This is a genomic window from Ruminococcus sp. (assembly GCF_016283395.1).
On record NZ_JAEEMU010000034.1, the window covers coordinates 1 to 211,407 of the forward strand.

At 41.5% G+C, this 211,407-nt stretch carries 196 protein-coding genes, 1 pseudogene, 1 riboswitch and 1 other annotated feature; of the genes and pseudogenes, 119 read left to right on the forward strand and 78 right to left on the reverse strand.

All coding sequences use genetic code 11. The annotated features are described in order from the left end of the window. The 17 genes from QZZ41_RS03225 to QZZ41_RS03305 all read left to right on the forward strand — a co-directional run. The coding region (locus QZZ41_RS03225) for an ImmA/IrrE family metallo-endopeptidase (protein WP_295068093.1) at window positions 1–435 on the forward strand (435 nt) is incomplete at its 5' end. A gap of 12 nt (window positions 436–447) precedes the next feature. Next, on the forward strand, window positions 448–1,461 hold the full coding sequence (locus tag QZZ41_RS03230) for a DUF6329 domain-containing protein (RefSeq protein ID WP_295068096.1): 1,014 nt from the start codon (window positions 448–450) through the stop codon (window positions 1,459–1,461). A 465-nt stretch (window positions 1,462–1,926) separates the two neighbouring features. Beyond that, window positions 1,927–3,255 carry a hypothetical protein gene (locus QZZ41_RS03235; protein ID WP_295068098.1) on the forward strand — a complete coding sequence of 443 codons (1,329 nt, stop codon included), beginning with the start codon at window positions 1,927–1,929 and terminating at the stop codon, window positions 3,253–3,255. Window positions 3,256–3,584: 329 nt separating this feature from the next. Then, entirely contained in the window at window positions 3,585–4,040 is a 456-nt protein-coding gene (locus QZZ41_RS03240; RefSeq protein WP_295068101.1) for a hypothetical protein, read from the forward strand. 1 nt (window position 4,041) lies between these two features. Beyond that, window positions 4,042–4,311 (forward strand): DUF4314 domain-containing protein, encoded by a 270-nt coding sequence (locus tag QZZ41_RS03245; protein ID WP_295068104.1) that lies wholly within the window; start codon window positions 4,042–4,044, stop codon window positions 4,309–4,311. Next, window positions 4,308–4,658 (forward strand): LPD28 domain-containing protein, encoded by a 351-nt coding sequence (locus QZZ41_RS03250; protein WP_295068107.1) that lies wholly within the window; start codon window positions 4,308–4,310, stop codon window positions 4,656–4,658. The genes QZZ41_RS03245 and QZZ41_RS03250 overlap by 4 nt, the downstream gene beginning before the upstream one ends. After that, the gene (locus QZZ41_RS03255) at window positions 4,658–4,903 is read left to right on the forward strand and encodes a hypothetical protein (protein ID WP_295068110.1); all 246 of its coding nucleotides are present in this window, start codon (window positions 4,658–4,660) and stop codon (window positions 4,901–4,903) included. Before QZZ41_RS03250 ends, QZZ41_RS03255 begins: the two co-directional genes overlap by 1 nt. A 119-nt stretch (window positions 4,904–5,022) precedes the next feature. After that, window positions 5,023–5,220, forward strand: coding sequence for a hypothetical protein (locus QZZ41_RS03260; RefSeq protein ID WP_295068112.1), 198 nt, complete (start codon window positions 5,023–5,025; stop codon window positions 5,218–5,220). A gap of 92 nt (window positions 5,221–5,312) precedes the next feature. Next, window positions 5,313–6,134, forward strand: coding sequence for a DNA adenine methylase (locus tag QZZ41_RS03265; protein WP_295068556.1), 822 nt, complete (start codon window positions 5,313–5,315; stop codon window positions 6,132–6,134). 1 nt (window position 6,135) lies between these two features. Next, window positions 6,136–6,342, forward strand: a complete 207-nt coding sequence (locus QZZ41_RS03270; protein ID WP_295068115.1) for a hypothetical protein — start codon at window positions 6,136–6,138, stop codon at window positions 6,340–6,342. Then, complete coding sequence (locus QZZ41_RS03275; RefSeq protein ID WP_295068117.1) at window positions 6,342–7,361, forward strand: YodL domain-containing protein; 1,020 nt, start codon at window positions 6,342–6,344, stop codon at window positions 7,359–7,361. Before QZZ41_RS03270 ends, QZZ41_RS03275 begins: the two co-directional genes overlap by 1 nt. Before the next feature lie 9 nt (window positions 7,362–7,370). After that, the gene (locus QZZ41_RS03280) at window positions 7,371–7,508 is read left to right on the forward strand and encodes a hypothetical protein (RefSeq protein ID WP_295068120.1); all 138 of its coding nucleotides are present in this window, start codon (window positions 7,371–7,373) and stop codon (window positions 7,506–7,508) included. Then, window positions 7,498–8,076 carry a hypothetical protein gene (locus QZZ41_RS03285; RefSeq protein ID WP_295068123.1) on the forward strand — a complete coding sequence of 193 codons (579 nt, stop codon included), beginning with the start codon at window positions 7,498–7,500 and terminating at the stop codon, window positions 8,074–8,076. Before QZZ41_RS03280 ends, QZZ41_RS03285 begins: the two co-directional genes overlap by 11 nt. Window positions 8,077–8,213: 137 nt before the next feature. Beyond that, window positions 8,214–8,966: a transglutaminase-like domain-containing protein gene (locus QZZ41_RS03290; RefSeq protein ID WP_295068126.1), complete on the forward strand. Its 753-nt coding sequence runs from the start codon at window positions 8,214–8,216 to the stop codon at window positions 8,964–8,966. A 19-nt stretch (window positions 8,967–8,985) separates the two neighbouring features. Continuing rightward, on the forward strand, window positions 8,986–12,786 hold the full coding sequence (locus QZZ41_RS03295; RefSeq protein ID WP_295068129.1) for a SpaA isopeptide-forming pilin-related protein: 3,801 nt from the start codon (window positions 8,986–8,988) through the stop codon (window positions 12,784–12,786). Window positions 12,787–12,812: 26 nt separating this feature from the next. Next, window positions 12,813–13,625, forward strand: coding sequence for a class B sortase (gene srtB / locus QZZ41_RS03300; RefSeq protein ID WP_295068132.1), 813 nt, complete (start codon window positions 12,813–12,815; stop codon window positions 13,623–13,625). A 4-nt stretch (window positions 13,626–13,629) separates the two neighbouring features. Beyond that, the gene (locus QZZ41_RS03305; protein ID WP_295068135.1) at window positions 13,630–13,971 is read left to right on the forward strand and encodes a DUF3852 domain-containing protein; all 342 of its coding nucleotides are present in this window, start codon (window positions 13,630–13,632) and stop codon (window positions 13,969–13,971) included. Between the two features lie 81 nt (window positions 13,972–14,052). Here the strand turns inward: QZZ41_RS03305 and QZZ41_RS03310 are convergent, their stop codons facing one another. Continuing rightward, window positions 14,053–14,565 carry a hypothetical protein gene (locus QZZ41_RS03310; RefSeq protein WP_295068138.1) on the reverse strand — a complete coding sequence of 171 codons (513 nt, stop codon included), beginning with the start codon at window positions 14,563–14,565 and terminating at the stop codon, window positions 14,053–14,055. A 286-nt stretch (window positions 14,566–14,851) separates the two neighbouring features. Here QZZ41_RS03310 and QZZ41_RS03315 point away from each other — a divergent pair, with 286 nt between their 5' ends. The 19 genes from QZZ41_RS03315 (at window position 14,852) to QZZ41_RS15400 (ending at window position 31,701) form a co-directional block, all read left to right on the forward strand. Next, window positions 14,852–16,243 (forward strand): DUF3991 and toprim domain-containing protein, encoded by a 1,392-nt coding sequence (locus QZZ41_RS03315; RefSeq protein ID WP_295068140.1) that lies wholly within the window; start codon window positions 14,852–14,854, stop codon window positions 16,241–16,243. A gap of 149 nt (window positions 16,244–16,392) precedes the next feature. Then, entirely contained in the window at window positions 16,393–18,120 is a 1,728-nt protein-coding gene (locus QZZ41_RS03320; RefSeq protein WP_295068559.1) for a VirD4-like conjugal transfer protein, CD1115 family, read from the forward strand. Beyond that, window positions 18,117–18,377: a helix-turn-helix domain-containing protein gene (locus tag QZZ41_RS03325; RefSeq protein ID WP_295068143.1), complete on the forward strand. Its 261-nt coding sequence runs from the start codon at window positions 18,117–18,119 to the stop codon at window positions 18,375–18,377. Before QZZ41_RS03320 ends, QZZ41_RS03325 begins: the two co-directional genes overlap by 4 nt. Window position 18,378: 1 nt before the next feature. After that, window positions 18,379–19,302 carry a conjugal transfer protein TrbL family protein gene (locus QZZ41_RS03330; RefSeq protein ID WP_295068146.1) on the forward strand — a complete coding sequence of 308 codons (924 nt, stop codon included), beginning with the start codon at window positions 18,379–18,381 and terminating at the stop codon, window positions 19,300–19,302. A gap of 13 nt (window positions 19,303–19,315) precedes the next feature. Next, entirely contained in the window at window positions 19,316–19,606 is a 291-nt protein-coding gene (locus QZZ41_RS03335) for a hypothetical protein (RefSeq protein WP_295068149.1), read from the forward strand. After that, entirely contained in the window at window positions 19,587–20,171 is a 585-nt protein-coding gene (locus QZZ41_RS03340; protein ID WP_295068153.1) for a hypothetical protein, read from the forward strand. Before QZZ41_RS03335 ends, QZZ41_RS03340 begins: the two co-directional genes overlap by 20 nt. Continuing rightward, a complete protein-coding gene (locus tag QZZ41_RS03345; RefSeq protein ID WP_295068160.1) occupies window positions 20,158–21,984 on the forward strand; it encodes a DUF87 domain-containing protein in 1,827 nt (608 codons plus the stop codon). The genes QZZ41_RS03340 and QZZ41_RS03345 overlap by 14 nt, the downstream gene beginning before the upstream one ends. 71 nt (window positions 21,985–22,055) lie before the next feature. After that, window positions 22,056–23,279, forward strand: a complete 1,224-nt coding sequence (locus QZZ41_RS03350) for a HipA domain-containing protein (protein ID WP_295068164.1) — start codon at window positions 22,056–22,058, stop codon at window positions 23,277–23,279. Window positions 23,280–23,337: 58 nt separating this feature from the next. Continuing rightward, entirely contained in the window at window positions 23,338–23,568 is a 231-nt protein-coding gene (locus QZZ41_RS03355; protein ID WP_295068168.1) for a hypothetical protein, read from the forward strand. Window positions 23,569–23,773: 205 nt separating this feature from the next. Beyond that, a complete protein-coding gene (locus QZZ41_RS03360; RefSeq protein ID WP_295068174.1) occupies window positions 23,774–24,595 on the forward strand; it encodes a hypothetical protein in 822 nt (273 codons plus the stop codon). 4 nt (window positions 24,596–24,599) lie between these two features. Beyond that, a complete protein-coding gene (locus QZZ41_RS03365; protein WP_295068178.1) occupies window positions 24,600–25,703 on the forward strand; it encodes a hypothetical protein in 1,104 nt (367 codons plus the stop codon). After that, the gene (locus tag QZZ41_RS03370) at window positions 25,700–25,936 is read left to right on the forward strand and encodes a DUF6103 family protein (RefSeq protein WP_295068182.1); all 237 of its coding nucleotides are present in this window, start codon (window positions 25,700–25,702) and stop codon (window positions 25,934–25,936) included. Before QZZ41_RS03365 ends, QZZ41_RS03370 begins: the two co-directional genes overlap by 4 nt. A gap of 183 nt (window positions 25,937–26,119) precedes the next feature. Then, on the forward strand, window positions 26,120–26,524 hold the full coding sequence (locus tag QZZ41_RS03375) for a hypothetical protein (RefSeq protein ID WP_295068184.1): 405 nt from the start codon (window positions 26,120–26,122) through the stop codon (window positions 26,522–26,524). A 3-nt stretch (window positions 26,525–26,527) separates the two neighbouring features. After that, on the forward strand, window positions 26,528–27,925 hold the full coding sequence (gene mobP3 / locus QZZ41_RS03380) for a MobP3 family relaxase (protein ID WP_295068187.1): 1,398 nt from the start codon (window positions 26,528–26,530) through the stop codon (window positions 27,923–27,925). A 132-nt stretch (window positions 27,926–28,057) separates the two neighbouring features. Continuing rightward, window positions 28,058–28,771: a LytTR family DNA-binding domain-containing protein gene (locus QZZ41_RS03385; RefSeq protein WP_295068188.1), complete on the forward strand. Its 714-nt coding sequence runs from the start codon at window positions 28,058–28,060 to the stop codon at window positions 28,769–28,771. Window positions 28,772–28,773: 2 nt separating this feature from the next. Then, on the forward strand, window positions 28,774–30,081 hold the full coding sequence (locus QZZ41_RS03390) for a GHKL domain-containing protein (RefSeq protein ID WP_295068190.1): 1,308 nt from the start codon (window positions 28,774–28,776) through the stop codon (window positions 30,079–30,081). A gap of 238 nt (window positions 30,082–30,319) precedes the next feature. Further along, complete coding sequence (locus QZZ41_RS03395; protein WP_295068193.1) at window positions 30,320–30,727, forward strand: hypothetical protein; 408 nt, start codon at window positions 30,320–30,322, stop codon at window positions 30,725–30,727. A 115-nt stretch (window positions 30,728–30,842) separates the two neighbouring features. Next, window positions 30,843–31,472, forward strand: a complete 630-nt coding sequence (locus tag QZZ41_RS03400; RefSeq protein WP_295068196.1) for a hypothetical protein — start codon at window positions 30,843–30,845, stop codon at window positions 31,470–31,472. A gap of 37 nt (window positions 31,473–31,509) precedes the next feature. Continuing rightward, on the forward strand, window positions 31,510–31,701 hold the full coding sequence (locus QZZ41_RS15400) for a hypothetical protein (protein ID WP_367267438.1): 192 nt from the start codon (window positions 31,510–31,512) through the stop codon (window positions 31,699–31,701). A 92-nt stretch (window positions 31,702–31,793) separates the two neighbouring features. On the opposite strand, the gene QZZ41_RS03405 is transcribed toward QZZ41_RS15400, so the two are convergent. Next, entirely contained in the window at window positions 31,794–32,120 is a 327-nt protein-coding gene (locus tag QZZ41_RS03405; RefSeq protein WP_295068199.1) for a helix-turn-helix transcriptional regulator, read from the reverse strand. A 691-nt stretch (window positions 32,121–32,811) separates the two neighbouring features. Here QZZ41_RS03405 and QZZ41_RS03410 point away from each other — a divergent pair. From QZZ41_RS03410 to QZZ41_RS03510, 21 genes are all read left to right on the forward strand, one after another. After that, window positions 32,812–33,234 carry a sigma factor-like helix-turn-helix DNA-binding protein gene (locus QZZ41_RS03410; protein WP_295068202.1) on the forward strand — a complete coding sequence of 141 codons (423 nt, stop codon included), beginning with the start codon at window positions 32,812–32,814 and terminating at the stop codon, window positions 33,232–33,234. A 650-nt stretch (window positions 33,235–33,884) separates the two neighbouring features. After that, window positions 33,885–34,049: a hypothetical protein gene (locus QZZ41_RS03415; protein ID WP_295068205.1), complete on the forward strand. Its 165-nt coding sequence runs from the start codon at window positions 33,885–33,887 to the stop codon at window positions 34,047–34,049. A 17-nt stretch (window positions 34,050–34,066) separates the two neighbouring features. Beyond that, window positions 34,067–34,147 carry a DUF3789 domain-containing protein gene (locus QZZ41_RS03420; protein WP_295068562.1) on the forward strand — a complete coding sequence of 27 codons (81 nt, stop codon included), beginning with the start codon at window positions 34,067–34,069 and terminating at the stop codon, window positions 34,145–34,147. 100 nt (window positions 34,148–34,247) lie between these two features. Then, complete coding sequence (locus QZZ41_RS03425) at window positions 34,248–35,765, forward strand: recombinase family protein (protein ID WP_295068206.1); 1,518 nt, start codon at window positions 34,248–34,250, stop codon at window positions 35,763–35,765. A 145-nt stretch (window positions 35,766–35,910) separates the two neighbouring features. After that, window positions 35,911–36,966, forward strand: coding sequence for an ATP-binding protein (locus QZZ41_RS03430; RefSeq protein WP_295068208.1), 1,056 nt, complete (start codon window positions 35,911–35,913; stop codon window positions 36,964–36,966). Window positions 36,967–36,969: 3 nt separating this feature from the next. Then, window positions 36,970–39,204: a S8 family peptidase gene (locus QZZ41_RS03435; protein WP_295068211.1), complete on the forward strand. Its 2,235-nt coding sequence runs from the start codon at window positions 36,970–36,972 to the stop codon at window positions 39,202–39,204. Between the two features lie 177 nt (window positions 39,205–39,381). Then, on the forward strand, window positions 39,382–40,251 hold the full coding sequence (locus tag QZZ41_RS03440) for a recombinase family protein (RefSeq protein WP_295068214.1): 870 nt from the start codon (window positions 39,382–39,384) through the stop codon (window positions 40,249–40,251). Then, window positions 40,235–41,848 (forward strand): recombinase family protein, encoded by a 1,614-nt coding sequence (locus QZZ41_RS03445; RefSeq protein ID WP_295068217.1) that lies wholly within the window; start codon window positions 40,235–40,237, stop codon window positions 41,846–41,848. The genes QZZ41_RS03440 and QZZ41_RS03445 overlap by 17 nt, the downstream gene beginning before the upstream one ends. A gap of 341 nt (window positions 41,849–42,189) precedes the next feature. Then, a complete protein-coding gene (locus QZZ41_RS03450) occupies window positions 42,190–43,638 on the forward strand; it encodes a HEPN domain-containing protein (protein WP_295068221.1) in 1,449 nt (482 codons plus the stop codon). A 611-nt stretch (window positions 43,639–44,249) separates the two neighbouring features. Continuing rightward, window positions 44,250–44,894: an L-2-amino-thiazoline-4-carboxylic acid hydrolase gene (locus tag QZZ41_RS03455; RefSeq protein ID WP_295068224.1), complete on the forward strand. Its 645-nt coding sequence runs from the start codon at window positions 44,250–44,252 to the stop codon at window positions 44,892–44,894. 354 nt (window positions 44,895–45,248) lie between these two features. Then, the gene (locus QZZ41_RS03460) at window positions 45,249–46,238 is read left to right on the forward strand and encodes an alpha/beta hydrolase (RefSeq protein ID WP_295068227.1); all 990 of its coding nucleotides are present in this window, start codon (window positions 45,249–45,251) and stop codon (window positions 46,236–46,238) included. Continuing rightward, window positions 46,235–46,831, forward strand: a complete 597-nt coding sequence (locus QZZ41_RS03465) for a class I SAM-dependent methyltransferase (RefSeq protein ID WP_295068230.1) — start codon at window positions 46,235–46,237, stop codon at window positions 46,829–46,831. The genes QZZ41_RS03460 and QZZ41_RS03465 overlap by 4 nt, the downstream gene beginning before the upstream one ends. Before the next feature lie 13 nt (window positions 46,832–46,844). Continuing rightward, the gene (locus QZZ41_RS03470) at window positions 46,845–47,630 is read left to right on the forward strand and encodes a class I SAM-dependent methyltransferase (protein WP_295068234.1); all 786 of its coding nucleotides are present in this window, start codon (window positions 46,845–46,847) and stop codon (window positions 47,628–47,630) included. A 53-nt stretch (window positions 47,631–47,683) separates the two neighbouring features. Next, entirely contained in the window at window positions 47,684–48,169 is a 486-nt protein-coding gene (locus QZZ41_RS03475; protein WP_295068237.1) for an isoprenylcysteine carboxylmethyltransferase family protein, read from the forward strand. Then, complete coding sequence (locus tag QZZ41_RS03480; RefSeq protein ID WP_367267432.1) at window positions 48,154–48,831, forward strand: class I SAM-dependent methyltransferase; 678 nt, start codon at window positions 48,154–48,156, stop codon at window positions 48,829–48,831. Before QZZ41_RS03475 ends, QZZ41_RS03480 begins: the two co-directional genes overlap by 16 nt. Window positions 48,832–49,071: 240 nt before the next feature. Further along, the gene (locus tag QZZ41_RS03485) at window positions 49,072–49,893 is read left to right on the forward strand and encodes an AraC family transcriptional regulator (protein ID WP_295068239.1); all 822 of its coding nucleotides are present in this window, start codon (window positions 49,072–49,074) and stop codon (window positions 49,891–49,893) included. Window positions 49,894–49,997: 104 nt separating this feature from the next. Beyond that, on the forward strand, window positions 49,998–50,294 hold the full coding sequence (locus QZZ41_RS03490) for a DUF6110 family protein (protein WP_295068242.1): 297 nt from the start codon (window positions 49,998–50,000) through the stop codon (window positions 50,292–50,294). 137 nt (window positions 50,295–50,431) lie between these two features. Continuing rightward, entirely contained in the window at window positions 50,432–52,501 is a 2,070-nt protein-coding gene (locus QZZ41_RS03495; RefSeq protein ID WP_295068245.1) for a heavy metal translocating P-type ATPase, read from the forward strand. Window positions 52,502–52,783: 282 nt separating this feature from the next. Beyond that, window positions 52,784–53,206, forward strand: coding sequence for a metal-dependent transcriptional regulator (locus QZZ41_RS03500; protein ID WP_295066567.1), 423 nt, complete (start codon window positions 52,784–52,786; stop codon window positions 53,204–53,206). A gap of 126 nt (window positions 53,207–53,332) precedes the next feature. Continuing rightward, on the forward strand, window positions 53,333–54,130 hold the full coding sequence (locus tag QZZ41_RS03505) for a class I SAM-dependent methyltransferase (protein WP_295066564.1): 798 nt from the start codon (window positions 53,333–53,335) through the stop codon (window positions 54,128–54,130). A 108-nt stretch (window positions 54,131–54,238) separates the two neighbouring features. Next, entirely contained in the window at window positions 54,239–55,021 is a 783-nt protein-coding gene (locus QZZ41_RS03510) for a ZIP family metal transporter (RefSeq protein ID WP_295066562.1), read from the forward strand. A 96-nt stretch (window positions 55,022–55,117) separates the two neighbouring features. On the opposite strand, the gene eno is transcribed toward QZZ41_RS03510, so the two are convergent. Then, on the reverse strand, window positions 55,118–56,416 hold the full coding sequence (gene eno / locus QZZ41_RS03515; protein ID WP_295068248.1) for a phosphopyruvate hydratase: 1,299 nt from the start codon (window positions 56,414–56,416) through the stop codon (window positions 55,118–55,120). A gap of 545 nt (window positions 56,417–56,961) precedes the next feature. Here eno and QZZ41_RS03520 point away from each other — a divergent pair. The 23 genes from QZZ41_RS03520 to QZZ41_RS03630 all read left to right on the forward strand — a co-directional run bounded on the left by QZZ41_RS03520 (window position 56,962) and on the right by QZZ41_RS03630 (window position 83,501). Further along, window positions 56,962–57,174 (forward strand): FeoA family protein, encoded by a 213-nt coding sequence (locus tag QZZ41_RS03520; protein ID WP_295068251.1) that lies wholly within the window; start codon window positions 56,962–56,964, stop codon window positions 57,172–57,174. A 13-nt stretch (window positions 57,175–57,187) separates the two neighbouring features. Then, the gene (locus tag QZZ41_RS03525; protein WP_295068254.1) at window positions 57,188–57,409 is read left to right on the forward strand and encodes a FeoA family protein; all 222 of its coding nucleotides are present in this window, start codon (window positions 57,188–57,190) and stop codon (window positions 57,407–57,409) included. Window positions 57,410–57,484: 75 nt separating this feature from the next. Continuing rightward, window positions 57,485–59,896: a ferrous iron transport protein B gene (gene feoB, locus QZZ41_RS03530; RefSeq protein WP_295068257.1), complete on the forward strand. Its 2,412-nt coding sequence runs from the start codon at window positions 57,485–57,487 to the stop codon at window positions 59,894–59,896. Window positions 59,897–59,915: 19 nt separating this feature from the next. Next, the gene (locus QZZ41_RS03535; protein ID WP_295068260.1) at window positions 59,916–60,086 is read left to right on the forward strand and encodes a FeoB-associated Cys-rich membrane protein; all 171 of its coding nucleotides are present in this window, start codon (window positions 59,916–59,918) and stop codon (window positions 60,084–60,086) included. Between the two features lie 88 nt (window positions 60,087–60,174). Continuing rightward, complete coding sequence (locus tag QZZ41_RS03540) at window positions 60,175–60,474, forward strand: DUF2325 domain-containing protein (RefSeq protein ID WP_024860593.1); 300 nt, start codon at window positions 60,175–60,177, stop codon at window positions 60,472–60,474. Further along, entirely contained in the window at window positions 60,461–61,039 is a 579-nt protein-coding gene (locus QZZ41_RS03545; protein ID WP_295068265.1) for a DUF3793 family protein, read from the forward strand. The genes QZZ41_RS03540 and QZZ41_RS03545 overlap by 14 nt, the downstream gene beginning before the upstream one ends. After that, window positions 61,036–61,440, forward strand: a complete 405-nt coding sequence (locus QZZ41_RS03550) for a flavodoxin (RefSeq protein WP_295068268.1) — start codon at window positions 61,036–61,038, stop codon at window positions 61,438–61,440. Before QZZ41_RS03545 ends, QZZ41_RS03550 begins: the two co-directional genes overlap by 4 nt. Window positions 61,441–61,452: 12 nt before the next feature. Further along, window positions 61,453–62,979: a hemoblobin-interacting domain-containing protein gene (locus QZZ41_RS03555; RefSeq protein WP_295068271.1), complete on the forward strand. Its 1,527-nt coding sequence runs from the start codon at window positions 61,453–61,455 to the stop codon at window positions 62,977–62,979. 72 nt (window positions 62,980–63,051) lie between these two features. After that, window positions 63,052–64,392: an FMN-binding protein gene (locus QZZ41_RS03560; RefSeq protein WP_295068274.1), complete on the forward strand. Its 1,341-nt coding sequence runs from the start codon at window positions 63,052–63,054 to the stop codon at window positions 64,390–64,392. A 533-nt stretch (window positions 64,393–64,925) separates the two neighbouring features. Further along, window positions 64,926–65,645 (forward strand): PIG-L family deacetylase, encoded by a 720-nt coding sequence (locus QZZ41_RS03565; RefSeq protein WP_295068277.1) that lies wholly within the window; start codon window positions 64,926–64,928, stop codon window positions 65,643–65,645. Beyond that, on the forward strand, window positions 65,642–68,185 hold the full coding sequence (locus QZZ41_RS03570; protein ID WP_295068280.1) for a YfhO family protein: 2,544 nt from the start codon (window positions 65,642–65,644) through the stop codon (window positions 68,183–68,185). The genes QZZ41_RS03565 and QZZ41_RS03570 overlap by 4 nt, the downstream gene beginning before the upstream one ends. A gap of 265 nt (window positions 68,186–68,450) precedes the next feature. Beyond that, window positions 68,451–69,167 (forward strand): ABC transporter ATP-binding protein, encoded by a 717-nt coding sequence (locus QZZ41_RS03575; protein WP_295068283.1) that lies wholly within the window; start codon window positions 68,451–68,453, stop codon window positions 69,165–69,167. 12 nt (window positions 69,168–69,179) lie between these two features. Continuing rightward, a complete protein-coding gene (locus QZZ41_RS03580) occupies window positions 69,180–71,939 on the forward strand; it encodes an FtsX-like permease family protein (protein ID WP_295068286.1) in 2,760 nt (919 codons plus the stop codon). 302 nt (window positions 71,940–72,241) lie between these two features. After that, the gene (locus QZZ41_RS03585; protein WP_295068289.1) at window positions 72,242–73,327 is read left to right on the forward strand and encodes a GntR family transcriptional regulator; all 1,086 of its coding nucleotides are present in this window, start codon (window positions 72,242–72,244) and stop codon (window positions 73,325–73,327) included. Window positions 73,328–73,377: 50 nt separating this feature from the next. Further along, complete coding sequence (locus QZZ41_RS03590) at window positions 73,378–74,070, forward strand: AraC family transcriptional regulator (protein WP_295068291.1); 693 nt, start codon at window positions 73,378–73,380, stop codon at window positions 74,068–74,070. 147 nt (window positions 74,071–74,217) lie between these two features. After that, entirely contained in the window at window positions 74,218–75,315 is a 1,098-nt protein-coding gene (locus QZZ41_RS03595) for an ABC transporter substrate-binding protein (protein WP_367267433.1), read from the forward strand. Window positions 75,316–75,453: 138 nt separating this feature from the next. Beyond that, the gene (locus tag QZZ41_RS03600; protein ID WP_295068294.1) at window positions 75,454–76,968 is read left to right on the forward strand and encodes a sugar ABC transporter ATP-binding protein; all 1,515 of its coding nucleotides are present in this window, start codon (window positions 75,454–75,456) and stop codon (window positions 76,966–76,968) included. Beyond that, complete coding sequence (locus QZZ41_RS03605; RefSeq protein ID WP_295068297.1) at window positions 76,965–78,062, forward strand: ABC transporter permease; 1,098 nt, start codon at window positions 76,965–76,967, stop codon at window positions 78,060–78,062. Before QZZ41_RS03600 ends, QZZ41_RS03605 begins: the two co-directional genes overlap by 4 nt. Before the next feature lie 45 nt (window positions 78,063–78,107). After that, window positions 78,108–79,184, forward strand: coding sequence for an ABC transporter permease (locus QZZ41_RS03610; RefSeq protein ID WP_367267439.1), 1,077 nt, complete (start codon window positions 78,108–78,110; stop codon window positions 79,182–79,184). Further along, window positions 79,181–80,770, forward strand: a complete 1,590-nt coding sequence (locus QZZ41_RS03615) for a xylulokinase (protein WP_295068302.1) — start codon at window positions 79,181–79,183, stop codon at window positions 80,768–80,770. Before QZZ41_RS03610 ends, QZZ41_RS03615 begins: the two co-directional genes overlap by 4 nt. 16 nt (window positions 80,771–80,786) lie before the next feature. Beyond that, a complete protein-coding gene (gene araA, locus QZZ41_RS03620; RefSeq protein WP_295068305.1) occupies window positions 80,787–82,220 on the forward strand; it encodes an L-arabinose isomerase in 1,434 nt (477 codons plus the stop codon). Continuing rightward, complete coding sequence (locus QZZ41_RS03625) at window positions 82,210–82,899, forward strand: L-ribulose-5-phosphate 4-epimerase (protein ID WP_295068308.1); 690 nt, start codon at window positions 82,210–82,212, stop codon at window positions 82,897–82,899. The genes araA and QZZ41_RS03625 overlap by 11 nt, the downstream gene beginning before the upstream one ends. Window positions 82,900–83,048: 149 nt before the next feature. After that, window positions 83,049–83,501 (forward strand): DUF3592 domain-containing protein, encoded by a 453-nt coding sequence (locus QZZ41_RS03630; protein ID WP_295068311.1) that lies wholly within the window; start codon window positions 83,049–83,051, stop codon window positions 83,499–83,501. A 5-nt stretch (window positions 83,502–83,506) separates the two neighbouring features. On the opposite strand, the gene QZZ41_RS03635 is transcribed toward QZZ41_RS03630, so the two are convergent. Then, window positions 83,507–84,106, reverse strand: a complete 600-nt coding sequence (locus tag QZZ41_RS03635) for a helix-turn-helix domain-containing protein (RefSeq protein ID WP_295068314.1) — start codon at window positions 84,104–84,106, stop codon at window positions 83,507–83,509. Between the two features lie 122 nt (window positions 84,107–84,228). Here QZZ41_RS03635 and QZZ41_RS03640 point away from each other — a divergent pair, with 122 nt between their 5' ends. Then, entirely contained in the window at window positions 84,229–84,561 is a 333-nt protein-coding gene (locus QZZ41_RS03640) for an antibiotic biosynthesis monooxygenase (protein WP_295068317.1), read from the forward strand. Between the two features lie 54 nt (window positions 84,562–84,615). On the opposite strand, the gene QZZ41_RS03645 is transcribed toward QZZ41_RS03640, so the two are convergent. The 3 genes from QZZ41_RS03645 to QZZ41_RS03655 form a co-directional block, all read right to left on the reverse strand. Further along, a complete protein-coding gene (locus tag QZZ41_RS03645; RefSeq protein ID WP_295068319.1) occupies window positions 84,616–86,235 on the reverse strand; it encodes a carbohydrate binding domain-containing protein in 1,620 nt (539 codons plus the stop codon). A gap of 361 nt (window positions 86,236–86,596) precedes the next feature. Beyond that, window positions 86,597–88,510 carry a GGDEF domain-containing protein gene (locus QZZ41_RS03650; protein WP_295068321.1) on the reverse strand — a complete coding sequence of 638 codons (1,914 nt, stop codon included), beginning with the start codon at window positions 88,508–88,510 and terminating at the stop codon, window positions 86,597–86,599. Between the two features lie 92 nt (window positions 88,511–88,602). Continuing rightward, window positions 88,603–91,941 (reverse strand): EAL domain-containing protein, encoded by a 3,339-nt coding sequence (locus QZZ41_RS03655; protein ID WP_295068324.1) that lies wholly within the window; start codon window positions 91,939–91,941, stop codon window positions 88,603–88,605. Between the two features lie 237 nt (window positions 91,942–92,178). Between QZZ41_RS03655 and QZZ41_RS03660 the strand changes: the two genes are divergently transcribed. The 7 genes from QZZ41_RS03660 to QZZ41_RS03690 all read left to right on the forward strand — a co-directional run bounded on the left by QZZ41_RS03660 (window position 92,179) and on the right by QZZ41_RS03690 (window position 100,678). Beyond that, window positions 92,179–92,664, forward strand: a complete 486-nt coding sequence (locus QZZ41_RS03660) for an HD domain-containing protein (RefSeq protein WP_295068327.1) — start codon at window positions 92,179–92,181, stop codon at window positions 92,662–92,664. A gap of 2 nt (window positions 92,665–92,666) precedes the next feature. After that, window positions 92,667–93,503: a dihydropteroate synthase gene (gene folP, locus QZZ41_RS03665; protein ID WP_295068330.1), complete on the forward strand. Its 837-nt coding sequence runs from the start codon at window positions 92,667–92,669 to the stop codon at window positions 93,501–93,503. Next, window positions 93,484–94,302, forward strand: a complete 819-nt coding sequence (folK, locus tag QZZ41_RS03670; protein WP_295068333.1) for a 2-amino-4-hydroxy-6-hydroxymethyldihydropteridine diphosphokinase — start codon at window positions 93,484–93,486, stop codon at window positions 94,300–94,302. The genes folP and folK overlap by 20 nt, the downstream gene beginning before the upstream one ends. Beyond that, window positions 94,299–94,793 carry a dihydrofolate reductase gene (locus tag QZZ41_RS03675; protein WP_295068336.1) on the forward strand — a complete coding sequence of 165 codons (495 nt, stop codon included), beginning with the start codon at window positions 94,299–94,301 and terminating at the stop codon, window positions 94,791–94,793. The genes folK and QZZ41_RS03675 overlap by 4 nt, the downstream gene beginning before the upstream one ends. A gap of 492 nt (window positions 94,794–95,285) precedes the next feature. Further along, window positions 95,286–97,772 (forward strand): glycoside hydrolase family 11 protein, encoded by a 2,487-nt coding sequence (locus tag QZZ41_RS03680; RefSeq protein ID WP_295068339.1) that lies wholly within the window; start codon window positions 95,286–95,288, stop codon window positions 97,770–97,772. A 129-nt stretch (window positions 97,773–97,901) separates the two neighbouring features. Further along, on the forward strand, window positions 97,902–99,566 hold the full coding sequence (locus tag QZZ41_RS03685; protein WP_295068341.1) for an FAD-binding protein: 1,665 nt from the start codon (window positions 97,902–97,904) through the stop codon (window positions 99,564–99,566). A 107-nt stretch (window positions 99,567–99,673) separates the two neighbouring features. Next, on the forward strand, window positions 99,674–100,678 hold the full coding sequence (locus tag QZZ41_RS03690) for an SGNH/GDSL hydrolase family protein (RefSeq protein WP_295068343.1): 1,005 nt from the start codon (window positions 99,674–99,676) through the stop codon (window positions 100,676–100,678). A gap of 39 nt (window positions 100,679–100,717) precedes the next feature. On the opposite strand, the gene QZZ41_RS03695 is transcribed toward QZZ41_RS03690, so the two are convergent. The 20 genes and pseudogenes from QZZ41_RS03695 to QZZ41_RS03785 all read right to left on the reverse strand — a co-directional run bounded on the left by QZZ41_RS03695 (window position 100,718) and on the right by QZZ41_RS03785 (window position 114,549). Beyond that, window positions 100,718–101,317 (reverse strand): pseudouridine synthase, encoded by a 600-nt coding sequence (locus QZZ41_RS03695; RefSeq protein ID WP_295068345.1) that lies wholly within the window; start codon window positions 101,315–101,317, stop codon window positions 100,718–100,720. Beyond that, window positions 101,317–101,499, reverse strand: coding sequence for a hypothetical protein (locus QZZ41_RS03700; RefSeq protein WP_295068347.1), 183 nt, complete (start codon window positions 101,497–101,499; stop codon window positions 101,317–101,319). The genes QZZ41_RS03695 and QZZ41_RS03700 overlap by 1 nt, the downstream gene beginning before the upstream one ends. Next, window positions 101,496–101,957, reverse strand: a complete 462-nt coding sequence (locus tag QZZ41_RS03705; protein WP_295068349.1) for a low molecular weight protein-tyrosine-phosphatase — start codon at window positions 101,955–101,957, stop codon at window positions 101,496–101,498. The genes QZZ41_RS03700 and QZZ41_RS03705 overlap by 4 nt, the downstream gene beginning before the upstream one ends. 240 nt (window positions 101,958–102,197) lie before the next feature. Continuing rightward, the gene (locus tag QZZ41_RS15405; protein ID WP_367267434.1) at window positions 102,198–102,920 is read right to left on the reverse strand and encodes a site-specific integrase; all 723 of its coding nucleotides are present in this window, start codon (window positions 102,918–102,920) and stop codon (window positions 102,198–102,200) included. An 81-nt stretch (window positions 102,921–103,001) separates the two neighbouring features. Continuing rightward, complete coding sequence (locus tag QZZ41_RS15410) at window positions 103,002–103,403, reverse strand: integrase DNA-binding domain-containing protein (protein WP_367267435.1); 402 nt, start codon at window positions 103,401–103,403, stop codon at window positions 103,002–103,004. Window positions 103,404–103,486: 83 nt separating this feature from the next. After that, complete coding sequence (locus tag QZZ41_RS03715; RefSeq protein WP_295068351.1) at window positions 103,487–103,690, reverse strand: excisionase; 204 nt, start codon at window positions 103,688–103,690, stop codon at window positions 103,487–103,489. A 163-nt stretch (window positions 103,691–103,853) separates the two neighbouring features. Further along, window positions 103,854–104,249 carry a hypothetical protein gene (locus tag QZZ41_RS03720; RefSeq protein ID WP_295068353.1) on the reverse strand — a complete coding sequence of 132 codons (396 nt, stop codon included), beginning with the start codon at window positions 104,247–104,249 and terminating at the stop codon, window positions 103,854–103,856. 75 nt (window positions 104,250–104,324) lie between these two features. Continuing rightward, window positions 104,325–106,682: a hypothetical protein gene (locus QZZ41_RS03725; protein WP_295068355.1), complete on the reverse strand. Its 2,358-nt coding sequence runs from the start codon at window positions 106,680–106,682 to the stop codon at window positions 104,325–104,327. Between the two features lie 567 nt (window positions 106,683–107,249). Further along, window positions 107,250–107,423, reverse strand: coding sequence for a hypothetical protein (locus tag QZZ41_RS03730; RefSeq protein WP_295068357.1), 174 nt, complete (start codon window positions 107,421–107,423; stop codon window positions 107,250–107,252). A 65-nt stretch (window positions 107,424–107,488) separates the two neighbouring features. Next, window positions 107,489–107,911: a hypothetical protein gene (locus QZZ41_RS03735; RefSeq protein WP_295068359.1), complete on the reverse strand. Its 423-nt coding sequence runs from the start codon at window positions 107,909–107,911 to the stop codon at window positions 107,489–107,491. A 208-nt stretch (window positions 107,912–108,119) separates the two neighbouring features. Further along, window positions 108,120–109,529, reverse strand: a complete 1,410-nt coding sequence (locus QZZ41_RS03740; RefSeq protein WP_295068361.1) for a hypothetical protein — start codon at window positions 109,527–109,529, stop codon at window positions 108,120–108,122. A gap of 44 nt (window positions 109,530–109,573) precedes the next feature. Continuing rightward, on the reverse strand, window positions 109,574–110,026 hold the full coding sequence (locus QZZ41_RS03745; protein ID WP_295068363.1) for a hypothetical protein: 453 nt from the start codon (window positions 110,024–110,026) through the stop codon (window positions 109,574–109,576). A 259-nt stretch (window positions 110,027–110,285) separates the two neighbouring features. After that, a pseudogene (locus QZZ41_RS03750) lies at window positions 110,286–110,986 on the reverse strand (SDR family oxidoreductase). 1 nt (window position 110,987) lies between these two features. Next, a complete protein-coding gene (locus tag QZZ41_RS03755; protein ID WP_295068365.1) occupies window positions 110,988–111,467 on the reverse strand; it encodes a hypothetical protein in 480 nt (159 codons plus the stop codon). 27 nt (window positions 111,468–111,494) lie between these two features. Continuing rightward, window positions 111,495–111,938 carry a rhodanese-like domain-containing protein gene (locus QZZ41_RS03760; RefSeq protein ID WP_295068367.1) on the reverse strand — a complete coding sequence of 148 codons (444 nt, stop codon included), beginning with the start codon at window positions 111,936–111,938 and terminating at the stop codon, window positions 111,495–111,497. Then, window positions 111,935–112,597, reverse strand: coding sequence for an alpha/beta hydrolase-fold protein (locus QZZ41_RS03765; RefSeq protein WP_295068369.1), 663 nt, complete (start codon window positions 112,595–112,597; stop codon window positions 111,935–111,937). Before QZZ41_RS03765 ends, QZZ41_RS03760 begins: the two co-directional genes overlap by 4 nt. Beyond that, a complete protein-coding gene (locus QZZ41_RS03770; RefSeq protein WP_367267440.1) occupies window positions 112,594–113,004 on the reverse strand; it encodes a GNAT family N-acetyltransferase in 411 nt (136 codons plus the stop codon). The genes QZZ41_RS03765 and QZZ41_RS03770 overlap by 4 nt, the downstream gene beginning before the upstream one ends. Window positions 113,005–113,048: 44 nt before the next feature. Then, complete coding sequence (locus tag QZZ41_RS03775; RefSeq protein WP_295068371.1) at window positions 113,049–113,738, reverse strand: M24 family metallopeptidase; 690 nt, start codon at window positions 113,736–113,738, stop codon at window positions 113,049–113,051. A gap of 15 nt (window positions 113,739–113,753) precedes the next feature. After that, the gene (locus tag QZZ41_RS03780; RefSeq protein WP_295068373.1) at window positions 113,754–114,293 is read right to left on the reverse strand and encodes a flavodoxin family protein; all 540 of its coding nucleotides are present in this window, start codon (window positions 114,291–114,293) and stop codon (window positions 113,754–113,756) included. A 16-nt stretch (window positions 114,294–114,309) separates the two neighbouring features. Next, the gene (locus QZZ41_RS03785; RefSeq protein WP_295068376.1) at window positions 114,310–114,549 is read right to left on the reverse strand and encodes a hypothetical protein; all 240 of its coding nucleotides are present in this window, start codon (window positions 114,547–114,549) and stop codon (window positions 114,310–114,312) included. A gap of 412 nt (window positions 114,550–114,961) precedes the next feature. Between QZZ41_RS03785 and QZZ41_RS03790 the strand changes: the two genes are divergently transcribed. Continuing rightward, window positions 114,962–115,516: a helix-turn-helix domain-containing protein gene (locus tag QZZ41_RS03790; protein WP_295068377.1), complete on the forward strand. Its 555-nt coding sequence runs from the start codon at window positions 114,962–114,964 to the stop codon at window positions 115,514–115,516. Beyond that, a complete protein-coding gene (locus tag QZZ41_RS03795) occupies window positions 115,479–116,465 on the forward strand; it encodes an alpha/beta hydrolase (protein WP_295068379.1) in 987 nt (328 codons plus the stop codon). The genes QZZ41_RS03790 and QZZ41_RS03795 overlap by 38 nt, the downstream gene beginning before the upstream one ends. A 327-nt stretch (window positions 116,466–116,792) precedes the next feature. Here QZZ41_RS03795 and QZZ41_RS03800 read toward each other — a convergent pair whose 3' ends face one another. Both QZZ41_RS03800 and QZZ41_RS03805 read right to left on the reverse strand, forming a co-directional pair. Next, window positions 116,793–118,109: a Zn-dependent hydrolase gene (locus QZZ41_RS03800; protein WP_295068382.1), complete on the reverse strand. Its 1,317-nt coding sequence runs from the start codon at window positions 118,107–118,109 to the stop codon at window positions 116,793–116,795. Window positions 118,110–118,234: 125 nt separating this feature from the next. Beyond that, window positions 118,235–120,577, reverse strand: coding sequence for an AMP-binding protein (locus QZZ41_RS03805; RefSeq protein WP_367267441.1), 2,343 nt, complete (start codon window positions 120,575–120,577; stop codon window positions 118,235–118,237). Between the two features lie 116 nt (window positions 120,578–120,693). Then, window positions 120,694–120,939: a binding site (T-box leader), on the reverse strand. A gap of 277 nt (window positions 120,940–121,216) precedes the next feature. Here QZZ41_RS03805 and QZZ41_RS03815 point away from each other — a divergent pair. Next, window positions 121,217–121,648 (forward strand): MaoC family dehydratase N-terminal domain-containing protein, encoded by a 432-nt coding sequence (locus QZZ41_RS03815; RefSeq protein ID WP_295068384.1) that lies wholly within the window; start codon window positions 121,217–121,219, stop codon window positions 121,646–121,648. A 432-nt stretch (window positions 121,649–122,080) separates the two neighbouring features. On the opposite strand, the gene QZZ41_RS03820 is transcribed toward QZZ41_RS03815, so the two are convergent. The 7 genes from QZZ41_RS03820 to QZZ41_RS03850 form a co-directional block, all read right to left on the reverse strand. Beyond that, the gene (locus tag QZZ41_RS03820) at window positions 122,081–123,706 is read right to left on the reverse strand and encodes an FAD-dependent oxidoreductase (RefSeq protein WP_295068387.1); all 1,626 of its coding nucleotides are present in this window, start codon (window positions 123,704–123,706) and stop codon (window positions 122,081–122,083) included. Further along, the gene (gene ahpC, locus QZZ41_RS03825; RefSeq protein WP_295068389.1) at window positions 123,706–124,269 is read right to left on the reverse strand and encodes an alkyl hydroperoxide reductase subunit C; all 564 of its coding nucleotides are present in this window, start codon (window positions 124,267–124,269) and stop codon (window positions 123,706–123,708) included. The genes QZZ41_RS03820 and ahpC overlap by 1 nt, the downstream gene beginning before the upstream one ends. Window positions 124,270–124,518: 249 nt before the next feature. Beyond that, on the reverse strand, window positions 124,519–125,844 hold the full coding sequence (locus QZZ41_RS03830) for a dockerin type I domain-containing protein (RefSeq protein ID WP_295068392.1): 1,326 nt from the start codon (window positions 125,842–125,844) through the stop codon (window positions 124,519–124,521). An 84-nt stretch (window positions 125,845–125,928) separates the two neighbouring features. Further along, complete coding sequence (locus tag QZZ41_RS03835) at window positions 125,929–126,747, reverse strand: leucine-rich repeat domain-containing protein (protein ID WP_295068395.1); 819 nt, start codon at window positions 126,745–126,747, stop codon at window positions 125,929–125,931. 180 nt (window positions 126,748–126,927) lie between these two features. Continuing rightward, window positions 126,928–128,145: a leucine-rich repeat protein gene (locus QZZ41_RS03840; protein ID WP_295068398.1), complete on the reverse strand. Its 1,218-nt coding sequence runs from the start codon at window positions 128,143–128,145 to the stop codon at window positions 126,928–126,930. Between the two features lie 14 nt (window positions 128,146–128,159). Then, window positions 128,160–128,390, reverse strand: a complete 231-nt coding sequence (locus QZZ41_RS03845; RefSeq protein WP_295068400.1) for a hypothetical protein — start codon at window positions 128,388–128,390, stop codon at window positions 128,160–128,162. Window positions 128,391–128,597: 207 nt separating this feature from the next. Continuing rightward, on the reverse strand, window positions 128,598–128,942 hold the full coding sequence (locus QZZ41_RS03850) for a hypothetical protein (RefSeq protein ID WP_295068403.1): 345 nt from the start codon (window positions 128,940–128,942) through the stop codon (window positions 128,598–128,600). A gap of 497 nt (window positions 128,943–129,439) precedes the next feature. Between QZZ41_RS03850 and QZZ41_RS03855 the strand changes: the two genes are divergently transcribed. Further along, window positions 129,440–137,356, forward strand: coding sequence for a leucine-rich repeat protein (locus tag QZZ41_RS03855; RefSeq protein WP_295068406.1), 7,917 nt, complete (start codon window positions 129,440–129,442; stop codon window positions 137,354–137,356). Between the two features lie 311 nt (window positions 137,357–137,667). Here QZZ41_RS03855 and QZZ41_RS03860 read toward each other — a convergent pair whose 3' ends face one another. From QZZ41_RS03860 to QZZ41_RS03870, 3 genes are all read right to left on the reverse strand, one after another. Further along, on the reverse strand, window positions 137,668–138,186 hold the full coding sequence (locus QZZ41_RS03860) for a transposase (RefSeq protein WP_295068409.1): 519 nt from the start codon (window positions 138,184–138,186) through the stop codon (window positions 137,668–137,670). 540 nt (window positions 138,187–138,726) lie between these two features. After that, window positions 138,727–139,182 carry a GNAT family N-acetyltransferase gene (locus QZZ41_RS03865; protein ID WP_295068412.1) on the reverse strand — a complete coding sequence of 152 codons (456 nt, stop codon included), beginning with the start codon at window positions 139,180–139,182 and terminating at the stop codon, window positions 138,727–138,729. 127 nt (window positions 139,183–139,309) lie between these two features. Further along, window positions 139,310–139,732, reverse strand: a complete 423-nt coding sequence (locus tag QZZ41_RS03870) for a DJ-1/PfpI family protein (protein ID WP_367267442.1) — start codon at window positions 139,730–139,732, stop codon at window positions 139,310–139,312. Window positions 139,733–140,218: 486 nt separating this feature from the next. On the opposite strand from QZZ41_RS03870, the gene QZZ41_RS03875 reads away from it, so the two are divergent. The 3 genes from QZZ41_RS03875 (at window position 140,219) to QZZ41_RS03885 (ending at window position 143,782) form a co-directional block, all read left to right on the forward strand. After that, window positions 140,219–142,135, forward strand: a complete 1,917-nt coding sequence (locus QZZ41_RS03875) for a hypothetical protein (protein ID WP_295068415.1) — start codon at window positions 140,219–140,221, stop codon at window positions 142,133–142,135. A gap of 19 nt (window positions 142,136–142,154) precedes the next feature. After that, window positions 142,155–142,547: a hypothetical protein gene (locus QZZ41_RS03880; protein WP_295068418.1), complete on the forward strand. Its 393-nt coding sequence runs from the start codon at window positions 142,155–142,157 to the stop codon at window positions 142,545–142,547. A gap of 716 nt (window positions 142,548–143,263) precedes the next feature. After that, window positions 143,264–143,782, forward strand: coding sequence for a hypothetical protein (locus QZZ41_RS03885; protein ID WP_295068421.1), 519 nt, complete (start codon window positions 143,264–143,266; stop codon window positions 143,780–143,782). Window positions 143,783–143,945: 163 nt separating this feature from the next. Here QZZ41_RS03885 and QZZ41_RS03890 read toward each other — a convergent pair whose 3' ends face one another. Beyond that, window positions 143,946–144,314, reverse strand: a complete 369-nt coding sequence (locus tag QZZ41_RS03890) for a hypothetical protein (protein WP_295068424.1) — start codon at window positions 144,312–144,314, stop codon at window positions 143,946–143,948. Window positions 144,315–144,759: 445 nt separating this feature from the next. Then, complete coding sequence (locus QZZ41_RS03895; RefSeq protein WP_295068427.1) at window positions 144,760–146,103, reverse strand: hypothetical protein; 1,344 nt, start codon at window positions 146,101–146,103, stop codon at window positions 144,760–144,762. 999 nt (window positions 146,104–147,102) lie between these two features. On the opposite strand from QZZ41_RS03895, the gene QZZ41_RS03900 reads away from it, so the two are divergent. The 12 genes from QZZ41_RS03900 to QZZ41_RS03955 all read left to right on the forward strand — a co-directional run bounded on the left by QZZ41_RS03900 (window position 147,103) and on the right by QZZ41_RS03955 (window position 160,006). Continuing rightward, window positions 147,103–147,495, forward strand: a complete 393-nt coding sequence (locus QZZ41_RS03900; protein ID WP_295068429.1) for a transcriptional repressor — start codon at window positions 147,103–147,105, stop codon at window positions 147,493–147,495. Window positions 147,496–147,539: 44 nt separating this feature from the next. Next, the gene (locus QZZ41_RS03905; protein ID WP_295068431.1) at window positions 147,540–147,842 is read left to right on the forward strand and encodes a hypothetical protein; all 303 of its coding nucleotides are present in this window, start codon (window positions 147,540–147,542) and stop codon (window positions 147,840–147,842) included. Between the two features lie 63 nt (window positions 147,843–147,905). Then, window positions 147,906–149,483 (forward strand): ZinT/AdcA family metal-binding protein, encoded by a 1,578-nt coding sequence (locus QZZ41_RS03910; protein WP_295068433.1) that lies wholly within the window; start codon window positions 147,906–147,908, stop codon window positions 149,481–149,483. Window positions 149,484–149,491: 8 nt separating this feature from the next. Continuing rightward, window positions 149,492–150,598, forward strand: coding sequence for a GTP-binding protein (locus QZZ41_RS03915; protein ID WP_367267436.1), 1,107 nt, complete (start codon window positions 149,492–149,494; stop codon window positions 150,596–150,598). Next, a complete protein-coding gene (locus QZZ41_RS03920) occupies window positions 150,595–151,545 on the forward strand; it encodes a GTPase (protein ID WP_295068438.1) in 951 nt (316 codons plus the stop codon). Before QZZ41_RS03915 ends, QZZ41_RS03920 begins: the two co-directional genes overlap by 4 nt. A gap of 16 nt (window positions 151,546–151,561) precedes the next feature. After that, on the forward strand, window positions 151,562–152,146 hold the full coding sequence (locus QZZ41_RS03925) for a hypothetical protein (RefSeq protein WP_295068441.1): 585 nt from the start codon (window positions 151,562–151,564) through the stop codon (window positions 152,144–152,146). A gap of 337 nt (window positions 152,147–152,483) precedes the next feature. Continuing rightward, complete coding sequence (gene iorA, locus QZZ41_RS03930; RefSeq protein ID WP_295068444.1) at window positions 152,484–154,298, forward strand: indolepyruvate ferredoxin oxidoreductase subunit alpha; 1,815 nt, start codon at window positions 152,484–152,486, stop codon at window positions 154,296–154,298. Beyond that, entirely contained in the window at window positions 154,291–154,863 is a 573-nt protein-coding gene (locus tag QZZ41_RS03935; RefSeq protein ID WP_295068447.1) for an indolepyruvate oxidoreductase subunit beta, read from the forward strand. The genes iorA and QZZ41_RS03935 overlap by 8 nt, the downstream gene beginning before the upstream one ends. A 21-nt stretch (window positions 154,864–154,884) precedes the next feature. Beyond that, window positions 154,885–156,120 (forward strand): phenylacetate--CoA ligase family protein, encoded by a 1,236-nt coding sequence (locus tag QZZ41_RS03940; RefSeq protein ID WP_295068449.1) that lies wholly within the window; start codon window positions 154,885–154,887, stop codon window positions 156,118–156,120. A gap of 250 nt (window positions 156,121–156,370) precedes the next feature. Then, a complete protein-coding gene (locus QZZ41_RS03945; RefSeq protein ID WP_295068452.1) occupies window positions 156,371–156,952 on the forward strand; it encodes a GTP-binding protein in 582 nt (193 codons plus the stop codon). Window positions 156,953–157,332: 380 nt separating this feature from the next. After that, window positions 157,333–157,887 (forward strand): sigma-70 family RNA polymerase sigma factor, encoded by a 555-nt coding sequence (locus QZZ41_RS03950; protein ID WP_295068455.1) that lies wholly within the window; start codon window positions 157,333–157,335, stop codon window positions 157,885–157,887. After that, window positions 157,880–160,006 carry a hypothetical protein gene (locus QZZ41_RS03955; RefSeq protein WP_295068457.1) on the forward strand — a complete coding sequence of 709 codons (2,127 nt, stop codon included), beginning with the start codon at window positions 157,880–157,882 and terminating at the stop codon, window positions 160,004–160,006. Before QZZ41_RS03950 ends, QZZ41_RS03955 begins: the two co-directional genes overlap by 8 nt. A 133-nt stretch (window positions 160,007–160,139) precedes the next feature. On the opposite strand, the gene QZZ41_RS03960 is transcribed toward QZZ41_RS03955, so the two are convergent. Beyond that, the gene (locus QZZ41_RS03960) at window positions 160,140–161,501 is read right to left on the reverse strand and encodes a hypothetical protein (RefSeq protein WP_295068460.1); all 1,362 of its coding nucleotides are present in this window, start codon (window positions 161,499–161,501) and stop codon (window positions 160,140–160,142) included. A 248-nt stretch (window positions 161,502–161,749) separates the two neighbouring features. After that, a riboswitch (SAM riboswitch) is annotated at window positions 161,750–161,834 on the forward strand. Between the two features lie 82 nt (window positions 161,835–161,916). On the opposite strand from QZZ41_RS03960, the gene QZZ41_RS03965 reads away from it, so the two are divergent. Beyond that, window positions 161,917–162,234, forward strand: coding sequence for a hypothetical protein (locus QZZ41_RS03965; RefSeq protein WP_295068462.1), 318 nt, complete (start codon window positions 161,917–161,919; stop codon window positions 162,232–162,234). A gap of 329 nt (window positions 162,235–162,563) precedes the next feature. Then, window positions 162,564–163,508, forward strand: coding sequence for a flavodoxin family protein (locus QZZ41_RS03970; protein ID WP_295068465.1), 945 nt, complete (start codon window positions 162,564–162,566; stop codon window positions 163,506–163,508). A 78-nt stretch (window positions 163,509–163,586) separates the two neighbouring features. Here the strand turns inward: QZZ41_RS03970 and QZZ41_RS03975 are convergent, their stop codons facing one another. Beyond that, the gene (locus tag QZZ41_RS03975; protein ID WP_295068468.1) at window positions 163,587–164,246 is read right to left on the reverse strand and encodes a hypothetical protein; all 660 of its coding nucleotides are present in this window, start codon (window positions 164,244–164,246) and stop codon (window positions 163,587–163,589) included. A gap of 350 nt (window positions 164,247–164,596) precedes the next feature. On the opposite strand from QZZ41_RS03975, the gene QZZ41_RS03980 reads away from it, so the two are divergent. The 5 genes from QZZ41_RS03980 to QZZ41_RS04000 all read left to right on the forward strand — a co-directional run bounded on the left by QZZ41_RS03980 (window position 164,597) and on the right by QZZ41_RS04000 (window position 169,514). Then, window positions 164,597–165,865 carry a glycoside hydrolase family 11 protein gene (locus QZZ41_RS03980; protein ID WP_295068471.1) on the forward strand — a complete coding sequence of 423 codons (1,269 nt, stop codon included), beginning with the start codon at window positions 164,597–164,599 and terminating at the stop codon, window positions 165,863–165,865. A gap of 199 nt (window positions 165,866–166,064) precedes the next feature. Beyond that, window positions 166,065–166,637 (forward strand): sigma-70 family RNA polymerase sigma factor, encoded by a 573-nt coding sequence (locus tag QZZ41_RS03985; protein ID WP_295068474.1) that lies wholly within the window; start codon window positions 166,065–166,067, stop codon window positions 166,635–166,637. After that, window positions 166,634–167,674, forward strand: a complete 1,041-nt coding sequence (locus QZZ41_RS03990) for a hypothetical protein (protein WP_295068476.1) — start codon at window positions 166,634–166,636, stop codon at window positions 167,672–167,674. The genes QZZ41_RS03985 and QZZ41_RS03990 overlap by 4 nt, the downstream gene beginning before the upstream one ends. Before the next feature lie 57 nt (window positions 167,675–167,731). Next, window positions 167,732–167,938 (forward strand): hypothetical protein, encoded by a 207-nt coding sequence (locus tag QZZ41_RS03995; RefSeq protein ID WP_295068478.1) that lies wholly within the window; start codon window positions 167,732–167,734, stop codon window positions 167,936–167,938. Window positions 167,939–168,143: 205 nt separating this feature from the next. Continuing rightward, window positions 168,144–169,514: a hypothetical protein gene (locus tag QZZ41_RS04000; RefSeq protein WP_295068481.1), complete on the forward strand. Its 1,371-nt coding sequence runs from the start codon at window positions 168,144–168,146 to the stop codon at window positions 169,512–169,514. Window positions 169,515–169,720: 206 nt separating this feature from the next. On the opposite strand, the gene QZZ41_RS04005 is transcribed toward QZZ41_RS04000, so the two are convergent. Beyond that, window positions 169,721–171,442, reverse strand: a complete 1,722-nt coding sequence (locus QZZ41_RS04005) for a hypothetical protein (RefSeq protein WP_295068484.1) — start codon at window positions 171,440–171,442, stop codon at window positions 169,721–169,723. A gap of 490 nt (window positions 171,443–171,932) precedes the next feature. Between QZZ41_RS04005 and QZZ41_RS04010 the strand changes: the two genes are divergently transcribed. Both QZZ41_RS04010 and QZZ41_RS04015 read left to right on the forward strand, forming a co-directional pair. Next, on the forward strand, window positions 171,933–172,676 hold the full coding sequence (locus QZZ41_RS04010; RefSeq protein ID WP_295068487.1) for an RNA polymerase sigma factor: 744 nt from the start codon (window positions 171,933–171,935) through the stop codon (window positions 172,674–172,676). Beyond that, window positions 172,651–173,703: a hypothetical protein gene (locus QZZ41_RS04015; RefSeq protein ID WP_295068489.1), complete on the forward strand. Its 1,053-nt coding sequence runs from the start codon at window positions 172,651–172,653 to the stop codon at window positions 173,701–173,703. The genes QZZ41_RS04010 and QZZ41_RS04015 overlap by 26 nt, the downstream gene beginning before the upstream one ends. 81 nt (window positions 173,704–173,784) lie before the next feature. On the opposite strand, the gene nifU is transcribed toward QZZ41_RS04015, so the two are convergent. The 21 genes from nifU to QZZ41_RS04120 form a co-directional block, all read right to left on the reverse strand. Further along, window positions 173,785–174,201: a Fe-S cluster assembly scaffold protein NifU gene (gene nifU / locus QZZ41_RS04020; protein ID WP_074717589.1), complete on the reverse strand. Its 417-nt coding sequence runs from the start codon at window positions 174,199–174,201 to the stop codon at window positions 173,785–173,787. A 12-nt stretch (window positions 174,202–174,213) separates the two neighbouring features. After that, the gene (nifS, locus tag QZZ41_RS04025; protein ID WP_295068495.1) at window positions 174,214–175,404 is read right to left on the reverse strand and encodes a cysteine desulfurase NifS; all 1,191 of its coding nucleotides are present in this window, start codon (window positions 175,402–175,404) and stop codon (window positions 174,214–174,216) included. Window positions 175,405–175,800: 396 nt separating this feature from the next. Next, window positions 175,801–176,256, reverse strand: a complete 456-nt coding sequence (locus QZZ41_RS04030) for an S-ribosylhomocysteine lyase (protein WP_295068498.1) — start codon at window positions 176,254–176,256, stop codon at window positions 175,801–175,803. A 4-nt stretch (window positions 176,257–176,260) separates the two neighbouring features. After that, entirely contained in the window at window positions 176,261–177,427 is a 1,167-nt protein-coding gene (locus tag QZZ41_RS04035) for a pyridoxal phosphate-dependent aminotransferase (protein ID WP_295068501.1), read from the reverse strand. Between the two features lie 143 nt (window positions 177,428–177,570). Beyond that, the gene (locus QZZ41_RS04040; RefSeq protein WP_295068504.1) at window positions 177,571–178,911 is read right to left on the reverse strand and encodes a phenylacetate--CoA ligase family protein; all 1,341 of its coding nucleotides are present in this window, start codon (window positions 178,909–178,911) and stop codon (window positions 177,571–177,573) included. A gap of 113 nt (window positions 178,912–179,024) precedes the next feature. Then, on the reverse strand, window positions 179,025–179,918 hold the full coding sequence (locus tag QZZ41_RS04045; protein ID WP_295068506.1) for a thiamine pyrophosphate-dependent enzyme: 894 nt from the start codon (window positions 179,916–179,918) through the stop codon (window positions 179,025–179,027). Then, on the reverse strand, window positions 179,908–181,080 hold the full coding sequence (locus tag QZZ41_RS04050; protein WP_295068508.1) for a transketolase C-terminal domain-containing protein: 1,173 nt from the start codon (window positions 181,078–181,080) through the stop codon (window positions 179,908–179,910). Before QZZ41_RS04050 ends, QZZ41_RS04045 begins: the two co-directional genes overlap by 11 nt. Beyond that, a complete protein-coding gene (locus QZZ41_RS04055) occupies window positions 181,077–181,370 on the reverse strand; it encodes a 4Fe-4S binding protein (protein ID WP_295068510.1) in 294 nt (97 codons plus the stop codon). Before QZZ41_RS04055 ends, QZZ41_RS04050 begins: the two co-directional genes overlap by 4 nt. Next, on the reverse strand, window positions 181,367–181,882 hold the full coding sequence (locus QZZ41_RS04060) for a 2-oxoacid:acceptor oxidoreductase family protein (RefSeq protein ID WP_295068512.1): 516 nt from the start codon (window positions 181,880–181,882) through the stop codon (window positions 181,367–181,369). Before QZZ41_RS04060 ends, QZZ41_RS04055 begins: the two co-directional genes overlap by 4 nt. A gap of 89 nt (window positions 181,883–181,971) precedes the next feature. Beyond that, window positions 181,972–182,883: a LysR family transcriptional regulator gene (locus QZZ41_RS04065; protein WP_295068514.1), complete on the reverse strand. Its 912-nt coding sequence runs from the start codon at window positions 182,881–182,883 to the stop codon at window positions 181,972–181,974. A gap of 186 nt (window positions 182,884–183,069) precedes the next feature. Continuing rightward, the gene (locus QZZ41_RS04070; RefSeq protein ID WP_295068516.1) at window positions 183,070–183,981 is read right to left on the reverse strand and encodes a PLP-dependent cysteine synthase family protein; all 912 of its coding nucleotides are present in this window, start codon (window positions 183,979–183,981) and stop codon (window positions 183,070–183,072) included. A gap of 10 nt (window positions 183,982–183,991) precedes the next feature. Beyond that, window positions 183,992–185,152, reverse strand: coding sequence for an aminotransferase class V-fold PLP-dependent enzyme (locus QZZ41_RS04075; RefSeq protein ID WP_295068517.1), 1,161 nt, complete (start codon window positions 185,150–185,152; stop codon window positions 183,992–183,994). 146 nt (window positions 185,153–185,298) lie between these two features. Continuing rightward, window positions 185,299–186,195, reverse strand: a complete 897-nt coding sequence (locus QZZ41_RS04080) for a class I SAM-dependent methyltransferase (RefSeq protein ID WP_295068519.1) — start codon at window positions 186,193–186,195, stop codon at window positions 185,299–185,301. A gap of 708 nt (window positions 186,196–186,903) precedes the next feature. Beyond that, window positions 186,904–187,824, reverse strand: coding sequence for an ABC transporter permease (locus QZZ41_RS04085; RefSeq protein WP_295068521.1), 921 nt, complete (start codon window positions 187,822–187,824; stop codon window positions 186,904–186,906). Further along, window positions 187,821–188,639: an ABC transporter ATP-binding protein gene (locus QZZ41_RS04090; protein ID WP_074717616.1), complete on the reverse strand. Its 819-nt coding sequence runs from the start codon at window positions 188,637–188,639 to the stop codon at window positions 187,821–187,823. Before QZZ41_RS04090 ends, QZZ41_RS04085 begins: the two co-directional genes overlap by 4 nt. Next, window positions 188,626–189,783: an ABC transporter substrate-binding protein gene (locus QZZ41_RS04095; protein WP_295068523.1), complete on the reverse strand. Its 1,158-nt coding sequence runs from the start codon at window positions 189,781–189,783 to the stop codon at window positions 188,626–188,628. Before QZZ41_RS04095 ends, QZZ41_RS04090 begins: the two co-directional genes overlap by 14 nt. A 274-nt stretch (window positions 189,784–190,057) precedes the next feature. Next, complete coding sequence (locus tag QZZ41_RS04100; RefSeq protein ID WP_295066605.1) at window positions 190,058–191,311, reverse strand: hypothetical protein; 1,254 nt, start codon at window positions 191,309–191,311, stop codon at window positions 190,058–190,060. Next, a complete protein-coding gene (locus tag QZZ41_RS04105; protein WP_295066607.1) occupies window positions 191,308–191,889 on the reverse strand; it encodes a sigma-70 family RNA polymerase sigma factor in 582 nt (193 codons plus the stop codon). The genes QZZ41_RS04100 and QZZ41_RS04105 overlap by 4 nt, the downstream gene beginning before the upstream one ends. A gap of 217 nt (window positions 191,890–192,106) precedes the next feature. Beyond that, complete coding sequence (locus tag QZZ41_RS04110; protein ID WP_295068524.1) at window positions 192,107–193,345, reverse strand: hypothetical protein; 1,239 nt, start codon at window positions 193,343–193,345, stop codon at window positions 192,107–192,109. Then, window positions 193,342–193,920, reverse strand: coding sequence for a sigma-70 family RNA polymerase sigma factor (locus QZZ41_RS04115; RefSeq protein WP_295068525.1), 579 nt, complete (start codon window positions 193,918–193,920; stop codon window positions 193,342–193,344). Before QZZ41_RS04115 ends, QZZ41_RS04110 begins: the two co-directional genes overlap by 4 nt. Before the next feature lie 319 nt (window positions 193,921–194,239). Then, complete coding sequence (locus QZZ41_RS04120; protein WP_295068527.1) at window positions 194,240–194,830, reverse strand: HD domain-containing protein; 591 nt, start codon at window positions 194,828–194,830, stop codon at window positions 194,240–194,242. Window positions 194,831–194,976: 146 nt separating this feature from the next. On the opposite strand from QZZ41_RS04120, the gene QZZ41_RS04125 reads away from it, so the two are divergent. Both QZZ41_RS04125 and QZZ41_RS04130 read left to right on the forward strand, forming a co-directional pair. Further along, a complete protein-coding gene (locus QZZ41_RS04125) occupies window positions 194,977–195,246 on the forward strand; it encodes an acylphosphatase (RefSeq protein ID WP_295068529.1) in 270 nt (89 codons plus the stop codon). Between the two features lie 11 nt (window positions 195,247–195,257). After that, window positions 195,258–196,361 carry a flavodoxin gene (locus QZZ41_RS04130; protein ID WP_295068530.1) on the forward strand — a complete coding sequence of 368 codons (1,104 nt, stop codon included), beginning with the start codon at window positions 195,258–195,260 and terminating at the stop codon, window positions 196,359–196,361. Between the two features lie 138 nt (window positions 196,362–196,499). Here QZZ41_RS04130 and panD read toward each other — a convergent pair whose 3' ends face one another. From panD to QZZ41_RS04190, 12 genes are all read right to left on the reverse strand, one after another. Further along, window positions 196,500–196,883, reverse strand: coding sequence for an aspartate 1-decarboxylase (panD, locus tag QZZ41_RS04135; protein ID WP_295066632.1), 384 nt, complete (start codon window positions 196,881–196,883; stop codon window positions 196,500–196,502). Window positions 196,884–196,893: 10 nt separating this feature from the next. Beyond that, window positions 196,894–197,742 carry a pantoate--beta-alanine ligase gene (gene panC / locus QZZ41_RS04140; RefSeq protein ID WP_295068532.1) on the reverse strand — a complete coding sequence of 283 codons (849 nt, stop codon included), beginning with the start codon at window positions 197,740–197,742 and terminating at the stop codon, window positions 196,894–196,896. A gap of 4 nt (window positions 197,743–197,746) precedes the next feature. Further along, window positions 197,747–198,583, reverse strand: coding sequence for a 3-methyl-2-oxobutanoate hydroxymethyltransferase (gene panB, locus QZZ41_RS04145; protein ID WP_295068534.1), 837 nt, complete (start codon window positions 198,581–198,583; stop codon window positions 197,747–197,749). A 174-nt stretch (window positions 198,584–198,757) separates the two neighbouring features. Continuing rightward, window positions 198,758–199,720: a hypothetical protein gene (locus QZZ41_RS04150; protein WP_295068536.1), complete on the reverse strand. Its 963-nt coding sequence runs from the start codon at window positions 199,718–199,720 to the stop codon at window positions 198,758–198,760. Window positions 199,721–200,089: 369 nt separating this feature from the next. After that, window positions 200,090–200,818 carry a hypothetical protein gene (locus QZZ41_RS04155; RefSeq protein ID WP_295068538.1) on the reverse strand — a complete coding sequence of 243 codons (729 nt, stop codon included), beginning with the start codon at window positions 200,816–200,818 and terminating at the stop codon, window positions 200,090–200,092. Window positions 200,819–201,169: 351 nt separating this feature from the next. Next, a complete protein-coding gene (locus QZZ41_RS04160) occupies window positions 201,170–202,288 on the reverse strand; it encodes a hypothetical protein (RefSeq protein ID WP_295068539.1) in 1,119 nt (372 codons plus the stop codon). After that, the gene (locus tag QZZ41_RS04165; RefSeq protein ID WP_028518996.1) at window positions 202,285–203,007 is read right to left on the reverse strand and encodes a sigma-70 family RNA polymerase sigma factor; all 723 of its coding nucleotides are present in this window, start codon (window positions 203,005–203,007) and stop codon (window positions 202,285–202,287) included. The genes QZZ41_RS04160 and QZZ41_RS04165 overlap by 4 nt, the downstream gene beginning before the upstream one ends. A gap of 205 nt (window positions 203,008–203,212) precedes the next feature. Continuing rightward, on the reverse strand, window positions 203,213–204,889 hold the full coding sequence (locus tag QZZ41_RS04170; RefSeq protein ID WP_295068542.1) for an AMP-binding protein: 1,677 nt from the start codon (window positions 204,887–204,889) through the stop codon (window positions 203,213–203,215). A 41-nt stretch (window positions 204,890–204,930) separates the two neighbouring features. Beyond that, entirely contained in the window at window positions 204,931–205,476 is a 546-nt protein-coding gene (locus tag QZZ41_RS04175; RefSeq protein ID WP_074717656.1) for a cupin domain-containing protein, read from the reverse strand. Window positions 205,477–205,732: 256 nt separating this feature from the next. Next, window positions 205,733–206,602 carry a metal ABC transporter permease gene (locus tag QZZ41_RS04180; RefSeq protein WP_295068544.1) on the reverse strand — a complete coding sequence of 290 codons (870 nt, stop codon included), beginning with the start codon at window positions 206,600–206,602 and terminating at the stop codon, window positions 205,733–205,735. Further along, window positions 206,595–207,317: a metal ABC transporter ATP-binding protein gene (locus tag QZZ41_RS04185; protein ID WP_074717659.1), complete on the reverse strand. Its 723-nt coding sequence runs from the start codon at window positions 207,315–207,317 to the stop codon at window positions 206,595–206,597. The genes QZZ41_RS04180 and QZZ41_RS04185 overlap by 8 nt, the downstream gene beginning before the upstream one ends. Window position 207,318: 1 nt before the next feature. Next, a complete protein-coding gene (locus QZZ41_RS04190; protein ID WP_295068548.1) occupies window positions 207,319–208,299 on the reverse strand; it encodes a metal ABC transporter substrate-binding protein in 981 nt (326 codons plus the stop codon). Between the two features lie 251 nt (window positions 208,300–208,550). Here QZZ41_RS04190 and QZZ41_RS04195 point away from each other — a divergent pair, with 251 nt between their 5' ends. After that, window positions 208,551–209,012 carry a hypothetical protein gene (locus QZZ41_RS04195; RefSeq protein ID WP_295068551.1) on the forward strand — a complete coding sequence of 154 codons (462 nt, stop codon included), beginning with the start codon at window positions 208,551–208,553 and terminating at the stop codon, window positions 209,010–209,012. A 36-nt stretch (window positions 209,013–209,048) separates the two neighbouring features. Here the strand turns inward: QZZ41_RS04195 and QZZ41_RS04200 are convergent, their stop codons facing one another. Then, window positions 209,049–210,626, reverse strand: a complete 1,578-nt coding sequence (locus QZZ41_RS04200) for a CotH kinase family protein (protein ID WP_295068554.1) — start codon at window positions 210,624–210,626, stop codon at window positions 209,049–209,051. Between the last annotated feature and the right edge of the window lie 781 nt (window positions 210,627–211,407).

The window sequence follows — 211,407 nt, forward strand, 5'->3', positions numbered from 1 at the left end:
GTTGATTTCGAGCACAACAGCAGCGGAGCAAAGGGATATTACAGCTACGGCGAACAGCGTATAGTGATACAGGAGAATCTTAGCGGCGCACAAGCCGTTAAGACTGCTATACATGAATGCGCTCACGCCCTGCTGCACGATCCCGATAAAAAGCTTCCAACGGCAAATACTTCCCGAAGCGATAAGGAAGTACAGGCTGAATCGGTGGCATATATCGTGGCTTCAAGGTATGGTATCGATACAAGTGATTACAGTTTCCCATATATAGCCTCTTGGAGTCAGGGAAAGCAGCTTGAACAGCTCAACCGCTTCCTTAATGAGATACAGGAGACTGCAAGGACAATATGTGATGCCATTGACGCAGAGCTTCAGACTTTATCCGAAAATCAAACAGAGGAACTGACCGAGGACGAGAGCCTCGGTCTTGCTATGTAAGGAGGAATATTTATGATAGGCATTCTGATAAAAAACAATGAAAAAACACTATTCACAGGACTGCCAAAGGAAACCGAAAAACTTGAAAAACAGCTTGCAGGTATCGGACTGAATGTACCTCTGCAAGAAGTAAACCTTTCAAATCATAATGATATCGGGTATGAGCTTGAGATATATGCCCAGAGTCAGATCGACATGGAGGTAGCTTCAAGAATAATCCTGCATGATAATATCGGACAGCTTAATGACCTTATGCTGTACATTTCACAGGGGGATTCTGATAAAATGAATGACAGGATATGTGAAAGCCATGCTGAAACGATCTCAGACCTATACAGCGAATTAACGACTCCGCCTGAGATCGAGACTACAGATAAGCTCGTTATAAGAACTACGATGAACTATAAGGCAAATTTTTATGAGCCTGCCGACTGTATCGTTGAGAAAGCTATAGCTATTCCGCATGAGGAATACAGCGCACTTATCAATATTACTGATAACTGCTATGATTTTATCGCTGATAATCAGGAGTGTATGTATTACGATAAGGATAATAACAGTCATTGCCTCCTCATATATGACGAGGCAAGCGGAGACGGGCTACTGATAAATGCAGACGGCTGCAATTTTGCTAAGTATTCGGCATTTGTTCCTCATGCAAAGGAAATGATAGAACAGCACGACTTGGAGCTGAGTGGACTTAAAAATGTGAAAGCTCCCATTACTGAGAGCGAGAAAAGGCTCCTTGACATCATATCGAGTGCCGCAGACAGGATAGCGACCTTCGCTCACATCGGACAAAGGGAGTTTACCATAGAAGATGTTCTCAATGAACTGGATTGCGACTACCACGATATAAAGAGAATGATACGTGATTCAGCCGCTGAAATATTGAAAGAAAAGACGAATATATCAGCTGTTGAGGTAAGTGATCTTGATCTCCCATTTCAACCCGATATCACAGTAACAATTACAGAGAATCAGGATATGACCGCTGATGAAGGACTTGGCGGCATTTCTTTTTAGGAGGTCAACCGTAAAATTTATAAAACTCAAACTATTTTCCCCTATAATGGTAAAGGGAGAAGCACCATACGAAAATCCATGGGACGGCAGCGATAACTTGTGATTGTGTTTTTATTTTAATAAATAGGTATTTATTTTAAAATTAGGTGCAGATTAGGAAAAAAATATGTAAGTTAGGAAATTCTATTGAAAATAAAATATAAAACTGTTATTATACATATGAGATCATATAGTAATATATAAAATGATAAAAAGATAACTTTGAAAGAAGGTGAAAAAGAAATGTTAAATTGATCAAAATGTGGGTAATAGTTCATTAATAAGAATTAAAATCTATCTGTATGAGATAATCGAGCAAGTTTTTTTTAAACAATAATTTTAACCGATTTGAAAGGAGTTTTTTGTGAAAAAAGTGTTATTTAATGCTGTTTCTTCTGTTTTAGCTATTTCGCCAAGGGGAATGATATGGTGATTCGAAATTATTGGATAGTAAAAGCTTTTATACTTTTTTTTATATGTATTGTTCCTTTATCAAGTTGCTATGATAAAAAAAACGAGCATTTACTGCCAAATTGTATAAATGGAAATTCTTTAAAGGTTGAATCAAACAATGGAAAGAAACCTTTTATATATGATGAATCACAAGCAATTGTTCTTGATGAAAATGACTATGCCAACGCTCAAATAGTATCACAAACCGATTTTATAACGTTTTATAAACAAGTGATAGATATTAAAGAAGCGTATCCGAATTTTAACTTTATGGATATTGAACTGCCTAAAGGTTTTACTCCTGTTCATTTTGATGAGAACGGCATGTTATATGGTAATTATGTTATTGATGATAATCAAAAGATTGCATCGTATAATTATGGAAATAACATTCTTAGTATACTTGTTGAAAATGAAGATGAAAGTGCTATTTCTATGGTGTATATAAAGGATAATTATATGATATATATAAAAGATGATAATATTAAATGGCAAGCACCAGAGTATCATTTATATGATTTGAATACAAATGAAGATTTGATATTCTATGAATCAGCAATTAATCCTATGACCCAAAGTGCATATTGTATGATTCACTTTAATACTCCAGTTATTATTGATAATAAAATATATTATGATGATATAATAAATATCGATGAAAAGAATAAAAAGCATAGGATTATTTATTGTTATGACATTAAAAAAAGAAAACTTGAATTAATGTATGACGATGCTGCTTTACCAAATGAATATATGAATAAAATTGCATGGTTTAGTTTGTCAAATGATGAAACCACAGGTGTTTTCTGTAATGAAAATGGAGCTATGTTTAAGCCCAAAACATTATTAGGTTCATATTTTTATTCTTATGATAATATTATATCTATTCATGATAATATTTCAGAAAACTCTTTTATACAATTGATAAAAGGGAAAAAAATTGATACGGATTTTGATCCTTTAACAGGAGATCCTAAAGATGAAGCTACTACATCTCATGGTTTAAAAATCGTTCGAAATTGTGAAATTGAGCCTATATTACTTACGGGAAATAATGTTGTAGCGTATGCAACTAATATTTATACCAATGGAAGATATGTAACATGGTATGGATCTTATATCGGATCTCCTATGTTTTATGATGTTCAAAAAGATATAGTTGTCAAAATAGATTTTTTGGATGATATTAAAGATAAAAACGATATCTTTTATTGGTTTAAAGTATCTAATAACAAGCTATTTCTTAGTTATGGTACTTATTCGGATGATTCGTTAAGATATATGATTATATCTTTAAAATAAGCATGGTTAATATATTTCTATAATTAAAAATATCAAACAAAGAATTTATAAAAAGATTTTTTGCTTATTGGTAATATTAGTGAGTATCATAATCATTAGGAATAGTCAGAATAATAATATCTAAGTTGTTAAAGATATATATCATTTTTATATTGAAAAATTTAAGAGAAGAATTATTAAATAAGTAGTGAAAAGCGGCATGTAGAAGTGTAATACATGCTGCTTTTTCATGATATTATTAAGTAATGTAATTCGATTATATTTAATATAACTGAAGAAAGCCGCTGAGGAAGAAGAACTCGGCGGCATTTCTTTTTAGGAGGGTAACTGTGAAATTTATAAAACTCAAACTATTTTCCCCTATAATGGTAAAGGGAGAAGCACCATACGAAAATCCGTGGGACAGCGGAGATGATTACCGTTTCCTTATAGAGCGAGAAAAGAAGAAATGCAGGAAAGAGATATATGTAAGTTCCTGTAATGCGCTTACTCCTGTTTTTCTTCCACTATGCTTTGAAAGCCGCATTTATTCCGCAGTTCCTGATATTGAAGAAAATGACGGCAAACTTATGCTCTGCCTTAATTGTGAATGTTATCGTAAACTTTCGGAAGGGGAGATCGATGAACTCTGCGGATGGTGGGAGAATGTAGTTGTCGAAGCAAACGAGAGACTGCATAAAAAGCAGGTAAAAACCAAGGAACTCGGCAGGATAATCATTTATTTGTGGTTTATGAAAGGCTGGACAATCGATCCCGTGTTTCCTGTAAATAAAGGAGGAAGATAATATGAATATTCCAAGCAAAAATGAAGTCGAAAGAATACGCAGGCAGTATCCTGCAGGTACAAGAATATGCTGCGATCATATGCCAGATGATCCTCGACCTGTTCCTTCTGGAACTATGGGAACTGTTATTGGAGTTGATGATATATGCAGCATTATGATGAAATGGGATAACGGGCAAGGGCTTTCCCTCGTTCCCGGCGTTGACAGCTTTCATACTGTTTCACAGGAAGAAAACATATCCGAAGTACCTGACATGGGGATGCAGCTATGAAAGTAAACGCCGCAGAAGAAAGCTTCGAGCTTATGGATATGCTTGGACAACGTGTGCTGTTCACAAATATGAGAGTTGACCGTGATACGATTCCTCAAGACTTGTATGTATATGATGTCAGGCACGATGATGACTGTAAAGGAGAGATATGCGAAATTAAGCCGTCTGTAATGGTCAACCACTGGGGTACGATAATCTGTAAAGAGCCTATAGAAATGGACGAGGTCTGGCACAGCAAGTTTGTTGATAAAGATGATTATAGTTATCTCGGTGATAGCGTAAAGCTTGATGAATATATAAATACGGACTGTTATGAAGAAGAGTCCGAGGAAATGGAGATGAGATAATGGCAGAAAGAAAAAGACCAATGTGTCCCATAATAGGAGCTGACGGCAATATATTCAATTTGCTCGGAATAGCCTCAAGGACACTGAAAAACAACGGAATGGCAGAGGAAGCTGCGGAGATGTATGATCGCGTAACTTCTTCGGGAAGCTATAACGAAGCCCTCTGTATCATCACAGAGTACATTGAACCCTGCAGAGAAGAAGATATGCAGGAAGAAAGCGATTGCTTATCCCAGCAGTTTTGACTGTTGTTAATATATATGTTTCAAAAACAGCGACGGCTCGGCGCATAGCCAATCTCGGAGCGATAAAGGAGGAATGAAATATGAATACGTCCTGATACTCTTTGAGGGAAGGAGGTCGTATGCAGACACGCAAAAGATACGAAAAAGCAAGCGTTGTGCTTTGCGGCGATATACCGTCAATGCTGAAAAGAGCAAAGACAGTCTTATCATGTAAGCAGTACCGTGAGCTTTGTATCGCCGTCAATGAGGCGGCAGACTATACTACTAAGAAAGGAATGATAATCGCCTGTTTAAAGGCAAAGAAAAATAATTTGTAAGCCGCTTGTCGGGAGCAGAAATATTCCGTACAGGCGGCTTTTTCTGTTTCCAACGTATTAAAGCGGCGGAAAGGAGTTGTATGAATAGTTTTATGTCATGGGTGGGAGGCAAAAAGTCTCTCCGCGACAAGATATTGATACGATTTCCGCTTGATTATGGGAGGTATATAGAAGTTTTCGGCGGTGCAGGCTGGGTACTGTTCCATAAAACGCCCGAAACCTTTGAGGTATTCAATGACGCCAACAGCAACCTTGTGAACCTTTACCGTTGTGTCAGACAGAATGCCAGAAAACTAATATACAAGCTCAGATACATGATAAATGCCCGTGATGAATTTCGTTGTATAGTTCATCAGCGCAGGAGAGGCCTTTTTACACGATTCCATGACTATGACAGAGCAGCCAGGTTCTACTACCTTATACAGTATAGCTACGGCCATAAAACTGACCAATACTGCTGCAAACCTGTTTCCATGTGGAAGAAGTTTCCAATTATCGAAAGAGCCGCAGAAAGGCTTCAGACAGTCGCAATTGAGAACAGGGACTTTGAGGAACTCATAAAGCTCTATGACAGACCTGACAGTTTCTTCTACTGCGATCCGCCGTACTATGATACGGAGAGCTTCTATAAAGATGTTGACTTCACAAGAGAAGATCATATAAGGCTTAGGAATACCCTGCTCGAATGTGAGGGAAAGTTCCTTGTATCGTATAACGACTGCCCTGAGATAAGAGAACTGTGGGATATCCAAGGCATATATATCGAGGAAGTGGTAAGACCTAATAATCTTGCTTTGCGGTATGAAAACGGCGCTGAATATCGCGAAGTATTTATCAGCAATTACGATACGTCCGAAAGACGTAATTTAAACCGTCAGCTGTCATTTCTTGACGATGACGAGGAAGGATTTTAATATGAAAAAGATAATTCACACCATAGGCTTTGTTGATGACAACGATGATATTGTTATCATGGGAATCATACACGAAGCCAATACAGCGAATGTCATACGTCTTGTTCTAAATGAGGAAGATGTGACGGTACAGCAGCTTGAGGGAAGAACTGGTATACCAGAAATACCGCCCGACCTCATAATCAGTATCTTAAAGGGCGGTTCATGATGAATGATAAACTGAAAATGCTTGACAGAAGCAAATGTGTCGCAGACGATAACGAATATGCAGGAAAGCTGCTGATAATAAAGACGTCGTCGCTGAAAGAGGAATTCCGACAGCCGTATTTTCAGTATTTCTATGCAACAAGTGGCTTCGGCTGTTATCCTGATAAGCTCGGCGGAAAGGTCTTCGGAAAGTTTCTTGCTGACGGTGAGGAATGCTGTTTCCGCAGAAGCGATTTCATGGGAGTGGCTGATAAAGAGAAGCTGCCGCAGTGGGCGAAAACAAGGATTGAACAGTTTACCTCACCTAAAATGCGTATAAGGGTATTTCAGATTGACGACTGCAAGGATAAAAACAAGCGTATGTTTATGAGCTATGAAAATGTCATGAAAAGCGCAAACGTTGATCCTGAAATATACCATCAGGTATACGGCGGCGTAGTAAACTGCTCGGATATCGAAAGCGTTTTTTCACTCTGCAATACTGAATGTCCTCCTGGATATTATGGGCATTCAATGTCGGTAAGCGATGTCGTAGAGATATGTGATGGCAACGATAAGGGCTTCTATTACTGCGACCATATCGGCTTTCAGAAGATAGACTTTGATATATCAAAGGTTGAACGCAGTGATATGCTGAGAGTTCTTATCTGCGAGACAGGCAAAGAGCCTTATGAAGCCGAGATACGCGATGAGCTGAAAGCCAAGCAGAATGTAGTCGGAGGTCTTATCGAGCCTGTATATTTTGCAGAAGATAATAATGCCCTGATATATTGCGATGAGGAGTTTTTGCTGAAAGGCTGTGAGCCTAATCGAAATGCAGGCGTTGTTACTATTCACGGTACATTTATGGTGGTTGGCAATGGCGAAAATGAGTACGGCGAGGGTATTGAAGTCTCGCTTACAGATGAGCAGATAAAAAAATACTCTGAAATGTTCAGATATCCGCTGATATACATGACAAATGAAGAACTTGCCGATAATCAGGTAGAAGAACAGGACGATGGCATTTCTCAGGTATAGGAGGTGTCAATGAAAGAAGAAGTATTTATACCGTCTCCTCTTGCAGAACAGCTTGAGGAAGCTGCCGCTGAACAGAAAGTGACAGTAGACGAGTTCGCTGAAAATGCGATAAGGAAATTTTTAAGGAGTGAAAATAATGGCAGATGAGAAAAAGGGCATAACCGTAAAGATAGATGCCGACTTACACGCAGAGATCAGAGAATATATAGAGTCAAAGGGAATGACAATGGCTGAATTCGTATCGCAGGCACTCTACAATGAACTGCACCCGAAGATACAGCCGCAGGAGGTGAAAAATATGGGTCCCATGAGAACAATGGCATTCCAGATGCCTGAAGAAATGTTTCAGAGGCTGAAGGACTATCTGCATGAGCATAACATGACACAGAAGGAGTTTGTCCTTGGACTTGTGGAGGCGGAGCTTAACAGGGATCAGGAGCTGAAAAATGCTCAGACAGTTGCCGTTGATGAAACTGTAAGCGAAGATAAAGCTGAGATCATCGGCGAGGAACTTGAAGATATCAAAGAACCAGATGAGGATGAAGAACTCGACAATGACGAATCCGAGGATGAGGACTTCGACGAGAATATGGACGATATCGAGGAGCCTGACGAAGATGAAGAACTCGACGATGTAGAATCAGAGGACGAGAACGAAGAACTCAGCGATGATGAAACAGAAGTCGAAGATGAGGATTTTTCAATGGCTATGTAAGCAGTAATTATCCGTCTTTGTCCCACAGGTCAAAAACAAACGGTGCAATTTGGTGGTTAGGTCGATTTTTCGGCAGAATTATAGACATCCCCGAATATTTGTGGTATGGTGATAAAAAACACAAAGGGGGTATGGTTATGAAAGAAATAACCGCCATTTTAGCGTTCCTAATGCTGCTTACAGGCTGTGGACAAAGCAAGGATAAGAGAGAAAGACCGCCTGAGGAAACAGAACCTACAACAGTATCAGCAGAAGAAAAAATGATAAGCACAACTGCTGGTACAACAACTGTTATTATAACAGTAACTTCTTTCGTACAGACAACAACTGCGATGACACAGGAAACCACGATACAAACGACAGTGCTTGTCAGCATCGCAGAAGCGGCTGTGTGGGACGAAGAGGTAACGAGTCACGATAATACCACCCAAGCCACAGAACCGCCGCATACGACAACGTCAGATGCGATAGCGGCAGTAACGATACCAGTCACGACCGCACAGAAGACCATGCCTTTGATAGACGTAGCAGAGCCAGTTTCTGAACCAAAGATTATTCTTTCAAATGACGGAACTGACTACGGCAAGGCTAAAGCTGTATACGAATATATGCGGCAGAACGGAAGCGGCACCTGTGTTAATCACGCTTGTATGACCTATGAGCTGTGCTGTGATAACGGACTGCAATGCCGTCTTGTATGGACGGACGTAGGTGTGTACGGTCACGTTGCAAATATCGTGAATGTGGACGGTATATGGTATGTTCTCGATACCGAGGGTGGTTATTTTCTCGACTACAATTCTTGCTTTACCGAGGTCGTCGATTTTGACGGCACTCACATTTCAGACAGCAGTATCATCAGCGATTTGAGCTACGATGAACTGCATTAATATACATAAGGAGTAAAATATGATCAAATTCAAAAATAGAATAAAGAAGATCGGCGCAGGGATAATAGCAAGTCTCTGCGCTGTTTCATTGTTCAGCACTTCTGTCGGCGGAACGCTTTCCGTTAGTGCTGCAATGACAACTGAAAATATAGCCTTTCCCACAGCTGATGAAGTCATAGCAGAAGCTGCCACTCTGCTCGGAGCTCCCTACGGCTGGGGATACAAAGGATATACAGGAGTTTACTATCAGGGCAGTTATACTCCTCTTGATCTCGACTATGTACGAAATCAGGGCGTTGACTGTTCGGGACTTCTATACTATACGCTCACGCACCTCGGATATTCCACAAGCGGATTTTCGTGGAATAACCCTGTTCCCGTTGATACTCCCCATTGGCTGAGTGTGAATGATAACTGCACTATCACATACAAAGGTGTTACATCAAAGATAGACGTAGAGAAGTCGAATATTCCATGTACTAAGCATCCGTATTGGGAATGTTCAGACGGCTCGACTATTTCCGCAGGCTCTATGGTAATAGCTCAGAATCCCAAAGGCGAGGATCATTCTTGGATATATATGGGGGAATTCGACAGCAGGAATGATGTCATATCCTACCTTAAAAGTATCGGCGTAAATGAAAGTTACATAAGCAGCAGAACAGTCGGTGACGGAAATGGTGACGGCGGCACTCACTGGCGTATCGAGTCGAACGGCTCAGAGGGCTGTGTTATCAATAACAGGACTGACGGTAAAAGCTCAACTGCGCTGAATATGTCGGCATTTCGCGTTACTCAGAATGACGTGAAGTTCAACATTACAAAGGTTCTCAGCACTGATAACAGCGTTAAGATAAGCGGCATAAGCAGCATTGACGGCTCTAAGGCGATATACGGCGTATATACCGATAAGAACTGCTCTCAGAAAGTCGGAGAGATAACCATAGGAGCTGACGGAACAGGTTCGATAAAGCTGCCCAACAAGCATTATTATGTCAAGGAAATTTCCGCGCCGAAAGGTTATGACCTCTCTCCCGATGTTGTACCGCTGAAAGCTAACGGCAACGTAAATGTTGAGGAAGATATCACAAGCGGAAAGATAACTGTCAATAAGACTGCCGAGGACGGAGTTGTTGCAGACCGCGAGTTTCAGCTCACATGGACTGACGGCGGAAAGAAACATTCAAAAACTGCTGTTACCGATGAAAAAGGTATTGCAGAATTTGACGGACTTCACGTTTATGATTTCAGTACCAAAGGTGTGATAAACTACACAGTTTCCGAGGTCAATACCGACTCGAAATATGTAGCCCAAAAGCCGCAAGACGTAACCCTTACAAGAGGAAACGCTGACCTTACTGTCGGTGTGAAGTTTGAGAACCGTCTCAAAAAGTTCAAGGCAGAGGTAAAAAAGAACGACAGTGAGAACATCACTGCACAGGGCGATGCAACGCTGTCTGGAGCTGTATATGGGCTTTACCGTGACGGCGAAAGAATTGCCACATATACAACAGACGAAAACGGTCACTTCATTACTGACGAATTTATCTGCGGCAACTATACACTTCAGGAGCTTAAACCGTCTCAGGGCTATCAGCTCAATGATACCATTTACAAGGTTGGCGCAGAGCCTGAGATGTATGTTATCGAGACAAATACAATAGCTCTTGATGTTACTGAGGATATTATCAAAGGTAGAGTATCTATTCTAAAGCATAGTGATGATGAAGATGATACAATTAATAATCTTGAGAGCAATGCTGAGTTTCAGGTCTATCTCAAGTCAGCTGGCAGTTATGAAAGTGCAAGTGAAACAGAGCGTGATTATCTGATAACTGATAAGAACGGCATCGCTAAGACTAAGGATTTACCCTATGGCACATATACTGTACATCAGACAAAAACAGTTAATGATGCTGAATTTTTTGCTGATTTTGATGTGAATATTTTTGAAAGCGAAAAAACTTATGAGTATATCCTAAATAACAAGCCATTTAAGTCGTATATACACATAACCAAAGTCGATGCTGAAACAGGGAATGTTATTCCTTATGAAGGGGCAGGTTTCCGCATATATGACGACAACGGTAATCCTGTAAATCTCGGTGTTGAAGTTTTCTACACCAATAACGATGGGTATCTAATAACTCCTGAAGCCATTAATTACGGCAAATATACGCTTGTTGAGGTACAGGCACCTTACGGATATGTTCTTGACAGTACACCTGTTCCTTTTATGGTTTCAGAGTCAAATGTAAATGAAGAAAACGCTGTAAGGATTATCAAAGTAACAAAAGCTGATAAAGCTCAGAAAGGAAAAATATCGGTTTCCAAGCGCGGAGATGTTTTCAAGAGTGTAATTGCAGTTGGCGATAAGTATACTCCCGTTTTTGAGGAAAGAGGTCTTAGCGGAGCTGAATTTGAGGTGAAAGCCGCAGAGGACATCTATACCCCAGACGGAACACTCAGAGCAAGCAACGGTGACGTAGTTGCCGACCTTATCACTAACGAAAATGGTTATACCGTTACAGGAGATTTGTATCTCGGCAAATATATTGTAAGCGAGAAAAAAGCTCCTGTGGGTTATGTGCTTAACAGTGAAGAAAAGCTCATTGAACTTACATATGCAGGACAGGAAGTCGCAGTCGCTGATGCGGTAAATACCATTTTCATTAATGATTATCAAAGCGTTGACATACATCTCAAAAAAATCATGGAACATGATGAGAAGTTCGGTATCAGCGATAAGAACGAGTACAAGAACGTCACATTCGGACTGTTCGCTGCTGAAGATATTACTGCCGCAGACGGTACCGTTATCCCTGAAAATGGCTTGATTTCAATCGTAACTCTCGGTGAAGACATGAATGCACATTTTGAGGAAAAGTTACCTTTTGCTAAGTATTACGTTGAAGAAATCTCAACCGATGAAAGCTATATGCTCAACGGCGAGAAATACCTTGTAAACTTCAAGTATATGGGACAGGCGCAGACTACAGTTGACATTGATTGCGGCACTTTTGTGAATGACCTCAAGCGCGGCAGTGTATCAGGCATAAAAGTCAATGAAAAGAACGAGCCTCTCGAAAAGGCTGTATTCGGACTTTTCTCAACCGATACTAATGAGTTTATTGCTGAGAATGCATTAATTATAACGGAATCTGATAAGGATGGAAAGTTCAGTTTCACTGATATTCCTTACGGAAAATATATCGTGAGTGAAATAGCTGCTCCAAAAGGATATTATCTTTCTGATAAGCTGTATCCTGTGGATATCAGCGAGGATGGTGATGTTGTGGAGATAACCGCTGAAAACCGTCCTGTTTCCGTTTCGATAAGAAAAACGGATATTTACGGTAAGGAACTCACAGGAGCAAAAATGCGGCTAATTAATAAAAATGGTGATATCATAGATGAATGGACCTCAGGCAATGATAGCCATATAATCAATAATATCACTGCAGACGAATATACACTTAAAGAAATTGCTGCTCCTGACGGATATGTTATCGCTACAGATATAAGATTTACTATTGATGAAAATGGCATTGTTACTGTTAACGGAGTTAAGACGAATGCTTACAACGCAGATGGAGTACCTTGTATAACTATGGTCGATAATGCTATTGACAAGCCTGTCACACCTCCATCTACAGGTGATACAGGAAGAAGTCCGCTTGGACTTGCGATGATAATTGCAGGTCTTTGCGGAGTTTTCTACGTGTCCCATAAGTACAGAAAAAAAGAAAAGGAAACGGATTCCCTCGGTAACGAATATGCTGACCTTTGTCCTTATTACATTGAAAGCACGAAAAAATGAATAGGAAGAACATATTTCGGATAATTATGGTCGTTTCAATCGCCATTATCATAGGAGGTTTCTATTTATATTTCAAGGATGATATTTCACAAAAAAATATTGAAAAAGATCTTCTCAAGTTCAGACCGATTATAGTTTCAAATGGAATTCTTGATGATATAACAGATGACTTTATGGAAGCAACTGTAGCAGAAACAGCAGTGGTAAATGAGGGTAATACAGTTAATGCTGAAACAACGAATGTTTCGGTTATAAATACTATTCCTGATGAAGTGCGAAAGAGCCTTGTAGAATCGGCACAGTCATTAAACGAAGCCTATCCCGATGCTATCGGTTGGCTGTACATACCGAATACAAACATATCCTATCCTGTTACTCAGGGCAGGGATAACGAATACTATCTTTCTCATGCATTTGACTGCAGAAGTCTTAAATCGGGAGCGATATTTCTCGACTGCCGCTGTGAAAACAGGTTCATGAATCCTGTGAATCTCCTTTACGGACACAGCATGAAAAACGGTACAATGTTTGCAGGAGTGCTGAACTTCGCTGACAGTAGTTACTTTGATAGTCACAGATATGGTTGGCTTGCTACACCCGAAGCCGTATACCGTATAGACTTTTTCTCTTGCGCCAAGACCGACTGTAACGATGAGCTGTATGACGGCAATACTCCGATATCAGAGTGGATACCGCATATATGCGAAAAATCGGCAGTTCTGAGGGGGATAGAGTACACTGACAATGACAGGTTCATATCACTATCTACGTGCAGTTACGAATATGAAAATGCAAGGACTATCCTTACGGGAAAGCTTGTAGAAACGAATGGAGGCTGATATATTGAAGAAAAATTTAAAGAGAGCACTCGCTTGTGAGCTTGCGGCTGTAATGACATTTATGAATTTTGCAGTTATGAACGCTCACGCTGAGGGCGACGTTGCAGGTGCGGTAGAAAGCACTTGGAATCAGGCAAGAGGACAGATAAAAACAATAACCAACAATGTCATTTTTCCTGTTATAGACGTTGTGCTCGCGATCCTACTGTTTGTTAAAATTGGACTGCTTTATATGGATTACCGTAAGCACGGTCAGATCGAATGGACTCCGGCGGCTATAATTTTCGGCTGTTTAATATTTACGCTTACAGCTCCGCTGTACATTTGGAGCATAGTTAATATTTAAAATGTTTGTTATAAATAAAAAGCCGCTTATAGATGAAGCGGCTTTATCTTATAATAATTAGATTTAGAGAATATAATTATATTATGATAGCGGTTTATCAACATTGTAATATCCAATTGCATAATTGAACTTGTCTTTTCTCAATAATGGCATCATATCGACCTGCTCATTAAAACTGTAAGACTTTAATTGTGAATAGTTGAGAGGTACATTACAAGTCCAGATCTCAGATACTTTATTATTATCTATTTTTATAATCCAGTAAAAACTTGTTTTCCTTTCAATGGTAGGATTGACCGTTATGTTTTTTCGTTCATTGCAGTATTTATTAGCATCGATTATCATGTCATGATAGCTTGTTATTGTACCGGATATATATGCTGTTTCGTTTTGAGGAATATTATAATTTTTACAGTAATTATCAAAATTATAATTATTTGATTCAATACACTTAAGAACACTCTTAGCATTGGAATTCATTATACTTATATAATTCTTGGAAATATCGTGCAATCTCAAATATATTATATTTATTATCACTACTATTAATAAAATTGAAAATATTAATAGTCCGATACGCTTTAATTTTTTCATCTTACCACTCCATTGAAAGAATTTCTTTAAATCGTTGTTTTAGGAAATGAAGAATAATTGTTTAGCGATAATGATGCGAAAATTGTTAAGGCAGTTATTAATGAAAATGTTTTTCTCATATGTAATCTTCTATATTAGTTGTAAAAGTATTATATCATGAAATAAACCAATAATCAAGAAATATAATTATGTGTGCGGCAAGCGATAAAATGATGTAGACCAGAGGATAACAGTTATAAATGCATAATTCCTAAGTTTGAAAGATTTATTAATTTGGAGGTGACCTATGCCATACATACCATTTACAGAGGAACAGAAACAGCAGGCAAATAATACCGAATTAGAAGATTTTCTGCGTATGCGCGGCGAAAAGCTTGAACGCGCAGGACGCGAGTACAAGCTCATATATACCGATGGCGGTGGTAAGCATGACAGCATAACCATGTCTGGCAACCGTTGGTTTGATCATAAGAATCAGACAGGCGGCGGAGCTATAAAGTTTATGCAGTATTTTTATGGTATGAACTTTGTCGATGCTGTACAGAGCCTGCTCGGATATTCAGTAGAACCGCAGCAGCACAGCCCTCCGCATAAAGTTGAGACAGCTACAAAGAAAAAAGAATTTGAGCTCCCCGAAGCGAATGAGGATATGCACAGGGTGTACGCCTACCTCATAAAACAGCGATATATCTCTCCTGAGATAATCACTCACTTCGCAAGGAATCATACACTGTATGAGGACAAGGCATATCATAACGCTGTATTCGTAGGACTTGACGAGGATGGGAAACCGAAACAGGCAAGCAAACGCTCCACTATCACTTACGGAAATTCGTTTCGTATCACTGTGGAGGGCTCTGATACAAGATACAGCTTTTCACACTTCGGTACATCGGACAAGCTGTACGTCTTTGAAGCACCTATCGATATGCTCAGTTTCATAACGCTGTATCCTGATAACTGGCAGGAGCACAGCTATATAGCACTGAATGGCATATATGAGAATCCGCTTATGCAGGCACTGGAGACACATGATAGTCTGCATAAGATATGTATCTGTACCGATAACGACGAGGGCGGTATCGATGGATATGAAAGGCTCATGGATATACTCACAGATAAAGGATATACCGATATACAGCGGTGCGCTCCCGAATACAAGGACTTCAATGAAACGCTTAAGTCTGTGAACGGAGCAGAGGCTCTCACTGCCGTACCTCATTTCCGAAAGAATAAATACCTTGAAATAACAGAAGATCTCCACGAACTGAGCTTTAACCCTTACGGCTTTGTGAATGAGCTGAAAAAGGCGTACAGAAACGGAGATACAGTTTTTATGACCGAGCTTGCAATAACAGGCTCGGTTTTCTATTTGCAGCAGGCAGGGTATAACAGCGATTTTAAGAGGCTCTGCGCCAAGCTGAGGAAAGAATACAGGTCGTATGCCGACAAGGGCGGAATAGGGCGAAAGTGGCGTGATATGAGCAATATTTTCAAGGTTGTGGAGAGCGATTTTAGACAAACGGCACGAACAAGGGAGCAGTCTGTCCAGACGGCGAAACTGCTTTATCAGCTTGCGGACTCGGCTATAAGGTTGACAGTGGAGGAATGCTGTCAGAAACAGGAGCAGAGCGAAGAACAAGCAGAGGAAGCTGAAGCGGTCATGGCTTTCGGGTAAGACAACACCCCCTGTTGTCGTGGGCAACAGGCTTTGAATATACCAGTTTATTTTATTATTAATAGCAAAAGAAAGAATATGGAGGAATGTAATTGAATGAAAAACAGATAGTTATTTTAGTTCTGCTGTCTGCTGCTTTTATCGGCTGTATGATACTTGCCACAGTTCTTGATAACAAGAGCATAAACGGCATTAAATCAAAGACAGTCGGCGACGGACAGTACGGAACAGCGCGTTGGGCTACAAAGCCTGAGGTACGGCAGACTTTTTCCTTTCTGCCATTCGAGCCGAAGAAATGGCGCAAGGGGGAAGATCTTCCGAAGATACAGGGAACGATAATCGGCTGTCGTGGAAACAGTAATACAACTGCAATTGTCGATACAGGCGATGTACATACGCTGATGATAGGCGCAGCAGGTGTGGGCAAAACAGCTTATTTTCTGTATCCAAATATCGAGTTCTGCTGTGCAAGCGGAATGTCGTTCATATCCTCAGACACTAAGGGTGATGTTGCCAGGAATTACGGAGAGATAGCCCATAAATATTACGGCTACAATGTGTCTGTGCTTGACCTCAGAAAGCCTACAAGGAGTGACGAGAACAATATACTGCACCTTGTGAACAAGTACATGGATATATATTTATCCGACAGGACTCAGCTTTCGGCAAAGGCTAAGGCTGAGAAATATGCAAAGATAACCGCAAAAACCATAATTAACATTGGCGGTGGTGACAGTGCAAATTATGGACAAAACGCATACTTTTACGATGCGGCTGAGGGCTTGCTGAGTTCGATAATTCTGCTTCTTGCGGAATTCGGAGAAAAGAACGAAAGGCATATCGTATCGGTATTCAAGCTGATACAAGACCTCATAGCAAAGCAGCCTTCCAAAAGTGCAAAGGACAAACAGCCTATGTACTTCACAAAGCTTATGGAAAAACTGCCAAGTGATCATAAAGCCAAATGGCTTGCAGGAGCTGCCCTTAATACAGCAGATCAGGCGATGTTGTCAGTAATGAGTACAGCATTGTCACGACTTAATAACTTCCTTGACAGCGAAATGGAACAACTTCTCTGTTTTGGAACTGCTATAGACGCAGAGAAGTTCTGCTCGGAAAAATCAGCCATATTTATTATCCTTCCCGAAGAAGATCAGAACAAATACTTCATGGTATCACTGCTTGTTCAGCAGCTATACCGTGAGATACTCGTCATAGCCGATGAAAATGGCGGAACTCTTGACAATCGTGTTATGTTCATGCTTGACGAGATGGGAACATTCCCGAAAATAGAGGGCATTGAAGCAATGTTCTCCGCAGGACGAAGTCGAAAGATATCTATAGTTGCTATAATACAGTCATTTGCACAGCTCGAGCAGAAATACGGGAAAGAGGGCATGGAGATAATCACGGATAATACTCAGCTTACGATATTCGGCGGCTTTGCTCCTAATTCACAGTCGGCGGAAGTTCTTTCAAAGGCACTGGGAGAACAGACAGTACAGAGCGGTTCGGTATCGACAGGAAAAGAAAAATCACAGTCCCTGCAGATGATGGGCAGACCGCTTATGACAGTAGATGAGCTAAAATCCATGCCCAAAGGTCAGTTCATTGTTATGAAAACAGGCGCACATCCTATGATATCGCCGTTGAAGTTGTATTTCAAGTGGGGCATAGAATTTGAAGAACCATACATTCTTCCCGACAAGGGAGCAAGAACGGTGGCGTATATGGAGCGTGAAGAGTTGTTCAAAGCTATTGAACGCAAATATCCGCAGACACATAAAGCTCCTTATTCCGAGGAATATGATTTTCAAGAAATATCGGAAACAAAGCCGAAAATAAACATAAAAACCAACGGAGGTGGTACACAATGATAGTACCAGAAAAGATATATAAGTTGAAGCTTTCTTCGACGGAGATAAATATCTACCAGTATCTGTGCAGCAGGGCAAACAAGCAGGGAGAATGCTTTCCGTCTCAGACTACTATTGCAAAAGCTGTGAATATGCACAGGTCAACTGTAAATCAGGCAATAAAGCGATTAGAAGGCAAGAAGCTGCTGATCATAGAGCAGCGCAAGCGTGATAACGGTGGTACATCTTCAAATCTATACAGGATCGAGGTGATATAGGTTGTTTGAATGGATAGGAGATGCAATAGATTGGATAGGCGATGGTATTTCAAGTTTATGGGATAATACAGTTGGAGCATTATCAAGTGAAGTATCAGAAATGATATTTGATGCAATGTTCAACTGGATCTTTATAACTATATATGATGGTATAGCAGACATATTTACATGGATAAATGAAAGTTCAGCTGATATATTCAGTCTTGCATGGATAAATGCCTTTATCTCACTTTTTCATAATATAGGGTGGATATTATTTGCCTGCGGTATGGTTGTTGCAGTATTTGATACTGCCATAGGCTGTGAAAATGGGCGTGCAGATATAAAGGGAACGTGCCTTAATGTACTTAAAGGCTTTTTTGCGGCAAGCCTTATAACTGTTGTACCACAGCGGCTTTATTCATTTTGTGTGTCTCTGCAAAACATATTTGCTAAAGACCTTATAGGCGCACTTGTACAAAACAGAAGTGATACGCTTACTGATTCAGGACTTGAAGTTATAAAATCTCTTGCAAAAGATGTTACATTATCAAGTCTTTTCTTTATAATTCTTTTCGGATACTGTGTTATAAAGGTCGTATTTGCAAACATTAAAAGGGGAGGCATATTACTTTGTCAGATAGCTGTAGGAAGTCTATATATGTTCTCAGTACCGAGAGGATATATGGACGGTTTCACTGGATGGTGCAAACAGATAATAGCAACCTGTCTGACTGCATTTTTACAGACTACGATTCTTTATTTAGGACTGCTGACATATACTGAGCATCCAATAATAGCTGCAGGTATATGCTTATCGGCAAATGAAGTACCGCGTATAGCTCAGATGTTCGGACTTGATACAAGTGTCAGAGTCAATATGATGAGCATCAGCAGTACTGTTTCTATGGGTTCAAGAATGATAAGAGCTGTTGGCAGAAAATAAGGAGGTAAATTAAGTGAAAACATATATTTATCCTGAAAATCTTAGGGCTACGGTAAAGCTGTGGTTCTGGAATGTTCGGGATTTTATTATTATCTGCGGAGGTATCATACTATCCGTTGTGATATTTGCAAAGCTGTGGACTCCTGTGCCGCTTGCACTGACAGCCTGCTATGCGTTCCTAACGCTTCGGGCTGAGGACACAGCTATTCTTGACTACATGATAAACGCGGTAAGGTTCTTTTGTACTACACAGCAGGAGTTCCACTGGCAGATAGGAGAAGAAAATGGCAAAAAAGAAAAGTAAGAATAGTCTGCAAAGGCTGATTGGATTCAAAACATTTACAAATTACGGTGTTAAGACAAATAAGAGTGAATTCATCATTTATCATGTTGAACCGACAAATATATCAGTTCTGCCACCAGAAGTGATAGCTAATAAGATATATGATCTTGCAATGGTATTAAGTGTTGTACCTGAGCTTGAGATAATGGCTCTTGACAGCTGTGAGTGCTTTGATGATAATAAAGTATATGTAAGGAAAAGGCTTGCAAAGGAGAAAAATCAAGCTGTACGAAAGCTGTTGGCGGCAGATCTGGAATTTCTCGATGATGTACAGATAGGAATGTCATCAGCAAGAGAGTTCCTTTTCATATATCGTTTCCGTAAAGAGAAGGAAGAACAGGTATTCAGTCTTATAAATCGTATAAGCAAGGCTATCTCAGATCATGGGTTTATGGCTAAAAAACTTGAAAAAACTGAAATAAAGCGAGTTCTCGGACTGTATTTTGGAACAAGTATAACAGCAGACTATATTCCTGATATTGAGGGTGAAGAATATATAAAGGAGAATGCTGATGAAACTATTTAAGAAAAAAGAACTTACCTCAGAGCAGCATGAAATCATATCTACTAAAGATTTCTTCGACAGAACGCTCCCAAGCACAGTCAAGTTCTATACAGACCACTACATCTGCGGCAATTATTACAAAAGCGTATGGGCTATAACCGAGTATCCGCCCAACACTGAGGAAACGGCTCTGCTTTCTCACCTTGCAGACAGAAGTGGAGTTACGCTCCGCATATATAACAGGATCGTTACTTCTATGGAGCAGAAGAAGATAATGCAGCAGGCAATGCGGAAGAACAAGATGATGTCTACAACCAACGATATCAGTGAAACTGTCAAGGCAGAGGAAAACATGACAGATATCGTAAATCTGCTTGCGGAACTTAAACGTGACAGGGAAACACTTCTGCATACGGCTGTATTTATTGAACTGAAAGCCGATACTGAGGAAAAGCTGAGAGAGCTTCAGGCTGATATCCAAATGGAACTAACACGTTCAAAGATATCGGTAGATAAACTTCTTCTCAGGCAGAAAGAAGGATTTCTTTCTGTATTGCCAACGGGAACGAATGTATTTGTTACACAGTATGAGCGTGTATTGCCGTCAAGTTCGGCAGGGAATTTGTATCCGCTGAATTACAGTGGTAAGACCGACTCCAACGGCTTCTACATCGGACGTGATAAGTTCGGTGCGAATATTCTTGTTGACTTTGACAAGCGTACCGATGACAAGACCAACAGTAATATCTTGATACTCGGCAACAGCGGACAGGGAAAGAGCTATCTTATGAAGCTGCTCCTCTGTAATATGCGTGAATCGAGCAAGAGTGTTATCTGCCTTGATCCCGAAAGCGAATATGAGGACTTATGCAATAATCTCGGCGGCACATATATAGACATGATGTCTGGAGAATATATGATAAATCCCTTGGAACCCAAGTCCTTCGGAGAAGCCGACAGGAGCGAGGATTCTCCCGACACCTTCCGAAGAGTAACGAGACTTAGTCAGCATATATCATACCTCAAGGACTTTTTCAGAGCTTACAAGGATTTCACAGACAGCGATATAGATACTTTGGAGATAATGCTGATAAAACTGTATAATCGTTTCGGTATTGACGATAATACAGATTATTCTAAGCTGAAAGTCACTGATTATCCAACCATGTCAGACCTGTACGAGCTTACCGATAAAGAATACAAGGCTTATGACAGAGAGAAAAGGAACCTCTATACCGAGGAAACGCTTCAGAATATCTGCCTTGGTATTTACAGTATGTGCAAGGGAGCTGAAGCGCAGTATTTCTGCGGTCATACAAATATCAAGGACGGAGACTTACTTTGCTTTGGTGTTAAAGGACTTATGGACACTAACAAGCGTCTCAAAGATACACTTCTTTTCAATATCCTTTCATATATGAGCAGCCAGCTTCTTGGCAAAGGGAACACTGTTGCCGCTATAGATGAACTTTATTTGTTCCTGACAAATATGACCGCTATTGAATATATCCGAAATGGAATGAAGCGCGTTCGCAAAAAGGAGTCCTCATTCATACTTGCTTCTCAGAATATCGAGGATTTCCTCATACCTGAGATAAGGGAGTTCACTAAGCCGCTGTTCAGTATACCTACGCATACTTTTTTCTTTAATGTGGGTAACTGCTCTCCAACTGAATTTATGGATACGGTACAGCTCCTCAAGCCTGAATATGACCTTATAGCTCATCCTGAACGAGGAACTTGTTTGTATCGCTGCGGCAATGAGCGTTATCTGCTGCAAGTCCATGCTCCTGCGTATAAGGAGGCTCTCTTCGGAAAGGCAGGAGGAAGATGACAAAGGACTTGATTTATAATGAAAATAATGATATAATAACTAATATCGGTAAAAGAAAGCGAGGTGTACCCATGAAATATATACTAATGCATAAAAATACAGAGGTTGCTGATATTGATATCGACGATGTTCTCGGAAGAATAACCGCTGTCAATAATGTTATACACAGGGAACACCTTCCTGTAGGTATAGTCCATCCTTTGCACCATAATGAAGTTGTTGATCGAGGAGCACTGAACAAATGGTGGTGTGGTCGGTCTATACCCGCAAGCAGAATGGGGATTGCCGATGCATTTGAAACACTTGGCATATATGATCCGAGTGAATTGCTGACCAAATGCTTTGGCCTCAGTCTTTCTGATCACTACTGGATAAAGCCGTCAGGCAGCAGTATGAAGTGGGAGGACGTTAATTTCTTCGATAATGAATTCTCTGATGATATCGGAGATGTTTTGTTCGGCACAAGTACCAAATCATCAGGTTTTGACTTTTATTCTCCCGATAATACCTCCGACGGTAATCTGAAGAAGCGCTGGAAGATAATAGACGGAAAGCGTTGCTTGTTGAAAGCAGGCTCAATGCCTTACAGACAGCAGCCGTATAACGAGGTCATTGCTTCAATGGTAATGGACAGACTTGGTATAGATCATGTTCCGTACAGCGTTGTCAATATCGGTAATGAGCCGTTCAGTTTATGTGAGGACTTTATCACAAAGGATACCGAACTTGTAAGTGCATACAGGATATTACAGATACGTGGGAAAGAAAACCATGAAAATGATTATCTGCACTATATTAATACCTGTAAGGAGATTGGTGTTGATATATCCGTTGCTGTCGATGATATGATAGTTGTGGACTATATTATCGCCAATGAGGACAGACATTTCAATAATTTCGGACTTCTTAGGAACGCGGAAACTCTTGAATGGATTGGTGCTGCTCCGATATTTGACAGCGGAACCTCACTTTGGTTTAATCGTTCTGAAGATCAGATAAAGAATACAGAGATTAAATGCAAGCCTTTCAAAAAGCATCACAGCGAGCAGATAAAGCTTGTTTCCGATTTCAGCAGATATGATTTTTCAAAGCTTGACGGCATAGAAAATGACATCAGAGAGGTCCTCAAAGGTCAGAAGCCAGAAAGAGTTGAGCTGATATCCGAAGCAGTAAGGAACAGGATAGAAACCTTACAGTCGTTGGCTGTTGAGCAGAATGTTAAGGAAGAAAACAGCTTTAATGACGAATACACCGAGAAAATTACTGCTGAAGAATACAACATTAATATGGATTGAGAAATATCTGCTATAGACAGTCATATTGAAACGAATATATATTAGCGGAGGGACAGATATGAGTGATAATCCTGTACTCGACAGAGAAACTTACCGAAAGATCAAAAAGATGAGCAGAGAGGAAATGCATAACTTCCTTATGCGCTATGCTGACGGTTTGCTGGCAGATGAGGATAACAAAACTATCGATCTTCCTGCTCTGGAGAATGAACTTCGACAGATAAAAGGAATAGGAGAAAAACGTCTTGAAGAAATAATGACGGTTGTAGAGAAATATCTTAATATATAGAATCAAGAGTCGCTTTTGCGACTCTTTTTTATTGGAGGTGTTACAATAAGAAATGATGGCTACAGTTGCAAAGATGCTGCTAAAAAAGATAGCGGTTACTATTTCATTTGATAAAAATAAACGAAATAGATTACTTTTAGTCTTAGGCAGTATAGTTGCCGGGTTATTTTTACTTTTCCTTATGCCAATAATGGTATTAGCATCAATGGGAGATATTGAGTTACCTGAAGTTGACGTTGATTATGATGAAGCAACTTTTATGTCTCAGCTCTCTATTGAACAACAGGAAAACATTGCGGCAGTTGAAGCAGACGGTCAGGCAATAGCAGATGCGATGGCGGCAAGAGGCTTACAGGAGCAGACTATAAAGGCACAGCTCATATATATGTCATATTTTGACGGAAACAGGCTAAATGACTTTACACCCTATGTCGAGCATTTCGCACAGGACGATGAACAGCTTATATCAAGTATCAACGCTGATTACAGCCTTGACATCGACTATGATGAGTTCATGCGGACGTATATACTGGTAATGAATTCTACTATCAACGAGTATATGTTCACAGAAAGCGGCAGTAAAAACTCTGCCGACCTTGCCGCATGGTGCAGGAACGCTTATGTATCGGGCTGGGGATATGCTGACAACAGTTTTGGAGAGCGGACAGGTGATGAGCGTATCCGCTGTGCCGATAATGTCGGACTAATAATGGGTTACGTTCGTTACGATATAGAGAATAAGACCTTCACTGATGATATTGTCGATATGTACTATACAGAACAAGGCGGTATTGATACCATGCCTGATATACAAGGCATGGGAGTATTCAATGGTACAGGCTTTGGAGTCTATGTTGGTGGAGGACAGGTTGTTTTCTCCTCTGCTATTGGCGGCTGCGTTCAGCAGCAGGCTCTCGAATACGGTAACTGGACATCGTGGTGTACCTTTGATGCGGTAAGCTATCCACAGGAGGTATGGGATAGGGTAAACGAGCTTCGTAGCGAAGAAGAAAATGAGGGAGAGTGATATTTTGAGAGTTAAGCTACGGAACAGATATGATGATAAGCACAGCATAAACGTGAATCTGCCTGCAGAGCCTATGGAGCTTTACGATATGCTCGACAGGATCGGCTCGGATAATAAATATTGTAATGTATATATGAACATCGATGATGAGCGTATTCCGAAAGCAATGTGCGACGGAGGCTTCTATGATGATATATTCAAGCTGAACTTGCTTGCACAGCGGCTTGAACAAATGTCCCCTGCCTATACCGCAGGCTTCAAAGCCGTGCTTATGGCGCATGAGGACTACAACCTTGATGACCTGATACTTGTGACATACGGATTGGAAGCATATCCGATATACCCATGCAAGGATTTTGAAGAGCTTGGCGACGTTGTTATCGACAATGATATGATACCTGAAGTTGAAAATTGTCCCGATGACCTTATACCTTATCTCGATAAAAGCTCTGTGGGCAGGCTTGCTGCGGAGAAGTTCAAAGGTACATTTGTTGGCGATTACTACTGTGAAGTTGCCGACTATGAGCCGTCTGATATGAAGATAACTATCAGTAAACCCAAGAGAAATGAGTTTCAGATACTTGTAGGAAACGATGAACATTCGGCACAGTGGATAACACTTCCATATGATAAGAAATTATCTGATAATGATATTTATGGACTCAGGACTCCGCTGCCATACATAGAGGATATCGATAATGCTTCAAGGCTGAACGAGCTTGCTGAAAAGGTCGCGGCACTTGATAAGGCTGACCTGGTAAAGCTGAAAGCTCTCATGGAGTTCGCGGAGATAGACGATATATCAAGAACGATAGAAGCCGTAGACGACCTGTCTGAATTTGATTTTGATCCGAACCCGCGTAATGAAAGTGAGTTTGGCAGAGAGTATCTGCTGAAAATATTGCCGCAGGATTTTAAGGCGGAGATATTTGACTCGTTAAATATGAGAGACTTCGGCAAGCGTATTCTTGATGCAAAGGAAGGTCTTGCGACTTCGTATGGAATAATATCTGGCTACGGACAAGAGCTCTATACTCCCATATGTACCGAACAGGAGCAGAACGAAAACAAAACTGAAACAGAAGAATTAGGAGTGAGTTTAACATGAAAGACAAGATAATTTTATCCATGAGTGAAGAAAAGCTGTCGGCACTGGAGATGTATCTGGCACAGCGCAGCACAACACTGACGGCTGAGATCGACAAATATGCAGAGCAGCTGTATACCAAAAATGTGCCGCAGAATGTTCGTGAATACATTGAGCTTACGTCGGACAGCAAGCCTGTACGTAAATCCAAACCTGTCAGGAACTCCGAGGGCAGACCGTCTTCGGAGCAGTGAGGAAAGTGTTGCAAGATAAAGCCGCGTGGTCGCGACGGTCACAGCGGACGGCGAAGCCGACCGCATATTGAGCAAAACAGCATTTGCATTTAGGGGTTGCAATTACGGCAAAATGAAAATTTCGGGGTTGCAGCTCCGAAAAAGGCTGTTTATTGGCAAAAACTTAGGAGTCGGAGGCATAAAATGGCATTTGACAACAAAATAAAATTTCCGCTGTGGGTGTATCCGCAGACGATAGAAAATGTGAGAACTCATTACAGACATGACAACTGCAAGTCGCAGAGTGAGTTCATAGAGAAAGCAATCTCGTTCTATATCGGTTACCTTGATGAAGAAAGATCTGTCAACTACATATCGCCGCTTATAACGGAAACAGTGAAAGCAACTATCGCAGGAACGGAACAAAGATTGTCTCGACTTCTGTTCAAGGTCGCGGTTGAGCTCGGAAAAGTATCAAATATGCTTGCGGCAGTAAATGATATTGACGATGAAACCTTGAGACAACTTCAGTCTATGTGCGTGAACGAAGTACGAAAAATAAATGGTATCATCAGTTACGAAGATGCAGTTGATTTTCAAAAGGAGTAAGCGTTGCCGAGGTTAGTTGTGGTGAGCCGTTATCTCAAAAGCGGCAGCAGTAAAAATCTTTCTAACTACGTTAAGTACATCGCTACCCGTGAGGGAGCAGCAACAGTAAAAGAGAATAACGGAACAACTCCTGCTACAAAAAAACAGCAGGAGCTTATTTCTTCTTTACTGAAAGATTTTTCTTACAGCAAAAACAGTTTCTTTTATGAGGAATTCAAAAACAGTCCTACGCAGAAGAATGCGTCAAAATTTATTGAAGAAACTATCGAACATAATGCTGACATAGTTGCGAACAAGAAAAACTATATGGGGTATCTTGCAAATCGTCCTGGAGCAGTAAAATTTGGATCGCACGGATTATTCTCACAGACCGACGAACCGATATCGCTTCAGAATGTCGCAAAGGAAGTTTCGGAACACAAAGGAAATGTGTGGACACACGTTGTATCTCTCCGCAGGGACGATGCACAGAAAATGGGTTACGATAATCTTAATGCGTGGAGAGAACTCATAAAGCGGCAGATACCGAATATAGCGAAATATTCCAAAATAGATATGAAAAATCTGAAATGGTATGCTGCATTTCACGATAAAGAAACAAATCCCCACGTTCATATAGTCGTGTACTCGACAAATGAGCGTGAGGGATTTCTTACGAAGCAGGGCTGCGATAAGATACGTAGCGGTTTTATGAATGATATTTATGCCGATGAGCTGAAACATCTCTATCAGCAGCAGACAGATACACGTGATCTTCTGAAAGCTGAGAGCGCAAAGCTTATGAAACAGCTTTCAAGTGATATTGCTTATAATAGTTGTATTGATACAGTGATAGTTAAACTAATGCGGAAGCTCCACGGACAGCTTAAGAACGCGAAAGGAAAAAAGGTCTATGGCTACTTACCCAAAGATACAAAGCGAACAGTTGACGAGATATTTTTCAGGCTTTCGCAGAATGAGTCCATACAGAAAATGTACAGGCTGTTGTGTGATATGGAGCAGAGCAAGCATGATTTTTACTCGTCTGCAAAGGTGAATTTCCCAGCGATGGTAGATAACGAGCACTTCAAGTCAGTGAAAAATATGATAATACGTTCTGCGGCAGAGATAGTTCCAATTGAAACTGTTGCTGAGGGAAAAGTCTTTGCAGAAGATAAGCACGATGATATAGCTGTAGTAAGTGATAACAGCGAAGTCGTTATCCAGACAGCCGCTTCGCCTGTTGCCAGTAGTGATAACAATGTATTTGCCTGTGTAGCGTTCGGACTTATGGTTAATATCAGTCGCATTATATATGATGATTATGACCGAGAGCAGCGAAAGCTCCGTTCAAAGGTCGATAAGAAGCTTAGAAAAGCTATTGATAGAAAGAAGCAGGAAATGGGAATAAAGATGGAGTGAAAAGTAGGAAGACATTTCTTATTTAATTCAAGGTGCAAATCAGGAAAAAAAGTTGCAATATAGGAAAAGGTATTGAATAAATTTTTATAATATGTTATCATAATTCTGAATAATGAAAAAGGTGGTGAAGATTTGCTAAATATTGCAATAGTTGATGATAATCTTGAATATTTAAAGATAATACATGAACATATAGACAATATAATGAATGAGCTTAAATGTGATCAATATATTTTAAAGACATTTACAGATGGAATACAGCTTATTGAAAGTGGCATAAAATATGATTTACTTCTTCTTGACATTGATATGCCAACGATTAATGGTTTTGAGCTTGCTGAAAAAATCAACAATAATACTTCAATACAGGATGCAACAACTATAATTTATATTTCAACATATGATAATCTTGTATATGAATCATTCAAATATTCTCCTTTAAGATTTATAAGAAAAAATAGAATTGATGAGGAATTGGAAGAAGCAATACAGGCATTTTTGTGTAAAAGGGAACATAATGGATATCCTCTAATGTTTTCTACTGATTTAGGAAAAAGAAGCATACATGTCAATGACATTATATATATTGAAGTTCAGAGTCATAAATTATACGTTCACGAAAAGACAAAGTTGACGATTGCAAATGGAAATCTTAAAGATGTTGAGGAGCAATTACGCACTTATGGTTTTATCAAGACTCATCAAAGTTTCCTTGTTAACTTCAGATATATCAATTTTATAAAACATAGCGAGATAATTCTTGATAATGGAATATCAATTCCGTTGTCAAGAGGCAGATATGAGCAAGTAAAAAAGGAATATATGGTATTAACGAGGGAGCTTTAATTATGATATGGCAAATATGTGAATATACAGCGACTATTATAGAATATGTTATTTATGCGGATTTTATGGTTCGCTTTTTAGATGTAAAAAAGGATAAAAATAAAATCATAAGTTTTTTCCTAATATTTTTATCAGATACGTTGCTAACATCTGTATTTAACTACTTTATGAATTTTGAAGGTATACTGTGTGTTATAAGAATAGCTTTGAATATCAGTATAGCTTTTTTTCTACTAAAGGGGACATTGTTTGAAAAAGCTTTTTCTGCTATAATTCTTGATATTACGGCACTATTTGTAAGTTTTATTTCACTTACACTTCTTGGAATGTTGTCAGGAAATTCACTTGAAGAAATGATTGAAAGCAGAGGAATGATTCGTCTGCTCAACTTGTTTATTACTAAAGTGTTTTTGTTTGCGGTAACAAGAGCTATTTTGCGTATCAGAGGAAAAAATAACCTCTCATTTGAATTTACAGAAGTATTGGGCGTATCATTTATTTTTGCTATTACGTTAGTTATTGGTATTGGCATATTCAGAGCTAACCTTAGCGCAGGTGTTGATACAGATTCACCAATATCATTGCTTATCGGCTTTGGACTTATTGCGATAAATATATTTACATATATTCTTATGAAGCGTATCAGTGACAAGAATCGCGAAAGAGAAAACCTATTGCTTGATAAAGCACAGAATGAGGCTTATTTTTCTCAGGTTACAGAGTATGAGAAGCAGTTAGATGATATGCGAAAGATACGCCATGATATAAAAAATCATCTTCAATGTTTAGCAGCGTTAATATCTCAGAATAACAATGAGCAAGCAGAAGATTATATTAATGATATAATTGAGAATAAGCTTGATTTCGGGCATTATTATATAGACACAGGAAATAAAGTTATTGATTCTGTTATAAATATGAAATTATTGCAATGCAAAAATGATAACATAACAACTGTTGTACACATTAATAAGGTCGATACTAATATTGAAGATGCAGATATGTGCGCATTATTGAGTAATATCCTTGATAACGCAATTGAAGCCTGTTCAAAAGAGACTAAAACCAAAGAGATCCATATTGATATTATGCCAAGAAAGGGATATGCAAATTTGGTTGTTAAGAATGCAATTTCAGATTCTGTTCTTGAAAGGAATCCAGAATTAAAAACTACAAAAGAAAATGTATTTATTCATGGTATAGGTATGAGGTCAGTTTCTGATATTGTTAAGAGATATGATGGTATGCTTGATTTTTATGAAAACAACAATTTCTTTATTGCTGATATTTGGCTTCCACTAAAAGGATAAAAAATGCAAATTAGGAAAAATAGTTGCAAGTTAGGAAAAGCTATTGAATTTAAATTTTTAAATGGCTATTATTTACTTAGAGTTGATCATCATGATCAATCGAATAAGTAAATTTTTAGCCATTTTTTATCAAAAAAATGAGATTGATGTATATGTTTATGGATGCGAATTTCTTATTTCAAGTATTGTTGACTTTGGAATAGCGTAAAAGGTTTGGTAATTTTTAGGAGGAAGTAATATGAAAAAAATAATTTCTATTATATCTGCACTGACATTTTTTACAACAATTCCGATTTTGACATACGCTGCTGAAAAAGATGATCCCGAACTTTATCAAAAAGCATATTCCCCTGGAGCTGACAAGGATTATCTTAGCATTATAAATTATTCGCATAACGAAGAAAGGCCACTGAACGAAGAATGCTATAAGGGCTTTTTAGAAAAATGTTCTATTCTCGAAGCAGCATATGGAGCTAAAACTAAATTTAAAGAGCTTTCATCTGACGGTTTATGTATGGGAATTGCAATGATTGAAGTTCTTTCACATAATGGAGTTATCAGTCCTTCTGATATTAAAGAAGGGGCATCTTCTCTTAAAGATATTACATATGATGAAAACGCTGATAATGTATACAGGTTATTCTGAAGGTTCAGGAAATACTTTTTATACTAATTCTTACCAAGTATATGATTGGGACAATTCCATTATAATTAATAATTAGAATCATAAACAAGTCAAATTATACATAGGAGGGAGATTTATGAAGAAATACTTTTCTATAATTACAGCGTTATGTTATTTATTCTTATTATGTTCATGTGGTAGTCGAAATGACACTGGTACTCCGCCAGGCGATGATAGTATTTCTATTGCAGAACTTGTTGGTTCAACAGAAGAAGTATCATATGAATCACTTATAAACGAAGAAATGTTCAAAGAATGTTATGAAAGTTATCTTGATGATAATAATCCGTTACAATTAAAAGATGGACCTTTTACAGAAGCTGTAGTTGCAAAGCCGTTTAAATCTGTTATTGTAGATGATAATGATGTACTTGCACCGCTTAATATTTGGATGTATCCAGTAATTAATAATGGTATATATATTGGTTTTATAAATTGTGATATAAGATATCTAAATCATAATAATACTCCATCATTTTTCGGCGGAGAAATGTTTGCTCCTAAAATAAATGAGGCACTGAAAAAAGGAAAAATAGCGTTATTTACCACTATTAACGGAACATATGGAATGTTTGATGATAATACAACTATTATGTTAGATACAAATGTTGAGTATACAGGGAAAATAACTTTTGACAAAATAAATCAAGCTTATAATTTAATAACTTCTGAGTCAGTAAATGAAATAATAAAGACGCAACAGTAAAAATGATGTTTATGATATCAGAGTACAGAAAGGCGACATAAACTGTGATGGTAAAATAGATGCAGTATATGCTTCAAAAGTGTTGTCTTTATATGCTGAGCTTTCAACTATGGGAAATAATCAGATAAATTATTCAATTGGTGATGTTAATGGAGATGGTTTTATTGATTCTGTTGATGCATCGAAAATACTTGCAGAATATGCAAGCAATTCAGTTATTATGAAATAAATGGTTTAAATGTGAAATATGATAGATAAAAATGAAACATTAATTTTAGTATGAATAAAATGCTAAGATTATTAGTACAAATAGTAAGATAACTATTTTTCATATTCACTCATAGCTTTAACAGTTGCCTTAACGATCTCCAGATCGCGTTCATTGCAATTGTTGAGCATACGGACAAGATCTTCTATCTCAGATTCTTTAGACGGTTTTTCGGGGTAGAAGATTGAGTCCGAAGAAATGTTTAAATATCGGATCAGCTTATAAAGAACATCAAAGCTTGGTGTTTTTCCTTCATTTTCAATTCGATACAAATATCTTTCAGATACACCAACTTTATCAGCAAGGGCTTCAATTGTTAAGTTTGAACGCTTCCTTGCTTTTTTTATGAGCTGACCAACTGTTTCAGTATTTTTATGCACTTCTGGTTCACCTCCTATAAGAATAATTATACATACATATAATGGGAAATATAATGGCACAGAAGTACAAATTTACTGAACTGTTAGTTCATATGTATCGGCTGCCCGTCAAAAAAAAACGAATTTTTTGACGGGCTTTAGGTGTTTGTATTAATTCCTTCAGTCTGTTTATCGGTTAGACTGGAGGAATTTTTTTGCTTGTATTGGGCAGAATATTCAATGGTTATTATGACAGCGGTAATTTAAAAAAACGCTTTTCAACCATTGATAGATCTGCCACCTCTTATACTGAACTCACAGTACATGAAAAACATGACATAGCGCTTATCAAATGCAGTTTTGCAAATGATAAGCGCTATTTTTATATATTCATACTGTTTACAATACGTGCTCCTCCAAAGCTTATTCACTCGTTTCGATAAAAATGATGTGAATGGCAAGGAGGATAATATTGGAGATTTATTATCATAAAGCTCTATACAAAACAGCTCCCCAAAACATCGTTTCACATATTGAAATAATAAACCGCATTAATAACCGCAGTGATAAATATATTTTTCTCATTATCCTTTGTAAAAAGGATAATGTATGACAGCACGGTTATTGACATATAAATGGCTATGTTTAGTCGCTAAGTATCCTTGATCCTTCGTTTTGATTCGACTATAAGAATTCAAAACGGAGGATAAAAATGGCATATAATCATTCAGAAGAAGAAAAGAAATTCAAAGAGCAGCTAAAACAGAATGAGCAGTTATATCGTGAATTCGGTATGACTGATGAACAAATTGCTGCAATAAAAGAGTATGATGAGCGCGTCTATAAGCTCGACCGTGCATTTTACAGGAGAATCCTGCTTATTGAGCAGCCTGAAAATGTAACTGATACTATAATTGATGAACATTCTTATACATACCTTGAGAAATACTGGACTGACTTTATTGATTGTGAAGAAAAATATTTCAGGATTATGAAAGTATCGGCTGTAATGAGAAAAGCGTTCTATATGTATAAAGTCCTGGGAATGACTCAGGATGAGATTTCGTCAAAATTATCAATTCCACAGAGGACTATATCGTATTGGATTGTAAAAATCTCTGAAATTCTTAAGTAAGTTGCTGAGAGCAACTGTTTTCGTGGGCTATATTATGTAGGGCAAATAACGTTCCTGCACTGTAGCTTGAAAAAAGAATAGCAGCAACAAGGATACGTTGATCCTGCGTCGGACTAAAATTCGGCAGCCAAAGAAACCATACGCTTGCGATAAATATGACGTTTCAGAATGCGGAGCAGCTCTCTGCAAGGCGATGAAAGCAGGAATATAATGATACTTCCGTCCAGTCACAGAATCACGCAATGAGGGCGGCTCTATGCGAACCGTAGAGGGATACGACTTCCATGAGGTCAGCAGCTACTGACCGTTCTTGTTGTTCCGACATGACGGGGCGAGTGCGAATATCATGAAAAACGTCTGCAAAAAGAATCAGACGAAGGCTTAAGAGTTATATAATTCTGCGCCTGCCAGTAACGACGGGCGCAGATATAACATAAGTGTATAAGCACAGTTATACATTTATGCTATATCTATCATAAGATATAGGAGTGTGATAAATTGCAGAAAGAACTTAGCTGGGACGAGCTGAGGAAACGGCTAAAAACAGCTAAACTAAGAAAAGAGTACAAGTGCAGAAAATGCATATGGTCTGACACAAAATCAGGCTATATTTTATGTACCAGACAAAAATGTGTAAAGGAGCGGGAAAAATGAAAAAATACGGACAAGCTGACGTTATGTGTGCTGTAATACATATGTTTCTTGCACAGCTGGATCTGCTCACAGAGGAGCAGAAAAAAGAAATTGAAAGCATGAGTATAGCTGAGATAACTGGACAGTATCCATCAGCGGCACAATGGGAGATAGAACGATGATACGTTTAATAATCGGAATGATAATCGGTGGCTGCATTGGTATTTTTGCAATGTGCCTATGTATTATCGCAGGTAAAGTAGACGAAAACAAATATTAGTCGGTTCTGCACAGTTTCAACTCCGAAAAATAGGTGGTTGTGGTGATTACATTCGTGAGGTAAAAACGGTATAATGTGGCTGAGAACGGAGGTGGCCGAAATGCCGACAGTAACAGTTATACAGCCGAAAGTTACAGATGATACACAAAGCTTGCTGCGAGTAGCGGCATATTGCAGAGTATCATCAAGTAGTGACGATCAGCTCAATTCATATAACTCTCAGCTTACATATTACAGTCATAAATTTGAGGAGTCAGAAACAGAGTGCCTTATTGATATATATGCCGATGAGGGAATAAGCGGAACATCCGAGGAAAAGAGAAATGAATTCCTTCGCCTTATAGATGATTGCAGGCATGGGAAGATAGACCGAGTATACACGAAGTCTATCAGCCGCTTTGCCCGTAATACAAGGGACTGCCTTAAGAATATCCGCGAGTTGAAATCGCTGGGTATTACGATAATGTTTGAAAAAGAGAACATTGATACCGCGAATATAAATGATGAACTTATGATTACAATTATGGGCGGACTGGCACAAGAGGAATCCATTTCTATTTCAGAAAATATGAAATGGAGTATACGCCGAAAGATGAAGAGTGGAACTTGTGCTCAGGTTCACGCCCCGTTTGGATATAGACTGGATAATAAAGGATTAGTAATTAACGAAAGAGAAGCTGCTATCGTTCAGGATATATTTAATAGTTATGTAAATGGGAACGGTATTCAAAGTACTGTTGATTTTATAAATAAGAAATATGCAGGCATAGTAAAGCTTTCATATTCTACAATTAGCTATATACTTAGAAATGAAAGGTATATCGGTGATTCGCTGTTTCAAAAAACATTTTGTCCTGATATTTTTGCACAGAAAAGGTGCTTGAATAAAGGCGAAAAGGATATGTACTATATAGAAAACACTCATGAACCGATAATTTCAAGAGAAACATTTGAAATTGCTCATAAGATATTGGAGAAGCGCTTTATAAATAACACAGAGCGAAAAGAGCATATTTTTTCCAAAAAGATCGTATGCGGTAAATGTAATAGTAATTTCCATCGGAAAAAGTGCAGGGATAAATATTATTGGGTATGTAATAAACATGATTACAGCGCAAGTCTGTGTGAAGCAAGGAAAATAACGGAAGACAGCGTGAAAGAAGCATTTATAAGGCTATTTAATATACTGTACTCAAATTATTCAGAATTGATCATTTCTATGCATAGATCACTGCAAGAATTAATGACTAAAAATACAAAAGACAGTGCGAATATTATCGAGATACGCCGAAGCATATTGAAGTTAAAGGAACAGTTGAAAGTTATAGCAACGCTTCGGACGAAAGGATTTCTTAATGAAGCTAAATATATGGAGCAAAGTACCGAAGTAAATGTAAAGATAAAAAAGCTGTATAAGGATATCCGTTTGTTATCGCAGTCAGATGATATTATGCTGAACGATATAGAAATGCTCATAGGGTATTTTGAAAAGCGTGAGTATATAATGTTTGAATTCGAGCCACAGGCTTTTGAATTTTTAATAGATAAGATCATTGTTAATAATAATACACTTGGGTTTCATATAATAGGAAGTCTGATATTTATAGAAGAAATATAGTCAACACCTTTTATATGTTGATGGGACGCATGGAATAATAGTTAACTGTATAAAATCAAGACTCTGAAATGCATTAATTTGTCCCTAAACTATTGACATTTGTCCCAATATATGATATACTGCTATAAGTAGGAGGTGTTGCTTTATGAAAAAACAAAATGTTTTGAATCTTATTCGATACCATGTTGAGAGAAATGAAAGCGCATTTCGTAACGAAGCAATAAGCATAGCACGTGATTTTGATAGCGTTGGTGATAACCAGTTAGCTGAATATATCATGAGTCTTGTGGCTCAAGCTAATCAATATATTCCGCAGGCGAGTGATTTTGAAAGTGAATATTTAAAACAGATAGATATAAAGAATTTAGAACCACTAAATTTGCCTATAGCTGTTACAGAGGATATTAAAGGCGTAATTAATGCAATAAATCATAATGTTGGAATTAACAAGTTTTTATTTGAAGGGAAGCCTGGCACTGGCAAAACGGAAGCAGTTAAACAAATTGCAAGACTTTCAAGCAGGACATTGTTTTGTGTGAATTTTGATAATCTTATTGACAGTAAATTAGGTCAGACGAATAAAAATATTTCAACAGTATTTCAAGAAATAAATTCGCTTCCATATCCTGGAAAAATTATAATTCTTTTTGATGAAATTGATGTAATTGCGTTGGATCGAATCAATTCAAATGATGTTCGCGAAATGGGGCGCGTTACTTCGACGATATTAAGAGAGTTAGACAGGTTATCTGATTTAAACAATGAAATTGTTCTTATTGCTACAACAAATTTATACGACAACTTTGACAAGGCACTAATAAGAAGATTTGATGCAACTATTAATTTTAATAGGTATAGTAAAGAAGATCTTATCGAGATTGCAGAATCTTATTTGAATTCTTTTATAAAGGTTTTTAAAGGAATATCAAAAGACATTAGACTATTTAAGAAAATACTTAATATACCTAACAAACTTCCATATCCGGGAGAATTAAAGAACCTTATTAAGACTTCATTAGCTTTTAGTGATGTTGATTACGAATTTGACTATTTAAGAAGACTTTACAGTAGATTGATAAAAAACCTTGATGATGTAGATGTTAATCAATTATCAACTCAAGGATTTACTGTAAGAGAAATAGAAAAGCTTAAAGGCGAATCCAAAAGTTCAGTTGCAAGAAAAATAAGTAAGGAGGATTAATAGATGAATGATGTATTGGAATTAAAAGGAAAACGTTTCGTTCAAGCAGCCAAGGCAGCTGGTAGTGGCGGAGTTTCAATGAATGGAAAAATAATTGTAACAAGTGAACATATCTGCAATTTGATAGCGCGCTTACAAGTAATTCGCAGCTTTTGGCTTAATGAAAACAGACCTTTTAGTGGCATTCTTATTAGTGTGTACTATAATAAGATTGTTGCCAAAAGCAATCGTGTATCCGGGCTTCTAAAAGGGGCTGATTCCAATCATTCGATAGTAGGTGCTAAATTCAACGCTGAAAAGACTAAGCATATCATAACTTACTATATAAATTTTAATGATTTAGATAATACAATCTCTTTGCTGAATAGTTGTAACCACGTGTTAATTGATTGTTTGAATAAGAAAATTGATCAAAACGCATTTAAAAGTGATATTATTGATAGGATCAATTTTAAAAAATATGGTATTAGCAAATCATGTTTTAAACAAGTAATTGCTGATATATCATATATTGATACCTTTGAAATTGAGACAATGAACTCTCAAATAAAACAGAGTATTATTACATTATATGACACAGGTCTTGATACTAAAACTCTTTTAAAAGAATTTGGAATAGAGGTCATTAACAGCCATATTCTTGACAATTTAACTGTTTTTCTTGACGAAAATCAGTTTAAAGCATTAGTTGAAAGAGCACCTTATCTTATTGCAATGGCTACTGAAGATTTATCTGCATTATCACCATTTGATTTTAATAATATAGATAATAATGGGTTAATGTATATTCCCGAGCCAGGAATAGAACCAACAATAGGCGTTATTGATACTTTGTTTTGTGAAGATGTTTATTTCAGCAAATGGGTTGAATATCATGATATGACTGATGATAATATCCCCAAAACAACAGAAGATCAACGTCACGGAACAGCTGTTTCCTCAATAATAGTTGACGGTCCTACTCTAAACCCTTGGTTAGATGATGGGTGCGGAAGATTTAAGGTAAGACATTTTGGAGTAGCTAAGAAATCAGGCTTCTCTTCTTTTACAATTATTAAACTTATCAGGCAGATTGTTGCAGACAATAGAGATATTAAAGTATGGAATATATCACTTGGAAGTGATTCAGAGATAAGTGATAACTTTATTTCAGCTGAGGCAGCTGTACTTGATCAAATACAATACGAAAATGATGTTATTTTTGTAATTGCTGGTACAAATAAATCAAGTGATATTATTCAAAAAATAGGTTCTCCAGCTGATTCTATAAACAGTATGGTGGTAAATTCTGTAACCAAATCTGGAGTGTCAACAACTTATTCACGGCGTGGACTCGCTTTAAGTTTTTTTGCTAAGCCGGATGTCAGCTATTATGGCGGAAGCAAAGAACAGTATATACATGTCTGTGAACCGCTTGGCGATGCTAATGTTTCTGGAACGTCTTTTGCTGCTCCTTGGATTGCAAGAAAACTTTCGTATTTAATTGATGTTCTTGGAATGAATAGAGAGGTTGCTAAAGCGATGATTATTGATGCTGCACGAGGATGGAATACTCAGGTAACGCCAGAAGTCATTTCTTTATATGGTCATGGTATTGTTCCCATTAGAATTGAACAGATAATACAATCGCAAGATGATGAAATAAAGTTCTTAGTTACTGATATTAGTGAAAAATGGAACACATATAATTATCATTTTCCTATTCCTATGAAAGGTGATCATTATCCTTATATCGCCAAAGCTACAATGTGTTATTTTCCTATTTGTAACAGATCTCAAGGTGTAGACTATACAAATACTGAATTAAATTTGCATTTTGGTCGAATTGGAGATGATGGAAGAATAAAAGAAATAAATGATGATAAACAAAATCTTTCAACAGGTGCAATTACATCGGCAGGATATATACTTGAGGGCGATGCAAGAGCTCTTTTCAGAAAATGGGATAATGTTAAGTACATCTCCGAAGATCCACAAAAGTCTAAACGAACTAAGCCATCATATAAAAATAAAAACTGGGGAATGGAAGTAAAAACCAATAATCGCTTAGATCCAAAAGATGGTGTAGGACTCAGGTTCGGTGTCGTTGTAACAGTTAAGGCTATTGATGGTGTAAATAGAATTGATGAATTTATCAGAAATTGTCACCTTAATGGTTGGATAGTCAATGTTGTTGAAATTCAGAACAGAATTGATCTTCATGAAAAAATCAATGAAGAAATTGAATTTGAACAATAGTTTTCCATTTGTTATTAATTCTGTGAGAAAAATAGAATTATTTCTACGATATCTGTAAGATGTAAACACGGCATTTATGCTCCCTGTCTAAAATGCAGGGAGTATTTTTGTCGGTTGTGGTGAATAGAAAAAACAACTCCTTTGTGGTATAGTGGTGTCAGAGAGGAGGTGCAGAAAATGGGCAAAAATAGAACTATACCATTTGGATATATGATGAAAAACGGAGCTATAACCACTGATCCTGCGGAAGTGCTTGCAGTTCTTACTGTTTTCAGTGAGTATATGGCAGGCAAGAGCCTTAATGAGATCGCCAGAAATATGGGAGTCCCATACAGTGAAAATGTCGGCTGGAATAAGAATATGGTCAAGCGTGTACTTGAGAATGATAAGTATCTCGGTACAGATATTTATCCGCAGCTTATAAGTGAGGAAGTGTTCAGGGCGGTAAATGAGCGTAAAAGTGCCAAGGCAACGTCGCTTTGCATAGTTCCTGATGAGTTACAGGCAGTTCGCAGTATTACTGTATGTAAGAAATGCGGAAAAAGACTATTCAGGACTAAAGCTGAGTTATGGGATTGCCGAAATAGCAAGTGTCACTCATACTTGTTCAAACTGACCGATGAAATGCTTACAGGTGCGATACTGAATATTTTGAATACTGTTATTGCAAATCCTGTACTCATTGATGTTAAAGCTACAATAAGCAAATATGTAAAATCTTCAGAAATACTCTGCAAGCAGTCTGATATAGACCGTGCCATTGATAATGGCACTAAAACTGCTGAAGAAATAAGGAACGATATTATCTTACTTGCAGAGCTTAAATATAAACGATGTGAATACAGTGATGTCCCACAGAAAACAGCTCTGTTGAGATCACTGTTAAATGATAGAACTCAACTGAATACTATTGATATTGGCTTGCTTTTATCCTGTGTAAAACGGATAACGGTGAGCCATTCGTGCATTATAGAGGCTGAATTCATCAATGGTGTTATAATCACAAATGAGACTGAAAGGAGCGATGACAGTGGAAGCAGCACCTAATGTAAGGATAATCCCTGCAAGCAAACAGACTTTTGGCAGTACGAACATTGCTAAAAAGCTCAATGTTGCTGCATACTGCCGAGTAAGTACGGATCAGGAGGAACAGCAGAACAGCTATCAGGTTCAGATAGAGTATTATACCAGTTATATAAACGCTAATCCTGAATGGAATTTTGCAGGTATATTTGCAGACGAGGGCATAAGCGGTACTCAGACCAAGAACAGAACTGAATTCAACCGTATGATAAGAATGTGCAAAAAGAAAAAGATAGATCTTGTGCTTTGTAAATCTACAAGCCGTTTTGCGCGTAATACTGTAGATTGCCTTGATCATATAAGAATGCTGAAAAGCCTTGGTATCGGTGTTATATTCGAGAAAGAGAATATAAATACGCTTACAGCACAGAGCGAGTTTATACTCGCTTTATATAGCAGCTTCGCACAGGCAGAAAGTGAGTCAATAAGCAAAAATGTCACACTTGGTAATCAAATGGCCTTCAAAGAAGGAAAGGTGCGATATCAGTATAGGGGGCTGCTTGGATATAAGAAAGGCGAAGACGGTAAGCCTGAGATAGTACCAGAGGAAGCTGAATCTGTAAAAATGGTTTATAAGCTGTTCCTTGACGGAATGTCGCATAAGGGAATTGCCAAATATATGAATGAGCATAATTATCCGAACCGCAGTTCTACCGGTTTATGGATCAATACAATGGTTAAACGTATTCTTGAAAATGAAAAATATATAGGCGACTGCTTGATGCAAAAAACATTTACTGTTGATTGTATATCGCATAAGGCTGTTAAGAATAAAGGGGAGCGTCCTATGTATTATGTCAGCGGCTGTCACCCTGCTATTATCGATAAAAATACTTTTAATCGGGTACAACAGGAAATAGCACGTCGTAATTCCAAACGTTCAGGAAGTACAAAGAATCTTACCGAGCAGAGCAAATACAGCAGCAAATATGCTTTGACAGACCTATTATTCTGCGGAGAATGCGGTACGCCATGTCGGCGTTGCAGATGGACTTCACATAACAGAAACAGGACGGTATGGCGGTGTCTGAATCGCTTTGAACACGGTCCGAAATACTGTAAATCTCCTACAATAGATGAACAACCGCTTCATAATGCCATTGTACGAGCTATAAATGAATTTTACCAATGCAGCGATGATGTTGCAAATATACTGAAGAATGCCACAGATACTGTTCTATCAGCATCAGACGACTGTGAAATAAAGCAAATCGAGCAGCGGCTTAAAGATATTGATAATGCCAGAAATGATTTTATTGATCTTATTGCCACAGGAGCTTCTTCTGCCGATTCTTTCGACGAAGAGTTTGCAAGGCTATATGACGAAGAAGAACAGTTAAGTCAGAAACTGGCTTTACTAAAATCACAGGAAAACGCTATCCAGAGCGAGCTGATGGAAGAAATAAAAACTGATATTGATAGCAGATCCTTTAAGTTAGAACAGTATGATGACGTATTGGTACGCGGGATAATTGAATGTGTGAAAATACTCAGCAAAGACGAAATATCTGTAACTTTCAAAGGCGGATATGAGGTGAAAGCAGGATTATCGCATTTTTGATGCATGAAAATAAAAGGCGAAGAAATGGAGAAGAAAAAGGAGAAGAAATGGCTGGAAGGGCGGAGTAAGTAATCCTGTTGATTTCTGATGAATCAGAGTATGCTTTATATGATGTATCTTCTTATTTGATTGTCAAAAAAACTGAATTACTATTAAAAAGCAAACATCAAATCGTTTTTAGTGTGACATGAAAAAAGGATTGAACAAATAGGTTCAATCCTTTTTTATAATCAAACATTTTTACGATTAAATCGAATATTAAACTATTTTTTATTATATAAAGTTGATTGGTAAAAACATATGTAGTATAATGTTAGTAAAAATTAATTAGGGGGATAAATATGGAAAGGTTTATTAATTTATGGAATATTGAAGGCAAAGACGTAAAAGAGATTTCAGAGCTAATAATTGATCATAACTATATTGAGTTTCATAGAAGGAACTGGTATTGGCCTTTACCAGTTGAATTTGTAGGAATAAATAATGGTCAAAGAATAAAAGTCTTTACTGATGGAATGAGTGATTTTCAAAAGTATAAATCCTTAGAAGATGCCTACACATTTAAAGTTAAATATATTTTGATACAGGACAATGATTTTGAAGTAGGTAGAGAAGTTAAAGGAATAAAATCGCTTTCATTCTTTATCCCTGAATTAGTTGAATGGCTGAATGTTTATACTGTATGTTTGCATAGAAATACTCAGGGAAAGCAATTGATCATAGAAAAAGATGTTGAGGAAATTATTCTAAATAAAAACATACCAGAAATAAAAATTGTTTTTAAAACTTGTAATTCTATCGCAGAATCAGCTTATAAGGATTATAATTCTATTACATTAAGTAAGTTACCGATGATAGAGATTAATTATAATGACGAAGTAGATATATTTACAGTTCGAAATGATATCAAAACTGTAATTAGATTTTTTTCTTTACTGATAGGATATTCTTCTTACATTGATAGTATTGTTTTGAAATATAGTAACAGTAAAACATCAAGATTATATATAAATGAAGACTTTTCTTATAATAAAACGCGTAGTTCGGCATTAGAATGTATGAGAACCAAATATGATAATCAGAATATTGATGTTAAAAAACTATTTGGAGGATGGTATAAATTTTGTAATGAGGAGAAGTATAAATTTATAATTAAGATGTTTTTCGATAACAATCAAAATAAGGAATATTTTGCTGAAGATATTATTGTTCAATATGTAAAAATACTTGAAGGATACTACTTAAGAGAAAATAATGAAGAAGAGAAATCCAGAAATATGAAAAAGGAGATTGAGAAAGTTGGAAAAGAGATAAAAAAATTAATATTTACAGATGAAGGAAAGCCAATATTTGAACAAGTTTTAGAAAAAGCAGATATTGATTGGAAGTATAATTCGGCACATGCTCAAGATATTGCCAATTGGATAGCAAATGGGTACTTGTCCAGGAAAGGATTAAGTAATAAGTTAAAAGAATTGGATGAACGTTTCTTTTCAGTTATTGCCAATAATTCGGATTATATTAGAGGCTTTGATAAAAAGAATATCGATAATTGGAATGTGTATAAGGCGATTGTAGATACAAGGAATTACTATTCTCATTATAAAGCAGATGACAAAGGTTTAATGAATTTTAATCAAATATGCGAAGCAATCAAGTGTATGAAGGCTCTAATAGTTATGATTTTTTATTCCAAAATGGAAATGCCAATAGATAATATTAAAAAAGTAATTTCTATTGATCCCGAGTTTCGTATGAATACTATGTTTTTAAAAGAGAAAAGAGAATAGAACGCCATTAATGAACTATAATTGGGTGATAATATAGGGGAAAGGAAAAGATAGGGATTCGAATCGCTTCAACTCTCCAAAATGGTGAATCAATTTAGATCCCAAGCTAAAAACTCCCGATTTTACGGGAGTTTTTTTGTTTTAAGAGAGAAAATTTTTCAAGGTGAAGCCGTAGATCCCGAGCCATAAAAATTGGATTCGAACCCTTTTAAGGAACCTTTTCAGAGCAGCTTTCGAGGTCGTCAGGAGTCCAAAACGGATTATCCGTCCCAAATGTATATGCCGACCACAGAACTGTATCTGCACGGGGGGTGAACCGCGCCTTAACGGACATTGATCCGCATCAAAACCGCGTCTGAAGCAAGAGCCTGCCAGAATACACTGACAGACTCCTTTCAGGTATAATGGAATGAATATGTCATTTGATATATTTTGTGTTTGGTGTAAAAACAATGAAAGATGAAAAACAGTACAGAAATAATTAGAGAAAGCCGTTCATTATTGGACGGCTTTTCTTATGGAAATATCTTGAAATTAATGTTAGTATATGCTATAATATAATCATATGTTTGTATCGGCTAACAAATATAAAGTTCATGAGGTGATGATATATGCTGAAGTATACTTGCAAATACTGGAATATTCTTGCACCACTCGTCAGAAAATCGCTGAAGAAGCATTACGGAAAGGCTTTTGCAGATAAGACGATGACAAAAGCGAAAGCGGAATATCGAGCAATGCTTGAACGTGTGGACGATATCGGCGCAGATAATCCCATGGCTTCAAATATCTACATGAACTTTGTGTTTTTTGCAGTGTATAAAGCTGCAAACGGAAAAATTACGATCAAGGCTCTGAGAACGATCGCTCATGAAGCAATGGAATGGAAACCACTGAGATTAATAGGAATATTTGTAAATGCCAATAAACCGAGCGGTATCCGTTCAATTCGGAAAATGATGCTGAAAAACGCTGAATGGCTCGAAAAGCACCAGAAGTATAAGAATGTGTCTTGGGACTTCAATTTTGACGAAAATAAGCATCGTGACGGATATTACTATCATTTTACGCAGTGTCCGCTGAACAACTTTGCAAGGCGTGAGGGACTTCTTGATGTACTTCCCGTGATGTGTGATATGGACTTTCTGACCGCCGATCTGATGCACGCAAAGCTGCACCGTGAGAATACGCTTGCAGGCGGCGGAAAGATATGCGATTACTGGTATGTGGGAGATAAAGTGAATAATCCGAAATAACAGAGTTGTAACGGTGGAAATGGGGAGAGAAATGACTTTGACATCCTTGCTGACATTATGCAATATTGTTTTGCTGTGCCTGAATACGGTATTGCGTGGCCGTTGCTGTTTTGTCCGTTTGCAGGTTTGATCGTTGCTGCAATCGGTGTTTTATTTAGTTAGTTGGAAGCTTGTATTATGATATTGTCGCAGGAATTGTGGTTATGCTTGCAAAAGTAATATGACGGAAGTGATAGAATGAATTATAATGACATTGGCAGCAGTCTCTATTGGAAGTGGATACGCAAGCTATTTATTATCAATTGTTCGGCGGATTGCTACTGATAATGAAAAAAGCAAAAGGAGGTCAAAAGTATGAGATTTGATAAACGAGATAAAGTTGTAAAAGCACCGAATGGGCTGAATAACCCGTTTTACAAGCTGACAAAAACTGTCGTAAAAGCAGCAAAAATAAAAAACAGTCTCATCGGTACAAAAGAAGAAGTCCTTGCGAAAGCGGCGAAAATGAATGCTAAAAATCGCCATTTCATCATGCCGACAGATAATAAGGCACACTATACCGATCATCTGATACAGGGACAGTATCACTGCGTTGAAATTGACATTGAAAAGACACGGTGTAAAAATGCGATACTCTTTGTGTTCGGAGGCGGAATGATACTCGGCTCTGATAAAGGCGATATCGGGCTTTCGAGAAAGATCGCAGAGAAAACAGGCTCAGATGTGTGGTTCCCGTATTATCCCCTTTGTCACGAACACGATATGCTTGAAAATGTGCAGATGATATTTGAATGCTATGAGAAAATGCTGACATTTTACAAGTCTGAAAACATAGTATTTCTCGGCTTTTCATCGGGCGGTGCGCTGATACTCGACCTTATAACCTACATCAACGAGCTGAATGACAGCGGCAAAGATATCCCCATGCCCGGACTGCTGATTCCAATATCCCCGGGAAGTGTTCCCGTTACCGAAGCTGAAAAATCAGCGATAAAAGCACTTGATGAAAGAGATATCATGATACCTGCGGAGTATATGTATACTGCCCATGATATCATGTGTCACGGCAAGGATATTCCCGAAATATACCTTGCGACCGCACACGGCGACTTTCGCAATGCTCCCATGACGCATTTCTATTACGGCAGTGCTGAAACGCTGTATGCCTTCGCTCCAAGCTATGCGGAGAGTTTCAGAGATGCAGGTGCAAAGTGCATTATTCATGTGGGGCAAGGAATGCATCACTGCTATGCGCTGCAATACTTTATTCCCGGCTGTAAGCCTGCATTTGATGAGATAATGGAGCTGATATGCAGATACTTCAAGAAAGGAACACGATCATGAGTTTTACAGATAATTTTGGAAATCCCAAAGGACTTCTCGGACGTATGATGCTTACAACAATGGAAAAAGAACATTTGCCAATGGCACAATGGGCGTTGAAGCAGATAAAGATACCAGATAATGGCAAAGTTGCGGATATAGGCTGCGGCGGAGACTATAACATCAGGCGTATGCTTGAAATGAGTTCAAGAGCAAAATTCATCGGACTTGATATATCAGATGAGAGTGTTAAAAAGGCTGAAAAGGTCAATAAAGCTGAGATCGGCAAGCGTGTTAAGATCACCAAAGGCAGCGCAGAAAAACTGCCGTTCAAAGAAAACAGCATCGACCTGATAACAGCATTCGAGACAGTGTTTTTCTGGAAAAAGCCGGAAAAAGGGTTCAAGGAAGTACACCGTACTCTTGTAAAGGACGGCTGCTTTGCGGTTATCAACAATTACGGCGATCCCAATGTGGATTGGGAAAAGAAAGTGCCGTGTATGACGAGATACACGGCAGAGCGGATAGCCGATTTGCTTAAAAAAGTAGGATTTTCAGATATATCGGTGAATAAAAAGGATAATCTGTTTTTAGTCATGGGATACAAAGAATAAAGGAGTGTTATCAATGAGTGCAAATTATAAAAACTGGGTGCCAAATGGAATGATAACTGCACTTACTGCTGGAACGGCGGTTCTCGGTGCAGGAACGGCAGCACTGATGTGTGCAAAGATTGATCCGAAAATGAAAAAGGCACTTGTTGCAACAGCAGGTGCAGGTACAATTGTATGCGGTGCAATGACGGCTTGGAGCATCTATGCCCACAGTAAATTTTCTTATGACGGCAAACGTCAGCTTTCAAAAGAGATAGTTGAGGGAACTGCGGAATACATCACACTACCCGAAGGCGGGATAGGTCTTGATGTCGGCTGCGGAAGCGGTGCGCTGACTATTGCTTGTGCAAAGCGTAATCCGCAGGGGCGAATGATCGGTATTGAACGCTGGGGCATGGAGTATGCTTCATTCAGTCAGCAGCTCTGCGAGGACAACTCCGATGCAGAGGGCGTTAATAATACCGAGTTTCATCAGGGCGATGCCTGCAAGCTGGAATATCCTGATGAGTATTTCGACGCAGTTACAAGCAACTATGTTTATCATAACATCACAGATGTGGACAAACAGGAGCTTCTTCGTGAGACTCTGCGAGTGCTGAAAAAAGGCGGTACATTTGCTATCCATGATATTATGTCAAAGGCTCGGTACGGCGATATGCAGCAGTTTATCAGCGAGCTGTATGCTGAAGGCTATGAGGTCGCAGAGCTTATCGACACAACAGACGGTATGTTTATGACAAAGGGTGAAGCGAAAATTCTTGGTCTGAGTGGTTCGTCGCTTCTGGTTGGGAAGAAATAAATTATGATAATAAATGTGTTGATATGCGGTCTGATATGAAAAAAGGTGATATTATGAATAAAAAAGAACATTTGCCGATTTTCGGAATAGGACCGTTTCTTGTAATTGGAATGGCAATTATTACTGCGGTCGCTGTTGTATTATTCTGTTATGTGTTCAATATCGGCACATTAAGCGGTTTTCCTGCTACATTGCTGCGTGCTGTCGGAGTTATTCTGACGATAGCAGGTATTATTATCTGGTTCATTGGTGCAGTGCGTTCGGACATGGACGAGAATATCAAGGGAAATAGGCTTAAAACAAATGGTATTTACGCTTGGGTAAGAAATCCCATGTACAGCGGCTGGTGGATACTTATCTCAGGGAGCAGTCTTTTATGGCATAATGTCTGGCTTATTCCTGTAATTTTCATCAACTGGTGCATTATGACTGTAGTGCTGAAAAACACAGAGGAAAAATGGCTGCGTGACCTTTATGGACAGGATTATGAGGATTACTGCAAGCGTGTCAATAGGTGTATACCATGGAAACGAAACTGAAAGGAATTATTAACATGACAAGTACAGAATACAAAAATTTATCCGTAAAGGAGTTTACAAAAGCTGCCGAGATATACGAATCGGATCAGGCAGGTATATATAATATGTGCAAGAAGGATTATCCCGACATACTGGCAGAGCTTGAAAAAGAGCCGTTTAACGATCTGTTGGACTGCGGATGCGGTACTGCTCCGATGCTGACGCTTTTACATGAAAAATATCCCGATAAGCATTATACAGGCATTGACCTGACTCCCAAAATGATCGAGGTCGCAAAAGCTAAGAAAATGGAAAATGTGGAGCTTGTAGTCGGTGACTGTGAAAAACTGCCATTTGCAGAGAATTCATTCGACGCAGTGATATGCTCTGAGAGCTTTCATCATTACCCTAATCCGCAGGATTTCTTCAATAGCGTTTACCGTGTACTCCGTCAAAATGGAAGATTTATTCTGCGTGATGTAACAGTTGAGCCTTCAGTTAAACGCTGGCTTTTTAATCATATCGGCGTGAAGCTTGTAAACCTGACAGGCAAGGGCGACGTTCGTATTTATGGCAGAGATGACATCAAGAAATTATGTGATAATGCAGGACTTCATCTGGAGTTATTTGAAAAGAGAGCGTCTTATCGGCTGCACGCCGTTATCAGAAAAAACAAAGCTTGATTCAGGGCACAAGCAGTTCGGTCAAATACACGCTGCTCAATTGCAAGAGCACATTTTAATAATTATTCGGAGCAAATGTGAATTTATAAAATTATATTTGTACATACTAACAAAAATATCTGCCTTCTTTATGTTTGTTATAGATAACAATACAAAAATAAGTCTTTATCATTGACAGTTAAGTCTCTAAGTGATAATATTTATAATGTTATAAAGAACTAACTTAAAGGTGGTGAGAAAGTGGCGGAATACCAATTGTTCCCCGATATAAAATTTATGATCGGCAGACATGATACTGATTTTGTATCGAATGGGACGGAAATAAGCTTCTGTATCAGCGGCATATGCGAATATTCTGTAGGGCAAAAATACTATTACCTGAAAGCAAAGAACTGTATCGTTCTGCGAAGCAGTTCTGATACGGCAATCTCATATTCATCTGATTACTGCGGTATCACGCTGCTGATAGACTCACAGTTCAAAAGCACTGCTTTTTCGGAGATCCTTGATATGCAGGATATAATGAGAAAAATGTCTCACTGTGAGAGCTGCATATTCAGTGCAGATGAAAAAATTGAGAAGCTTTTTTCGGATATATATAAAGAACAGGGAACTTCAAAAGTGGAAATAATGAGAATTAAGGTGCTGGAGCTGCTTATGCTGCTAAGTGAACAGAAAAACGCCCACTGTGAGCAGCAGGAGATTATAGAACTGGTGGGAGCTTTTATAAGCCGTAATGTATCGGATCACTATACTATTTCCGAGCTTTCAGAAATGTTCGGTATCAATCCGACTACGCTGAAAAGTGCGTTCAAGCAGTATCACGGCTGTCCTGTGTATGCCTATGCCAAAAACAGGAAGATGTTCCGTGCAGCGGAGCTTATGAGCACTTCTGATATGCGCATAATAGATATTGCAGAGGAAGTGGGATACTGCAATGCAAGCAAGTTTTCATGCGCATTCCGTGAAGTGATAGGAGTTAATCCAAAGTATTTCCAAACGGAGTACAAAAAGCTGCATACTCGTCAGAACTGCTTTATATCGGAGAATTTTGCTTATTAGTATCATATACCAACTTTTTCTTTTCGGAGCGGAAAAGAGGCTTACTATATGGTATCATAATATCAACGAAACCAATTCTTTCGACAATTTATTGAGGTGATATTATGAAATTCAATGATATTCCATGGGAAAAAATAGGTCTTTTTGCAGGCGGAGTTCTTTTCGGTACAGCAGGTATCAGAGTACTTTCGAGCAAGGACGCAAAGAAGTGCTATACACAGGCGACTGCGGCTGTACTCCGTGCTAAGACAGACGTAATGGCAACTGCTTCAAAGGTGCGTGAGAACTGCGACGATATCCTCGCTGACGCAAAGGAGATAAACGAGCAGAGAGCCATTGAGGAAGAAGCCGCCGTTATTGCAGATGAGTGCGAAGAAATAGCAGATACAAGCGAAGAATAAAACGAAACAGACCGATAAGTTGGCTTCTGTTGGCAAAAAAGCGGGTTACCGAGTCTAAAACTATGGGCTCGGTAATTTTATGCCACGAGCCGCCTGAGGGGGCTCCCCTCCGACCTGTTTTTATAGGAGGATATAATATGAAATGCAAGATACTTCATGAAACAAGAGGGCGTATGCGAGTCCGCTTCTGCATAAAGCGAATGACTGTAAAGCAGGCGGATATTGCGGAATATGCACTTTCTGCTGTGGTAGGAGTAACGAGAGTTCAGGTGTTCGACCGCACCTGCGATGTGGTCATTGCCTACAACTGTGACAGGGACAAGATCGTGCAGAAGCTCTCATGTTTCTCTTTCGATGATGAGAAAAACTTATCTCTTGTACCCGAGCAGACAGGCAGAAAACTGAATAAGCATTATGAGGAAAAGCTGGCGGCTGTCGTTATAAGAAGAGGTATCAACAAGCTGATACTGCCGCAGCCCATTCGCAGGATAATTGCTGTCATAAAAGCTGCAAGGTACATATTTCGTGGAATGAAATGCTTGCTTAAAGGCAAGCTTGAAGTGTCAGTACTTGACGCTACTGCTATCGGGGTTTCGCTTCTCCGCGGTGATTTCAAGACCGCAGGCTCGGTGATGTTCCTGCTGAATGTTGGCGATATACTTGACGAGTGGACACACAGAAAGTCCATTGACGACCTTGCGCGCACCATGTCTCTCGGAGTAGAACAGGTGTGGACAAAAACTGCTGACGGTCAGGAAGTTCTCGTGTCTGTCAACGAAGTACGCAAGGGCGATATGATAGTAGTCAGAACAGGCTCTATGATACCTCTTGACGGCAAGGTCATTTCGGGTGACGCTATGGTAAATCAGTCCTCCATGACGGGCGAATCTGTGCCTGTTCACAAGAGCGAAGGTGCTTACGTCTACGCAGGAACAGTTGTTGAGGACGGCGAGTGTACTGTATGTGTGGAGAATACCGCTGGCGGCGGACGATATGATCGTATCGTCAAGATGATAGAGGAGTCCGAGAAGCTTAAATCCTCCGCCGAGGACAAGGCTTCGCATCTTGCGGATAAGCTTGTACCGTGGAGCCTTGGCGGTACACTGCTCACATGGCTGCTGACACGAAACGCTGCAAAGGCGTTGTCCATACTTATGGTGGACTTCTCCTGCGCTCTTAAGCTTGCAATGCCTATATCAGTACTTTCCGCTATGCGTGATTGCAGCCGAGAGGGGATAACCGTCAAGGGCGGACGTTTCCTTGAAGCTGTTGCGGAGGCTGATACAATAGTTTTTGACAAGACGGGAACGCTTACTCATTCAAGTCCGAGAGTTGCTCAGGTAATAACCTTCGGCGGACGCGATGAGGACGAAATGCTGCGTCTGGCAGCCTGTCTTGAGGAACATTATCCTCATTCTATCGCAAATGCTGTTGTAGCTGAGGCAGCCGAGAAAGGGCTTGAGCATGAGGAGTTCCACTCGAAGGTCGAGTATGTGGTGGCACATGGTATTTCAAGCATGGTGGAGAATGAGCGTGTACTCATCGGAAGTCACCATTTCATTATCGAGGACGAGGGCTGCACTCCGCCCGATGAGCGTATTTTCAGACATCTACCAAAGGAGTATTCACACCTGTATCTCGCCATAGGCGGAGAAGTTGCAGCTGTAATATGTATTGAAGATCCGCTCCGTGAGGAAGCTGCCGATGTGGTGAAGAAGCTCCACGAATACGGCATATCCCGTGTAGTTATGATGACGGGAGACAACGAACGTACAGCAAAGGCGGTCGCTGAAAAAGTTGGAGTTGACGAGTATCATGCAGAAGTACTTCCCGAGGACAAGGCTGCGTTTATAAGAGCCGAGCATGAGGCAGGGCGCAAGGTCGTAATGATAGGCGACGGCGTGAACGATTCTCCTGCACTGAGCGAGGCTGATGCAGGTATAGCCATAAGCACGGGAGCTGCCATTGCTCGTGAAATAGCGGACATAACCATATCTGCCGACGATCTTTACGCACTTGTGGAGCTGAAACGCATGAGCAATGCTCTGATGAAGCGCATTGGCTGGAATTATCGCACGATAATAGGCTTCAACGGTGGACTTATCGGACTTGGTGTTCTGGGAGTACTGCCGCCAGCAACATCTGCGCTGCTGCATAATGCTTCAACTCTTGCCATAGGCTTGAAAAGTATGACAGAGCTGAAATAGATCGGATATAATGAAACGCTCAGGATATTTATTCCTGAACGTTTAAATTTTTACAGCGAAAGCTATCAGCATAGTATCCTACCAACGGCTAATGGATAATGGCTGGATTACGTATTGGTTCGCTTTTCGGGATTTTTTAACGGCTTCTTGCGATACATATTGACAAGACGATAGATATGTGATATAATTTGTTTTGGGAAGTTATTATATACTAACAAGTATATTTTCAATATCAGCTGTCTTGTGTATGATGATCTTTAAATAAAAAAAGGATGTGCTTTAATGCTTGGAAAAGAAAAAACGGAAAATTATCTCAGAACAATATTAAAAATCCAGGAAACGTGCGGCAGTGCAAGAGGCATTGATATTGTCGGGGAGCTCGGTGTTTCAAAACCAACAGTAAGTATTGCTGTGCATGAGCTTGAAAAAGAGGGATATATCGAGTGTACCAACAGCTACAATATAATTCTTACAAGGAAAGGCATAGAGCTGGCTAAAAAAATAAAAGGAAGATATTGTTTTTTCCTTTTGATGCTCCGATATATGGGAGTTGGAGAAGAAAACGCGAAAATCGATGCGTGTAAAATGGAACACAGTATGGGCGATGAGTCATATAAAGCACTTTTGGACTTCTTTCTTCATAATCACCCCGAGATCGTATCACAAGAGAATAGCGGGTTTAAGGAATTATTTTTTGATATGTAGTTTGTATTTACTAACTTAAAATCATCAGAATACATAAGTTGTACCCGAATGATCGGGTGTATGGAATAAAAGACATGGTCGAAGTGCTTAAAGGCATGGAATAAAATTAAAAAAGGAGTATTTATTATGGAACTTAAATTAGGTGATGTGCAAACTACTGCACTTATCCCGCTTGCAGTCAAGGCAAGTGAGACGCTGCGGAAAAATGCACGTATCAGGGACAATATGGCTGTCGATATCATCAGAACGCTGAACATAGATACAGCGAAGTATGATAAATTCATGTCCCACGAAGGTATTGTTGCAAGAACGATCATGCTCGACCGTCAGCTAAAAGGTATCATTAAAAGAGATCCTGATACCGTTATCGTAAATGTGGGAGCAGGCTTTGATGATCGTTTTTCCAGAGTCGATAACGGAAAAATACTGTGGTTCGATCTTGATCTTCCCGATGCGATAGCTGCAAGAAGAAAGGCTTTTCCTGAGCGTGAACGTGTTACCATGATCGCAGGAAGTGCATTGGAGGACAGCTGGTGCGGACAGGTAAGGGAGTCACTTGCAGGCAGAAAGTCAAAGCCTGTTATCATCGCTGAGGGATTATTTATGTACCTGACGCTTGAACAGATACGTACATTTCTCGAAGTGCTGAAAAATAATTTCCCTGACGGCGGTACTCTTATCGCAGAGCAGAACTGCAAGATGATGCAGAAAAACGAAAAGCACCATGATACCGTAAAAAACACAAATGCCCACTTCGTGTCTGGTACGGATTCGGGGCAGGAGATAGCTGATCTGACTGACGGTATACAGTTCGTGGAAGAACACAGCTTCAATGAAGAAATGAAAAAATACAGTATTCGTGCGAAGCTTTTTGCGCTTTTGCTGCCAAAGTTAAATGACCGCTGGGCGACTTTCACATGGTAACTTTATTCTGAAACCGTTATTGCACAGTTTTGCTTGATCCGTTTATAAAGCTCTGCGGCAGGCTATTTACATTATGACAGCTGATAAGATAAAGAAAGGTAGTTTATTATGCAAAGAGAAGTTACAACAGGATTGCTGCTGCCGTTTCTTGGTACAGCGGTCGGTTCAGCCTGTGTCTTCTTCATGAAGCACAGCCTGAGCAAACAAATACAGCGAGCGTTGACAGGCTTTGCAGCAGGTATTATGACAGCTGCTTCGATATGGAGCCTTATCATTCCTGCAATGGATATGTCGGACGGTATGGGCAAACTTGCTTTTCTGCCTGCTGTTATCGGCTTCTGGTGCGGTATACTTTTTCTTCTGCTTCTTGACAGTGTTATACCTCATCTGCATATGAATGCTGAAAAAGCGGAGGGAGTACCATCACGACTTGCGAGAACGACTATGATGGTGCTTGCTGTAACTCTCCATAATATCCCTGAGGGAATGGCTGTAGGTATAGTTTATGCAGGCTTTCTGGCGGGCTCATCTGATATGACATCGGGTGGAGCGTTTGCATTGGCTCTTGGAATTGCAATACAGAATTTCCCCGAAGGTGCGATCATTTCCATGCCGCTTCATGCTGAGGGGAAAAGCAAAGGCAGAGCATTTGCGGACGGTGTACTTTCAGGAATAGTTGAACCGATAGGTGCAGCACTCACGATTATGTTTGCAGGACTGTTCCTGCCTGCAATGCCATATTTATTGAGCTTTGCCGCAGGTGCTATGATATATGTTGTCGTTGAGGAGCTCATACCGGAAATGTCAGAGGGTGAACATTCAAATATCGGCGTTATCATGTTTTCTGTAGGATTTACACTCATGATGATACTTGATGTTGCACTCGGATAAAAGCGTATATAATGCAAACTCGCCTGTACCGAAAAGTACAGGCGAGTTTTGTTATAAAAAAATAGGAAGGTCCATGAAGATATCAGTATCGTATGCTCACTTCTTAACGTTGAAAGCTCCCATACCGGGGTAGCAGGCAGCAGCACCAAGCTGTTCCTCAATGCGGAGAAGCTGGTTGTATTTTGCAACACGCTCCGAACGTGAGGGCGCACCTGTCTTTATCTGGCAGGTGTTAAGTGCGACTGCGAGATCGGCGATAGTTGTATCTGCCGTTTCACCCGAACGATGAGAAGAAATAGCTGTATATCCTGCCTTGTGAGCCATTTTTATAGCTTCGAGAGTCTCGGAGACCGAGCCTATCTGATTGAGCTTGATGAGTATGGAGTTGCCTGCGCCGAGAGATATACCCTTTGCAAGACGCTCTGTATTTGTAACGAAAAGATCATCACCGACAAGCTGTACCTTGTGACCGATCTTAGCGGTCATTCGTTGCCAGCCTTCCCAGTCCTCCTCGTCGAGACCGTCCTCGATAGATATGATCGGGTACTTGTCAACAAGTGCTTCCCAGTGAGCGATAAGCTCATCGGAAGTGAATTCCTTGCCTGACTTTGGCTGCTTGTAGAAGCCCTTGCCTTTTTCGCTCTTCCACTCTGAGGATGCAGCGTCCATAGCGATCATAAAGTCCTTACCGGGCTCAAAGCCTGCCGCTTTCACAGCCTCAAGTATCTTTTCGATAGCCTCTTCATCGCTTGTGAGTTTGTTTGGAGCAAAGCCGCCCTCATCACCGACTGCTGTAACGTCGCCCATATCTTTAAGCAGCTTTTTCAGTGCATGGAACACCTCAGCACACCAGCGCAAAGCTTCCTTGAATGTGGGAGCTCCAACAGGCATTATCATGAATTCCTGAGTGTCAACAGCACTGTCAGCGTGAGCACCGCCGTTGAGAATGTTCATCATAGGTACAGGGAGTTTAGTGCCCTGAATACCGCCGAGGAAACGGTAAAGCGGAATATCGAGCGAAGCGGCAGCTGCTCTTGCACAGGCGATAGATACGGCAAGTATAGCATTTGCGCCAAGCTTTGACTTGTCCTTTGTGCCGTCAGCCTTTATCATAGCTGCGTCAATTGCGTAAATGTCGGAAGCGTCCATACCTGTGATAGTTTCGGCAATAACAGTGTTGATGTTCTCAACTGCCTTTGTTACACCTTTTCCGAGGTAACGTTCACCGCCGTCACGGAGCTCAAGTGCTTCAAATTCGCCTGTTGACGCACCGCTTGGAGCAGTTCCTCTTGCGACTGTTCCGTCAGCGAGAGTTATCTCAGCTTCTACAGTAGGATTTCCGCGTGAGTCCAGTATCTCGCGTCCAACGACCTTTTCAATTTCTAAATAGTCCATAGTTTTCTCCTGTTTTGATATATTTAATGTGGTAAACACATTATTGACGTTGCAGGCTCTTGTATGCAGGATGTTCGTACCTTATCATTTTTAAACCTGAAAGGAGCCTGCTATAATGATTTATTCTGTTAGAATTAACTAACATAATTATTATATCATTGCACAACATTTTTGTCAATGGATATTTATTAGTTTGTGAATACTAATATAATGGAATGGACATTTGGCGATTATAGTGTCGGAATTGACTGAATGTGTATAAAAATTATAGACCAAAATATCAGACAAATCGGCTTCATAGCTTGAAAACTTCAGATCATGCCGATAATTAATGAAATGCTGAATTATATACTTAGTAACCAAAAAAATGTTAGTCAACGCTCACAATATGTTACTGTATACAAACATTATGTAAAACAACTTTTAAATGGTTGACAAATAGCAGTAGTGGTGATAATATAAATATGTTATATAGCGCTAACCCATAATTAAATATTCTCTACATAACTGAATACAAAATAATAAATGAAACGGAAGGATGAAAAATGATGCCGTTAAGTTCAGCAGAGCCCGAAAAGGAACTGACTATCAAGAAGCTGGGAGGTACTCCCGAGATACGTCAGCATCTTGAAAATCTGGGATTTACAGTGGGAGGAACAGTCAAGCTAATAAACGTGCTTGGGGAAAATGTCATCGTTAAGGTGAAGGAGTCACGCATCGCTATCGGTGCGGATATGGCACGGAGAATAATGGTCTGATAGGAGTGAGAATATGAAAACACTTAGAGAAACTGCTGTGGGTGCGACTGCAAAGGTCAAGAAGCTTCACGGCGAGGGGGCAATAAAACGCCGTATCATGGATATGGGACTTACAAAGGGTACAGAGGTATTCGTCCGCAAGGTCGCTCCGCTTGGCAATCCGATTGAGATAAAGGTGCGCGGCTATGAGCTTTCGCTCAGAAAGGCAGACGCTGAGCTTATCGAGGTCGAATAACTATAACAAGGACTGTGCAAAGTCCTTGAATTTTAACAATATGTTAGTTTCAAATAACACGAAAGGAAGATATAAATGGAACTGCGAATAGCACTTGCAGGCAACCCTAATGCAGGCAAGACCACTCTGTTCAATGCATTTACGGGTTCAAATCAGTTCGTTGGAAACTGGCCCGGAGTTACTGTTGAGAAGAAGGAGGGAAAGCTGAAAAAGCACAGTGATGTTATCATCACCGATCTGCCGGGTATCTATTCTTTATCACCCTATACTCTCGAAGAAGTCGTTGCAAGAAACTACCTTATAGAAACCAGACCAGACGCTATACTCAATATCATAGACGGCACAAACCTTGAACGTAACCTCTACCTGACAACTCAGCTCGTTGAACTTGGAATACCTGTAGTTATTGCTATCAATATGATAGATGTGGTAAACAAAAACGGGGACAAAATAAAGATAGACGAGCTTTCAAAGCAGCTGGGCTGCAAGATAGTTGAGATATCCGCACTGAAAGGTACGGGAGTTGATGAAGCTGCCGAGGCTGCAATAGCTGCTGCCAGAAACAGCAAGACTATTCCACAGCACACATTCAGCGGTCCTGTTGAACACGCTATCGCTCATATCGAAGAAGCTGTACTCCACGATATGCCCGAAGAGCAGCAGCGTTGGTACGCTATCAAGGTATTCGAGCGCGATGAAAAGGTGCTGGAGAAGCTGAATATCTCGGAAAACATACATAAGCATATAGAAGATGATATCGTTGCTGCTGAAAAGGAACTTGACGATGACGCTGAGAGCATCATCACCAATGAGCGTTACATCTATATAGCTGAAGTTATAAAGGCCTGCTACAGGAAGAAAAACGCAGGCAGCCTTACAGCTTCTGATAAGATAGACAAGATCGTTACAAACCGCTGGCTTGGACTTCCTATATTTGCAGTGATAATGACACTTGTATATCTCATTGCAATGAAAGGTCCGGGAGCTTGGGCTACGGACTGGACTAATGATAATCTCTTTGACGAAGGCTTCCACCTTTTCGGTATCGGTTCATCAAAGTATTCTGAAATTGCAGATGAATATGCAGGCGCACAGCAGATAATCGATGGCTATGACGCATACATCGAGGAAAACGGTGCACCTCCCGAAGGCGAGTTCACTTACTCTGTCGAGGACGAGGAAACTCTCGAAACAACAGATGAAACTGCAACTATCGAGGACTACAACGATGCGCTTGCAACTATTGAGCGTATCGGTGAAGAGCCCGATCCTGCGGACTACGGCGTATTCGTACCAAGTATCCCTGATCTGGCAGAAAAAGGTCTTGGCAAGATAGGGGCTGCCGAATGGTTAAAGGGACTTATTATTAAAGGTATCATAGGAGGTGTGGGAGCAGTTCTCGGATTTGTACCACAGATGTTAGTGCTGTTCTTCCTGCTTGCTTTCCTTGAAGCCTGCGGATATATGGCTCGTATCGCATTCGTGCTCGACCGTGTGTTCAGAAAGTTCGGTCTCTCGGGTAAATCCTTCATTCCTATGCTCGTAGGCGTAGGCTGTGGAGTTCCCGGCATCATGGCTTCAAGAACTATCGAAAATGAGCGCGACAGACGTATGACTATCATCACTACCACATTCATTCCATGCGGTGCGAAAGTACCGTTCATCGCAATGATAGCAGGAGCTATTTTCGGCGGTTCACCGCTTATTTCGGTATCGGCTTACTTCATCGGTATGGCTGCTATAATTATATCGGGTATCATGCTGAAAAAGACGGCTATGTTCTCAGGCGAGCCTGCACCGTTCGTTATGGAGCTCCCTGCATACCATATGCCTACACTCAGCAATGTTCTCCGCTCAATGTGGGAGCGCGGCTGGTCCTTCATCAAAAAGGCTGGCTCTATCATACTTATTTCAACTATCATCATCTGGTTCCTGTCACGCTTCGGAACAGTTGACGGCAGCTTTAAAATGCTTGAAGAGGATCAGCTTGACAGCTCGCTCCTTGCAAGCTTCGGCTCGCTTATCGCGTGGATATTCTCACCTCTGGGCTGGGGCAACTGGCAGGCAGCCGTTGCATCTATCACAGGTCTCGTTGCAAAGGAAAATATCGTCGGAACTATGGGAGTTCTTTACGGCGGAGGCGATGGAACTGTATGGCAGACACTTGCATCAAAGTTCACAAGCATCACTGGATTCTCGTTCCTTGTGTTCAATCTTCTCTGCGCACCGTGCTTTGCAGCTATCGGAGCTATCAAGCGTGAGATGAACAACGCAAAATGGACGGCATTTGCTATCATTTATCAGTGTGGATTTGCTTATGCTGTTGCACTTATGATAACACAGTTCGGCGGACTTTTTACAGGCGAGTCAAACATTATCGGAGTTGTCGCAGCAGCTGCAATACTTGTATTCATGTGTTATATGCTCTTTGTGAAGAAGTATCACGAAGCTTCAAAGCTCAAGGGCAATGTAAAGGTAAAAGCGTAAAGCTTAAAGGAGTGGTAATATGCTGGCGTGGCTGACTGAAAATCTTGGTACTATCATCGTATCACTTATACTCATTGCTGTAGTCTTACTTATCATTGTAAAGATGATAAAGGACAGGAAAAGCGGCAAGGGTTCATGCGGCTGCGGTTGCGAACACTGCGCTATGCACGGTAAGTGCCATACAAAATAAACATCAATCATCATAACAACGGGGCGATGCGGACATCGCCCCATACAAAAGCACATATGTTAGTATAAGCTAATATAAGGAGATAAAAATGAGCATAGTAATCGTTGGCGGCAATGACCGCATGGCAACACGTTATCAGGATATCTGCAAATCATTCAACCACAAGTCTAAGGTCTTCACTCAAATGCCTGCGGACTTCGAGAACAAGCTTGGTACTCCTGATCTTATGGTAGTTTTCACGGGGACTTGTTCCCATAAAATGCTTGGAGCAGTAAAGAAAAGCTCCGAAAAAAACGGTGTGCCTGTTGAGCACGTTCACAGCTCCAGCGTAAGTGCGCTGAAGCAGCTTCTTACTGACATTAAGGGGAAAAAATATGTCCGAAGTTGAACGCAGAAGTATTGACAATACCATTGCATTTCACAGTGCTCCCACGCTTCTGGGAGTAAAGTGTGCCAACCTTATTTCATTTGACAGAAATGAGCGGATAATCGCAGAGTATCTTAACGGTTCAAAAGACGGATTGTCTGAAAAAGGATTGATCGCTGTACAGCTCTGCAAATGCCGTGAACGCACACTTGTATACATATACAACCCGAAAATGCTGACAGCGTGGCTCAGTATGCCGCAGGTTCAGCAATTCCTTTCAGAATACGGCTATACCTGCGATATGAGCATTGAACAAAAGCTCCGCAGGCTATCATGCCGTATAAGCTGCGGAAGTTTCCCGCATGAGATAGGAGCATTTCTCGGATATCCCGTTGAGGATATCCGAGGTTTTATCAGTAACAGCGGAAAGAACTGTCTGCTGTGCGGTTACTGGAAGGTCTATGATAACGCCGAAAAGGCACAGCAGACATTTAAAACTTACGATCGCTGCAGGGATATCCTGTTCGATAGATTAAATCAAGGGCTGAACTTGTTTCAGGCTATTTCCAAGGAGGAAAATATATGAAAACAGCAGTAATTTATTGGAGCGGTACAGGCAATACCGAGGCTATGGCCAAGGCAGCAGCCGAGGGTGCAAATGCAGAGCTTTTTGAGGTATCAGAGTTCAAGGGCAATGCAGCAGACTATGATGCTTTTGCATTTGGCTGTCCTGCAATGGGCGCAGAGGTACTTGAAGAAGATGTGTTCGAGCCGTTCTTCACATCAATAGAGACTTCACTCAGCGGCAAGAAGGTGCTTCTTTTCGGCTCATACGGCTGGGGTGATGGTGAGTGGATGCGTAACTGGTATGACCGTACAAAGGCTGTAGGCGCAGAGCTCATCGGCGATGAGGGATTTATTGTAAACGAAGCTGCTTCAGATGACGATCTTGCAAAGCTTAAAGAGCTTGCTGCACAGCTTGCATAAGGAGACAGGTGCATGAAGAAAATTACATCATTTATATGCGCCGCAGCCTGCTTTGCGGCTGCCGCAGTTCCTTTCACAGCTAATGCTGCCGACGGCGACAAGGTATACGGCACAATGAATATCCCTTATGCTGATTTCTATGCAGCAGAGCTTAATAACAGCGTTCCCGTTGACGCAGTTTCTTCCGCAACTACAAACAAGTGGAAGGGCAACGCTACAGGAAGCATGGGCGATGACGGAAAGTGGCAGAGCGGCGGACTTGCCGCAGGTACATTCAATGCCGAGACTGAAAACGGCGGCGGAAAGATACTGGGCGTTACCTATCCCGTTGAGATCGCAAAGGCAGATCTTGAAGCACTTACCGATAAATACGGCTTTACAGAGCTTTCCGAAAAGCCAAAGGCATACAAGCCTGTTACAGTTGAAAGCGGCAAGGCTTCTTTTGGCAAGCTTGTGGATACAGACGGAGCTGAAACTCTCAGCGGTGAGATGACCGTATCGAGCCTTACAAGCTGGGGCGACTATCAGATAAACGTTAAGGGCATACCTTCCAACTGTGATATTTACGGTGTCATCGTAAAGACAAAAGAGGGTACTGATTATGGTATGCGAGCTCTTGAAAATATCTGGCGAAACGGACAGATAGCATGGGGTACAGGCATAAAGGAGAAAGAGCCTCACGGCAATACTTTGTCATCGGAACACTACAAGACATCTCAGGGACAGACTGTCACTGATGTAACATTCATCACTCTTGACGGCTACAGCACTCTTTCGGGACAGAATGGATATCTTCCCATAAAGTTCGCCGACAGCCTTACAGTCGAGAGCGGCAAGTCGGGCAAAGGCTCTGTTACATTTGACAACTCTGCCTTTCCTGCTGATTACAAGATAAAGGGCGAGGTGGCTGACGGTTTTACAGTATCGGAAAATACAGTAAGCTACAATAACGCTCAGCCGGGTAAATATACGCTTACTGTTTCCGATGAAAACGGCAAATATTCCGACGTAAGAGGAAGCTTCACACTTACAACTGACGCTATCCCTGTTAAGTATTCCGACGGCAAGCTTGTGGCTGCAGACGGTGCTTCTCTGACAGACGCAGCAAACTACCTTAAAAATATCACATCTGTAACAGTTGGCGAAAAGAAGTATGCTACAGGCAGACGAGGTGTAACTGTCATTGACTCTCAGACAGGTGAGATCAAGCTTGACGCTAAGTCGGGCGAGGAAAATGTTTTCGACGGCTCAGGCAAGTACAAACTCACTGTTGAAGCAACAGGATATGAGAAGAATTATGAATTTGATATAAATGATCAGGCATCAGTAACAGCAACTACTACATCTACTACAACATCAACAAATACAGCTTCAACATCCAAGACAACAGCAAAGGCAACAACTACTACAGCTAAAAAGACAACAACTGCTTCAAAGACAGACAGCCCTAAAACAGGAGTAAGCGGCGCAGCACTGCCCGTTACATTCCTTGCGATTGCAGGAGCATCTGCATTCGTATTCAGAAAGAAGAAATCTTGATTAACTCTCCATGATACAATGACCTCTGCGGCTCATGCTGCGGAGGTCAAATACTGTAAAGAGGTAAATAATATGTTATTTTTGATCGCACTTTTCATAGCGGTTATTACCGCATTCTGTCTTGACAAGCCGCTGAAAAAATGTCCTGCGGCATTTTATGTGACAGCAGCTGTGCTGACCGTGACATCTGTAGTTATTACTCAGTCAGACATAAATATATCGAGCAGATTTGTCAGAGATTATGTTCTCGGGATATTCTCACGCGGAGCTATGGGCACTGCATTCTGGGCAGTCGTCATGTGGGCAGGAGCACTGCCAAACGGTTCAGCTCCCATAAAGAAGCTCATGCCCATACGCGGTGAGCTTTCCATAACAGCGGCTATACTTACTTTCTCGCACATCATCACCTATGGTCTGACATACATCTCAAACCTTATCAAGGGCAGAACAGGCTCGGATTTCGTTATTACAAGCATCGTATGTATCGTAATGGTATTGATTATGACACCGCTGACGGTAATGTCAGTGAAGAAGATACGCAAAAAGATGAATGCTAAAACGTGGAAGAAGATACAGCGTTTTGCGTATGTTTTCTACGGCCTTATCTATATCCATATCCTTGTACTGTTTATACCAAAGGCTCAGAAGGGAAGAGATGGCTATTTTCTCAGCGTACTTGTGTACAGCGCAGTTTTCATCGGCTATGCTGTAATGCGTATCAGGAAGTATTACATTGCAAATAAAAAGCCAGATAAAAAGCTTGTCCCAAACGCAGTATGTGCCTGCGCTTTTGCCCTGTCGTTTGCACTTGTGGGAGCTATTTCATACGGTATGGGAACTAAGTCTGCAAAGCCGTCGGCTGATGTAAGTGAAAATGCGGCGACCTTTACATTTGCCCCTGCCACAACAGTCGTTACGGAAGAAGCTGTGACTACTGCAAGCGACAGCAAAAAGACTTCCGAAACCACAGTGGGCACAACATCAAAAACTACAGTCACAGAGCCTGCAACCTCAAATAAAAAGGACGAAAAGACTCCCTCAGATGAGGAAGAAAAGCATGAGGAACAGGAGCATAATGACGAGCCCGAACAGGAGCAGCATGAGGAAGAAACTCCTGCAACAGAGCCGCAGGTCACATATAAATACAGGAACGGTGAATACGAGGGAGAAGCAGAAGGCTATGCAGGAAAGGTACACGTAAAGCTGAGCATTGAAAATGACGCGATTACAAGTATTTCCGCATGGGCTGACGATGACGATCCCGAGTATTTCGGTGACGCTATGAATAAGGTCATTCCGCAGATAGGAGCAAAGGTAAGCGCAGACGGAATTGATGCCTGCTCGGGAGCAACATACAGTTCAAACGGTATCATCGACGCGGCTCGAAAGGCATTGGAAAAGGCGATGAACTGACATAAAATGAGAAATACGGCTGTTTCATGATATAAGCTTATTTGCGTTAAAAAAAGAAAGTCTTATCCCCGTATCACAGGGATAAGGTTTTTTTATGAAATATACTCACAGCCATTCTTCAATCTCGCTTTTCAGAGCAGTTCGGCTCGTCACCACAAGAGGCAGTTCCTTAAGGTCAAATCGGCAGGGCGTGAAAAAGGGCATATATTTAAGCTATATAAAGGCATTTGACATAAAAAGTTGATTTTTTGTTTGTTATGGGTTATAATGGTAGTGATATAAATACATGGTATCTCACATGACGAGATATCATATCGCAGCATAACAGTACAGGTTTCAGCTTGATTTTAATTATCTCATCTGCGCATTTACGTTTGAGCAAGGTGAGGGATAAATAGTAAATTTAAGATAAAGTCTTTTGCTATAAAAATTATGATACAGCAGTATGAGCCCGAACATTCGGGCTATTTGACTGTTTTAGTGCCTTTGCTGTTATATGGAACAACAATAAAACGATCAATGGGAATAATAAAATGAAAGAAAAAAACAATTCAAAACTAAAATGCTGGATATTTCTGATAGTATGCTTCTGCATATTTTCAGGTATCAGCGGTGCAATAAGAATAAAAAGAGAAAGGAGTATCCCTGCACCATTAAGTCAGGAGCAGCTTGATGATATTGATATCAGCAATGCGTCAAAGCTTATGATAGTTGCTCATCCTGATGACGAAACTATATGGGGCGGAGCTCATTTGCTTGACGGCGGCTACCTTGTGGTATGTATCACTAATGGCTATAATACCGAACGTGCTGACGAGTTTCGCAGAGCTGTTGAGCAGTCTGGAAATACTCCTCTGATACTCAGCTATCCCGACAAGGTCTTTTTCATGCGTGATGACTGGTCTGACGCTAAAAAAGGCATAGAGTCCGATATAAGCCGTATTATGTCAGCAAAGCACTGGGATATTGCTGTTACGCATAACCCCAAGGGGGAGTATGGTCATATCCACCATAAGATGACTAATGAACTTACAGTTCAGGCGTTCAATGAGACTTGCGGTGCAGATAAGCTGTATTTCTTCGGAGATTACTACAAAGCTTCCGATATCGAAAAGGCAGGCGTTTCTGTTATACCTGATGAGGTTATGCAGAAAAAGCTGAAGCTCTGCGACATCTATTCCTCTCAGGAGCGCACAATGGAAAAGCTTTCTCATATGTTTCCTTTTGAGAACTGGAAGGAGTACAGCAAATGAAAAATACTACAGACAAGCTGAATTTTCGCAGCGATATTATAGCTGTTGTATCCTTCATGCTTATGACTATGCTGATAATCCCTGCATTCCTGTCGCCTGACATGGTCTATGGTTCGCAGACCGACTGGGCATCGCAGCATTATGCTATCCCCGAATATTTCCGTACACTTTTTTACGATACGGGGCAGCTCATACCTTCGTATGCACCTAATATCGGCGGAGGAGAGAGTATATTCTCGCTTTCGTATTACGGCTTTCTTTCGCCTATAATACTTCCTTCGTATCTGCTTCCCTTTGTACCTATGGGAATATATATAATGCTGGCTTCGCTTATAGCTGCACTTGTTTCCGAGTGTGAACTGTATCTGCTTCTGCGCAGACGCTATACACCGTCAATAAGCCTGCTCACGACTACATTTTTCGTATTGTCAGTGCCGCTCATACTCAATACTCACAGACAGATAGTGTTCACGTCATATATGCCGTTCATGCTTATGACGCTGCATGGAGCTGAAAGGTTCTTCCACAGCGGCAAAAAGTCGATGCTGGCAGCAGGAATGTTCCTGACGGCAATGTGCAATTACTATTTTATCCCTGCGGAGGCAGCAGCTGTTATTGCGTACGGTGTATGGCTCATACTTGAGAAAAACGGTAGTATCAGCTTCAAAAAGCTCATACCCTATTCGCTTTGTATAGCAGCAGGACTGCTCGCATCAGCAGTGTTGACTCTCCCCACTGCATATCTTCTTGCTCAGAACAGAGATGCTTCGGCAAATGCAGTATCACTAAAGGAACTCCTGCCAACATTAAGATTTGACAAGCTTACGTATTACAATTCGGCAATGGGACTGTCAGGCTTCGGTGTGCTTGCAGGATTATACTATCTTTTCAAGGGGAAAAAGCACCAGCGTTTTGCTGCGATACTGATACTTTCGTTCCCTATATTCCCTGTAACACTGTATCTGCTCAATGGTACGCTCTATACCGATCCGAAGGTGCTGTTTCCGTTCCTGCCTATGGCTCTTACGCTGACAGCTGATATGCTGAATGGGCTTTCAGAGTTCAAAAGCAAAAAGTTTCTGGTATTTTTCGTACTGTTTTCGGTACTATCCTTTTTCATAAGCGGAATGAGCCCTATGCTGGGGGCATATCTGGCAGACGCAGTTGTGGTTGCAGTTGCTTTGTATATCTATATCCGAACTCATAAAAGCATATTTGTTGTACTGACCTTTGCTGTACCTATGGTAGTATGTCTGTTCGCAAACAACTACGACCAGCTTGCTTCAAGAGAAGGCTATGATACAGCAAATTCAAAGGAAGTATACAAAATGTTATCTGAAATGCCCGACGATGATATCTACCGCACGGCAGTAGATACAAGAAGACTTTACACAGTGAATAAAGTATATTCTCCGCGGCATTACAGCGATACCATTTATTCCTCGCTCCATTCGCACTATTACAACAGTTTCTACTTCAACGAGATGTATAACGAGAATGAATACCGTAATTCCGCACTGACTGTACGTTCAAAGAACATATTCTTCAATTCATTTATGGGCGACCGTTATTACATAACAAATCAGCCTGTTTCAAATTACGGCTTGGAGCTTATAAAGAATGACGGAGAATATTACCTTTACGAGAATAAGAATGCTTTCCCTATGGCATACATCCGCAGAGATGTAATGAGCGAAAGACAGTATGATACACTGAAATATCCCGATAAAATTATTGCGCTTATGAATTATACTATAGTGCCGCAGGATATGCCTGATGTGAAGCTTGACACTGAGCTTGAAGCTGTTGATATGAGCGACATTTTCAACAGTGCAGTTTCGGAAGAGCGGAACGGCGAAAAGGTCATAAGCACTGATGACGGTATAGCTGAATTCAGCTATAAGCTGCCCGAGAAAGCTTGCGGAAAGATACTTATGCTGCGCTTTCATGTTGCCGATCCCATAGAAAAGGGCAAGATGAGCTGGGAGAACAAGGGCGATGTAAGAATAAATATAAACGGCATTAAAAATACCCTTTGCAATCCTGAATGGAAATACAAAAACGGCAATAACTTTTTTGAGTATGTCATATCGGATATGAGCGACAAGCTCGATATCATTATCACAGGAGGAGATGTGCGCATTTCTGATATCGAAGCTTATGCTCTCGATGCGGATAAGCTGACGGCAGCTTCTTCGGAGCTTATACCTTTCAAGGCAGATATGTCCGCAACTCACGGCGATGTTATAGCTGGAAATATTTCCGCCGACTATGACGGCATCGCTGCAACAAGTCTGGTCATGAACGAAGGCTTCAGCGTTACTGTAGACGGGAAAGAGGTAAAGCCTGTCAGGGTAAATACTGCGTTTCTCGGATTCCCTGTAAAAAGCTCCTCACATAAGGTAGAGATACGTTTTAAAGCACCTCTCCTTGCAATCGGAAAAGCAGTTTCTGTATTTGGCATTATCATGCTTTTAATGTGTTTAGGTCTGGACATTGCAGGCGGCAGGAAAAAAGCTGATATCAGCCATAAAACATGATAAAAGCAATGAACTTAAAAGCTTAAAATTCCCCGCAGCTGCGGGGAATTTTCATATGTTATCAATTGTTAAAAAATAAATATTTGTATATACTAACTTATTGCTGCAAACTATAATACTTGTTAATATCCAAACTGACGAAATACTAAAAAAGCACTTGACATATCAGTAAATATGTGCTAACATATGAATAGACATTCATATGTTCATCTGAACCGATTGCTGAAATGAATGGCTGACATCAATGATACAGGGGGAAAACACTATGAGTGAAAAGGACAAAAAATTTCTTTCGGTCAGCGGACTGAAAAAGAGCTTCGGCAGCGGCGAAACCAAACAGGAAGTCCTAAAGGGACTTGACTTTACGGTAGGTAAAGGTGAGTTTTGCGTACTCCTCGGACCTTCGGGCTCAGGCAAGTCAACTCTGCTCAATATACTGGGCGGCATAGACAGTGCAGACGATGGAGAGATATCAATAAACGGTGATAAGCTGGAGGAAATGGACGAGAAAAGTCTTACACGCTACAGACGCAAGCACCTTGGCTATGTGTTCCAGATGTACAATCTTATCCCTAACCTTAATGTAAAGGAAAATATTGAAACAGGCGCTTACTTGTCGGATAAGCCGCTGGATATTGACGAATTGCTTAAAATACTCGGACTTTACGAGCATCGCCACAAGCTGCCGAACCAGCTTTCGGGCGGTCAGCAGCAGAGAGTGTCCATAGGTCGTGCTATCGTGAAAAATCCTGATATACTTCTCTGCGATGAGCCTACGGGAGCTCTTGACTACAAGACCTCAAAGGAGATATTGCAGCTAATCGAGGAAGTTAATCAGAAGTACGGAAATACCATTATCATGGTCACTCACAACGAAGCTATAAAACAAATGGCAGACCATGTTATAAAGCTCCGCGACGGAAAGATAAGACACGATAATATCAACAGTGAAAAGCTCACCGCTGCTGAGATAGATTGGTAAGGGGGCGCGGACATGGAGAAGAAAAAGATCTCTTTCGGTAAGCGTCCGAAAGATCCTCTTCGCAAGCGTGTCTGGAAGGATATGCTCCGCGACTGGAAACGCTATCTGATGATATGTCTTATGCTTATCGTGACTATCGGCTTTGTGTCGGGAATGTACGTTGCAAACAACAGTATGCTCAATAAACTCGATAACAGCATTGAGGATATGAAGCGTGAGGACGGTCATTTCACTCTTTCAAAAAAAGCAGATGAAGCCACGGTAAAAGCTATCGAAACAGGTGAGCGCGCTGATGTTGCTGCTGTATATCGTGAACGTGCTTACGATGAAGCGGCTGATGAAGTTGAAAAAGCCGTTAATAAAGCAATGGAAGAAACGGCGGCTGAACAGGTCAGAGAAGCTATAAAAGCACAGGTAACTGCCGCAGTTGATGAGAAGATAGAAGCTGCAAAAGCTATGGGGGCAGAGGTTCCCGAGGCAAAGCGTGAAAGCATGATAAGCTCTGCTTATGAGACTGCCATAGCCGAGAACTATGACAAGGCTTACGATGAGGCAATAAAGACTGCCAAGGACTCCGAGTACTACTCAAAAGCTTTGTCCGATGCAATGGACGAAACCAAAAAGGAGATAGACAAGGAAATCGACGAAAAGTACAGTGAGCTTGCCGAACGCTACGGACTTAACGAGGAAACAACTCCCGTACCTGTTACGGTCTATGAGCTTTTCTACAAGGACACTGAAGAGACTATCCCTTCAGACAGCGATTATTCAGGAACTATCCGCATTTACGGTGAGCGCGGTGACATTGATCTTTACGATATCCTCAAGGGACGTGCTCCTAAGAATGAGAATGAGATCCTTATTGACCGTATGCACGCCGACAATGTAAAAATAAAAGTCGGAGATACTCTTTCGGTAGGAGATACAGATTTTGAAGTAGTCGGACTTGCTGCCTTTGTGGATTACAGCGCGTTATACGAAAACAACACCGATACAATGTTCGATGCACTTACATTCGACATCGGTATGACCACGAAGGAAGGCTTTGAGCGTATACACGCAAATACAACTGCAAACTATGGGTTCACCTATAACAAAAAGCCTGCTGACGAGTATGAGGAAAAAGAAATGTCTGAGAATTTCCTGAAAGCTCTCATTACGCAAACAGCTGTATCCGATACCGAGGATATGGAGATAAAGGACTATGTTCCTGCATACGCAAATCAGGCTATGAGCTTTGCAAGAAACGATATCGGCAAGGACAAAGCTATGGGAGAGATACTTCTATATATCCTTACAGCAGTTCTGGCGTTTATTTTTGCGGTAAATATCAGCACTACTCTTGAACAGGAGTCGTCCGTAATAGGTACTCTCAGAGCATCGGGCTATACTCGCGGAGAGCTTCTGCGTTATTATATGAGTGCTCCGCTGATAATAGTTATCATAGCCGCCGTTGTAGGAAATGTTCTCGGTTATACCTTGTTCAAGAATATCGTTGCAGATATGTACTACAGCAGCTACAGTCTGCCAAGCTTTGAAACACTGTGGACTCCCGAAGCGTTTATACGTACAACTATTGTACCTACAGTGCTCATGCTTGTGATAAACGTCATTGTAATAACAAAGATGCTGAAGCTTTCACCGCTGAGATTTTTACGTCATGATCTGAAGCGCAAAAAGAGAAAAAAGGCGATAAGACTGCCGAAATGGAAGTTCTTCCAGCGTTTCAGGATACGTGTGTTCTTACAGAACATCCCGAACTACATAATGCTTTTTGTAGGTATCACATTTGTTATGCTGCTTATCTCAATGGCAGTGGGAATGCCTGAGACTCTGTCATATTATCAGGACTCCATGGGTGATATGATGTTTGCCGAGGATCAGCTGATACTCAGCAGTACTGAGGACGAGGACGGAAATATAATAACAACTGCCAACAGCGGAGCTGAACGTTTTTCGATAGCTTCACTGGAGAGAAAATCTGATGATTATAATGAGGAAGTATCAGTTTTGGGTATCGTAAACGGCAGCAGATACGTAAAGCTGAACAAGTGCGATGATAATGAGGTGTATATATCAAAGGCTTATGCCGAGAAATACGGTGTAAGTGCAGGTGATACCATAACACTTTCCGAGAAATATGAGCATAAAGACTACAGATGGAAGGTCCATGACATATACGACTATTCCGCAGGTGTTGCCGTATTCATGGAGCAAGGACAGTTCAACAGAGTATTCGATAAGGAAGCAGACGATTTCAGCGGATACATTTCCGACAGCATGATAACCGATATCAGCAAGGAATATATCGCAAAGGAAATAACTTCTCAGGATATGATAAAAGTTGCTGACCAGCTGGATCAATCAATGGGCGCATATATGAAGTATTTCCAGTATGTATGCTTTATAGTGGCAGCCATTATACTCTATCTGCTCACGAAGGTCATAATCGAGAAAAACGAACGCTCTATCTCAATGACTAAGGTACTTGGCTACGAGAACGGTGAGATAGCCTCGCTGTACCTGATCCCCACGGCGTTAGTTGTATTCTTCTCGGAATTTCTTGCAATATACATAGGATATAAGCTTATGGATTTCTTCTGGAAGCTTATCATGATGCAGATGAGCGGCTGGTTTGCATTTATACTTCCTGTTTCGGGATTTGTAAAGGAGTTTCTCCTTGTATTTGCGGCATATCTCATCATTACAGTGCTTGACTTTGTTCGCATACACAAGATACCGAAGGTACTTGCACTGAAAAATGCAGAATAAGACAAAAACTATTTACAGGCTCATGTACAATTGTTACATGAGCCTTTTTATGTGCCTTTATATGCTATGGATAATGTTTGATATGTATAGCTGTATGTTCCAAAAGCAATACAACTTTAGCAAATGCAGAGAAATTGTATTGTTGAAACATGAAATAATATTGGCGTGTTGCACAAAGAGCGGAAGCATCTTTTGTGTGTGCATACAAATTTTAGGAAGTTGTTACAAGTTGTATTTACAAAATATGAATAATGTGTTATTATGAAGAAAAATCCGGTGTGATGTGGGTTTGGGAGGTAACTATGGAAGATTATAAATATTTGGCGATAGTCGAATGGACTAAAAAATATATAAGTACAAGAGAACTAAAGCCGAAAGACCGATTTCTGACAGAAAAGGAACTGTGTGAGATACACGGTGTCAGCCGTCAGACAGTAAGACAGGCACTGAGCTGCCTTGAAAAAGAAAACATTATCTGCCGCGTAAGAGGCAGCGGAGCTTTTGTTTCATCAGGCTATACAAAGAGTGAGCCGGCTGCGGGACAGATAAGAAATATCGGTGTTATATCCACGTATTTCAATGATTATATTTTCCCGAATATCGTTACGGGCATCGAAAGTGTACTCAACGATTCCGGCTATTCTATGCAGCTTGCCATAACACATAACAGGGGAGCTGAGGAACGACAGGCTTTGCAGAGCATGATATCGGGCGGAGTTCAGGGACTTATTGTAGAGCCGTCAAAGAGTGCTCTTCCAAATCCTAATATGGATCTTTACGAAGAGCTGAAAATAAAGAATATCCCCGTTGTGTTCTTCAATGCAAAATATCCGTGGTCTGATTGTCCGTGCGTATCCCTTGATGATGAAGCGGCAGGCAGGATAGCTACAGACAGGGTGTTCGACTGCGGACACAAAAAGATCGCAGGAATATTCGCACTTGACGATATACAGGGACACAAACGATACAGCGGCTTTACAAAAAGTTGTATTGCCCACGGTATAAGAAACGCTGAGGACAACGTAATGTGGTTCGCAACATCGGATAAGAATTCGGTATTTACTTCGGGCTGCACCAGACTTCTTGAGCTTATCAGCGAATCTACGGCTTTTGTCTGCTACAATGACAACATAGCCATAAAGCTTTTGAAATTCTGCAAGGAGCATAACATAAGTGTTCCTGACGATTTGTCTGTAATAGGTATAGACGACTCGAAGTTCGCTTCTATATGCGATGTTCCGCTTACAACTGTTGTTCATCCGCAGCGCAAGCTTGGAGAGGCAGCAGCCGAGAAGCTCATAGACCTGATAAATACCTATCCTTCGGATAGCGGAGACATTATTTTTCCCCCTGAGTTAAGGGTGCGTGAATCGGTAAAGAGTATCTGAGTGTAAAGTGTTTGAGTTTGGAAGTATAAAAGAATTTGTGGGGTATTATTATGAAAAAAAATATGGAGAAGGTCAATGATGTCAAACGTATAGACATCAAAAAGGCAGAGGAACTGCTGCAAAGCGGAAGTCTCGAAAACTGCGATGATATGCTGGATACGCTGCTTGAAGATGTGGGATTTGCATATATAGAGTCGCTTATGCTCAGATTGTACGTATGTATGGAGATATACGTTACAGCTTATTCGTTTTCTCAGAAAATAGGCGTGAGCAGTGAAAAATTCTACAATACCTTCGGTACTGCCGATGAGATAGGCAATGAGCTTATGACGGTTGAGGATACTGTGAAATTCCTGCATACACTTATACGTGAGTGTATAAAATGGCGCATAGAATCGGCAAAAGGAAGCAGCAGCAGTATCGTTGCGAAGGCTAAGGATTACATCGACAAAAACTACATGAACGATGAGCTTTCGCTTATAGTTGTTGCAGACGCTGTGGGGCTCAGTCCGTCCTATCTCAGTACACAGTTCAAAAAGGTGTACGGTCAGAATTTGTTTGAATATCTTGCACTGTCAAGAATAGCTCATGCACGGGAGTTGTTATGCTGTACTTCCAAGATGGTGTATGAGGTAGCCTATGACGTCGGATTCAAGGATTATCGGTATTTCAGCCAGATTTTCAAGAAATACACGGGACAGACTCCAAGACAATTTCAGAACAGTGCCAATATTTGTCCGTAAATATACTGGTAATGATATTCCAAAAATAATAAACATTTTGTGTAACATTTTCGGTTGCGATGTATGTACAAATTGGCTATAATGTAAATACAAGTTAACGGCGAGGACGTTAATGACATAATAAATTCGGATGGAGGAATTTTAATTATGAAAATGAAAAAAGTCTTGGCAATGGCAGTAAGCACGCTCCTCTGCGGTACAATGCTGGCAGGCTGCGGAAGCACAAACGAATCATCAAACTCAGGCAGTTCATCTAATTCTGACAGTACAACAGAGGCTGAAAAGAAAACAGATGCAGCAACAGATGCGGAAACAACTATTGCTGATAAAGAGTCTGACGACAACGGCGGCGGAAGTTCATCGGGTGATCTTATCAAGATAGGCATTATCAATAACGATCCTAATGAGTCGGGCTACCGTACAGCTAACGTTAATGATCTGAAAGCAACTTTCACAAAGGAAAACGGCTTTGACGCATCATTTGCTTACAGTCTGAAAAACGAAGAGCAGATCAACTATGCACAGAAGTTCATACAGGACGAAGTTGATTACCTGCTTCTCTCGGCTGCTGATACCGCAGGTTGGGATTCAGTCCTCAAGGACGCAAAAGATGCAGGCACAAGAGTTATCCTGTTTGACCGTACAATTGACGCAGATGAAAGCCTTTACGAAGCTTCTATCGTTTCCGATATGGCAAAGGAAGGTCAGCAGGCAGTTGAATGGCTTGAATCACAGGATCTGGCATCATATGACATCATTCACCTCCAGGGTGTGATCGGTTCGGCAGCTCAGAAGGGACGTTCGGGAGCTCTCACTGAAACTGCTGAAGCAAAGGGCTGGAACATACTTACACAGCAGACAGCTGAATGGAATGCTGAAAAGGCGCAGCAGATAGTTCAGTCTGTTATCGACTCAGGCAAGAAGTTCAACGTTATTTACGCTGAGAATGATGATATGGCTAAGGGCGCAGTTGCAGCTCTTGACAGAGCAAATATCTCACACGGTGTTGACAAGGACGTAGTCATTATAGGCTTTGACTGCAACAAGTGGGCACTTGAAGAGCTCCAGAAAGGCAACTGGAACTATGACGGACAGTGCAATCCTTTCCAGTCAACATATATCAAGGAAGTTATCGACAAGCTTGAAAACGGTGAGACCCTCTCTCAGAAGACCATTATCATGGACGAAAAGGGCTTTGATGCAAAGACTATCACAGCCGAAGATGTAGATAACTACGGTATCTGATAATATTTTTACAGGACATTAATAATAATAAAATAAGTGCGGTGGCGCGTTCGGGTATTTAGTCACCGCACTAATTTTACAGATTTTTTCCGTATAATAGGTGCGGAAAAGGCTGAAACTCACTTAGGAGGAAAAGCAATGCAGGAAAGATCATTGCTGGAAATGCGCGGTATATATAAATCCTTTCCGGGAGTCAAGGCACTCAGAAACGTAGATTTTACGCTTCGTGAGGGCGAGATCCATGCACTTATGGGCGAGAACGGCGCAGGCAAATCAACTCTTATAAAGGTGCTCACAGGTGTACATATAAAGGACAGCGGAGATATTTATATAAAAGGACAGAACGGAGCTGTCCAGATACATTCTCCGCAGGATGCTCAGAATATGGGCATAAGTACGGTATATCAGGAGATATCTCTTTGCCCCAACCTCTCAGTGGCAGAGAATATCTTTCTTGGCAGAGGAAAGCGCGGACTTGTTAACTGGAGAAATATGAACCGTCATGCAGGAAAGCTTCTTGACTCGCTTGGTATAGCAGTCAAGCCCACACAGCAGCTGGCAAGCTGTTCCATAGCTGTACAGCAGATGGTCGCAATAGCAAGAGCAGTTGATATGGAATGCAGTGTGCTTATCCTCGACGAACCAACTTCATCTCTTGATGAATCGGAAGTTGCAAAGCTGTTTGTGCTTATGAGACAGCTTAAAGAGCGCGGAGTAGGTATAATATTCGTAACACACTTCCTCGATCAGGTATACGAAGTGTGCGACAGGATAACTGTTCTTCGTGACGGACAGCTTGTAGGTGAATATGAGATAGAAAATCTTCCCCGTGTACAGCTCGTATCAAAGATGCTCGGCAAAGAGCTCGATGATATGGCAGACATCAAAAACGATATACCTGTTTTTGAAGAGAAGGGCAAAGGTTACGTTTATGAAGCTGAGGGCTTATGCAGTTCGGAAGGCATAAAACCATTCAATTTCAATATCCGCAAGGGCGAAGTCAACGGCTTTACGGGACTTCTCGGCTCGGGACGAAGCGAGTGTGTAAGAGCTATCTTCGGAGCGGATAAGGTAACAGGGGGAAAAGTAAAGGTAAACGGCAAGGAAGTAAAGATAAACAAGCCTATTGACGCTATGAAGAACGGCATTGCTTATCTTCCCGAGGACCGTAAGCGTGACGGAATAGTAGGCGACCTTTCCGTCCGTGACAATATCATACTTGCATTGCAGGTGAAGAAAGGCTTCTTCAAGCCATTTACAAAAGCTGAGGCAACTAAATTTGCCGATGAGTATATCAAGCTCCTCGATATAAAAACAGCATCGGTGAATACTCCTATAAAGTCGCTTTCAGGCGGAAATCAGCAGAAGGTAATACTTGGACGCTGGCTGCTGACACACCCCGAATATCTTATCCTTGATGAACCGACCCGCGGCATCGATGTCGGCACAAAGATAGATATACAGAAGCTTGTACTTAAACTTGCTTCTGAAGGTATGAGCATAACCTTCATCTCATCTGAGACTGATGAAATGCTCCGTACCTGTTCAAGACTGCTTGTAATGCGCGACCGTAAGCTTGTAGGCGAGCTTACAGGCGATGAGCTTACACAGACAACAATAATGAATACTATCGCAGGAGGTGAGCAGGAATGACAGCAAGACCGAAAAGTGCTGAAAAAAGCTCTTTCTTGGCAAGTATCGTAAAAAAGCAGATATTTATACCTATAGCTGCCCTGCTCTTACTTGCAATATTCAATCTTATAATGGATCCTTCATTCTTCAAGATAACTCTTGGACATAACAGTGCAGGAGATCCTGTACTTTCAGGAAATATCATTTCCATAATCGACTACGGCTCGGAGCTTGCCATACTTGCAATAGGTATGACACTTGTAACAGCTGCCTCACGCGGACAGGATATCAGTGTGGGAGCTGCTATGGCAATAAGCGGAAGCGTTGTGCTCAGAATTCTCTGCGGACCAGATGCACAGGCTGCTACGCTTCAAGCTCCTATAATAGTTGCATTTCTTATAAGCTGCCTTGTTGCAATGGCTTTTGGTGCATTCAACGGAGCACTTGTATCCATATTCAAGATACAGCCAATGGTCGCAACACTTATTCTCTTCACAGCAGGACGTTCCATAGCAGCATGGATAAACCATAACAAGCTTCCGGTAGTTAATGATAAGACATTTGCCTATTTCGGGGGATATATTCCAGGAATACCGATACCCACACCGGTATTTATTGCAATAGCCTGCTTTATTGTTATATGGCTTGTCCTGAAATTCACTACTCTGGGACTGTACGCACAGGCTGTAGGTATCAATGAAAAGACATCTCGTCTGAACGGTCTCAATCCTGCATTCATCAAGTTCATAACCTACGTTATACTTGGATTATGCGTGGCAGTTGCAGCATTTATCAAGGTAAGCCGTGTTTCGACTATCAACTATTCAGTAGTTGCAAAAGATATTGAAATGGACGCTATTTTGGCAGTCGCACTGGGCGGCAACTCGCTCAGCGGCGGAAAATTCAGCATATCATCTTCAATACTCGGAGCATATGTTATACAGTTCCTCACAACAACGCTTTATAAGTTCAATGTACAGTCAGACGCTCTTCCTGCATACAAGGCAGTAGTAGTAATACTTCTTGTTATACTGAGCGCACCGATAGTACGTGAAAAGATAGCAGCTTTCTGCAAGAGCCTGCGTTCACCTGTGAATGCAGAGAGCAAGAGCTGAAAAACACAGGGCAGAACGGAGGAATAATATATGCCGCAAAAAGACATGACTGTCGGCAAACCACGCCGACATCTGCTCAGAGGAATAACAGACACTAATCTGCTCATGTCCATAACGATAATCGTTTTCATACTTATGTATCTTTATGCGATATTCGGACTTGGTGAGGGCTTCCTCAAAGCACAGACATTTTTCAATATGCTAAATGCAAACGCTGCACTTATCATACTTGCCTGCGGTATGACGCTGGTAATGATAACAGGCGGTATCGACATATCGGTAGGTGGTATGACCGCACTTGTGAGCATGAGCTCAGCCGTATTTCTTGACAAACACAGCGGAAGCGTATTCGGGGCAATGATGATATCACTTGGTATCGGACTTGCATTCGGACTTATACAGGGATTCCTTGTAGCTTATCTTGATATCCAGCCGTTTATAGTAACTCTGGCGGGTATGTTCTTTGCAAGAGGTATGACTACCATTGTAAACGCAGATCAGTTCAATGTTCAGAACGAGGCGTTTGTAAAGCTTAAAGAAACAAGAATAATAATCCCCAAAATGGGTTGGGTAAATAAACGTGGTGTCTACATAGATGCATATATAGAGATCGGTGTCATAGTAGCACTCGTTATCGTCGCTGCACTTTTCCTCTTCCTTAAATGGACAAAGACAGGAAGAAACTTCTATGCAGTAGGCGGAAATAAACAAAGCGCACTTATGCTTGGAATAAATGTAAAGAGAACCACATTCCTTGCATACCTTATGTGCGGAATTTTAGGTGGAATTGGCGGTTTTGTATATTTTATGCACGTAGGTTCGGGATCTCCGTCTCATGCAACGGGAGCTGAGATGAATGCTATAGCTTCTTCTATCATCGGCGGAACTATGCTTACGGGCGGCGTCGGAAATATTATAGGAACACTTTTCGGCGTACTTTCACTTGCTCTTATCCAGAATATAGTATCATCTGTAGGACTTGATGATGCTTGGTGGACAGGAATAACAAATGCATCTATGCTTTGTATATTCCTTGTAGTCCAGAGTATCATTATAGCAAAGCGCAAAAAGACTAATCTCTCAGCAGCAAAGTCCATGGAAACAAAAGGAGTAAAGAAATGAGCAGTGCAGAGATAATAAAAGACGGTAAAGCTGTAATAGGAATCGAATTCGGTTCGACACGTATCAAGGCAGTACTTATAGATGATGAACGTGCTCCTCTGGCAGTTGGTGTTTATGACTGGCAGAACGAACTGCTTGACGGAGTATGGACATACTCTCTTGATAATGTCAGAAAAGGACTTCGTGAATGCTTTGCCGACCTGATGAAAAACGTTGAAGAAAAATACGGAACAAAGCTGGAGAAAGCTGCTGCAATCGGCATATCGGCAATGATGCACGGCTATCTCGTATTCGATGAAAAAGATGAACAGCTTGTACCGTTCAGAACATGGCGCAACACAATGACAGAGGAAGCGGCAGACAAGCTGACGGAAGCATTCAGCTTCAATATCCCGCAGCGTTGGAGCATAGCACATCTTTATCAGGCTATGCTCAACAAAGAGCCTCATGTGGGAAAGATATCATTTATGACCACACTTGCAGGCTATGTCCACTATCTCCTTACAGGTGAAAAGGTGATAGGAACGGGCGATGCTTCGGGAATATTCCCCATAGCTCAGGACACCTGCGATTATGATGCTGAAATGGCGGCAAAGTTCAACGACCTTGCAAAGGGTACAGAGCTTACCGCAAAGCTTGAAGATATCCTGCCTCGTATAGTCCGCGTAGGCGAATGTGCAGGAAAACTTACAGAAGCAGGAGCAAAGCTCCTTGATCCCACAGGAACTTTCAAAGCAGGAGCTCCGTTCTGTCCGCCTGAGGGCGATGCACAGACAGGAATGGCTGCCACTAACAGCATAACACCGAAAACTGGCAATGTTTCGGCAGGAACGTCAATATTCTCCATGATAGTTCTTGAAGAGAACCTCGCTTCTGTTCATCGTGAGATAGACATCGTTACTACCCCCTGCGGTGCTCCTGTAGCAATGGTACACTGCAACAGCTGTACATCTGACCTTGATGCATGGTTCGGCATTTTCGGCGAGCTTCTTAAAGAAACAGGCTGTGATATGCCCAAAGGCAAGCTTTACGACCTGCTTTACAGCCTTGCAGCCGAGGGCGAAACAGATTGCAGCGGCATAGTTTCATATAACTATTTTGCAGGCGAGCCCGTAACAGGAGTAAAGGACGGCAAGCTTCTTATGATGCGTGATCCCGAGTCAGCGTTTAACATAAGAAATCTTGTGCGCAGTCTTGTGTATTCATGCATTGCTTCACTCAAAGCTGGCATGGACATACTCACAGAGCAGGAGCACGTAAAGCTCGAAAAGATATATGCACATGGTGGTTTCTTCAAGACTCCCGTGCCAAGTCAGAATTTCCTTTCGGCTGCTCTCGGTGCAGACGTTACACTTATGCAGACCGCTGGTGAAGGCGGAGCATGGGGAATAGCACTTCTTGCGGATTATATGGTTTGCAGAGGAAGCGGCGAAACTCTCGAGGACTACCTTAATAACAGAGTATTTGCCGATATGAAAGGAAATACAGTTTCTCCACAGTCAGATGACATGGACGGGATCAATAAATATATGAGAAATTACCTTTCGGGACTTGCAGCAGTAAAAGCGGCTGTTCCCGAAAAATAGAAAGGATAGGTATAGAATGAAATTTTGGTTTGTAACCGGCTCACAGTTTTTGTATGGCGAAGAGACTCTCAGACAGGTTGAAGAGGACTCAAAGAAGATAGTTGACGGACTTGATCTTCCTTTTCCTGTTGAATACAAAATGACAGTTAAGAAAGAGTCGGAGATAGAGCGTATAATCAAGGAAGCAAATTATGACGATGAGTGTGCAGGAATAATCACATTCTGTCATACTTTTTCTCCCTCAAAGATGTGGATAAACGGACTTGCACTTTTACAGAAGCCGTGGCTGCATTTCCACACACAGTTCAATGAGACTATCCCAAATGAGGGTATAGATATGGACTATATGAATCTTCACCAGTCCGCACACGGCGACAGAGAGCATGGCTTTATCGGAGCTCGTCTGCGTATGCCGAGAGCAGTTGTTGCAGGACACTGGAAGGACAAGAAAGTTCAGGGAAAAATAGCAGAATGGCAGCGCGCAGCAGTGGGAGCACTGTTCAGCAAGAGCCTTAAAATAGTACGTTTCGGCGATAATATGCGCGAAGTTGCAGTTACTGAGGGCGACAAGATCGAAGCACAGCTCAAGCTTGGCTGGCAGGTAAATACCTTTGCTGTTGGCGATCTTGTTGAGATAATGAACGCTGTAACAGATGCAGAGATCGATGCACTTATGAAAGAATACGCAGAGCTTTACGACTATGATAAGGCTGATGAAGAAACTATCAGATATCAGGCTCGTGAGGAGATAGCTATCGAAAAGATACTTGTACGCGAGGGTGCAAAGGCATTCTCAAATACCTTTGAGGATCTTCACGGTATGCGTCAGCTTCCAGGACTTGCAACACAGCACCTTATGCACAAGGGCTACGGCTTCGGAGCAGAGGGTGACTGGAAAACAGCAGGTATGACAGCAATCGTAAAGGCAATGTATCCTGAGGGAAATACCTCTTTCATGGAAGACTATACATACGACTATAAGCATGAGCTCATACTGGGTTCGCATATGCTCGAGGTATGCCCGTCTATCGCAGCAGACAAGCCTCGCATCGAGGTACACAAGCTCGGTATCGGCGGCAAGGAAGCACCTGCAAGAATAGTATTCGAGGGCAGGGCAGGTTCTGCAAAGGCACTGTCACTTATCGACATTGGCGGCAGATTCAGACTTATCTCACAGGACGTTGAGTGCGAAAAGCCATTCCAGTCAATGCCTAATCTTCCTGTAGCAAGAACTATGTGGAAGCCTGCACCTTCATTCCTTGAAGGTCTTGAATGCTGGATAATCGCTGGAGGAGCACATCATACAGTTCTGTCATACGATATTACAGATGAAACTGTACGTGATTTTGCTCGTATCATGGGAATAGAGCTTGTGGTAATCAACAAGGATACCACAAAGGAAAAGCTTGAACGTGATATTATGATCGGAGATGTGATATATGGACGTTAAGGAGCTAAAAGAACGTGTCCTTAAAGCCAATCTGCTTCTTCCGAAGTACGGACTTGTTACATTCACATGGGGCAATGTCAGCGAGTATGACCGTGAGAGCGGACTTGTTGCCATAAAGCCCAGCGGTGTCGAATATGACGCGATGACAGCAGATGATATAGTTATACTTACACTTGACGGTGAGAAAGTCGAAGGGGAATTATCACCGTCAAGTGACACTCCTACACATCTGGAGATATACAGAAAATTTGACGGCGTATGCGGAGTAGTACATACCCACAGCCGATATGCAACTTCTTTTGCACAGGCTTGTCTGGGTATCCCTCCTCTCGGAACTACACACGGCGATTATTTCTACGGCGAGATACCTTGTACAAGGAAGATGACCGATGCAGAAGTAAACGGAGACTACGAGCTTGAAACAGGTAAGGTCATTGTTGAGTGCTGCAAGTCATACGACAAGATACCCGCTGTACTTGTGGCAAATCACGGACCATTCGCATGGGGCAAGGACTGCATGGAAGCTGTCCACAATGCAGTAGTTCTTGAAGAGCTTTCTGCAATGGCGTGGATAACAAAGACACTTCGTTCCGATACTCCGAATATGCCGCAGCGTCTGCTTGATAAGCATTTCTTCCGCAAGCACGGTGCGAATGCTTATTACGGGCAGAAAAAATAATAAATCAGCTTAGTCATTCTCAAAAATGAGATGAACCCCTCCAATAAAAAAGCAAAAAAGTCTCTGTTTTCAGAGACTTTTTTGTTTGCTTGAAATTCTTTGGTTAATGATGTATAATGTCTATAATAACTTTTACGGGGGAGTGAGCAATGAAAAAATTACCAAAGGAAATAAAAGATGATCTCTTTGGGAGTGTACTTTTTTTGCTAATAGGCGTAGTTTTTATGACTTTAGGTTTCTACCTGCTGATATCAAGGGTACAGACAAAGTCAAGGTGCGATACTGAGGTCAAAGCTGTAGTTGTGGATATGGTAACCTATAAAACAAAGGGACTTAAAAAGCACATCACATATGCTCCTGTTATTGAATATGAATACAAAGGAAAAACGTATAGATATACAAGCGATGTAGGTTCAAAGCCTGCAAAGTATAAACGCGGTGACCGCTTTTCCGTAATGATAGACTCTCATTCTCACGATGTAGTCTATATGCCCACAGATAATATCAACTACGTCTTGTTTGTTCTTGTTATTATTGGCGCAGCAGTTTTTGGCACTATAGGCATCTACGGTCTCGTTTATATATTCAGGAGACGGGAATAATGTTGTTATTTTCTTTTTGGTCTGATATCCTGATATAAAAGTCCGCACTTGGTACAGTACCACATGAGCCTGCCTGTTCTGTACATTGGCAGATTGAACTGCAAATTCCATTCGGGGTACTGCTTGAACATCATTATACTGCTGTCCGACACATAAGCCGCGAATGTTATATAGTGCTCCTTGGTCATCTCATGGTCGGAAGAAACATACCATTCACCGCCAATGTCCTCGACCTTGAGCATTTCGTTTTCCTCAGCTTTTCGCGGCTCGGCAGGAGTTAGTTTATTGCCGCAGCAGGTGACTGCCGCTTCAGATGTAGATGTAATGATATTGCCGCACTTGCTGCACACATAAAACTTTATCTTTTTCATATTACCTTTCTCACTTTCGTTTTTATCTATCTCACCTGACAGAAGCACCTGAACATCAGTCCCGAAAACTTCAGCCAGTGCAGATAGTAATGACACATCGGGACAGCCGTTGCCGCGCTCCCATTTTGATACAGCCTTATCGCTTACATTTATACGTTCTGCCAGCTGCTTCTGAGTGAGTCCCATTTCTGTTCTGAAACGTCTTATAAGCTCGCCTGTTTTAACCTGATCCATATTTATCACCTCTTGAAAATTTATTTTTGTTCATGCTTTAATTATACTCCATAGCTGATATTTCGTCAATCCACGCTCCGTAGAGTTTGCGGAGAATATATAATAAAAGGAGGCTCACTGATATGAGTATCACAGTAAACATCTACTACAGCGGCAAAAACGGCAGTGCGTGTAAATTCGCCGAAGAAATGCAATCAAGCGGAACAGCTGACCTTATCCGCGGAGAGCAGGGAAATCTTAGATACGAATACTTCTTCCCAATGAATGATGAGGAGACGGTGCTCCTTATCGACAGCTGGAAAGATCAGGAGTCAATAGACCTGCACCATGCATCGCCCATGATGAAAACGATAAGTTCGCTTCGTGAGAAATATGACCTGCACATGAAGGTAGAACGCTACATTTCCGATGAAAGCGGAGTCCCGAACACGGACAAGACGTTTATAAGAGAATAATATAAGAAAGATCTCCCTGCGAAACACAGGGAGATCTTTTTATTATTAGTTAGATCATGTAGTAGCCTGGAAAATACCTCTTACGAATGAATAGATGTGTGAGTGGATAGAGTCATCACCGTGGTGACCGTTCTGAACAACGTGCCATACGTGAGGAACATTGTTTCTTGTGAAGTTGTTGTGGTAGCCCTCAGGAGTATTAAGACCAACAACGTCGTCCTGTGTACCGCCTGTTATCATTACAAGGTAAGGAGTCTCTGACTCGCTGTTCCACTTCCATGAGCCTGATGCACCGGGAGCAGGACATATAGCACCAACGTAACCGAACTTGTCGCCGTGCTTCATACCGATCTGGAGTGACTCACGTCCGCCCATTGAGAAGCCTGTAACAGCAGTATTCTCTCTGCCTGTAGCAACGCTGTACTTGGACTCGATATGCGGCATGAGGCTGTCTACGATATCGTCAACGAAGTTGTCGTAGCCCTCATTTGAACCTGCATCAGCAAAGCCTGTAGCATCGTTCATAGTAGCACTTGTGAATACGAAAGGAACAACAACGATCATGTCCTTAGCTTCGCCTGATGCGATAGCGTTGCCGATGATCTGGCGTGTATACATCGTACCGTTTCCTGTTGTTATCATACGGTTCTCGTTCTCGAAGAAGCCGTGGAGGAGGTAGAGTACAGGGTACTGCTTGCTCTCATCGTAATTAGCAGGGAGCAGGATATTGTAAGGCTTGTTCTTGTTAGCCTTCTTGGAGAAGTAAGTTTCTCTCTTGATAGTTCCGTACTTAACGCCGCTCTTTTCCATATGAGAATCGTTAGGCTCGTTGTTTACAAGAGACTTCTGAACTATCTCTGTAAGCTCTTCCATAGTGTACTTGCGCTGTCCGGGAACCACAACAGGCTCAACAACAGGGAATTCCTTTATCTTGCCTGCAACGAACTGCATAATGAGCAGTGCATCGTTTATTTCAAAAACGCCGTTGCTGTCAGCATCGGCAGCTTTAAGAGTCTTCTTGTCCTTTGTCTCATTGATAAGGCACTTTCTTGCAGCGACTATATCAAGTGAGTCGATAGATCCGTCATAGTTGATATCGCCCTTGCTCATCTGTACGGCAGCAGGAGGTTCGCTGATCTCAGTGCCTACACTTGCGCCTACGACTTCATCAACGTAGAAGCTGCAAGTGCTTTCATCAGTTTCTACATAGAGCTGCATATCCTTAGCACCCGACGGGATAGTGAAGCTGCTTTTCTCAAGGTGTGCCCACTGACCTTTTTCAGCTGTTACTTCGGCTATTTTGGGATAGCTTGTAGTACTTCCGTCACTGTACTGCAATGTGAGATAGAACGTAACGGGAGATGAAGTATCTTCCGTCATTACATAAGCACTGAAAGCATAATCCTGTCCTGCTTTAAAGTTTGAACCAAGACTAACTGTAGCACCGTTCCATGAAGCGGTTCTGCCGCTTGCGTACAATGAAGCCTCACCCGAACGGGATTTATCTGTTACTGTTTTTACAGATGCAGCACCTCGTCCGCTCCACTGATCGCTTCCTTCCTCGAATGTGCTGTGCAGCAGGTAATCACTTTCCGCTGCCCAGACAGGTGCAACTGCGGTACAGGAGAGGGTTAGCACCGCGGCTGACACGATTGATAAGATTTTCTTTTTCATTTCCAATCCTCCTAAGAAAAAATTAATTAAGACATTACTGCATATATTTATCATGACGATATTTTTATCCGTAGAGGGAATTAACGGTAAGGGTATGCAGTTATGCCAAAAAAACAATATATATATTTATTATTATCATGTTTTTTGTCTACTGTCAACTCAAAAAATGATGATTTTTGTAGAAAAAGAACGGTTTTTTACATTTTGTTATATTATTGCAATTATTTGATATTATTAAATAACTGTTAAATCAGCAAAATATATAAACAAGGTGGCTTCTGTTTGTACAAAAGTAATGAAAATACAAAAAACACCCCCGAAGAGCCATTTTTATGGTGCTTCGGGGGTATGATTTTACTAATTATCTTTTTTGCCTTCCCGGCTTTGACATCTTATGCTTGTACATTCTTGCATCACTTATTTTGAGAAGGTCTTCAATGCGGGTATTTTTATCAGCCTCGATGAGGTATGCACCGTGACTGAGTTCGAGTTTGTAAGGTTTACCCTGACTCATATTATACTCATTGCACAGACGCGTCAGATCGAAATTGAACTTATCCAGCTTTTCCTGTGAATAATCAGAAGCGTAGATGTAGAATTCGTCGCCGCCTGCACGGCCTGCTATTTCATTTGAAGTACAGCACTGAGTAATTATATCTGCTGCTGCCTTGATAGCGGCATCTCCTTCGTTATGGCCATAAATATCGTTGATATGTTTAAGGCCGTCCATATCAAGTACCATTGTGCAGACGATGCTTTTCTTTTCGAGGTTATTAACAGCATACTCAGAAGCATCATTGAATCCACGGCGGTTGAACATTCCTGTGAGCGCATCATGTATACTGATCTGTTTCTGTTTTTCGTAGAGTCCCTTTTGCTTTTCGTAAAGCTTATTGATATTGTCATTTTTCCATAGACGTTCAATAGTGACCGAAAGGTTGAGCAGGAAGATATTATAGAAATCGGTGAAGATATCGTCATCTTCCATTTCGATAAGGGTATATCCGAACATTCTTTCAGAGCAGTAAATACACATTATATAATAGAAATGCGGTACATCAGAGTTTACCTGCGGTATCATATTGGCACTTCTCATAGGCTGATCTGTTTTTAAATACTCATTTTCCTTGTCTATCCATATCAGTGGTACGAATTTATCTGACGGAACGGAGTATTCGCTGGTACATGAAAGCCTGCCCTTTGTATCGGTCTGAGTGAACAGGAAGAAAGCGGTGTAATCACCGAAGTTTGTTGCACATTCTTTGAAAGAATGTTCGAGATCATTCAGCTTTTCCACCTTATTTAGCTTGAGTATGGCAGCCTGTGCGTCGTTTACGCAGTTATCGAAATAACGGATACTATTGTTGATCTCATCAATGGTATGAATCTCTTCCTTATATATTATTTTTTCACAGCCGCATGACTGAGAGGGGATTATTCTCGGGGAAACGATATTGTCGCCGCTGAACGTGCCGTTGTCCATAAGCTGCGCTAATATAGACATTGTTTTTTCAGCAATATCCTCTCTTTCGCGTGTTGCGGTAGTGATATGCGGAACGAACTGCTTACCCTCAATTGATCCATCATAGCCTGAGACAGAGATATCTTCGGGTATCCTTATTCCTCTGTGTTTAAGTGCAGTTGACAATGATATTGCCATATAGTCGTTTGAACATATTATAGACTGCGGACGCTCAGGGCGCGACAGGAAGAAATCTGCGGCTTCCTCGCCCTTGTGGAACCAGAAATCGCCCTCAAAGATACCTACACCGTTCTCGGGCAGCCCTCTTTCTTTCATTACCTCCCTGAACACTTTCAGTCTCAACTGTGCATCGGGGTGTGACAGATAGCCTGTCATGAAACCTATTTTTGTATGTTTGTGAACATCTATGAAATGTTCAACAAGTCTGCGCATACCTGATGCATCTTCAAATTCTATATTATAGAATCCGTCAACGTAAGTACTTATGGATATTACAGGGCATTTTGCGGTACGAAGCTTTTTGATGATCTTTTCCTCCGCACCTTCTACGTTATAGCCTTCGCCGTCGTAGATTATGCCGTCGAACTGTTCAAGGTCGATATAGTCTATGAGGTCATATTCTCCCTCAGAGAATTCAAGGGTTTTTTCTCCTATTTTTCCGAGAGAATTGAAATATACAATATTGGCATTGATCTTTTTTGCCGCATTATTGAAGCATTTGCAGAGACCGCTTCTGTATCTGCTTGTAAGAGCGCATCCGAAAAATGCTATTGTTTTCAGGGAATTGATCATTGGTTTTTTCACCTCCGATGAGAGATCTTGCATATGATAGTGACTTTGCCGAAAATTACGGTTTGGTCGGTGATTAATGATCATATGATTTATCATTTATAGTTGAAAACGATATTATGCTTTATCTCCTTATCGTTTACAAGTATTTTTATCCTTCCGTTAACGATATGTATGTTTTCTTCGGGAGCATAGGTATCTTTTTCAATGGCAGAGCGTACAACGGCATTGATATCTGAATTTGAGATATTCAGTGATGTATTGTTGTCATATCCGCCGAAAATAAGTGCTTTTTCGCCCGTATCCTCAAGCTTTAGCGAGGAACTGCTTAAATTGATATCAGATATGCCGTTCAAAGCGCCGAAAACCGTTGTATTGTCCGACATTATGTTGAATACAGCTCCGAAGTTGTCCGTGCTGACTTTTGCATTTGCTCCGTTTAATGAGCCAATGCAACACATATAATTGTTTTTGCTGTATAAATGGATAGTGCTTTTGTTTATAGAAACACAGGCATTGTTTTCGAGCGAACCGATGAGCAGACCTGTTTCGCCTGTGAAATCTGCTTCTATAAGGCACATATTTATCACAGGCTTGGTCTCGCCTGTTACAGCACCTATGCCTACACAAGTCTCGGTACAGGATTTGAAGTTGTATTCTCCGCGGTTTATTCTTATAGTACCGCCAAGACCCGAGCCTATGCAGACACCTTTTTGTCCGCGGCAGTTTATCCTTATTGCGCCGTCCTGCTCGAATACCAGTTCACCGTGACGAGCATCAAGAGCGTTTCCGATACCGTAGTATTCGGGTGCATTGAGATCGATATTGAGGGTACCGTCACCTTCCATGACAAGCTTTGAGGATTCATGTACCTGAATACCCGAGTCGAGCAGGTGATTTGTACCGCAAAGAACGATAGTAACGTTTGAATTTGCACCTATCTCGATACATGGACGCTTCTTGATATTTGTAAAGACTACGTCCTCAAGAGTTATGCTGCCGCTGTAGCCTGACTCGATGCGCAGGTGGACATTGGTTTTCATTTCGGGAGTTCCGATAATGGAAACATCTTTATATACCATTTCGTCTTTGCCCACAATTATATCGGTATAGCCGTTCTTGACAAGCTTTGTGAGGGAGATACGGTTGGTCTTTCCTGCTGAATAGACTTTCTTGTTGCTGCCGTCAATATGTTCCTGATGATACTGCTTTATCTCATTTCTGAGCTTTTCGTCTATCTGAGGAATGATATCTGCCGACGGTCTTGCGGTGTAGAAGCCCTGTATCAGGTCTGCACCAAGATGTATCACAGTGCGCAGTTCTTCCGATGTTTCAACACCCTCTGCAAGAGCCATGATATTGTTATCGTGACAGAAATCAATGATCTCGCTGACAAAGTGCTGTTTTTTAGGCTGATCCTGTATGCCGCTCAGGAGAGAACGGTCTATTTTAACGTAATCAGGCATATATCTCAGAAGATTGCTGACATTTGAATAACCTGTGCCGTAATCATCAACAGCAAAGCTGATATTGTATTGTCTGTAGAAATTCTGGAGCCTTGTAAGATCAGTATCGCTGAGTTCGGCTTCTTCTGTAAGCTCAACGACTATTTCTGTTGAATTATTATCCAGATAGTCTTTAAGTACAGGAAGATCATCATTGTTTATCCTTACACCCGGGATACTGTTGATGAATATCTTTACCTTGCCCAATGACTCGCTTTTTTCCTTTATTGTACGGAGTACGTTCAGGAATGTAGCGCGTTCCACATCACTGAGGCGTTCCTGCATAGTTGCGAACTTGATGATAGAAAGGGGACTTACGTATGGAACAGTCTTTGAGCGCATAAGAGCTTCATAGCCGTATATTCTTCCGTCTGTGGTATTGACGATAGGCTGGAAGTGATAATCCAGAAGATTTTCATCGAGTATTTTTGCAACAAGATCGTACTCTTTCTTTTCCTTTTCGTCAAGACTTCCGTAGGCGTAGGAATAAACAGCGAATTTATTATTTCGCAGACGGTCCAGCTGCTCCTGCATATGCTTGAGAGTGATATTGCGTTTGAGTATCTCGAAGCCTCTGCATACCGCACCTGCCCAGCGTCTGTAGATATCATCGTAGGAATTGCATGGATCTTCATATCTTACTGCCGCATAGCCGAAGCACTCGTTTTCAAAGTAAACGGGCGTAAAGAAGTAAGCGGCAGGTGATGAGCGTTCAAATTCAAGGTCGGGAAGCATTTCAGTTGCTGAAAAACTCTCCTCCAGACCTGCCATATTGTTTTTGTGATCGCTGTTATATCTTATAGCGTGGATCATATCTCTGTAGCCGTTATGAGGGACGCTTACCCCGAGACAGATCTTCTGCCATTTACTGTCTATGCAAAGATGAAATTCGCTTATACCTTTGAGCTGATAAGCGTATGAATAAACGGTGCTGAGATATTCAGGGAGAGATGACTGTGAGATAAGGCTCTCGTTCATATTATTGAAAACAGAGTCATAGCCCTCTTCGGAGATATCTGTGCCCCATTCGCTGCGCTTTATCTGATACTGCGGCATAGATTCATTGTGACAGCCGCAGCTCTCGCCTAAAAGAATCTGAGATTTCAGCTTGAAAGAGTCGGGAGTCTTATCATTCATTCTTTCCATAAGGAAGCTGAATGCGTATTCGCCGAACTCATAGGCAGGTATAAGAGAAGATGTAAGAGAGCAGGGACTTGTCCTGCCCTCGTATGTTGAATCATAACCGACAACCGCGATATCCTTGGGAACACATATGCCGTGCTCGGCGAATATCTTGCACAGACCTATAGCCATCTGGTCATTTGCACAGGCTACAGCATCGGGCAGGGGGGGATCGGCTAAAAGCTTTTCAGCAAATACTTCACCGCTTTTGTACCAGAAATCACCGTAAAAGATACGGTCCTCCGATACATTGAGACCTGCTTTTTGCATCGCATCGCGGTAAGCCTTTAAACGCTCCTTTGAGTGCTTATGCCATTTCTTACCCGAAACGAAAGCGATATCACGGCAGCCGTGTGCCTCGATAAGATGAGTGATGAGCTCAAATACGGCAGAATAGCCGTCTGTGCAGATACTCGGGAAGAGGTCGCTTTCCTTTTCTATAACAACGATAGGTCTGTCAAAAGACTCTTTTAATCTGTTTTCCAGCTTCTCGGCTGCGCCTTCTGTCTGTATGCTGTCTTTCAGGATAATAGCACCGTCAAACTTTTCGGGATTCATCAGTGAGAAGATATTTGACTCACCCTGTTCGCGCTCGGGCGTATCCTGATATTTGAGGTACATTGAGAAAATGCAGACATCATAATCCGCAGCGAGAGCTTTCGTGAGGAAGCCACTGATGAAACGGCTTTGATATTCTTCGTCAGCCTGTCCGACAAACAATGCGAGCTTTTTTCTTGTACTGTTCATAAGTGCATTCCTTTCCGATAAATAAGCATATAGAGTTGGATCAGATAATGAGGATACTTATAATATTATTTATCATTTTCTTTTGTAATTATTATATCATATATCATATGATAAGTCAATTATTATTGACTGTTTGTACAAGAAAATTCAATAAATAACTATAAATTAGACATTTATTGATTTATTTTATATTATGTGATATAATTAATTGAAACCACCTGTTCATAGGAGGTGCAGATGATGTTGGAAACTGCAAACAGAATACTGAAAAACAGCACTTTCCGCCTAAAGCTGGAGGAGCTTGAAGAGCTTGAAAAGGAGCGTATTTTCTGCGGACACGGGCTTGAACATCTCCTTGCTGTGGCGAGGATGACCATGCTCATATGCATAGAGAGAGGAATATCTGCCGAAGAGGATATCGTTTATTCCGCAGCACTTCTCCATGACATAGGCAGAGTTGAGGAATATACACAGGGGATTCCCCATGAGACAGTTGGAGCAGAAACGGCACAGCGGATATTGTCTGAGGTCGGCTGCGGCAGTAAAAAAGCAGAGAAAATAATCGGTATCATACGTTCTCACAGGAGTGAGGGCGACAAAGCCGATACACTGGAAGCTGTATTTTACGAAGCTGATAAAAAGTCAAGAATGTGCAGCTTCTGCAAGGCGCAGAACGAATGTAACTGGCCAAATGAAAAGCGAAATGATCATATAGAGGTATGAGTATGAAGATAGGCAATAAAGAATTTGACGTAAGCAGCAATTGCTACATTATGGGAATACTGAATGTTACTCCTGATTCTTTTTCAGACGGCGGACGGTTCAATAATATGGACTCTGCCCTGAGACAGACCGAAAAGATGATAGAAGAGGGAATGGACATACTTGATATCGGCGGCGAATCAACCCGTCCCGGATATACAAAGATATCCGATGATGAGGAGATACAGCGTACAGCACCTGTTATAGAGGCTGTAAAGAGCCGCTTTGATGTGCCCATATCCCTTGATACTTACAAATACAAAGTTGCAGAAGCAGGCATTAGTGCAGGTGCAGACCTTATCAACGATATATGGGGACTTAAATACGACAACGGCGAAATGGCATCACTGATAGCTAAAAATAACAAAGCCTGCTGTCTTATGCATAACAGGGAGAATATGGACTACACTTCCTACTTCGATGATGTTATATCGGATATGGAGGGAACTGTTAAAATAGCGGAAAAAGCAGGAATTGCCCGTGACAGGATAATCCTTGACCCAGGAGTAGGCTTTGCCAAGACATATGAGAACAACCTCGAAGTCATCGACCGCATGGACGAGTTTTGTAAAAGGCTGGGCTATCCCGTATTGCTGGGAGCTTCGAGAAAATCAGTCATAGGACTTACTCTTGACCTGCCCTCAGATGAGCGTCTTGAAGGAACTATAGCTCTTTCCGTTATCGGAGCAATGAAGGGGGCGGCTTTTCTCCGCGTTCACGATATAAAAGAAAACGTTCGCGCCGTAAAAATGACAATGGCAGTGATGAAAGGCTACAAAAATGGACAGGATATGCATTGATGAACTGAAAATATTTGCTCATCACGGTGTATTTGAGCATGAGAACATAAACGGACAGAATTTCTACGTTAATGCTGTGCTTTATGTTGATACCGAAAAGGCAGGTCTTACCGATGAACTGGAACATTCAGTGGATTATGGCATGGTCTGCGGAGTCATAAAAGAAGCCATGACGCAGAAAACTTATAAGCTTATAGAAGCAGCTGCGCAGGCTGTAGCAGTAGCCGTGCTTAAAAGCTCACCGCTAATAGTCCGCACGGATATCGAGATAAGGAAGCCTGAAGCACCTATAGATATGGAATTCGGCTCTGTATCTGTAAAAATAAGCCGCAGCTGGCATACTGCACTTATCGCACTTGGTTCAAATATAGGCGACAGCAAAAGCATTATTGCAGAAGCTGTGAAAAAGATAGAGCAAAACGAGTATATCCGCAATATAAAGCAGTCGTCACTTATAGTTACCAAGCCCTATGGCTATACGGAGCAGGGCGATTTCCTCAACGGAGCACTTATGTGCGAGACAGTGCTTTCGCCGCATGGACTCCTTGATCTTATGCATGGTATAGAAAATGAAGCAGGCAGAACCCGTGAGATACACTGGGGACCGAGGACGCTTGACCTTGACCTGATATTCTACGACAAAAATATCATATCCGAGCCCGATCTCACAGTTCCTCACCCCGATATGCAGAACAGAGACTTCGTACTCAGACCTGCGGCAGAGCTTATGCCTGATTATGTACACCCTGTGCTTGGCTGTAAAGTTTCGGAACTTCTTGAAAGGTTGAATGAAAAATGATCAATATAGTGGCAGCAGTAGCTGCAAATGGTGTTATAGGCTGCAACGGGAAGATACCGTGGGACATTCCCGAGGACAGAGCTTTTTTTCGCAAGCTTACAAAAGGAAATATATGTATAATGGGCACGAGGACCTATGAGAGCATAGGCAGACCGCTGCCCGACAGGATAAATATAGTCGTTTCTTCGTCGCAGAGCCTTTTTTCGCGCAATCTGCGAACTGTGAAAAGCCTTGACGAAGCTGTGAAGCTCGCTCAAAAATGTGCGGAGCAGTGCGGGGGAGATATGGAGATATACCTCTGCGGCGGAAAAAGGATATACGCCGAGGGACTTGAGATAGCCGACCGTATTTACCTTACCGAGCTTGACCGCCCATATGAGGGAAATGCTTTCTTCCCCGAGTTTGACAAAAGCAAATATGAGCTTGTACAGCATGAACGTCGAGACGATCTTGGACTGAGCTTTTCCGTATACGAAAAGAAGAACAAATGATGTACATAATAAAAAAACAACTCATTTTTGTGTTTTTATAAGTCGTGATTAAAAGTTAATTAAACGTTTATGCAGCCGTTTCCGAAAACATTTACAGGAAGCGGCTGCCTTTTTATTTTTGTGTGACTTGTATCTCATTTTGATAAAAAAGTATGGTTTTACTGCTGATTTGATATTGGAATTACCACTGTTAACAATATAACTAAAAGTTGTTTTTTTAAAGCAATTCAATCACGAATGGTATAAAATCCACTTAAACTGCATTTTTTACACCTTATTGTTAAAGCTTATTGGTAGTACCAATTTTTACATTTAATTAAAATAGCAAATTATGGCAACTTAAATTAATTACAGCAAGTATTGGCTTGTGTTTATTAGCCAAATAGTTTATCCTGTAAGGGAAATATATAGAGCATTTGCTCATCAGGGGTTTATTTAATCATTAATTTGTCGACACAAAAATAAAAATGTTTAAACAAAGGAGTGATTAGAGTGAGATCAAACACACTCAAAAAGGTCATCAGCGGAACCGTATCTGCACTGATGATCGCTGCAAGTATCCCATCAGTTGCATCAGCTGCTGACCAGCAGACACGCGGCAACATCGGCGGTTTTGATTACGAAATGTGGAATCAGAACGGTCAGGGACAGGCTTCAATGAATCCAAGTGCAGGATCCTTCACCTGCTCATGGAGCAACATTGAGAACTTCCTTGCTCGTATGGGCAAGAACTACGACAGCCAGAAGATCAACTACAAGAAGTTGAACGGCATCACACTTGAGTACGATGTAGAGTATACACCAAGAGGAAATTCCTATATGTGTGTATACGGATGGACGAGAAACCCTCTCATGGAATATTACATCGTAGAAGGCTGGGGTGACTGGAGACCACCCGGAAATGACGGAGAAAATAAGGGTACCGTAACTCTCAACGGAAACACTTATGATATCCGCAAGTCCATGCGTTACAACCAGCCGTCACTTGACGGAACAGCTACATTCCCTCAGTACTGGAGCGTTCGTAAGACAAGTGGTTCAGCTAACAATCAGACAAACTACATGAAGGGCACTATCGATGTAAGCGGTCACTTTGATGCTTGGGAAAAAGCAGGACTTGATATGTCAGGTACACTTTATGAAGTTTCACTCAATATTGAAGGCTACAGATCAAACGGATCAGCTAACGTTAAGAGCGTTTCAGTCAAGACAGGTTCAGGTCAGTCAGATGTAACTGTTGAAACAGGAAATACTACAGGTGGCGGCAATGTTGGCGGCGGCTTCGACATGGGCGGCTTTGATATGAGTCAGTTCGGCGGCGGAAACGGCGGCTTCGATATGAGCCAGTTCGGCGGCGGAAACGGCGGCTTCGATATGAGCCAGTTCGGCGGCGGAAACGGCGGCTTTGATATGAGCCAGTTCGGCGGCGGAAACGGCGGCTTTGATATGAGCCAGTTCGGCGGCGGAAACGGCGGCTTTGATATGAGTCAGTTCGGCGGCAATGGCGGCGGAATGAACTGGGGCGACTTCGGCGGCAATGGCGGCGGAATGAACTGGGGCGACTTCGGCGGCAATGGCGGCGGAATGAACTGGGGCGACTTCGGCGGCAATGGCGGCGGAATGAACTGGGGTGATTTCGGCGGCAATGGCGGCGGAATGAACTGGGGTGATTTCGGCGGCAACGGCGGCAACAACGGTGGCAACATCGACTGGGGCGGTATGGCTGGCGGCTTCAACAACGGCGGTGGAAACATCGGCGGCGATGCAGGCAACGGCGGTAACGCAAACAAGGGCCTTAACGCAAAGATCAAGAACGATATGCCTACAACAGTACCGAGCGGCAACGAGGCAAAGGGCTGCAAGGTTGAAAAGAAAACATATAACTGTAAATTCACAGGCGGACAGAAGAGCTGTAACGTTGTTCTTCCTCCTAACTATGATCCAAGCAAGAAATATCCTGTAATGTACGTTCTCCACGGCATCGGCGGTGACGAGGGCAGCATGGTAAGCGGTATGGGCGTACAGGAACTTATGGCTGGACTTATCGGTAACGGCAAGGCTGAGGAAATGATCATCGTACTCCCAAGCCAGTTCACAAGCAAGAACGGCAGTCAGGGCGGCGGCTTCGGTATCAATCAGGAGACTTGCGCTGCATATGACAATTTCCTCTATGACATCTCGGACAGCCTTATACCATACATTGAAGCTAATTATCCTGTAAAGACAGGCAGAGAGAACCGTGCTATCACAGGTTTTTCAATGGGCGGACGTGAAGCTATCTATATCGGACTTATGAGACCTGACCTCTTCGGTTATGTCGGCGGTGCTTGTCCTGCACCTGGTATCACACCGGGTAAGGATATGTTCATGGAGCATCCCGGCTGTATGACAGAGAGCGAAATGAAGTTCAGAGACGTAGGACCTGAGCCATATGTATTTATGATCACAGGCGGTACAAACGACTCAGTTGTTGGTACATTCCCTAAGTCTTACAGTGATATACTCACAAGAAACGGTGTTGACCATGTTTACCAGTCAATTCCTGGAGGCGGACACGGTGCAGACTCAGTAAAGCCACATCTCTACACATTTATGAGATACGCATTCAAGGGCACTGAGGCAGCTGTAGTAACAACAACTACTACAAAGGTTACTACAACAACTACTACCACAACGACTACAACTACAACAAAGCCTGTTACAACCACAACTATCGACATCAAGGCAGACCTCAACTCCAAGGTAACAAAGTGGGGCGATGCTAACTGTGATGGTACAGTTGATATGGGCGACGTAGTTGCTATCATGCAGGCACTTGCAAGTCCTGATAAGTATGGTCTTAAAGATCAGGGTAAGCTCAACGGAGACGTTGCAGCTGCAGGTTCAGGTATCACAAGCAATGATGCACTTGTTATCCAGAAGTTCCTTTTAGGAAATATCTCTTCTCTCCCCGAGAGCTATATGCAGTCAGTTTCGTAATAATTATTGATATCCCAACAGAAGCGTACCGCATTTGATGCGGTACGTTTCTTTTTATACGGTATTGAAATACAGAAAAGGAAGTGGTATAATATATTTATATTAATTAATTTGAAAGGACCAGAAAATATGAGTGACATTATTAATAAGATACCATGCGGGCTTACAGAGTCCGAGGTCAGCTGTTCATGCTGTGAGCTTGGCGATATCAAAGCAGATGCAGTAAAAGATTATGATATAGTAGTTGTTGGTGCAGGAGCTTCTGGCGTACCTGCGGCAGGCTGGGCAGCGGAGCTCGGTGCAAAAACAGCTATTCTTCAAAAAGAAGCGGGAGTAGTATCTCAGGGCAACTGCGGCTCTGCAATAATAAAGTCACGTTCCACAGAAGCAGGTATAGCAAAGTGGATACATCATACAAACAGCCTTTGCGACTGGAGAGCTGACACAAAGCAGCTCCGCGCATATGCCGAACACTCCGAGGAAGCGATGATGTGGTTCTTAAATCGCGCAGGACTTACCAAAGAGACTGAATACGGCGACGGAAGCAAGGTGGACAACAATGCCGAAAGCGCGAAACTCCTCAATGACGGTGACAAGCTCTGCGCATTCAGAAGCACCAGCGGCGACTTCACAGGCGTATGGAAAGACCGTATGAACAGCTATGACTACGGCGATGACCATTGTTACTTCTGGGCTCCGTGGATAGGTCCGAAGCCGCTTAATGTAGGCAATGCCCTGCATAATGCCCTCAATAACATAATGGTAAAGCATGACAACCTTGATGCATACTTCTCCACACCTGCCGTTAAACTTGTCATGGACGGAAAGAGAGTTGCAGGCGTCATCGCAAAGGACAAGGACGGCAAGTACATTCAGTTCAACGCTTCAAAGGCAGTAATACTTGCAACAGGCGACTATACCAACAATCCTGCAATGGTACAGCGTTGGTGTCCTGATATAGCCGAATTTGACAAGAAGCAATTCGGCAAGACAGGTGACGGGCATATACTTGCCATAAGTGCAGGAGCTGAAATGGAAAATCTCGGACATACAAAGATGATGCATGATTTTGACTCTGCGCTTATGTTTGAAGAGCCTTTCCTCTATTTAAATATGAACGGTGAACGTTTCACCAACGAGTATACAGGCTTTGTATATATGGGCAATCTTCTGAAATATCAGCCTAAATTCAAGGGAAGTATGCTCGATGCCGACCATAAGGACGGCTCAAAGGGCTGGTACTGCACTATTTACGACAGCGATTACGTTAATTGGGATAAGGACGAGTTCGTTGACGGCTGTGTACCGCCGTTCGTTATGGAGAAGTTCATTCCGGGAGCAGTTGAAGAGCCTCAGGGCGTATTCAAGAACCTTATCGACCTGCACAGATGTGATACTCTTGAGGAGCTTGCAGCCGAGCTTGGAATACCATACGATAAGATGAAGGCTTCAATAGACCGATATAACGAGCTCTGCGACAAGGGCTGCGATACTGATTTCGGCAAGCCTGCAAAGTATATGCACAAGATTGAAAAAGCACCTTTCTGGGGTGCAAGAAAGCATATCAGAGTGTCGGCAGAGGTATCTGGAGTCATCACAAATGAGAATGCACAGGCTCTTGATGCCGAGGGCAAGCCTATACAGGGACTTTACTGCGCAGGCAATCTTGGCGGACCATTCTACGGTGGAGCTGATTATCCATTCCACCAGACAGGACTATCTCTCGGTAGATGCTATACTTTCGGCATGATAGCCGCAAAACACGCACTCGACGTTACAAAATATATCATCTAAACTTTAAAGGACGCTTTTCAGCGTCCTTTTTGGTTATTATGTCGTTAAAAATTATATTGAAATACCTGTAAAGTTATGATATAATTAATAAAAAGGAGATGATACTTTTGAGGATAGCTGATATTATAAAAAAGGCTGCTGCAGGCATTGGGGCGGCAGTAATGATGATGAGCTTTTCTGCTTGTTCAAAGACAGAAATACACGAAGTTGAAGTTGTGCATGAAACAAAAGTACCGCCGAAGATGATGTTTCTCGGCGACTCCATAGCAGCAGGCTACGGACTTGACGGATATAAAAAGGGCGACAATTACAACTGCCCCTCGTATTCAAATATACTGAAAAACAAGTATACATCGGAGCTTGAAGGCGAGTGCGGACATACAATGGTAAACGAAGCTGTATCAGGCTATACCTCCTCAGACCTTATCACTCAGATACAGAGCGGAGAGCTTGACAGCGAACTTAAAGACGCAGATGCTGTTGTAGTTTCTATCGGCGGAAATGACCTTCTCGGAATACTGTTCAAGCTTATCGACAGTCTCGGTATAGAAGATATCAATAATTTTGATGTGAAGGATATCGACTTCGCAGGTGCAGCGGTTGCCTTACTTGGCATGGGAAGCGAAGCGGACAAGGCACTTGAGCAGTTCACGGTGAATATTGATATCATATCATCTGAGCTGAAAAGCAGAACTGACGGAACAGTATTTGTGCAGACTCTTTATGATCCTGTTGAATACTTCGACAGACTTTCCGTGATAACTGAATTTACGGCTCAGAATATAGAAAAGCTCAACAATATCATTTCCGAAAAGTCGGCAAACGGATATAAAGTCATAGATGTTGCGCCGCGTTTTAAGGGCAGAGCAGATGAGCTTACCAATATCAAGAAAATGGATATCCACCCAAATGCAGCAGGACATGAGATCATTGCCGAAGAAGTGGATAAAGCTTTCCGTGCAACGGGATTTTCCTATGTGACGACTGAAAAAGTGGAGCAGAAGTCCACCGATGTGGCAAAAACAGCTCTTTTATGGAGCAGTGTGGGAATTGCATTACTTGTAATAATATTTGGAGTTATTTTTGCTTTGCGAAAAAAGTCTAAAAAATAAAACGAAGCCTGAAAGGAGCTATATACTTCTTTCAGGCTTTTATTTGTTCTGTTTAAGTAAACTTACTTCATTTTCGGTCAGTCTGCGGTATTCTCCATGTTTCAGTGCAGTATCAAGCTCCAGAGAACCGATGCTGTCTCGGCGAAGGTAGAATATCTTGCAGCCAACAGCTTCCATTATCCTTTTTACCTCATGCTTTTTGCCTTCATGTATGGTAAGTGTTGCCGCAAAAGCAGCACCGTCGGGATTTTTCATGTATTTTTCGCGGCGTTCGAGAGGAATAAACTCTTCAAGCTCCCGTATTCTGTACTGCCTGCAAAGTCGGAATTCCGCTGGCTTTGAGGTGAAGCCATTCATAGCGATACCATTCTCGATGAGCTGTATTTTCTCAGCATTGACAGTTCCCACAGCATAGAAAAAATAGGTCTTGCTGATATGCCTGTCAGGCTGCATTATTTTGAAATCAAGGTCGCCGTCATCAGTTAGTATAAGGAGTCCGTAGGTGTCCTTGTCAAGCCTGCCTACGGGGTGTAGCTTCTTTGCTAGTTCGGCAGGGAAGTAGTCCATAACAGTTTTGTGGAACGCATCTGAACAAGCAGTAACGCAGCCATGTGGCTTGTTGAACATATAGTAAAGCATTATAATTCTATGGTATCGCCTATGTTAAGGTGATTTTCGCTGAGATAGCTGTCAGACAGCTTTATAGTCTTTTCGTTTCCGTTTTCGCCTTTGACAACTACGCTGCACATGGGCTCTTCTCCGTCGGGAACTCCCTCGCAGCCGTAATCCCATTCGATTATTTCAAGTATGGTATATTTCAAAGCATTTCCTCCCTGATATATTTTAGCAGACCGCGGCAGCCCTCGTCGATATCGCTGTAAGCCTTGCCGAAATCGCGGCTGTACCACGGATCGGAGACATCATCTCCGCGCCCTGCAAAGGTGAGTAGCTTATATACTTTCCCGCCACTGTCGCTGCCAAAAATGCGGTTCATATTGCGAATATTGGCAGTGTCCATGCCTATGAACAGGTCGTATTTATCATAGTCGGATCTCCTGAGCTGTACAGCAAACTTTCCGCCACAGCCGATACTGTGCTTTGCAAGCTCGGCTTTTGCAGGCGGATAGATCGAGTTGCCAAGCTCCTCGGTACTTGTCGCACTTGAAGCAACGAATATCTCATCTGAAAGACCGCAGTCGGCGATAAGCTTTTTCATTATAAATTCAGCCATAGGAGAGCGGCATATATTGCCATGGCAAACAAACATGATTTTATACATCTTCTCAAATCTCCTTAAATGTTTGATAATCTTCGTAAAATAGCCTCAAAGCTCGTTTTAACACAACATGAATAAAAAAAGAATATTTTCTTATAATTCTGCATATTTTTTCATATTTTCTCATGTTTTTCATTGCAAGCGTGGAAAAACTGTGGAAAAAAGTTCGACCATATATTGGGCTACACCAGTGTTTTTTTGTGAATTTTTACTACGATAAAATGGTAAAATGAATGTTTAATGCTAAACGATACCGTATAAGCGCTTCATCTCTTTCTCCGCATCTTTATACTGGACGTGAGTATACGTATTCAATGTAACGCTTATGTCTGTATGTCCCATTATGTACTGAAGCATCTTGGGGTTCATACCGTTCTTAGCCATGTTAGTGCAGAAGGTATGCCTGCAGATATGCGGAGTGATAGCAGGCAGCGGCAGACGGCCGATGTCGTTGTTATACTTCTCCCTAATGCGCTGCATATACTTTTCCCAGTGCTGTGCCACAGTCGGCTTTGAATTCTTGTCCAGAAACAGAAATCCTACGCGGCCTCCTATAACTGGCTCTGTTCTGACTCTTTTGCGCCTGTTGATTATTCTTATGAAGCAATCAGCGACTTCAACGGTCATAGGTATGTACCTGATGCCCTTCTCCGTTTTGGGAGCCTGAAGGATATACTTCATATTACTGGCTTGTATGAGCTGGTGGTCTACCTTGATACGATTCTTCTCAAAATCAATGTCGGATACAGTCAGCCCACAGAATTCGGAAATACGCAGTCCAGTGTTAAACAGGATGAAAATTGCTTCATAGTATTTGCTATAGGTCTTATCCTGCTTAATAAATTCAAGATAGTCGGCCTGCTGTTTTTCTGTTATAGACTCTCTAGTGACGCTGTCATTGATGATTACTGTTGACAGAGGAAACTGAAATGGATTCTTTCGTATCAGATCATCATTCTCAGCCATCTGAAACGCTGGCCTTAGAACGCCTCTGATGGTATGTATCGAGCTGTATCCTTTACCGTCCTCACGCTGTAACTTTATCAGTCATGCCTTGGCATCAGATATCCGGACAGTATCGATCCTCCTGCTTCCGAAGGGATCGTTCCTGATGATGTTGAGCACGGTCTTGTAACCTGTCTCAGTGTTGATTCTTACACCAGTCTTCAGAGAGACATATTTCTCAGCTAAGGAAAGAACGGTGTATTCGCCACCGTTTGAAAGAATGTGATTATATTTATCTTTTTCAATCTGCCTCTCCATTTCCCTTAACGACAGCCCTTTGCGTTTATTTGCCGGAGCAGGGTCAGCATCATCCAATCGCCAGCTGGTTACTTCTTTCCGCTTACCTGAAATATCAACGTAGTTGAAACGATATTTGCCGTCTGCACGTTGGCTTTCTCCGTCTCTTAGGATACGACCTTTTTGGTCTCTTCTCTTCTCGCTCATTAGAACACTCCTTTCTGAAAAGAGACCCGAACTTGCAGGTTAATTATAACACAAGTCCGGGTCTATTTCAATAGTTTTGAGAGCTATAATGCTGTTGCCTGATCTAAGAATCTTTCGAACTTGATTCTTTTGAACAGCACCCTGTTACCGTTCATTATTATAAAATCAGCGTCAGGATGTTCTTCTGCGATTCTTCTGAGCTTAGTTTCTCCGATGTGATAGTATTCAGCAGCTTCAGTTACTGTTAAAGCATATCTTTGCCAGATTGGAATTGTGATATTCTCCATTGTTTTCACCTCCTCCACTATAATCAGTAAGTAACTGCAATTTTAATATACGATCTTGAGAAATCCGCCTATGCTGTCAAGGAAATTAGTTAATTTTTCCATTGTTAACGGACGAGCAGATTTGTCGTATCTGCTTAAGGTACGCTTAGAAAGTCCAAACAGGTTAGCTAACTCTGAAGCCGTAATACCTTTTTTTTCTGTATTTTACGAATTTTATTCCATAAACGATCGTAAGTAGGAAGCCTTGAAGATTTACTAATATAAACTTTTTATGCGTAGACTCCGAATAACATGTTTTCCCCTCAAGTGAAATCAATGTCTGAAGATATGTACTAATTTTATTTATAAGCATGAGACATTCTTCCTGCTGTATATCGTGGCGCAGCTTCATTTTAAGCTTTATAATTGTCTGTGCCACTACATGATCCAACTGTTCGTTTACGCGTCTATCTACCTCTTCCGCAAAACACTCGCGATATTTCTGCAATACATCCATATATTCAATAGCCGTAAGACCAAGGTATCCTGTAATATAGTCTTCAAAACTTTCTTTCTTCATTATTATTTCCTCCTAAAATACTTTTTTTACTTATGGGACGGCCTTTACGGCCGTCCCAGTTATTCAATATTAATCTTATTTATCTAAATATGCCTCTTCTTCACTAGTATAGTTATCATCATGAGCAGGTTTAAACGCAACGGTCTTGCCCTTAAGTGTTGTTATACCATTCTCGCAGCGATAACGACTGTAGAAAGGACCGTTGTCAAAGCAGTTACCTTTCTGAAGAGAATCAGCCTCATACTTGTCGCAGCCAAAACGATTAGCGTAGCGAACAAGATCATCACCTTTTGAACGGTAACCACGGACTCTGCCACAGTTGCCGACTACCCTTCCAAACGGTGTAGTCGGATCAGGATAGGACTGAGAAGCGAGGAGCATTGTTATACCGTGTTTCCCCCCTTTGCGGAGCAGGGTATTGACAGCACCTTTTTCATGAAGATATAAATCCTGAGCTTCATCGATTACAACCGTGTACTTCTCATAAGGATGACACTGCTTATAGCCGTAAAGACTTTCGAGAAGTATATCAATTATTTCCGAACCTTTACCAACGCCGTCAGCTCCTGTTGAAATAACTATGATAGGTTTACCCTGAGCCTGTGCAAATTCGGCCCAGTTGTTCTTTGTCTGGGTAGTCTCTCTGAGGTCATCGAGGACAGCATCTATTTTATAAAGAAGCTTGCGATGTATCTCGTCCTTAGCAGGACTTTCATCCTCCTTAATGTCTTCACATATGTACTTAGAGATATCAAAGATAGTCATTTTGTAGTTACTCTTCATGTCTCTAAGCATGCGTTTTATAACATTTTTCAGTATCTGCTCTTCATAGCTTCCGAGCGTTCTTGACATCATTGTATATATTCTTAACAAGCGATCCTTCTTCTCCTTATATGTGTAGCAGCCACGCAGGTCGAATAAGTCTATCGGCAGGCCGTCTTCGTAGACGTTCCAAAACGAGAAGTATTTCACTCTAAGATTCTTGTCGATGTGCTTGTCGATTTCTGTCGGGGTAAAGCCACCTGTTTGGTCAAATATGTAGACAACGTCTGCGCCTTCTATTACAACCTTTTCAACAGCTCTGTTAACCAATGCGAATGACTTGCCTGAGCGTGAAGTACCAAAAAATACTTCATGGATATTATCGTCTGCTTCTGGGATAAACACATACCCTGCGGCTCTTGTGCCATCTGCGTTGTACAGTATCGGAACGAATTTCACAGGATATTCGCCGACGTTAAACCAGTACTCATTATAAATGATGTCATCGACATATTCCTTAGCTTCTGCGTTCAGTACCGATCTTGAATATGAGAACACCTCGATATCGTCAAGCACACCTGCATCAAATGCGACATTGAGCTTTCTCTTGTTCGTATGCTTGTCCTTCAACAAGCCTTTTTTGTTTAAATGTTTATTCATTTTCGTAACACTCCTTGTATGTAATTTCGGTATAATGATATTATTAATCGTATCTTCGTTCATGTTGATGGATTTGTCCTCTACTCTGATGAATGCTGTATGAACATCTTCTGCATAATAAGGTGGACCATACTGCTTTGTTATGGTCAGTTCTCCGCTTAGAATAGCACTGCTAACCGTTGACTTGAACTCACGACAGATAATGTCGCTCATAGATGTTTTCGATGTCGCCTTATTCTTGAACCATCTAAATATATCTTTATAATCAGAATCTGTAACAATGCCCAATCTCTTCAGGATATTAGCTGTCGCCAGTGTCATAATCATAGTATCTGTAATATCAACAATTCCAACGAGCCTAATTATATTAAGAGCTGCTTTTATTCCTTCACGTACAAGCTGTCTAGCCGTATCTGGATTATTGTATAGATATTCCTGTAAGGAAAAATCAAACATTCCTGATAAACGTTGTAAAACAGGTATATTATTGGGGACAATATTATCGCTGCAGTTAATGTAGTAGACAGGATACTCATCTGGAATACATTCAGGTATAGCTGTGATAAACGTTATGATTTTACGTGTTTTATCCTCGGTACCATTCTCTCCTGTAATATCCCACATGACCTCTTTGAACGCATTATCAAGGTTATGACCTTCATCGAAAATCCCCGAAAATGTAAGAAGTACAGTTATATCATTGGCAGTAGCGAGTTCTTTTCTCACCTTTGTGATACGATCTGAAAGTGCCTGAACAACTGTAGACGTATAGTTCTTCCTCTTCGTAAGAGTGATAACTGATTCTCTCTCAGCGTCATTATTGTACGTAAAGGTGAAACCGCGATCAGGATGAAGGCCCTCTGCTCCAAACAGGGGTAGAAGAATGGTCTCATCGCGTACTGTAGTAGCAAGTATAGCCCCTAAGCAGTTCGGCAGAGCCTTACGATAGATTGCTGCTATATCCTTGAAAGGAAGAGTGTGGGAAACCATTTTATGCTCTCTAAATTCCATAGGGAACAAATCTTCCAGACCAGAGATTACTGACTCAGCAGATATGTATGTCGTCACTCCATTTTGTAATGTAACACCACCTGCGTGCTTGGGAATCGTCAGATATTTTTTGTTTTGACATTCACGAAGAGAACGCAAGAAGCATTCATAATGCTTCTGTACACTGACATTAATTCCTTTTCTAGCAAAGGGCGTTTGCCTGCGAAATTCCTCTATGGTTATTAAGCCATCTCGAAAAACCAACGGCTTTGTCCTGTCTTTAAGGCATACTACTATATGCTCACATTTGCCTACTGCGTAAGGATTACAAATCAATACGAAGGTTGGAGTTCCTTTCCAGACAAAATTGCGCTTACCTGTTTTATTGTTGACCTCGTGATACTCAAGGCTGTACTGGTTTTTCACCAGGATATTATTCTCATAGGTAGAATCTGTAGCCATCGAATCAGGAATATATACAACTAGGCAGCTGCTCAACACCATCAACAGTATAAGTATCGCTGATAAGAGCAGATGCAGAGGATAATTTCATGCCCTCCTTCTTTATTCCTTCCTCTTGAAACTGCTTTAACACTTCAAGCTGAAATTCTTCCTTGTGAGCCAAAAAGAGTTGCTCTTCCTTTTTTTGGCAATCTCATCAGCTTTATTATCAATTAATTTATCAAGTTCTTCTGCTTTCTGAGTTACAAATTCTATATTACAACCACAGTCGAAAACAAAATCCCATGTGCTATCAGCCATTTTTACCACCTCTTATAATAGTATTGTAAGTATAGCAGACTCCCGAAGGAGTCTACTTACATAATTTAATCATTAAAAGAATCTTTTGTGACCCATTTCAAAGCTTCTCTTGCAGTTTCACCTATAAACTCACGAAGTGGGCGTCTAGGAAATGCCAAGTCCATCGCCTCTAAAACCTTCACGACATCATCCTTATTTTTTACACAAAGGCTAAACACACTCTTTCTAGCTGTTGCTATGATTTTATAGTAACCGTATTCATTGATGTCCATTGAAAGTCTATATGAAATACGCTTGGACTTACCTTTTAATTCAATCTCTCTATCTGAACAGTGTTCCGTAAGAGTTTTCTGAATAAATCCGAGACCTTCAATTATGTCTTGTGTGTTGGTTTCATAGTGCGTTTCGTCAATTTCGGCGTAGGCCAGATAATTCTTGTCTGACACCTCAACTAACTTTACATCGCCCAACTTAACTATTTTTTCCATAGTTACTCTCCTTTATAATATGATTTTGGGGTAAACGATCCGTAAGAACTGCTTACTGTAGATATATTATAATCCAGATTGCTTGTATTGTCAAAAATTTTAAGTTTTTACAAAATGCCTATAATACGAAAAAAGCACCCTGCATTATAATTACAGAGTGCTTTCTAGGCTAAAACCCGAAAACAAAAAGTTTTATATTCGAAGTAAATTATAACTTTGGGAGAGATGTGCTCTTAGATGTTAGCTCTTTAAAATATTTTACGCATGCTTCCCAATTATCAAAAATAGTATCCGCTTGTTTATATGATAATCTGAATATCAACCTGCAAACCATATTTTCTGGTGTAGGGGCATCAATGTAGTAACCTGCTCTTTTCAACATTTCACGGCTCTGAGTCTCGTTAAGGCCTAATTTATGGCAAATATACATAGCTGTTTTAAGTTTAGGCGGTGAACCGTTATTAAGATATCTCTTTATCATTGTGCCGCTTAAACCAAATTTTTCTTCATATTCTTTAATGATATTATTCGCTTCATGTGTGAAATCTCCACTTTCGTCTTTAACCTGAACAGGATCTCTGTTATCCTCAAACATATAATAACTTAGGACTTCGAAGTATGTTTGCATTGTATTTAGTCGGCTGTCTTCTTTTGCAAAATCATCAATATTCGTTTTAAGTTCATCAGGGATACAAGCTTCATATTGTTTCAGAGGTTCTTCGTCGATTTTATAGAGGTAAGTATGTCCGTAGTTTATGTATTTTTCGTCTTTATTATAACCGCTTTTTACAACAAACTTTATACAGCACTCATCAGCGTGCTCCCTAGCATAATTGGTAAGCTGAAAATGAAGACCTGTTTCGTTTATAAGAATATTTATATACTTTTGATCAACCAGACATACGATATATCCGAGATATATGTATCTGCCGCTGTATATTAGATCCGCAAACTCCTTATTCTCATACAGTAACCGTTCATAGTTACTACTTTTAATAACAAAGGTCTCGTTATCTTTGAGAGTATTTATCGGGAAAATGAACGGCGGCATAAGTTTTCCGTCACATTCATTAAATGTACCGTCAACAAAATCAAACCCTAATTGGCGCATACGTTCTTTTGCAACAATGCAAGATACACCATATATTTCTGCTAATTCTTTTACACATGCTTGATTTCGATCTCCACGATTCGTTATTTCGTATTTATTTTTAACTTTCAAAGTGGCTATGGTTAAATTGTCATTAATGGTACAACTAGGAATAGCAAGCCTCATAGCAAGAACATCGGCCTGCCACTCAGCTATGCAAAGCGCTTTCTGAGTATCGGTCATGTTTTCAGCAAGAGTAAACGGTCCCGTTGAAAAATTCAGTTCAATATTTTCTTCTCCTAACAATTGAAGCAGTTTTAAAAATCTTCCATGAAACATCAAGTGAACTAACTCGTGAGCAATAGTGACACGAACCCCTCCGTCATACTCCACTGCATACTTATTATAGTTAAGAAGAATGGTACTATATGAAGCGCGTATGTTCTCTATTTTGGGCATTAGACAATGTTCTGTCTGAACATTATGAATGATTTCACAAACAGACTCAGACAGTATAATTTGTCCCATTATGTTTTGATCCAGAGGAGCGAAATAAAGCATTCCTTCCGCTTTCAGACTCTGTATGCATAGTTTATCGTCTGTAAAAAAACGTTTTCGTCATAACAATAAAACAGCTCATTTCCGATACGTTCTAACTCACTATCAGGCAAGTCTGGAAGTATGAACTGCCATAAGAGATTATCCTTAGGGAATTCATCTTCATTAATGTTTCTAACTGCAATGACATTGATATCTTTGAACTTCTGTTCAAGGTTTCCTGTTAAGGTTATAATAAATGAACGGCTGCAATTCTTTTTTTCTACAACTATATTAGCCGATATACCAAGCTCAATTTCAACATTGAACTGAGCATCATCATTGATACATACTAGTGACCGTACTACAGGAGCCTTTATCTGACGGCAGCTTTTTACTTCATTCTTAAGATGCTCCTCGATTGCACTTGTAATAAGGTCAATATGTTCTTCTTGAAAGTAATCTTTTAAGTTGTCATATTGTGCCATAGTCAGACCTCCTCGATTGATACGCTGCCTATCATACAGATCTAAAAATAATATTTTTCTAAGCAATTACGTCTTTTCAGAAAAATCATTTTTCAATTTTCGCCCCAAAGGCCTCTTTTTGAGAAAAATGGGAGTTCATTTTTTCAAAAAAACGTAATCGTCTACAAATTTTATGTTTTTATCTCTACGCCCCCGCTTCTGCGGGGACGAGCTTAAATATTTTTTGTTACTTAATTTATTGCCTATATGATTCATCAGCTCACTCAAGTTTCCAGCCGTTGTCGCCGTGATATATCATCAGCCTGGTCATACCGCCGTCGATGCAGATGTTCTCGCCTGTAATGAAACCTGCTTTGCCGGAGCATAGAAAAAAACCATATTGGCAATGTCAAGGGGATTTCCCACACGTCCGCAGGGCTGCTGATAGGCGTCGGGACCTTCGTAAACCTTGTATGACGTATCAATCCACCCTGGGGATATTGAGTTCACACGCACCTTGCCTGCAAGGCTGACCGCAAGCGCGTGAGTGAGCGCAGCTATACCGCCCTTTGCCGCAGTGTAACTTTCGGTCTGAGGCTGACTCATACGATCACGAGAAGACGAGATATTTATGATACTTCCGCCTTTGTTGAAGTGGGGCGCGAACAGCTTCGACAGGTAAAACGGCGCAGTCACTCCGACCGCCAGCGCATACTGAAACTCCTCATAGCTACACGCGTCGATACCTTTCATCAGCGGTAGAGCATTGTTGATAAGGAAGTCGATGTGTCCATACTCTGCTATGACCTGCTCCGCGAACTTTTCAAGCACAGACTTGTCAGCGATGTCACCGACAAAGTGATCGCCGTCAGCCTTGTCTATAACACACACCATCGCACCATTCTTGCGTAACTCCTCGGCTATGCACTTTCCAATACCATTTGCGCCGCCTGTTACTACAGCTACTTTGTTTTTGAACATATCACTCACTCCCGAATTGTTTATCATAAATATCTCCCCAGTCATCACCAAGATATTCCTTAGCTAATGTTTCGATATACAGAGATTTTATTGTCAGGAAGTCATCAAAATCATTGTACTCTTTGATCTCGCCTTCAAATATAGAATACACTTTTCTGTCAGTACGCGAGATATAGACTGTTTCACCATCACCAATTATTGAAGCGATTATAATAATATCGTTTCTCTCGTCAAGTGTACCAATTTCAGGCCATGAAAGCTCTATAAAGCCATCAAGAATATTTGATCCCGCTGAAAGCAACAGCCAGCTTTTGTACTGATGAGGCAAATTGGTACCATTGTCTTTTTCCCATTGTTCGATCTTTTCTATATCACCAGGCGGATCAAAATGTGAATCTTTAAAGTCTGACAGTAGTGAACACATATTTTGATAGTATTCAAACTGTTGCTTTATGATATCATCTATTTCAATTTTTTTCATTTTCAACTCATGTTATTATAAGTAATCTCAAGGACTTGTAACAATTTCACCTGTCCAGTCGATTATTCCGCCGAATTCGTAAATGTGAGTATATCCCATGTCAGCCAGTTTCTGTGAAGCCTCTTTGCTGCGGCGACCGCTTCGGCAGTATATCAGAATGATCTGATCGAGGTCTGGCAGTTCTTTAGGCTGCTCTTTTTCAATAGACTCATTCGGTATCAGTATAGCGTCTGGAATATGACCGCTGTCGTATTCGTCTTGCCGACGAACATCTACGATAATATGCCCGTCATCTGCCTTCATCATTTCCTTGGCTTCTTCCTGCGTTATCTGCTGATAGGTCGCAGTTTCAGAAGCAGTAGTTATCTGAACTTCTGACTTACTGCTCTCTGATGAACTTGTTCCATTGCCGCAGGCTGACAGTAACGTACATAACGAAGTAAAAATGATAAGAGATGTCTTAATTCTCATTTTACGCACCACCTAATGCCTTTAGCAATACGCTTCTCAGGCTCGTTGAAGTGTCCGCCGTTGTTCAATTCAAGAATATGACGGGACACATTTTTATCGCTGCCCACAAGCTCAAACTGTCTACGAGTGCAGTCTCCCACAGTCGCCATAACACGATCGCGAGACTTTTCCTCACGGTCGCCGAGACTGAGATAAACGGAGCTGTTCTGCGGAGCGGTATGACTCTCAGCGTAACTTATCCAGTCCCCGAACCACAGAGAGCCCGAACAGCTGATAACTCCGCTGAATGCCTGACTTTCATAGAACGCCCACAGGCTGAAAAGTCCTGCAAGGGAGTATCCGCAAAGGATACGCTCTCCCAACAGACCGTACTCTTTCTCGCAGTAGTGAACGCACTCGTTCAGAAGCCAGTTCAGCATTTTGTGTCCGCCACCCGAGAAGGACATCTTCTTGTTGAGCGTGAACTCCCACGGCGAGAAGTCTGCGTTCCAGTCCTCGACCTCGTAAACGATATAGTTGCACATCACGTCCTCGCACAACGTAAGGACTTTTTCGATAGTCTCGGAGCTATTCTTCATCTCACCCCAATAAATCGTGGGAAGGTCGGCTCCGTTTATTATGATATGGCAGGTCCTGCCCCTGATCTCAATAGTTTTCATTTTTTCTCCATGTACACAAATTCCAGTTCATCGTTCACGGCTTTCCGAGCAAATATCATATAGCCCAGCTTCTGATACAGACGGATATTATCAATACTTCGTGTGCTTGTGAACAGCTCATACCGCTTATCAGGAAAGCATTTCTCTATCTCGGACAGGAGCTTTGTCCCACAACCTTTATGGCGGTGGTCGGGGTGTACCATGAGCTTACCGATATAGACTGTTCCGTCACGCTCTATTGCTCGTACTGAGCCGATAATAGTATTCTTGTCATCGATCATTTTCAGTATAACGCCGCTGTTCCACTCTTCAACGACTTCATCGAGAGTTTGTTTCAGCGGAGGAATGTCTCTGCTTCCGAACAGGTCAGCCTCGCTCTGATACGCAAGATATTGAAGCTGTAATATTCTTGCAAGTCGTTTCTGTTTGCTTTGAGTATCATATTAGTCTCCTATAGTTCTATCAGCTTACCCGAATTGAAGTAATAGATGTTCTCATTCTTGTATCCGTATTTCGAGTTTGGAACGCTTATATGCGGCTCAAATGTAAAATAGTCCACTGATGAAAGAAGGGCTTTGTTGCCTTTCTCAGTGTATATACGATCATTCTTATCCTTTACGATAGAATGTCCGAGGTTGCCGAGAAAATCAAAGTTTATAAAGCCGTGCGAGACTATGAGCCGATTGATATGGTAATAAAGCTCCTCAAATGTAGTCTGCGGAGTTGCAAATGCGACAAGCTCCTTGTGGAGTTCCTCTTCCATAAGCAGACCTCTGCGCCATTCATTGTTGCGAATACTGTTTATATCATCTGCTACGCTTCCGTTTTCAAGTATTAGCGTTCGGGCATAATCGCCCCAGATGTTATTGTTCTGAGGGCTGAGGTCTATTGTTATGATATCATCTGAAGCTATAATTTTGTCGGAAGTAACGTATTCTCTGCCCGAAACTGAAACCGTAGTTTCATCTCCTGCAAATACAAAAGCTCCTATGTCCCAATACCAGAACGAATCAGCTCCTAATTCGAGCATTTTATCTTCGCAAAGTTGTCTGATATCCGTGAGTTTCATTCCTGCGGTTATCTTAGTTTTTATGAATTCTATCGTATCTTTTGCTATTTTCTGTACTTCTGCGTATTTCATTTCTCTACTCCAATTTTAATATATCGAATCGCCCAATTCATACGCTTCTTTCAATGCTGGGCTGTTCTCGATGTCACTTATATCCTTGACTCCTCGTACAAGTACCGTACCAATACTTTCGAGTTTGAAGAAGTCCAGCACCATTTGGTACTGCATGATTATAGGATCAAACAGATTCGGGAGTTCTGCCGCTCCTACAAGAAGCAGTCCGAGTTTCTTGATGTGGAATGTGTTTCGCATGGGAGTGTGAAGCCTGTCCACGATAGCTTTCAGCTGTGCGCTGATACCATAGAAATACACAGGAGACGCGATGACAACAATGTCCGCATTTCTTAGTTTTTCGTAAATCTGCACCATATCGTCATTCTGGAAACATTTGTTACCTTCGCGTGTAAAACAGCTGTTACAACCTATGCACGGATTCACATTACAGTCCGCGACAGATACTATCTCCACATGGTTATTCCTCGCCGCACCCTCAGCAAAGCTTTGCGTCAAGCGTGCTGTATTGCCGTTTTTTCTCATGCTGCCGATAAATATTATGATGTTACTCATTTCAGCGACCTCTTATTCAAAAACATTTTATACATCTAGGAATCTTTTCGATAACAACCATTATCTCGTCAAGGCGCTTTTCGCCTATACCTTTGATCTTACTAAGCTCAGCCTCAAGAGCCGGAAGATCAATCGTTTTGCCCTGTTCTCCGAGCAGCTCATCTCCGTACTGAAGAATGAAGTTTGTAAGCTCCTCACGGTTCATTTTCTTGATTTTGCGGTAAGTGTCCCTGTCGATGATCTCTTTCTGTCCCATATATATCTCTTTATTCGTTTCTTGTAACATATTATACCATATCACCGATGCAATGTAAATAGAAAAGCCGAACTGCCTCGAAGGGCGGTTCTCATGGTTAAATCATTGATTTTGTACGTTACGAGGTCTTCGGGACCACAATCCGACACTGACGGATTTTCGGTAGTTTTTCATGTTTTAATAGAATCCTGTTTTGCACCTATTTTTCGAGGGCTAAAGTTGATTTGACGCTTATTGCCTTTGCAGAAAAAATCTTAAAACTGTAGGAAAAGTGTAGGAAAATTAACACCATAAATGATTCTGAAGATAGGCACTGTACTACTCTTGTATGATTGAAAAATATCATTTGTTCTTGACACCAAATTATTTTTATGCTATACTAATCTCAATAAATGATACTAGTGGAGGCGTTATGGAGAAGCTGATAAAAATACTTACAGATCCTATTTCAAACAGGATCATTCAACTTATTCGTATAAACAAGCGTATGACTGTCTCTGAAATACTGTCTCGTATGCAGGATATTCCGAGGGCAACTGTTTACCGTAAGACGGAGCGTATGCTAAAAGCCGATGTTATTGAAGTGGTCGATACGCATAGGATACGCGGTCAGATTGAAAACGTATACGCATTGAAGAATTATTTCATATCACCGCCTCAGAACGGAGCTGACGGCATGAAGATAATGACGTCCACTATTATACAGATATTTGAGCTTTGTAGCAGCTATTTCAAGCGTGATGATGCAGATGTAAACAGAGACAAGCTATTCGTACTGAACTATGCGCTTTCACTTTCTGACAGAGATTTCGCTTCAATGCTCAACGAAATATACGCTATAGTCGATAAATACCAGAGCAAACCAATTACGGAAAACTCTCATATCCGCAATCTATATCTTATGTCCATGCCTTCGGGAGGAGAACAAAATGAGCAGGAAAAATGTTATTCTGAATTGTTATCGTGAAAAGGGAGTATGCTTGTATGAGTATCCAATGATAAACGGCTTGAAACAGTATATACAGGTTCGAGGCGCTGATCGTACCGCACCGCTGATGTTATTTATACATGGCGGTCCCGGAGGTTCTATTGCAGGTCTCTGCCATGTGATGCAGACAGAATGGGAAAAGCATTTTACAGTAGTAAACTGGGATCAGCGAAATACTTGCAAAACACTTCTTGCAAACAAGGATAAAACCGATGAGATTGCTGAGACCGGAAGCATTTCAGACTATACTTCAGATATTGACGCTGTGATAAAGTATCTTCATACGGTATATGAATTTGAAAAGATCATAATCGTAGGTTTTTCATGGGGAAGTATTATAGGTACAGAATACGCTAAGCTTCATCCTGAGAATGTTTCATGCTATATTGGTATTGGTCAGCTGATAAACCATAGCGAAGGATTGAAGTATTCATGTAATTGGATAAAGGAGCTTGCAAAGGATGTGCCCTCTGATACTGCTAAAACAGATGAATTACTGAAACGTATTGAAAGCGGTTTGGTATTTAACAGTGATACTATGAAAGCTTTAAGATCATTTTCAATGTTGGGTTCAAAATACATATCCAAGGACAGCAGAACGTTTCCGTTAAAAGCACTGCTTTGTTCGCCTTTCCTGAGTTTCCGTGAGAAATTATCTATGCTTAATTCGGATTTCAGGAACTTCAAGGGAACATACAAAACACTTATGACATATGATTTCAGACATGATCTGCATTTTGATGTGCCTTTGCTTTTTGTAAGCGGTGATGAAGATTTCGTATGCCCGAATCAGCTGCTTATGCAATGCTTTGAGAATATTAAAGCCCCTGTCAAGAAAAGTGCAGTGATACCGAAAGCGTCACACACCTGCTTCTTTGATCAGCCTGAAGAATTTGTCAGGACGATTACAGATTATATCAGCAATTGAAACTATGATGGCGTTTTTTGTACAACTCACATACAAGCTTCATAATAGCGATATGCTACTTCATTTTTCACTGGCTGCTACACAGGCTGCAATAAGCGAAAAGAAGTAATTCGGAAATATACTCAGATTGGCTATTTTACGCTGAATCTGGACGATGCTAAAGAATACCTTTACGCAAAGTCTACTAAGCGTAGGATACTAAACTGGCACGATATTCACGTTAATGTGTTTATCTGAATAAAATAATAAGGCTCTCACAGTTTCGGCTGTGAGAGCTTTTTTGTTTCAGATTAATTAGTTCGTTCATCAAATCCTCGTCTCAGATAACTATATCTCAGTTGGAGCGATTATATATGATTTCACACCGCCATGTCCGCCGAATATCTGCCATTTCCCTATACCGAGACGTTGAAACAGTGCTGTTCTCTCGGCAGTGCAAAGCTCCTTGTCGGTATCTACTGACGTCATAAGTATTGGTGCATATCGGTTGTACTGTGCCTGCTGAGCGGTCGTTTCTTTCATATTTACGAAAATATCACCTGTAAAAGCGAGATGGTGATCGTAGTCAATAAGAACAGATTCTCCGGCAAGATGTCCGCCTTTACCCTCAAACAGCTCAAAATGCAGTTCTCCGAAATCAATGAAACCGGTCTGTTCTATAAGCTGACTTATTTCTTTTTCATCTCCTACAACGCTCAGTTTTTCAGCTGACACAGCAGTATATGAAGTAAGGACTTTGCAAATTCGTACATATGGCTTGTGCAGTGGATTCATCTCACGGAATCCGTCCTCGTTGTTACTTTCAAGCCGGAGACACTCCGCTGTTTTAGCGCTTGCATACACAGTATCGAAAATCGGCAGCAGTCCGCAGTGGTCAACGTCCGCATGAGTTATAAAACATTTCTTTTCAATTCTGTCAAGTTCAGGGATAATGTTTCTGAAAACCGACAGCATTTCCTCTTTATAACAAGCGTAGCCCGTGTCAATGAACAGGTATTCGTCACAGCTTTTTATAATTGCCGTATTGCTGCCGCACGGAGGCTCGATAAGGGTTATTACTGTATTATCAGTAATATTATGATGAGTTATCCTTGGTGAGAAATTCCTGCTCCTTGAAGTTGCAAGTAACTCTGCAAAATGGCTTATGCTGTCAAAAGTACGGTAAGGAGATACACCCGTATCGTCCAGTATCTGCATAGCCAGATTTGTATTGACTATGAGTTCGTTTTTTGCTTCGGAGGATATTTCCATCGCAGCCGAGAGTTCATTAACGAATGTACTGTAAAAGAAGCTGTTGTCAAATATCTTCTCAGCATGATTATATTCGATAACTCTGACACTGCAAAGCTTTTTCGCTTCTTCTATGAAATCATTAATTTTATCTGAATTATCAACTATAAGTCCCATTTTGAAAAGCTGATATTCTGTACCGTTTTCCTGTGAGCTTATGTATGAAATATTGAAACTATGTGCGCTTATAAGCTCAAGTATCGAAGTAACACTTCCGGGTTCATCCTTAAGCCGAAATTCAAGAAGCATAACACTGCGATTATCCTCGTCACACTGGAGATACCCAATATCTGTCAACTCTTTGGAAGCTTTTGCAAGCTGCTGAGGAGTTCCCTCTGCATCGATAAACAGCATATGGGAATCCACAGCTTTGTTATAGCTTACTCTCGTGATATTTATACCGAGTGAGGCAAAACATTTGCTTGCCTTTAGAAATGCCCCTATATGATTCGGCATTTTCGTTACGAAAGTCTTGTTCATTATTTCTTATACTTTGCGTTATCCATTTCACGGATAGCAGCACGGCGGATTTTTCCGCTTCCGACAGTCTTGGGCAGCTCCGGAACGAACTCAACAACTCTCGGATATTTGTAAGGCGCTGTACGCTCCTTGACGTAATCCTTGATCTCTCTAACCAACTCTTCTGATCCTGTCTTATCCTTTGTGAGAACAATGGTCGCTTTTACTACCTGACCTCTTATCTCGTCCGGAACACCAGTAACAGCACATTCAAGAACATATGGCAGCTCCATGAGCACACTCTCGATCTCGAACGGTCCGATACGGTAGCCTGATGACTTGATAACATCATCAACACGGCCCACATACCAGAAATAGCCGTCTTCGTCTACCCATGCGGTATCGCCTGTGTGGTAGTAACCGTCACGCCATGTCTCGGCTGTGTTTTCCTCATCGCCGTAGTAGCAGAGTGCAAGTCCGGGAACACCGTATCCTGTGGCATTTTCGTCCTTGAGTTTAACACAGATCTCACCTGTCTCACCTACGCCTGCGGATGTGCCGTCGGGAAGGAGTACCTGTACGTCATACTGCGGATTTGGCTTGCCCATACTGCCGGGCTTGGGCTCCATGCCGACAACATTTGCAATAGTAAGTGTTGTCTCGGTCTGACCGAAGCCCTCCATGAGCTTGATGCCTGTTGCCTTGTAGAACTGGTGGAATACCTCAGGGTTGAGTGCCTCACCGGCGATGCAGGCATATTTAAGTGAAGAGAGATCGTACTTGGAAAGGTCTTCCTTGATGAAGAAACGGTACATAGTCGGAGGTGCGCAAAATGATGTTACATTGTACTTCTTGAACATGGGAAGTATATCATCTGCGTGGAAACGCTCGAAGTCATATACGAATACAGCAGATTCGTTCATCCACTGACCGTAAAGCTTGCCCCAGAGAGCCTTGCCCCAGCCGGTATCAGAGATAGTGAAGTGGAGACCGTTCGGGTCAGCATTCTGCCAGTAGCGTGCAGTTACATAGTGACCGAGCGGATACTGGTAGCTGTGGAGAACGAGTTTCGGATTTCCTGATGTACCTGAGCTGAAGAAAATGAGCATCGGGTCAGTACCACAGGGAGTCTCGGCAGTGCGCTCAAAATGAGTGCTGTATGCTGAAAGCTCCTCATTGAAATCGTGCCATCCTTCTCGCTGTCCGTTTACGATGATCTTTGTCTTGAGTGAAGGAGAAACAGCACAAGCCTTATCAACTTCATCTGCAACCTCGCCATCAGAAGTACATACGATAGCAGATACTTCAGCCGAATTGAATCTGTATTCAAGGTCGTGTTCCTTGAGCATATTTGATGCAGGGATTACAAGCGCACCAATACGGTGGAGAGCGATGATCGAGAACCAGAACTGATAGTGGCGTTTAAGGATAAGCATAACTCTGTCACCTTTTTTTATGCCCAGTGACTTGAAGTAGTTGGCAGTCTGACAGGAATACTTCTTGATGTCTTTGAAAGTGAACTTTCTCTCATTATGATCAACGTCAACATAGATCATAGCAGTTTTGTCAGGACATTTTTCAGCCATTACATCAATGATATCATATGCAAAGTTGAACTTATCCTCATTTATGAATTGAACGCCGCTGAGAATTCCGTTCTCATCAGTCTCGCATTTGACAAACTTTTCTGAAACCGGATTAAGAAGACCTGCTTTATCGACATTTGTAAGATGATGTTCAGCAATATGCTCACGGAATTCAGTCATTCCTGTTGTACCGCGCGGAGCCATTACGAATGCGTATATCTCACAGTCTTCGCCGCCGAGAGCGACTTCATCATGCGGCATGGAACTGTCATAATAAATACAGTCTCCCTCATGGAGTATCTCTGTATGTGAACCAACTGTCATACGTACAGTACCCTTTAAAACGATATCCATTTCCTGTCCAGCGTGGCTTGCCATATGCAGAGGCTGTGAAAGAGCTTCTTCTGAATATGGGATAACAACATGAAATGGTTCAACGATCTTGTTTTTGAATTTTGATGCAAGGCGGTTGTAGGCAAAGCCCTTTCTGCGAACGATAGGCAAACCCTCGCCCTTACGGGTAACTGTATAGCCGCTGAGTTCAGGACTGCTTCCTTCCATGAGGTCGGTGATATCAACGTTAAAGGTATTAGCACATTTGTAGATGAACGTGAAACTAAAATCCTGTTCACCTGATTCGTATTTTTTGTAGTCTTCAACGGAGTATCCTGTATTTACAGCCATTTCTTCGACTGAAATACCAAGATCTTCACGCAGATTTGAAATACGCTCTGCGACCTCTCTGATTCTTACTTCTGCATTCTGCAATTCCGTCATTTTACTCATAATAATCTCTCCTTTTAAAAATTGATACTGGAAAATGAAACGGTCGCAGAAAAATACTGCCGCTGTCTTTACCGCGAAAAACAAAAAACTCGTCTCAAAGATAAATACTTTGAGACGAGTATCATAATCTGATTACCCGCGGTACCACTCAAATTGTGCCGCTATTGCGTAACACCACTTCAGACTCCAGCAAGTCCTATTCATTAACGCAGAATCACGGGAACGCTTACTGAAATCCTTTCAGCATTCCGGCTCAGAAGGGATACATAGCATTGCTTGACACCGACTCACACCGACCGTCGGCTCTCTGCAGACATTGGCAATCCTCTGCTTGTCTTCCTCATAGCTTATGTTCAGGATTATATCATACAAAAATCCATTTGTCAATACCTTTTTCGAAAAAATATTTTTTAATTATTGCGAGATTTTGTTTAATCAATGCACAAAAAGCTGCCGCTACGGAGTTGAATTTGTGCTCTGAACTATATTCTATGACTGAAATTTGATATTTTTGTAAGTTGTTTTAGGCTTTTTGATAAAGCTTGGTTATATTATTGAAAAATAATCCTGTTTATGGTATAATACACTTATTTCCAATAGCTATTTTCTTTTATATTCTGGAGGTATAATATGTATTTTGATGAAATGAAAATCGGAATGAGCGTTGACGTAGCCCCTGCTGTTATAGACAAAGGTAAAATGATTGCGTTTGCAAAAGAGTATGATAATTTACCGCTGCATACAGATGAGGAATATGCAAAGACAACTCACTTCGGTAAACTTATTGCTCCCGGGGTTATGTCATTCATGACAGTATGGGCAAAGTACCTTGAAGTGGATTTTTTCGGTAGCGAACTGCTTGCGGGTAAATCAACAAAAATTGAATGGCACAAGCCGGTTTTCGCAGAAGATGTGCTGACAGGAAAAGCAACTATAACAAACCTCGTTAAGCGTAATGATAAAAATGGAATCGTAGCCGTATCCTTTGACGTTTATAATCAAAATGGTGAGCTTGTATTGACTGATGTGACAGAAGCAATTGTAAAATGCAGATTACAGTAAATGAGATGAATTGATTTATCTCAAAAATGTATGAATATTATTCCAAGTTAAGGAGCAACTTTCCAGCTTTTGTTTTATTCTATTATAACTGCTGACAACGCAGGACTTTTGTCGTATCAAATCCTCAGCGTAATACAGCCTTTTATGAATCTCATTTTGATTGCCACACTATCCACAGTACAGGCTGTAATCAACGAAGGAAAGTAATTCCAAAATACACTCAGATTGGCTATTTTACGCTGAATATGGACGATGCTAAAGAATACCTTTACGCGAAGTCCACAAAGCGTAGGATACTAAGCTGGCGTGATATTCACGTTAATGTGTTTATCTGAATAAAACAACAGAGTCCTCACAGTTTTGGCTGTGAGGATTTTTTTGTGATGGTTAAGCATAAAAGTAAGCCCTGCCCCAAACGGGGCAAGGCTCTTATCATATTAACTCTAAAAGCTGATCGATATTCTTCTTTCCAAACATAGGTTTTCCGTCATTGATGATCATGCAAGGCACGCTCATAACATTATATGTTTCTCTCCACGCTGGAAAATGATTGAGATCATATACCTCTGTACTCACATTCGGGTTCAATGCAGCAATGCGCTGTGCGCTCATGACAAGCTCTGGGCACATCGTGCAGGACAGCGACACCAGAATGCGAATATCCGTTTGCTTGTTGATGCTCTGTGCCTTTGCTTTCAGCACATCATCAAGTGGCTGACCAGGACCTGCCGCATTGTATAATCCAAGCATAAAAGAAGTAAACTCATGACCGCCTGGGACTCCATGAAATGCCAAGCCCAAATAGTTTCCGTTTGAGTCACATATCTGAACCATTGGTCTGTCATCAACCGGTTCTTGATTCTCCTGTATAATGAGTTTGTCCGTCAGCTTTGCCATTTCGTACATATAAGTCTTCAATTCAACAGACAATGCCGAATCATCTAGATACAGCTTCAACAAGAGCTGTCTTTCCATTCTTGCAAAGACAGTCTGCATTTGCTGAATCATATCTGATGAAAACAACGTACTGTCTGTATTCGTATCTACTTTCGATTGTGAAGATACGCTTTTTGCCGCTTCAGGCTTTTGCGGAATGTGACCGGTTTTACGCTGCATGGATTGTGCGTACTTTTCAAGTTCCGTTGCAGCCAATGCCGCATCGCCAACAGCAGTAACGACCTGACGTAACGGCTTTACACATACATCACCGGCAGCATACAAACCGGGGATATTTGTTTTCTGTGACCTGTCGGTAATAATATACCCTTGTGAATCAAGCTCTGCAATGTCCTTGACAAGTGCCGTAGAGGGTTCGTATCCTGCAAAGACAAAGATACCGAAGGTATCATTCGTATCCGCCGTATAGGTCGTGATCTCGTCGGTTTTGTTGTTTCTATACGTGATAGTTTTTAATGAATCCTCTCCAGTCACTTCAAGCACTTCGGTATTGTAGAGGATGGTAATATCCTTGTGTTCCTTTGTCTCACGAGCAACTGCCTCGGCACAGGTAAAATCATCTCCACGGACAAGAACAGTCACATGACTTGCATATTTTGTGAGGAATACACTTTCTTCCGCAGCAGCATAGCCGCCACCAATTACGAATACCGGCTTCCCAGTGAAAAACTCACCATCGCAAGTCGCACAATACGCAAAACCGTGTCCTCTAAATTCTGCCTCACCCTTAAAGCCAATCATTCGTGGATGCGCTCCCGTTGCCAGCAGGATGCCAAAGCATTTCAGATTTCCCTTTGAGGTTTTTACCGTCTTAATATCGTCAGTCACATCCAGTGAACTTACCTCTGTAAGCAGGAATTCTGCTCCGAATCGTTCAGCCTGTTTGCGCATTGCGTTAGTAAGGGTATTGCCGTCGGTGTGCAAGATACCAGGATAGTTGACCACCTCGGACGTGATTGTAATCTGACCGCCGAATTTTTCTTTTTCAACGACCAAAACCCTGTACCTTGCTCGTGCAAGATATAAGGCTGCTGTCAGACCGGCAGGTCCGCCACCGATGATTACAACATCATAAAGCTTTTTTTCATCTATATCCAGCATTACAGCATCCCCACAAGGTCAAGGCTGGGCTTGAGCGTTTCCGCACCGGGCTGCCACTTGGCTGGGCAAACCTCATCGCCGTGTTCATGAACGAACTGTAAAGCCTGTACCTTTCTAAAAAGCTCCTCTGCATTTCTTCCGACATTTCCGGCATTGACCTCATATGCCACGATCTTGCCTTCTGGATTTACCACGAAGGTGCCGCGTTCAGCCATTCCGTCTGCTTCAATCAGAACGTCGAAATCTCTGCAAAGTGCATGAGTCGGGTCTGCAAGCATCGGGTATTCAAGCTTTTTAATGCGTTCGGAGGAATCGTGCCAAGCCTTGTGAACAAAATGAGTATCCGCAGATACGGAATAGATTTCACAACTGATTTTCGTGAATTCTGCATACTTGTTCTGCAAATCTTCTAACTCTGTCGGGCAAACGAAGGTGAAATCTGCTGGATAGAAGAAGAAAACACTCCACTTACCTATGATATCACCCTTGCTGACTTTCCTGAATTCTCCGTTCTGATATGCCTGAACAGAAAAATCGCTTACTTCCTTGTTGATCAATGACATTTAACATCACTCCTTGAAAAATAAAGTGCAGCATATACTTGATGTAACTAAAGCATCATGTGTTTGTATACACTAACATGAGTATAGCACATAACTGAAAATATTTCAAGAGGTTTTGGGTATTTTTAGTGGCTGCTTTTTAGTGAATTTTGTGAAACTTTCATTTTACGAATTAGGTCTGTACCGATATAATGTAAATACATAAAGCATAACCGCCCATGAAGGGCGGTAATCATATTAGAAAATTTCTTAATTCTTTTTCATATATTCTTCCATTGACATCGGAGTTTCTTTTGTAGTCGATACATATGCGTAGTACGAAAGAATATTGGAAGCATCTACTGCATTAATTAATCCATCATGATTTACATCTGCCGCAAGCTTCTGTTCCTCATCATATCCACCATCCTGATTTGTTGAGATCATAGCATAATATGCAAGAACTGATGAAGCGTCAACAGCATTGATCTGTTTATCATTATTCACATCTCCAAGTGTGTAGGTTATAGGTTTTACTGGAGTTGTTGTCGTTGTTGTGGACTGAGCTGTATTTGTCATTGTTGATGTCGCAGTTGTTGTAGAGCCAATTACAGTTGTCGTGAACGTGTTCGTAGTCGTTGAGTTTGTATTATTTGATGTTGAGGTAGTTGTTGTAGTCGTAGCAGTCGTTTCCTTGGTTGTTGTGGTAGTTGAGGCTGTAGTTGTAGTGCTTGTCGAAGTAAGTGATGTTGTAGTAGTTGTTGAAGTTGCAGAACCTGATACTGATGTTGTTGATACAGCAACGGGAATATCTATGCTCAGTTCTCCGTCATTATTTACTGAAATGGTACCATTTGCTTTTATATAAGGCAGATATCGTTTCAGCGTTGAAGCGCTTACGTACTTGCCGAGTCCGTTCGTAAGCAAACCTGATACTTCGGCATAAACACTTACATCAGCACTTGTTATGGCTCCGGTAATATTTACCGGATTTCCGTTTGGTACGTAAATACCGCCCTTTTCACCTTTAATACAGATATTGCCGCTCAGATTTACCGTACCTTTTGTCATGCACTTAAGACCATAATCTTTATCACTTAATATCTTTCCACCTGATATATTCACTATACAGTCTGAAGGAGAGCCACTGACTGCTGCTCCAATGTCTGAGTGCATCTCTCCGTCAGTTATGTTGAGAGTACCAGCAAATGTATCAGCAAGCCATACTGAATAAACGTTGGTTTTTCCGTTTTCAGCAGAGGAAGCTTTCAGTCTTCCACCCATAATGTTTATGATGCCATCTTTAGTTCTTAAAGAAAGAGCATGACTGTAGTATCCGATAATCTCTCCACCGTAATAATCAAAACTTCCGTCATTGATCCTTACTGTTGCACAGACTGTTTTCTTATCATATCCATAAAAGTTACCGCCATAAATGGTCAGTTTATTGTATGATGTTATAAGGTTGCTATCCGCTGTGCAAATGATCGTACCTTTTTTCTGCTGATCACTGTCCCTGATTATAACATTGCTTGTGCTGTTGCATATTATCTCAGGTATCTTTACTGTATGGCCGTTCAGGTCAAGATCAAGCATTCCGCTTATGGTTATATAGCTTTTAACGTCTACATCGCATTCAAGCTTATAAACACCTGCAACAGGCAGAATGTCAGTTCTTTTTCAAGCTCTTTCTTCACTTTCAATGAAATCCAGCCCGTTCTTCTTTGCGAAAGTCTCCGCAGCTGAATCCTTGAATCCGTAAATAGTGTCTATTTTGCTGCCTCTGAGAGCATTTCCGTTTATCATGGTAACTCCCGAAGGGATAAATAGCGAAGTAAACGTTGTACCCGAAAATGCATCATTCTGTATCGCAGTTACTGAATCAGGAATATCAACTTCCTTAAACATTACACACTCTTTGAAAGCATTGCTGTAAATTGATGTTACAGACTGAGGAAGAACAACAGATTCCAGTTTCTTACACACCATAAACAAACTGTTTGTATCCAGTGTTACTACTGATTCTGGAATGACTACTGACTTAACAGCTGTACCGCTGAAAGCATACTGACCGATACTTGTTACCGAATCAGGGATGATGATGCTTGTAAGTGAAGTACAATTTTCAAATACATATTCGCCTATACCGGTCAATGATTCTGGCAATTCTATTGACTGAATGTCATGGCACGATGAAAAAGCATAATTACCTATATGAGTTATTCCTTCCTCGATAATGACTTTTTTAATCGGAACACTATTGGCAAAAGGTGTCTTTCCATCCACATAATCGGATATAGCACCATTTCCGCTGATAGTCAGATTCCCTGCATCGTCAAAGGAATACGTTGCACTATCGCCACAAGTTCCTGTGTTCAATGATGTATCTTCTGCTTCAGCCGCTAAAGTTCCTGTTTTTTCATAAGTATTATAGTTAGAAATAGAGCAAGTAATAACAAGCGCACTAAGCATGGTTGAGAATATTCTTTTTGCAATCATAATAAGCCTCCTCCTGTAAGAAAAGCTTTGTTTGTCATTATTTGTGCCTATAGTCACTTCTGGTCGTTGCCTTCAATACAGCCGGTGTCGTGACTCCTTAATTGTATCATAATTAACTATATTAGTCAAGCTAGAAAGGAAACAGCCCGTGAAGGGCTGTCATCATATTAGGGGAATTTCTTAATTCTTTTTCATATATTCTTCCATTGACATAGGGGTTTCTTTTGTAGTCGATACATACGCATAGTACGCAAGAATACTCGATGCGTCAACGGCATTGATATCTCCGTCGTGGTTTACATCTGCTGCAAGAATTTGCTCTTCATTATATCCGCCTTCTTGATCGGTCGATACACGGGCATAATATGCCAGCACCATGGAAGCATCTACTGCGTTCACATTCCCGTCAAAGTTCACATCTCCCATGTCAGAATCAACGGGTACAAAGATGCGATCGTACTTATTGGCGTAAGCCTCGGCAGTAGAGTCTCTGTATCCCTTGATAATACCTGTATAGGCATAACCAGCACCGTTGGTAAAGGTAGAATTCATGTCGCTTATATCACATTCGGGATTAAGTATGCAGACCTTTTCAAGAGAATTGCAGCTCTGAAAAGCACTCGTTTCTATTTTCTCTACCGATTCGGGTATTGTCACTGATTTCAGTGATCTGAATCCCTCAAAAACACGGCTTTCTATTATCTTCACTGAATCAGGGATAACGACCTCTGTTACTGACCAATATCCCCAACCCTGAAAACATCTCCGACCTATACATTCAACTCCGTCAGGTATGACAATTTTTTCCGTATCGATTCTTGCAGCAAGAAGAACACCGTTTATTACCACAAAAGGCGACTTCTCAAGCTGCTCTTCCTCCCATTTGGTGCCTGAGAAAGCCCCGCCTTCTATCTTTGTGGCTGTTGAGGAGATCGTTATTTCCGCATTACTGCAGGACTTAAAAGCTTCATGTTCGACTACCGTCACAGAAGCGGGTATTACGATAGAAGTGAGAGCGCTGCATTCAGAAAACGCAACAAAGCCAATGGTTTTCAGAGTATCGGGAAGGGTAACGGAAACAAGGTTCTTACAAGTATTAAAATTCTGATCTCCGACTCTTGTTATCCCATTGCTTATAACTACCTTTTTTATAAGATCTCTTTCTTTTACCCACGGAGTATTTTTGACAGGACCTACATCGCCCATATCTCCCTTGCCTGTGACTACCAGGGTACCGTCACTGTCCAGTTCCCATCTGATATTCTCACCATAGTTGCCGCTGTCAACTATGGTTGCAGCTTCAGCCGAAAGAGTTAAAGGTACTCCCAGCGAAAGCGCTGTCGTTCCCAACGATATTACAGCACACATCAACGCTGCTATTATTCTTTTACAATTCATAGTATACCTCCTGTCTATTCAACATCCAAGAACTTTTCTATGACAGTCATTATCTCCTCAAGGCGCTTACCGCCGATACCTTTGATTTTACTGAGTTCTGCCTCAAGAGCCGGGAGATCAATGGTTTTGCCCTGTTCTCCGAGAAGCTCGTCTCCATACTGAAGAATGAACTTTGTAAGCTCCTCTCGGTTCATCTTCTTGATCTTTCGGTAAGTATCCCTGTCGATAATCTCTTGATTTGCCATATGTAACTCCTTTATCATTTCTCTTTTCATCAATTATAGCATATCATCGATACAATGTAAATATGTAAAACAGATCCGCCTCGAAGGGCGGTTCGCATAGCTATAACAACGATTTTGAATGCTCCACGGTCTTCGAGATCACAAACCTAATCTACCAACTGAGAAGACAGAAACAGGCGGCATAAAGCCGCCTATAATTTCCATGTACTAATTCATGTTGATTATCGGCAGATCTATAGAGCCGTCATCGTTTACCTTTGCACTGTTATTGCTTGTTGTTATGACGTCTTCCGTTGTAAATTCCACTATCTCCACTTCGGGAGTAGTATATGTTTCTTTCACTGTATTCGTTTCCTCTGTTTTAGTTTCGGTCGTCTGTGTGCTTGCAGTCATGGTTGTCAATACAGCTGTAGTCTCGGTCGCTGTCTCGGTGACTTCCGTGACCGCCGATGTGACCGCAGGGACTTCCGCAGGGGCTGACGATGTATCTTTACCGCTGTGACAGCCAGTAAGCATTAATGCTGCAAGGAAAAAGGGTATCAGTTTTTTCATAAATGCTCCTTGTATAGCAACAGGCAGCCGCTTGGACTGCCTGTTGTTTATTTTGTTACTTAGGCTCTATTTCATTAGGATCACTTGTAGTGATTACGTCCTCGTTATCGAATTTAACGATCTCCACCTCGGGGGTGATGTACTTTTCCATGTGTGGTTACTCCTTTCGTATATTGGGTTTGTCCTGCCGAACCGTAAAGCACTGGTCGGCAGGAACTAAAAATGCTTTTAATTGACTAATAAGGCAATTATTCATACCATATAGTTACACCGTGTATATCAAATCCAGCCGTTGAGGTGCTTCCAATGGTTAATATATACTTAGCAGTCCTTCGGGGTAATAGTATTAAAATTGGAAATATAGTAGAAATTGGTACGGATTTTATCGGCAATTTTGGAATAGATTTCATTGACAATTAATGCTATTATCTTTTATAATATAAATAAATTTAGTATATTGAACTAAATTTATTTATATTAAAGGAGGAATGTATTAAATGCTAAAACGAGTCATTGCAGGAGCACTGAGTGCCGTGATATGCACTTCAGCGATCCTGTCAAGCGGCAACAGTTGCGTTACAAGTATCGATCCGGACAGCAAAAATAATGAATCGATCGACCGTGTAAGTAATCTAGATTTTGAGTCGTCCAACTCATTGGGGAACTTTATCACCCATGCGGCGGAACAAGATCAGACTGTAAAACAGCTATCAAATTCAGGTGTCGGTGAAGGGGAGTACATGGTCACAGGTCTGGATTACGATCCGGCTACAGGAAAGATGGCTGTGACTTCCACGCAACCTTTCGACAGTAAGTTCATCATTTCCTTTGTTGATGAGGAAAGCGGTGAGCTGTTTATTTCAGTTGAAGGAATTGCTGAAGCAGGACGTTTAAAGCGTACAGAAGCTTCAGTTGACACTTCCAGGCTCGGAGAGTTCTTCTTGATCAAAGTTCAGCTCTTTGACGGACTTAATTATCCTGTAGGTTCTGCTTTTGTGATAAAGAAGTTCACAAAAGAAGTTGCAGATATCATTTCCAAAACTACTGATGATTTTGAACAGGACAGGATAGTAAATTTTGACGATGACGAGTCAAACAACTTTGTCGTTCTCAGTGATGATACTGTTATTGCTGAAAGCAGTGAAGGAAAGAACGAACTCGTTGCTTCCGACTTTGATAATAACGTTTTCGTTTTCGACAATGCAGACGATACTGTCAAAAATCTCAAAAAAGGCAAATTCTTCTATATTCAGCCAAGTCCTGAATCTATCATTTCTATCGCTGTTGAAGACGTAAAAGTTGATGGTGATAAAGTAACTGTATCAGGTAATGAAAATATAGATGATATGCTCGCATTCGTTAAGTTTGAATCACATTCCGACCCGAGAGACGCTGTTCTTGATATGGAAACAGCTGATGAGGGTATCGTTCGTACAGATACAGACTTTGAAGAGACTGGTGTCATGACGTTCGATATGGCACAATATCTTCTTTCATATTCCGGTTCAACCAGTGAATCGCTCTCTCTGAGCGGCAGTGTTCCACTTGGAACCTCCGGCATCAGTTTAGGTGCAGAGGTCGGCGTTTCGTTTACTCAGTCTTTTGAATTCTACAAAGACTGGGGGTATACATACGCTTATTACGAATTGAAAAATGAATACTCATTCTCCGTCACTCTTGGTGTAGATAATGGAGATAATAGTGTTCTTAAAAATCTGGGCTCAAAAGACTGTGAACCAAGGATAGGCAGTGTAGTTATCCCTACAGGCATCCCGGGTGCAACAGTAAAGATATCTCTTGATTTCGTACTTGAGCTCGAAGGAGCACTTAGTGTAACATTCTCAGGAACTTCAACATATGGATTCCAGTATGATACGGATGAAGGTATGGAAAGGATCGACAAGTCTGAGCAGAATTCAAAGGGTGTTACTGTAAAACTTGAAGGTGAAGCATTTGTCGGACTTAAGCTTTCGGCTTCACTTGATGCATTGGATCTTGGATTCATACAGCTTCTTGAATTCTCACTCTATGGCAAAATAGGTCTTGATATAAAAGGTTCACTTGAAGTTTCCTATGCAAATAATGGACAATCAAGATCATTCTCAAACACAGCCTTTGTGTGCTTTGATACGACGGGTGATACGAAACACGCCTGTGATACTTGTCTAAAGGGTGATGTAAGCTTTGTTGTATCGGTGGGCGTTGAGTTCAAGTGTTTAAAGATAGTAGATATAGATTTCGAAATCGCTTCATTCAGCATTAAGCTTTTTGACTGGTATCTTAGTCTTGATAACCTTGGACTTTTAGCAGGTGCAGCAGGTCTTCCAGCTTCATGGGTATTTGCAGCAGGTCTTGCAAGCTTCGGAATAGGCAGCTGCCCCAATGTTGCATATAAGACAACTTTCAATGTAACAGCTACAAATTCTGAGAGTAATACATTCACTCCGAATGTGGAAATAATCGTTGATGACGCGGTATCAACAGGTGTTGTTTCAGGTAGTAATGCTGTTGTATACTGTAAGAGCGGCAGCCACACAGCTGATATTTACATCAACGGTGAGAAAGTTAAACGTACTACATTCCATATCAACGGAAAGACAAAGACGCTGAATTACAGCTTTGACCTTTCCGAGGATAATAATTACTCTCCGAGCGGAGAAAACGGCTATGACGGTCCACCTATCGTAACTACGACTGCTACAACAAATAATGTAAAGCGTAATATTACAACTGCAAAAGCTCCTGATCCTAATCATTACTGTGTCGAGTCAGGTTCACTCGGAGAGCATATCATGTATATGCTCTATCCAACAGGATATCTGTATATTTATGGTCATGGAGAGATGTATGATTTCGATTATTCACCGTTCAAGAAGCCTTCTATGATCAAGAATGTTATAATCGAAAATACAGGAAACGAAAAAGACGGTAAGATAATCACAAGCATTGGAAATAATGTATTTGTGGACTGCAGTAATATGATATCTATCAATTTACCGCAGACTATCAAGCACATAGGTAAGAGCGCTTTCAGAAGCTGTTCTTCACTTTCAATAATAACATATGATGAATACGATTATGAGAATAAAAAAATCATAAAGGTTGAGATCCCTGAAGGAAAGCTCATAATGCCTAAAGCTATTACTGATGTTGAAGAAAGCGCTTTCAATGGCTGTGCTTCGTTCACTGACATCGTTATCCCTAAAACAATTACAGAGCTTGCTCCTTATGTGTTCTCAGGATGTGCAGGTATAGAGGCTATCAAAGTTCCTGATAATATTATCAAGATAAATGATTGTGTATTCAGTAACTGTACTTCGCTCAAAACAGCTGTTATCAATGACAGCGTTGAGAGTATAGGTCACCACATCTTTAGTGGATGCGCATCTATAGAGGATATCACTATGCCTTATGCAGGTAATTCATTGGAAGAAGTTAATGCAGAAGACAGTACAGATCAGTTTGCAGACTTTTTCAATGAAGGTAATGAGGATGATTTTATAAAGATCATCAATATATCAGGCTGGAGCAGATGGATCCCTAAATCGCTTAACACTATTACGATCACTGGCGGTGAAAGGATACCAAATTATGCTTTCTGTAATATAAGAAGCGTTAAGAAGATCAATGTTCCGAAGACTGTAAAAACATTCGGTAATTATTCATTTGCTGATTGCTATTCTCTTGAAGAAGCTTGTATTCCTGAGGGAGTTGTAAGCATAGGCAATTACGCATTCAACAATTGTAACAATAAAGCATTCAAGGCCATATATTTCCCGTCAACTCTTATTTCTGTCGGAAGTTATGCTTTTTCAGGATGTATTTATGTTACAGGCATTACAGTTCCGAAAACTGTTAAAACACTCGGTGATTATGTATTCAATAATTGTTCTTCGATCAAAACTGCTGTTGTAAACGGTGGTGCAGACGGTATTGGTGCACATATTTTCAGCGAATGCAGATCCCTTGCTGAACTTACACTTCCTTTTGCAGGCTTTAGTGCAGCTACAGCGGATGATTCTGCTAATACGAGCTATGTTGTAGATTACTTCAATAATGGTAATGATAGTGATTATTATAAGATAATAAATGCATCAGGCTGGAGTAGGTGGATTCCTAAGGCACTCAAGAAGATAACCATTACAAGCGGTAAAAGAATTTCAGATTATGCATTCTATCGCTTCAAAGGTGTTGAATCCATCATCATTCCTAAGGGAATAACAGAGATAGGCGTTTATGCATTTTCAGAATGTTCGTCTCTTAAAGACGCTTATATGCCCGAGGGCGTAAAGAGCATAGGAGATTATTCATTCAGCTACTGCAGCAGTACAGCATTCAAGAAGATAAATTTCCCGTCTACTATTACTACTATAGGAAGTCACGCTTTCGTGGGATGTAACGGACTTATAAGCATCGTTGTTCCCGAAACTGTAACTACTATCGGTGATTATGCTTTCAGTAACTGTAATTTGCTTGAAAAGGCTGAGATCAGGGGCGGTAAAGACAGTATAGGTGCATTCATGTTTAACGAATGCCGATCAATTAAAGATATCACACTTCCTTTTGCAGGTTTCTCACTTGCAGGTGTAAACGCAGAAAACAGTACCCAGTATGTTGTTGACTACTTTAACGGTGGTAACGAAGATGATTATTATAAGATAATAAACGCATCAGGCTGGAGCAGATGGATCCCTAAGTCTCTCAAGAAGATAACAATTCTCGGCGGTGACAGGATACCTCATTATGCATTCCACCTTTTCAGAGGTGTCGAGTCGATCGTTATTCCTGGAACAATTCCTGAAATAGGCAATCATGCATATGAGAATTGCAACTCACTGACTACTGCTTATATACCTGAAGGTGTAGTATCTATCGGTGAGTATGCGTTCAGTAATTGCAGCAGTGCGGATTTAAAGAAAATAGAGTTCCCATCTACACTGACAATTATCGGAAACTACAGTTTCTCTGGATGCAGCGGACTTACAGACCTTTATATCCCTGAAACACTTAAAACTATCGGAACAGGCAGTTTCTCAGGCTGTACAGGACTGACAAATGTATCAGTTCCGGAGACAGTGGTTTCTATGGGGGATTATGTATTCAGTAATTGTTCAAATCTGAAATCAGCTGAAATCCTTGGCGCAGATACTACAATAGGCGCATTTACGTTCAGTGAATGTAATTCACTTGTAGAAATGACACTTCCTTTTGCAGGTTTCTCACTTAAAGGTGTAAATGAAGAAAACAGCACTCAGTATGTTGTAGATTATTTCAATAATGGTAATGATTCTGATTATTATAAAATAATCAATCCGTCAGGCTGGAGCAGATGGATCCCTAAGTCTCTCAAGAAGATAACAATTCTCGGCGGTGACAGGATACCTAATTATGCATTTCAGCACTTAAGCAGTGTTGAGTCTGTAATTATTCCGGGAACTGTAAAGGAAATAGGCAATCATTCATATGAAAACTGTACATCAATGACCAGCATTTATATTCCTGAGGGAGTTCTATCTGTTGGTGAGTATGCTTTCAATAATTGCAGTAATGCGTCTATAACTGATATCAAATTCCCGAAAACTCTTGAAGTGCTCGGAAACTATGCTTTCACAGGCTGTACAAGTCTCAAAAAAGTATCAGTTCCAAAGACTGTTACAACGATCTGTGATTACGTATTCAACAACTGCTCAAAAATTGAGACAGCTGAGATACTCGGCGCAGATACAATCATAGGTTCACATATATTCAGTGAATGTAAGTCACTTAAAGAAATGACTATACCGTTTGCAGGCTTCTCCCTTGAGAAGGTAAATGCAGATGGCAGCATTCAGTATGTTGTAGATTACTTCAACAATGGTAACGATACTGATTATTATAAGATAATAAACGCATCAGGCTGGAGCAGATGGATACCTAAAGCTCTTAAGAAGATAACTGTACTTGGCGGAAATAAGATACCTGCTTATGCATTTTATCGTTTCAGAGACGTTACAGATATCGTAATTCCTGATGATATCACTTATATCGGAGATCATGCTTTTGCTGAATGTGCATCACTGAAGAGCGCACCGATGCCGGCTTCACTTAATACCATAGGCACATATGCATTTGAAAACTGCAGCAGTACAGCTTTCAAGGGCGTTGATTTCCCTGAATCACTGATATCCATAGGCGGCTATGCATTTTCAAATTGTAACGAACTGACCAGCATCAAGGTACCAAAAACTGTTCAGAATATCGGTGATTATGTATTCAACAGCTGTGATAAGCTTGCAAAGGCTGAGATATATGGCGGTGATAACGGTATCGGCAGTCACATTTTCAGTGAATGCTGTTCACTTGAAACACTTACACTTCCTTTTGCTGGATTCAGTCTCGATGCTGTCAACAAAGACGGCAGTACTCAGTATGTTGTAGATTACTTCAATAATGGTTACGATACTGATTATTATAAGATAATAAATGCATCAGGCTGGAGCAGATGGATTCCTAAATCATTAAAAACTATCAATATCGTAGGCGGAAAGCGCATCCCTAATTATGCATTCTATCGTTTCAGCGGTGTTGAGACTATAAATGTTCCTGATGAGATCGTTTCTTTCGGAGTTCATTCATTTGAAGAGTGTGCATCATTGAAAAGTGCACCTATGCCTGAATCACTTGTAAATATTTGCGATGCGGCATTCAGGAACTGCAGCTCTGCTGATTTTACAGAAATTGAATTCGCTGAAAATGTTGAATCGATAGGCGCTTATGCGTTTGCAAACTGCAATAGTCTTGTAAGCGTAACAATTCCCGAAACAGTAATAAATGTTGGCGAAAGAGCATTTGAGAGCTGCAGTTCACTAAAAACAGCTGAGCTTCGTGGAAGTACGAAAAATATAGGTTCATATGTATTCAATAACTGTAAGTCTATCGAAAGCCTTGTTCTTCCGTTCATAGGTTCGTCGCTTACTATAGCCAATACGGACGGAAGTGTTTATCAGTTATCAGACTTATTCCTTGACGGAAACGATGAAGATTTCTATAAGATAATCAATGCATCTGGCTGGAGCAGATGGATACCAAAATCACTTACAAATGTTACTGTAGACGGCGGTAAAAAGATACCTAAGTATGCATTCTACAGAATGGCCGGCATAGAAGATGTTTACCTTCCTAAGACAATTACAACAATTGCGGATGATTCATTTGACGGCTGCACAGGCATACAGAATGTATTCTATCCAAGCACAAGAGCAGACTGGGAGAAAAATGTTACTATCGGAGTAAATAATGAAGCAATCGACGGTAAGGTAAGATTCCTTGGTGAGGACTATTTTACAACCACTACAACTTCCGGTACGACCGTAACAACGACTACCACAACATCATCAACTTCAACAACTTCTAAGACAACTACAACAAGTAAGACTACAACAAGTAAGACTACAACATCATCTACATCAACAACATCAAAGGCTACTTCGACTACAAGTAAGACTACAACATCATCTACATCAACAACATCAAAGGCTACTTCGACTACAAGTAAGACTACAACATCATCTACATCAACAACATCAAAGGCTACTTCGACTACAAGTAAGACTACTACATCCACAACTCCAACAACATCAAAGGCTACTTCGACTACAAGTAAGACTACTACATCCACAACTCCAACAACATCAAAGACTACTTCGACTACAAGTAAGACTACTACATCCACAACTCCAACAACATCAAAGGCTACTTCGACTACAAGTAAGACTACTACATTCACAACTTTTACAACATCAAAGGCTACTTCGACTACAAGTAAGACTACTACATCCACAACTCCAACAACATCAAAGGCTACTTCGACTACAAGTAAGACTACTACATTCACAACTCCAACAACATCAAAGACTACATCTACAACCTCAACAATATCCACTACTACAAGCACCACAACTACTACATCAACTGCTACAACTTCTGAAACTTCAGAGATTACAACAAACTCTACATCAACAACATCTGAAACAACAGAAACTACCACAACAACTTCCACATCAACAACCGCTGAAAATTCAGAAACAACTACAACATCATCCACCACTTTATCTACAACAACATCTTCTGAAACAACAAGCACAACCATAACTACCACACCCGAAGATAAAGGACCTAAGGTCGAATTTGGTGACGCTTCAGGCGATGGAAAGGTCGATGCAGTAGATGCAAGCATAATTCTTATGATATACGCTAAGAATTCAACTTCTAATTCGATTACTTTAACGATCAATCAGAAAGAGGCATTTGACGTAAACGAAGACGGTAAGATAGACTCACTTGACGCTTCTTATATTCTTTGCTTCTATGCATTTATTTCTGTATCAAAGGATGAACCTATCACGTTGAAAATCTTCATGCTCGATAAGAAATAATGTCACCACGTTACAGTAAAAATGGCATTCCTTTATGAATAATGTCATTAAGCTAAAGAAAAGAAAAATAGTCACAGGAATCAATTGCCCCGCCCCCCTGTCAAGTAGACAGCGTAAAAAACAAAAATATTCTATTTTGTAACCAAAAGCAGTCTGTGCAATTTGTGCAGGCTGCTTTGTTGTTAGCGGTAATTGTCAAGCACCTTTTGGAGTGAGGAGCGGAGCGACGAATGGAGAAAGGTGCTTGCTGCGGCCCCCACCGACTGGTCATGCAGCATACGCTTCATGGTACTCTATCGGTGCCATACAGTTCAACTTGGTCTGGTATCGCTTTGTATCCAGGAATATATCTGCTGATAGGATACTCCATACTTCTCCATAGTAAGCCCGTAATTTTTGCCATTCTCAATACAGAATGATACTATTTCTATGCGTTCTTCCTTTGTGGTTTTTCTGCCTTTATTCATGGTAATTCTTCTTTCCGAGCGTGTGCGTTCCTTAAAGTCTTTACCACTATTATACCATGAAATCCATTGTTGTAATAGGCTCCTTGATCTGATTTTGTATTTAGCACAAATTTCGTTTAAACTTGATTTCAGTGAAAGGTATTCTTTCACTGCCTGAAGTTTGATTTCAACTGAATATCTTCTATTTGATTTTTGAACCTTAACTGCATCGATACCTTCTGTCTTTGCTATCCTTACATATTGTCTTAAAGTTTCATGGTTTATTCCGTATTTTGGAGCTATTTGCTTACAGCCTCCATTTCCATTTAAAACATCCTGTACAGCTGCAATTCGTTCTTCATCTGTTAAGTTCCCTTTTGACATAAATTAACCCCCATAGAGTTTTCACACTTTTTGTTTTTTCGTGTGTCTACTCTATGGGGATTATATCACTAAGACGGCTTACTGAAATTAATAATGTGGAACAACCTTTCAGTGGGATTCGTGATCGGTTGTATTCAATTAGAAAATGGATCGATAATAACATATGCTAAAATAATGACATTGCTCCCTTAAAAATGGGAAAAACTGTTGAAAAATATATGCAAGTTCGGGTCAATTCAATTGTGGAAAAACTGTGGAAAAATCATTTTATTCATCGCTTGAAATGACGATATATAGCCGAAAAGACTTTGTCACTAATTGGGCTGCCGTGGCAGACAAACATAACTTTTATCATACGTTTTTTCCTCTCTGATTTGCTCAGTATTGCCGTATCTTGTGCGGTATATCGAAGCTTTTCTTTCCTGCTACCAATTTGGCAGAACGGGGTGAAAACTACAAAACGCGGCAAGTTTTAGCAAATTGCGGACGTCGTTAGTAGTAAAATAGTAGTAGAAATTGGGGTGTTTTATTACTAAGGATTTAGTGCTTGGAGACCGACCAGCGAGCTCCTTCTTCGCCGATCACTCCATTAAGAGCAAATCCATATTTTTCAAGTACTCTTTTTGAAGCAGTATTGTCTGAATCGATCTCCGCTTCAATAGCCGTAACCTCCAGATGTGCAAACGCCCACTCTAATACTGCTTTAACCGCTTCGGTTGCATAACCGTTGTTCTGATATGCTTCGGAGATCCCGTATCCGATTTCTGCAATGCCATCCGCAGAAAGCCCCTTGAAGCAGAGTTCACCGATATGTGTGCCGTCTTTCAGTTCGATCATCCATATCGCATACCAATCCCATTGATATGGATGTTCCAGACAGCCGTTCAGCATTTCTGTATAAGCAGCTTTCAGGACATCCACAGTTTGCGCTTCAATGAAAGTTTTCATCATATCATGAGAAGCGGCATATATTTTCACTCTGTTTGTTTCAATCATTTTGCTTTACTTCTCTGATGCTGTTCTCCTACCATTCCATTATACCATAATACTTCCATTTCATCAAGTCAAAACAGGCAAAAATTAGCGGCTCACTCGAAGTGAGCCGAATAGGAAAACTAACTATTCAGAATCCCATAGCAGTCTTTGTTTTCTGCATTTGTTCTGCCTCCACCAGTTCTTCCAGCAGTAGAAATGCCACCGCCGGTCCGGTCTGCGGACAGTATGAGGTGATGATATTCCCAGTCCTTACTACCGGCTCATTCACAACGATCGCACCATATTCTGCGAGCTGTTTCTGTCTGTGATCGTTGTTCAGATGATAAGTAGTAGCCCTTTTGCTGTTCAATATGCCGCTGTTTCCAAGTGCAAGTGCTGCAACGCAGATTGTGGCAATCAGTTTGCCACGGTCGTTGAATTCGTTGATGAGCCTTACTGCCTGCTCTGAAAAAGCGTCTTCATAGAATCCATATTCTTCAAACCCGCCGGGAATCGCAAGAGCATCATAATCGTCAATGTAAACTTCATCAAGTATAATATATATCTGGATATCATTTACCGCGGGATATTTTACTGCACTTGTTTATCCTTTATAAGCTATTCCTGCGGTGTGAAAGCCTAACCGAATGAATTCGTGACAGGAGATATTTCAACGATTTTATACATCTATGATGAAATTTTAATACTTAACATTTTGTCTATTGACAGATATAATGATAGAAGATATAATAAATATATCAATATGCAACAGAAACAAATGTTTATACTGTATATATTATAGTAAAAACGACGTATCGTATAATTGGGTTGGATTATAAGGAGATGTAATGTTTTTAACAAATGAAATAATTAAATAATCATAAACAATATGCTCAGAGAATAAGTATGCCAATTTCTTATTTCAATAAACAGGAGGATAAAAATATAAATAAGAGAAATATCTATATCAATAAGTTAAGTTCGCAGATAGTAGAAATGGGTATTAACATCGATTGCAATATAAGGCGTTTGTGTTGAACTGAAAAGAGGTGTGTATATGGAATACAATACAACAAAGGTTCGTTCATTAAAAAGCTATCCCACATATCAGTTCTATGCGAAAGCCGACTCAAAAACTGTCGGTACAAATGACGTATTCAAGATATGTATTCTTGAAACACTGCGTTGGATACGCATACGACTTCAGAATTTTCCGGATATGCCTAATGAATTGAACGCGCCCGAACCAGAGCAGTATTGCAGCTTTTCGGAAGATGAACTATCTTCTTTCAGCTATAATAACGGCTTCCAGATAGATGTTATCTATATTGATGCTATAGGAGCATGGTCATTCCGTATTACTGAGCCTGATATGGGCGCCAATCTCGGTACGCCGCGTGAACGTCCTGCTGTCAACGGAAGGTCTTTTACAACCGAGATAGCATTTCTTAAACAGAGCGATTGCATTGAGATCGGTATGCGCACCATATGTTCCGAGCCTTCAGATACTTCTGCGGATTGCGAGGTGTTTCGCCCGAGAGTTGTAAAAGCTCTTGCCGAAAATGAACATCTGCGTCTGCTTCACAGCGGCTGGATAATTGACGGAAAGCCTCTGGAAATAAAGAGCAAGGCTGAGCTTGAACGCTTTCTCGATGTACTTGAAGATCAGGACAGAAGCCTGCCGGTTGTACTTATAGCTGACAGTAAAACTGAAATATCACAGCCGAAAACTGTTGCATTGCCGCCTGTAACTCCATCATTATCAGCTGATAAATTCAGCTTCTCGGGCTTCACAAAGCCCAAGCAGGAACTCAGTATATCAGGCATTGCAGACAGTTTGACTAAAAAGAATGCTTTTTCTATTCCTAGTAAGAAAGAAAAGAAAGCCAAAGAGTCTACGCCTTCTTCTGTTATAAAGAAAACTTATATTCAAACAAAGCTGCCTGTTTTTGATTATTCTAAACTCGCAAGGTCACTGATAGGTTTTGCAATTGTCGTATTCTCATACGAGAAATACTTCAAGTCAATTGAAAACAAGGCTCACCTCACTATTAATCATGGCGATATCCTGTTAATCACAAAGCAGGAATCTGTAGAAAAAATCGTTTATAAGCAGTATCAGAATGATATGCAAGGCTTTTTTAATACATTAAAAAAAGATGTCATTTCAATGCAGAAAAGAAGTGCCTACAGCTTCGGCAATGTTATGTTTTATTCTGACGCAAAGCTTAAGGAATATAAGACAAAGCGGCATCAGACAAGCTCTCTTGAAGAAAAATGCAGTATATACAAGCTTGAAAATACAGAATTAAAAGCCAAAATCAAAGAGCTTTCACAACAGCAGACAGATATGCAGCAAACTGCTGAGAACCTTCGTGTTGCACAGAAAAAGATAGATAGTCTAAGTGCAGAGCTCGATGCTGAAAGAACAGCTTATGATAATCTGTTTAAGGAAACTGCTGCCAAAGAAGATGCATATCGTAAAAGTACGGAATTAGTTCAGTTCTACCAGCATATGATCGACATTGCAGCACTGTTTCCTATAGATAAAAAAGATGTTTTCAGCTGGATAGAAGAGAATTATTCGGAGTTATTATTTGTTGCTCCACGCGCTCAATCTGAGCTTCGCAAATATAATGGTTTTCTTGACCTCGCCTGCTTATGTGATGGAATCGTTTTCCTTTCTGCATATGCTAAATACAGGCGTCAGGAGCTTTCCGAGGAAGCTCTGAACTTATACTCCGAGCACAGAAAATGGGAAATACAAGGCTGCGGAAAGGAAGCGCTGAAGGTTCACCGTGCCGATTACACAGTCACTATCGACGGCGAGCAGTACATCTTAGATCAGCATATAAAGCGCGGAGTCCGTACAGAGGAGCTTATCCGTATATACTTCTGCTGGGATGATAAGAGCAGAAAAATAATAATCGGCTCTATGCCAGAACATCTGGCTACCGTAAGGAAAAGTACATAAAAAGGGGGAGGAGATATAGATGAAAAGTATTTTTAATAAACCTTCTTTATTCAAGGAATGTAAAATGTGTCCTGTTAAAAACCAAAAGCAGAAAAGCAGTACAATAATAAGTCCATGTCAGAAGTGCATCGAACAAGGAAAAGCTGTGCCTCCACCTCAGGTACAAACTGAAATTAAGTATTATGCGGTGAATAACATGAGCAAAGCACAAATAGGAAGGAATGAACGGCGATGTGTATTATGCCGATACTGGAACGGAGCTATCGGCAGTACCACAATACAAATACTTGTTGGCGGAAACGTTTTCACATATGAAAATACCGAAAGGCATATTTGTTTCAAAAAAGGCAAAGGAATTGAAACCATTGCTATTCATGAGTGCCCATATTTCAGGCAAAGATATGAAGATTAAAAAGAGTTGGAATCTACACTCAGTTTAAGGCTCAATAATTTATTTTATACTAATCATAATATCTTTGTTCGAAAAAAAGGCATATATGCATTGAAGAGGTTTCAATTCCTTTAAAACAAGAAATAACTAAAAAGGTTTAACTGGAGTTGATTGGAATGAATGAGATAGCGAAAGTATCTTGTAAATAAATAGCATTGATGGTTTATTATTTTCTGTATGCATAAACTTTGGGTGGTGCTTCAGGTTATATTGTTCTTTTTTGAATTGTTTTTTATGATGTGGAGGAAAGCTGTTGGTTAATACATAATTATTTCTCCAACCTATTGACATTACCTGCTTAATGTGATATGATGTAAGCACAAGGAAAAATAAGGCATTGTATTTGAATTCATTATACCTACGGGTGTAGTGTATCCAAATGCAATGTCTTTTTTGTTATGTCAGCAGCTTGACAAAACGGCGTCGGGAGACGACTGAATAGAGCGCCGGGAGGCGCGCAGGACGGGGCGAGAGACTGTTCCGTTCAATCTCCGTCTGTAAATCGGTGCTTACAGAAAGTATGCATTGCGGTTCGGAATCTTCCCGGACTTGCGTACCTGTAAGCCAATGTCTGCACAGCAGACGCCGAGCGGAGTGAATCCAAAACAAAGTCTCAATTATTTCAGAATCAGTAAACCCAAGAAATGACAGTGTTTTCTGTCAGAAATGGAGAAAAAATGAAAAATTTTGTAAGCTATTTTGAAATCGGCGGAACATCAGGTATGATGGCATTCTCTGACAAAGGTGTGGAAATAAGATCTTTGGATCCCAATAAAGGAATAAGTAATATTGACGCATTTACTATTCTTTGCTGCTCAAAGAGAGTAAGACAGATTCTCAAGGATTACCAGCCTGACAAATCTGTTCAATATTCAATTGTTGAGCGTATTTCAGGTGATAAAAGCGTTACTTCTTTCGTAAAAAAACAGAAGGTCAATAAAAACATATGTGATTTTCACGTATATGATATTTCCGAATGTGATAAATATGAAATAGGCTGGTTTTATCATATTAGTCACGCAAGATATTTCTTTACAATTGACGCTTTATTCATAGCAAAAAAATGTGGGAATTCTTATTGGGCAGGACTTGCGGAATTCAACAGAAAAAGTCTTCTTAGATATATTCAGACATACGCGGGTTTCAGATATGTTCGTCATCGTGATATACTTGATTGCTGTATTGAGTTCATATAAAAGCATAACAAGCACATATGCCGAACACACTGACTGGATAAACTGCGAGTTCATCAACTGCACTTTCGTAAACAGTCAGATCTGTTGTGAGGGTTTTGAGTATCAGCACTGCAAGTTTGAAAATAATAAGACTATGAATATCAGAGTTTGAAAAACAGAGGGCTCAGTAACTCTGAGCCCTCCAAAGCGTATTCACATACCGCACCACACACACTGCTTCATAACATTCAGGCTTCCTTCGATATATGAATTTTCCAAGTTTTTCTGAAAAGAAAGATATCTCTTCTTTACCATCGTCATCGTCGCCGTACATTTGCTGATGAACATACGATAATATCTTTTCACATCTTGATATCACTTCATTTTCAGGTGAGCCCGATTTTTGTGCTGCATCTCCATCCGGCTTTTTCTGCTTTTTAAGAAATATCAGCAATCCTGAAATCATCAATGCACCCGACAACTCAGATAATGCATCTAAATGCAGCATTATATTATGCGTAAAGCAGATAACAAGACATATCGCCCCTGCCACAAAAAGCCCTGCTGACAGATATTTATATTTGTTTTCCATCTCCTGTACTATCTTTTCTTTTTATGTTGGGAATTTTTCTATAACTTTGTCATTATCTCTTCAAGGCTCATGCCATCGATACCTTTGATCTTACTAAGCTCTGTCTCGAGAGTTAGAAGATCAAATGTTTAGCCCTGTTCTTTGAGCAGTTCATCACCATACCGAAGAATGAACTTTGTAAGTTCCTCGCGGTTCATTTTCTTGATTTTTCGGTAAGTGTCTCTGTCGATGATTTCTTTCTGTCCCATATATAGCTCCTTTTCGTTTCTTGTAACCTATTATAGCATATCTGTGATATGTAGTAAATAGTAAAACCGGCAGCTTCTCCATAGCAAAAGAAATTCGATATTGTAATAAAAAGAGACTGCCTGTGCTGAACCGGACGAGCTTTTTGCTTAACCGTTAATTACTCAGGATCCAGCTCTAATGGCCATAAGTCAACCAGCTTTTTCTCTAAATCGACTATTTCGACAGAAGCGCGATCATACCAGTAGAACGCTTGTCGTATATCAAGCTCAACACCGTCACCATATTCGTACATATCGCCAAGATTAGCCATAGCTCTGAAATCGTAATTGTCAGCAGCTTTTTTATACCATTTGGCAGCTTCAGCGCGATCCTGCTCAACGCCGTCACCATAATAGTACATCTCTCCGAGATCATATTGCGCATCGACATTGCCTCTTGTAGCAGCTTTAAAGAACCATTTTCGCGCCATGTCAACATTCTTTTCTACAGCTATACCGCTGTGGTACATACAGCCCAAAAGAAGCTGGCATGAGTCATCATTATGCCCTGCTCCTTTTAGTGCCCATTTAAGCATTTCTTCACAGTCACATTGAGCATTATCGCCGTTGGTTATATCGAACCAGATTTGCCAGCAAAGTGTAGATATTGCAGCAACATCATCCTGCTCAGCTGCCTGGCTATAATAGTCATATGCTTTTTGTTTATCTTCTGTAAAACCGTATCCCGAGCCGTATTCATACATACAGCCTAATTTATATAACGCATGGACATATCCTTTATCGGCAGCATCTTTATATAGCTCATATGCTTTATACACGTCCTGTTCCAGACCGTTATCATAATCGGAATACATATACATATCCGCAAGCTCACATTGCTTTTTAAGATCACCTTTTTCTGCTTCTATTCGATAGTCTTCAGAAGCTGATATATACCACTTCTCCGATTTATTGAAGTCCTGATCAACGCCGTATCCGTATTTATACATTTCACCGAGCTTATATTTAGCATCAGCATAGCCTTTTTCAGCAGCTGAATAATACAAATCAAATGCCTTTTTATAATCTGACTTAACACCTGCTCCGACATAGTACATTCCTGCAAGCTCATATAGACTTTTTGCGTCGCCACTATCTGCCGCGTTGCTATATCCCTCAAATGCCTTCTTGAACCACTCATTGGCAACAGCGATATCTTCAGCTACTACGATACCGTTTTCATATAAGTAGCCAAGCTGATACTGAGCGTCGGGGCAGCCATTTTCGGCAGACTTATTATACCACTCCACAGCCTTAGCTTCATCAATAGGCGTTCCCTGCCCATAATAATACATTTCACCAAGCAAGTACTGCGCTTCGGGATTATCATTATCTGCTTCATTTTTTATCACAGGGAAAGCTTCATCATACTTATCCAAGTTATAAAAATCTTTTGCTTTCTGATATGATATCATATCAGCTGTGTTAAGGGAAGTTTTACTGTTTCTGATGTCATTTTTCATAAGAACTCCTTTTCCCCTTCACCGATGAAGGTGTCAACATTCGGGAAGTAATATCCCTTTTGTGTGTACAGCAGCACTTAGTTAAAGCTGATATTGAAGAAAAATGGTTCAGATATAAGAAAAAGCGGCTGACTGAGCCGAATGGACATAGTACGCCCCTAAAAAACGTACTATATTCATTCAAACTCAAACAGCCACTCCCTTCGATTTAAGTTAATATTATTCTATCATATTCCTGTGGAAAAGTCAAGATTATAGGTTAACATATCATATTTAACGCAAATTGTCAGTTGACCAGCAGCTGTCCTCCCTGAAGGAAGGATACAATCTTTTAAGATTTCAACTGTTGTTTTTTTCTATTAAATGCCTTGATTAGTTTTCAATATGGTTTAAAGTGTAATTATACGCCGCTGTATACGGCCTTATTGTTGAAGTAGAACCAACATCTTTGTCCGGTTACCTGTTCAACGTACTTACAGTAATCATACATTTCGTCATATGGTTTCAGAAGGAAATGTGACTTCGCGCCAATAATTTCTACCGTCGGCTCAGAGAATATGAGAACGGACTAAAATAACAATTTATGAGTAAGCCGATATAAATCAACTGTATCGGCTACATTATTATTTCAGATAAGTATCCGTTTTTTTGAGCAATAATTCAAAAGCGGAAATTCAATTTGTGTGAAACAGATTTTTGGTATTTCTCTGAACTAAGGGCTATTGACATATCTACTCCAGAAACTGTGTGCTGTCATAGTGGATAGTTATCAACTCTGCATCTCCATGTTTTGTTCCTTTGAAGATACCAGGATGTACGAGGCAGTCAATGCTCGTCTCTATCAAATCTTTTTTGGCTTTTGAATTTGATAATCATTCTCAATTGTGAAAAATGTGTGAAAAATCTTGTGAAAGTATTGACATTCAAATTAGTTATGATATAATAATCAATGTTAATATGAAAATGATAATCATATTCAAATTATGAAGAGGTGAAAATGTGGGTTTTTACAATACTCGCCAGAAAGAAAGAATATTATCATTTCTTGGCTTACACGTAAATGAGGAACTAACTGTACATGAGATCGTAGAAGGGATAAGCAAGGGCTCACCGAATGAGGAGCAGGTAGCTGAAAGTACAGTTTACCGTATAATGAATAATCTTACCAAACTCGGATTAACAAGTAAAAAAACCGACAGTAACCGTGAATTCCGATACAGATTATGCAATAGTGAAAATTCGATAATAAGTTTTCATTGTAAAGTATGCGGCAAGATATATAATATAGACGAGAAAGTATGCAACTCTATAATAAAGGAGCTTCATGAAAACTGTCCTGTTATGACAGATGAAGAACTCATGCTGACAGGAGTATGCGATAACTGCAAATAGTATGATAATTATGGATAATCAATATGTTTTTTGGAGAGATAGCTTTGAAAAAGGTCATAAACCGAATTATTTTATTTTTGATAATGGTGGCTGTTGTGCTGATGCTGATCATTTCTTCATTGCTGATAGCAAAGCATATACATCATCATTGTACAGGTAAGAACTGTCCTGTATGCAGTGTGCTGACGCAGTGTTTCAATAATGTGCGGCTCCTTGGAACTGCCTGTGATACACCTGTATTATCATTCGCATTTGTCATAGTCTTTGCGGTAGTTTTGGTATTTGCCGCAAATACTATGTCAAATATAACAACTCTAATTTCTCTGAAGGTTGAACTTCTGAATTGAATGATAATCTATCGTTACAGGACACAAATAACATATATCATTCAATTTGGAGGTTCATATCCCATGTTTAAGAAAAAAACTATAACAGCAATGCTCAGTATTGCTATGGCAGCTGCAAGCTTTACAGGATGCAGCTCTGATAATAACAAATCTTCGGATAATGCTGCCGTTAAGGCAACAGTTTCATCACCTGATGCTTCAAAGTCATATAACGTAGTTTGCACTATTTTCCCCGAGTATGACTGGGTAAAGGAAATAATCGGCGACCATGCTGACAATGTTGATCTTACATATCTTCTCGACAGCGGCATTGATCTTCACAACTATCAGCCAACAGCAGATGACATAATGAAGATAACAAGCTGCGACCTGTTTGTATATGTGGGCGGCGAGTCTGATGAATGGGTAGAAGATGCACTTGCTAACGCATCTAATCCTGATATGAAGGTAATAAATCTTATGGACGTTCTCGGTGATTCAGCTAAGGTCGAGGAACTCAAAGAGGGTATGCAGGAAGATGAACATGAGCATGAGCATGAACACAAGACGGATTTTGATGATTCGGAAGTAAAAGACAGGACTCTTGCAGAATGGGACGGAAGCTGGCAGTCAACATATCCGCTTTTACTTGACGGATCCCTCGATGAGGTATGGGAGCATAAAGCAGAAGACGACGATACAATGACAGCTGAGGAGTATAAAAAGAAGTACACAACTGCATATGAAACAGATGCTGTTACTATAAATATCAAAGCTCCCGAGGTCGAGTATGTTACAGCAGATAAAACTATAAAGGCTGATTATGAGTACAGCGGTTTCTATATCAGAACAAAAGACGATGGTTCAAAGCAGGCAAGATACAAGTTTGAGAAAAAGTCGGGAGACGATGATGCTGCAAAGTATATCGTATTCAGCGACCACAATATCGAGCCGTCAGAGCCCGAGCATTTCCACTTGTACAGCGGAAATGACGGATTTGATACCCTTGTTGAGGAAGGAACTCATTTTCCCACATACTATCCGGCTGAGTTAAGTGCAGAGGATATCGTTGAAGAGATGACAGGCGGACATGATCACAGTCATGACCATGAGGAAGGTGAAGAGGAATACGATGAGCACGTTTGGCTCTCTGTAAAAAATGCCAAGGTGCTTTGTGCAGAGATAGAAAAGAATCTTGAAGCCATCGATCCTGCAAATGTATCAGACTACAAGGCAAATCTTGACAGCTATATCTCCAAGCTCACAGACCTTGACAACAGCTTCCAGACACTGGTTGACGGTGCGGCTGTAAAGACACTTGTATTCGGCGACAGATTTCCGTTCCGCTACTTTGTAGATGATTACGGACTTGATTATTTTGCTGCTTTTATCGGCTGCTCAGCTGAATCGGAAGCAAGCTTTGAGACTATCAAATTCCTTTCTGATAAGGTAAAGGAGTTCAGCTGTGATACAGTTTTCACACTTGAAAACTCAAACAAGGATATCGCCAACGCTATTATCAGCAACTCTGGAAATAAAAATATAAAGATCGCAGAGCTCAACTCGCTCCAGTCAGTATCTAAGAGCGATATAAGCAGCGGTGCAAGCTATATATCCCTTATGCAGAAGAACTACGATGTTCTTGCAGGCGTTATGAAATGAGGTACAGAATGAATAATAAAAAAATACCAGTTATTCTCATCACAGGCTATCTTGGTTCTGGAAAGACTACTCTTATGCAGAACCTTCTGAAACAGGAACAGCGTAAAATAGCACTTATCGTAAACGATATGGGCAGCGTCAACATAGACGCTGCTCTCCTCAATAAAAATCGTGACAGAATATCTTCCGTTGAAATGGTAGAGCTCCAGAACGGCTGCATATGCTGCACTCTCAGAGACGAGTTCATTGCAGAGATCGAGAGGATATCTCAACTCCCTGATATAGAAGCTGTTTTCGTAGAGGCTTCGGGAATAAGCGAGCCCTCTAATATTGCGGCGTCATTCGTTGTCTATACAGAGGATAATCCTGACACCAATGTATATTTAAGCTCTGTAGTTTCCGTAGTCGATGCCGACCGTATATACAATGAATTCCTGCGTGAGATCTCAATGGAGAACGATACAGAGGAAGGAGATATCATCAATCTTATTATCGATCAGATAGAGTTCTGCAACCTAATTATCCTCAATAAGACGGACTTACTCAATACTGAACAGATAGAAGAAGTAACAAAGGCTATCCGCGATATACAGTCAGAAGCTGAGATAATCCCCTGCATAAACAGCGAAGTCGATACAGAAAAGATCATGCACGGAAAAGAATTCGACTATCACGCAGTACTTGCTTCATCATCGGTACAGCGCGCTCTTAATACCAATGAGCCTACAGATAAAGAAGCCTGCATGGACGAGTACGGTATAACTTCTTTTGTATTTGAAGAGGCTCGTCCGTTTGACCGTGACAAATTCATGGACTTAGTTGACGAATACCCCAAGGAGCTTATCCGCACAAAGGGCTATGTGTGGTTCGCAGATGATGACGTACATATACAGCTCTTTGAGCAGGCTGGAAGAAATGCAAGCGTTACTGAGCTGAACGAGTGGCTTGCAGCTTGTCCGCAGGAGGAGCTTGACGCCATGTTCGAGAATTATCCCGACCTTAAAGACGAATGGCATGAAGTTTACGGTGACCGTATCAATCAGTTGGTATTCATCGGTAAGGGATACAAAAAAGCGGATATCCTTGCAAAGCTTGAAAGATGCCTGACAATATGAGCAGCAAAGCAATACCTGTATATCTTTTTCTTGGTTTTTTTGAAGGGGGCAAAACGAAATTTATTCAGGAAACGATATCCAACAAACGCTTCGGACTTGACGAAAACATTCTTCTTTTGATTTGTGAAGAGGGGATAGAAGAGTACGATATATCGCAGTTCGGCGGTAAAAGTATCACAATTCATACAATAGAGGATAAGTCCGAGCTTGATGAACAGCTGCTTTTGAAGTTGTCGGACGAATGTGAAGCAGATAAAATAATGATCGAATATAACGGAATGTGGCATCTAACGGACTTGCTTCTTAACAAGCCGGAAAACTGGAAGATATTCCAGACCGTATTCATTGCCGATGCGTCCACATTTCAGATATACTTGCAAAACTTTGGAAGTCTTGTTATCGACAAGGTCAACGTCAGTGATGTTGTGATCTTCAATCGCTATGCCAAAAGAGCCGATGTCAATGAACTGCATAAGCTTATTCGTTCGATCAACAGAAGATCTGAGATATATTACGAAGCCGATAACGGAATGATGATAGTTGATGATATAGAAGATCCGCTGCCATTTGATATTGAAGCTCCGACCATAGTTATAAAGGATACTGATTATGCCATATGGTACAGCGACATTATGAACGATGCGAAGAAATATAACGGTAAAACCGTTAAGTTCAAAGCAATAATATCTTCACGTCCCGAGCTGCCAAATAATGTTTTTGCAATAGGAAGGTATATAATGACCTGTTGTGAAGCGGATATGAAATTTTGCTGGTTCGTTTCTTTATACAACCAATATTACAACGTTCAGGACGAGAAATGGGTAGCTGTAACTGCTGAAATAACCGTACAGCACCATGAAACCGAAAACATTGATATACCTCTTCTGAGAATAGTTGATCTTTATGAATGTGAACCGCCTGAAAGAGCAATTGCATCATTTATATAATTATTCGGAGAAAATTATGAAGTCAATACTCAAAACATTTGCATTATTAACCGTGATAATTAGTCTCGCTGGTTGCCAAAATGTTACAACCAATGTACCTTCTGCTGAAAGCGGGGTTACAGCAATTCCAAAAATAACGGAAATAAATACAACTGATATAGTTGCTAATGTACAGAATACAGAAAAAAACAAACCACCAACATCAATAGAAAATTCAGCAACAAACGAAAAAAGCGATACTACTGACTACGATTATGATATTGACCTTACACAGATGAGTCCTTCAATGGTTTATGCTCAGGTATATGATATGGTTTGTAACGGCGATAATTATCTTGGGCAAACAGTCAAAGTAAAAGGTCCGTTTTCCTATTTTCAAGAAACAGATGGCAGAGAGTTTTTTGCAGTTATTATCAGTGACGCAACAGCCTGCTGTTCTCAAGGCATAGAGTTTGTTTTAAACGGTGATTATTCATATCCTGATGATTATCCCGCTATCGGTACAGAGATAACTGTAATCGGAAAATTCAATTATTATACAGAAGAATTTGCAACATATTGTCAGCTTCTAAATGCCAGTATGGAAATTGATGCATCGTAATCACGATATAAAAATAATGCAGTCCATTAGGGTTGCATTATTTTTTTTAACTTTTTTCTATATCCAGGCAGTGGAGGATTCAACTTCGGTGACGGCAATTTCAGCGGATTTGGCAGATAATGCTTTAATAAACAGAAGAGCAGCCCGGAATACATATGGGAGCTGATTCTTGTATGTCAATAGACTACAGTCAAATGACATATTTATGATACTATCGGTTTACAAATCATGATCCTTCCATTTCATCAAGTCATTGACTTTTTATCGGTATAATGCTATAATTATCTTTAGATGTAAAGTCATATTTTATATGTTTTAATATATCAAGGAGGTTAAAATGCATAAGGAATTTCTTATGGGAAATGCCGCTATCGCCTGCGGAGCTGCTGCCGCAGGACTTAATGTTATAAGCGGCTATCCAGGTACACCTTCTACGGAAGTACTTGAAACAACAGCGAAAATAAACAACGGAAGTATCTACGTTGAATGGTCTGTCAACGAAAAAGCTGCTCTTGAGCTGGGAGCAGGCGCAGCCTACTGCGGTGCCCGTTCAATGGTAACTATGAAGCAAGTCGGACTTAATGTTGCGTCTGATCCGCTGATGAGCCTTGCATATATCGGTGTAAAAGGCGGAATGGTCATAATGGTAGCAGATGATCCGGGCCCTATCTCATCTCAGACAGAACAGGATACACGTCATTTTGCAGCATTCTCAAAGCTGCCGTGTTTTGATCCTTCATCTGTTCAGGAAGCGTATGATATGATACAGGAGGCGTTTGAGTATTCCGAAAAATACCATACTCCCGTACTGTTCAGGCCTACCACAAGAGTCTGTCATGGTTATGCTTCTATCGAAGTGAAGGACGAGAGCGAATGTATAAAGAACACTCCCGAAGGCTTTGTCAAGGATTCTTCAAAGTGGGTAATTTTCCCTCGACTTTCCTATAATGCTCATATGCACATAGAAAAGCGTAACGTTGAGCTCTCTCAGGTCTTTTCTGAGTACAGCCGCAACAGGATAATACCTGCTTCTGATACAAACTGCCGTAAGGGAATAGCTTCACATGGTATCAGCTTTACTTACGTACAGGAAGCTATTGCCGGTAAGAATTCGCCAAAAGTATTCAAGGTCTCAACGCCTTTCCCATTCCCCGAGCAGGCTGCTGTGAAGTTCTTAGAAGGACTTGACGAAGTGCTTTGTATCGAGGAGCTTGATCCTGTTATTGAGCGTGAGCTTACATACGTATGCGGCAAGTATCACCTCAGTACAAAAATACTCGGCAAGCTGACAGGAAATGTGAGAAATGCAGGAGAGAACACCTGCGACAGCGTTGCTGATGATATTGCAGAGTTTATGGGCTGGGAGAAAAAAGCTCCTGCTGAGCTTCCTGCTGCTCCTGAACTGCCTGTACGTCCTCCTGTACTTTGTGCAGGTTGTCCTCACAGAGCAAGCTTCTATGCCGTAAAACAGGCAATGAAAGGCAAAAAGTCTGTATTCTGCGGAGATATAGGCTGCTATACTCTCGGAAATGCAATGCCCCTCGATATGGTCGATACCTGTCTTTGCATGGGCGCAGGCGTGAATATAACTCAGGGTATCGGCAAGATAGAGCCCGATATGAGCTGTTTCGCATTTGTGGGCGATTCAACTTTCTTTGCCTCAGCTATAACAGGTGCTGTAAATGCAGTATATAATCAGGCGGATATGACTCTTGTCGTGTTAGATAACTCCACAACAGCAATGACAGGTCATCAGCCTCACCCGGGTACGGGAAGAACAATGATGGGACAGGTCGTTGATAAAGTCAATATCGAAGCCGTTCTGCGCGGAATAGGTCTTAAAACTGTAGAGACCGTGAACCCTCTCGAACTGGATAAGGCTATTGAAACAGTGCGTCGTGTTGCTGATGAAAAAGGCGTTAAGGCTATTATTTTCAAGTCGCCCTGCGCTGTACTTATCAAGCCCGAAAAGCCTTTTGTTATAGACAGCGATAAGTGTATCGGCTGCAAGAAATGTATAAACAGCCTCGGATGTCCCGGTATCGTCATATCCGACGGCAGTGTAAAGATAGACGGCTCGTTATGTACAGGCTGCGGACTTTGCAGTCAGGTATGCCCCGTAAATGCTATCGGAGGTGAGCGAAATGAATAAAAATATTCTTCTCTGCGGAGTGGGCGGACAGGGTATCGTCCTTACATCAAAGCTCACGGCTTCATGTGCTATGGAAAAAGGTATGCAGATAATGAGTGCCGAGACTATCGGTATGGCTCAGAAAGGAGGAAGCGTTTTCAGCTTCCTGCGTATCGGTGAAGGAATATACTGTCCTATGTTCGGTCAGAAGCAGGCTGATATTATGATCGCTTTTGAACCTGCGGAGGCTGTGCGTATGCTGCCTTATCTCAGGGACGGCGGAACAGTCATCGTGAATACGCACCCGATAATGCCTGTTACAGCTTCACTTAAAGCATCAGACTATAACGGAACAGAGATGCTCGACTACCTCAGGAAATACACTGACAATGTTATGGCAGTTGACGGTGACAAGGTATGCCGTGAATTGGGTTCTCCAAAGGTACTCAATATGGTAATGCTTGGTGAAGCCATAAGGAGCGGTATCTTACCGTTCACAATAGACGATGCTGTTGAAGCAATGAAGAGAAATGTGAAGCCTCAGTTCGTTGAACTCAACGAAAAGGCTCTCAGACATAATATATAATTACGAAAGGAATGATATACTGTGCAGATATCAGAAAAACAGATCGAACTTGTAAACGACCGTATACAAGCACTTGTAAAGGCTGGAAGTTTCTATGGAAAGAAGCTCAAGGAGGCAGGTATAACAGGGATACACTCGGCAGATGACTTTGAAAAGCTTCCTTTTTCTGAAAAAAGCGACCTTCGTGAGGCTTATCCGCTGGGACTTATGACAGCTCCCGAGGAGGAGATAGTCCGTATACATTCATCATCAGGCACAACAGGTACACCTGTTATTATCCCATATACAGCCAAAGACGTTGATGACTGGGCAATAATGTTCAAGCGTTGCTACGAAACAGCAGGCATAACAAATATGGATCGTATTCAGATTACTCCCGGATATGGACTCTGGACAGCAGGTATAGGCTTCCAGAACGGTGCAGAAAAGCTGGGAGCTATGGTAATACCTATGGGACCCGGAAATACCGACAAGCAGCTTCAGATGATGCAGGATATGAAAAGTACTGTACTCTGCTCGACGTCGTCCTATGCACTTCTTCTTGCAGAGGAGATAGAAAAACGTGGTATAAAGGATAAAATACACCTCAAGAAAGGTGTTATCGGCTCTGAGCGTTGGAGCGACAAGATGCGTGAGCGTATCCACAATGAACTTGGTATCGAGCTTTTCGATATCTATGGACTTACCGAGATCTACGGTCCCGGTATAGGCATAAACTGTCCAGGTGAGACAGCTATGCACTACTGGGACGATTTCCTCTATCTTGAAATAATTGATCCTGCAACAGGCAAGAATGTTCCTGACGGCGAAATAGGTGAAATAGTTATTACTACACTCGTTAAGGAGGGAGCTCCTCTCATTCGCTACCGTACCCATGACCTTTCAAGGATAGTTCCAGGAAAGTGCAAGTGCGGACGCTGCTATCCGAGAATTGATGTTATCATGGGACGTACTGACGATATGATGAAAATAAAGGGCGTAAATGTGTTCCCAAGTCAGATAGAAGAGGTCATCGGTTCATTCGAGGAGATCTCCAGCGAGTATCAGATACGTATCTCTCACCTTGACGGTAAGGATACTATGCGTATATACGTTGAAGCAAGCGGAGATCACGACTGGGCATCGCTCAGCAGTCGCATAGCTGAAAAAGTCAAGAGTCATATCGGCTTTACACCTATAGTAAAGATCGTTGAGATCGGTGTGCTTCCGAGAAGTATGAAAAAGACAGCCCGCGTTATCGACGAGCGTTATGACTGATATCAGTAAATAATACCTTAGCAGTTCTGAGTGAGCCTATTGCTTTCTCAGAGCTGCTTTTTTCATTTCAGCACTTGAATTTGATAATCATTTTTCAAATTAAAAGGTGAAGAGGCAGAACTTCTGAATTGAATGATAATTTATCGTTACAGGACACAAATAATATATTTCATTCAATTCAGAGGTTTATATCCCATGTTTAAGAAAAGAACTACGATGTTCTTGCAGGCGTTATGAAATGAGGTACAGAATGAATAATAAAAAAATACCAGTTATTCTCATCACAGGCTATCTTGGTTCTGGAAAGACTACTCTTATGCAGAATCTTCTGAAACAGGAACAGCGTAAAATAGCACTTATCGTAAACGATATGGGCAGCGTCAATATAGACGCTGCTCTCCTCAATAAAAATCGTGACAGAATATCTTCCGTTGAAATGGTAGAGCTCCAGAACGGCTGCATATGCTGCACTCTGCGTGATGAATTCCTGCGTGAGATATCAATGGAGAACGATACCGAGGAAGGCGACATCATCAATCTTATTATCGACCAGATAGAGTTCTGCAACCTTATTATCCTCAATAAAACAGACCTGCTTAATGCTCAGCAGATAGAAGAAGTAACAAAGGCTATCCGCGATATACAGTCAGAAGCTGAGATAATTCCGCGTATCAACAGCGAAGTCGATACAGAAAAGATCATGCACGGAAAAGAATTCGACTATCACGCGGTACTTGCTTCATCATCGGTACAGCGCGCTCTTAATACCAATGAGCCTACAGATAAAGAAGCCTGCATGGACGAGTACGGTATAACTTCTTTTGATTTGTGAAGAGGGGATAGAAGAGTACGATATATCGCAGTTCGGCGGTATTTCAAATCTTTTTGTTCAATTATGCAATCTCTCTGTGTGCAATACTACTCCATTCTTTATGAAAAGGCACTTATGAATTATCATAAGTGCCTTTTCGTGCTTTACTGATATTTTATTATGATAGCCAGTGTATTCCATTGATATGTCTGTCTATTGAAAAGGCAGAACAGTTTATGATATAATCAAAGTATTATGACCTATGACCTGCTGTAATTTGAGAGAAAGAACGAGTTTTAAAAAAATTCAAAAAAATTTTTGCAAATGTTGAGATATTCTCCTGTTAAATCCTGTCTATATAAGCAGAGGACGAAAGATCCTCATGAAAGGAGGCAAATTATATGGATGATGTATCAATAATTGAATTATTACAAAAACGAGATCAATCCGCAATCAATGAACTGCGTCAGAAGTACGAACGGCTTTGTACATATATCGCAGGCAATGTTCTTTCTCAGCACGAGGACGTTGAAGAATGTGTGAATTCCGCCTGTTATGAGATATGGGACAGTATCCCGCCTGCAAAGCCGAATGATCTGAAAAGCTATTTATGCAGTGTCGTAAGAAATATTGCGATAAATAGGCTTGAGTACAACTCTGCTGCAAAACGTGACAGCCGCTACACAGTATCTCTCGATGAAATATCCGAGTGTGTACCTGCTGATGCTGACGATAATATCACACTGTCCGAACTTGCAGATGCTATCAGCCGTTTTCTGCGCACACAGGACGAACTTCAGCGCAGAGTTTTTGTGCGCCGATATACTTATGGTGATTCGGTGGCAGAGATCGCAAAACGCTTTTCGCTGAACGAGAGTACAGTCAGCACCTATCTTTTCAGGACAAGGAAAAAACTGAAAGTATTTCTGAAGAAGGAGGGATATGACTATGAATAATAATAACTTTATGAAAGCTATGAGCATGATAGACGAAGATCTCATAAAGGAAGCTGATACTCCGTATACAGGCAAGACAGACTCTGAAAATACTAAAGTTTCCTTCAGCGAAGATGATAACTCAGCTGTCGTTTCGGGCGTTGATGTATATCACAGGAATATCTGGAAAAAGTGCCTTGGCATTGCAGCTTCACTGGTCATAGTTTTAGGAGCTGTAGGCGGTGGAATTTATCACTTCAGTAAGACGAAGGATAAGCCTGTTGTAAACGAAGAAATTGAGAACGATTATGCTTCGATATATGAAACGGTAAAGGCAAATAAAGATACATACGATATGAACGAGTATGTATGTAATTATTCAACAGTGGATATTAGCTTTGTAAGAGAAGCAAACGATTACAAGGACAAATTATTTGAATATTTAGACAGCATTGAGGGGGTAAAACAAGTTGAAAAATACCCGAATTCATTCAGAAGTGTCCTTTTTACATTCAGTGATGATAAGAGCGGAAAGAAGTTTGATTTTTCCATACGTGAGAACGGATACGGCATATGGCAGGAAATAGAGGGAGACGAAAATGCAGTATTGACACCTCCAAACGTAGAAACCTACTATTACGGTAAGGATGTATTTGAAAAGCTGTTTAAAGAGGCACTTAACGTTGCAGACAGTGATACTGTGGAAGCTATGAACAAGGTATCTCAAGAAGAAATAGAGAACTTTGTTACCAATCATCTGGAAAAATGCGATGGCAAGGTAGTGTATTATCCGTGGCTGAGTGCAGAGGAATGTGAGATAAAAAAATATAGTCTCACAGATAAAGAAGCTCTCACTAATGCTTTAATGAATTTTGAATGGGTAAAGATAAAAGAAAGTGAATTTGAATATTACGACTGGTATGATATGGGTATCAGAATATCAGAAAATGGATATCTTATGGCAGTAGGTAACGATCCTGATCCTTATGGCTGCTATAAGCTGAAGTACGAAGATGAATGTGAAAAGCTTGCAGCTGAGATCAAATCCGTGCTTGGATATGCTGTGGATAACAGTGATGTATCAAGCGAAGATATAAAAAATGCATTACAGGAATTAACCACCGGTACATTGGCGCAATGGCGCAGCGGACCTGACTATGTACCTCAGGGAAGAGAAAACTATGAGACTACAGCCCGTTATTATACTTTGAATGACGGAGAGAGCTTTATCAATGAGATAGCATCTTTTGAATGGGTGACCTGTGATAGTCTTGAGATAGATGAAAAAGCATATTTTTATGATCATGGCATGATGAACTTAAAAGGAGCTTATAATTTTGGAATTACAGAAAATAGTTTTGGTGGAACAGGCTCCTTTTATCCGTTAGGTTATATAATTAGTACAGCAGGTCGCTTTAAACTGAAAAATGAAAGCGATGCTGAAAAGTTTGCAGCGATATTTGACAAATATCTGATCATGGAGAAAGAATCAGAGATCGCCGAAAAGATATGCAGCGGCATGACAAATTACGATAACCTCAGAGGCCATTTTACGTTTGAAAAAACCTATGGAGATGAAGATCAAATAATTGACGGATATATGAGCTATGACGCTAAGAATGAAAAGCTGTACATGAAAGGTGACGGACATCTTCTCTATCAGGAAAAAGAAAACACAATAGAGCTCGTAATGAACGGTCATGATAACGCTGCTTACAGAACTGTAGAAAAAGATACAGGAAATACAGAACGCATCGGAATATACAGATACAGCAGCGGAAGTTCAACTCCTCCGCCCGATAATTATATTTATCTGTGTAAAAGTTTAGAGAAACTTCTTACACCGAGAGACTTTAATGAATATAATTCTGCTAAACAGAATAATTATCAGATAACAGAAAGTGACGGAAAAATCGAAGTATATTCACATGGAGCAACAGACGGCTTTTACACACGTATTATCCTGACTGAAAGAGGACAGCTTATATCTTATGAAAACATTGGTCCGAGCTATAAAACCATATTCAAGCTTGATGATTATGAGTTCGACTCGCCTGATTTCACTATGGAAGATGTTGGACAGCTATATGAAAGCATAAAAGCAGAAGAGGAAGAACAATATAAAAGACAGACGGAATGATCTGTTGTAATATGGCTTTTTCGCATATAACATGATATTTTCGTTTATCAGTTCAAAACGTAAAAAAACAGCGGCTCACTTTAAGTGAGCCGCTATATTTTGCGATAAACTTTTGCTGTAATAGTTCAGCTTATTAATGATTATATATCTCAGTGCCTCTTGCAGCAGCTCTCTGTCTTTCAATGACAGAAAGGCTTTTGAATTTTCTTCTTTCTGTGACAGCAGGAAGCTCCTCAAGGTGGGATAAAGTCATTTTAAACGGGATAAGTCTTGCTTCTCTGTCCTTTTTTGCATCTTCCGCATTATCCAGCCACTGGATATGAGGACTTGCCTGAATAGTATCATAACAACCTAAATTTTTAAAGTAACTGTAATCACCCGGACAGCGATTTTTTACACTTGCTGCAACTTTGGCAAAGCCTGTTCTGATACCGTTTTTCAAAAAGCCGTTCTGCGGCATGATATCGGAGTTATAAGCAATTGTCATTTTATCGTACAGCTCCTGCATTTTCTCGTTATTATCGATTTCGCAGACATCACTCAGGTAAGAGCAGTTCAAACCGTCGAAGGTCTCGCAGTTGATCTTGAAAGCGGAGATATCTTCTCTGTCAAATTTGTCGTCAAGTATAAAGAAATATGATTTTATTACTTCATCTTCAATTCCCGAACGACCTAAACAAGCGTGTCTTTCAAGGAATGTTTTGTAGCAGTTGCCGAGAGTTGCATAGTGCAGCTCTCCGAAGAATACTATCATATCTGTATTGAGATACAGCTTTTCAAATGTTTTTTCCCAATCATCGTTAAAGACACAGGTCCTGTTGCTGAAACAGCACTGGCAGCCGGTACAGTGACGGATATCCTTTTCTCTTAAAGTAATGACCTCAGTTTCAAAGCCGCTGGCTTCAAATCTCAGTTTTGCAGCTTTTATTGCAGATGCTATCTTAGGTATCTCTTTTTCGCAGGTATCCATTAGAACTACCCTGCCCTTTGTCTTGGCTTTGGGCATAGTTCTGCTTTTATAGTATTCTGCCATAGCCTTTGTATACTTGAACCAGCAAAACAGTTCTTCACGGCCTGTAGGTGAGAGTATCTCCATACTTTCCAGACTCAGACTGTTGATATATTTCAGGTCGTTTCTTTTCGCCCACAGTTCAAATCTGTTATGAGCCATAGTATCGCCCAGCATACCTGAAGTGGACAGAAAGGTAACAGGCTTGTCTTTTATCAGGTCATGGTAATTATCGGACAGCATATCAAGTAATTCTCCCATACTGCTATGTACATCGAAATGGAACACAGCACCTGACATGATGATGAGTTCAGCTTTTCTGACAGCTTCTTCGATATTTTCGGTCACTGTACCGCTGAATGCGGGAATGATCTCAAACTCATCTTCATTGAGCTTTTCCTGATACCATTTTTTTAGGTAAAGAATAGTTTGTAGTGTGATTGATAGATCGTCTTTTGGCGAACAGTTTAGAACACATATCTTCATAATTAATTCCTGCTTTCTTTGCTTAGTTGTAGTATTGTGATGATGCAATAAATATATATCTGTATTATTCATTATACCATAATAAATGGTATACAGCAATAATTGTGCCGAAAAAAGGCCATATAAATATTATTTCGGTAATTTGTTTTTAATATAATGTAAAACGCAGCTGTGTAGATCTGCCGCGAAAAAACAAAAACTTTTCATTGTACATCTTGATTTTTGCTGGACGATGTGATATAATGTAAATACCATAAAGAGTGCGTGAGGGACAAGCCCGTTGACCGCACAGCAACCTGCGATAGTAAGGTGCTAAAGCTTGAACGATGGGATAATACAGCTGATGAGCGATCCTGTCGTGACGATGGGGTCGCTTTTGTACTCTTGTGGAATATTTTTTAAGGAGAGTATGGATATGCGTACTATCAGAGAATTACTGGGAACTGAGGAGAAAGTTTGGTTTTACATCGACAGTGAGGAGATTTGGCAGGACTTCCTTGAACTTGCAAAAGACTTCCGCTTCGGGGACCTGCCTCGTGAAAAGTGGAAATCCGGTTATGTTATCGCTGTACATAGCAACGGGAAAATGGGACACGTACCTGTATTTATATGGTGTATGTCCTTCGGCGATAGGGAAGGAGTACCAGTAAAGTACGATCTGAGAAAGATAATAGACGGAGAAGAGAAGGTCATCTGCAATGCTCCCCATTTCAGAGGAAGAATGATATGCTGATATGAGAAAAGCTCTGCGGTGATACTGCCGCAGAGCTTAATAACTTTTAGTATAATTTTTGTGCTGTTTTGCAGAGCTGCTTTGCCCCTACATTCAATATTATAGCATAATCCACCGGATATTTCAAGTTTAAAGAATAACGAATTTTTTGGTGAAATATTGTGAGAATTAACAGCGTAAAACTATTGATTTTTTATAAAAAATAAAGTATAATAATTAAAAGAAAGAATATAAATAGGCAAATGTAGAACCGAAAAGGGAGATTACCGTGATCCACCCATTCATAGCAGAAATACGGTATTTATTTTATTTGTAAAGGAGTTTTTAATATGGGATTTACAGTAATGGGCGTAACTGCCGGTCGTAAAGACAGTAATTGCGAGATACTTCTTAAAGAAGCACTTATGGTCTGTCAGGAAATGGGTGCTGAGATCACAATGATAAATTTAAAGGATTATAATCTCCTTGACTGTACAGGCTGTACCTCATGTACTATGGGAATGTCTATGGGAAAGAATACAGGCTGTTCACTGAAAAATAAAGATGATAAGGACAAGATAATGCAGGTAATGCTCAATCAGGATGCAGTTATATTTGCTGCACCTACATATGCGCTTATGCCCTCATCATTGTTCCTTAAATTCATGCACAGAAATTTAGCATATGAGTCAGCATTCCTTACACAGATAGGTGCTATCGAGCCCCGTGACCGTGTAGGCGCACTTATAGCTGTAGGCGGTTCTTATCGTTCATGGCAGTCACTTGCACTTGAATGTATGCAGATAACCACAGTTACAAACAGCTTCAAGGTAGTTGATATGTATATGGCTACTGCTGTTCCTGCACCTGCACAGGTACTTCTTCACGAGGAGAAGCTTGCCCGTGCAAGAGAGATAGGACAGAATGTAATGAAGGCACTGAACACTCCTGCTGCTGAAAGAAAGTGGCTGGGCGATCCCAATGCAGGCTGGTGTCCAAACTGTCACAGCAACAGCCTGTGCTTAGGCGATGTTCAGTGGAAGGGATTAAAGTATCCTATCGAGTGTACAGTATGCGGAGCAGGCGGCGATCTTGAAAAGACTCCTGACGGAAAGTGGAAATTCGTTATCGCTCCAAACGGACTTGAGCGTGACAGAACTACCGAAGAGGGTCGTGGAGTACACTGCGACGAGATAGCCGAAGTACAGGGCGGATTTTTCATGGATCCCAATGCCCGTGCAGAGGTCGCTCAAAAGCTTGAAAAATACAAAAAGATAACCTTCAAAGGGATCTGATAAGTGTAAAACCAAGACAAACGGCAGAGCTGTTGCAACTCTGCCGTTTGTCCATTACTATATTATATTCAGAAAAGCTTACTTTTTAAAGAAAGCTCCACTGCCTGCATTATCAACATCGTCCGACCATACATAGCCTGTATCGTCTGCACCTCTTTCGGAGATAGCGATATAGCCTGTTCCGTTGGTATAGACAGTCTCGGTCGAGGAAGTCATTCCGTTCTCATCAAGAGTAACGATGTACTTTGAGCAATTGTTATAGTGAAGAACAGCTCTGCCGTCAAACTGACCTGTGATGTACCAGTTGTCGATCTCTGTGTCGGATACCTTGCGTGTGATGTTGACCTTGTAGCCGTTTCCTATATTGTCTAAGGCCATTGAGAAATTGCTGTTGTTCTCATCGTAGAACAGACCTGCGAAAAGGTCATTCGTGTCTAAATTAACGTGTGAACCTGCTGACTCATAAGCAGCATCAGCTGTTTCGTCAGATGTATCGGCTGATGTTGTAGTCTCTGTGTTTGTGTTTTCTGCGGCAGCAGTTGTGGTCTCGGCAGCTGTATCAGCGGCAGTTGTTGCAGCTTCAGCAGCCTCCTGTGCAGCTGTAGTTGTCTCCTCAGCGGAAGCTGCGGCAGTAGTTGCAGCTGTGGAAGAATGTTTCTGCTTCTGATGAGTTTCTTCCTCACCGCAGCCGCAAAGCAGCATTGTCATTATAAGTACACAGAATAATCTTTTTTTCATAATATTATCTCCTATTTATTGTATTTAGCTATAGGTACGCGAAAAATGTACCGCAGCTTTCATATCATACAATCGACATAAAAAAAGAAAATGTGTCATTATTTTTTTGATTTCAGCGTTTTGTACAACAAAAATCATCTTCTGTTATTTAAAACGAGTATAATTAATGTGATCCTTCATATGCGTTAAATTATTATAACAGTATGCTTTCAATGTATAGATTTATGTCGAAAAATATAAGTGTTACCGCAAATTTCGACTTGCCCACCGCAAAAAATGACTTGTAAAAATAATGCTATATGTTAAAATCAAATTAATGGGCAGAAATAGAAAGCGAGGTAATTTGCCGAATGATTAGAAATATTCTGAAAAAGATATCTTTAGTTGCAGCATTTGCTTGTATCATGAGTACATTCACAGGCTGCAGCCAGAATAATAACGAAGCCAGCGGAAAGACTCAGGTATTCCACGAGAATATTACAGGTACTGCTGACGGATACGATTACGAGCTCTGGAAGGACGAGGGAGATACTACCTTCAATGTAGAGTCGGGCGGCGGTAATTTCTCCTGCGAATGGGAGAATATAAACAATGCACTTTTCCGCCGTGGTAAGAAGTATGACTGCACCAAGACCTATCAGGAACTTGGAAATATGTCCATTGACTACGGCGTGGACTATCAGCCTGTGGGCAATTCTTATATGTGCGTATACGGCTGGACAAGAGAGCCTCTTGTAGAGTATTACATAGTAGAATCATGGGGAAGCTGGAGACCGCCGGGAGCACCTGCTGCACTTGGAACAGTCACAGTTGACGGTGGTACTTATGATATATACAAGACAACAAGATACGAACAGCCTTCCATTGACGGCACTCAGACCTTTGACCAGTACTGGAGCGTAAGACGAAAAAAGCCTGACAGCAGCGGCAATAAGATCGAAGGTACTATATCAATATCAAAGCATTTTGATGCATGGAAGAAGTGCGGACTTGAGCTTGGAAAAATGTATGAGGTCGCACTTACCATAGAGGGGTATCAGTCACAGGGCAAGGCTACTATATATAAGAATGACCTTAAAGTCGGCGGAACATATTCCGAGGCAAATGATATAGATGTAACAGTTGACTATGATGCTATCGCAAAGCTTGAAAGCTCAGTCTCAGAGGGGGATCCCACTGAATCAGGCTTCTTTGATATCAGCTTTGAAAAGGGAGCTGAGGGCTGGATACCACGCGGCGGCTCACTTGTAACTGTTGACAAGGAAAATGCATCTGACGGAAAACAGTCGCTGTTTGTCAGCGGCAGAACGGATAACTGGAACGGTGCAGCCATAATGCTCAGCAGTGACATCTACAAGCCGGGCAAAGCGTATAAATTCTCGGCAAAGGCAATGCAGAAAAGCGGCGAAGATGTAACGATGAAGCTGACCATGCAGTACAACGACGGTACAGAAAAGTACGATGAGGTGGCATTGGTCACAGCCAAGAGCGGAGAATGGGTAACGCTTTCCAATGATGCATATGTTATCCCCGAGGGAGCAGAGATGTTACAGCTCTATGTAGAGTCTCCCGACAGTCTTACTGATTTTTATGTTGACGAGGTATCTGGAGCTGAATAAGCTATAAATACCAATAAATCGCAGATTATGGAGCTGATCCCAGTGGTCGGCTCTTTCTGTTTTGATATCCTGAAAAATTTTTTGTGACGAAATGTTGCATCTTGACGTTTGTATAGAGTGAAAGCTACCATGGAAGCTTTAAGCGGCTGTGATCCGGTACACAGATCATGACTGCAAAACAAAAAAAGGAGGGTACCGCATGACAGGCGGCGAATATCTTGATCTTCTGGAAAAGTCTCAGAAGAAAGCGCATGAGAAACTGTTTGAGGAATATTACAGCTATGTCCGTGCAATAGCGTATAACAGGCTCAGAAGCGTTGGTACGAATGAGGATGTGGAGGAGTGTATCAGTGATATATTTGCACGTATATTCTTTACATTCGGTGAAAAGTATAACAACGGCGACATGAAGCCATTTATAGGAGTAGTGGCTAAGCGGATCAGCATTGACCATTACAGGAGCCTTATGCGTCATACTGATAAAACATTTTCAATAGACGAAGATACGAGCCGTGAACTGAGTTCGGACGAAGACCTTGTAAGCGAAAGCGAAAGGACTGAACTCAGGCGTATACTGATGGATAGTATCAATTCGTTGGGAGAACCAGATTCAACCATAATAATACAGAAGTACTATTATGCTAAACGGTCACAGCAGATCGGAGAATTACTTTCAATGAAACCGTCAACAGTGCGGATGCGATGCAAAAGAGCGGTTGAAAAACTTCGCAGTATACTTGTTAAGAGAGGTATAAAGGAGGAAATGATATGAGAGATCTAAAGCTTGGCATACTTGACAGAGCAGATGATGATATCATTGATAGACTTGTTCCTTTTTCGTCAGATGACAAAAAGACTAAAAAGCGAATACTTGCAATGAGCGAGAAAAAATTAGCAGAATTACAGAGCGGTTCCGAAACAGCATCAAATGAAATAAGCGTTCGCGGTGTTGAACAGTACCGCAGACCAATGTGGTACAAACCTTTGAGCATAGCAGCAGCTCTTGTATTCATGGTTGGCGGAGTAGGTATGTTCACATTTCTGAACAGGACAAAGGGAAATCAGTTTAATGATCCCGATCAAAACAATGCTGCAGTTACAACAGAGGCAGTGACATCTGAAACAACCGAAGCTGATACAACAGAAATGCAGACTACAGAAGCAGTGACAGAAGCAGTGACAGAGGTACAGTCTGCAATAAACAGTCATACATTTGAAGAAATGAAGAGCATTGCAGATGAGCTTTTGCCTTATTGGATCGAAGCGAGAAATCTATATTCTGAAGGATACTTTGAGAAGAACGGAGAACAGCTCAAGATCTGGTCATCGCATTTCAACAAGGAACTTATATACTACAAGTTAAAAGATACTCGTTTTACTTCATATGATGAACTTATCAATTATTATAGTACGTATTTTATTGATCCTGTAAGTAAGTTCTATTGCTATAAAATAGACGGTGATGATACTTCAGTACTTGAATATGACGAGAACATCCATGGTATGATCGAATACAAGGGAGAACTGTATGTACATGAATATCTAACCCCTACCGTACCTGATTATTCAGCCGTAACACCTATTTCAGAAAAGTCATCTCAAGTCAGAGAGGATTCATTCGGCTGGGAGAGAGATACGATTTGCCAGCCCGGCGATGAATATCTTGGCGGCTCAGGCGAAATGGTGGCTATTCTGAAAATGGAATTCATGAAAGACGATGACGGTATATGGAAAATAGCATCATGCCAAGCATCATCTACTGAAAAGGACACATTTTATGCTGAATCTGGCTCTTCGATAGAAGAATAGATATCAGCAAAAACAAATACCGATTATGATACCGTATATGATAAGGTTAAGGAGTATTTGAAAAACGAGTATGATTATTCAGGCATGGTATCATTCGATTTTACTGATCAGCTTTATGATGATACAGATATCGTTAATGATAACTATGTAAACAACAATAACTGGATATCTTGTACTTGCAGTGATCTTCTACATGACGGAGGTTGTCTGATACTTTTCCTTGATGAAAACGGAACAGTTTTCGCACAAAAAATAACACATTAACATCAGCTCTCCTTCGGCTAAGGTCGGGGGAGAGTTTTATTTTGTCATAAACGAATACATTTTTCACTAAAAAACACGTTTTGTGCTGCATAAAACAAGTCTTATATTGTCAGAAAATTGATACAAATTGTCAATTGACGTAAAAAATAATGTTTGTTATAATATATTATGATATTAAGGACATATGTCCGAAGGATATAGAGGTATGAGTTTTATGAAAAAGATGAATTTGAAAATGGCAGCTGTTTTACCGCTTGCGGTTGTACTTGTAGGCTGCGGAAGAGTGACTATCGACCCTAACGACTATCTTGAAGTAGAGTTTGAGGGAATGGATTCCATCGCAACGGCTGATTACAGCATCGACTATGAGAAAATGGTCACTGATAACCTGAAAGCATTCGACATTAAGAGCAAGAAAGACGAAAAGGCTATTGAAAAAGCAGCCAGAAAGCTTGAGAAGTATCTCGGCGGCGAGCTTGACAACACAAGAAAGCTTTCAAACGGCGATACTATAACATTTGAGTGGAACGATGACAAGGTTGAGAGACTTGAGAAGAAGTACAATATCAAGTTAAAGATCAGTGATAAGACTATCGAGGTCAAGGATCTTGAAGTTCCAAAGGAATTTGATCCTTTTGAGTATCTTGATATCGAGTATTCAGGCGTTGGTGATAACAGTGTCATGTCTCTCAAGGTAGACGGTGATCTCCCTGTAAACCTCGGTTTTGATGCTGATAAGAAATACGGCGTAAAGAACGGCGATAAGGTAACAGTTACTTTCGGACCTTCATATTACGATGAAGATGATATAATGGATGCCTGCTTTAAAAAGGGATACAAGCCGACTCAGATAAAGAAGGAGATCAAGGTCGAAGGCGTACCTTCATATGTTGAAAAGATAGATGATATCGAAAAGGCATCTTACGACAGAATGGAGAAGTATGCGCTTGACAGCTTCAATGAGCTTGCTGACAAGTGGACTGACAAGACACTTGTTGATGTAAGCTTTGAGGGCGTTGATATGTATATCCCGAAGGAGACAGGATACTTCACACCTCATAATATAGTATGCTACGTATACAAGGTAACAGCAAAGAATCCTGAGGCAGCTAAGGAAGAGGAAAAGAAGGAAGAAGCAACAGAGGCTGAAAAGACAACTGCTGCTGAGGAAGCTACCACAAGGGCTGAGGAGAAAAAGGAAGAGGCAACTACAACAGCTGCTGACGATAAGAAGAAGGAAGAAGCTGCAACAACTACCAAGTCCGAGGACAAGGAAAAGACTACCGAAGCCAAGAAAGACGACAAAAAGTCAGATAAGAAGGACGATAATACATTCACATATTATTACTACACTCTCTTCGAGAACGTTATAACACCTGATAACGGCAAGGGAAGCGATTTCAGCGGAATTACCATAGAAGTTCCCGACAGCAATGTATTCTTCGGCGATATATACGGCGAAGGCTTCAAGAAGGGGAATGTCATCTTTGACGGATTTGAGACACTTGATAAGCTCAGAGATTACTTCAAGGAAAACTACGAAGGCGCAAAGTTCGAGACAAATATCAAAAAGTGATATATCATGAAAATACCCGATAAATATATCGGGTGTTTTTTTGTCAGTATATTGAGGAAAAATGTCTCAATCTGTCTGTATTATACGATTATAGTATATAGGGGCATAATACTCTGAAAAAACAACAATCCCCTTCAGCACAGTCGGAGAAATTAAAACTGCGCCAAAGGGGAGTGTATCAAGGAATGTGGGATATGATGATAGCTTTATTCATTATACAGAAGTGATATCTGTATTGCGAGAGCGTCATTAAGCGTAACGCCGTCATTATTGCCAGTAACATCGGCATTTATCTTGCCCTGTTCAGTGAGCTCGTATTTGTTTGGATTTGCCAGAGACTGCATTATTATAACAGTATCCGAAAGATCCTTACCGCCGTCGATATTGGCATCGCCTTCAACTGTTGAAACAGGTTCTTCTTCGAGCTCTTCATCAAAATCATACAGCTTTACCTTTAAAGGCTTGAATTCTGAAGTATCAGTAACTTCGTCCTTTTCGGGCTGTCTTACGATAGTGAATTTTCCTGCTTCGTCCTCAGGAGTATGATAGTTTGTTGCGCTGTACCAGCCGAAGTAAGAATCATATTCAAACCAGCCTGATATGTTGATATGAGTGCCTATCTTGAGCTCATCAAGCCCGGGGTTATTTGTCATGAAAGCGAACTTGTATCCGCCCTCAACTGTGAATATATCATCGTATTCTATACCTATTATTTTAACGTCTTCTAACTCAGGGGCATACTGTATCATGTGATCAGCACAAAGTCTTTTATCTATGACCTTGCGCTTGCTAAAATCTTTCTGTATCTCCATTTTAGCATATTGCTCGTAATCTCCGCTTGCGGAAATGAGCTCATAATCACCTGTGAATGCATAGAATTCATCTGTATTTGCGAAGTAGTGGAAAAATCCCGAAACTCTTATAACATCGCCTCTGCCAAGCTCATACGGATCATGTTCGGCCGTGCTAAAGCCCCATCTTGTTCCGTCCTCGGCAACGATGATAAATGAATCTACTTCCTTTACGGTTATCTCCTTATTGAACTTATAGAGAGTATAATCGTAATAATGTACGGGATACTTGCCTTCCGGCTGTTTCTCCTCGAAAATGTATCTCATTTCGGCAGCTGTAGTTGTGGTAGTGGTAGGACAAGTAGTTATATCGTTGACGTTAGTGGTAGTAGTAACGATCTCTGTCTCTTCGACCCAGTTACCATCCTCGTCTTCATAACCGCCGTATCCGTTATAGCCAATCACGTAGTCGCAGAGACCCATATAGCTGTCAACGTTGTAGAACATATCGGTATCCTTATCGTAAGCATATTCCCCCTCAAGGCTTATGCAGTTGTTCTTTTTGAACATATCGGTGTAATTTTGCAGACCGCTGCTTACGTAAATTTTCATACCGTTATCGACAGTGATAGTATCCTTATCTGCCTCGATAACATAGGTTCCGTATGAGCCGAACTCGATATGCGGCATTTCAGCTATCTTTGCTTCGAGCTCCTTGTCCTGCTTTGTTTCACTCTGAACGAGCTTTATATTAGCTGTGCAGTTGAGGTAGAGATCCTGAGCCTCGCTGTATGCAAACTCGCCTGAGATGCTTATCTTGTTGCCCTTCTGGAACATACCTGTATAGAGCTTATTTTCGCCGCTGTTAATATAGAGCTTTTTGCCGTCATCAAGAGTGATGACTTCGTATGACGCGTCAACTACTTCAGCGCAATCGTAATCAAGCTCTACTCTCGGGAGCACGATACCGCTTGACGGTTGTGGTTCAGCGTTCGGATCCGGAGGATCAATACCTATCGCAACTATGATAGAAGGTCCATTCGGAGCGGCGTTTGCTGAAAGAGCAGAAGTATTGAGCTGTGGAGCGACTGCCATTGCGCACGAGAGCACAGCGGCTAAACTTCTTTTGATGTTCATTGTAAATACCTCCTTATGAACGTGGTAGTAATATGCTGACATGATCTGAAAATATCATGCCTGCACGGGGGGAGTGTTTTGAGAGCGTCCTCTCAAAAAATATCTATAGATAAGAAATGCGGTTTTAAAACCTTTACACTTATTAGTCTGAGAAAAATGAAAAAACACTCACCTTTTTTCAAAAAAATTTTTCGGATTTTTTAAAAAGTGTGTAAAACAAGGTATATAGGCATTTAAGGAAAGGTGCCGAACAAAATAAGCCGTTAGCCTTTAGGCATTAGCCGTTAGCCGAAGGTGTTCGCTTACGCTCACATTATTTAAATTATTCGCCGAAGGCGACACATTGGCTAAAAGCTAAGGGCTAACGGCTAAAGGCTAAATTACACAGTAACTTCAATAGTTTAAAATAAAAAATATATTTGAAAGGTGAGTGTATTTTAAAAAAAATGAGACTAATATATAAATGGTATAATGTATAGGAGGCAGTAGCGTGAGTTTATTTATAAAAAACGAGATCGCCTTTCACGGAAAAGATCTGAAAATATACAGCGTCGGTGCTGCCATGTATCGTGATGCTTTTGCTGCTGTACAGGATATATTATTGCAGTCAGGCTGTCTTACAGTCTTTGAACAGCTTTTTGAAGCCACAGCAGTAGACAGGATAAAGAGCGATAAAGGCGCGAACAATTACGACAGATTTATGAAAGGTGACAATGACGGAATGACTGAGCTTATCCGCGAGTACAAGGACGGTCTTTCATTATATATTAACAGCATGGTACGCAATATCTGTGAAGCAGAGGAGCTTATGGAGGAGACGTTTGTCGAGCTTATAATGAAAAAGCCTAAGTATTCGGGAAAAAGCTCCTTCAAGACATGGCTTTATGCTATCGGCAGAAATATTACATATGATTATCTGAAAAAACGTTCAAAGAATTATGATCTTCCCATAGATGAGCTGTATGAAGTTTCAGATGAGGAAAATCTTGAAAAGTCATACATACAGCGCGAGCAGAATATAGCTTTATACAGAGCACTCAGCAAAGTAAACACGGATTACGGACAGGCATTGCATCTTGTATATATCGAGGGGCTTAGCATAAAGGAAGCTGCTCAGGTAATGAAAAAGACCAAAAAACAGGTCGAAAATCTTGTCTGCCGCGGAAAAAAGGCTATGAAAGCGCAGCTTGAGAAGGAGGGCTTTGTCTATGAAGGATTATATTCAGGTAAGTGAAAGCGTCTTTCGCAAAGCTGAGGAGCGCATGGCTGAGAAGAAACGCCGCTCAATGAAAATAAAGCGCAATACATTAGCTGCAACAAGTGCGGCTGCTGTGCTTGTGGTTGTGTGTATGCAGAATGAGAGTATCAGCAATGCAATAAAGTCGATACCTAAGTTCGTAAGCAGTGTATGGACAGGTGAAGAGCCTACAACTACACAGATCACTACGCAGCCTGTTACAACAACTGCTGTACATACCACAACATCGGAAATAACCACCGAGACTACTACAGAAACAGAAACGACAACTACTACCGAGACTGTTACTGCCGAACCTGTTACCGAACCAGCGACAACTACAGTTACAGAGCCTACTGATAATATGAAGAAGGTATACATGGTAGGTTTGGATACGAGGGTAGTTGAAGCAGATTATGATACCGTTACACTCAGCAACGGCTACAAGGTAAGCTTCATATACGGAGAATACGACCTTAGAGGCTTGTTCAAGGTCGATGACATAATATTCTACAGGTGCAGCTTTGCATACGATCAGAGCAGGAATATCTACTATTATCTTGACGGCTATTTTGAAGCCGAGCAGAGAACTATAGAGTCATCTGATGAAAACGGAGAGCCTGTTACCGAGGAGTTCAGAGGAGCTCCTATACCTGCCCCCGAGCCCGAAAACAAAGAAAAAGAGCTGCGTCAGCTGAAATACGATGATTCTGTACCTGCACTTGATTATGCGGATATACTTGCTGATCCGTCAATGCTGACATCAGGCGAAGGATATGATGATATGCCTATCATAAAGATAAAGGTGACAGGACTGAAAATAGCAGAAGCTGACGGTTACAATAAGAGATCAGAGGACGGCAGGAACTGGTACTTGTATTCAAATCTTACAGAAGGCATGGAAAATGAAGATGTATATAATTTGAAAGAAGGCGATGTGATAGACATGGTCGGATTTTTCAGATATTATAAAGATGAGGATACGTTAGATGCCAGTGATATCTATATCCAGAAGGTAAACTGATACTACGGGGCAAGCTATAACAATAAAAGGCAGCTGTTTTCAAGAAGCAGCCGCCTTTTTCATTTTATAACGAAATAAGTTTTATTCCTCGGGCTCTTTTATCTCGCCGACTATCGGAATAGGATCAATGCCCTGACGGGTATAATAATCGGAAAGAGCTGAACGAACAGCCTGTTCTGCAAGGACTGAACAGTGTATCTTTACAGCTGGGAGACCGTCAAGTGCCTCAACAACTGCCTGATTTGTCAGCTTGAGCGCATCGTCTATGGACTTGCCCTTGATAAGCTCTGTTGCCATTGATGAAGTTGCAACAGCTGCACCGCAGCCAAATGTTTTGAACTTGGCATCTGTGATTATATTGTCGTCGATTTTTAGATACATTTTCATGATATCTCCGCACTTGGCATTGCCTATCTCGCCAACACCGTCTGCATCCTCTATTTCACCGACATTTCTCGGATTTGAGAAATGGTCGAGCACTTTTTCACTGTATAACATATTTTTACTCCTTTATGCGTATTTTTGACCTTTCATCATTTTTTCCCATACTGGCGACATTGAACGAAGTCTGTCAACGACCTTGGGAATAACTTCAAGAATATAGTCCACGTCCTCATCTGTTACATTTTCCTCAATGGAAAGTCTCAGCGAACCGTGTGCAACTGCGTGTTCAAGACCTATAGACAACAATACGTGTGACGGATCAAGAGAGCCTGATGTACAAGCTGAACCCGAAGAAGCACATATACCGTTCATATCCAGCAGAAGCAGCAGCGACTCACCCTCGATACCCTCAATTGAGATATTGAGATTTCCCGGCAGACGTTTGTCCCTGTCACCGTTAAGGCGTGTATAGGGGAGCTTCAGTATGCCGTCAATAAGTCTGTTCCTGCGAGGAATTATAACTGCATTTTTACCAGCGATATCGTGGGTAGCAGCTTCGATAGCCACACCGAGACCAACAATTGCAGGAACATTTTCCGTACCTGCACGTTTTCCGCGTTCCTGACCGCCGCCGTGAACAAAATTCGGAAGTGCGATACCCTTGCGGACATAAAGAGCACCGATTCCTTTTTGTGCGTGTATCTTGTGTCCCGAAAGTGAAAGCATATCAATGCCCTGCTTATGCACATCTATATCAATGTGACCCACAGCCTGAACAGCGTCCGTGTGGAACAGTACGCCCTTTTCGTGGCATATGGCTGCTATCTCGTCAATAGGCTGGATAGTACCTATTTCGTTATTGGCATACATTATTGTGACGAGTGCAGTATCCTCGCGTATTGCCTTGCGAATGTCCTCGGGATCTAAAAGTCCCTTGTCGTTTACAGGGATATAAGTCACCTCAAAGCCGTGCTTTTCGAGGTATTCACAGGTGTGCAGAACAGCGTGATGCTCGAAAACGGAAGTTATGACGTGCTTCTTTCCCTTCTTAGCCATAAGCTCAGCAGTACCCTTTATAGCCCAGTTATCGGACTCAGAACCGCAGCTTGTGAAGTATATCTCCCTCGGTTCTGCACCGAGAGCTTTTGCCACCTTTTCACGCGCAGTCTCAACAGCTTTCTGAGCTTCTCTGCCAAGCTTGTAAATGCTTGAAGCATTTCCGTAGCCTTCACGGAAGTGGGGAAGCATAGCTGTGAGAACTTCCTCAGAAACAGCTGTAGTTGCAGCATTATCGGCGTATATGAATCTTTTTTCCATTGTATTCCTCCATATATAGTATATAGATATATCCTATCAACATACTATATTATAGCACAAGGCTTTACAAATGTCAAGCTAAATACTAAAAAAATTGCTGTGCCTAACTGTGGTATTCATACAGAAGCTTATATTTATTTATCGGTGAAAACCTTTCTGAGGAAAGGTTCTTCCCCGAACCCCTTTCCAAAGACTTTTATCTGATTTTTTCCCAGATAGGGCGCGTATGATAATAAAAAAGACCTGTAAGAATACAGGTCGCGCCCTATCTGGAAAAAAATAAAAACAGAAGTTTTCGGGAGAGAGTTTGAGAGAAGCCCCTTTTTCAAAAGGGGTTCTCTCAATAATTAGTATAAAAGTATCTATATCAGTATGACAGTTAAGTACAATTTATTTTTAATAATTCAGTTTTTCAGCGGTATATCCGTCAAGCACGGTCAGCATATCCTTTGCGACTGCCTTTGCTCCGTCAAGGTCATGGAGCAGGTAGTTTCCGCACTCCTTACGCTCAGAGCCGGGTATCTTGCCGCTGAAATCAGCCACAAAGCGGAAACTGTCCTGTACAAGGCGTATTGCCTGCTCAGACGATATATTGTCACGGAGTATCAGATAAAAACCTGTAAGACAGCCCATAGGTCCAACGTATATAACGCTGTCTGAGTATTCGCTGTTACGTGCATAAGTAGCAAATAAATGCTCGAATGTATGAAGTGCGCCGTTTGTGAGGTAATCGCCGCCGTTAGGCTTTTTCATGCGTATGTCATAGGTAACTGCATCACCGTCGATACGGGAGATGTACATCCCCTTTTCCAGCTTGTCGTGGTCAACTGTAAAGCTTGCAATAGTTTTCATATCCTCACTCCCTCGGCATTTTCTTTCTGATATCGTTAAGACGTTCAAGTGCCGCATTGAGTGTTTCATTCTTCTTAGCGTAGTGGAAACGGATATAGCGGTTCTCAGGCTCTTTGAAGAAGCTTGAACCGGGAACAGCTCCCACACCCACGTACTCAGCCAGCTTTTCGCAGAAAACGAGGTCGCTCTTGTAGCCAAATTCTGAAATATCGAGTAAAATATAATAAGCTCCCTGCGGAACTGTATGCTGTATGCCGATATCATCAAGTCCCTTTAAGAACAGGTCTCGTTTCTCGGTATATTTATCCTGCAACCACTTGTAATAATCGTCACCGAAGCGGAGTCCCGTAACTGCGGCTTCCTGCAAAGGTGCGGCAGCTCCGACTGTGAGGAAGTCATGGACTTTTTTCACTGTATCAATTATATTAGGCGGAGCTATAACATAGCCAAGTCTCCAGCCTGTGATAGAATAGGTCTTTGACAGGGAAGAGCAGGAGATAGTTCTCTCCCACATATCGGGAAGTGAAGCAAAATATATGTGCTTGTGCGGAGCATAAACGATATGCTCGTACACCTCGTCTGTGATAACGAATGTATCGTACTTCTTGGCGAGATCAGCGATTATCTGCAATTCTTCAAGTGTGAACACCTTGCCGCACGGATTGGACGGGTTACAGAGAATGAGTGCCTTTGGGTGCTGTTTGAAAGCTTCTTCGAGAACATCTGCATCGAAGCTGAATTCAGGCGGTATAAGCGGAACGTAAATAGGCTCTGCTCCCGAGAGTATGGTATCTGCGCCGTAGTTCTCATAGAAAGGGGAGAACACGATGACCTTATCCCCTGGGTTTGTAACGGACATCATAGCCGCCATCATAGCTTCTGTGCTTCCGCAGGTGACAACTATCTCGCCGTTTGGATCAATATTTCTTCCCATAAGGCGGGACTGCTTTTCGGCAAGGGCTTCACGGAAATTCTGAGCACCCCATGTTATTGAGTACTGGTGGAAGTCCTCTTTTGTTACCTGAGCAAGACGGTCAAGTATCTCCTTTGGCGGCTCGAAATCAGGAAATCCCTGTGATAGATTGATCGCGCCGTATTTATTTGAAATTCTCGTCATACGTCTGATGACGGAATCGGTAAAAGTCGCTGTTCTGTTTGAAAGCTGTGGCATATTTTCCTCCTTAAATAAAATGGGCGGAGAACCGCCCATTCAAATTCATAATTAAGAATTCATAATTCATAATTGCGGTATCGACTGCAGCGATGATATTTAATTATGCATTATGAATTATGCATTTATATATTATATCATCATTAAATGTTGTAGTCAATATTTCTTTCGTCGATAACACGTCTTGACTTGTGCTCTGAACGTGTATTCAGACCGCCGTCAGGGTGAACGACTACTCTTGCAGGCTTAACACCGATACGAGCCTTGAGAGCTGCACTTACCTCTGCTGCAACTGTATCATCGTCCTTGTCAACACCTGTTGCCTTCTCAATCTCAACAGCATACTTGCTTGTGAAGTCCTTCTCGAAGATACGAATGAGGTACTCACCTGTCAGGTCGCTCTGCTCGCGGATAACAGCCTCGATATCGCTTGGGAATACGTTAACAGCTGAAACAATGAACATATCGTCCTTTCTGCCGAGGATATGTATTCTGCCGTGTGTACGTCCGCATTTGCATGGTGTAGTGTCGATACGTCCGATATCGCCTGTCTTGAATCTGATAAGCGGACGAGCGTGTTTGCGGAGAGTTGTGAATACGAGCTCACCTGTCTGACCCGGTTCAAGAACTTCGCCTGTGTGGATATCAACTGTCTCAACGAGGATATGGTTCTCAGCGATGTGAAGTCCGTCGTGGTATTCGCACTGTGCAGCGCAGGCACCGAAAATATCGGACAGACCATAGAAGTCGAATACCTCAGCTCCCCAGATGTCCTCGATAGCCTTTCTTGTAGCGTCGATAGAACCGCCGAGCTCACCTGCAACGATTATCTTCTTGATGCTGAAATCCTTCTTTGGATCATATCCTGCCTTGAGAGCCTTTTCACCAAGCTGCCAAGCGTATGAAGGAGAAGTCCAGATAACTGTAGGCTGATATGTCTTTAAGATGAAGAGAAGTCTCTCGCTTGGGAGAGTACCGCCCCAGATACATAAAGCACCTAAGTTCTGCGCACCGATTACGTCAGGACCGCCAACGTAGAGTGAAAAGTTGAGGGCGTGAACGTAACGGTCATTTGGTCTCATTCCTATCTGCCAGAACCAGCGGCTCTCAGTATCCTGGAACTCATCAAAGTCCTTCTTTGTGAACGGGCTCATTGTAGGAACACCAGTTGAACCAGATGATGTTGATACGAACACTACGTCCTCCTCGGGAACTGCTGCGAGCTCACCTAAGAATGAGCCAACGCCCTGAGTATCACGCTGTGTTTTCTTATTGATGAAAGGAAGCTTCTCGATGTCTTTGAGAGTCTTGATGTCTTCGGGCTTTACGCCTGCCTCATCGAATGAACGCTTGTAGTAAGGAGCATTATCGTATGCGAATTTAACGATCTCCTTTAAGTCCTCAAGCTGTCTCTTCTGAAGTTCCTCACGGGGAAGAGTTTCAAGCTCTTCGTCCCAGAATTTGTTATTAATATCTCTGCTCATTGTTTTTATCCTCCATTATCATATATTTCATATCTGTTTGGTATGATTATATTATACAGCACATTTCTATATTTGTCCAATACCAATGGACTATGATGAGTTATAAACTGATTTTATAACTCGAAGTTCTTTTCAATAAACTCCCACTTCCTGTCACGGGAAGCTGTAATTATCTGTATATCGTCATCTGTAAGGTGCTTGAAGCGTCCCTGCTTTTTCAGATAAGCGGTCACGTCAGTGAACTTCTTTGGCTTGTGATTGAGCTTGAATGAGCCGTTTTCGTATTCGGCAAGATACCAAAGTCCGCAGTCAACGACTTCCTTTGCAATGTCAACTGTTGCATCGGGAGCAACTCCCCAGCCTGTAGGACATGGCGCGATAACGTGGATATACTTCGTACCCTGTATCTGTGAAGCCTTCTGCACCTTTGCAATAAAATCAGGCAGATAACCCACGCTTGCAGTTGCAGCATATGGGATATCGTGTGCTGCAGCGATCTCGAACATATTCTTCTTCGGACGGATATTACCGTGGATATTCGAGCCTGCGGGAGTAGTTGTGGTCTTTGCACCGAATGGAGTAAGTCCACTTTTCTGTATTCCTGTATTCATGTAGGCTTCGTTGTCGTAACAGATGTAGATGATGTTGTCGTTGCGGTCGATAGCTCCCGAAAGAGCCTGTATGCCGATGTCGGCAGTACCGCCGTCACCTGCGAAGCCGACTGCTGTGAAGTCCTTGTAGCCTCTTGCACGGAGACCTGCCTCAACGCCTGTGAGCATGGAAGCTGTACCTGCAAATGTGGAGATTATAGAATTGTTTGAAAAGCAAAGCTGCGGAAAGTTGAAGCCTACCGCTGACATACAGCCGGCAGGCAGTACAGATACCGCATTAGGTCCGAGGACTTTCAGTGCAGCTCTTACTGCAAGACTTCCGCCGCAGCCTGCACAGGCTTTGTGTCCGTAGAAAAATTCTTCCCTTGAAATGCTTTCTGCGACCTTATTTGCCATTATTCTCGCCTCCTATGCCAATAAAATTGACACTTTCCGTGCCCTTTGCAATGCTTGTGTAAATGTTTTCAATATCGCCTGCGGAGATGTTTCTTCCGCCGAGACCGCCGATGAAGTTATATCCCTTAACGTTCACACCTGACTTTTTCAGCGCGGAGTTCACATTAGTAAATACTGTTCCCTCATTGCCGAAGCTTACGTCTTTTTCGAGTACGGCATAAGCCTTGACATTTTTCAGAACATCGGCTATCTCCTTGTTCGGGAAAGGTCTCATGTAGCGTATGCGAACAACGCCAGCCTTTACGCCATGCTCGCGGAGCTTATCCGCAGTTTCACGGCACAGACCTGCGATACTGCCAAGTGTAACGATGATGTATTCAGCATCCTCGGTGCGGTAATTCTCGGTCAGTCCGCTGTATTTTCTTCCGAATATGTCAGCGAATTCCTTTTCGGTCTCTCTGATGACCTCAGCTGCCGCAAGAAGTCCCTTATGCTCTTTATATTTGAATATGTAATTTGTATCAGGACCTGCGGAGAATGCCATATTCTTCGGATTATCGAAGTCTATGCGGTTATCTGTCTCATAAGGCGGCAGAAACTTGTCTGCCTGCTCGTGAGAGGGGATATCCACAGTCTCGTATGTATGAGTGAGGACGAAGCCGTCCAGATTTGCCATATACGGAGTCTGTACACGGTTATCCTCAGCGATCTTATAGCTCATGAGCGCGAGATCCAGAGCTTCCTGTGCATTCTCGGCATAGGACTGTATCCAGCCGCTGTCAAGCTGTGAAAGGCTGTCGCGCTGGTCGCCGTAGATGTTCCACGGGAGAGCAGTGGAGCGGTCTGCGTTCATCATAACTATAGGGAAGCGTCCCCCTGCTGCGTAGTAGAGACATTCTGCCATGTAGAGAAGTCCCTGTGATGATGTGGCTGTGAATGCTCTTGCACCTGCGGCACTTGCTCCGATAGCACATGAGAGCGCGGAGTGTTCTGACTCAACGTGAACGTACTCGGCTTTGAGACTGCCGTCCTCAACCATTTCTGAAAGACGCTCAACGACTATAGTCTGAGGAGTTATTGGGTAGGCTGAAATGACCTGCGGACGTGCAAGGCGTATGCCCTCGGCAAATGCCTCGTTGCCTGATAAAAATTTCTTGCTCATTTGCGCTCCGCCTCCATTTCTATTGCCTTTATTTTACATATCTTAGCACATATTCCGCAGCCCTTACAGAAGTCATAGTCAATGGCTGCCTTGCCGTCTTTTACTGATATAACGCCGTCGGGACAGTAGAGGTAACACTGCTCACAGCCAACGCATTTTGCATTATTGATAACAGGTCTGATGCTTCTCCAGCCGCTGTTGACAGTGGTGAGATAGCCTGCCTCGAATGATGTATTCTCGGGAACTTCCGCAAAGGTGAAGTCCTTTTTCTCTCTGATGTAAGGTCTCATTCTGCCACCTCCTGCACAGCTTTAAGAAGTGCGCTGATGTTGCGCTCCTGTATTTTTGCAGGCATATAGCCCTTGATAGCTTCAACTGCTTCATCTGATGCGACAACTCCCGAAAGTCCGACGAGAAGTCCGAACATGACGGTATTTGCAGTTGGAATTCTGAACTCAGCTGCGATGCTGTCAGCATCGAATGTGAGAGCTCCGTTGATATCGTTCTTGGAGTTAACGATGATTTTGCCTGTGGATTTGAGAAGTCCCTGTAGCTGAGGACTGTAAAGCGTATCGTCGATAATAACGATGTAGTCAGCCTTTTCGGTCTGGCTTCTGTCACCCACGGGCTTTGTATCAAGCTTTGTGAAAGCCCTTACAGGTGCGCCTCGTCTTTCGGGTCCGAATGAGGGGAAAGCGAGTGCGTACTTGTTATCATCATCTATGGTATATGCTGCTCCGAGGAGTTTAGCGGCAGTGAATGCACCCTGTCCGCCGCGTCCTAGCCATAATACTTCTGTCATAACAGTTCTCCTATCATTTTAGTATGAATTAATTATACACCTCTCCGCATATTCTGTCCAATACAGGACTTTTATGCGGAGCTATAGGTTTAGTCTATACCAAGATACGCCTTTATCTCACGGATATAAATTTCCGCCATTTCGCTGAGAATAACGTTTTTTAGCGTGATATAGCCTATTTCCATTACTTCGTCAGACTCGTCCTCGAAAGGCACTGCGATATAATCATCTCCGTTGAGTTCCTCGCAGATAATGCCCGAGCACAGGGTGTATCCGCCCAGACCTATCATAAGATTGAGCATTGTTGCGCGGTCGTTAGCCTTGATAGTGCGCTGATAATCAGCAGTGCTAAGCAGCTCCTCTGCTAAATAGAATGTACTGTTATCGCCCTGCTCAAAGGAAAGACATGGGTAGTCGGCAAGCTGCTCAAAGGTTATTTTTTTCTCCTTAGCGAGTGGGTGACCTTTCCAGAGGTAAACGAAAGGACTGCACTTTGTCAGTGTATGGAATTCAAGACCGTTTGAGTGGAGCAGCTTTGTTATGGACTTGCGGTTGAAGTCGTTGAGGTAGATAATGCCTATCTCGCTCCTCATGGTGGCAACATCGCTGATGACCTCGGCAGTCTTTGTTTCGCGGACTGCAAATTCGTACTCCGCAGTATCAAACTCCTTGACCATTTCCACGAACGCCTTTACAGCAAAGGAGTAGTGCTGAGTTGATACACCGAACTTCTTCTTGACATTGCCCTTGCCGCTGTATTTTTCGGCAAGAACATCGAACTGTCCTACTACCTGACGTGCGTACTGTACGAACTCAACTCCGTCATTAGTCAGAGTAACACCGCGTCCGCTGCGGTTGAATATCTTAATGCCGATCTCCTTTTCAAGCTCCTGTACCGATGAGGTCAGGGAGGGCTGTGATACATAAAGCTGTTCCGCAGCCTTGTTCATTGAGCCTGTTGAAGATATTGCAAGTATGTATTTAAGCTGCTGTAAAGTCATTGTTTACCTCCGTTTTATTCTCATTTGAGGATTTTCGGGACGTCGAGGACTCCCAACAGGAGCCGCGACCCTCTGTCCTTCGTACATCTCCCTACACTGTAGGGAGTCGCCGTCCCTTACAATTTATTTCAATCCGTCCGTGTCAGCTGACACCATAATTATGCATTATGAATTATGCATTACGAATTATTCAAAGAGCCCTGTGCTGAAATAGCGGTCGCCGCGGTCAGGGAATACAGTGACGATATTACCCTTTGCGCCGCTTTCTATGAGTTTGAGCACCGCTGCCATTGCTGCTCCCGAGGAAGAGCCTGCGATGATGCCCTCGGTCTTTGCAAGAAGTCTTGCGGTACTGAATGCTTCTTCGTCGTTCATTTTTATAACATCGTCCACAAGGGACATATCCATAGTATCTGCAATGAAGTCGTTGCCGATACCCTCTATGTTGTAGTCAGAGTGCTCTCCGCCGCCCATAGTCGAGCCCACGGGATCAGCAAGTATGCCCTTGGTTTTGGGATTTCTCTCCTTGATATAGCGGAGTATACCTGTGTAAGTACCGCCGCTTCCTGCACCTGCCACAACGTAGTCGATGTGACCGTCAAGAGCTTCGTATATCTCACGACCTGTAGTCTCGTAGTGTGCGAGGGGATTGCTCTGGTTCTTGAACTGCTCCAGCGAAATGGAGTCGGGTATCTGCGCCTTTATTTCCTCAGCCTTTGCGACTGCACCAAGCATACCAAGCTCACGGGGAGTATTCACGACCTCTGCGCCAAGTGCGCGGAGAAGAGACTGTTTCTCTGCCGAGAATTTTGTAGGAACTACGAATATTATCTTATAGCCGCGGTTAAGTGCCGCAAAAGCTATTCCGAGACCTGTGTTGCCTGCGGTAGCTTCAACGATAGTGCCGCCTTTTTTTAGGAGTCCCTTTTTCTCGGCATCGTTTATCATGTACAGACCTGTGCGGTCTTTCACGCTGCCCGAGGGATTGTAGAGTTCAAGCTTTGCAAAGACGTTCACGCCTTCACTTTTCGTAATATTTCCGAGCCTTACAAGGGGAGTATTACCGATGAGTGCCTGCATTGAATCATAGTATCTCATATCTATTATCTCACTTTCTCTCGGATTTTGCAATAGCCTGTTCGATATCTGCTATAATATCCTCATTATTTTCGATACCCACTGAAAGACGGATAAGTCCGTCTGTGATGCCGACTTTCTTGCGTATATCAGCAGGGATAGAAGCGTGTGTCATTGTTGCAGGGTGGCATACAAGTGACTCCACACCGCCGAGGCTCTCAGCAAGAGATACAAGCTCAAGGCTCTCGAAGAAAGTGTTTATATCGTAGTTCTCATGGAGCTCAAAAGAGATCATCGCGCCGCCGTTCTTAGCCTGCTTTTTGTTGATCTCATAGCCCTTGTCGCTTTTGAGTCCGGGGTAGTAGACGTTCTTCACAGCCTTGTGGTTCAGGAGATACTCCGATACCTTTTCTGCGTTCTCAACGTGTCTGTCCATGCGTACTGCAAGAGTTTTTATACCGCGGATAAGCAGGAATGAATCAAATGGTCCGAGGACTCCTCCTGTTGAATTCTGAATGAATGCGATTTTCTCTGCAAGCTCGGGAGTGCTTACTACTGCAAGACCCGATACAACATCGCTGTGACCGCCGAGGTACTTTGTTGCGCTGTGTACGACTATATCTGCACCAAGTGAAAGAGGCTTCTGCAAATATGGTGTCATGAATGTATTGTCAACGATAACGAGAAGTCCGTGCTTGTGTGATACCTCTGCAATTGCCTTTATATCGGTAATTGTCATAAGCGGATTTGCAGGGCTTTCAATGATGACTGCCTTAACGTCATCTGTTATCTGGCTTTCGTAAACATCAGGGTGCTCGGTGTCTGCAATAGTGTAGGTGAAGTCAAAGTGGTCGAACACCTTGCTCAGCAGGCGGAATGTACCACCGTATACGTTGCTGGAAATGAGCACTCTGTCTCCGCTGTGGAGCAGACTGAGTACTGCTGTGAGGGCAGCCATTCCCGAGCCGAAAGCAAAGCCTGCATAGCCGCCCTCTAAGTCTCTGATGAGAGCTTCGAGAGCTTCACGGGTAGGGTTGCCTGTTCGTGAGTACTCATAGCCGCGCATTTTTCCGAGACCGTCCTGCTTGTATGTGGAAGTCTGATATATCGGCACATTTACTGCGCCTGTACGTTCGTCAATGGAGATACCTCCGTGGATAAGTGCTGTTTCTGTATTTTTAAAATTACTCATAATTATTCTCCTTTTTTAGCCATTAGACCTTAGCCTTTAGCCGTTAGCTTTATCGGAACGCCGGGGGCGGCGTTCCCTACATTTTATTTAGATCCGTCCGCGTCAGCGGGAACAATAATTACGCATTACGCATTACGAATTCAGAATTATTCGTAGTCATAGCCTGCGGTGTATGTTGCCGATATCAGGCTGACGTTTTCAAATGCTTTCAAGTCGTCCTGTCGTCCGTCGAAGTACTCTTTCTGCACCTTCTCGGGCGGCATATATGTGTCTATCTGGAAGCCGAGGGAGTATAGTGCGCGTGAAACTTCACTGTAATCGTAACCGCCGCGCATGACCTCGCCAAGGGCTTCCGTCATAAGTTCGAGCCTTTCGACTCTGCGTGGGAATTCTCCCGTTTTTATAGGATAGTCAAATACTACCGCACTGCCCAGAGCTGAGAGCTCAGCCATTTGTTTCAGCGTATCCGTGAACACATCAAGCGTCAGGTAGTAGGTAACTCCAAGTATGCTGAAAAAAGTCTTTTTTGAGGAGTCAAAGCCCGCTTCAAGCAGCTTGTCACACATTCGCTCCTTTTCGAAATCAACAGGTACATAATGTACATTCGGACGCAGATTCCATTCAAGCTCTTTTATTTTTTCAAGCTTGTAACGCTGAGTATCGGGGTGATCTATCTCGAATATCTCGATATTCTCATTGTCGTTGCGGAATGAAAAAGTATCCGAGCCCGCTCCGCAGATGACGTACTGGACTTTTCCGTTTTCCTTTGCGAAGTCTGCAAGTCTGCTCTCGTTGAAGTGTATTCTTGACAGCGGTATGGGAGCGAAATATTCGCTTATTATCTGCTCGGTGTCCTCACGGGAGAACTGATGCGAGCCGTCAAGTCCGCTGCTGATAAGTTCATAAATGCTGTCATATTCCTCCTTGCCAAGCATATCGTAGGCAAGGTAATCATCGTATATTTTCTGGTGCGAACGGTTTGAGTGCCATGCTCTCACGAACGCACATATTTTAGCTGTAACGCTTTCTCTTTCATTGACCATAGTAACCTCCGTAATATAAAAAAGCGCAGAATGCATAACACATTCCACGCATATCAGCTTAGCCGAACTTACTTAATGACATCAGAAAAAGCGCAACATCGCTGAGCATAAGTAAGCAGAATGCGTGGTGAGATCATATTACACATACAACAACACATGGTATAAGTTTTCATGTTCAGCCGTCCTTTCTGTTAAACCCTGTAATCCTATCGGAACTATATGAATTATAGCATGGTTAGCCTATTTTGTCAATAGGCTAAGACTATATTCGGCGATAGTTATAGAATTATCCTATTAATCTTATAGTCTTTGTAGAATATGTAGGGGCGCTTTTGGCAGTTCGCAGGTGGTTAGTTATTAGTGCATAGTGAGTAGAGAGTAGTAAATAGTGAGTAGAAAGTAGATTGTAGGGCGAGTGACCCTCGCCCGTCAATTACGCATAAACTTCAAATGACAACTGTAGGGGCTGGCGTCCTCGACAGCCCGAGCTTTACGCTGCAAGAGGGAAAGAGTACAACAAATAAAAAAGCCAAAGAACGAATGATCATCGCTCTCCGGCTTTATCATTTTATATTTATTTTTCATTGTAGTACCTTTTTTAGTCCACCGCTTAACAAGCTGTGCCGTAAGCGATGTACAATTATCAATTCTCATAATTGTAAGCGAGCTTGCGAGCGTCAACGTGGCAAGGGGGCGCAGGCTCTGCGCTTATCGTTTCCACCTTAAAAGACGGTTCTGGAGCTTGTTGAACAGGAATGTAACTGCAATTACTACGAAACCGATAACGAGAAGTCCGGTAATAGTGCGAGTATAGTCTCCGAAGTCAGAGTAATACTTCACATAGTAGCCCATTCCGTCTCTTGCACCTATCATCTCGGCAGATGTAAGGAGTATGAATGATACGCTCAGACCCTGATTGCAGCCGAGGAATATCTGCTGTAATGAAGCAGGAAGTATAACTCTGAACAGCATCTCAGGCTTGCTTACGTTGAGTACCTTTGCCGAGTCGATTATCTTCTTGTCAACTCCGAGCACACCGCTCATTGTACCTGCAAATACAGGCCAGAATGTTGCGAGGAAGATAACGAATACGGATACGGACTTGAATGTGGGGAGAAGTGCTATACCGTAAGGTATGTAAACTATAGGCGGTATTGAGCTGAAGAACTTTGTGATGTATGTGGCAGCTCCGCCTATTCTTGCGCTCCAGCCAATGAAAAGTCCGAGAGGAACAGCTACTGCAACTGCAATAAGGAAGCCCTTGATAGTTGTACCCAATGAGCTGATGATATTTACCCATATCTTATCCTTATCCTCAACGAACTGGTGTATAACCTTACCCGGTGCAGGGAAAAGCAGGTCGTTCAGCACATTGTATTTTGCTGTAGCAAGTGACCATACCGAAAGGATAACGAATACAAATCCTGTAATATCAAGCAGAAGAGCAAGTGCTTCTTCTTTTTTTATGAATGGAGATACTGCAAGTACGAGTACTTCAAGTCCGATAGCAAAGGTAACAAGCGAGCTTGTAAATACGTCCTTTGTGGACTTGTTCGGAAGAAGCTGTATCAGCAGCAGTACTATGAAAAGCAGGTGAGTGATACGGAGATAACGCTTTGTAAATGTCATAGTACCACCTCATCTCCGCCGATACGCTCGGCAATATCGCTGTAAAGAAGAGAGAGCAGCTTATTTCTGAACTTGCCGTATTCATCGGTCTTAACTAAGTCATCGCGTCTGCGAGGACGGTCAAAAGGTACGTTTACAACTTCGTTTACTGTACCGGGGTGAGCTGTGAGGACTACTATCTTATCGGAAAGAAGTATAGCCTCGTCAATGTCGTGAGTAACGAATACAACAGTTTTGCGCGGCTCTGAGCCGTCGCCCTCCCAGAGTTTAAGGAGAAGATCCTGTAAAATGACACGGTTCTTAGCGTCGATAGCACTGAATGGTTCGTCCATGAGAAGTATCTGTGTATCCATTGCAAGTGCTCTTGCAATAGCTGCACGCTGCTGCATACCGCCTGAAAGCTGTGAAGGATACTTGCTGCCGAAGCCTGTAAGTCCTACCTTTGTGAGGAATTCGTCAGCTATCTTAGCGCGTTCACTGCGCTTTACATCATGTCTGGACTGCTTTATGCCGAACTCTATATTCTTTCTTGTAGTCATCCACGGGAACAGTGAATAGTGCTGGAATACTACTCCGCGCTCTGTGCCTGTGCCGTGAAGCTCCTTGCCGTCTATCTGTACTGTGCCGCCGGCAGGGGCATAAAGCCCCTCCAGGACACTGAGCAGAGTTGATTTACCGCAACCGCTTGCACCGATAACGCTTACGAACTCGCCGTCAGCAACGCCGAATGAAACGTCGTGGAGAGCGTTGAAGCTGCGCTTGTTTTCTATGTAATTTACGGTAAGGTCTTTTATCTCAATCTTATTCGTAGTCATTGAAATGCTCCTCTAACGATTTATAAATATCATCAGAGTTCTCAGCTAAGATACTGTCAAGTGCATTCTTGTATATATCTGTATTGTAATATGGTTCGATGTCGTAATCGTTTGTATATCCAAGTTCTATGATAGTATCTTTAAGTGTGAGAGTACCCTGCTTGTCAGGATCGGGGCTTGATACACTGTATCCGCCGTAAACCTCTGTGTCTATGAACTCCTCGTCAATGTCGATGTACTTCTTAACGTCCTTGATAGTCTTGTCATGTTCGGACTGAGTGAAGTGATAAGCCTTGATGAATGCTCTTTCAATAGCAGTATATGTATTCGGGCTGCTGCTGAGAGCCGATGTCTTGGCTACCTGACGGCAGCATGGCTGGTTCTTGAGTGCTTCCTCATGTGCGCAGTAGTAAACTACCTTGTAGCCCTGTGATTTTGCAAGTGAAGCGTAAGGCGAGTATACGGAAGCAGCGTCTATGGTATCATTCAGGAGAGCTGCATAAGCGTCCTTCTGGCTGTCGAAGTAAACGATGTTTACCTTGTCCTTGCCTTCGCCTATCTCAATATGTGCATTCTTCAGAAGTATCTGGAGCTCTGCGTCCTGAACGCTGTTCTTTACGGAAGCAACATTTCTGCCCTTTAATACTTCTACGCCAAGTTCGTCCTTGTCAGCGAACTGTGACTTGATAACATAGCCGTGACCGTTTGTCATTGCACCGCCGAATATTGAAACGTCATGTCCCTGACTCTGGAATGTAAGTGTAGGAACTGAACCGATGAATGCAACGTCAAGCTTGTCGGACTCAAGTCCGTTTACCAGCTCAGCAGCACTGGAGAACTGTGTAAGTGTAACTTTAAGTCCCTCTTCCTTGAAGTAGCCCTCCTCCTGTGCAACGAATGCGAGCAGATGAGCTGTAGAGTTGAGGTAGCCGATGTTGATGTCGGTCTTTTCGGGCTTTCCGAGAACTGCCTCTGCACTGTCGCCGCAGCAGTCCTTTGTTTCTTCGGCAGCTGATGCATCAGGCTGAACAGCTGTCTTTGCCTCTGTGTTTGTCTCAGAGCTCTGAGAGTTGTTATTGAATGCACCGCAGCCTGTAAGTAAGGAAAGAGCTGCAAGTGCGGAAACGATCTTAAACTTATTCATATTTATCACCTTTCAAATCTTAAATTCAAATCAAACTTATTTTATACACGAATACATCAGCAACATCGCATTCGCTCCGAATTGGTGATAGTTCTGTAATTTTTCATGTTCTTTTCACTCCTTGTTTTTGTTTGCATACTAATCATATCATACCTATAGGAATTTGTCCAATACAAATGGACTATTGTTTTCTATAGGCAATACCTATAGCCGAACAGCAAAAGGCTCTCAGTAAAAACTGAGAGCCTTGCGTTATACTGGCAGTTCGCACTTATTAATATTTTTGATAGAATTCCTTTGTAAGCTCATCGAGGTATTCAACGTCATCAGTTACGATTTCATTGAACTTTTTGTTCCATTCTTCTTCCGAGCATTTTTCACCGTTGATGGAATAGCTGATATTTTGATCTTCGACAACCATTTTGAATTCGTATAAAAGAGTAATACTGCCGTCATCGTTCAGCTTGTATATCTGATGTTTGTCAAAATCTTCAAGACATTGCGATATGATGATACCGTCCTTATTATTGAAGTGTGTCTGTATAAGCTTTGAACTGATTTCCAGTTTTTGATATTTTCCGTTTTGTAATGAATAAAGTTCGGAAACATTTGGAAATGGAGACTCGGGATCGTCTGTGTGGTACTGTATAAACAGCTCGGGAATATTATCGCCGTTGATGTCGTATTCGCAATAAAAAGCGTCAGTTATGTTGTCATCGGCATTGTCGATGAATTCGTCCATGCACTGACCGATAAGATCTGCGTGAGCATCGCCGTATTTCAAGCCGTCAGCAGTCTCACCGTAAGCGGTATTGCAGTTTGAGAGCTTGTCAGCAAGAGCCTGGGCAGTTTCAGCATCAAAGTTGCCTGTTATCATGAATCTACCGTTAAGTATAGAGCTGTTGACTGTAGGTGCAGAAACACATTCACCGTCTACCCATATGGATATGGGAGTACCTGTGCCTGCAAGTTCGGCGGTGACCTGAGAGAATATATCAGCTCCCTCTTGGTCAAGCTCACCGTTGATCACATATTGTCCGTCACCGTTTGCGTCGGGCATATAACTCATTGAAGCCTTTTTAATACTCTTTCCCGTTAGTACAACAGGACTTTCGGGACTGTCACCCTTGCGGAAGAAAACTTCATGCTGTTCGATGACATCACCTGGCAGAGAAGTCGGTTCTTCGGTAACAGTAGTTGATTCTACATCAGAACCGTTGATACCGCCGTTTCTGTGCAAAAGAGCTGCACCGCCTGCGATACCGCCTACAATAACTGCACAAGCTGCAACGGAAGCAAATATCTTCCACATGGTACGCGGACGATAAGGCTCAGAACCGCTTACGGTATCCTCGTTATGGTCAGTAATGTCATTATTTCTTATATTGAACTTTCTTTTGCTCATTTCCAGTATTTTTTTCTTGTCATCGCTGCTTACAGGAGCGACTTTTTCGGAAAGAGACTCTAATTCGCTGAGTTCGGCATTTTCGATGATACCGAAATCCACTTCTTTGTTGTTGTCTTTCATAATTCTGCCTCCTTCAAAGATATATCGAGTTCAGTCAGCTTATCTTTAAGCCGTCTTATGGCTCTTGAGCATCTTACCCTGACAGCGGCAGGTTCAAGGGAAACAGTTTCTGCGATTTCCTTTGAGTTCAAGCCGTAGTAGTATTTCTGTATAATGATAGTTGAATCGGGTTCTCCAAGCTCATCCACCAACCGCAGGAGAGTCCTGCGAAGCTCCGAACGTTCGGCATTATTGGCAATATCGGTATCATCGCGGACATTATCCGCATCACCCTCTTCCAGCGAGACAGTCCTGCCGCTTTTAGATGTAAGGCTGTGGAACATATTTATGGATTTCCTTATTGCAACTGTGCTTATGAAGCCTTTTATACTTTCGTTCTGTCCTGAGTTTTTAGCGAAGTAAGTGAATATATCCGCGAAAACATCGCTGACACATTCTTCGATATCTTCCTTTGTCGCGCAGCTTCTCAGCTTGTTGAAAACGATAGTATAAACGTAGTTGAAATACTCGTCGAACAGCGTGTTCTGAGCTTCCTGCGGAGATTTTTTGAATAGTTTTTGATAATCCTTATCTGTCATGGCAGATCCCCCTTTATGTGAAAAGTAGTTATGCGCATTTCCGCTTTCATAATATATACTCAAAGTGAACAGATAAAGTGCAACAAAAAATATTCTATCACATAAATAAAAATAAATCAATCCTGTAGAGGTGACCAATTGTCATCTGCATATTTATCTTATGAAAACATAAAAATAACGGCGCACGAATGTGCACCGTTAGTAATGTAATTATTTATCAATAATATGGGTATTCATCAGGATTCTGTTCGACAATTTCCGCATTATGATTTTTTTCAGCATAGAATGTTTCAGCGTTCATTCGATCTCCGGGAAGATCGCCAAGTTTTCCGCTGTTGTATATAGGATTACCGTTGCCAATATACTTATCATATGTGTTTACAAATTCGCCGTATTCATAATAACCCTGATAATTGAATTGTGCAACATTAGTAAACGAATTATCGCTGTCGAATTTTATTTTACGTGTAAAGTTATAACCTGATTTGTCCTCAAGATAAAGGCATTTATCCTCCTGATTGTAAGTCATCCATGCAGCGTCGATATAAAGAAGAGTTTCAGCGTCTGTGACGCATCCTTTTACTGTTGGAGCTATGAAATCATTTCCGTCATAGATAAACATTATTGTTCTTGCTAAGCTTTCGCCTCTCATATCATATGAGATAAAGAGCTCAGGAACTGAATCGCCGTTGATATCGCGCATATCAGCCTTTATATCCCATATAGGAACTAAATTTACCTGTATTTCATCTGCCTTGTATTTAGTACCATAACCGTAGAAGTTCTTCTCATTCATAAACCTATCCATAGCTCTTTCAAAAGCGGCATTGAGCTTTTCCTGAGTGATCTCGGTAGGGTCTATGGAGTCGTATTTTGATATCCATTTCGGGTCAATATCAGTTGCAGATACAGCTGTATTATTTGCAGGAGTTTCGTTATTAATTGCGGCTGTAGTATTTTCGGCAGAAGTAGCATTGGCAGTTGTTGTATCTGTAACAGAAGTCTTTGTAGTTGCTGTGTTTTTAGTTGCAGTAGCTGTACCTGTTGCGGTCGCAGTTGTATTTACAGTAGTTTCTGAAACTATGGTTGTAGTCGCCTTTTCAAGGGGCTCGGGAGTATAAGGTGAGACACCCTTGTTTCTGCCCAGCATATAAATGCTTCCGCAGACGATTGCCAGTACAGCGGCAGAGCTGAGAGCAGTATAGATTATTCTTGAGATGCCCTTGCGGTTGTAGTTTTCAACGCCTGTAACAGCGTCCTCATTTTCTGATATATTTCCAATTATTTGTTCTTTGTAAAGCATTTCTTTTTCCTCTTTGTATTTTTTATTTGTGATCTTCAGCATACGATCTCTTGCAGATTTGTCTATCATCATATTATCCGCACCTATCTTTTCAAGGTCATTGATATCGGAGTTTTCAAGGATATCAAATCCTATTTCTCTGTTATCCTTCATATATTTCCCTCCTTCAGGTCATATCCTTCCGCAGAAAGCAGTTCTTTAAGTTTTTTCAAAGCCCTGCTGCATTTTACTCTTACAACGGAAGGGGACATACTGTGTTTTTGTGCTATTTCGGTAGAATTCATATTGTAATAGTATTTCTGTATCACCATTGTGGACTCAGGCTCACCGAGACTTTTTATGAGCCTCAGCAGGAGACTGCGTGTTTCGGAGCGTTCCGCATTTTCTTCCATGCGTTCACTGTCTGCAAATTCTGTAGTTTCGTCCTCGATATAAACAGTGGAATTGCTTTTGGAAGAAAGCTTTCGGAACATCTGTATAGCCTTTCTGCTTGCAACAGTTCCGATAAAGCCTTTAAGGTCTCCGTTGAATTTTCCTTCTCTGTCATAGCTTATAAATACTGCGGAGAAAGTATCTCCAACACATTCCTCTATATCCTCGCGGGTTCCGCAGCTTCTGAGTTTATTGTAAACTATAGCATATACATATTTGAGATACTCGTCGAACAGAGCAGTCTGAGCTTCCTGCGGCGACCTTTCGTACATAGTACGGTATTCATTATCTGTCATATTACCACCTCTTCTGAGTTATTAGGTTTATTATAAAGCTTCCGATTGGTTTGTTAAGTGCTTTCATAAACCTTACTTGCAAAAAGCTTTTTAAGTGTAACAAAAAATCGAAAAAAATTTTTTTGTATCAAAAAAAGTTCGCTTATCACCTCTTTGGGTTGATTTTTGTTTATATAAAGCGTCCGATCGGGGAAACCTGTTTGTCAGGTTATGTGTGCTTTCATAAACCTTACTTGCAAAAGCTTTCGCAAGTGTAACAAAAAATCAAAAAAAATTTTTTATATCAAAAAAGTCCGCAAAATGCAGACTTTAGATGTAGTTATTCTTCAAGGAATTTCAGAGCTTTTTTATATTTTTCAAGTCTTGCGAAGTCCTTTTCAGTAGGGCAGGGAATACGTGAAATGTCCATATTATGCCTTATATCAGCCATTTTTACATTTCTTGCACATTCATCGAGCTTTATTTTTTCAAGATATTCCTCATATGAGATATCATCGGATTTTGTAAGCAGTTTTATGGAATTTACTATTTTCGGAGTAAATCCCATTTCAAGCAGGTCATCAAATGTAGTGGGAGTATCCTCGCATACATCGTGAAGATATGCAGCTATTTTGTACTCGGTGTTTTCAAGCTGAGCGGCAACTGCCTGAGGGTGAGTAAAATAGGGATTTCCGCCTTTATCGAACTGCCCTTCGTGTTTCACGGCAGCAGTTTTTTCTGCAAGCACTAAAAGTGAGTCGAGCTTTGTGCGCTGTTTATCAAGAAGATCGAGTGCTTCCTGCACTGTAATTTCAGTGCAGCTGTCAGTAATAACAGAAAGAATCCATTTTTCTTCGCCAAAACTGTATCTTAATGTTTCATTATCATCTGTAAGTTTAATGACTTCATCTTCGAGCCTGAAATACTTCATGATCCACTCTCCTATATTAATATAGAAAATTATACCACGATAAAACGGAAAAGTAAAGAACCGCACTGCTGTTAATTTTATCTGCTTGACTGCATTGAGGCTATGCTGTATAATAGTATAAAATAAGTTTAGCAGGAGTGGATAATGTGGAAAAGGTAAGAAAACATCTTATTTTCTACGGATATGTACAGGGAGTTGGATTTCGCTGGAAGGCAAGCCACACAGCTCGCAGATTAGGCATTTCCGGCTGGGTGAGGAATCTCTCTGACGGCTCTGTTGAAATGGAAGCGGAGGGTACGGAAAGGGACATTGCAGACCTTATAGAAGCCCTCGAAAATCATTCATGGGGAAGTATCGAAAGCATAGACGAAAAAAATATCCCTATACACGGGGATTACAGCTTCGATGTTGTATAGGAGTGATGTAAGTGGATAAAGCCAAAACTAAAAAAACAGTCGGAATAATTGTCGATATAGCCATGTATGGGCTGCTTTTAGCACAAATGCTGTACGTATTTACGGGAAATACAGTCCATGAAGTCCTTGGAATAGCCTTTTTTGTGTGTCTTGTAGTGCATATATTTTTCAAGCGAAAATGGTATGCAACTTTGTTCAACGGCACAAAAAAGCCTGTACCTCGCAGAATATTCAATATCTCAACGGTATTGCTCATGCTTTGCTGCATTACTCTCATGATAAGCAGTATGGGCGTTTCAAGGCTTATTTTTCCGTGGTTCAGAGCTTTGGGAAGCAGTGACCTTCACAAATATCTTGCCACAGCTGTACTTGCACTGTCTGTATTTCACGGCGGTATGCGCGGCTATATCAGGGCGAAGAAAAAGAAAAAAGCAGGTATTTTTATCGCTTTGGGAACTATAGCTGCGGCTTCTGTGGGACTTGCCCTTGTGCCTTATCTCAACCGCCATTTCAAATTAGTGGACATAAGTCTGAATGAGACTGTAGACGGCGAAAAAGTACAGCTCAGCGAAAAGCCACTCGTTGTGTACTTCACAAGAGTTGGCAATACGGATTTCGATGAAGATGTGGACGCAGTTTCGGGAGCTTCTCTGCTGCTTGCAGACGGTGAACTTATGGGCAGTAATCAGCTGCTTGCTGAGATGATAAAAAATGCGGCAGGCTGCGAAACTAAGGCAATAACAGTGACAGGAAAGAAGTATCCGTCAAGCTATGGAAGTACGGTTTCCGTATCGCTGAAGGAGCTTCGCAAAGACGCCCGTCCCGAAATAGAGCCTATCGACATAAGCGGCTATAATTCGGTGATACTGGTTTATCCGCTTTGGTGCGGCACTGTTCCCATGCCTGTGGCAACATTCCTTGAAAGCTGTGATCTCAGCGGCAAGAGGCTTTATCTTGTTGCAACTCAGGGCAGCAGCGGCTTCGGAAGCAGTACCAGGGATATACGTAAAATGGCTAAAGGCGCGGATGTTGAAGAGGTCATGAGCATTTACTGCGATGATATCCCGTATTCAATGGAACGTCTTGTAAAATGGCTGAAAGAAGCCTTTAACTAATTGTAAGTGCGTTAATGTTACTTGCTGCTCTTTTCGGGCGAGCGGAACTCGCCCCTACAGTGCGTCCTGAAAACTAAGCACTAATCACTAAAATATAATGAAAAAGCCCCGAACATTGTTCGGGGCTGAATTTGTATATTACATTAAAACGCCGTGCTTTTCGTAGTCTGCAACCTTGATTATCTCATTATTGTCGCCTACAAAAACTACCTTCGGACGATGAGCCTTTATTTCTTCGGGAGTCATTGCTGCGTATGCCATGATGATAACATGGTCGCCTTTCTGTCCTGCACGGGCTGCTGCTCCGTTGAGACAGATAACTCCGCTTCCGCGTTCACCTGCGATGACATAAGTCTCGATACGGCTGCCGCTGTTGACATTAACTACGTGAACGTGCTCGTATTCGTAAAGTCCCGAAGCTTCCATAAGCTCCTCGTCAATAGTTATGCTGCCGACGTAGTTGAGTTCAGCCTGAGTTATGACAGCGCGGTGTATCTTGCTTTTGAGCATTGATATTTCCATTGCTGCCTCCTTATACGTCTTCGGTGAAGAAGTTGTCGATAAGGCGAGTTTTGCCGATATATACAGCAATTGCGCAGAGTGCGGGACGGTCGAGAGTCTTTATCTGCTGCATTGTTGCGCAGTCAACTATCTTTACGTAATCGATGCGTGAAAGAGGTTCAGCTTCGATGTGCTTTTTCATAGCAGCTATGATCGCAGAGCAGTCTTTTTCGCCGCTGTTTACCATATCCATGCCGAGAAATATTGACTGTGAAAGTACAAGGGCTGCCTTTCTTTCAGCTTCATTAAGATATGTATTGCGTGAACTCTTTGCAAGTCCGTCAGATTCGCGGACGATAGGACAGCCGATTATCTCGATGTCCATATTAAGGTCGTCGACCATGTGGCGGATAACTGCAAGCTGCTGAGCGTCCTTTTTGCCGAAATAAGCACGGTCAGGCTTTACTATATTGAAGAGCTTTGATACGACTGTGCATACGCCTCTGAAATGTACAGGGCGGCTGAGTCCGCAGAGCTCCTGTGTGAGAACTGTCATATCTACGAATGAGGAAAAGCCTTCGTGGTACATCTCTGACGGGTCAGGATTGAAGATAAGGTCGCCGCCGTGAGCTCCGACCAGCTTTGCATCGTGTTCGATATCACGAGGATAGCTTTCGAGGTCCTCAGTAGGACCGAACTGCATTGGATTTACGAAATCGGATACGACTGTCCTGTCGTTGTCTCTGTGGGAAGCGTCGATAAGGCTTGCGTGTCCCTCGTGGAGATATCCCATAGTTGGCACAAGACCCACTGTAAGTCCCTGTGCTCTCCATTCCTTTACCTGTGCGCGTACTTCATCTATAGTTTTTACTATCTTCATATCATTAACACTCCTTCATAAGCTCATTGATAACATCATCATCTACAGCGTAGGTATGCTCCTCAGATGGGAATACACCTGATCTTGTTTCGTTTATATAGTCCGAGATGCCCTGACGCATAAGTGCGCCGACTTCTGCGAAACGCTTCACGAATTTTGCTGTATGTCCTGTGTTGAGTCCCAGCATATCCTGATATACCAGCACCTGACCGTCACAGCCATTTCCTGCGCCGATACCGATAGTGGGAATGAACAGCTTCTTTGTGATGATATCTGCAAGCTTTGCAGGTATACCCTCAAGCACTACTGCGCAGGCTCCTGCCTCCTGTATCATCAGTGCATCGTCGATGAGCTTCTTGGCTTTGTCAAGGCTTTTACCCTGTACCTTGAAGCCGCCGAACGCGTTTACTGACTGGGGAGTGAGTCCGAGATGAGCTACAACAGGGATAGACGCATTTACGATAGCTCTTATCTGGTCGCAGACTTCTGCGCCGCCTTCAAGCTTTACCGCATTTGCACCGCCCTCTTTGATGAGCCGTCCTGCATTTACAACAGCTTCCTGTACGCTTACCTGATAGGACATGAACGGCATATCAGCTACGATGAATGCGTTTTCTGCTCCTCTTGAAACTGCGGCGGTATGATGTATCATATCCTCCATAGTTACAGGCAGGGTGTTCTCATAGCCAAGCATCACCATGCCGAGAGAGTCGCCGATAAGTATTGCGTTTACGCCGCACTCGTCGATTATCTTCGCTGTTGTGTAGTCGTAAGCAGTAAGCATCGTGATCTTGTCACCTGATTGCTTCTGCTTCAGAAGGGTCGAAACAGTGTTCTTCATATTCAATTTTCTCCTTAAAAGATGTTACCTTTCCGAGTTCTCGGATAAGATACAAGCATATTATAGCAAGACAATGTGAAAAACGTGTGAATACACGGTATTCCGAGAAAAAATCATTGATAAATACAAACGCCTCTCAAATGAGAGGCGTAAAACTGTATCATATTACTTATTTCAGCTGTGATCGGGTATGATTATTGCTCCGTTGAGACTGAGATTGCGCAGGAATGTAAGTCTTGCCTTTTCGATACATTCGGGCTTTACCATGTAGTAGAGGTAGTGCTCCATAAGGTTGAACATATCAAATGTGCGTCCCTCGATCTTGAACTGGTTGAAGCCCATAGGAACGTATTTGTTCCATATATCATCGGGAGTGATATGCGTACTGAGGTCTTTGATATCAAAAAGACTTCTGTGCTCACATTTACATTCAAATATAGCCTTTGCTTCAGGATGCTCTGCTGCAAATTTATTTGAGTCAAACGGAACGTTTGGATACTTTCTTATGTGATTTGCATATGCTATCTGTTCTATTCCTATGGTCTGATAGTGGAGGGAACGATTTGCACAGCCAGGATTACAACAGGCATTTACAAGTATCTCACACTTTTCCTTGTTCGGTATCTTTTCAAGTATATCGAACTTGTTGTTGAGGTCGTAGTCGATAACGACTATGTGATAATCCTTTTCAACCTCGGCATATAATGTGTCGGGATCAGTTATACGTTTGCAGGTGGAGCTTGTGAGCTTGAAATTAGGGTAGTTCTTTCTTATGTAGTCCTCAAGTATGGGGGACATAACGATACATTCATTTAGTCCGTTGTCGGCGATATGCATTACCATGTTGCAGAATTCATCACTGAGATGCTTCTTTTCAAGCATCGGATTTGTAAATGTAAAGCGCAGCGGTATACCCTTTTTGTTTAAATAATTTGTTACGCCCTTTACGAAGTCTTTATGGCACATACCGTGCATAACTCGTCCGCCGTTCCACATTGACGGTGGAAATACACCGTATATGGAAGCTATCTCGACTCCATCACGGAAAAACTCGGGACTGTTCTCCATCATTGTCAGAAAAACTGAATTGAATTTAAAAAGACGTGCAAAATCAGGCAGATGAAATCTTACTTTCACTGTATTACCTCCTTAGGTCAGCCTTTCGGCTGTCTGTATCTATCAAGTAAATACATTATAACATAATTTTACTGAAAAAGCAACAGACGAGGAGACTTGAGAATTAAAGTGCTGTAAGCGATGTATAAATATCAGTTCTGATAAAAGTGAGCGAGCTTGCGAGCGACAACGTGGCTGCGGTCGAGCTGGCTCAGCTCGAAAAAACACCTCAGGAAATTGATCCTGAGGTGTTCTTTAAATTATTCCGTTTGCTGTACCTTACCGTAAATACAGCATCCAAGAGTAAATGGGGATAGGGGATTGGATAGAAAACCATCTGTCCTATGGGGAATCTATATGATAGAGAGGACAGTTTTATTTAATCAGCAATTATTCGCTGATCTCAGCTTCAGTTACAACCTCAGTTGTTGTCTCAGCAACCTCTGCAGCAGCCTTTTCAGCAGCTTCGCGGAGGTGTGGAGGCATTGGAGGCTCTGGCTTCTCGCCATCCTTAGGTCCTACAGGAGGAGCTGGTGGCTCTGGCTTCTCGCCATCCTCAGGAGCTACAGGAGGTGCCGGTGGCTCTGGCTTCTCGCCATCTTCGAGCTCAGCAGGAGCTACAGGAGGTGCCGGTGGCTCTGGCTTCTCGCCGTCCTCGAGCTCAGCAGGAGCTACAGGCGGTACAGGAGGCTCTGGCTTCTCAGCGTCATCCTTAACAGGCTTGTTGAAGTCAACGTGAACCTTTACCTTTTCGATCTTATCCCAGTTCTCCTTGATAGTATCTGTGATAACGTCATACTTTTCAACGTCGATGAGATCCTTGATGTTGTTGAAGAACTCTGTAACGTCGAGGTCTACAGGACCGAGTGGCTTTTCAGCCTCTACAGGTGCGAGTACTACTTCTTCAGCAACTACTTCAGTTGCCTCTGTCTCTTCATTAACTTCTTCAGCTGCAGCTGTAGTCTCTTCAACAGCAGCTGCTGTTGTCTCTTCTACTACTACTGCCTCTTCAGTTGTCTTTGCTTCCGGTGAAGCTGTTGCTGCAAATACAGTTACGCCTGTTGCTAATGAAAGAACAGAAACAGCTGCGATTGCGGAAAGAACTTTCTTGTTTCTCATTGTGGGTTACTCCTTTACAATTTAATTATTTTTAACTCCGTGCCGGGAGTTTAAAAGCTTTGTTTTGCTTTACATAAACAGTTTACGAAGTGGGATATAAAAAAAAGGGGTATTACGGAAATTTTTTTCAAAAAAATTTCAAAGTTTTGTAATATCTCGGTATATAGCCTTAAAACAGTGGTTAGTTTTTAGCATTTAGTGCTTAGTTGGTAGTTATCATTGTTTGTTTTTTAGTTATAAGTGATCAGTGATGCATGAAATTTTTTTTTGAATGTTATAAAGTATAAGAAAGCCCCCGAAATGATCGGTGGATCAATTCGGGGACGTTCATTTATATATATTCATGTTTTCTTACGGAACTATTGGCGGCTGAGGTGGGAGCTCTGCTTCCGGAGAGGGTGGTTCGGGAGCAGGAGGCTCTGCCATTGGCGGTTCAGCCGCAGCTATAGGTTCTTCTTCCTGTATTGGCTCGGGCAGGAGCATAACAGGATTCATATCACTGAAGCTTATTCGTTGTTCTATATTTATATCAGAGGAAAGCTTCTCATGTTCAAGGTGTGGCAGCTCGCCCTCATTGGGGACAGCTGGTTTTGCAGGCTCAGCAGGAGTATCTGGCTTTGGAGCTTCGTTTTTGCCTGCTTCTGCTTGCTTTTCGGGAGCCTTTGGCGGCTCGGGTTCAGCTGCATTAGCCGGAGGTGCAGGTGGAGCAGGAGGCTCTACCTTGTTATTATTATTAGCGTTAGGCGGCTGTACAGCAGGTGCAGGAGGTTCTGCGGGAGCAGGAGGTGCAACTGCTGACTGAGCAGGCTGCTTTGGTGTGTCAGCCTTGCCTGCATCCGGTTTCTTTTCAGCATCAGGCTTTGGCGGATCAGGCTTCTTGACAGCTTCTGTTGGCTTTGTGTTCTTTTTCAGGCTGTCTATGCCGTGTACCTCTACCTTTATATCTGTGATGCCGTTTTCAAGATCAGATTTTATGCTTCGGTAATCGTCGGAATTATCAGACGAAATATATACATCTATGGTATCTCCGTCTGAGATATAGCCTTTCTCTTTCTCAAGCTCTATTATCTCGTTTGCTACTGTAAGTTTATCCTTGCCTTTGCCGTTGTAGTCTTTAAGTATATCCTTTCCTATCTCGCTGTCGCTGACGATATGTAATACCTTGCCCTTCTTGTTTACCTCCATTCTGATATTTGCATCAGATGAGATAAGTACAGTTGAATGAGGCTTCAGGTTGCGTGAATAGTATATCGAGCCTGCGGAAGCGAAGATGACCAGACAGGCTGCGGCAGCAATAAGCTTTCCTGCGGTGAATGTTATTCTTCTTGCAGTATGTTCTTCATTCATAATGATCGGATCTGTGACGGACTGTCCGACCTCATAGTGCATATTGGCAGCATTTACAAAACGTGATTCTTCGTCCATAAGAACTGCGTAACCTTCATGACATTCCATAACTATATATTTCATACTTTTTCACCACCTTTGAGTACCTGCATGATGTGTCCGCGCATTATCTCATAGCCGTTTGTACATATGAGCAGTACAGCTACAAGATATCTTCTGTGCCTTTCGAGAGATTTCCTTTCCACATCTGCTCCCTCTGCGATCTTGGCAAGGGGAACGCGTTTTGTTCTCAGGAAATCCTCGAGAATATCGGGGTTATTTCTGGCGTATGCAACGGCTTTCTTGCATATTTCAAGAGTACGCCGCTGACGGGGCGAGTTTTCCGCAACATCGGTCATGGATACACCGAAGTCGTTCATCTGTGCAGAAAGCTCTTCTATTTCTTGTTTGGTCGCCTCGCGAATTTCATTTTCTTCATAGTCGTCGTGCTCATCGCGAATTGTATCCTTCAGGTCTGTTTTTTCGTCATCAGAAACGTCAAGCGAGATCTGTCCTTTATTTCGTTTTTCTTTTCGGTAGTTGTCGATCAGGCGGTTCTTTATCTGCAATGCTGCAAATTTAAGGAAAGAGCCGCGAAGCTTTGAATAATTCTTGATAGCTTCATAGAATGCGAACATAGCTATACTTAACTCGTCATCGCTCTGTTCGGGCGGACGATTGAGGAATTTTGCGGTTTCTGATTTTATAAACGGCATATAATCTGAGATAAGTTCGTCTGCCGCGTGGCTGTCTTCTTTTGCCTTGTAGACCCGGGATATGATTTGATGCGCATCAAAATTCATATTTGCCACCCCCAATATTACTTATAGTTTACGCAGTGATGAATTGAAAAACGGGGTATTTGCGAAAAAAGTTTTTAGTTGTTTGTGTATAATGATTAGTGCAGAGTATTACTAACCACTAAGCACTAACAACCAATCACTTTTGGTATTCAGAAACAGCCATAAAGATGCGGATGCTTCTTTATGGCTGAACGGAATGTTATGGTTATTTCTGAGTGTTTTCTTCGTCCTGATGACGTATCTGGGCACGCTTTATCTTGCCGCCGAGAGTCTTTGGAAGCTCCTTAACGTACTCGATAACACGAGGATACTTGTATGGTGCAGTCTCGCGCTTAACGTGATCCTGAAGCTCCTTTGTGAGCTCGGGTGAAGGAGTGTATCCCTCAGCAAGTACGACAGTTGCCTTTACTACCTGTCCTCTGATAGGATCAGGAGCGCCTGTGATAGCTGATTCAACTACAGCAGGGTGGGTAAGAAGTGCGCTCTCTACCTCGAATGGTCCGATACGGTAGCCTGAGCACTTGATAACGTCGTCATTTCTGCCTACGAACCAGTAATAGCCCTTTGAGTCGCGCCATGCTACGTCGCCTGTATCGTAGTTCTTGCCGCCGAGAACAGCTTCTGTGAGCTCGGGGTTCTTGTAGTAGCCGCAGAAGAGTCCTGTAGGACGCTCCTTGTCGATGTCACATACCATGATGCTGCCCTCTTCACCGTCCTCAGCCTCTGTTCCGTCAGCGCGGAGAAGGTGGATATTGTAAAGCGGTGAAGGCTTTCCTGTTGAGCCCGGCTTAGGATCTATCCACGGGAAGTTTGCGATAAGTACAGTACCCTCTGTCTGTCCGAAGCCCTCGCGCATCTTCTTGCCTGTGAGCTCGTAGATACGGTTGAATACCTCAGGATTGAGGGGCTCGCCTGCGTTGCAGAAGTTCTGGATAGATGAAAGGTCGTACTTTGTCATATCCTCCTGAAGCATAAATCTGTACATTGTAGGAGGTGCGCAGAAAGTAGTCAGCTTGTAGTGGCTGATAACTTCAAGGATATCCTTTGCGTTGAATCTGCCTGTGAAGTCATATGCGAACTGGATAGCACCGCATATCCACTGTCCGTATATCTTGCCCCAGCCGAATTTTGCCCAGCCTGAGTCGGAAATAGACATATGGAGCTTGTTCTCCTGTACCTGATGCCAGTATTTAGCGGTAACGATGTGACCGAGGGGATGTGCGAAGTTGTGACATACCATTTTTGGCATACCTGTTGAGCCAGATGTGAAGTATATCAGCATGGTATCGTTTACCTTTGTAGCTTCTTCGCCTGTGGGACGCTCGAATGTATCGGGATACTTTGCGATCTCGTCCTCGAAGTAGTCCCAGCCCTCACGCGGCTCTGCAACTGCGATCTTCTTGCGGAGAGTCTTTATCTCGGGAGCAGCTGCATCTATCTGTCCGCGGATATACTCGTCATCACAGGCGATAATAGCAGATATCTCTGCCATATTTCCGCGGTATGCGATATCATGTGTGGTGAAGAGAAGATTTCCGGGGATAAGGATAACGCCAAGCTTGTGAAGTGCTGTCGCAATTACCCAGTATTCCCAGCGGCGGCGTAGTATAAGAAGAACTACATCGCCTTTTTTGAGTCCGAGACTTTTAAAATAGTGACAAGTCTGATTTGACAGCTTGGATATATCTGTAAATGTGAAGGTACGTTCCTGCTTATCGTGGCTGAGCCAGATGAGAGCCTTCTTTTCAGGCTCCTGCTTAGCCCATTCGTCAACGATATCCCAGCCGAAATTAAAATCTTCGGGAACATTAACGCGGTAATTTTCCTTGAAATCCTCGTAAGAATCAAATTCTATACGGGGAAGGTAGCGGTCTAAAAGCATGATAATAAATACTCCTTTTTATGTAAGCGTGATACAGCCGATTATTCGGCAATAACGGTAAGAAATCTTGCTTTGCTGTCTCCAACGCAACGTTGTCCGTGTGGGTATGTGGGGTTGAAGTATATAGAGTCGCCCTCGTTCAGGATTATCTCCTGATCTTCAAATGTGACGGCTATAGTGCCCTTTAGCACGAGGTTGAATTCCTGACCTGCATGAGTAACGAGCTTTGCAGGTTCATCGGAAGGCTCAAGAGTTACGAGAAGAGGCTGCATTACCTTATCTGCATAGCGGAAGGCAAGATCCTTGAAACGGTATCCCTCGTAACGGCTTATACTTCTGCCCTTGCCGCGGCGGACGACGTGGAATGTGTCAATACGGCTTGGTTCGCCTGTGACCAGTTCATTGAAGTCCACTCCGAACTTGTTTGCAATCTCATAGATGACGCTTATGGGAAAATCACCATTCTCTTCATAGCCTGCATACTGCTCTGTAGTAAGTCCCAGCTCCTTTGCAAGCTTTTCCTGTGTATAGTCACATATCTCACGAAGCTCGCGGATACGTGCGGTGATCTCATTGATAGTTTCCATAGCGTGACCTCCTTTTGGATAATAGTATTTAAACAGCAGAAGCTGATCATCCTGCCTCATAGAAGAAGATTTATGCTTTTCATGCATATTTCTGTTCAATTCAGACAATCAGTTTTTTTATTCTGTGTATGTAACTTTTATTATACCATTTTTTGTAAAGGCTTGTCAAGGTTTTGCACTTAGTAATCAGACGATACTGCAAAAAAATACTTCCGTTTCTGCGGAAGTATTTTTGGTATATATGACCTGTAGTTTATCATTTTCCTCTTTTCAGTGCCATAGATATGAGACTGAAAATGAAGAATACGCAGATATCTGCCGAAACTATGGTAGAGCCTACGGGAGTTCCCACAAGTATGGATACGATTATTCCCGTTGCTGCGCATATGAGCGAGATTATCACGGAGCAGATTATTACGCTTCGGAAGCTCTTGAAAACTCGCATTGCCGAAAGTGCAGGGAAGATTATAAGTGCTGAGATAAGCAGGGAGCCTACGAAATTCATTGCGATAACGATGATGACTGCGATAACTACTGCAATGAGGAGATTGTACATATCCGAACGAACTCCCGTAGCCTTTGCGAAGTTTTCATCGAATGTTACTGCGAATATCTTGTTGTAGAATACAAGGAAAACCGTTACGACAACTATGGACATTGCAACGCATATCCAAACATCTGTCAGCGAAAGAGTCAGTATCGAGGTCGAACCGAAAAGGGTGCTGCATACGTCTGCGGAAACATTGCTGGTCATTCGCTTATTGCCGCTCTGAGCAGCTATATTCATCATCATATAGCCGAGAGCAAGTGCGCCTACAGATATCATGGCTACTGCCGCATCGCCCTTTATCTTGGTATTGCTGCCTGTTCGCAGGAGCAGTACCGCGGAGATTATGGTCACAGGCATGATGATGAGCATATTGTTGGTTATGCCAGTTACTGTAGCTACAGCCATTGCACCGAATGCAACGTGGGAAAGTCCGTCACCGATGAATGAAAAACGCTTCATTACAAGGGTAACGCCGAGGAGCGACGAACAGAGGGCTATGAGAAGTCCTACTATCATGGCATATCTTACGTAGGGGTACTGGAAGTAAAGCTGGAGTTTGTCGATCATCTCACTCATCGTCATCACCTCCCATTACAGCGAGGAAAGCCTGTCCTGTCTTGCTGGTGAGGTAATCCTCTTTAGTGCCGAAAAACAACTGCTTTCTGCCTACATGAAGGATATGGGAAGCATATTTTACAGCGGCGTTCATATCGTGTGATACCATTATTACTGTTATGCCGTCCTTTTTGTTGAGACTGTCGATAAGCTCATACATCTCATTGGTGGCTTTTGGATCGAGACCTGTTACAGGCTCGTCAAGTAGTATCATTTTTCTTGCGGCGCAGAGTGCTCTTGCAAGGAGGACTCTCTGCTGCTGTCCTCCTGAAAGCTCCCTGTAGCAGCGTTTTGCAAGGGGCTCTATCTCAAGTCTGTGCATCATATCGTGGGCGAGCTTCTTTTCTTCCTTATTATAGAAAGGGCGGAAGCCGCATCTGCTCATGCAACCTGACTGCACTATCTCGCGTACAGATGCAGGAAAGTCACGCTGTACCATAGTCTGCTGAGGCAGATATCCGATCTCGTTCTTGCCGACTTCGCCGCATAGGGTGATATTTCCGCTGAGCTGCGGTCTGAGTCCGAGAAGAGCCTTTATGAGCGTACTCTTTCCCGAGCCGTTTTCACCGACGATACAGAGGTAATCGCCGCTGTTTACGGTAAAATTAAGGTTTTTCGTAACAACGTCTCCCTCATAGCCGAGAGAGACGTTTTCGCATTTTAACAATGCTCCCATTTTAATCAAGCACCTTCTTTAAAGTTTCAAGGTCATTCTTCATTAATGATATATATGTAGCTCCCTTTTTGATATCGTCCGAAGTTACGGACTGGAGCGAATTGAGCTTTTCTATCTTTGCTTTTTTATTGTCTGAGCTGCTTATTATGGACTTAGCGATGGCATCACTGGAATTTTCGATAATAAATACGTTGTCGAGTTGCAGCTCGTCAAGCTTTTCCGCAAGCTTTGCGATAGTCTCGAAGCTTGCTTCGGTCTCGGCTGAGCAGCCTTTAAATGCTGCATAGTAATCAAGTCCGTAATCCTCAACAAGATAGCGGAAAGGGAAGCGGTCACCGAAAAGCAGAGTCTTTATCTTTGCATTTTCAGCCATTTCCTTGTATTCGCCATCAAGTTCCCTGAGCTTGTCCGTGTAGGCTGCAAGGTTAGCCTTGTATGTATCTGAGTTTGCGGAGTCGAGCTCGCAGAGTTTATTGCAGATATCATTGCATATCAGCTCGGCATTTCTTACTGAGAGCCATACGTGTTCGTCGTATTCGGGCTCATCATCGTCATGGTAGTGTTCTTCCTCTTCTTCCATGCCTTCCTTGTGCTCTTCGAGCATGATATTGTCATTTACAGCTTCAAAAAGCTTTACTACCTTCATGTTCTTGTTGGTCTTTGTGCTGAGTGCGTCATCTACCCAGCTCTCAGACTCGCCGCCTACATATATGAACATATCGCAGTCTGAGATCGTCATTATATCCTGCGCACTGGGCTGATAATTATGTATATCCATGCCGCTTTCAAGGAGATAGGTGACATTTGCGCTGTCTGTTTCGCCTATTATCTCCCGTGTCCAGTCATATTCCGAAAAATTTGTGCAGACTATGCTCAGCTTTGCGTCCTTGTCAGAGGGCTTTTTAGCTGCGCAGCCTATAAGCATGGCTGAAAGTAATACGGGGACTAATAACGCCGCAGCATTTTTCACTTTATATGTCATTCAATTCTCCTTTAAGCGTATTTTATCCCCACCGTAGGCGGGGATATCATTCTTTATCAGTATATCACTTATGAATATGATAATCATTTTCAAATCATATTATACTTTATTTAATTGCACCTGTCAAGAGCACATTGTTAATTTCACATAACTTTCATATTATGCCGCATGATTTTACAGCGGTATACTTGACAATATATGAGTTTTCGTGTATAATATACACGTAAATTTGATATAGGGGGTGCGGTATTATGCCGAAAACAACAAAAGACAAAGAGCTGGATAAAATGTACAAGGATCTCCTTGAGAGCCGTGACAGTATCCATGCAAGAAAAGATGAGGGCAACCGACTGCTGAAATTCTTTGTGGGACTGCTTATGCTGGGCGGCGGCTTGTTCATGATTTTCCAGAATATAGTCGTAGAGAGCACTTGGGGATATGGCGGCTATTTCTTCAGAATAGGCGGTTTCGGACTTCCCAACGGACTGATAATGCTTCCGATAGTTGCAGGTATCGCAATGCTCTTCCTTATGGACAGGAAGATATTCGGCTGGGTAGTTCTTTCTATCGGAATAGTTATCGTACTTCTCAGCGTAATGCTTACAACTCACCTGAGATGGCGCAGCACTAATGCATATGTCTTTATAGTCATGTTCGGACTTGTGGCAGCAGGCGGCGGCATGGTCCTCAGAGAGCTTTTCAGAAAAGATTAAAAAGTAGACCGGTGAATTTGGTTCACCGGTCTTTTTTTATTTATGCCACTCGGAGTTGAGGAAATCTATTCGGCTTTGCAGCCATTTCAAAAGATAATCTGCTGCATCTTTTTCGTTAAGGCATTTCAGAGCATCTTCTGAAAGCTCGAATGCAAACTGCTGATTCATAATTATATTGTTCCATTTTTTATAGTTTTCCTTGAAGTCTGCCTGATAGTTCGCGCTGTCGTCCTGTATCATCTTGCAGGTCTGCTCGAATATTCCGCTGTCGTAAGCCTTTGTCCATGTATCTTTGATCATATCGCGGTACCAGTCCTCATAGGCGAGGACTGCCAACCACGGATTTATGGAGTCTTTTTCCTTATCGGGGTCGGGGACGATATTCGATGCATAATATCCGTAACCGTCAGTGCAGCGAGGTCTGTTGCCCATAGCGGAGTCGAAGTCCCACGGAGCTTCAAATCTTAGCTTCTTGCTGCCTTTCTGACTGAAATCAGCGTCCATATAGAAGCTGGACCACGCTACATCGGCATCACAAGCGAGTTCGCTTACAATATACATATCCACAAGAGACTGTACATCGGCAACTTTTTCTACAGCTTGCTGCGGTGTGACAGAAGTGGTCTCGGAGATGTTTTTGTAATCCTTGTCGAATACGAAAGCCTTGTCGTTATAGGCGGCTTCGTACATTATTTTATATGTGTTGTTTACGAAATTCTCGATAAAATCGTGCTGCTCCTGAGAATAGATATCGCTTTTTATGGTTACGCCGAGAGGTTTTTTGATCGTTCCGCCTGCACTGAGACACTTTATAGTCCTGCCGCTGCCGTCATTGCCGTCATAAGGCTTGAGCGCGGCGTTATTGTTAAGATCAAGAGGGAACTTCTGAAGCTCCTCTTCGTTCTCGAAATAGCCGTCAAATTCAAGGAAATAGCCTGTATCCGTGCCTTTATAGTCTTTTTTTGGCGGCTTGATATTTACTCTGTTTTTGCTTGCCTGCTGCTGTTCGGTAAGCAGGTAAACTCCCATGTATTCGCCGTTAACTTCAACGTTCACAAGCTGTGAGTCGGCGGCGTAGAGTCCGTCTTCTTTCAAAATCTGACGGGCAGCAAAGAGAGTAGCCTTGTTTCTCAGCATAGAGCCGTCCTTGTATTCGGCGAGGAGCACCCAGTTTTTGAACTCAGCCCCGTCGTTTAGACCGAGAAGATTGATCTTCTGGTCGAATTTTATCCTCAGCGGCTTTTTGGGATAGTTTGTAGTCCAGTTGCCTCTTACCTTAACTTGAGCTGCGTGAGGTTTAAGATAGAAGCTTTCGTCTTTTGTGGACAGCTTAACGTAGCAGCTTTCATAGTAGGGCTCGGGAATATTTGCGTAGCTGGGATCCCATTGGACCATACTTTGCGTAACGTGCTTGGCGATGGGTTTTTTTATGAAGTCCATGACGTTTTCGTCCTGACTGGTGGTCTGTATTGATAACAGAGGGAGAGTTAAGTCCTCTGATATGGTACTTTCAGTAAATTCGGGGATCTTTTCTTCGGCATTTTTTTTCATGGAACAGCCGAAAAGCAATGCGGCTGACAGGCATACCGATAATGCCTTTTTTATTTTATTCATAGCAGAAACTCCTAACAACGATCATAAGATATAATAAGTTGATTGTAGCATATTATTTGAAAAAAATCAATGTTTTTAGTATAACATAGCAAGACTTGTATAACATATAGTTTTAAAATTATTGGAATTTGCGCCTTTAAATTTATATTTATAATGTAATAAAAGCATTGTTTAAATGAAAAGGAGCAGGTGAGGTGCTGTATTTGGTTTAAAGATATCGATAAATAGATTTTGAATTTAAAAACAGTCTTTACGAAATATCAGTATTTTACAAAAAATAGTAATCTCAATACCATATTTAAAAAATCCCACTAAAAGTGGCTTATGACAAAAAATGGTATAGTTAAATGATGAGCACAATTGACACTAAATGCCCATAACGACCAAATAAAGCTAAAAACAGCTCTTTTTCTGCTTTTAAAAATAGGGTCGAAAAATTTGTACTCTTTTATTTTTATTGCTATTTTGACCGCAATATCTGACCGATTTAAGTTTTGAGCGCAATAAATGACTTGTGACTGTTATAGTAATTTAATTATAATTAAGTTAGAAATAAAAACAGCAAAATATACAGAGGGTATTACAAAAATCCGATTCTTTAACTTAAAAGGAGTGATTTAGTTGAAGCTTAATAAGATCAAAAAGATCATCGGTGCAGGTGCGTCCACACTTATGATCGCAGCTGCTATCCCTGCTGTTGCTTCAGCTGCTGACCAGCAGACAAGAGGTAATATCGGCGGATACGACTACGAGATGTGGAACCAGAACGGTCAGGGACAGG

Coding starts and splice junctions, on each gene's coding strand:
- QZZ41_RS03230 (WP_295068096.1), top strand. CDS start 448: ATGATAGGCATTCTGATAAAAAACAATGAAAAAACACTATTCACAGGA.
- QZZ41_RS03235 (WP_295068098.1), top strand. CDS start 1,927: ATGGTGATTCGAAATTATTGGATAGTAAAAGCTTTTATACTTTTTTTT.
- QZZ41_RS03245 (WP_295068104.1), top strand. CDS start 4,042: ATGAATATTCCAAGCAAAAATGAAGTCGAAAGAATACGCAGGCAGTAT.
- QZZ41_RS03250 (WP_295068107.1), top strand. CDS start 4,308: ATGAAAGTAAACGCCGCAGAAGAAAGCTTCGAGCTTATGGATATGCTT.
- QZZ41_RS03255 (WP_295068110.1), top strand. CDS start 4,658: ATGGCAGAAAGAAAAAGACCAATGTGTCCCATAATAGGAGCTGACGGC.
- QZZ41_RS03260 (WP_295068112.1), top strand. CDS start 5,023: ATGCAGACACGCAAAAGATACGAAAAAGCAAGCGTTGTGCTTTGCGGC.
- QZZ41_RS03265 (WP_295068556.1), top strand. CDS start 5,313: ATGTCATGGGTGGGAGGCAAAAAGTCTCTCCGCGACAAGATATTGATA.
- QZZ41_RS03270 (WP_295068115.1), top strand. CDS start 6,136: ATGAAAAAGATAATTCACACCATAGGCTTTGTTGATGACAACGATGAT.
- QZZ41_RS03275 (WP_295068117.1), top strand. CDS start 6,342: ATGAATGATAAACTGAAAATGCTTGACAGAAGCAAATGTGTCGCAGAC.
- QZZ41_RS03280 (WP_295068120.1), top strand. CDS start 7,371: ATGAAAGAAGAAGTATTTATACCGTCTCCTCTTGCAGAACAGCTTGAG.
- QZZ41_RS03285 (WP_295068123.1), top strand. CDS start 7,498: ATGGCAGATGAGAAAAAGGGCATAACCGTAAAGATAGATGCCGACTTA.
- QZZ41_RS03290 (WP_295068126.1), top strand. CDS start 8,214: ATGAAAGAAATAACCGCCATTTTAGCGTTCCTAATGCTGCTTACAGGC.
- QZZ41_RS03295 (WP_295068129.1), top strand. CDS start 8,986: ATGATCAAATTCAAAAATAGAATAAAGAAGATCGGCGCAGGGATAATA.
- srtB (WP_295068132.1), top strand. CDS start 12,813: ATGGTCGTTTCAATCGCCATTATCATAGGAGGTTTCTATTTATATTTC.
- QZZ41_RS03310 (WP_295068138.1), bottom strand. CDS start 14,565: ATGAAAAAATTAAAGCGTATCGGACTATTAATATTTTCAATTTTATTA.
- QZZ41_RS03315 (WP_295068140.1), top strand. CDS start 14,852: ATGCCATACATACCATTTACAGAGGAACAGAAACAGCAGGCAAATAAT.
- QZZ41_RS03320 (WP_295068559.1), top strand. CDS start 16,393: ATGATACTTGCCACAGTTCTTGATAACAAGAGCATAAACGGCATTAAA.
- QZZ41_RS03325 (WP_295068143.1), top strand. CDS start 18,117: ATGATAGTACCAGAAAAGATATATAAGTTGAAGCTTTCTTCGACGGAG.
- QZZ41_RS03340 (WP_295068153.1), top strand. CDS start 19,587: ATGGCAAAAAAGAAAAGTAAGAATAGTCTGCAAAGGCTGATTGGATTC.
- QZZ41_RS03345 (WP_295068160.1), top strand. CDS start 20,158: ATGAAACTATTTAAGAAAAAAGAACTTACCTCAGAGCAGCATGAAATC.
- QZZ41_RS03350 (WP_295068164.1), top strand. CDS start 22,056: ATGAAATATATACTAATGCATAAAAATACAGAGGTTGCTGATATTGAT.
- QZZ41_RS03355 (WP_295068168.1), top strand. CDS start 23,338: ATGAGTGATAATCCTGTACTCGACAGAGAAACTTACCGAAAGATCAAA.
- QZZ41_RS03360 (WP_295068174.1), top strand. CDS start 23,774: ATGGGAGATATTGAGTTACCTGAAGTTGACGTTGATTATGATGAAGCA.
- QZZ41_RS03370 (WP_295068182.1), top strand. CDS start 25,700: ATGAAAGACAAGATAATTTTATCCATGAGTGAAGAAAAGCTGTCGGCA.
- QZZ41_RS03375 (WP_295068184.1), top strand. CDS start 26,120: ATGGCATTTGACAACAAAATAAAATTTCCGCTGTGGGTGTATCCGCAG.
- QZZ41_RS03390 (WP_295068190.1), top strand. CDS start 28,774: ATGATATGGCAAATATGTGAATATACAGCGACTATTATAGAATATGTT.
- QZZ41_RS03395 (WP_295068193.1), top strand. CDS start 30,320: ATGAAAAAAATAATTTCTATTATATCTGCACTGACATTTTTTACAACA.
- QZZ41_RS03400 (WP_295068196.1), top strand. CDS start 30,843: ATGAAGAAATACTTTTCTATAATTACAGCGTTATGTTATTTATTCTTA.
- QZZ41_RS03410 (WP_295068202.1), top strand. CDS start 32,812: ATGGCATATAATCATTCAGAAGAAGAAAAGAAATTCAAAGAGCAGCTA.
- QZZ41_RS03415 (WP_295068205.1), top strand. CDS start 33,885: ATGAAAAAATACGGACAAGCTGACGTTATGTGTGCTGTAATACATATG.
- QZZ41_RS03420 (WP_295068562.1), top strand. CDS start 34,067: ATGATAATCGGTGGCTGCATTGGTATTTTTGCAATGTGCCTATGTATT.
- QZZ41_RS03425 (WP_295068206.1), top strand. CDS start 34,248: ATGCCGACAGTAACAGTTATACAGCCGAAAGTTACAGATGATACACAA.
- QZZ41_RS03430 (WP_295068208.1), top strand. CDS start 35,911: ATGAAAAAACAAAATGTTTTGAATCTTATTCGATACCATGTTGAGAGA.
- QZZ41_RS03435 (WP_295068211.1), top strand. CDS start 36,970: ATGAATGATGTATTGGAATTAAAAGGAAAACGTTTCGTTCAAGCAGCC.
- QZZ41_RS03440 (WP_295068214.1), top strand. CDS start 39,382: ATGGGCAAAAATAGAACTATACCATTTGGATATATGATGAAAAACGGA.
- QZZ41_RS03450 (WP_295068221.1), top strand. CDS start 42,190: ATGGAAAGGTTTATTAATTTATGGAATATTGAAGGCAAAGACGTAAAA.
- QZZ41_RS03455 (WP_295068224.1), top strand. CDS start 44,250: ATGCTGAAGTATACTTGCAAATACTGGAATATTCTTGCACCACTCGTC.
- QZZ41_RS03460 (WP_295068227.1), top strand. CDS start 45,249: ATGAGATTTGATAAACGAGATAAAGTTGTAAAAGCACCGAATGGGCTG.
- QZZ41_RS03465 (WP_295068230.1), top strand. CDS start 46,235: ATGAGTTTTACAGATAATTTTGGAAATCCCAAAGGACTTCTCGGACGT.
- QZZ41_RS03470 (WP_295068234.1), top strand. CDS start 46,845: ATGAGTGCAAATTATAAAAACTGGGTGCCAAATGGAATGATAACTGCA.
- QZZ41_RS03475 (WP_295068237.1), top strand. CDS start 47,684: ATGAATAAAAAAGAACATTTGCCGATTTTCGGAATAGGACCGTTTCTT.
- QZZ41_RS03480 (WP_367267432.1), top strand. CDS start 48,154: ATGGAAACGAAACTGAAAGGAATTATTAACATGACAAGTACAGAATAC.
- QZZ41_RS03490 (WP_295068242.1), top strand. CDS start 49,998: ATGAAATTCAATGATATTCCATGGGAAAAAATAGGTCTTTTTGCAGGC.
- QZZ41_RS03495 (WP_295068245.1), top strand. CDS start 50,432: ATGAAATGCAAGATACTTCATGAAACAAGAGGGCGTATGCGAGTCCGC.
- QZZ41_RS03500 (WP_295066567.1), top strand. CDS start 52,784: ATGCTTGGAAAAGAAAAAACGGAAAATTATCTCAGAACAATATTAAAA.
- QZZ41_RS03505 (WP_295066564.1), top strand. CDS start 53,333: ATGGAACTTAAATTAGGTGATGTGCAAACTACTGCACTTATCCCGCTT.
- QZZ41_RS03510 (WP_295066562.1), top strand. CDS start 54,239: ATGCAAAGAGAAGTTACAACAGGATTGCTGCTGCCGTTTCTTGGTACA.
- eno (WP_295068248.1), bottom strand. CDS start 56,416: ATGGACTATTTAGAAATTGAAAAGGTCGTTGGACGCGAGATACTGGAC.
- QZZ41_RS03520 (WP_295068251.1), top strand. CDS start 56,962: ATGATGCCGTTAAGTTCAGCAGAGCCCGAAAAGGAACTGACTATCAAG.
- QZZ41_RS03525 (WP_295068254.1), top strand. CDS start 57,188: ATGAAAACACTTAGAGAAACTGCTGTGGGTGCGACTGCAAAGGTCAAG.
- feoB (WP_295068257.1), top strand. CDS start 57,485: ATGGAACTGCGAATAGCACTTGCAGGCAACCCTAATGCAGGCAAGACC.
- QZZ41_RS03535 (WP_295068260.1), top strand. CDS start 59,916: ATGCTGGCGTGGCTGACTGAAAATCTTGGTACTATCATCGTATCACTT.
- QZZ41_RS03540 (WP_024860593.1), top strand. CDS start 60,175: ATGAGCATAGTAATCGTTGGCGGCAATGACCGCATGGCAACACGTTAT.
- QZZ41_RS03545 (WP_295068265.1), top strand. CDS start 60,461: ATGTCCGAAGTTGAACGCAGAAGTATTGACAATACCATTGCATTTCAC.
- QZZ41_RS03550 (WP_295068268.1), top strand. CDS start 61,036: ATGAAAACAGCAGTAATTTATTGGAGCGGTACAGGCAATACCGAGGCT.
- QZZ41_RS03555 (WP_295068271.1), top strand. CDS start 61,453: ATGAAGAAAATTACATCATTTATATGCGCCGCAGCCTGCTTTGCGGCT.
- QZZ41_RS03560 (WP_295068274.1), top strand. CDS start 63,052: ATGTTATTTTTGATCGCACTTTTCATAGCGGTTATTACCGCATTCTGT.
- QZZ41_RS03565 (WP_295068277.1), top strand. CDS start 64,926: ATGAAAGAAAAAAACAATTCAAAACTAAAATGCTGGATATTTCTGATA.
- QZZ41_RS03570 (WP_295068280.1), top strand. CDS start 65,642: ATGAAAAATACTACAGACAAGCTGAATTTTCGCAGCGATATTATAGCT.
- QZZ41_RS03575 (WP_295068283.1), top strand. CDS start 68,451: ATGAGTGAAAAGGACAAAAAATTTCTTTCGGTCAGCGGACTGAAAAAG.
- QZZ41_RS03580 (WP_295068286.1), top strand. CDS start 69,180: ATGGAGAAGAAAAAGATCTCTTTCGGTAAGCGTCCGAAAGATCCTCTT.
- QZZ41_RS03585 (WP_295068289.1), top strand. CDS start 72,242: ATGGAAGATTATAAATATTTGGCGATAGTCGAATGGACTAAAAAATAT.
- QZZ41_RS03590 (WP_295068291.1), top strand. CDS start 73,378: ATGAAAAAAAATATGGAGAAGGTCAATGATGTCAAACGTATAGACATC.
- QZZ41_RS03595 (WP_367267433.1), top strand. CDS start 74,218: ATGAAAATGAAAAAAGTCTTGGCAATGGCAGTAAGCACGCTCCTCTGC.
- QZZ41_RS03600 (WP_295068294.1), top strand. CDS start 75,454: ATGCAGGAAAGATCATTGCTGGAAATGCGCGGTATATATAAATCCTTT.
- QZZ41_RS03605 (WP_295068297.1), top strand. CDS start 76,965: ATGACAGCAAGACCGAAAAGTGCTGAAAAAAGCTCTTTCTTGGCAAGT.
- QZZ41_RS03610 (WP_367267439.1), top strand. CDS start 78,108: ATGACTGTCGGCAAACCACGCCGACATCTGCTCAGAGGAATAACAGAC.
- QZZ41_RS03615 (WP_295068302.1), top strand. CDS start 79,181: ATGAGCAGTGCAGAGATAATAAAAGACGGTAAAGCTGTAATAGGAATC.
- araA (WP_295068305.1), top strand. CDS start 80,787: ATGAAATTTTGGTTTGTAACCGGCTCACAGTTTTTGTATGGCGAAGAG.
- QZZ41_RS03625 (WP_295068308.1), top strand. CDS start 82,210: ATGGACGTTAAGGAGCTAAAAGAACGTGTCCTTAAAGCCAATCTGCTT.
- QZZ41_RS03630 (WP_295068311.1), top strand. CDS start 83,049: ATGAAAAAATTACCAAAGGAAATAAAAGATGATCTCTTTGGGAGTGTA.
- QZZ41_RS03635 (WP_295068314.1), bottom strand. CDS start 84,106: ATGGATCAGGTTAAAACAGGCGAGCTTATAAGACGTTTCAGAACAGAA.
- QZZ41_RS03640 (WP_295068317.1), top strand. CDS start 84,229: ATGAGTATCACAGTAAACATCTACTACAGCGGCAAAAACGGCAGTGCG.
- QZZ41_RS03645 (WP_295068319.1), bottom strand. CDS start 86,235: ATGAAAAAGAAAATCTTATCAATCGTGTCAGCCGCGGTGCTAACCCTC.
- QZZ41_RS03650 (WP_295068321.1), bottom strand. CDS start 88,510: ATGATCAATTCCCTGAAAACAATAGCATTTTTCGGATGCGCTCTTACA.
- QZZ41_RS03655 (WP_295068324.1), bottom strand. CDS start 91,941: ATGAACAGTACAAGAAAAAAGCTCGCATTGTTTGTCGGACAGGCTGAC.
- QZZ41_RS03660 (WP_295068327.1), top strand. CDS start 92,179: ATGATGTTGGAAACTGCAAACAGAATACTGAAAAACAGCACTTTCCGC.
- folP (WP_295068330.1), top strand. CDS start 92,667: ATGAAGATAGGCAATAAAGAATTTGACGTAAGCAGCAATTGCTACATT.
- folK (WP_295068333.1), top strand. CDS start 93,484: ATGGACAGGATATGCATTGATGAACTGAAAATATTTGCTCATCACGGT.
- QZZ41_RS03675 (WP_295068336.1), top strand. CDS start 94,299: ATGATCAATATAGTGGCAGCAGTAGCTGCAAATGGTGTTATAGGCTGC.
- QZZ41_RS03685 (WP_295068341.1), top strand. CDS start 97,902: ATGAGTGACATTATTAATAAGATACCATGCGGGCTTACAGAGTCCGAG.
- QZZ41_RS03695 (WP_295068345.1), bottom strand. CDS start 101,317: ATGCTTTACTATATGTTCAACAAGCCACATGGCTGCGTTACTGCTTGT.
- QZZ41_RS03705 (WP_295068349.1), bottom strand. CDS start 101,957: ATGTATAAAATCATGTTTGTTTGCCATGGCAATATATGCCGCTCTCCT.
- QZZ41_RS15405 (WP_367267434.1), bottom strand. CDS start 102,920: ATGGCTGAGAATGATGATCTGATACGAAAGAATCCATTTCAGTTTCCT.
- QZZ41_RS15410 (WP_367267435.1), bottom strand. CDS start 103,403: ATGAGCGAGAAGAGAAGAGACCAAAAAGGTCGTATCCTAAGAGACGGA.
- QZZ41_RS03715 (WP_295068351.1), bottom strand. CDS start 103,690: ATGGAGAATATCACAATTCCAATCTGGCAAAGATATGCTTTAACAGTA.
- QZZ41_RS03720 (WP_295068353.1), bottom strand. CDS start 104,249: ATGAAGAAAGAAAGTTTTGAAGACTATATTACAGGATACCTTGGTCTT.
- QZZ41_RS03725 (WP_295068355.1), bottom strand. CDS start 106,682: ATGGAATTTAGAGAGCATAAAATGGTTTCCCACACTCTTCCTTTCAAG.
- QZZ41_RS03730 (WP_295068357.1), bottom strand. CDS start 107,423: ATGGCTGATAGCACATGGGATTTTGTTTTCGACTGTGGTTGTAATATA.
- QZZ41_RS03735 (WP_295068359.1), bottom strand. CDS start 107,911: ATGGAAAAAATAGTTAAGTTGGGCGATGTAAAGTTAGTTGAGGTGTCA.
- QZZ41_RS03740 (WP_295068361.1), bottom strand. CDS start 109,529: ATGGGACAAATTATACTGTCTGAGTCTGTTTGTGAAATCATTCATAAT.
- QZZ41_RS03745 (WP_295068363.1), bottom strand. CDS start 110,026: ATGGCACAATATGACAACTTAAAAGATTACTTTCAAGAAGAACATATT.
- QZZ41_RS03755 (WP_295068365.1), bottom strand. CDS start 111,467: ATGAAAAAAATTGAAATAGATGATATCATAAAGCAACAGTTTGAATAC.
- QZZ41_RS03760 (WP_295068367.1), bottom strand. CDS start 111,938: ATGAGAATTAAGACATCTCTTATCATTTTTACTTCGTTATGTACGTTA.
- QZZ41_RS03765 (WP_295068369.1), bottom strand. CDS start 112,597: ATGAAAACTATTGAGATCAGGGGCAGGACCTGCCATATCATAATAAAC.
- QZZ41_RS03775 (WP_295068371.1), bottom strand. CDS start 113,738: ATGAAATACGCAGAAGTACAGAAAATAGCAAAAGATACGATAGAATTC.
- QZZ41_RS03780 (WP_295068373.1), bottom strand. CDS start 114,293: ATGAGTAACATCATAATATTTATCGGCAGCATGAGAAAAAACGGCAAT.
- QZZ41_RS03785 (WP_295068376.1), bottom strand. CDS start 114,549: ATGGGACAGAAAGAGATCATCGACAGGGACACTTACCGCAAAATCAAG.
- QZZ41_RS03790 (WP_295068377.1), top strand. CDS start 114,962: ATGGAGAAGCTGATAAAAATACTTACAGATCCTATTTCAAACAGGATC.
- QZZ41_RS03795 (WP_295068379.1), top strand. CDS start 115,479: ATGAGCAGGAAAAATGTTATTCTGAATTGTTATCGTGAAAAGGGAGTA.
- QZZ41_RS03800 (WP_295068382.1), bottom strand. CDS start 118,109: ATGCTGTTTATCGATGCAGAGGGAACTCCTCAGCAGCTTGCAAAAGCT.
- QZZ41_RS03805 (WP_367267441.1), bottom strand. CDS start 120,577: ATGACGGAATTGCAGAATGCAGAAGTAAGAATCAGAGAGGTCGCAGAG.
- QZZ41_RS03815 (WP_295068384.1), top strand. CDS start 121,217: ATGTATTTTGATGAAATGAAAATCGGAATGAGCGTTGACGTAGCCCCT.
- QZZ41_RS03820 (WP_295068387.1), bottom strand. CDS start 123,706: ATGCTGGATATAGATGAAAAAAAGCTTTATGATGTTGTAATCATCGGT.
- ahpC (WP_295068389.1), bottom strand. CDS start 124,269: ATGTCATTGATCAACAAGGAAGTAAGCGATTTTTCTGTTCAGGCATAT.
- QZZ41_RS03830 (WP_295068392.1), bottom strand. CDS start 125,844: ATGCTTGATCTTGACCTGAACGGCCATACAGTAAAGATACCTGAGATA.
- QZZ41_RS03835 (WP_295068395.1), bottom strand. CDS start 126,747: ATGATTGCAAAAAGAATATTCTCAACCATGCTTAGTGCGCTTGTTATT.
- QZZ41_RS03840 (WP_295068398.1), bottom strand. CDS start 128,145: ATGAATTGTAAAAGAATAATAGCAGCGTTGATGTGTGCTGTAATATCG.
- QZZ41_RS03845 (WP_295068400.1), bottom strand. CDS start 128,390: ATGGCAAATCAAGAGATTATCGACAGGGATACTTACCGAAAGATCAAG.
- QZZ41_RS03850 (WP_295068403.1), bottom strand. CDS start 128,942: ATGAAAAAACTGATACCCTTTTTCCTTGCAGCATTAATGCTTACTGGC.
- QZZ41_RS03855 (WP_295068406.1), top strand. CDS start 129,440: ATGCTAAAACGAGTCATTGCAGGAGCACTGAGTGCCGTGATATGCACT.
- QZZ41_RS03860 (WP_295068409.1), bottom strand. CDS start 138,186: ATGTCAAAAGGGAACTTAACAGATGAAGAACGAATTGCAGCTGTACAG.
- QZZ41_RS03865 (WP_295068412.1), bottom strand. CDS start 139,182: ATGATTGAAACAAACAGAGTGAAAATATATGCCGCTTCTCATGATATG.
- QZZ41_RS03875 (WP_295068415.1), top strand. CDS start 140,219: ATGGAATACAATACAACAAAGGTTCGTTCATTAAAAAGCTATCCCACA.
- QZZ41_RS03880 (WP_295068418.1), top strand. CDS start 142,155: ATGAAAAGTATTTTTAATAAACCTTCTTTATTCAAGGAATGTAAAATG.
- QZZ41_RS03885 (WP_295068421.1), top strand. CDS start 143,264: ATGAAAAATTTTGTAAGCTATTTTGAAATCGGCGGAACATCAGGTATG.
- QZZ41_RS03895 (WP_295068427.1), bottom strand. CDS start 146,103: ATGAAAAATGACATCAGAAACAGTAAAACTTCCCTTAACACAGCTGAT.
- QZZ41_RS03910 (WP_295068433.1), top strand. CDS start 147,906: ATGTTTAAGAAAAAAACTATAACAGCAATGCTCAGTATTGCTATGGCA.
- QZZ41_RS03915 (WP_367267436.1), top strand. CDS start 149,492: ATGAATAATAAAAAAATACCAGTTATTCTCATCACAGGCTATCTTGGT.
- QZZ41_RS03920 (WP_295068438.1), top strand. CDS start 150,595: ATGAGCAGCAAAGCAATACCTGTATATCTTTTTCTTGGTTTTTTTGAA.
- QZZ41_RS03925 (WP_295068441.1), top strand. CDS start 151,562: ATGAAGTCAATACTCAAAACATTTGCATTATTAACCGTGATAATTAGT.
- iorA (WP_295068444.1), top strand. CDS start 152,484: ATGCATAAGGAATTTCTTATGGGAAATGCCGCTATCGCCTGCGGAGCT.
- QZZ41_RS03935 (WP_295068447.1), top strand. CDS start 154,291: ATGAATAAAAATATTCTTCTCTGCGGAGTGGGCGGACAGGGTATCGTC.
- QZZ41_RS03945 (WP_295068452.1), top strand. CDS start 156,371: ATGAATAATAAAAAAATACCAGTTATTCTCATCACAGGCTATCTTGGT.
- QZZ41_RS03950 (WP_295068455.1), top strand. CDS start 157,333: ATGGATGATGTATCAATAATTGAATTATTACAAAAACGAGATCAATCC.
- QZZ41_RS03955 (WP_295068457.1), top strand. CDS start 157,880: ATGAATAATAATAACTTTATGAAAGCTATGAGCATGATAGACGAAGAT.
- QZZ41_RS03960 (WP_295068460.1), bottom strand. CDS start 161,501: ATGAAGATATGTGTTCTAAACTGTTCGCCAAAAGACGATCTATCAATC.
- QZZ41_RS03965 (WP_295068462.1), top strand. CDS start 161,917: ATGCGTACTATCAGAGAATTACTGGGAACTGAGGAGAAAGTTTGGTTT.
- QZZ41_RS03970 (WP_295068465.1), top strand. CDS start 162,564: ATGGGATTTACAGTAATGGGCGTAACTGCCGGTCGTAAAGACAGTAAT.
- QZZ41_RS03975 (WP_295068468.1), bottom strand. CDS start 164,246: ATGAAAAAAAGATTATTCTGTGTACTTATAATGACAATGCTGCTTTGC.
- QZZ41_RS03980 (WP_295068471.1), top strand. CDS start 164,597: ATGATTAGAAATATTCTGAAAAAGATATCTTTAGTTGCAGCATTTGCT.
- QZZ41_RS03985 (WP_295068474.1), top strand. CDS start 166,065: ATGACAGGCGGCGAATATCTTGATCTTCTGGAAAAGTCTCAGAAGAAA.
- QZZ41_RS03990 (WP_295068476.1), top strand. CDS start 166,634: ATGAGAGATCTAAAGCTTGGCATACTTGACAGAGCAGATGATGATATC.
- QZZ41_RS04000 (WP_295068481.1), top strand. CDS start 168,144: ATGAGTTTTATGAAAAAGATGAATTTGAAAATGGCAGCTGTTTTACCG.
- QZZ41_RS04005 (WP_295068484.1), bottom strand. CDS start 171,442: ATGAACATCAAAAGAAGTTTAGCCGCTGTGCTCTCGTGCGCAATGGCA.
- QZZ41_RS04015 (WP_295068489.1), top strand. CDS start 172,651: ATGAAGGATTATATTCAGGTAAGTGAAAGCGTCTTTCGCAAAGCTGAG.
- nifU (WP_074717589.1), bottom strand. CDS start 174,201: ATGTTATACAGTGAAAAAGTGCTCGACCATTTCTCAAATCCGAGAAAT.
- nifS (WP_295068495.1), bottom strand. CDS start 175,404: ATGGAAAAAAGATTCATATACGCCGATAATGCTGCAACTACAGCTGTT.
- QZZ41_RS04030 (WP_295068498.1), bottom strand. CDS start 176,256: ATGAAAACTATTGCAAGCTTTACAGTTGACCACGACAAGCTGGAAAAG.
- QZZ41_RS04035 (WP_295068501.1), bottom strand. CDS start 177,427: ATGCCACAGCTTTCAAACAGAACAGCGACTTTTACCGATTCCGTCATC.
- QZZ41_RS04040 (WP_295068504.1), bottom strand. CDS start 178,911: ATGAGCAGAGATATTAATAACAAATTCTGGGACGAAGAGCTTGAAACT.
- QZZ41_RS04045 (WP_295068506.1), bottom strand. CDS start 179,918: ATGGCAAATAAGGTCGCAGAAAGCATTTCAAGGGAAGAATTTTTCTAC.
- QZZ41_RS04050 (WP_295068508.1), bottom strand. CDS start 181,080: ATGAGCAAGAAATTTTTATCAGGCAACGAGGCATTTGCCGAGGGCATA.
- QZZ41_RS04055 (WP_295068510.1), bottom strand. CDS start 181,370: ATGAGACCTTACATCAGAGAGAAAAAGGACTTCACCTTTGCGGAAGTT.
- QZZ41_RS04060 (WP_295068512.1), bottom strand. CDS start 181,882: ATGACAGAAGTATTATGGCTAGGACGCGGCGGACAGGGTGCATTCACT.
- QZZ41_RS04065 (WP_295068514.1), bottom strand. CDS start 182,883: ATGACTTTACAGCAGCTTAAATACATACTTGCAATATCTTCAACAGGC.
- QZZ41_RS04070 (WP_295068516.1), bottom strand. CDS start 183,981: ATGAGATACTATGATTCAATGCAGGCACTCATCGGTAATACTCCCCTT.
- QZZ41_RS04075 (WP_295068517.1), bottom strand. CDS start 185,152: ATGAGTAATTTTAAAAATACAGAAACAGCACTTATCCACGGAGGTATC.
- QZZ41_RS04080 (WP_295068519.1), bottom strand. CDS start 186,195: ATGGTCAATGAAAGAGAAAGCGTTACAGCTAAAATATGTGCGTTCGTG.
- QZZ41_RS04085 (WP_295068521.1), bottom strand. CDS start 187,824: ATGACATTTACAAAGCGTTATCTCCGTATCACTCACCTGCTTTTCATA.
- QZZ41_RS04090 (WP_074717616.1), bottom strand. CDS start 188,639: ATGACTACGAATAAGATTGAGATAAAAGACCTTACCGTAAATTACATA.
- QZZ41_RS04095 (WP_295068523.1), bottom strand. CDS start 189,783: ATGAATAAGTTTAAGATCGTTTCCGCACTTGCAGCTCTTTCCTTACTT.
- QZZ41_RS04100 (WP_295066605.1), bottom strand. CDS start 191,311: ATGAAAGACAACAACAAAGAAGTGGATTTCGGTATCATCGAAAATGCC.
- QZZ41_RS04105 (WP_295066607.1), bottom strand. CDS start 191,889: ATGACAGATAAGGATTATCAAAAACTATTCAAAAAATCTCCGCAGGAA.
- QZZ41_RS04110 (WP_295068524.1), bottom strand. CDS start 193,345: ATGAAGGATAACAGAGAAATAGGATTTGATATCCTTGAAAACTCCGAT.
- QZZ41_RS04115 (WP_295068525.1), bottom strand. CDS start 193,920: ATGACAGATAATGAATACCGTACTATGTACGAAAGGTCGCCGCAGGAA.
- QZZ41_RS04120 (WP_295068527.1), bottom strand. CDS start 194,830: ATGAAGTATTTCAGGCTCGAAGATGAAGTCATTAAACTTACAGATGAT.
- panD (WP_295066632.1), bottom strand. CDS start 196,883: ATGGAAATATCAATGCTCAAAAGCAAGATACACCGCGCTGTCATAACT.
- panC (WP_295068532.1), bottom strand. CDS start 197,742: ATGAAGATAGTAAAAACTATAGATGAAGTACGCGCACAGGTAAAGGAA.
- panB (WP_295068534.1), bottom strand. CDS start 198,583: ATGAAGAACACTGTTTCGACCCTTCTGAAGCAGAAGCAATCAGGTGAC.
- QZZ41_RS04155 (WP_295068538.1), bottom strand. CDS start 200,818: ATGAGAAACAAGAAAGTTCTTTCCGCAATCGCAGCTGTTTCTGTTCTT.
- QZZ41_RS04160 (WP_295068539.1), bottom strand. CDS start 202,288: ATGAAATATATAGTTATGGAATGTCATGAAGGTTACGCAGTTCTTATG.
- QZZ41_RS04165 (WP_028518996.1), bottom strand. CDS start 203,007: ATGAATTTTGATGCGCATCAAATCATATCCCGGGTCTACAAGGCAAAA.
- QZZ41_RS04170 (WP_295068542.1), bottom strand. CDS start 204,889: ATGCTTTTAGACCGCTACCTTCCCCGTATAGAATTTGATTCTTACGAG.
- QZZ41_RS04175 (WP_074717656.1), bottom strand. CDS start 205,476: ATGGAAACTATCAATGAGATCACCGCACGTATCCGCGAGCTTCGTGAG.
- QZZ41_RS04180 (WP_295068544.1), bottom strand. CDS start 206,602: ATGAGTGAGATGATCGACAAACTCCAGCTTTACTTCCAGTACCCCTAC.
- QZZ41_RS04185 (WP_074717659.1), bottom strand. CDS start 207,317: ATGGGAGCATTGTTAAAATGCGAAAACGTCTCTCTCGGCTATGAGGGA.
- QZZ41_RS04190 (WP_295068548.1), bottom strand. CDS start 208,299: ATGACATATAAAGTGAAAAATGCTGCGGCGTTATTAGTCCCCGTATTA.
- QZZ41_RS04195 (WP_295068551.1), top strand. CDS start 208,551: ATGCCGAAAACAACAAAAGACAAAGAGCTGGATAAAATGTACAAGGAT.
- QZZ41_RS04200 (WP_295068554.1), bottom strand. CDS start 210,626: ATGAATAAAATAAAAAAGGCATTATCGGTATGCCTGTCAGCCGCATTG.